This is a genomic window from Paraburkholderia sp. BR13444 (genome assembly GCF_040948755.1).
GTDB classification, from domain to species: Bacteria; Pseudomonadota; Gammaproteobacteria; order Burkholderiales; family Burkholderiaceae; genus Paraburkholderia; species Paraburkholderia youngii.
In genome coordinates this window covers 173,015-403,700 of record NZ_JBFPKM010000001.1, presented here as the reverse complement: position 1 = coordinate 403,700, position 230,686 = coordinate 173,015, and the positions used below count along the sequence as shown (strand labels likewise).

General features: G+C 64.7%; 189 protein-coding genes, 3 pseudogenes and 1 riboswitch (1 of these 193 only partly in view). Of the genes and pseudogenes, 83 read left to right on the top strand and 109 right to left on the bottom strand.

Translation table 11 applies throughout. The features are described 5' to 3' along the window. On the bottom strand, positions 1 to 2,208 hold the 5' portion of the coding sequence (locus AB3X95_RS01725) for a TIR domain-containing protein (RefSeq protein WP_368620519.1). It extends 2,067 nt beyond the left edge of the window; 2,208 of the gene's 4,275 nt are visible here — the first part of the coding sequence; the start codon lies at positions 2,206 to 2,208; the stop codon falls past the left edge of the window. A gap of 107 nt (positions 2,209 to 2,315) precedes the next feature. Continuing rightward, on the bottom strand, positions 2,316 to 3,182 hold the full coding sequence (locus tag AB3X95_RS01720; RefSeq protein ID WP_368620518.1) for a helix-turn-helix transcriptional regulator: 867 nt from the start codon (positions 3,180 to 3,182) through the stop codon (positions 2,316 to 2,318). 96 nt (positions 3,183 to 3,278) lie between these two features. On the opposite strand from AB3X95_RS01720, the gene AB3X95_RS01715 reads away from it, so the two are divergent. Beyond that, complete coding sequence (locus AB3X95_RS01715) at positions 3,279 to 4,106, top strand: SDR family NAD(P)-dependent oxidoreductase (RefSeq protein WP_368620517.1); 828 nt, start codon at positions 3,279 to 3,281, stop codon at positions 4,104 to 4,106. A gap of 73 nt (positions 4,107 to 4,179) precedes the next feature. Next, the gene (locus AB3X95_RS01710; RefSeq protein ID WP_184225640.1) at positions 4,180 to 4,926 is read left to right on the top strand and encodes an SDR family oxidoreductase; all 747 of its coding nucleotides are present in this window, start codon (positions 4,180 to 4,182) and stop codon (positions 4,924 to 4,926) included. Positions 4,927 to 4,935: 9 nt separating this feature from the next. Here the strand turns inward: AB3X95_RS01710 and AB3X95_RS01705 are convergent, their stop codons facing one another. Together AB3X95_RS01705 and AB3X95_RS01700 are read right to left on the bottom strand one after the other, a co-directional pair. After that, positions 4,936 to 5,313, bottom strand: coding sequence for a cupin domain-containing protein (locus AB3X95_RS01705; protein ID WP_368620516.1), 378 nt, complete (start codon positions 5,311 to 5,313; stop codon positions 4,936 to 4,938). Between the two features lie 83 nt (positions 5,314 to 5,396). Beyond that, complete coding sequence (locus AB3X95_RS01700; protein ID WP_368620515.1) at positions 5,397 to 6,239, bottom strand: helix-turn-helix transcriptional regulator; 843 nt, start codon at positions 6,237 to 6,239, stop codon at positions 5,397 to 5,399. A gap of 456 nt (positions 6,240 to 6,695) precedes the next feature. Here AB3X95_RS01700 and AB3X95_RS01695 point away from each other — a divergent pair, with 456 nt between their 5' ends. Then, positions 6,696 to 9,500, top strand: coding sequence for a bifunctional YncE family protein/alkaline phosphatase family protein (locus AB3X95_RS01695; RefSeq protein WP_368620514.1), 2,805 nt, complete (start codon positions 6,696 to 6,698; stop codon positions 9,498 to 9,500). 121 nt (positions 9,501 to 9,621) lie between these two features. On the opposite strand, the gene AB3X95_RS01690 is transcribed toward AB3X95_RS01695, so the two are convergent. The 4 genes from AB3X95_RS01690 to AB3X95_RS01675 form a co-directional block, all read right to left on the bottom strand. Continuing rightward, positions 9,622 to 11,652, bottom strand: a complete 2,031-nt coding sequence (locus AB3X95_RS01690; RefSeq protein WP_368620513.1) for a TonB-dependent receptor — start codon at positions 11,650 to 11,652, stop codon at positions 9,622 to 9,624. A 520-nt stretch (positions 11,653 to 12,172) separates the two neighbouring features. Next, positions 12,173 to 12,454: a pyrroloquinoline quinone biosynthesis peptide chaperone PqqD gene (gene pqqD / locus AB3X95_RS01685; RefSeq protein ID WP_368620512.1), complete on the bottom strand. Its 282-nt coding sequence runs from the start codon at positions 12,452 to 12,454 to the stop codon at positions 12,173 to 12,175. An 84-nt stretch (positions 12,455 to 12,538) separates the two neighbouring features. After that, positions 12,539 to 12,688 carry a pyrroloquinoline quinone precursor peptide PqqA gene (gene pqqA, locus AB3X95_RS01680; RefSeq protein ID WP_217710596.1) on the bottom strand — a complete coding sequence of 50 codons (150 nt, stop codon included), beginning with the start codon at positions 12,686 to 12,688 and terminating at the stop codon, positions 12,539 to 12,541. A 138-nt stretch (positions 12,689 to 12,826) separates the two neighbouring features. Then, positions 12,827 to 14,812, bottom strand: coding sequence for a sigma-54-dependent Fis family transcriptional regulator (locus tag AB3X95_RS01675; RefSeq protein ID WP_368620511.1), 1,986 nt, complete (start codon positions 14,810 to 14,812; stop codon positions 12,827 to 12,829). Between the two features lie 439 nt (positions 14,813 to 15,251). Here AB3X95_RS01675 and AB3X95_RS01670 point away from each other — a divergent pair, with 439 nt between their 5' ends. The 7 genes from AB3X95_RS01670 to AB3X95_RS01640 all read left to right on the top strand — a co-directional run bounded on the left by AB3X95_RS01670 (position 15,252) and on the right by AB3X95_RS01640 (position 25,825). Continuing rightward, positions 15,252 to 16,979: a methanol/ethanol family PQQ-dependent dehydrogenase gene (locus AB3X95_RS01670; RefSeq protein ID WP_184225635.1), complete on the top strand. Its 1,728-nt coding sequence runs from the start codon at positions 15,252 to 15,254 to the stop codon at positions 16,977 to 16,979. A gap of 116 nt (positions 16,980 to 17,095) precedes the next feature. Next, positions 17,096 to 18,370, top strand: a complete 1,275-nt coding sequence (locus tag AB3X95_RS01665; RefSeq protein WP_184225634.1) for a c-type cytochrome — start codon at positions 17,096 to 17,098, stop codon at positions 18,368 to 18,370. A gap of 91 nt (positions 18,371 to 18,461) precedes the next feature. Continuing rightward, on the top strand, positions 18,462 to 18,776 hold the full coding sequence (locus tag AB3X95_RS01660; RefSeq protein WP_176108846.1) for a high-potential iron-sulfur protein: 315 nt from the start codon (positions 18,462 to 18,464) through the stop codon (positions 18,774 to 18,776). Positions 18,777 to 19,492: 716 nt separating this feature from the next. Next, on the top strand, positions 19,493 to 20,797 hold the full coding sequence (locus tag AB3X95_RS01655) for an ATP-grasp domain-containing protein (protein WP_176119982.1): 1,305 nt from the start codon (positions 19,493 to 19,495) through the stop codon (positions 20,795 to 20,797). 10 nt (positions 20,798 to 20,807) lie between these two features. Continuing rightward, on the top strand, positions 20,808 to 23,507 hold the full coding sequence (locus tag AB3X95_RS01650) for a CoA-binding protein (protein WP_176365803.1): 2,700 nt from the start codon (positions 20,808 to 20,810) through the stop codon (positions 23,505 to 23,507). Between the two features lie 196 nt (positions 23,508 to 23,703). Continuing rightward, positions 23,704 to 24,999 carry an MFS transporter gene (locus AB3X95_RS01645; RefSeq protein ID WP_176365802.1) on the top strand — a complete coding sequence of 432 codons (1,296 nt, stop codon included), beginning with the start codon at positions 23,704 to 23,706 and terminating at the stop codon, positions 24,997 to 24,999. A 43-nt stretch (positions 25,000 to 25,042) separates the two neighbouring features. Beyond that, positions 25,043 to 25,825 carry a substrate-binding domain-containing protein gene (locus AB3X95_RS01640; protein ID WP_176119985.1) on the top strand — a complete coding sequence of 261 codons (783 nt, stop codon included), beginning with the start codon at positions 25,043 to 25,045 and terminating at the stop codon, positions 25,823 to 25,825. Positions 25,826 to 25,865: 40 nt separating this feature from the next. Here the strand turns inward: AB3X95_RS01640 and dctA are convergent, their stop codons facing one another. Genes dctA through AB3X95_RS01620 form a run of 4 tightly spaced genes read right to left on the bottom strand, consistent with a single transcriptional unit; the run spans position 25,866 to position 28,918 of the window. Continuing rightward, the gene (gene dctA / locus AB3X95_RS01635; RefSeq protein WP_368620510.1) at positions 25,866 to 27,173 is read right to left on the bottom strand and encodes a C4-dicarboxylate transporter DctA; all 1,308 of its coding nucleotides are present in this window, start codon (positions 27,171 to 27,173) and stop codon (positions 25,866 to 25,868) included. Then, entirely contained in the window at positions 27,170 to 28,138 is a 969-nt protein-coding gene (locus AB3X95_RS01630) for a LysR family transcriptional regulator (protein WP_176119987.1), read from the bottom strand. The genes dctA and AB3X95_RS01630 overlap by 4 nt, the downstream gene beginning before the upstream one ends. Positions 28,139 to 28,195: 57 nt before the next feature. Beyond that, on the bottom strand, positions 28,196 to 28,603 hold the full coding sequence (locus AB3X95_RS01625) for a GFA family protein (RefSeq protein WP_368598531.1): 408 nt from the start codon (positions 28,601 to 28,603) through the stop codon (positions 28,196 to 28,198). Between the two features lie 30 nt (positions 28,604 to 28,633). After that, the gene (locus AB3X95_RS01620; RefSeq protein WP_176108854.1) at positions 28,634 to 28,918 is read right to left on the bottom strand and encodes a hypothetical protein; all 285 of its coding nucleotides are present in this window, start codon (positions 28,916 to 28,918) and stop codon (positions 28,634 to 28,636) included. Between the two features lie 84 nt (positions 28,919 to 29,002). On the opposite strand from AB3X95_RS01620, the gene imuA reads away from it, so the two are divergent. The 7 genes from imuA (at position 29,003) to AB3X95_RS01585 (ending at position 40,690) form a co-directional block, all read left to right on the top strand. Then, complete coding sequence (imuA, locus tag AB3X95_RS01615) at positions 29,003 to 29,710, top strand: translesion DNA synthesis-associated protein ImuA (RefSeq protein WP_026228047.1); 708 nt, start codon at positions 29,003 to 29,005, stop codon at positions 29,708 to 29,710. Further along, a complete protein-coding gene (locus AB3X95_RS01610) occupies positions 29,640 to 31,109 on the top strand; it encodes a DNA polymerase Y family protein (protein WP_184225631.1) in 1,470 nt (489 codons plus the stop codon). Before imuA ends, AB3X95_RS01610 begins: the two co-directional genes overlap by 71 nt. A 32-nt stretch (positions 31,110 to 31,141) precedes the next feature. Next, positions 31,142 to 34,291 carry an error-prone DNA polymerase gene (locus AB3X95_RS01605; protein ID WP_176119991.1) on the top strand — a complete coding sequence of 1,050 codons (3,150 nt, stop codon included), beginning with the start codon at positions 31,142 to 31,144 and terminating at the stop codon, positions 34,289 to 34,291. Between the two features lie 48 nt (positions 34,292 to 34,339). Then, entirely contained in the window at positions 34,340 to 35,299 is a 960-nt protein-coding gene (locus AB3X95_RS01600; protein ID WP_176365797.1) for an SOS response-associated peptidase family protein, read from the top strand. Positions 35,300 to 35,586: 287 nt separating this feature from the next. Continuing rightward, positions 35,587 to 38,082 (top strand): glycogen/starch/alpha-glucan phosphorylase, encoded by a 2,496-nt coding sequence (locus AB3X95_RS01595; protein WP_368620509.1) that lies wholly within the window; start codon positions 35,587 to 35,589, stop codon positions 38,080 to 38,082. Then, positions 38,072 to 40,168: a glycogen debranching protein GlgX gene (gene glgX / locus AB3X95_RS01590; protein WP_368620508.1), complete on the top strand. Its 2,097-nt coding sequence runs from the start codon at positions 38,072 to 38,074 to the stop codon at positions 40,166 to 40,168. The genes AB3X95_RS01595 and glgX overlap by 11 nt, the downstream gene beginning before the upstream one ends. A 54-nt stretch (positions 40,169 to 40,222) precedes the next feature. Then, on the top strand, positions 40,223 to 40,690 hold the full coding sequence (locus AB3X95_RS01585; protein ID WP_176365795.1) for a DUF4440 domain-containing protein: 468 nt from the start codon (positions 40,223 to 40,225) through the stop codon (positions 40,688 to 40,690). Positions 40,691 to 40,729: 39 nt separating this feature from the next. Here the strand turns inward: AB3X95_RS01585 and AB3X95_RS01580 are convergent, their stop codons facing one another. From AB3X95_RS01580 to AB3X95_RS01545, 8 genes are all read right to left on the bottom strand, one after another. Further along, positions 40,730 to 42,184 carry a DUF2252 domain-containing protein gene (locus AB3X95_RS01580; protein WP_176119995.1) on the bottom strand — a complete coding sequence of 485 codons (1,455 nt, stop codon included), beginning with the start codon at positions 42,182 to 42,184 and terminating at the stop codon, positions 40,730 to 40,732. Between the two features lie 78 nt (positions 42,185 to 42,262). After that, the gene (locus AB3X95_RS01575) at positions 42,263 to 43,999 is read right to left on the bottom strand and encodes a SulP family inorganic anion transporter (protein WP_368620507.1); all 1,737 of its coding nucleotides are present in this window, start codon (positions 43,997 to 43,999) and stop codon (positions 42,263 to 42,265) included. 14 nt (positions 44,000 to 44,013) lie between these two features. Next, positions 44,014 to 44,841, bottom strand: a complete 828-nt coding sequence (locus AB3X95_RS01570; protein WP_254905717.1) for a TrkA family potassium uptake protein — start codon at positions 44,839 to 44,841, stop codon at positions 44,014 to 44,016. An 89-nt stretch (positions 44,842 to 44,930) separates the two neighbouring features. Beyond that, the gene (locus tag AB3X95_RS01565) at positions 44,931 to 47,621 is read right to left on the bottom strand and encodes an AAA family ATPase (protein ID WP_368620768.1); all 2,691 of its coding nucleotides are present in this window, start codon (positions 47,619 to 47,621) and stop codon (positions 44,931 to 44,933) included. Between the two features lie 244 nt (positions 47,622 to 47,865). Then, positions 47,866 to 48,879: a DUF2955 domain-containing protein gene (locus AB3X95_RS01560; RefSeq protein ID WP_368620506.1), complete on the bottom strand. Its 1,014-nt coding sequence runs from the start codon at positions 48,877 to 48,879 to the stop codon at positions 47,866 to 47,868. 7 nt (positions 48,880 to 48,886) lie between these two features. Further along, entirely contained in the window at positions 48,887 to 50,023 is a 1,137-nt protein-coding gene (locus AB3X95_RS01555) for an HlyD family secretion protein (RefSeq protein WP_368620505.1), read from the bottom strand. Further along, positions 50,020 to 51,570, bottom strand: a complete 1,551-nt coding sequence (locus AB3X95_RS01550; RefSeq protein ID WP_368620504.1) for an efflux transporter outer membrane subunit — start codon at positions 51,568 to 51,570, stop codon at positions 50,020 to 50,022. The genes AB3X95_RS01555 and AB3X95_RS01550 overlap by 4 nt, the downstream gene beginning before the upstream one ends. Before the next feature lie 17 nt (positions 51,571 to 51,587). Beyond that, positions 51,588 to 52,700: an AI-2E family transporter gene (locus AB3X95_RS01545; protein ID WP_368620503.1), complete on the bottom strand. Its 1,113-nt coding sequence runs from the start codon at positions 52,698 to 52,700 to the stop codon at positions 51,588 to 51,590. Between the two features lie 288 nt (positions 52,701 to 52,988). Between AB3X95_RS01545 and AB3X95_RS01540 the strand changes: the two genes are divergently transcribed. The 6 genes from AB3X95_RS01540 to AB3X95_RS01515 all read left to right on the top strand — a co-directional run bounded on the left by AB3X95_RS01540 (position 52,989) and on the right by AB3X95_RS01515 (position 59,271). Further along, positions 52,989 to 53,966 (top strand): alpha/beta hydrolase family protein, encoded by a 978-nt coding sequence (locus tag AB3X95_RS01540; protein WP_368620767.1) that lies wholly within the window; start codon positions 52,989 to 52,991, stop codon positions 53,964 to 53,966. Between the two features lie 462 nt (positions 53,967 to 54,428). Continuing rightward, on the top strand, positions 54,429 to 54,578 hold the full coding sequence (locus AB3X95_RS01535) for a hypothetical protein (RefSeq protein WP_368620502.1): 150 nt from the start codon (positions 54,429 to 54,431) through the stop codon (positions 54,576 to 54,578). A 55-nt stretch (positions 54,579 to 54,633) separates the two neighbouring features. After that, positions 54,634 to 55,146, top strand: coding sequence for a spore coat U domain-containing protein (locus tag AB3X95_RS01530; RefSeq protein WP_368620501.1), 513 nt, complete (start codon positions 54,634 to 54,636; stop codon positions 55,144 to 55,146). A gap of 75 nt (positions 55,147 to 55,221) precedes the next feature. Beyond that, entirely contained in the window at positions 55,222 to 55,974 is a 753-nt protein-coding gene (locus tag AB3X95_RS01525) for a molecular chaperone (protein ID WP_018432203.1), read from the top strand. Next, positions 55,925 to 58,285: a fimbria/pilus outer membrane usher protein gene (locus tag AB3X95_RS01520; RefSeq protein WP_368620500.1), complete on the top strand. Its 2,361-nt coding sequence runs from the start codon at positions 55,925 to 55,927 to the stop codon at positions 58,283 to 58,285. Before AB3X95_RS01525 ends, AB3X95_RS01520 begins: the two co-directional genes overlap by 50 nt. Continuing rightward, positions 58,276 to 59,271, top strand: coding sequence for a spore coat protein U domain-containing protein (locus AB3X95_RS01515; protein WP_368620499.1), 996 nt, complete (start codon positions 58,276 to 58,278; stop codon positions 59,269 to 59,271). The genes AB3X95_RS01520 and AB3X95_RS01515 overlap by 10 nt, the downstream gene beginning before the upstream one ends. 61 nt (positions 59,272 to 59,332) lie before the next feature. Here AB3X95_RS01515 and AB3X95_RS01510 read toward each other — a convergent pair whose 3' ends face one another. From AB3X95_RS01510 to AB3X95_RS01495, 4 genes are all read right to left on the bottom strand, one after another. Further along, entirely contained in the window at positions 59,333 to 59,734 is a 402-nt protein-coding gene (locus tag AB3X95_RS01510) for a GFA family protein (protein ID WP_176365786.1), read from the bottom strand. Positions 59,735 to 59,827: 93 nt separating this feature from the next. Next, positions 59,828 to 60,256: a nuclear transport factor 2 family protein gene (locus AB3X95_RS01505; protein ID WP_176365785.1), complete on the bottom strand. Its 429-nt coding sequence runs from the start codon at positions 60,254 to 60,256 to the stop codon at positions 59,828 to 59,830. 145 nt (positions 60,257 to 60,401) lie between these two features. Further along, positions 60,402 to 61,334: a hypothetical protein gene (locus AB3X95_RS01500; protein WP_368620498.1), complete on the bottom strand. Its 933-nt coding sequence runs from the start codon at positions 61,332 to 61,334 to the stop codon at positions 60,402 to 60,404. Positions 61,335 to 61,397: 63 nt separating this feature from the next. After that, positions 61,398 to 61,793, bottom strand: coding sequence for a 4-oxalocrotonate tautomerase family protein (locus tag AB3X95_RS01495; RefSeq protein WP_368620497.1), 396 nt, complete (start codon positions 61,791 to 61,793; stop codon positions 61,398 to 61,400). A 221-nt stretch (positions 61,794 to 62,014) separates the two neighbouring features. On the opposite strand from AB3X95_RS01495, the gene AB3X95_RS01490 reads away from it, so the two are divergent. Next, positions 62,015 to 62,821 (top strand): heme-binding protein, encoded by an 807-nt coding sequence (locus AB3X95_RS01490; RefSeq protein ID WP_368620496.1) that lies wholly within the window; start codon positions 62,015 to 62,017, stop codon positions 62,819 to 62,821. A 96-nt stretch (positions 62,822 to 62,917) separates the two neighbouring features. Here AB3X95_RS01490 and AB3X95_RS01485 read toward each other — a convergent pair whose 3' ends face one another. The 3 genes from AB3X95_RS01485 to AB3X95_RS01475 form a co-directional block, all read right to left on the bottom strand. Then, positions 62,918 to 63,565 carry a hypothetical protein gene (locus tag AB3X95_RS01485; RefSeq protein ID WP_368620495.1) on the bottom strand — a complete coding sequence of 216 codons (648 nt, stop codon included), beginning with the start codon at positions 63,563 to 63,565 and terminating at the stop codon, positions 62,918 to 62,920. Between the two features lie 113 nt (positions 63,566 to 63,678). Beyond that, positions 63,679 to 64,749, bottom strand: coding sequence for a phosphate ABC transporter substrate-binding protein PstS (pstS, locus tag AB3X95_RS01480; RefSeq protein ID WP_368620494.1), 1,071 nt, complete (start codon positions 64,747 to 64,749; stop codon positions 63,679 to 63,681). Positions 64,750 to 64,978: 229 nt separating this feature from the next. Continuing rightward, entirely contained in the window at positions 64,979 to 65,887 is a 909-nt protein-coding gene (locus AB3X95_RS01475; protein WP_184225618.1) for a LysR family transcriptional regulator, read from the bottom strand. Positions 65,888 to 66,025: 138 nt separating this feature from the next. On the opposite strand from AB3X95_RS01475, the gene AB3X95_RS01470 reads away from it, so the two are divergent. Further along, entirely contained in the window at positions 66,026 to 66,790 is a 765-nt protein-coding gene (locus AB3X95_RS01470; RefSeq protein ID WP_176108876.1) for an SDR family oxidoreductase, read from the top strand. A 163-nt stretch (positions 66,791 to 66,953) separates the two neighbouring features. Next, on the top strand, positions 66,954 to 67,256 hold the full coding sequence (locus AB3X95_RS01465) for a DUF4148 domain-containing protein (RefSeq protein ID WP_176120010.1): 303 nt from the start codon (positions 66,954 to 66,956) through the stop codon (positions 67,254 to 67,256). Positions 67,257 to 67,456: 200 nt separating this feature from the next. Here the strand turns inward: AB3X95_RS01465 and AB3X95_RS01460 are convergent, their stop codons facing one another. Both AB3X95_RS01460 and AB3X95_RS01455 read right to left on the bottom strand, forming a co-directional pair. Then, a complete protein-coding gene (locus tag AB3X95_RS01460; protein WP_176108878.1) occupies positions 67,457 to 67,645 on the bottom strand; it encodes a hypothetical protein in 189 nt (62 codons plus the stop codon). A gap of 70 nt (positions 67,646 to 67,715) precedes the next feature. Continuing rightward, positions 67,716 to 69,398, bottom strand: coding sequence for an ATP-binding protein (locus AB3X95_RS01455; protein ID WP_368620493.1), 1,683 nt, complete (start codon positions 69,396 to 69,398; stop codon positions 67,716 to 67,718). A 473-nt stretch (positions 69,399 to 69,871) separates the two neighbouring features. On the opposite strand from AB3X95_RS01455, the gene AB3X95_RS01450 reads away from it, so the two are divergent. After that, a complete protein-coding gene (locus AB3X95_RS01450; RefSeq protein ID WP_368620492.1) occupies positions 69,872 to 70,861 on the top strand; it encodes an aliphatic sulfonate ABC transporter substrate-binding protein in 990 nt (329 codons plus the stop codon). A 4-nt stretch (positions 70,862 to 70,865) separates the two neighbouring features. On the opposite strand, the gene AB3X95_RS01445 is transcribed toward AB3X95_RS01450, so the two are convergent. Next, entirely contained in the window at positions 70,866 to 71,168 is a 303-nt protein-coding gene (locus AB3X95_RS01445; RefSeq protein WP_255214961.1) for a hypothetical protein, read from the bottom strand. Beyond that, on the bottom strand, positions 71,165 to 71,539 hold the full coding sequence (locus AB3X95_RS01440; protein ID WP_176108881.1) for a phage holin family protein: 375 nt from the start codon (positions 71,537 to 71,539) through the stop codon (positions 71,165 to 71,167). The genes AB3X95_RS01445 and AB3X95_RS01440 overlap by 4 nt, the downstream gene beginning before the upstream one ends. A 226-nt stretch (positions 71,540 to 71,765) precedes the next feature. Between AB3X95_RS01440 and AB3X95_RS01435 the strand changes: the two genes are divergently transcribed. Then, positions 71,766 to 72,176 (top strand): DUF6566 family protein, encoded by a 411-nt coding sequence (locus AB3X95_RS01435; protein ID WP_368620491.1) that lies wholly within the window; start codon positions 71,766 to 71,768, stop codon positions 72,174 to 72,176. Positions 72,177 to 72,203: 27 nt separating this feature from the next. After that, positions 72,204 to 72,617 carry a hypothetical protein gene (locus AB3X95_RS01430; protein WP_176120015.1) on the top strand — a complete coding sequence of 138 codons (414 nt, stop codon included), beginning with the start codon at positions 72,204 to 72,206 and terminating at the stop codon, positions 72,615 to 72,617. A 34-nt stretch (positions 72,618 to 72,651) separates the two neighbouring features. On the opposite strand, the gene AB3X95_RS01425 is transcribed toward AB3X95_RS01430, so the two are convergent. Then, entirely contained in the window at positions 72,652 to 72,897 is a 246-nt protein-coding gene (locus AB3X95_RS01425) for a hypothetical protein (RefSeq protein WP_176120016.1), read from the bottom strand. Positions 72,898 to 72,965: 68 nt separating this feature from the next. Next, positions 72,966 to 74,375, bottom strand: a complete 1,410-nt coding sequence (locus AB3X95_RS01420; RefSeq protein ID WP_368620490.1) for a 3-deoxy-D-arabino-heptulosonate 7-phosphate synthase — start codon at positions 74,373 to 74,375, stop codon at positions 72,966 to 72,968. 177 nt (positions 74,376 to 74,552) lie between these two features. Between AB3X95_RS01420 and AB3X95_RS01415 the strand changes: the two genes are divergently transcribed. From AB3X95_RS01415 to AB3X95_RS01375, 9 genes are all read left to right on the top strand, one after another. After that, a complete protein-coding gene (locus tag AB3X95_RS01415) occupies positions 74,553 to 75,449 on the top strand; it encodes a YihY/virulence factor BrkB family protein (RefSeq protein ID WP_184225614.1) in 897 nt (298 codons plus the stop codon). 306 nt (positions 75,450 to 75,755) lie between these two features. Then, a complete protein-coding gene (locus AB3X95_RS01410) occupies positions 75,756 to 77,009 on the top strand; it encodes an MFS transporter (RefSeq protein ID WP_176365778.1) in 1,254 nt (417 codons plus the stop codon). Positions 77,010 to 77,288: 279 nt separating this feature from the next. Continuing rightward, positions 77,289 to 78,083, top strand: a complete 795-nt coding sequence (locus AB3X95_RS01405; protein ID WP_368620489.1) for a TetR/AcrR family transcriptional regulator — start codon at positions 77,289 to 77,291, stop codon at positions 78,081 to 78,083. Positions 78,084 to 78,208: 125 nt separating this feature from the next. Continuing rightward, positions 78,209 to 80,707 (top strand): acyl-CoA dehydrogenase, encoded by a 2,499-nt coding sequence (locus AB3X95_RS01400; RefSeq protein ID WP_368620488.1) that lies wholly within the window; start codon positions 78,209 to 78,211, stop codon positions 80,705 to 80,707. 146 nt (positions 80,708 to 80,853) lie between these two features. Next, on the top strand, positions 80,854 to 82,275 hold the full coding sequence (locus tag AB3X95_RS01395; protein ID WP_368620487.1) for a 3-oxoacyl-ACP reductase: 1,422 nt from the start codon (positions 80,854 to 80,856) through the stop codon (positions 82,273 to 82,275). 14 nt (positions 82,276 to 82,289) lie between these two features. Next, positions 82,290 to 83,225, top strand: coding sequence for a MaoC family dehydratase (locus AB3X95_RS01390; RefSeq protein ID WP_176365774.1), 936 nt, complete (start codon positions 82,290 to 82,292; stop codon positions 83,223 to 83,225). 76 nt (positions 83,226 to 83,301) lie between these two features. After that, the gene (locus AB3X95_RS01385; protein WP_368620486.1) at positions 83,302 to 84,603 is read left to right on the top strand and encodes an acetyl-CoA C-acetyltransferase; all 1,302 of its coding nucleotides are present in this window, start codon (positions 83,302 to 83,304) and stop codon (positions 84,601 to 84,603) included. Positions 84,604 to 84,638: 35 nt separating this feature from the next. Next, positions 84,639 to 86,417 carry an AMP-binding protein gene (locus AB3X95_RS01380; protein WP_368620485.1) on the top strand — a complete coding sequence of 593 codons (1,779 nt, stop codon included), beginning with the start codon at positions 84,639 to 84,641 and terminating at the stop codon, positions 86,415 to 86,417. 97 nt (positions 86,418 to 86,514) lie between these two features. Then, a complete protein-coding gene (locus tag AB3X95_RS01375; protein WP_368620484.1) occupies positions 86,515 to 87,480 on the top strand; it encodes a DUF1571 domain-containing protein in 966 nt (321 codons plus the stop codon). Positions 87,481 to 87,509: 29 nt separating this feature from the next. On the opposite strand, the gene AB3X95_RS01370 is transcribed toward AB3X95_RS01375, so the two are convergent. The 5 genes from AB3X95_RS01370 to AB3X95_RS01350 all read right to left on the bottom strand — a co-directional run bounded on the left by AB3X95_RS01370 (position 87,510) and on the right by AB3X95_RS01350 (position 91,291). Further along, positions 87,510 to 87,941: a hypothetical protein gene (locus AB3X95_RS01370; RefSeq protein ID WP_176120027.1), complete on the bottom strand. Its 432-nt coding sequence runs from the start codon at positions 87,939 to 87,941 to the stop codon at positions 87,510 to 87,512. Positions 87,942 to 87,981: 40 nt separating this feature from the next. After that, on the bottom strand, positions 87,982 to 89,559 hold the full coding sequence (locus AB3X95_RS01365) for an FAD-binding protein (protein WP_368620483.1): 1,578 nt from the start codon (positions 89,557 to 89,559) through the stop codon (positions 87,982 to 87,984). Between the two features lie 99 nt (positions 89,560 to 89,658). Continuing rightward, the gene (locus tag AB3X95_RS01360) at positions 89,659 to 90,567 is read right to left on the bottom strand and encodes a zf-HC2 domain-containing protein (RefSeq protein WP_368620482.1); all 909 of its coding nucleotides are present in this window, start codon (positions 90,565 to 90,567) and stop codon (positions 89,659 to 89,661) included. Further along, positions 90,567 to 91,127, bottom strand: coding sequence for a sigma-70 family RNA polymerase sigma factor (locus tag AB3X95_RS01355; RefSeq protein ID WP_176108898.1), 561 nt, complete (start codon positions 91,125 to 91,127; stop codon positions 90,567 to 90,569). Before AB3X95_RS01355 ends, AB3X95_RS01360 begins: the two co-directional genes overlap by 1 nt. Positions 91,128 to 91,153: 26 nt before the next feature. After that, positions 91,154 to 91,291, bottom strand: a complete 138-nt coding sequence (locus AB3X95_RS01350; RefSeq protein WP_176108899.1) for a hypothetical protein — start codon at positions 91,289 to 91,291, stop codon at positions 91,154 to 91,156. A gap of 464 nt (positions 91,292 to 91,755) precedes the next feature. On the opposite strand from AB3X95_RS01350, the gene hfq reads away from it, so the two are divergent. After that, positions 91,756 to 92,229, top strand: a complete 474-nt coding sequence (gene hfq, locus AB3X95_RS01345; protein WP_176108900.1) for an RNA chaperone Hfq — start codon at positions 91,756 to 91,758, stop codon at positions 92,227 to 92,229. 30 nt (positions 92,230 to 92,259) lie between these two features. Here hfq and AB3X95_RS01340 read toward each other — a convergent pair whose 3' ends face one another. After that, positions 92,260 to 92,487 (bottom strand): hypothetical protein, encoded by a 228-nt coding sequence (locus AB3X95_RS01340; protein WP_368620481.1) that lies wholly within the window; start codon positions 92,485 to 92,487, stop codon positions 92,260 to 92,262. 215 nt (positions 92,488 to 92,702) lie between these two features. Between AB3X95_RS01340 and AB3X95_RS01335 the strand changes: the two genes are divergently transcribed. Then, complete coding sequence (locus AB3X95_RS01335; RefSeq protein ID WP_018432239.1) at positions 92,703 to 92,894, top strand: hypothetical protein; 192 nt, start codon at positions 92,703 to 92,705, stop codon at positions 92,892 to 92,894. 227 nt (positions 92,895 to 93,121) lie between these two features. Here AB3X95_RS01335 and AB3X95_RS01330 read toward each other — a convergent pair whose 3' ends face one another. Further along, entirely contained in the window at positions 93,122 to 93,838 is a 717-nt protein-coding gene (locus AB3X95_RS01330) for a DUF2968 domain-containing protein (protein WP_176120031.1), read from the bottom strand. 415 nt (positions 93,839 to 94,253) lie between these two features. On the opposite strand from AB3X95_RS01330, the gene AB3X95_RS01325 reads away from it, so the two are divergent. Continuing rightward, positions 94,254 to 94,739, top strand: coding sequence for a DUF2147 domain-containing protein (locus tag AB3X95_RS01325; RefSeq protein ID WP_368620480.1), 486 nt, complete (start codon positions 94,254 to 94,256; stop codon positions 94,737 to 94,739). A gap of 162 nt (positions 94,740 to 94,901) precedes the next feature. Here AB3X95_RS01325 and AB3X95_RS01320 read toward each other — a convergent pair whose 3' ends face one another. From AB3X95_RS01320 to typA, 6 genes are all read right to left on the bottom strand, one after another. Continuing rightward, on the bottom strand, positions 94,902 to 95,339 hold the full coding sequence (locus AB3X95_RS01320) for a transposase (RefSeq protein ID WP_368620479.1): 438 nt from the start codon (positions 95,337 to 95,339) through the stop codon (positions 94,902 to 94,904). Between the two features lie 98 nt (positions 95,340 to 95,437). Next, the gene (gene zapE, locus AB3X95_RS01315; protein ID WP_176108906.1) at positions 95,438 to 96,535 is read right to left on the bottom strand and encodes a cell division protein ZapE; all 1,098 of its coding nucleotides are present in this window, start codon (positions 96,533 to 96,535) and stop codon (positions 95,438 to 95,440) included. A gap of 88 nt (positions 96,536 to 96,623) precedes the next feature. Beyond that, on the bottom strand, positions 96,624 to 98,054 hold the full coding sequence (gene lpdA, locus AB3X95_RS01310) for a dihydrolipoyl dehydrogenase (RefSeq protein WP_176120034.1): 1,431 nt from the start codon (positions 98,052 to 98,054) through the stop codon (positions 96,624 to 96,626). 139 nt (positions 98,055 to 98,193) lie between these two features. Further along, a complete protein-coding gene (gene odhB / locus AB3X95_RS01305; protein ID WP_176108908.1) occupies positions 98,194 to 99,474 on the bottom strand; it encodes a 2-oxoglutarate dehydrogenase complex dihydrolipoyllysine-residue succinyltransferase in 1,281 nt (426 codons plus the stop codon). Between the two features lie 141 nt (positions 99,475 to 99,615). Continuing rightward, entirely contained in the window at positions 99,616 to 102,477 is a 2,862-nt protein-coding gene (locus AB3X95_RS01300) for a 2-oxoglutarate dehydrogenase E1 component (protein ID WP_176365762.1), read from the bottom strand. A gap of 400 nt (positions 102,478 to 102,877) precedes the next feature. Then, the gene (typA, locus tag AB3X95_RS01295; RefSeq protein WP_368620478.1) at positions 102,878 to 104,707 is read right to left on the bottom strand and encodes a translational GTPase TypA; all 1,830 of its coding nucleotides are present in this window, start codon (positions 104,705 to 104,707) and stop codon (positions 102,878 to 102,880) included. 326 nt (positions 104,708 to 105,033) lie between these two features. Here typA and AB3X95_RS01290 point away from each other — a divergent pair, with 326 nt between their 5' ends. From AB3X95_RS01290 to AB3X95_RS01275, 4 genes are all read left to right on the top strand, one after another. After that, positions 105,034 to 105,549: a MarR family winged helix-turn-helix transcriptional regulator gene (locus AB3X95_RS01290; protein WP_184225603.1), complete on the top strand. Its 516-nt coding sequence runs from the start codon at positions 105,034 to 105,036 to the stop codon at positions 105,547 to 105,549. Between the two features lie 52 nt (positions 105,550 to 105,601). After that, the gene (locus AB3X95_RS01285) at positions 105,602 to 107,122 is read left to right on the top strand and encodes an efflux transporter outer membrane subunit (protein WP_176120037.1); all 1,521 of its coding nucleotides are present in this window, start codon (positions 105,602 to 105,604) and stop codon (positions 107,120 to 107,122) included. A gap of 83 nt (positions 107,123 to 107,205) precedes the next feature. After that, a complete protein-coding gene (locus AB3X95_RS01280; RefSeq protein ID WP_176120038.1) occupies positions 107,206 to 108,447 on the top strand; it encodes an EmrA/EmrK family multidrug efflux transporter periplasmic adaptor subunit in 1,242 nt (413 codons plus the stop codon). Between the two features lie 34 nt (positions 108,448 to 108,481). Beyond that, positions 108,482 to 110,044 carry a DHA2 family efflux MFS transporter permease subunit gene (locus AB3X95_RS01275; protein WP_368620477.1) on the top strand — a complete coding sequence of 521 codons (1,563 nt, stop codon included), beginning with the start codon at positions 108,482 to 108,484 and terminating at the stop codon, positions 110,042 to 110,044. A gap of 122 nt (positions 110,045 to 110,166) precedes the next feature. Here AB3X95_RS01275 and truB read toward each other — a convergent pair whose 3' ends face one another. The 9 genes from truB to AB3X95_RS01230 all read right to left on the bottom strand — a co-directional run bounded on the left by truB (position 110,167) and on the right by AB3X95_RS01230 (position 122,890). Further along, entirely contained in the window at positions 110,167 to 111,102 is a 936-nt protein-coding gene (gene truB, locus AB3X95_RS01270) for a tRNA pseudouridine(55) synthase TruB (protein ID WP_176108915.1), read from the bottom strand. Positions 111,103 to 111,180: 78 nt separating this feature from the next. Further along, complete coding sequence (gene rbfA, locus AB3X95_RS01265) at positions 111,181 to 111,546, bottom strand: 30S ribosome-binding factor RbfA (RefSeq protein WP_008922231.1); 366 nt, start codon at positions 111,544 to 111,546, stop codon at positions 111,181 to 111,183. A 220-nt stretch (positions 111,547 to 111,766) separates the two neighbouring features. Next, the gene (gene infB, locus AB3X95_RS01260; protein WP_368620476.1) at positions 111,767 to 114,694 is read right to left on the bottom strand and encodes a translation initiation factor IF-2; all 2,928 of its coding nucleotides are present in this window, start codon (positions 114,692 to 114,694) and stop codon (positions 111,767 to 111,769) included. Positions 114,695 to 114,788: 94 nt separating this feature from the next. Continuing rightward, positions 114,789 to 116,264: a transcription termination factor NusA gene (gene nusA, locus AB3X95_RS01255; protein WP_176120042.1), complete on the bottom strand. Its 1,476-nt coding sequence runs from the start codon at positions 116,262 to 116,264 to the stop codon at positions 114,789 to 114,791. Further along, positions 116,261 to 116,719, bottom strand: a complete 459-nt coding sequence (gene rimP, locus AB3X95_RS01250; RefSeq protein ID WP_006052964.1) for a ribosome maturation factor RimP — start codon at positions 116,717 to 116,719, stop codon at positions 116,261 to 116,263. The genes nusA and rimP overlap by 4 nt, the downstream gene beginning before the upstream one ends. A 625-nt stretch (positions 116,720 to 117,344) precedes the next feature. Next, positions 117,345 to 119,087, bottom strand: a complete 1,743-nt coding sequence (gene rluB / locus AB3X95_RS01245) for a 23S rRNA pseudouridine(2605) synthase RluB (RefSeq protein ID WP_368620475.1) — start codon at positions 119,085 to 119,087, stop codon at positions 117,345 to 117,347. Positions 119,088 to 119,150: 63 nt separating this feature from the next. Beyond that, on the bottom strand, positions 119,151 to 120,203 hold the full coding sequence (scpB, locus tag AB3X95_RS01240; RefSeq protein WP_176365759.1) for an SMC-Scp complex subunit ScpB: 1,053 nt from the start codon (positions 120,201 to 120,203) through the stop codon (positions 119,151 to 119,153). Between the two features lie 365 nt (positions 120,204 to 120,568). Beyond that, entirely contained in the window at positions 120,569 to 121,789 is a 1,221-nt protein-coding gene (locus tag AB3X95_RS01235) for a pyridoxal phosphate-dependent aminotransferase (RefSeq protein WP_368620474.1), read from the bottom strand. A gap of 198 nt (positions 121,790 to 121,987) precedes the next feature. Further along, positions 121,988 to 122,890 carry a LysR family transcriptional regulator gene (locus AB3X95_RS01230; protein WP_013089149.1) on the bottom strand — a complete coding sequence of 301 codons (903 nt, stop codon included), beginning with the start codon at positions 122,888 to 122,890 and terminating at the stop codon, positions 121,988 to 121,990. 406 nt (positions 122,891 to 123,296) lie between these two features. On the opposite strand from AB3X95_RS01230, the gene AB3X95_RS01225 reads away from it, so the two are divergent. Further along, a complete protein-coding gene (locus AB3X95_RS01225; protein WP_013089147.1) occupies positions 123,297 to 123,698 on the top strand; it encodes a transposase in 402 nt (133 codons plus the stop codon). A gap of 319 nt (positions 123,699 to 124,017) precedes the next feature. Then, entirely contained in the window at positions 124,018 to 124,269 is a 252-nt protein-coding gene (locus AB3X95_RS01220) for a hypothetical protein (protein WP_176108922.1), read from the top strand. Between the two features lie 369 nt (positions 124,270 to 124,638). Here the strand turns inward: AB3X95_RS01220 and AB3X95_RS01215 are convergent, their stop codons facing one another. Continuing rightward, positions 124,639 to 124,962 carry a hypothetical protein gene (locus AB3X95_RS01215; protein WP_176108923.1) on the bottom strand — a complete coding sequence of 108 codons (324 nt, stop codon included), beginning with the start codon at positions 124,960 to 124,962 and terminating at the stop codon, positions 124,639 to 124,641. 346 nt (positions 124,963 to 125,308) lie between these two features. Here AB3X95_RS01215 and AB3X95_RS01210 point away from each other — a divergent pair, with 346 nt between their 5' ends. The 3 genes from AB3X95_RS01210 (at position 125,309) to AB3X95_RS01200 (ending at position 126,853) form a co-directional block, all read left to right on the top strand. Then, on the top strand, positions 125,309 to 125,947 hold the full coding sequence (locus tag AB3X95_RS01210; RefSeq protein ID WP_176365856.1) for a YdcF family protein: 639 nt from the start codon (positions 125,309 to 125,311) through the stop codon (positions 125,945 to 125,947). A 173-nt stretch (positions 125,948 to 126,120) separates the two neighbouring features. Continuing rightward, positions 126,121 to 126,360 carry a hypothetical protein gene (locus AB3X95_RS01205; protein ID WP_018432260.1) on the top strand — a complete coding sequence of 80 codons (240 nt, stop codon included), beginning with the start codon at positions 126,121 to 126,123 and terminating at the stop codon, positions 126,358 to 126,360. A 235-nt stretch (positions 126,361 to 126,595) separates the two neighbouring features. Then, positions 126,596 to 126,853, top strand: a complete 258-nt coding sequence (locus tag AB3X95_RS01200) for a hypothetical protein (RefSeq protein ID WP_008923870.1) — start codon at positions 126,596 to 126,598, stop codon at positions 126,851 to 126,853. Between the two features lie 83 nt (positions 126,854 to 126,936). Here AB3X95_RS01200 and AB3X95_RS01195 read toward each other — a convergent pair whose 3' ends face one another. Beyond that, a complete protein-coding gene (locus AB3X95_RS01195; RefSeq protein WP_176365756.1) occupies positions 126,937 to 127,227 on the bottom strand; it encodes a putative quinol monooxygenase in 291 nt (96 codons plus the stop codon). A 598-nt stretch (positions 127,228 to 127,825) separates the two neighbouring features. Between AB3X95_RS01195 and AB3X95_RS01190 the strand changes: the two genes are divergently transcribed. Further along, entirely contained in the window at positions 127,826 to 129,145 is a 1,320-nt protein-coding gene (locus tag AB3X95_RS01190) for an EAL domain-containing protein (protein WP_254905719.1), read from the top strand. Positions 129,146 to 129,157: 12 nt separating this feature from the next. On the opposite strand, the gene arfB is transcribed toward AB3X95_RS01190, so the two are convergent. Beyond that, positions 129,158 to 129,562: an alternative ribosome rescue aminoacyl-tRNA hydrolase ArfB gene (gene arfB, locus AB3X95_RS01185; RefSeq protein ID WP_013089140.1), complete on the bottom strand. Its 405-nt coding sequence runs from the start codon at positions 129,560 to 129,562 to the stop codon at positions 129,158 to 129,160. A 191-nt stretch (positions 129,563 to 129,753) separates the two neighbouring features. On the opposite strand from arfB, the gene AB3X95_RS01180 reads away from it, so the two are divergent. Continuing rightward, positions 129,754 to 130,395, top strand: coding sequence for a VC0807 family protein (locus AB3X95_RS01180; RefSeq protein ID WP_368620473.1), 642 nt, complete (start codon positions 129,754 to 129,756; stop codon positions 130,393 to 130,395). Positions 130,396 to 130,402: 7 nt separating this feature from the next. Here AB3X95_RS01180 and AB3X95_RS01175 read toward each other — a convergent pair whose 3' ends face one another. Genes AB3X95_RS01175 through recC form a run of 3 tightly spaced genes read right to left on the bottom strand, consistent with a single transcriptional unit; the run spans position 130,403 to position 139,604 of the window. Next, positions 130,403 to 132,493: an AAA family ATPase gene (locus AB3X95_RS01175; protein WP_368620472.1), complete on the bottom strand. Its 2,091-nt coding sequence runs from the start codon at positions 132,491 to 132,493 to the stop codon at positions 130,403 to 130,405. Then, the gene (gene recB / locus AB3X95_RS01170; protein ID WP_368620471.1) at positions 132,490 to 136,215 is read right to left on the bottom strand and encodes an exodeoxyribonuclease V subunit beta; all 3,726 of its coding nucleotides are present in this window, start codon (positions 136,213 to 136,215) and stop codon (positions 132,490 to 132,492) included. Before recB ends, AB3X95_RS01175 begins: the two co-directional genes overlap by 4 nt. Then, the gene (gene recC / locus AB3X95_RS01165; RefSeq protein ID WP_368620470.1) at positions 136,212 to 139,604 is read right to left on the bottom strand and encodes an exodeoxyribonuclease V subunit gamma; all 3,393 of its coding nucleotides are present in this window, start codon (positions 139,602 to 139,604) and stop codon (positions 136,212 to 136,214) included. The genes recB and recC overlap by 4 nt, the downstream gene beginning before the upstream one ends. Positions 139,605 to 139,818: 214 nt before the next feature. On the opposite strand from recC, the gene AB3X95_RS01160 reads away from it, so the two are divergent. Continuing rightward, positions 139,819 to 142,341, top strand: coding sequence for an FUSC family membrane protein (locus AB3X95_RS01160; RefSeq protein ID WP_368620469.1), 2,523 nt, complete (start codon positions 139,819 to 139,821; stop codon positions 142,339 to 142,341). 20 nt (positions 142,342 to 142,361) lie between these two features. Here AB3X95_RS01160 and AB3X95_RS01155 read toward each other — a convergent pair whose 3' ends face one another. After that, a complete protein-coding gene (locus AB3X95_RS01155; RefSeq protein ID WP_176120052.1) occupies positions 142,362 to 142,571 on the bottom strand; it encodes a hypothetical protein in 210 nt (69 codons plus the stop codon). A 173-nt stretch (positions 142,572 to 142,744) separates the two neighbouring features. Continuing rightward, the gene (locus AB3X95_RS01150) at positions 142,745 to 143,218 is read right to left on the bottom strand and encodes an Lrp/AsnC family transcriptional regulator (RefSeq protein ID WP_013089133.1); all 474 of its coding nucleotides are present in this window, start codon (positions 143,216 to 143,218) and stop codon (positions 142,745 to 142,747) included. A gap of 138 nt (positions 143,219 to 143,356) precedes the next feature. Here AB3X95_RS01150 and AB3X95_RS01145 point away from each other — a divergent pair, with 138 nt between their 5' ends. Continuing rightward, positions 143,357 to 144,025 carry a cysteine dioxygenase gene (locus AB3X95_RS01145; protein WP_368620468.1) on the top strand — a complete coding sequence of 223 codons (669 nt, stop codon included), beginning with the start codon at positions 143,357 to 143,359 and terminating at the stop codon, positions 144,023 to 144,025. Positions 144,026 to 144,146: 121 nt separating this feature from the next. Here AB3X95_RS01145 and AB3X95_RS01140 read toward each other — a convergent pair whose 3' ends face one another. From AB3X95_RS01140 to AB3X95_RS01125, 4 genes are all read right to left on the bottom strand, one after another. After that, a complete protein-coding gene (locus AB3X95_RS01140) occupies positions 144,147 to 146,936 on the bottom strand; it encodes a mechanosensitive ion channel family protein (RefSeq protein WP_368620467.1) in 2,790 nt (929 codons plus the stop codon). 118 nt (positions 146,937 to 147,054) lie between these two features. Further along, complete coding sequence (locus AB3X95_RS01135) at positions 147,055 to 147,702, bottom strand: NAD(P)-dependent oxidoreductase (RefSeq protein WP_368620466.1); 648 nt, start codon at positions 147,700 to 147,702, stop codon at positions 147,055 to 147,057. A gap of 98 nt (positions 147,703 to 147,800) precedes the next feature. Continuing rightward, complete coding sequence (locus tag AB3X95_RS01130) at positions 147,801 to 148,250, bottom strand: Rrf2 family transcriptional regulator (RefSeq protein WP_176120056.1); 450 nt, start codon at positions 148,248 to 148,250, stop codon at positions 147,801 to 147,803. A 93-nt stretch (positions 148,251 to 148,343) separates the two neighbouring features. Next, positions 148,344 to 148,808, bottom strand: coding sequence for a hypothetical protein (locus AB3X95_RS01125; RefSeq protein WP_176120057.1), 465 nt, complete (start codon positions 148,806 to 148,808; stop codon positions 148,344 to 148,346). A gap of 98 nt (positions 148,809 to 148,906) precedes the next feature. Between AB3X95_RS01125 and AB3X95_RS01120 the strand changes: the two are divergent. After that, a pseudogene (locus AB3X95_RS01120) lies at positions 148,907 to 149,152 on the top strand (short-chain dehydrogenase/reductase); the annotation flags it as partial. A 78-nt stretch (positions 149,153 to 149,230) separates the two neighbouring features. Here the strand turns inward: AB3X95_RS01120 and AB3X95_RS01115 are convergent. From AB3X95_RS01115 to AB3X95_RS01105, 3 genes are read right to left on the bottom strand one after another with little or no spacing between them, the layout of a single operon-like run. Next, entirely contained in the window at positions 149,231 to 149,629 is a 399-nt protein-coding gene (locus AB3X95_RS01115) for a cupin domain-containing protein (RefSeq protein ID WP_368620465.1), read from the bottom strand. 23 nt (positions 149,630 to 149,652) lie between these two features. Next, entirely contained in the window at positions 149,653 to 150,132 is a 480-nt protein-coding gene (locus AB3X95_RS01110) for a carboxymuconolactone decarboxylase family protein (protein ID WP_368620464.1), read from the bottom strand. A gap of 51 nt (positions 150,133 to 150,183) precedes the next feature. Then, positions 150,184 to 150,939, bottom strand: a complete 756-nt coding sequence (locus AB3X95_RS01105) for an SDR family oxidoreductase (RefSeq protein WP_368620463.1) — start codon at positions 150,937 to 150,939, stop codon at positions 150,184 to 150,186. A gap of 182 nt (positions 150,940 to 151,121) precedes the next feature. Between AB3X95_RS01105 and AB3X95_RS01100 the strand changes: the two genes are divergently transcribed. Further along, positions 151,122 to 152,711, top strand: coding sequence for a winged helix-turn-helix domain-containing tetratricopeptide repeat protein (locus AB3X95_RS01100; RefSeq protein ID WP_368620462.1), 1,590 nt, complete (start codon positions 151,122 to 151,124; stop codon positions 152,709 to 152,711). 141 nt (positions 152,712 to 152,852) lie between these two features. After that, positions 152,853 to 153,176, top strand: a complete 324-nt coding sequence (locus AB3X95_RS01095; protein ID WP_176120061.1) for a hypothetical protein — start codon at positions 152,853 to 152,855, stop codon at positions 153,174 to 153,176. Positions 153,177 to 153,220: 44 nt separating this feature from the next. Here AB3X95_RS01095 and AB3X95_RS01090 read toward each other — a convergent pair whose 3' ends face one another. After that, complete coding sequence (locus AB3X95_RS01090) at positions 153,221 to 154,981, bottom strand: ATP-binding protein (protein ID WP_368620461.1); 1,761 nt, start codon at positions 154,979 to 154,981, stop codon at positions 153,221 to 153,223. Positions 154,982 to 155,401: 420 nt separating this feature from the next. Between AB3X95_RS01090 and AB3X95_RS01085 the strand changes: the two genes are divergently transcribed. The 7 genes from AB3X95_RS01085 (at position 155,402) to AB3X95_RS01055 (ending at position 167,659) form a co-directional block, all read left to right on the top strand. Continuing rightward, positions 155,402 to 156,589: an ammonium transporter gene (locus tag AB3X95_RS01085; RefSeq protein ID WP_176365744.1), complete on the top strand. Its 1,188-nt coding sequence runs from the start codon at positions 155,402 to 155,404 to the stop codon at positions 156,587 to 156,589. 78 nt (positions 156,590 to 156,667) lie between these two features. Beyond that, positions 156,668 to 156,729: riboswitch (Fluoride riboswitch) on the top strand. Between the two features lie 72 nt (positions 156,730 to 156,801). Continuing rightward, positions 156,802 to 157,182: a fluoride efflux transporter CrcB gene (gene crcB / locus AB3X95_RS01080; RefSeq protein WP_176108943.1), complete on the top strand. Its 381-nt coding sequence runs from the start codon at positions 156,802 to 156,804 to the stop codon at positions 157,180 to 157,182. A gap of 9 nt (positions 157,183 to 157,191) precedes the next feature. Continuing rightward, on the top strand, positions 157,192 to 157,515 hold the full coding sequence (locus AB3X95_RS01075) for a hypothetical protein (RefSeq protein ID WP_368620460.1): 324 nt from the start codon (positions 157,192 to 157,194) through the stop codon (positions 157,513 to 157,515). A 1,004-nt stretch (positions 157,516 to 158,519) separates the two neighbouring features. Continuing rightward, a complete protein-coding gene (locus AB3X95_RS01070) occupies positions 158,520 to 159,365 on the top strand; it encodes an IclR family transcriptional regulator (RefSeq protein ID WP_176365743.1) in 846 nt (281 codons plus the stop codon). A 435-nt stretch (positions 159,366 to 159,800) separates the two neighbouring features. Then, positions 159,801 to 161,180, top strand: coding sequence for an MdtA/MuxA family multidrug efflux RND transporter periplasmic adaptor subunit (locus tag AB3X95_RS01065; protein ID WP_368620459.1), 1,380 nt, complete (start codon positions 159,801 to 159,803; stop codon positions 161,178 to 161,180). A 23-nt stretch (positions 161,181 to 161,203) separates the two neighbouring features. Continuing rightward, entirely contained in the window at positions 161,204 to 164,329 is a 3,126-nt protein-coding gene (locus AB3X95_RS01060; protein ID WP_368620458.1) for an MdtB/MuxB family multidrug efflux RND transporter permease subunit, read from the top strand. A 3-nt stretch (positions 164,330 to 164,332) separates the two neighbouring features. Continuing rightward, positions 164,333 to 167,659, top strand: a complete 3,327-nt coding sequence (locus AB3X95_RS01055; protein ID WP_368620457.1) for an efflux RND transporter permease subunit — start codon at positions 164,333 to 164,335, stop codon at positions 167,657 to 167,659. 17 nt (positions 167,660 to 167,676) lie between these two features. Here the strand turns inward: AB3X95_RS01055 and AB3X95_RS01050 are convergent, their stop codons facing one another. From AB3X95_RS01050 to AB3X95_RS01040, 3 genes are all read right to left on the bottom strand, one after another. After that, the gene (locus AB3X95_RS01050; protein WP_176120069.1) at positions 167,677 to 168,141 is read right to left on the bottom strand and encodes a hypothetical protein; all 465 of its coding nucleotides are present in this window, start codon (positions 168,139 to 168,141) and stop codon (positions 167,677 to 167,679) included. Positions 168,142 to 168,218: 77 nt separating this feature from the next. Next, positions 168,219 to 168,782, bottom strand: coding sequence for a peroxiredoxin (locus AB3X95_RS01045; protein WP_176108949.1), 564 nt, complete (start codon positions 168,780 to 168,782; stop codon positions 168,219 to 168,221). A gap of 171 nt (positions 168,783 to 168,953) precedes the next feature. Beyond that, positions 168,954 to 170,255: an EAL domain-containing protein gene (locus AB3X95_RS01040; RefSeq protein ID WP_176120071.1), complete on the bottom strand. Its 1,302-nt coding sequence runs from the start codon at positions 170,253 to 170,255 to the stop codon at positions 168,954 to 168,956. A gap of 353 nt (positions 170,256 to 170,608) precedes the next feature. Between AB3X95_RS01040 and AB3X95_RS01035 the strand changes: the two genes are divergently transcribed. Together AB3X95_RS01035 and AB3X95_RS01030 are read left to right on the top strand one after the other, a co-directional pair. Beyond that, positions 170,609 to 172,423, top strand: coding sequence for a bifunctional diguanylate cyclase/phosphodiesterase (locus tag AB3X95_RS01035; RefSeq protein ID WP_176120072.1), 1,815 nt, complete (start codon positions 170,609 to 170,611; stop codon positions 172,421 to 172,423). A gap of 95 nt (positions 172,424 to 172,518) precedes the next feature. Then, the gene (locus AB3X95_RS01030; RefSeq protein WP_176120073.1) at positions 172,519 to 173,976 is read left to right on the top strand and encodes an HDOD domain-containing protein; all 1,458 of its coding nucleotides are present in this window, start codon (positions 172,519 to 172,521) and stop codon (positions 173,974 to 173,976) included. 98 nt (positions 173,977 to 174,074) lie between these two features. Here the strand turns inward: AB3X95_RS01030 and AB3X95_RS01025 are convergent, their stop codons facing one another. The 16 genes and pseudogenes from AB3X95_RS01025 to AB3X95_RS00950 form a co-directional block, all read right to left on the bottom strand. Continuing rightward, positions 174,075 to 175,451, bottom strand: coding sequence for an EAL and HDOD domain-containing protein (locus AB3X95_RS01025; protein WP_368620456.1), 1,377 nt, complete (start codon positions 175,449 to 175,451; stop codon positions 174,075 to 174,077). Positions 175,452 to 175,700: 249 nt separating this feature from the next. Continuing rightward, a complete protein-coding gene (locus AB3X95_RS01020; RefSeq protein WP_368620455.1) occupies positions 175,701 to 176,495 on the bottom strand; it encodes an ABC transporter substrate-binding protein in 795 nt (264 codons plus the stop codon). A 146-nt stretch (positions 176,496 to 176,641) separates the two neighbouring features. Further along, positions 176,642 to 177,712, bottom strand: coding sequence for a succinylglutamate desuccinylase (gene astE, locus AB3X95_RS01015; RefSeq protein WP_368620454.1), 1,071 nt, complete (start codon positions 177,710 to 177,712; stop codon positions 176,642 to 176,644). Next, positions 177,696 to 179,036 carry an N-succinylarginine dihydrolase gene (gene astB, locus AB3X95_RS01010; RefSeq protein WP_368620766.1) on the bottom strand — a complete coding sequence of 447 codons (1,341 nt, stop codon included), beginning with the start codon at positions 179,034 to 179,036 and terminating at the stop codon, positions 177,696 to 177,698. Before astB ends, astE begins: the two co-directional genes overlap by 17 nt. 12 nt (positions 179,037 to 179,048) lie before the next feature. Continuing rightward, positions 179,049 to 180,512 (bottom strand): succinylglutamate-semialdehyde dehydrogenase, encoded by a 1,464-nt coding sequence (gene astD, locus AB3X95_RS01005; protein WP_368620453.1) that lies wholly within the window; start codon positions 180,510 to 180,512, stop codon positions 179,049 to 179,051. A 2-nt stretch (positions 180,513 to 180,514) separates the two neighbouring features. Next, positions 180,515 to 181,552, bottom strand: coding sequence for an arginine N-succinyltransferase (astA, locus tag AB3X95_RS01000; protein ID WP_176365736.1), 1,038 nt, complete (start codon positions 181,550 to 181,552; stop codon positions 180,515 to 180,517). Further along, positions 181,549 to 182,601 (bottom strand): arginine/ornithine succinyltransferase subunit alpha, encoded by a 1,053-nt coding sequence (gene aruF, locus AB3X95_RS00995; protein ID WP_176365735.1) that lies wholly within the window; start codon positions 182,599 to 182,601, stop codon positions 181,549 to 181,551. Before aruF ends, astA begins: the two co-directional genes overlap by 4 nt. A 76-nt stretch (positions 182,602 to 182,677) precedes the next feature. Further along, positions 182,678 to 183,913 carry an aspartate aminotransferase family protein gene (locus AB3X95_RS00990; protein WP_184225575.1) on the bottom strand — a complete coding sequence of 412 codons (1,236 nt, stop codon included), beginning with the start codon at positions 183,911 to 183,913 and terminating at the stop codon, positions 182,678 to 182,680. Positions 183,914 to 184,219: 306 nt separating this feature from the next. Then, complete coding sequence (locus AB3X95_RS00985; RefSeq protein ID WP_176108960.1) at positions 184,220 to 185,263, bottom strand: GlxA family transcriptional regulator; 1,044 nt, start codon at positions 185,261 to 185,263, stop codon at positions 184,220 to 184,222. A 27-nt stretch (positions 185,264 to 185,290) separates the two neighbouring features. Further along, on the bottom strand, positions 185,291 to 186,082 hold the full coding sequence (locus AB3X95_RS00980) for an ABC transporter ATP-binding protein (RefSeq protein WP_176120081.1): 792 nt from the start codon (positions 186,080 to 186,082) through the stop codon (positions 185,291 to 185,293). Between the two features lie 88 nt (positions 186,083 to 186,170). Continuing rightward, a complete protein-coding gene (locus AB3X95_RS00975) occupies positions 186,171 to 186,884 on the bottom strand; it encodes an ABC transporter permease (protein WP_176378038.1) in 714 nt (237 codons plus the stop codon). Between the two features lie 5 nt (positions 186,885 to 186,889). After that, positions 186,890 to 187,579 (bottom strand): ABC transporter permease, encoded by a 690-nt coding sequence (locus AB3X95_RS00970; RefSeq protein WP_368620765.1) that lies wholly within the window; start codon positions 187,577 to 187,579, stop codon positions 186,890 to 186,892. A gap of 291 nt (positions 187,580 to 187,870) precedes the next feature. Next, positions 187,871 to 188,824 (bottom strand): patatin-like phospholipase family protein, encoded by a 954-nt coding sequence (locus AB3X95_RS00965; RefSeq protein WP_176120083.1) that lies wholly within the window; start codon positions 188,822 to 188,824, stop codon positions 187,871 to 187,873. A 59-nt stretch (positions 188,825 to 188,883) separates the two neighbouring features. Further along, the gene (locus AB3X95_RS00960) at positions 188,884 to 189,435 is read right to left on the bottom strand and encodes a hypothetical protein (RefSeq protein WP_368620452.1); all 552 of its coding nucleotides are present in this window, start codon (positions 189,433 to 189,435) and stop codon (positions 188,884 to 188,886) included. 457 nt (positions 189,436 to 189,892) lie between these two features. Beyond that, positions 189,893 to 189,973, bottom strand: a pseudogene (locus AB3X95_RS00955) (hypothetical protein); the annotation flags it as partial. 10 nt (positions 189,974 to 189,983) lie between these two features. Further along, positions 189,984 to 191,585, bottom strand: a complete 1,602-nt coding sequence (locus AB3X95_RS00950; RefSeq protein WP_368620451.1) for a rhodanese-related sulfurtransferase — start codon at positions 191,583 to 191,585, stop codon at positions 189,984 to 189,986. A 337-nt stretch (positions 191,586 to 191,922) separates the two neighbouring features. Between AB3X95_RS00950 and AB3X95_RS00945 the strand changes: the two genes are divergently transcribed. After that, the gene (locus AB3X95_RS00945; protein ID WP_176108966.1) at positions 191,923 to 192,918 is read left to right on the top strand and encodes an LLM class flavin-dependent oxidoreductase; all 996 of its coding nucleotides are present in this window, start codon (positions 191,923 to 191,925) and stop codon (positions 192,916 to 192,918) included. 128 nt (positions 192,919 to 193,046) lie between these two features. On the opposite strand, the gene AB3X95_RS00940 is transcribed toward AB3X95_RS00945, so the two are convergent. Continuing rightward, positions 193,047 to 193,838, bottom strand: coding sequence for an SDR family NAD(P)-dependent oxidoreductase (locus AB3X95_RS00940; RefSeq protein ID WP_368620450.1), 792 nt, complete (start codon positions 193,836 to 193,838; stop codon positions 193,047 to 193,049). A gap of 359 nt (positions 193,839 to 194,197) precedes the next feature. Here AB3X95_RS00940 and AB3X95_RS00935 point away from each other — a divergent pair, with 359 nt between their 5' ends. Then, positions 194,198 to 194,398, top strand: coding sequence for a hypothetical protein (locus tag AB3X95_RS00935; RefSeq protein ID WP_368620449.1), 201 nt, complete (start codon positions 194,198 to 194,200; stop codon positions 194,396 to 194,398). 72 nt (positions 194,399 to 194,470) lie between these two features. Here AB3X95_RS00935 and AB3X95_RS00930 read toward each other — a convergent pair whose 3' ends face one another. Next, on the bottom strand, positions 194,471 to 195,388 hold the full coding sequence (locus AB3X95_RS00930) for a LysR family transcriptional regulator (protein WP_368620764.1): 918 nt from the start codon (positions 195,386 to 195,388) through the stop codon (positions 194,471 to 194,473). 130 nt (positions 195,389 to 195,518) lie between these two features. Here AB3X95_RS00930 and AB3X95_RS00925 point away from each other — a divergent pair, with 130 nt between their 5' ends. Beyond that, complete coding sequence (locus AB3X95_RS00925; RefSeq protein WP_368620448.1) at positions 195,519 to 196,451, top strand: DMT family transporter; 933 nt, start codon at positions 195,519 to 195,521, stop codon at positions 196,449 to 196,451. Between the two features lie 48 nt (positions 196,452 to 196,499). Here the strand turns inward: AB3X95_RS00925 and AB3X95_RS00920 are convergent, their stop codons facing one another. Continuing rightward, the gene (locus AB3X95_RS00920; protein WP_368620447.1) at positions 196,500 to 196,739 is read right to left on the bottom strand and encodes a GDCCVxC domain-containing (seleno)protein; all 240 of its coding nucleotides are present in this window, start codon (positions 196,737 to 196,739) and stop codon (positions 196,500 to 196,502) included. 386 nt (positions 196,740 to 197,125) lie between these two features. Between AB3X95_RS00920 and AB3X95_RS00915 the strand changes: the two genes are divergently transcribed. Beyond that, entirely contained in the window at positions 197,126 to 197,272 is a 147-nt protein-coding gene (locus AB3X95_RS00915) for a hypothetical protein (protein WP_013089077.1), read from the top strand. 278 nt (positions 197,273 to 197,550) lie between these two features. On the opposite strand, the pseudogene AB3X95_RS00910 reads toward AB3X95_RS00915, so the two are convergent. Both AB3X95_RS00910 and AB3X95_RS00905 read right to left on the bottom strand, forming a co-directional pair. Continuing rightward, positions 197,551 to 197,665: pseudogene (locus AB3X95_RS00910) on the bottom strand (IS5/IS1182 family transposase); the annotation flags it as partial. Next, the gene (locus tag AB3X95_RS00905) at positions 197,659 to 198,291 is read right to left on the bottom strand and encodes a TetR/AcrR family transcriptional regulator (RefSeq protein WP_176120090.1); all 633 of its coding nucleotides are present in this window, start codon (positions 198,289 to 198,291) and stop codon (positions 197,659 to 197,661) included. The gene AB3X95_RS00905 and the pseudogene AB3X95_RS00910, both read right to left, overlap by 7 nt. 284 nt (positions 198,292 to 198,575) lie before the next feature. Here AB3X95_RS00905 and AB3X95_RS00900 point away from each other — a divergent pair, with 284 nt between their 5' ends. Continuing rightward, positions 198,576 to 199,469, top strand: a complete 894-nt coding sequence (locus AB3X95_RS00900; RefSeq protein ID WP_368620763.1) for an NAD(P)/FAD-dependent oxidoreductase — start codon at positions 198,576 to 198,578, stop codon at positions 199,467 to 199,469. Here the strand turns inward: AB3X95_RS00900 and AB3X95_RS00895 are convergent. Then, positions 199,364 to 199,606: a DUF736 family protein gene (locus tag AB3X95_RS00895; protein ID WP_368620446.1), complete on the bottom strand. Its 243-nt coding sequence runs from the start codon at positions 199,604 to 199,606 to the stop codon at positions 199,364 to 199,366. The genes AB3X95_RS00900 and AB3X95_RS00895 overlap by 106 nt on opposite strands. A 158-nt stretch (positions 199,607 to 199,764) precedes the next feature. Here AB3X95_RS00895 and AB3X95_RS00890 point away from each other — a divergent pair, with 158 nt between their 5' ends. The 4 genes from AB3X95_RS00890 (at position 199,765) to AB3X95_RS00875 (ending at position 205,729) form a co-directional block, all read left to right on the top strand. Next, a complete protein-coding gene (locus tag AB3X95_RS00890) occupies positions 199,765 to 200,628 on the top strand; it encodes a class I SAM-dependent methyltransferase (protein ID WP_176365722.1) in 864 nt (287 codons plus the stop codon). Positions 200,629 to 200,956: 328 nt separating this feature from the next. Next, on the top strand, positions 200,957 to 201,331 hold the full coding sequence (locus AB3X95_RS00885; protein ID WP_368620762.1) for a BON domain-containing protein: 375 nt from the start codon (positions 200,957 to 200,959) through the stop codon (positions 201,329 to 201,331). 413 nt (positions 201,332 to 201,744) lie between these two features. Continuing rightward, positions 201,745 to 204,069 carry a sialidase family protein gene (locus AB3X95_RS00880; protein ID WP_368620445.1) on the top strand — a complete coding sequence of 775 codons (2,325 nt, stop codon included), beginning with the start codon at positions 201,745 to 201,747 and terminating at the stop codon, positions 204,067 to 204,069. Positions 204,070 to 204,193: 124 nt separating this feature from the next. Beyond that, positions 204,194 to 205,729, top strand: a complete 1,536-nt coding sequence (locus tag AB3X95_RS00875) for a sialidase family protein (protein ID WP_368620444.1) — start codon at positions 204,194 to 204,196, stop codon at positions 205,727 to 205,729. Positions 205,730 to 206,196: 467 nt separating this feature from the next. On the opposite strand, the gene AB3X95_RS00870 is transcribed toward AB3X95_RS00875, so the two are convergent. Continuing rightward, positions 206,197 to 207,303 (bottom strand): alpha/beta fold hydrolase, encoded by a 1,107-nt coding sequence (locus tag AB3X95_RS00870; protein WP_368620761.1) that lies wholly within the window; start codon positions 207,301 to 207,303, stop codon positions 206,197 to 206,199. Between the two features lie 472 nt (positions 207,304 to 207,775). Here AB3X95_RS00870 and glgC point away from each other — a divergent pair, with 472 nt between their 5' ends. The 5 genes from glgC to AB3X95_RS00845 all read left to right on the top strand — a co-directional run bounded on the left by glgC (position 207,776) and on the right by AB3X95_RS00845 (position 213,969). After that, complete coding sequence (gene glgC, locus AB3X95_RS00865) at positions 207,776 to 209,041, top strand: glucose-1-phosphate adenylyltransferase (RefSeq protein ID WP_176108973.1); 1,266 nt, start codon at positions 207,776 to 207,778, stop codon at positions 209,039 to 209,041. A gap of 137 nt (positions 209,042 to 209,178) precedes the next feature. Continuing rightward, positions 209,179 to 210,639 carry a glycogen synthase GlgA gene (gene glgA / locus AB3X95_RS00860; RefSeq protein ID WP_176120095.1) on the top strand — a complete coding sequence of 487 codons (1,461 nt, stop codon included), beginning with the start codon at positions 209,179 to 209,181 and terminating at the stop codon, positions 210,637 to 210,639. 265 nt (positions 210,640 to 210,904) lie between these two features. Next, positions 210,905 to 211,771 carry a pyridoxal kinase PdxY gene (gene pdxY, locus AB3X95_RS00855; RefSeq protein ID WP_176108975.1) on the top strand — a complete coding sequence of 289 codons (867 nt, stop codon included), beginning with the start codon at positions 210,905 to 210,907 and terminating at the stop codon, positions 211,769 to 211,771. Between the two features lie 157 nt (positions 211,772 to 211,928). Beyond that, on the top strand, positions 211,929 to 212,390 hold the full coding sequence (locus AB3X95_RS00850; protein WP_176108976.1) for a hypothetical protein: 462 nt from the start codon (positions 211,929 to 211,931) through the stop codon (positions 212,388 to 212,390). A 427-nt stretch (positions 212,391 to 212,817) separates the two neighbouring features. Continuing rightward, the gene (locus AB3X95_RS00845) at positions 212,818 to 213,969 is read left to right on the top strand and encodes a branched-chain amino acid ABC transporter substrate-binding protein (protein ID WP_368620443.1); all 1,152 of its coding nucleotides are present in this window, start codon (positions 212,818 to 212,820) and stop codon (positions 213,967 to 213,969) included. Between the two features lie 58 nt (positions 213,970 to 214,027). Here the strand turns inward: AB3X95_RS00845 and AB3X95_RS00840 are convergent, their stop codons facing one another. Together AB3X95_RS00840 and AB3X95_RS00835 are read right to left on the bottom strand one after the other, a co-directional pair. After that, positions 214,028 to 215,986, bottom strand: coding sequence for a DUF3857 domain-containing transglutaminase family protein (locus AB3X95_RS00840; RefSeq protein WP_368620442.1), 1,959 nt, complete (start codon positions 215,984 to 215,986; stop codon positions 214,028 to 214,030). Between the two features lie 83 nt (positions 215,987 to 216,069). Further along, positions 216,070 to 216,732, bottom strand: coding sequence for a hypothetical protein (locus tag AB3X95_RS00835; RefSeq protein ID WP_176108979.1), 663 nt, complete (start codon positions 216,730 to 216,732; stop codon positions 216,070 to 216,072). Positions 216,733 to 217,074: 342 nt separating this feature from the next. On the opposite strand from AB3X95_RS00835, the gene AB3X95_RS00830 reads away from it, so the two are divergent. Beyond that, the gene (locus AB3X95_RS00830) at positions 217,075 to 217,209 is read left to right on the top strand and encodes a hypothetical protein (RefSeq protein ID WP_013089067.1); all 135 of its coding nucleotides are present in this window, start codon (positions 217,075 to 217,077) and stop codon (positions 217,207 to 217,209) included. Positions 217,210 to 217,456: 247 nt separating this feature from the next. Here the strand turns inward: AB3X95_RS00830 and hutG are convergent, their stop codons facing one another. The 8 genes from hutG to AB3X95_RS00790 all read right to left on the bottom strand — a co-directional run bounded on the left by hutG (position 217,457) and on the right by AB3X95_RS00790 (position 226,913). After that, entirely contained in the window at positions 217,457 to 218,269 is an 813-nt protein-coding gene (gene hutG / locus AB3X95_RS00825; RefSeq protein ID WP_176120098.1) for an N-formylglutamate deformylase, read from the bottom strand. A gap of 50 nt (positions 218,270 to 218,319) precedes the next feature. Continuing rightward, complete coding sequence (locus tag AB3X95_RS00820) at positions 218,320 to 219,705, bottom strand: formimidoylglutamate deiminase (RefSeq protein ID WP_368620441.1); 1,386 nt, start codon at positions 219,703 to 219,705, stop codon at positions 218,320 to 218,322. Between the two features lie 20 nt (positions 219,706 to 219,725). After that, positions 219,726 to 220,955: an imidazolonepropionase gene (hutI, locus tag AB3X95_RS00815; protein WP_368620440.1), complete on the bottom strand. Its 1,230-nt coding sequence runs from the start codon at positions 220,953 to 220,955 to the stop codon at positions 219,726 to 219,728. Between the two features lie 84 nt (positions 220,956 to 221,039). Continuing rightward, positions 221,040 to 221,666 (bottom strand): HutD family protein, encoded by a 627-nt coding sequence (locus tag AB3X95_RS00810; RefSeq protein WP_368620760.1) that lies wholly within the window; start codon positions 221,664 to 221,666, stop codon positions 221,040 to 221,042. Positions 221,667 to 221,695: 29 nt separating this feature from the next. Continuing rightward, positions 221,696 to 223,384: a urocanate hydratase gene (hutU, locus tag AB3X95_RS00805; protein WP_368620439.1), complete on the bottom strand. Its 1,689-nt coding sequence runs from the start codon at positions 223,382 to 223,384 to the stop codon at positions 221,696 to 221,698. Positions 223,385 to 223,474: 90 nt separating this feature from the next. After that, on the bottom strand, positions 223,475 to 224,170 hold the full coding sequence (gene hutC / locus AB3X95_RS00800; RefSeq protein WP_176108985.1) for a histidine utilization repressor: 696 nt from the start codon (positions 224,168 to 224,170) through the stop codon (positions 223,475 to 223,477). Between the two features lie 25 nt (positions 224,171 to 224,195). Beyond that, a complete protein-coding gene (gene hutH / locus AB3X95_RS00795; RefSeq protein WP_176365713.1) occupies positions 224,196 to 225,716 on the bottom strand; it encodes a histidine ammonia-lyase in 1,521 nt (506 codons plus the stop codon). 273 nt (positions 225,717 to 225,989) lie between these two features. Then, positions 225,990 to 226,913, bottom strand: coding sequence for a LysR family transcriptional regulator (locus AB3X95_RS00790; protein WP_176365712.1), 924 nt, complete (start codon positions 226,911 to 226,913; stop codon positions 225,990 to 225,992). Positions 226,914 to 227,017: 104 nt separating this feature from the next. Between AB3X95_RS00790 and AB3X95_RS00785 the strand changes: the two genes are divergently transcribed. Together AB3X95_RS00785 and AB3X95_RS00780 are read left to right on the top strand one after the other, a co-directional pair. Continuing rightward, positions 227,018 to 227,932: an NAD-dependent epimerase/dehydratase family protein gene (locus AB3X95_RS00785; RefSeq protein ID WP_368620438.1), complete on the top strand. Its 915-nt coding sequence runs from the start codon at positions 227,018 to 227,020 to the stop codon at positions 227,930 to 227,932. Positions 227,933 to 228,063: 131 nt separating this feature from the next. Beyond that, positions 228,064 to 228,246: a hypothetical protein gene (locus AB3X95_RS00780; RefSeq protein WP_176108988.1), complete on the top strand. Its 183-nt coding sequence runs from the start codon at positions 228,064 to 228,066 to the stop codon at positions 228,244 to 228,246. A gap of 91 nt (positions 228,247 to 228,337) precedes the next feature. On the opposite strand, the gene AB3X95_RS00775 is transcribed toward AB3X95_RS00780, so the two are convergent. Together AB3X95_RS00775 and AB3X95_RS00770 are read right to left on the bottom strand one after the other, a co-directional pair. After that, entirely contained in the window at positions 228,338 to 229,084 is a 747-nt protein-coding gene (locus tag AB3X95_RS00775) for a thioredoxin family protein (RefSeq protein ID WP_176365710.1), read from the bottom strand. A 179-nt stretch (positions 229,085 to 229,263) separates the two neighbouring features. After that, entirely contained in the window at positions 229,264 to 230,661 is a 1,398-nt protein-coding gene (locus AB3X95_RS00770; RefSeq protein WP_184225559.1) for an NCS2 family permease, read from the bottom strand. Between the last annotated feature and the right edge of the window lie 25 nt (positions 230,662 to 230,686).

Below are 230,686 nucleotides of genomic sequence, written 5' to 3'. Positions count from 1 at the left end.
TCCCGGCGAGAGCCAACTCTTGCGCATCGCCAGTATCGCAAAGCGCATTGCGCGATCGTAGATTCCCGCGTCGTTCGCCAACGTCGCCGCCGACGCCAGCACAACAGAAGTCTGGCGTGCGACCGTCCGGGTCTGATGAATGATCCACCCCCCTGTCGCAATCAGAATGAACGCGATTACGCCCATCAGTACCTGGATGAGTCGCTGCGTGGACGCTGTCCGTGTGTGAGCGATTCGCTGCAACTGCGACTCGCGCTCCTCGCGCCCGCGGCAAGCCCGCAAATAGGAAAGGTCATCCGTGCCCAGCATTCGTTCGAAATCCGAACGCTGCAGGATTGCCTCCGCGCTCGTCAGCCGCTCGCCGGCGTGGGCCAGCCAGGCCGTCCCCTGCCCGTGCTTTTGCCACTCGTGCGCCGCTCGCTGCACGCTTGCGACTGTCTTGAGCGCATCCGCGTCCGCGTCGAGCCAGGCGGCAAGGACAGGCCACTGCCGTAACAACGCCTCGTGCGCGATTTCAACGATGGTGGCTTCCGCATTGCCAGCTTCGGCCTTGCGCCGGTCTTGCAATAACAGTCGATACCGGATGAGACGCTTCAGGACGGCACGGGCGGATTCGGGAAGCTCATCCCAGCGTGCCACACGGCGCTTGCGCTGTTGCGTCAGCGGTTCGACGTGCGCGAGCCATGGGATCAAGCCATCGCGCAGCAGGCGCTCGCGCTCGGCCTTATTTGCTGGAACGGCGGGCTCCCGTCCGGGATCGGCAAATGCCGATTCGACCGCGGCCTCGATGGAACCGCGCATACCCCCGATCGCCTGATAGTCGGCTACGCTGAAGCTTCCGGTGGCGCCATAGTCGGCAAATAGCCGCTCGAGCGTGAAGGCCAGAAAGGGCAATGCGTCTGACCCTTCAGTATCTCGAAGAAGCCGCTCGGTCAGCGCTGGCTCGATCGTCAGCTTACGCCCGGCGGCGGTAGCCCGCGCGGCAGGACCCTCGATCACCGCCTTGAATTCCGCGCGCTCCAATGGAGGGAGACTGAAGACACGCGGTGGCACGCCGCGCAGCGTTGGCGCGCTCTGCAATTGCTGGTAAGCGTCTGTGCGGATCGCCACGACCGCAAGCGCACGCTGCCGTTTGCCGATCGTCTGAATGCCCTCGTGTTGCGCCGTGGCGAGCGTCCTCGCAAGCAGGGACAGGAAGTGCGAAGACTCCTCTTCGCCTTCCGCGCTGAACAATTCCTCGCCCTGGTCGATGCAGACCAGAACGGTCGGCGCAACGGCATCTGACCCGAGCCGCGAGCACTGCAGCGTTTGAAGCTGGCCAAGCAATTGCTCGAATCCATCAGGAGTCTGAACTGCCTGGCGGATCTCGGCGCGCGTCCTGAGTACCGCGAGTTCCTGAAAGGCCAGCTCGATACTGACGACGAGTCCCGTGGCGCCAGTAACAACAGCCCGCTCCGGCCGGATCACGGGAAGCGGCAAAAAGTTTCGGTCATCGCGCTTCAGGCGCGGCCACAGGCCGGCCCGCACAAAGGACGACTTGCCCGCTCCGGATGCGCCGAGGATGACCAACATCCGCTCGATCCCCTGCTCGCGGACGCTGCGTAGCGTATCGAGCCCGCGCAATACCGCCGTGTCCCGGCCAAAGAACACGGCCGCATCCTCGGCCTCCAGCGCTCTCAGTCCCGGATAAGGGGGGCGCTCGGCATCGTTGGCCGGCGGCCACGGAAAGCCCGACGGAGCGGAGCCGGCTCGTCGCAGCCCAAGCTCGAGCCGGGCAAGCCCCGCTTTAGCGAACGAGACTTCAGTTGCCGAAACGAGCGGGTCATGCGAGACCCGGAAGCTCTGGCGTTGAGTCCCGGCGGTGAGGTCACAGACCTGCCATTGCGCCGTCAATTCTTTCGGCAAGGCGTCGATCGGCGTCGCCTCGACGAGCACACCGAAGATTGTCTTGCCCAGGAATCTGGCAAAGGTTAACTGAGCCAGGCACGAGCGAGAGTCACACCATGCGGGCGAAATCAGAAACAGCACGGCCTCGCAGCGGTCGGCCGCAGACTTGAGCGCTTCCTGCCAGCGTTGCCCAGCAGCCAACCCCTCGACCGGCTCGAGGTCCAGGAAGTAATCATCCCAGCCGTTATCGGCAAGCCAGTGTCCGATCGCGAGCGCGAGAGCGTTATTCGCGCTGGCGTGGCTGATGAAGATTCTGGGCATCGCGCTGCGAACTTCAGTCCCGCAGTTGACTGCGCTCGGAAAGGACACCGTCCACCTCATGTGTTTGAGTCTGGCATCCCGCGCGCAGCATTGATTGCCTCAATGCTTTATAGCTCGCGCCTGGCGGACACGATGAGGGCGTCCAGCTTGTCCGCGGTCCGGCATTCGTCAAGCGGCGTGTAGACGGTGAGCTTGCGATCGGAGCCGTCCAGCAGCGCGAAACTGGTGTATTCGAAGACCATCAGGCCTTTTCGCGGATGCCTGATGCGTTTGATATTCGATAACGGATTGAGCACCTCGTGTCTGCGCCACCACGTATTGAATTCGTCGCTCCTGTGTCGCAGCGTCGATATCAGCCGTTCAAAATCAGGATCGCCCACATAGCGGGCACTGTCGTTACGGAACATCGCAAGGGACGCACGCGCCACTTCCTCCCAGTCAACGAGCAAACGGCGGTGCCGCGCATTCGCGAAAACCATGAACATCAGATTGCGCTCATCCACCGAAAGCTGCCCGTAGTCACCAAATACCAAGGTGGCGGCCCGATTCCAGCCCAGGATATCCCAGCGACGGCCAGTGACGTAAGCGGGCTGGCCTGACAGGCTGGCGAGCATCCGTTGCACCGGCTCCTCGAGCTTTTCCGGATTCGTCGACTGGAGTTCCGGCGACGGACGATCGCTCAATACGAACAGATGCCGCCGCTCAACGGCGTCCAGTCGCAACGCATCCGCGATTGCGATCAGCACCTCTTCGGACGCGCGGACGTCGCGCCCCTGTTCGAGCCAGGTGTACCACGTGATACCGACGTCCGCGAGCATCGCGACTTCCTCGCGGCGCAGCCCCGGCGTGCGTCGTCGAAAACCGTCCGGCAATCCGACCGCGGCCGGACTCAGGTGCTCGCGCCGCGACCTCAGGAATGCGCCTAGCTCACCACGGCGCCGTTCGGCGGCGAGGGTTCTGACGTTCATCGTCATCGTGGTAGCTCCCTATACCAGTATCGATCCAGCACTGTTTGTCGCGCGGCAAAGCGCACAGGATGAAGACGAAACCAACTTCCAGTCTATTCAATCATGAACATGACGAACAAGCTTGTGCTGGTTACCGGCTCCACCGACGGACTCGGCCGCTGCGTCGCGAATCGGCTGGCAGCCCAGGGCGCGCATGTGCTCGTTCACGGGCGAAACATGGAACGGGGCGAATCCGTCGTTCGCGAGATAGCGGATGCGGGAGGCAAAGCGACTTTTTATCCGGCTGATCTGTCTGCGTTCGCGGAAGTTCAATCGCTGGCAAGCGCGATCGGACGCGCGCACGATCGACTCGACCTGCTTATCAACAACGCAGGCATCGGGACCGGTCCGCGTGGCTCGATCAGGCAAGTCACGGCGGATGGAATCGAATTGCGGTTCGCGGTGAACTACCTCGCGGGCTTTGCCCTGACGAGGCTTCTGCTGCCTCTATTGCTGAAGGGCTCGAGATCGCGGATTGTCAATGTTGCTTCCGTGGGACAACACCCGATCGATTTCGACGACGTGATGTTGAGCCACGGCTATAGCGGTACCGCGGCCTATTGCCAGAGCAAGCTCGCGCAAATCATGTTCACGTTCGATCTGGCCGACGAACTGGCGCAGACCGGCGTGACGGCGAATTGTCTGCATCCGGCCACATACATGGATACGACCATGGTGAGGGATGGGGGAATCACGCCTCTGAGCACGGTCGAGCAAGGTGCTGACGCGGTTCTTCATCTTGCGGCCAGCACCGCAATGGAAGGCCGTACCGGCCTCTATTTCGACGGCATGAGGCTCGCCAGAGCTCATCCCGACGCCTACAACCCTGCGCTTCGCAAGCGACTGCGTCAGCTCAGCTTTCAGTTGACGGACCCGTCGCTGGCACATTGACACATCGAACTTCGATGTCGGTCCGCCCGGGTTCCGGAAACCCGGCATTTTTCAAAGAGCGGAAACTTGAACCATGTCACATCATGTCTTCATTGTCGGCGGTTCTTCCGGAATTGGCTTCGCTACAGCGAGCCGGCTACTGGACCGGAGATACGCGGTTACGATTGCCGGGCGAGATTCGGCGAAACTGGCCAAAGCGAAGGCCGCGTTGCGCGGCGCTGCAAATACGGTGAGATTCGATGCATCCGATGCATCGACCATCGCCGGCACGTTTGCCGAGATTGGCGCAATCGATCACCTGGTTCTCGCGCTCGGCAGTGGCAAGGGTGGCGGCCCGTTTTCAGCCGTCAGTCTCGATGCGGTGCGTATGGGATTCGATGAGAAAGTGTTTCCTCATTTCGCGTGTGCCCAGGCGGCCCTTGCGTCGATTGCGAAAACCGGAAGCATCACTTTTCTCTCTGCCGTATCGGCACACTCGGCCATGCCCGGAACAGCGGGCCTCGGCGCAGCGAACGCGGCGATTGCCGCGATCGTGCCGATCCTGGCGGCAGAGCTACGCCCGTTGCGGATTAACGCAGTTTCCCCTGGCGTCATTGATACGCCGTGGTGGGACTTTCTGTCGGAGCAAGATAAGGAGTCCGCTTTTGCCGGTTATGCGGCGAGAACGCCGGTAGGACGAATTGGCCAGCCTGACGACATTGCCATGGCGATTGAGTTTCTGATTTCGAACTCCTTCATGTCTGGGCAAACCATCATATGCGACGGCGGAATTGGTCTGGATTCGACTGGCCAGACCGTCCCGCTGACCGAGCCTCGCTGACGATCTGCATCAGGTGTCACCAGTGGGAACGATTCCCGCCGCCTCGACCATCAGGATCACCGTTTTCACAGGCGCTCGAGGGCGATGCAGCAGGCCTTTATGCACGACAAACGCCTGTCCCGGGGCTAGATCGACGACCCGGTCCTCGAGGTCAATCAGGAAGCGTCCGCTAACCACATAAAAGAATTCGTCCTGCGCGTCATGTTTGTGCCAATGATATTCGCCCTGCACGACCCCCAGCCGAACTACCGACTGGTCCACCTGACACAGCGTCTGGTTGTACCAGGGATGGCCGTTTGCCGCCACGAGGGCGGGCACGTCGATGACTTCGCCGAAGGAGTAGAGGACGTTAAGGTGGGTCGAGTACGGAAAGGAATCGGTGCTCACATCAGTCTCCGTGAACGTCAGTTCGTGTCGAAGATGCGAGCCACTGTAGGCCTTGCCAGTTCTGTTGGTCTTGTACCGGACCGTCAATCTTTGGTACGGGAGCGACCTTCGAGCAACTGCGCGCGGTACGCGCCTGGTGTCAGCCCCATCCTGCGCCGAAACACGCGCGTAAAGTGGCTTTGATCGGCGAAACCGGCGGCCTGAGCAATCGCTTTGAGCGAATGGCGTCCACCGGTCAATTGAGCGCATGCAAAATCGAGTCGAAGCTGGCGCACGTAATCTCCGACAGTACAGCCATAGTGCTTGCGGAATTCCCGCGCAAGGTGGTCGGCGCAAACATGGCTGTCCGAAGCGATTTCGTCCAACGTCAACGTCTCACGAAAACGATCGTGCAGCAATGCTTCCACGCGAGCGAGCCATCGACGTGAACCGCCAACCGTCGCCGCGCGCGGGACGGCCCGCTCGCACGCCGCAAGAAGTTCGAGTACCAGCCCTTCGACTGCTAGCGACGTAGCCGAATCCTGCTCACGGCACTCGCGGACGAGACGGCGCATGAACGACAACGGAGCTCCGCTGGCGAAGTCATCCGGGCGATCGAGGACTTGGGTCCGACCGCCCAGCCGATCCAGCCACGAAGACGAAAATTCGACATGGAGCGCCTTGCCGCCGGCCCCGTACCAGCAATTTGCGTGCGGTACGGCTGCGGGGAAAAGCGTCAGTGACATCGGCCCGTCTTCGCCGCCGCGTGACGGCCAGGATCGTGTACCGCGTCCGTCCAGCACGAAACAGAAAAACGGATTCACATGTTCGTGCTGCGGAATGATGAGATCCGTTGCGAATTGGGTCTCCACGACCGAAATGCCATCATCCCTGTATTGCAGGGTGGTAGCGCCGAAGTAGTCGCCCGGCTCAAGTACCCGTAGCATGGGATTGCTCCCAAAGAGACGTTGCAGTCGATATTACACACTTGTTGGCCCTGCGAGTCAGCTCCTGCCACGATGTCGGAACGAGCACTTTATTTCAAGAATATTTTTACATTTAAATTACGATTGCATATCAATCGATAGATAATTTTTTGTGAAAAATTCATTCGGAATGCGCATGCTTCAAACGTGTCATTCCACTGACATTCCAAACTGACTAAATGTTGCCGTGCTGAAAGCTCCAGAGCGGCACCGTTGCAATGCGTCCCGCCTGGACGAATCGCTGGCACATATCCTCGATCAGGGCAAACCGACCTGACAAATGATTCCATTCCAATCCAATTTGGCTATTTTGTTTTGATTCTGGAGAGAAACAAAATGCATCGAAATCTCATTCAATCTGGATTTGCATTAGGACTATTGACAAGCTGTATTGCCTTTGCCGCACCGCAGGGCGACATGGAGCTTCTGCCGACCGGGCAGTTCATTTCCCCGCGAGCTATACCGGGTGCCGTGCAGCAGTTGCTCAACCCGCAGCTTTCGGCAAAGCCGACCCAGATCGTCAGCGGCGCCATCAAGTCACAACTCAGCCCGGATGGCAACACGCTCGCCGTGATTACGGCAGGCTATAACACCGTCTACACGGGTGCCAGCAACAGCACGCTGGACAAGACTGACTCGACCCAGTACATCTTCATCTACGACGTGTCGGGCGCTAACAAGGCCACCCCGAAACTCGTGCAGGCCATCCACCAGAACAATGCGTTCGATGGCCTCGCATGGAATGGCAACCAGACGCTGTACGGCACCGGCGGCGCGGACGACGCGGTCTATGTATATAGCCGCCCGTCGGCTCTTGCGTCGGCCCAATGGTCACAAACCGCAGCCATCGCCCTGAATCACAGCAAGGGTGTCGGGTCGGGCGCGAAGCCGAACGCTGGTGGTCTCGCTCTCTCCGGCAATGGCAGGATCCTCGTCGTTGCCAACAACTACAACGACTCGATCTCCATCATCGACACGACGTCGAACACCGTCATGTCGGAATACGATCTGCGTCCGTTCAATACGTCGGGCACGCAGGGCGTTGCCGGCGGCGAATACCCGTGGGCCGTTTCGCTGAAATCCGACGACACCGCGTTCATCTCGTCGGTGCGCGACCGTGAAGTCGTGGTGCTCAACCTGTCGAACCCGGCCGCACCGCAATTCATCACTCGCATTCCGGTGAAAGGCAATGCCTATGGAATGACCCTCTCGCCGGATCAGTCCAAGCTCTACGTCGCCGTAGCGAATACCGACCAGGTTGCGGTCATCGATACTGCCAGCCACCGGGTCGAAAAGACGATCGACATCGCTAGCCAGTCCGGCGACGGCAATGATCACGGCAGCGGCAGCAACAGGAAGTACAGCGGCCGCGACACGGTCAACGTAACCGTATCGCGCGACGGCAGAACCCTGTATGCGGTCAACAACGGCGACAACTCGATCGCCGTGATCTCGCTCGATGGCAACGAGGGCTACCACGTCACCGGCCTGATCCCGACCGCGTATGCGCCCAAGGACGTCACGCTGAGCGCCGACGGCTCGCAGATGTACATCATCAACGGCAAGTCGAACACCGGCCCGAATCCGCTCTACACGTCGGGCACGACGGCCCAGTACCAGTTCGGTCTCGAGCAGAGCAGCCTCGTGAGCGCACCGGTCCCGAGGGGCGACGTGCTGGCCCGGCTGACCAGCCAGGTCGACGAGAACAACCACTATTCGGTCAGAGAGTCGCAAAGCGATCGCCAGACGATGAATTTCCTGCACGATCACATCAAGCACGTGATCTATGTCGTCAAGGAAAACCGGACGTTCGACCAGATTCTCGGCGACCTCGGCAACGGCTCGAACGGTGATCCGTCGCTGACGATGTATGGCAAGGCCACCACGCCGAACTTCCACAATATCGCTGGCAACTTCGTCACGATCGACAACTTCGCCGATCCGGGCGACGGCTCGATGGATGGCTGGTCGTGGGTGCAGCACGCGCACGTCACGCCGACCGAGGAAGTGTCGCAGCAGGAGAACTACGCTGGCGTGAGCCGCGGCATGTCGTATGAATCCGAAGGCGCCAATCGCGGTCTGCCGGTTGGCCTCGCCACCACCGCGATGCGCGATGGTGCCTCGGGCGGGGCCTACAGCACGGTCACGGCGTCGCTGCCGGGCGGCACGGCCAACGCGCTGCCGGGTATCGCCGACATTTCGGTACCGGATGCGCCGTTCGGCTACCAGAAAGCGAGCATCTATGACGCGGTGCTGCAAGCGGGCGGCACGGTCCGCAACTACGGCGGCATGGTCAACAACACCGGTTCGATCGGCACGATCGCGAGCCCCCTCCTCAACCCGTTTGCCGCCGGCAACATTCAGGTGCACCCGCTCAAGCCGTCGCTCGTCACGCTGACGGACCCGTACTACCGCGGCTTCGATCAGGCCTATCCGGACACCTTCCGCGAACTCGAATGGAACCGCGAGTTCCAGCAGTACGTCGCGAACGGCGATCTGCCGTCGTTTGAATTCGTCCGCATGGGTTCCGATCACACCGGCAGCTATGCGCAGAACGTCGGTCAGATGGGGACGGCCGAACAGGAGCAGGCGGACAACGACTTCGCGGTGGGCAAGCTGATCGAAACGGTCGCCCACAGCCCGTACGCGAAAAGCACGCTGATCGTGGTGGTCGAGGACGACTCGCAGGCCGGTTCGGATCACGTCGACTCGCACCGCGCGCCGGCCTACGTCGTTGGCGCATACGTGAAGAAGAACGCCGTTGTCAGCACCGCATACAGCCAGGTGAACGCGATCCGTACCATGGAAGACGTGCTCGGCACCCAGCACATCAACCTGAACACCGCGTATGCGCAACCGATGGCCGACGTCTTCGACACTGGCTCGGATGGTTCGTGGACCTACACTGCCGTTGCGTCGACGATTCTGAGAGGTACGAACGTGGGCAATGTGGCCACCGGCCCGACATCCGCCGGCAACGACGGCAATCAGTATGCACAGGGTCCGGACATTCATCCGCTGCATGACGCGACTTACTGGGCAAACGCGACGAAGGGCTTCGATTTCTCCAAGGAAGATCGGGTTCCGCCGGAGCTCTTCAACCGCGTGCTGTGGGCCGGCGTGATGGGAGACAAGCCGTACCCGGCGCCGCATTCGATCTACACGAAGAGCTCTGCCGAGGGGACGAAGACGGTCGCCGCGGCCGACGACGATGACGATTGATCGAGCGATATCGTCCGAGCTTGCGGCGGGCGGTATCGCAACGCCCGTCGCGTTGCACGCACGGTAGCTGCCATCGGCGGGCGGGCTGTCCAGATGGACAGCCGCCCGCTGCCGTGCACGATCAGAAATCCGCGTGCAGGCGAACGTACGCGGCCAACGGCGAGCCGAGGTAGGCACCGACCACGTTGGTGGCGATGAAGTAGCGCTGGTTGGTGACGTTGTCGATGTTCAGATCGGCTCCCCAGTGACGCTCCGCGTAACCGAACTGCAGGTTCGCGATCACGGAGGCCGGTGCCCAGTCGTAGCCGTTGGCAAAGCCGTTCGTCATCCGGCTCATGTAGTCGATGCCCGCACCCGTATGAAAACCTGCCATGCCGAAGAGGCTGAAGCGGTATGTCGTCCACAGGTTCGCCATAAAGGCCGGCACGCCCTGCGGGGCGGTTCCGACCGCGCCCGGGGTGTCCGGACTATAAGTGATATGCGCCTGCTGTCCGGTAAAGTTCGCGTACACATGCCAGTTCGACGTGAGATCCGCGTCGAACGAAGCCTCGCCGCCGCGCGTGCGCTGCGAATCGAACGCGAGTTGGTCCTCGCCGTACGGGGTCGCCACGTGTTCGCGCTTGACGTCGAACAGCGCGGTGTTGAGCACGTAGCGCCCGTCGTCGAATGACCACTTTATGCCCAGTTCGTATTGCAGCGCTGATTCCGGTGGGCCGATGGAAAAAGCCGTGTTTTCGGAGTTGAAGTTCGCGAGATAGCTGCGCGATACGCCGAAGTACGGCGTCATCCACGGCGTCAGCTTGTACAACATCCCGGCGCTCCAACTGGTCGGGGCATCGTTGCGCGTGTACGTGTTGCCAGGAACCAGCGTGATGCCTTCGTTGGCCGTACGATTCGGCTCGCCGGGGACCGGGTTCAAGGTCAGCGACGTACCGAACCAGTCCTTGCGCACCCCTGCGCGGATTTTGAACCTGTCCGTCACGTCCACCTGATCGGTCGCATAGAGGCTGTAGAAGTTCGCGCTCACATGATCGTTCTGGCACGAGTGAGAGGGCGCGCACTGGAAGTGCAGGCTTGCGATGGATGTTTCCAGCGGCACCGGCGCGAAGATGTTGCTTATGTCCGGAAGGTCTGCTGTGGTCTTCGCGCTGTTGAGATCCTGGTTCAGGTATTCGAAGCCGGTCAGCAGCGTATGGTGGACGCTGCCTGTCGAGAATTTCCAGACTGGTTCCAACTGGTAGTCGAACGTGTTGAGCGAATCGTCCTGATCGCGCAACTGGCGGCCGACGAATGCGTTGCCCTTGACCTTCGCGTGCGTGCTGTCGCCGTTGCTGTAGAAGTCCAGCGTGTGGTGCATGTAGGACAGGCGATTATTGATCGTCAGGTAGTCGGTGACGCGCCACTCGTCCGTCAGCGTGGCACGGAGGTAGTTGCCGTGCGCGTTCGCGAATGGCGTCGAATATTTGGCGTTGAACGGGACATTGCGAATCGGCGCACCCTTGTAGTAGATGATCCCGTATGAGTCGGGCGTTGCCATGTACTGTTGCGCGTCGATCGAGAATTCGACCTTGTGGTCGCCGATTTTCCACTGCAGATCGGGCCGGATTTCCCTATTCCAGGATGCCAGGCCGCGGTAGCCGTCCGAGCGGCTGGCGCTGGCGTCGACACGATAGTCCAGTCCGTCGATGCCGGTTGGACCGGTGACGTAGCCACTCGCGTTGACCGTACCGAAAGAGCCGGCCTGGATATCGCCGCCCCAGTGGAACTGTGCGGACGGCGTGTAGTGGATCAGGTTGATGGAGCCGCCCGGCGGGCCGCTGCCTAGCAGCGCCGAGCCCGGACCTTTGAGCACCTCGATGCGCTCGACGCCCAGCAGCGAATGCATTGGGCCATTGACCTGGTCGCCGTCCGAAAAGCCGTCGTCATAGGTCTGCGCCTGCAGGCCACGGATCATGAAGTGGTCGGTGAAGCCCTTCGAATCGGTACCGCCGTAGTTCACTCCGGACACGTTGCCTTTGCGGATCGCGTCCTGCAACGACATGGCGCCTTGTTCGTCGAGAATTCCGCGCGGAACGACCTCCACGCTCATCGGCAGGTCGCCGAGCGGCGTGCCGGTCTTGCTAACGCTCACGATCTGTTCGGGGTCGTCCACGTTATCGGGAGCGGCCGCTGGTCTCGTCGCATTGACAACGATGGGTCCTAGAGTGACCGGTGGTTCAGTCTGTTGAGCGGCCGCGGTTTGAGTCTGTTGTGCATTCGCCCCGGTGGCGAGCGACAACGTTGCAACGGAGACGGCGATGGCGATTCTGGATGGCGATGTTCTCATTGACTCCAGTCCATTGCGGCACATTGCATCGGCTTCATGCTGTGGCAAACAAATCCTGAGCGGTCCTGCCCTTCGACCCGCGAAATTTATCGTTTGCGCGTGTCACAGACATGAACGGTCACACGGACAACGAATGCGAAATCGTTGTCGTGCAAGCGCGACGCCATCGCTTTCTATCGAGGGTGAGCTACGCGAGCTCGCATGGGAAAGATGCCACGCAGCTATGCGGATCGCTTATGCAAACAGATCCGTTTCGCAACTGCGTGAGCGCCGACGGCTCGCCGGGACCCGGCGGGCGTGGCGGCTTTCTTGAGAGCGGGCAGCGCGCACTGAGTCGTGGGGCTGGTCAATCCAGCCAGCCGCGCAGCCGCGCGTGATCGAGAAAACGGTAGACGTCGGGCGCAAGTTCGGACGTGCCGAAAAGCCGTTCGAGTTCGCCGATGATGTCGTCGAGCTCGTGTTCTCCGTCGCAACGCGCGAGGATCGCGCCGGCGCTGGCGTTGAGCTTCACCATCCCTTCGGCATAGACCAGCACGTAGGCGTCCTGCGCCGCTTCCCACTGCAGGCGGAAGACGCTTCGCAGGCGGGGGCACAGCGGCACGCCGCTATCCGAGTCACGCGTGTTCATTGCGATCGCAGAGTGTGTTCATGGTCGTTCGTTGCGCCGCCCGCGGCGCCCTACGTGCAGCGCGGGCGGCACGCCGCAGCCCGCTCAGCGATTGGCGATATACATTGTGATTTCAAAGCCGAAACGCACTTCGGCATACGACGGGGTAATCCATTGCATGGCATGTCTCCTTGTTTGCGATTGGATGAAAAACCGCACTCGATGCGCGGCCGCTCCCTTCAAAGCAAAGGACATGCCGATGTCGTAATGCGAGGCGCGGGCATTCGGGAGATGGACGGTGTTGATTTTTGGAGCACCGCTGCTGCGCGATGCAACAGCGGCGTGACAGCACGTGAGCGAAACAGAAGCGCCGATGAAAACGGCGCGATGGGCTCAAAAGTCCTCCACGGTACGTCCCGGCTCGACCGCGGGCATCTTCCGGTAGATCATGTTGCGCGACACGCCGAGCTCGCGCGCGGCCGCCGAAACGTTGCCGCCATGCCGCGCGAGCGCCGCGGCAATCACAGATACGGTCACGTCCTGCAGGCGCGCGCACTCCGGCACGCACGCATTGCCAGCGCCTCGCGTATCCGTCGCGCCGCTCGACGCAACGCCACAGCGCAGGTCATCGAAGAAGTCATCGGGCAAATGCTCGCGCCGGATCTCGCCGTCCGCGTCGACCATGGCCGCCGCGGTGCGCAGCAGATTGCCGAGCTGCCTGAAGTTGCCCGGCCACGGACAGCGCTCGAACATCGCCATCACGTCGGGCGCGACGTGAAGCGGCTGCCCGCTTGCGCTCGCGAGCGATTCGCGCAGCAACATCTTCTGGATCACGACCGCGAGATCGGTCCGCTCGCGCAGACGCGGCAGACGCACCACGAGGCCATTGAGCCGGTAGTAGAGATCCTCGCGGAAGCGGTTTTGCGCGATCATCACGCGCAGGTCCCGATGCGTCGCGCAGATGATCGCGACGTCCACCGCAATGCTGCGCGTCGAGCCGAGCGGGTTGACGACGCGTTCCTGCAGCACGCGCAGCAGCCGCACTTGCAGCGAATACGGCATGTCGCCGATCTCGTCGAGAAACAGCGTGCCGCCGTTCGCCTGCAGCAGCTTGCCGATTGCACCTTTGCGCCGCGCTCCGGTGAATGCGCCCTCCTCGTAGCCGAACAGTTCGGATTCGATCAGCGTCTCGGGAATCGAAGCACAGTTGACCGCGACGAACGGCCCGGCATGGCGCGGCGAATCGTTGTGGATCGCCTGCGCGAGCAGTTCCTTGCCCGTGCCGGTCTCGCCATTGATCAGGATCGGAATGTCCTTGCCGATCACTCTTTTGACCTTCGCAATGACCGCGGCGACCTGCGGGTCGCCCGTGTCGAGATAGCTCAGACGTGAAAGCCCGGCAGCGGTCTGCGGCGGCTCCTCGCGCGCCGCCGCCCGCGCGCCCTCGTGCACGGCGACCGGGCGGCTGCCTTCGGCCAGCGACGCCCGCCTGAACTGCACGCGCGCGCAGACCACCGCGCCGCTGCTCAGATTGAGCATCAGGTGCGGGTCGAGGCTCGCGCGCGCACGATCGATCAGTTGCGCGCTGGTGGTCTGGAACAGCGACGACAGCGTATGCGCGCGCAGCCCGGCGAGCGGCATGCCGAGCTGAAACTGCGCACTGCGGTTTGCCGACAGAAAACGTCCGTCGCTCGTGAACGCGACGATGCCTTCCATCAGCGTGCCGAGAAACTCCGGACGACTATGGAAGGACACTTGCAGCGTTTCGTGAAAGGTGGTCGTGAACAGATGATTCTCGATCATCTGCACCGACATTTTGGCGAGCGCCATTGTGTGCTGATGATAGCTGCGGTAGTCGCCCGTCACGTCGAGCACGCCGATCGCGTCACCATACGGATCGAGAATCGGCACGCTCGAGCAGGTCAGGAAGCGGTTCGCCGCGAGGTAATGCTGGTCGCCGTGCACGACCATCGCGCAGCGCTCGGCCAGCGCCGTACCGATCGCATTGGTGCCCTGGCGGTCCTCGGCCCAGTTCGCGCCGGGCCGCAGCGCGACTTTCTCCGCGCGCGCGAGAAAATCGTCGTCGCCGATCGAATGCAGGATCAGCCCTTCGGCATTGGTCAACACGATCATGCTTTGCGTGTTGGCGATCTGCTCGCGCAGCGTCTCCATCACCGGCATCGCGTGCGCGCACAGCACCCGGTTCTGCTCGCGTTTGAGCACGAGTCCCGCGTTCGAAAGAACCTCGTAATCCGGCCGCGCCGACGCGCACAGACCAAACGTTTCGGACCGTTCGTGCGCTTTCTGAATCGCCGGCGCGGGAAAGTCATTGGACCGGACGGCCGTCTGAGCCACGGCCGGATGAACGTCATCGCGCATTGTCTCCCTCCAGCAGAGCCTGGTACCTTGCCAGACTTTTCTCCGTTCTCTTAAGCAAGCTCCGGGCCATTCATTTCATCGACGGCGGCGAAGCGAAGAGGCTGTATTACCGCAAATCGATGCGCGTTGCGATATGCGGAGTCACCCCGAGTGGCGCTCGACCCGCGCTGCTGGCGTCGCCCTCGCCCCGAGCGATGTGCGCGAGCGCCGCAATTGTGCTGTTTCTCAACACTCCATCGCCCGGCGTTGTACCGGGACGCAACAGATGGAACGCCACGCAAGCGATATATGCCGCCGCACGTTCAGGCGCGCCGCCCTTTCGGACTCGCTCACAAAAATGGCATGTGACTTGCAGTAACGGCATCGCATCCGGATCGACACGGAACGAAGGGGCGACGCCTCTCCCGGCACTGCATCGACAAACATTCAGGAGACGACCATGAAGAACCGTTCGCCCGCCGCTGGCCGGCTGGCTGTCCTTGGAGCGAGCATCGCGATCGCGATGGCACTGAACGTGGCTCCGGTGGGCGCCGCCCCGGACTATCCCGCCGTGACCTACGAGCGCCTCGCTCAAGCGCAAAGCGACCCTGGCTGGCTCACCTATTACCGCAGCTATAGCGGCCAGTCGCATTCCCCTCTGAAGCAGATCGATGCATCGAACGTCGCCGGTCTCAAGCAGGCCTGGAGCTATCGTTTCCCCGCGGAACTCAAGCAGGGATTCGAAGCAACTCCGATCGTCAACGGCGGGTACCTTTTCGTCAGTACGCCCAAGGACAACGTCTATGCGTTCGATGTCAAAACCGGCGCGCAGCTGTGGAAATACGAGCCGAAGCTCGGCGCGGAATCGTTCAAGACCGCCTGTTGCGATGTCGTGAATCGCGGCGTCGCGCTGTATGGCAAGAACGTCTACGTGGCGATGCTGAGCGGCGAGGTGGCCGCGATCGACGCGCAGAGCGGCAACCTCGTGTGGAAGAAACAGATGTTCGAGCCGGGTCTCGGCTACGCGTTCTCGCTTGCACCGCTCGCGCTCGATGGCGCGATCGTCGTCGGCACGTCGGGCGGCGAATATGGGATTCGCGGCTATATCGCCGCGCTCAATCCCGACGACGGCTCGATCATCTGGAAGCGCTATACGATCCCGAGTGCCGGTGAGAAAGGTAGCGACACATGGCCCGACGGCATGCAGGAACATGGCGGCGGCGCGGCGTGGCTGACCGGCACTTACGACGCGGCCACGCAGACGCTGTACTGGGGCGTCGGCAATCCGGGGCCGTGGCTCGCCGCGCTGCGTCCGGGCGACAACCTGTACTCCGATTCACTGCTCGCGCTCAACCCGAAAAACGGCGAGCTGAAGTGGCACTACCAGTACACGAACAACGACACCTGGGACTACGACGGCGTCAACACGCCGGTGCTTGCCAACATCAGCTACAAGGGCAAGCCGTATGACGCGATCATCCATGCCGACCGCAACGGCTTCTTCCACGCGATCGATCGCAAGACCGGCAAGCTGATCTACGCGGAGCCGTTCGTCAAGGCGCTGTCGGTGACCGGCTACACCGCCGACGGCAAACCGGTTCAGGACGCCAGCCGGTTTCCGAAGGCCGGCACGACGATCAACACCTGCCCAAGCTTTCTCGGCGGCAAGAACTGGTGGTCGACCTCCTACGATCCGGAGCGGCACATCGCGGTGGTGCCATCGCTGCATGCGTGCATGAGCCTGTCCGGCAAGTCGGTCAGCTACATGGAGGGCCTGCCCTACCTCGGCGAAGGCTTCGAGATTCAGCCCGAACCGGGCAGCCAGGGCTATGGCGAGCTTCAAGCCATCGACGTCAATACCGGCAAGAAGCTGTGGGGTCACTGGACCAAAATGCCGTGGAACGGCGGCGTCGCCACGACCGCGAGCGGCCTCGCCTTCAGCGGTTCGCTCGACGGCCATCTGTACGCGTTCGACGTGACGACGGGCAAGGTGTTGTGGGAGAGCCCGCAACTCGCGAGCGGCATCGTCGCGCAACCTTCCGTGTTCGAAGTCGACGGCAAGGAATACGTGGCCGTGCTCGCGGGCTACGGCGGTGCGAATCCGATCTGGGGCGGCCCGATGGCCGACGTCGCGAAGGACGTTCCGCGCGGCGGCACGTTGTATGTGTTCGCGCTCGATCGCAGCTGAACGCAGCCACTGCACCCGCATCGTGCTGCACCTCCGACTCTCGCAGCTGCGTCTCTCCGCGCCCGCACGCAGTTCAGGCGGGCGCGGTGTTCCCGCCATCACAGGAACGCACCATCATGAACATTCGACTCACTCAGGTTGCCCTCGCCAGCGCGCTCGTCGCCGGCGCCGCGCAGGTTGCCGTCCATGCGGCGGCGCAGACGCCATCCAGCGTCCGCGTATGCACGATGCCCGGCAGCCCTTCGGCCGAGCTGGACAAGTCCGTTGCACGCGCGGTGTTGAGCACCGCGGGCATCGCCGCGACCTTCGCGTCGCGCGGCATCGACGACAACGGCGACGACGACGGCATCTCCGCTCGCGAGCTGTCGAAATCGCTGCAGCGCGACTGCGATGTGATCGCGGGCTTTCCGCGTTCGAGCGTGGCCGACGGCTCCGACTCCCAGCTACTCTTTTCCCAGGGCTATCTGCACTCCGGCTATGTCAGCATTGCGCTGCGCGGCGACCATGCGGCCAACACCAGCGTCGCGGCACCGGACGGCAAGATCACGATTGCGGCCACCTGGTCGAGCCCGTCGCAACTGATCGCGGTCGAGCAGAAGAACGCGCGCTTCGATCTGGAAACCACCTCCAAGCTGACCGTCGACGCCGTCGCGAAAGGACGCGCCCAGCGCGCGATCGTCTGGTACCCGGCCGTGGTGGCGTATCGGCGTGCGCACCCGCAGCAGCACTTCGACGTCGCCGTCGCCGAATCGCCCTATGCCGACTGGAATCTCGTGTTCGCGTCGGGACCCGGCACGCAGCAGATGCAAAAGCGCATCGACGGCGCGCTCGCGCGCTTGCGCAGCGATGGCCGGCTCGCGGCGCTGACGCGCAACTGGGCGTTACCAGCCACGATCGCGACCGTTTCGGCGACCACTCGCGCGAGCCTCGTGCGCAGTCCCGCACGCTATCTCGACGGCCCGACGCAGCCGTCGCCGCGTGCGAATGTATGGCGCGTGAGCGGCATGCCGGCCGCCGGCGGCTTCATCAAGGTTGCGGCGACGACCGAGGCACCATCGTTCGATCACGATCAGGTCGCCCACGGCGAACATCTCTACGCCGATTCGTGCGCGAAATGCCACGGCGAAAAGCTCGAAGGCAACACGGCGCCCTCGTTGATCGGACCGGCTTTCGCGCCAGCGGCGAACTCGCATCTGACGATCGGCGGCATCTATCAGTACATGTCGACCAACATGCCCGCGGATCATCCCGGCAAGATGAGCGATGAGGAGTACGCCGATCTGATGGCCTTCCTGCTCTATACGAATGGCTACGACACCGGCAACGCGAAGCTGACCGCGCAGGCCGCGCAATCCTCGACCACACCGCTGAACGCCGGACCGCGCCACTGACACATTGCATCGCACTGCATTGCAATGCCACGCCGCTTCGATCGAATGGAATGCGGCATGGCCGACCCATTTCTTTTCTCAGGACATCATCATGGTCTCTCACAATCGCAGACACTTCATTCTCCAGGCCGCCGGCCTGTGTGCCGCACTCGCCAGCGCCGACCTCGCGCTCGCCGCGCCGCCGCCCGTCGATGAAAACGACGCCACGGCCGGCTCGCTCGGCTATCGTGCGAAAGCGAGCAGCGTCGACGCCGCGAAGTTCCCCAAGTACCACGCGGGCCAGACCTGCGCGAACTGTCGTTTCTATACCGGCGCAGCGGGTGAGGCCGCCGGACCGTGCCCGATGTTCCCCGGCAAATCCGTTGCCGCTGAAGGCTGGTGCAACGTCTATGCGCCACGAGCTTGAGCGCTGATCCGTGGGTGCGCCGCGAAACGGCGCACGCGCGACGGATCTGCCGACGCTTCGCTCGCTGATTCGATGCGATTGCTGAACGACGTTGGAGCTCTGCCAAGCTACTGTCCGCCGCATGTATTCTTAGTCTCCCGAACAAACAGCGAGAACATTTCAACCGGAGCAGATCGATGTCAACTCCCTGGACGGGGCGCTGCCAGCCTGCTATTCGGTACGCCGCGGAACGCAATCGACTGGACGCCCACCTGCCGGACATGCCCCACCATCCGCGAAGAGCCCCCTGACCGGCGCAATTGCAGGGAAACCGGCCTCATCAAGGCCTGCCTTCACGCGGTCGCAGCATTGGCATTGATAACGCCCATGCATCAATGCTTCCAAAAATCGCACTTCTACTCCTGGTCTTCTTGCGCAACTATGTGTCACAGAAGCCCGAGAAAACGGTTCAAAAGAACAGCGCATTAGAAGAAGAACCTGCAAGCGCGTGACGCCGTTCCTATCAGCGCATCCGACTGCGAGCTCGAGTCACGTTCGCGGCGCTGCGCACCGACGCATCTTTTGCACGACACACGTCGCCGTTGATTCGCGCTGCCACAAGCACGCGCGCTCGACGACGCGGGTTTCGCTCGCACCTGCTGCGAGCGAAGCGCAGCACTGGTCGCATGCAAAGCCGCTTTCCGTTCATGTCGCAAGAAAATTCAGGAGACTTCTATATGCAAATCACTGGAATGCTGCACGGCGCGCGCCTGCTGCAATTTGTCGGATTTCCGGCCAGCGAAGTGCTGGGGCCCGGGGCGAGCGAGGAAGAGATCAAGTCGCTGATCGACCGTCACAAGCAGATCTTCATCAAGCCGGTATTCAAGGGCGGCGTGGGCAAAAAGGGCAAGGCCGGATTGCTCGGCCGCGCGACCGATCTCAAGACCGCGCTTGCGGAGAAAGAGCGCCTCTACTTCGCCGAGCATATCGTGGGGCACGTAAGAGCCAAGGCGAACGGCGTGACGTTCGAAGCCGGAGTACCAGCCAAACACGAAGTCTACTTTTCAATCACCGATTCCACCCGCTTTCGCGCTCCGACCATGACGCTCTCGCATAGGGGCGGCATGGATATCGAGGAGGTCGATCCCAGGCACGTCGCAATGGTGCCCTTCGATGCGTTGACCGGCCTGAAAGCGTTCGTCGTCGCCAATGCGCTGAGCGAGATCGGTGCGCCGCGCGAGATCATTTCTCCGCTCGTGCAGCAGTTGCCCAAGCTCTGGGAGCTGTTTCACGACTTCGGCATGACGACGCTCGAACTGAATCCGATCCGCATGCGCGAGGACAAGAAGGGGCGCCTCATTCCGGTGGCCTGCGACTTCAAATGTGGATTCGATCGCGACGACCCGCGCTTCTCGCGTCTCGGCCTGCCCGCTCACCTGTTCGCCGCGGACTACTCGGACTTTGAGCAGGAGATCAATCAGCTTCGCACTCACCAGGGTCAAAGCGATGTCTACGTGATCAACGACAAGGGAACGATCCTCGCGCCCACGTTCGGCGGCGGAGCCAATTCGCTCGTCACGGAGATGTTGGGTGACGCGGCCATCATCTCGTCGGATTTTGGTGGCAATCCGCCCTACGAAAAGATGAAGGAAGTGGCGCGCATCTGCTTCCGACATTGGCTGAAGCAGTCCAACGTACTGTTCATCATCGGCGGCAAGTCCAACAACACCGACATATACGAAACGCTGCGCGCGATGGCCGATGCACTGCGCGAGCACTTCAGCGAGCACGGTCCGACGCCGCTCTATGTCGTCCTCGGACGCGGCGGCCCGAACCTCGTGCGTGGCATGTCCGCACTGCGCGACACCTGTGATGCGCTCGGCCTGCCCTATCGCCTCTTCGGGTTCGATTCCGACATCAGCGAAGTGATCCAGTACGCACGCAAGGCCGATGCGTGGATGCAATCGGGCGGACGCGCGCAGGTCGCGGCGCGTATCGGCGCGCGCGAGGCGCACCCGCAAGCAGAAACGCACGTGGCATAAGGAGATAGACGTGGTCAAGCAAGGAAACAATCATTTCAGGTATTTCGTAGGCATCCAGTCGCTCGCACACATCGCCACGCGCGAAGACCGGGTATGCGTGCTCAACATACTGGGCGGCGAGTCGTCGGAGGTGACGCCGGTGAGCCATGCGTTTTCGGGCGCGAACGTCGTGTTCGGCACGGCGCCTGGCAAAGGCGGACAGGTGCTCGCGACTCCCGCGGGCGATATCCCCGTCTACAACAACGTGCGCGAAGGCCTCGAAGCCGGGCACCGGTTCAATTGCGGCGTCGTGTACCTGCCGCCTTCGGCCGCGCGCGACGGCGTAGCCGAATTGATCCGCGTGAATCCCGATCTGCGCAAGATCTTCATCATCACGGAGAAGATCTCGGTGCACGACGCACGGGAAATTCGAGCGATGGGCCAGCAGGCCGGCATCGACATCTTTGGTGCAAACGGACTGGGCGTCGCGGATTCGTGGCAGCGCGTGCGCATCGGCGGCGCGCTCGGCGGCGACGATCCCGGCGCGACTTTGCGGCAGGGCTCGATCGCGATCTTTTCCAACTCGGGCGGATTCAGCACCACCATCGCGCAATATCTGCGCATGAGCGGCTGGGGCACGTCGACCGTGGTCTCCAGCGGCAAGGACGTCTACATCCACTATGCCGCGCCGGAATTCGCCTTCGCCCTCGCCAACGACGCGCGCAGCAAGGCCGCCGTGCTGTACTGCGAGCCGGGCGGCTACTACGAGGCCGACGCCGCATTCACGAAACCGGTCGTCGCGTGCGTGGTGGGACGCTGGAAGAGCCGTCTCACGCGTGCGGTGGGCCACGCGGGCGCAATGGCGGGCGGCGCCGACGATGCGCGCGCGAAAGAGCGCTGGTTCATGGAGAAGTTTGGCGTCGAGCGGCTCTTCACGCCGGACGATCCCTGCTGCTCGGCAAAGGGCGCGGTGGTGACGAACATCGCGCACATTCCGGCGGCACTCACGGCGGTGATGCGCGAGAACGCGACGATGCCCGACTTCGAGCCCGAAGGCAGCCTTGCGCTCAAACCGTGGTTTGGCTCGGATCAGGGTCTCGCACTGCCCGATGAACTCGCCCTGCCTGTGGTGGAAGCCATCGCGCCGTACAACGAGCAGGTGGCGCGGGTGAACAGCCATATAGGCGCGGTCCTGCCGCGCCAGCCGATGAAGGATGCCTCGGGCGCCTCTCAGATGGATGCGAGCTCGCAGGTGAGCAGCCTGCACGGCGTGTCGATGCTCGAAGCGGCGACCCACTCGCTCGAAGCGAATGTCTGTCTCGCGCTATTGCACGAATTGGGCGGAGCGAACGACGCGAAGCTCATCGACGTGGCGGTTGGCGCGGCGGTGAACTTGCACGGCACGCCGGAACTGGCGGCCGCGCAGGCTTCGCGCGAGGCGGGCAATGCGCCCAACGCCGTGCTCGCGGCTGCGGCGGCGATCGTCGGGCCGATTCGTCAGCGCGCCGCGCGTGAGGCGGCAGCACTCATGATCGACCGCTTCGCGGCAGCCAGGCTCACGGACGCATTCGATGAGACTTTCGATACCGATGCCGTCGATACCACCGGCAGCGCGGCGCTCTTCTCCGATGAACCCGACCCGAAAGCGCAAGCGATGCTCGCGGCGCTCGCCGCGCGCGGCGTGAGTTCCGCAATCATCCGGTGGCTGGCGCGCGGCCCGGGACATCCGCGTTCGGAAGCCGTTCTCGCGGCCATCACGACGACGCTCGCCTGGGGTCCGCTCATGCGCAAGCGCATCTCGCGCCTGACGGCGGAAAGTCTGCCGTGGTGGACGAAACTCTTCGGCACGATGATCGGCGCTTCGGCGGATGCTTCGCGCCACAGCTCCGAGGGCTTTTGCGGCTTCGCCACCGAAGAGCTGCTTGGCGAGCGCACCGTGACCGAAATCGCTTTCGCGGCGCTCCTCAACCTGAAACCCACCGCCGACGATTTGTTCGCCTTCAGGACGCTCGCCGGCTTGTTGCTGACAAACGGACCAGGCGCGATTTCGGCACAGGGCGCAAAGGGCGCGGTATCCGCAGACGGCCCCGAGAGCCCCGAGCGCGTGCAGTTGAACAAGGCGCTCGCGGGGTTCCTCACACACACCGGCTATACGCATGGCGGCAACGGCTATGAAGGCATTGCGTTTCTCAACGAGGCGTTCCGCGACAGCGGCCTCGATGATCCTTCCGATGCGCACCATGCCGTCGACCTGGAAGCGCTCGCGCGCCGCTCCGTCGATCGTTACGCGCAGTACAAGGCACGCCAGAAGCATGCGGGCAGTCTTGACATCGCGAAACTTCCGGGTGTGAATCATCCGGTCTTCAAAGACAAGCCGGTGAATCACGACCCGCGCGAAGTCTTCATAGCGAACCTCTATGAAGCTCGCGGAGAGTACAACGTGTTCCATGCGTATTACCGCGCGCTCGTTCAGGCGCTTTTCGATGCCGGCGTGTCGCGTAACGTCTATTGCGTCAATGTCGACGCAGTGATCGCCGCGCTGCTGCTCAAGATGCTGTGGAAGCCGCTCAGGCGCGGAGCGTTCAGCGAGGCGGATCTCGAAACGGCCGCGTTCACGATCTTTCTCTATCCGCGTATGCTCGGCTGCGCTGCTGAAATTGACGATCACCTGAACCGCGGACGCAATATGGATACGCGCACGGCCGCTTCCCAATGCCACTTCGTTGCGTGACAAAAAAGACCTCTGACGGCCGCCGCCGTGCTCGCGTTGCGCGGCGCGGTGGCGACGGCAGGGCCGCGATTGATAACGGCAGAACATCAATCGTTCCGAAAGTTGCACTTATCGTTTTGCCGCCTCCAGGCCAATATTTCCAAAATCACAATCGGCCGGACCACCGCGTCTTTTCAAGATCTCAGGAGACACCTCGATGCACCCCTCGTCTAACCTTTCCACCGGACGTTCGAAGGCCGCCACGGTTTTCCGTGTAACGGCCGGGAATTTCCTGGAGCAGTTCGACTTCTTCCTGTTCGGCTTCTACGCCACGCAGATCGCCAACGTTTTCTTTCCCGCCCACAGCGAGTTCGCCTCGTTGATGATGACATTCGCCGTGTTCGGCGCCGGCTTCCTGATGCGCCCGCTGGGCGCGATCGTGCTCGGCGCCTACATCGACGACGTCGGCCGCCGCAAGGGCCTCATCGTCACGCTTTCCATCATGGCGAGCGGCACGATCCTGATCGCGTTCGTACCGGGCTACGCGACGATCGGACTTCTGGCGCCCGCGCTCGTGCTGCTCGGACGGCTGCTGCAGGGCTTCTCGGCGGGCGCGGAGCTGGGCGGCGTGTCGGTGTATCTTGCCGAGATGGCCACGCCCGGCCGCAAAGGGTTTTTCACGAGCTGGCAGTCCGCGAGCCAACAGGTGGCGATCGTCGTCGCCGCGGGCCTCGGCTTCGGGCTCAATCAGTGGCTGAGCGCATCGGCCATCGCAGCGTGGGGTTGGCGCGTGCCGTTCTTCGTGGGCTGCATGATCGTGCCGTTCATCTTCATGCTGCGTCGCAATCTGGAGGAAACGCAGGAGTTCAAGGCGCGCCAGCATCGTCCGACCATGAAGGAAGTATTCGGCACGCTGGTACAGAACTGGGCCGTCGTCGTCGCAGGCATGATGCTGGTGGCGATGACCACCACGAGCTTTTACCTCATCACGGTCTACGCGCCGACCTTCGGCAAGACGGTCCTGCACCTGAGCACCGCCGACAGCCTGCTCGTGACGCTGTGTGTCGGCGTATCGAACTTCGTGTGGCTGCCGATCGGCGGGGCGCTCTCCGACAAGCTCGGCCGCCGGCCGCTCCTCGTCGCCATGACGGTGCTCGCCATCGCGACCGCCTACCCGGCACTGTCGCTGCTCGCTCACGCGCCGAGCTTCGTCAACATGCTGCTCGTCCTCCTTTGGCTCTCGTTCATGTACGGCATCTATAACGGCGCGATGGTCGTCGCGCTCACGGAAGTGATGCCGGTGCAGGTGCGCGTTGCCGGGTTCTCGCTCGCCTACAGCCTCGCGACGGCCGTGTTCGGAGGCTTCACGCCAGCGATCTCGACGGCGCTCATTCATATGACTGGCGACAAGGCCGCGCCCGGATACTGGATGAGCCTCGCCGCAGCGTGCGCGCTTTTGGCGACGTTCGCGCTCTATCGCCGCCGCGCAGTAACGCTGACGCCGGCGCACTGATGCGCTTGCCCCGCATCCATCGCAACCGCACACGACCATGACCATGAAAAATCTGCTTCTGAAACTTTGCGCCGCGGCGCTCGTCGCAAGCTCGGCCGCTGCGGCGAACGTGCAGGCCGCCGACCTGCACGTCATGAGCTCCGGCGGCTTCACCGCCGCGTACAAGGTGCTCGGCCCGAGGTTCGCGTCCCAGACTGGCAACACGCTCGACACCTCGCTCGGGCCCTCGATGGGCAAATCGCCCGAAGCGATCCCCAACAGGCTCGAGCGCGGCGAGCCCGCGGACGCCGTCATCATGGTCGGCTACGCACTCGACGAGCTGATCAAGCAAGGCAAGGTCATCCCCGGATCGCGGGTAGAGCTGGCCGATTCGCGCATCGGCATGGTCGTGCGCGAAGGGGCGGTGAAGCCCGACATCAGCTCCCCCGAGGGCCTCAGGCAGACCCTGTTGCAGGCGAAGTCGATCGCCTACTCGGACAGCGCGAGCGGCGTTTATATCGAGCGAGAGCTGTTCAAGAAGCTGGGCATCGAGGATCAGGTCAGGTCGAAGGCGAAGATGATCCCGCGGATTCCGGTGGCGTCGGTGGTGGCAAACGGGGACTACGAAATCGGCTTCCAGCAGGTGAGCGAATTGCTGCCCGTCCAGGGCGCCACGTTCGTCGGCAAGATTCCCGAGTCTCTGCAGTCCGTCACGCGTTTCGCCGCCGGCATTCCCGTCGGTGCGCGGCATCCGAAGGAAGCGAAAGCGCTTCTCGACTATCTTGCTTCACCCGATGTACAAACGGAAGTGAAATCGACCGGGCTCGATTCCGTCCTGGCGCATTGAGGCAGAACCACGGGAAGGCTTGCCTCAGCCAGCATTCCCGTCACCGCAAGGCGTCTGTCGCGGGATCATTCGCGACGTCCGGGCGGGCTGGCTTGGGCGCCCTGAGCATCTGTGCGAGACGCGCTCGATCGCACGTGCCTTCCCACATCGAAACGAAGATCACTGCGCACGCGTTGCTGATGACGCTCGTCAGCGCGCGCGCCTCGGACATGAAGCGGTCGATGCCCACCAGCAGCGCCGCCCCGGCAACCGGCAAGTCCGGAATCACCGTGAGCGTAGCGACGAGCGCGACCAGCCCGCTGCCGGACACGCCGGCCGCGCCCTTGGAAGTGAGCAGCATGACGGCGAGCATCGTCGCGGTCTGAGACGCGGATAGCGGCACATCGCACGCCTGAGCGATGAACATCGAGGCGAGCGTCAGATAGATCGCGGTGCCGTCCAGATTGAACGAATAGCCCGCGGGCAGCACGAGCCCGACGACGCCCTTGTCGCAACCGAGCGCCTCCAGCTTCCCGATCAAACGCGGCAGCACCGGCTCCGTCGACGATGTCGCGAGAACGATGAGCAATTCCTCGCGCATGTAGCGCAGGAGTCGCCAAAGCGCGAAACCGTGCAGCCGCGCGAGCGGCGCGAGCACCAGCGCAACGAACATCACGCATGCGACGTAGAACGACACCATCAGCATGCCGAGCGAGCCGACCGAGCGGATGCCGAAGCGGCCCACCGTGAACGCCATCGCGCCGAACGCTCCGAGCGGAGCGAGCCGCATGATCATCGCGAGGACGCGAAACAGGATCTGGGCGACGCCGTCGATGAGCGCCAGCACGGGCCGGCCGGCCTGCGGATATGAATTCAGAGAGAAGCCGAACAGCAGCGAGAGCAGCAGCACCGGCAGCACCTCGCCCTTCTCGAAGGCCCCGAGCATCGTCTCCGGGATCACGCTCAAGCCGAACGCCACGAGTCCGCCCGCCTGCGCGTGCTTCGTATATTGCGCGAGGATGCTCGAATCGAGATGATGTACGTCGATGTGCATGCCCGCGCCAGGTCGCAGCACGAACGCGATGCCGAGTCCGAACACAAGCGCGACGGCCGTCAGGCAATAAAAGAGCGCCAGCGCCCGGATGATCGTGCGTCCGATGGCCTTCCCGCTGGCGAGCGACGTAATGCCCGAGACGATCGTGCAGAAGACGATCGGCGCGACCATCATCCGCACGAGCCCGAGAAACGCGTCGCTGAGCGGCTTGAGCAGCGCGCCCGCTGCCGGCCAGAAATGGCCGAGGATCATGCCGATCACCATGGCCAGCAGGACTTGCACATAGAGCGGACGAAGCGGTCTTGCCAGCCTCACGATGCGGTCTTCCTTCCTGTCTTGACTGTCGCCGTTACGTTATTGCCCACGGCATCACCGCTTGCGGCTCCGGCGCGCTTCATCTCGATGATCGTCCGATGAAACTCCTGGGCGGCCGGTGTGAGCGGCCGTCCGCGCCGTCTTACGATTCCCACGCGTCGTCTCACCACCGGTTCGACGAGCGGCACGCTCGTGAGGATCGGGTGGTCATGTCCGGGCATGGCCATCGACGGCACGGCGGCGACGCCGAGCCCCGCTTCGATTAACCCGAGCATGGTCGTCACGTGTCGCGTCTCGCAGACGCTCGGCGCACGTGGCGCGACGCTCGAGAGCGCCTGGTCGAGCAACAGACGGTTGCCGGAAGTCTTGTCGACCGAGACGTAATCGTGCTCGTAAAGTTCGGTCCAGGTCACGCGCTTCTTGCGTGCGAGGGGATGATCGCGGCGGCAAGCAGCAACAAACCGCTCTTGCAGCAGGACTTTGAACTCGATCTCGGACTCCTGGCTGCCCATGAAGCTCACGCCGAAATCAGCCTCGCCGCTGATGACGGCGCCAAGCACCTCGTTGGCGCTCGCATCCAGAAGCTTGACCCGGATGCGTGGAAAGCGGCGATGGTAGCTCGCGATGACGCTCGGCAGAAAGTAGTACGCCACCGATGGCACGCACGCGATAGTCACATGACCCAGGCGGCTCGATGAAACATCGCGAATGCCGAGCAGTGCGACGTCAAGGTCATCCAGCAGTTGTTCCGCGCTCGGGGCGAACACGCGGCCGACAGTTGTGAGTGTGACGCTACGCGTGGTTCGCTCGAAGAGACGCACGCCGAGCGCTTCCTCGAGCTTGTCGATCCGACGACTCAAGGCCGGTTGGGAAATGCTCACCGCCTCGGCGGCCTTGCGGAAGCTGCCCAGTTCCACCACCGCGCGAAACGCCTGCAAGTCGTTCAAGTCGAAGTTGACGCCCACGACCGGTCTCCGCATCTTGGAAACCGATTATTTTGCATTATTCAGGAGACGCAGCGATCAAAGATGCTGCGTTTGCTCGGGCGGATTGCCCCAGTCGTTGTGCAACCCATCCCGATAGATCACGGGCGCACTCAACGCCGCATCGAGATCGAGTTCATCGATGCACATGATGTTGACGTTGATATACGGATACCCCGTGCCGTTCGGCATATCGATCCGATCGAATACATGGACCCCGCAGCGCCGGCAGAACGGATGATGCGCGACCGCATTTTTCCCCTGATATTCGCTGAGCGCGGCTTCGTCCGAAAGCAGACGAAAGTCCTCGCGGCGAACCTGCACGTGCCAGAATCGCAGCCTGCTGCAATAACTGCAATTGCATTTCGACGTGCCCTTGTCGAAATCGATGCGAGCCTCGAACTTCACGAATTGGCAATGGCAGCTTCCGAGGTACGTGCGCAGCATGGGGTTCTCCGAGGTTGAGGGCCGCTGCAATTATGGACGGCACGACTTCGCGCTGCCAACGCACGAGCCGTCGCAACCCTCGCAGTAGTGGCGGTCGCGCACCGCGCGATCCACGCGCCAGACGTTAGCCTCGGCCGGCCGCGCCGTTCCCACCGAGCGGCCGTTTTCCCGAGCATGAAAGCTCGGCTCGCCCGCCTTGCCGCGGCGAATCGCTTCATCGATGCCCGGCTCGCCGAACGCCGCTTTCAGTTCGGCCACGAACGCCGCGATCTCGGGCATTGGATGCCCGGCCGGCTTGCGCACTCGCATGTCCATTCATCCGCTCCCGAAAAAAGTGCCTATTCGCCATATCTTAAAAACGATGTAGGATACTGTATATCCATACAGGTATTTTCGCAAATGACAACCGCCCTGCCAGCACCGGAAGCCATTCACCCGTCCTTGTGGCGGGCGTCCCAGCTTGGCGCTGGCCGCGGCCGCAGCGTTGATACCGGCTATCCGGCCCTGTCGGCGGAATTGCCCGGCGGCGGCTGGCCGCTCGGCGCGCTGGTCGATCTGCTGGTGCAGCAGGCCGGCGTCGGCGAACTGCGGCTGTTGCAGCCGGCGCTCAGCGCCGTCGGCGAGCGTCCGGTCGCCTTCGTGCAGCCGCCGCACACGCCGGACGGCCTCGGGCTCAACTACATCGGCCTGTCGCTGCAGCAGGTGCTGCGCATCAACGCGCCGAAAACCGCCGACGCGCTGTGGTCCGCCGAGCAGATCCTGCGCGCCGGCAGTTGCGGCGCGCTGATCTTCTGGGCGCAATACGCGCAGGCGTCGTCGCTGCGCCGCCTGCATCTGGCCGCGCAGTCGTCGGAGACGCTGTTCATCATGGTGCGGCCGCTCGCCACTGCGCAGGACGCGTCGCCCGCGCTGCTGCGGCTCGCGCTCAGGCCATCGGCCGAGGGTCTCACCATCGACATCGTGAAACGACGAGGGCCCGCTCGCGCAGAGCCCCTGTCGATTCCCCTTCAACCCACACCCGTTCTGCTTTCCCGACATGCGCGTCTTTCTCGCCGTTCATCTGCCAAAGTTGCCGCTCGAGGTCTTCAGACCGAAGTGGTCGCCTGAGCCCGCGCATGGCTGCGCGGTGCTGGAGAAAGACAAGGTGGTCATGGCCGATCCCGCCGCGCGCTCGGCAGGCGTGCGTGCGGGCATGAAGCGCGGCGGCGTGCTGACGCTGTCGCCGGAAACCGAGATGGTTGAGCGCGACAGCGGCCGCGAGGCGGCGGCTCATCGCGAGGTTGGGATCGCACTGATGCGCTTCTCACCCGAAGTCGCGCTGCTCGATGAGGCGACGGTGGTCGTCGAGATCGGCGCGAGTCTGCGGCTCTTCGGCGGCCTGCTCGCGCTGTGCCGCGACGCCAAGGCCATCCTCGATGCGCTCGGTTTCACCGCGCGCATCAGTGCCGCGCCGACCGGCCAGGGCGCGTGGCTGCTCGCGAAGTTCGGCAACCGCCGCGTGCTGAAGCTCGCGTCGCTCGAACAGCGCCTCTCAGCGCTGCCGATGCTCGCCGTGCCCGAAGTCCGCCCGTTCGCCGACTGGTTCACGGGCCTTGGTTGCGAGCGCATCGCCGATCTGCGCCGCCTGCCCCGCGCCGGCTTGCAGCGCCGCTGCGGCGAACATCTGCTCGACTCGCTCGACCGCGCGTTCGGGACCGCGCCCGAACTGTTCGACTGGCTCGAACTGCCGCCCACGTTCTCGGCGCGCATCGAGATGCCGGACCGGCTTGAACACGCGGATGGCGCGGTATTCGGCGCGCAGCGGCTCGTCGTGCAACTGTGCGGATGGCTGTGCGCGAAGCAGCTTGCGGTCAGCGGCATTCGCCTGTCGCTCGAACACGAGCGCGGACGCAATGCGATCGAGCCGACCACGATCGACATCGCGCTCGGCGAGCCGACCTGGCGCGAAGAACATCTGATGCGGTTGCTGAAAGAGCGGCTGCATCGCATCGAGCTCGCCGCGCCCGTGATTGCGTTGCGGCTCGACGCATCGAACGTCGAGTCGGCCGCGCCCGCGTCCGCGACGCTGTTTCCCGAACCGGGCGGCTCGCAGGAAGATCACGAGCGCCTGCTCGAACTGCTGGTCGCGCGGCTCGGTGAAGAGAACGTGCTGAAACCCGCACCGACGGCCGATCATCGCCCGGAGATCGCGAACCGCTGGCTGCCGGTGTCGCAGCCGGTCAAACCCGAACCGCTGCCGCAGAATCTGCCGCGCCCGACGTGGATGCTCGACACGCCCGTGCGTCTGTTGATGCGCCAGCACCGTCCGTTCTATGGCTCGCCGTTGCGCATGGTGTCGCCGGGCGAGCGCATCGAGAGCGGCTGGTTCGACGGCGAGCTCGTCACGCGCGATTACTTCGTCGCGCAGGCGGACGACCAGAGCTGCTACTGGATCTACCGCGAACGCGTGAGCAGCCGCGACGCGGAAGAAGAGCAACGCTGGTTCCTTCATGGCCTGTTCGGCTGACAGGCGCGGCTGATATGCGCGGATGAACGGCCATGGACACCACCTTCACGATGCTGCCGGCGTATGCCGAGCTGTTCTGCTTTTCCAACTTCACGTTTCTGCGCGGCGCGTCGCACGCTGAGGAACTGGCCGAGCGTGCCGCGCAACTCGGCTACTCCGCGCTCGCGATCACCGACGAATGCTCGCTCGCGGGAGTCGTGCGCGCGCATGTCGCGGCGAAGGAAGCGAAGCTGCCGTTCATCGTCGGTTCGTATTTCCGGCTCGTCAATGCCGATGGTTCGCCGGCCTTCGGCCTGATCCTGCTCGCCCGCAACCGCAACGGCTACGGCAACCTGTCCGAACTGATCACGCTGGCACGCATGCGCGCGCCTAAGGGCGAATACCGGCTCACGCCGCAGGATCTGTCGCGGCCGGAGAAGGAATATCGCCACCTGCTCGGCATGCCCGACTGCCTCGCGATTCTGGTGCCGGATTTCCCGGCCAGCGAAGACGCGCTCGACGCGCAGGTCGAATGGCTCGACGAAACCTTCACCGGCCGCGCATGGGTCGGTCTCGTGCTGCATCAGCGCGCGATGGACGACATGCATCGCGGCGCGGTCGAATTCGTCGCGAAGAGCCGCGACGTGCCCGTCGTCGCACTCGGCGAAGTCGTGATGCACGTGCGCTCGCGCAAGCCGCTGCAAGACACGATGACCGCGATCCGGGTCGGCAAGCCGGTCCATGAGTGCGGCTATGATCTCGCGCCGAACGCCGAGCAGCATCTGCGCTCGCGGTTGCGCCTCGCCAACCTGTACCCGGAAGACGCGCTGGCCGCGACGGTCGACATCATGAGCCGCTGCACGTTTTCGCTCGATGAGCTGCGCTACGAGTATCCCGACGAGCTGGTGCCGGCCGGCCATACGCCGGCCTCGTATTTGCGCCAGGAGACCTATATCGGCGCGCAGCGGCGTTTTCCGGCGGGGATCCCGCATCACGTGCAGCAGCAGATCGAGCACGAACTCGAACTGATCGCGGACCTGCAGTACGAGCCGTATTTCCTGACCGTCTATGACATCGTCCGCTTCGCGCGCAGCCAGCACATTCTGTGTCAGGGGCGCGGCTCGGCCGCGAACTCGGCGGTCTGTTACTGCCTCGGCGTGACTGAGGTGGACCCGGCGCGCGGCAACATGCTGTTCGAGCGCTTCATCAGCAAGGAGCGCGGCGAGCCGCCCGATATCGACGTCGACTTCGAGCACCAGCGGCGCGAAGAAGTGATCCAGTACATCTATCGCAAGTACGGCCGCGACCGGGCCGCGATCGCGGCGGCGGTGTCGACCTATCGTCCGCGTGGCGCGCTGCGGGAAACCGGCAAGGCGCTCGGCGTCGATCCGCAGATCGTCGATGCGGTCGCGAAGTCGCATCACTGGTTCGATGGCCGCCAGGATCTGCTCGCGCGCTTCGCGGAATCCGGCCTCGATCCGGACAAGCCGCTGATTCAGGCCTGGGCGAAGCTCGCCGCGCAACTGCTGAATTTTCCGCGCCATCTGTCGCAGCATTCGGGCGGCTTCGTGATCAGCCGCGGCAAGCTCACGCGGCTCGTGCCGGTGGAAAACGCGGCGATGGCCGACCGCTCGGTGATCGAGTGGGACAAGGATGATCTCGAATCATTGGGCTTGCTGAAGGTGGACGTGCTCGCGCTCGGCATGCTGTCCGCGATCCGGCGCACGCTCGACCTCGTGTCGGAACAGCGCGGCGAACGTTTCGAAATGCAGGACATTCCGTCTGAAGATCCCGCGACCTACGCGATGATTTCAGCCGCCGATACGGTCGGCGTGTTCCAGATCGAATCGCGCGCGCAGATGAGCATGCTGCCGCGCATGCGGCCACAGACGTTCTACGACCTCGTGATCGAAGTCGCGATCGTGCGGCCGGGTCCGATTCAGGGCGGCGCCGTGCATCCGTACCTGCAGCGCCGCCAGGGCTTCGAGCCCGTCACCTATCCGAGCGACGCGTTGAAGACCGCGCTGGGCCGCACGCTTGGCGTGCCGATCTTCCAGGAGCAGGTGATGCAGGTGGCGATTCTCGCGGCCGGCTTCACGGCCGGCGAAGCCGACCAGCTGCGGCGCGCGATGGCCGCGTGGAAACGCAAGGGCGGGCTCGAAAAATACTATGACCGCATCGTGCTCGGCATGCAGGAGCGCGGCTACGATGAGGCCTTCGCCGAGGCGATCTTCGAGCAGATCAAGGGCTTCGGTGAATATGGCTTCCCCGAAAGTCACGCGGCCAGTTTCGCGCTGCTCGTCTATGCGAGCAGCTGGCTCAAGTGTCACGAACCGGAGGCCTTTCTCGCCGCGATGCTGAACAGCCAGCCGATGGGCTTCTATTCGCCGTCGCAACTGGTTCAGGATGCGCAGCGGCACGGCGTCACGGTGTTGCCGGTCGATGTGACGGTGAGCGGCTGGGACTCCTCGCTCGAACCGCGTGCGGGGGCGATGCGCCCCGCCGTGCGGCTCGGTCTTTCGCTGCTGCGCGGCATGAAGGACGGCGCCGCCGAACGGATCGAGAACGCGCGCGCGGTTCGTCCGTTCGCGAGCGTCAACGATCTCGCGCGCCGCGCGCAGCTCGACCGCAAAGACCTGCATGCGCTCGCGGATGCGAATGCGTTGGCAGCGCTCGCGGGAAACCGCCGCGAAGCGCTGTGGCAGTCGGTCGCCGCGGTGCCGGACAAGGACATGCTCGCGGCCGCGGCGACTCAGGACGAAACGCCCGAACTGGGCGCACCGAGCGAAGCGCACGACATCGTCGCCGACTACCGCTCGCTCGGCCTGACGCTGAACCGCCATCCGCTGGAACTGCTCAGGCCGCAATTGCTCGCGAACCGGCTGATGCCGGCCGCGACGCTGCGGACCTATCGCGACGGCCGCCTCGCGCGCGCCTGCGGACTGGTGACGGTGCGTCAGCGACCTGGCACGGCCAAGGGCGTCGTATTCGTCACGCTCGAAGACGAGACGGGCAACGTCAACGTGATCATCTGGCCGGGCCTGCTCGAAAAACAGCGCAAGGAAGCGTTGGGCGCCACGCTGCTCGCCGTGTACGGCACGTGGCAGTGTCAGGGAGAAGTACGGCACCTCGTCGCGCAGAGGCTCGTCGATATGTCCCATCTGCTGGGCAAGTTGCAAACGACGAGCAGAAACTTCTGCTGACGCGAGCGCGCGAATGCGTATCATCGGAACAGCAAACGGAGGGCATCCATGTGCTATTCGGCTCAGATCGTGGCGGACTACCGGCGCTACGTTCGCATGTTCGGCGCGCAGATGAGCATCGAGGAATTCGCGCGGCTTTTCTTCGAACGCGCGCAAGACAATCAGGCCAGGATTCCCAAAGCGATGGAAGACGCCTTCTCGGAACCGCAGTCCGACGCGCAACGGGAAGTCTGGGCGCTGATCGAACGCTTCCGGTCGCAGCAGACCGTGAAGCTCGAACAGGAACTGTTCAAACAGCGCACCCGCTTCGCCGATGCCGAGCGCTCCTTGCAGACCAAAGTCACCAAGGCGGCGACCGAGAGCCAACGGATCGCCAAAGACAAGATCGACCGCACGCTCGAACGGCTCGACGACCTCCGCCGCGTCGATCCCAAAGCAGCCGACTCGCGCATCTTTCCAGGCTACTACGCGCCGGTACTGGTGATGGAAAACGGCCAGCGCGTGGTCAAGCCGATGCGCTATCAGTGCCGCCTCGCCGGCAAGCCCGCATCGTACGACACCCGCTATCCGGGCACGTACAACGCTCGTCGGGACAGTCTCGAAGGTTTCTGGAAAACGCTATTCGGCTACTCGCATGGACTCGTGCTGGCCAGTTCGTTCTATGAGAACGTATCGCGCGCGCGGATGGAAGGCCGTGAACTCGCGCCCGGCGACAAAGATGAAAATGTCCGGCTGGAGTTCAGCCCCAACCCGCCCCATGACATGCTGGTCGCATGCTTATGGTCACGCTGGAGCGGCAAAGGCGAGCCCGATCTATTGTCCTTCGCGGCCATCACCGATGATCCGCCGCCCGAGGTTGCCGCCGCCGGCCATGATCGCTGCATCATTCCGATCAAGCCCGAGCATATCGACGCGTGGTTGAATCCCGATCCGCACGATCTGGCAGCGCTGTACGCGATTCTCGACGATCGGGACCGGCCGTTCTACGAACATCGGATCGCGGCCTGAATACAACATGCGGTTTTCCAGGCCGCGCAATACGGTGCCGGATCATCCTTGCAATCTTCGCGCAGTAACATATTCTGCGTTATGAATCTTCGTCGGCTGGCAAAAAATACCCGGTCGCAGAGGTTCGCGAACAGGTGCGATCCGGACCCCGTCAATCATCGAAGCGCCTGCGCAACGCGCCCACCACCTGCACCATGCGCATACGCACGCCACGGACCGCGCCGAGGTCGCCGACTGGGTCTGGCCCTTCTGAACCTCACGCGCAGCACGCACCGGGGGAAAGCTCCATGGACGACGCTCCCACCACGACCACGCCGCAAAGCATGGATGCGGCGCGCACCGGCCTGAGCGCCGCCGCGCTGCAGCGCGGCGTGCTCGACAATCTGCTGTGCCTGCTCGGCCGCTATCCGGCCATCGCTTCGCCGCACGACTGGTACATGGCGCTCGCGTACAGTGTGCGCGACCGCATGCTGGCGCGCTGGGCCGCCTCCGTCCAGACCTACGCCGTCAGCGATTCGCGCGTAGCCTGCTACCTTTCCGCCGAATTCCTGATCGGCCCGCAACTCGGCAACAACCTCGCCAACCTCGACATCGAGGCCAACGCGCGTGAAGCGCTGGCCTCGCTCGGCGTCGACCTCGATACGCTGCTCGAGATCGAGGAGGAACCGGGGCTCGGCAATGGCGGGCTGGGCCGGCTCGCGGCCTGCTATCTGGATTCGCTCGCGACGCTGGAAATCCCGGCCATCGGCTATGGCATCCGCTACGAGTTCGGCATCTTCGACCAGCAAATTCGCGACGGCTGGCAGGTCGAAACCACCGACAAGTGGCTGCAACGAGGCAATCCGTGGGAGATCGTGCGCGCCGAGGTGGCGTACTACGTCGGGTTCGGCGGCAGCACGCACAACGAGACCGACGCACGCGGGCACCTGCGTGTGCGCTGGACCCCCACGCGGCAGATCAAAGGCGTAGCGTGCGACATCCCGATGCTGGGCTATCGCGTCAACACCTGCAACACCTTGCGGCTGTGGAAAAGCGAAGCGGTCGAGTCGTTCGACCTGCAGGACTTCAACGCCGGCGACTATTACGAGGCCGTCAACGAAAAGGTCATCTCCGAGACGCTATCGAAAGTGCTGTATCCGAACGACGAGCCCGAGATCGGCAAGCGCCTGCGTCTCGCGCAGCAATACTTCTTCGTGTCGTGCTCGCTGCAGGACATGCTGCGCCTGCTCGAAATCAAGGGCGAACCGCTCGGACACTTCGCGGATCTGTTCAACGTGCAGCTGAACGACACGCACCCGTCGATCGCGGTCGCCGAGCTGATGCGTCTGCTGGTGGACGACAAGGAGCTGCCGTGGGACGAGGCCTGGGACATCACGCGGCGCGCGCTCGCGTACACCAATCACACGCTGCTGCCCGAGGCGCTCGAAACCTGGGGGCTGCCGCTGATGCGCAACCTGCTGCCGCGCCTGCTCGAAATCATCTACGAGATCAACCGGCGTTTCCTCGACGAGGTCCGGCAACGCTTTCCGGGCGATGAAGCGCGCCTCGCACGCATGTCGCTGATCGACGAGCGCGGAGACAAGCTCGTGCGCATGGCGCATCTCGCGACGGTCGGCGCCCATGCGATCAACGGCGTGGCCGAACTGCATTCCGGGCTGCTCAAGCAGACCGTGCTGCGGGACTTCGCCGAATTGTGGCCTGAGCGCTTTCACAACGTCACGAACGGCGTCACCCCGCGCCGTTTCATGCTGCTTTGCAATCCGGGGCTCGCGCGGCTGCTCGACGAGACCGTCGGCGCTGGCTGGGTCACGGATCTGGCGCGATTGCGCAAGCTCGAAGCCTATGCCGACGACGCCGCGTTCCAGCAGCGTTGGCGCAGCGTGAAGCAGTCGAACAAGGAGGTGCTCGCCGAGCATATCCGCCGCGTCACCGGCATCGGCGTCGATACTGCCGCGCTGTTCGACGTGCAGGTCAAGCGCATCCACGAATACAAGCGGCAGCATCTGAACGCGTTGCTGATCGTCACACTGTACCGGCGCCTGCTGCGCGATCCGCAACTCGCGCTGACGCCGCGCTGTTTCGTCTTCGGCGGCAAGGCCGCGCCCGGCTATGTGATGGCCAAGCTGATCATCCGTTTGATCAACGGCATTGCCGAAGTCGTGAATAACGACCCGGTGGTGAACGGCCGGCTGAAGGTCGTGTTCTATCCGGACTTCAACGTGAAGAATGCCCACTTCATGTACCCCGCCGCCGATGTCTCCGAGCAGATTTCGACGGCCGGCAAGGAGGCGTCTGGCACCGGCAACATGAAGTTCATGATGAACGGCGCGCTGACGATCGGCACGCTCGACGGCGCCAACGTCGAAATCCGCGAAGAAGTCGGCGACGAAAACTTCTTCCTGTTCGGCCTGACCGCCGACGAAGTGGCAGGCGTGAAGCGCGCGGGTTATCACCCCGCGGACTATGTGAAGGACAACGCGGAACTGGGCGAAGTACTGCAACTGATCGCCGACGGTCATTTCTCGCGCGGCGACAGTGAAATGTTCCGCCCGCTCATCGACAATCTGCTGCACGCGGACCCGTTTCTCGTGCTCGCCGATTACGCCGCTTACGTGGCGCGTCAGGACGACGTCAGCGCCGCCTGGCAGGACACGCGGCGCTGGACCCGCATGTCGATCCTGAACACCGCGCGCTCGGGCAAGTTCTCCTCCGACCGGGCCATCGGCGAATACTGCAAGAAGATCTGGAGGATCTGCCCGATAAGGATCACCCTTGACCAATGACCCTGAAACGGCATTGCTGCGTGCTCACGCGGTTCGCCCCGGCTCGCGGTTTCCGACGGGCGTCAGCGCGGTGCCCGGGGGCATCAATTTCTGCATCTTCTGCCGCCACGCGACGCGCGTCGAGCTATTGCTGTACGAGGCCGCGGACAGCCCCGCGCCGTTTCAGATCATCCCTCTCTGTACCGATGAGAATCGAACCTTCTTCTTCTGGCATGTGATGGTGGAACGACTGCCGTTCGGCACGCACTACACGTGGCGAGTGGATGGTCCGCGCGATACGCAGTCCGGCGGCTTCGCGTTCGATCCCGAACGCGAACTCCTCGATCCGTATGCCCGCGCGGTCAGCGACGTTCTGTGGACACGGCGTGGGGCCGGCAACCCGAACCCCGCCGCGCACGCCACGCACCGCGCGATCGTGACGGAACCGCTGCGCGCGCCCCCCAACCGTATCTCGCGCGGCCTCGACAACGCGATCATCTACGAGTTGCACGTGGGCGGCTTCACGCGTCATCCGTCGAGCGGCGTCCAGCATCCCGGCACCTTCGCCGGCCTGATCGAGAAGATTCCGTATCTCACGCAACTCGGCGTGACCCACGTCGAGCTGCTGCCGGTGATGGCCTTCGACGAGCAGGACGTTCCGCCCGGGACGGCAGCCCTCGGCCTGATCAACTACTGGGGCTACAGCACGCATAGCTTCTACAGCCCGCATCCTCGCTACTGCCTGGACCCCGCGCGCGCGCCGCAGGAGTTTCGCGCGCTCACCGACGCGATGCACGCCGCGGGCATCGCTGTGCTGCTCGACGTCGTGTTCAACCATACGGCGGAAGCCGGCGAGACGGGGCCCGTCATCAACTTCAAGGGCCTCGTCAACGATATTTTCTACCACCTCGACGAGACCGACCGGCGTCGCTATCGGGACTACACCGGCTGCGGGAACACGGTCAATTGCAACCATCCGCTGGTGACGGCGTTCATCGTTCATTGCCTCGAATACTGGGTGGAGGAGCTGGGCGTCGACGGGTTCCGCTTCGATCTGGCGAGTGTCTTCGCGCGCGACCAGCACGGCGAGCTGATGGCCGATCCACCGCTGCCCTGGGCGATGGAGTCTTCGCGTGTGCTTGCGCACGTGCCGTTGATCGCGGAAGCGTGGGACGCCGCCGGCATGTACCAGGTCGGCGCCTTTCCCGGCATGGCGTGGGCCGAGTGGAACGGCCGCTATCGGGACGTGATTCGCCGTTTCGTGCGCGGCGACCCGGGCCTGATCGGGGAGGTCGCCACCTGCATCGCGGGCAGTTCGGACCTGTATGCGGACGGCGGCAGGTTGCCCGACAACAGCATCAACTTCGTCACGTGCCACGACGGCTTCACGCTGATCGATCTGGTGAGCTACGAGACGAAACTCAACGAGGTCAATGGCGACGGGAATCGCGACGGCAGCTCCAATAACCTGTCGTGGAACTGCGGGACCGAGGGCGAGACCTCCGACCCGACGATTCTCGCGCTGCGGCTGCGCCAGGCGCGCAACCTGATGGCCATTCTGTTCCTGAGCCAGGGCGTGCCGATGATGCTCGCCGGCGACGAGGTACTGCGCAGCCAGCGCGGCAACAACAACGCCTATTGTCAGGACAACGCGCTCAGCTGGTTCGACTGGACACCCACTGAAACCGGCTCGGCCATGTCGCGCTTCGTGCGTGAATTGATTGCGCTGCACATGCGCCACGCAAGTTTGCGCCGGCAGAATTTCCTGACCGGCCGGCCATCGCCCGGGCAAACGCGGCCGGATGTGGCATGGCATGGCGAGCGCCTGAACGAGCCCGGCTGGCACGATGCCGGCGCGCGGCTTCTCGCCGCCACACTGGGCGGCGAAAAGCCGGGCGAGCCGGCACTGCACATGGTGTTCAACATGAGCGATTGCGCGCGCACGGTCGAGTTGCCCGCGCCAGACGCGCGGCACTGGCGGCGTATCGTCGATACCGCGCGCGACAGTCCGCATGACATCGTGCAAGTTGCGCAGCAGGGCGTCATCGAAAGCGAGCAATGTCGCGTGGAAGCGCGCAGTGTCGTGGTCCTGGAAGAAGCGAGCTGAAGTTACCCAAATCACCCGGTCTGTCGTCCTCTAATGTCGATCGCGGAGGGCATCATGAGAATCAGCGTATATGGGCCGTCCGTCGTCCTCGCGATGGTTGCGCTCGTGGTGCATGGCAGCGCATTCGCGAGGTCCGAAGCGTGCCATCCGGCCTCGGAGAAGCAGATTTCCGCACTGTTCGATCGCTGGAACGACTCGCTGAAAACCGGCGACCCGCAGAAGGTAGTGGCGAACTACGCACCGAACTCGATCCTGCTGCCGACCGTCTCGAACAAGCCGCGTTTGACCGCCGACGAAAAGCTCGACTATTTCAAACACTTCCTCGAAAACAAACCGGTCGGCACGATCGACTTCCGCGACATCATGATCGAATGCAATACGGCGATCGACTCGGGGCTCTATACGTTCAAGTTCGCGGACGGCTCGGTCGTCAAGGCGCGCTATACGTTCACCTACGCGTGGAACGGACACAAGTGGCTGATTACCAGCCATCATTCGTCGAAAATGCCGGAAGGCAATTAGGCGATGAGGTTGAGAAGAAGTCAGGCTGGGACTAGAACCTCATTCACGAATGGCCTGAATACGTCCCGCCTTGACTGCCGCTTTCAAAACCGTCCAATCCGCCTCATTCTGCTCCGCATAAGCGAGCGCGAATTGCACGACGGCTTCGTCGAATGCGTCCGACTTGCCGACATATCCGCTGAGCAATGCGGGGTCGCCTGCTTTCGCCATCGAATGCGCCAGCGCGTGAGCGCAGGACACCGCATATTCGCCCAGATCTTCGACGTCGAACGTGGTGAAGTCGAACGCCCCCTTCATGTCGCGCAATTGCCGCACATAGAAGTCGTTGCCGGTGTGATGCATCTTCGACCAGCCGAGGAAAATGTCGCTGGCCGACTGCAGCAGACGCTGCCCGTTCACCACGCGCTGGCCGTGATTGGCATAGCGGCTCGGCGGCAGATACTCCTCCAGCACGGAAGCCCGCGCCTCCTTGAGTTGCAGGAACAGCGGGCACTCTCCGTCGGCCATGAAGAGCGTCTCGTAGCAACGCGTTCCCACCGAGCCGATGCCCACCACGCGAATGGCGATATCCACCAGCTCATAGCGATCGAACAGTGCGCGCCTGTCATCGGGAAGCGTCAGTCGATAGTCGGCGAAAAAGCGCCGTACCAGCGTTTGGTACTGTTTCTGGTCGTGCTTGCTCTCGAGTGGGACGTGGTACACGAGCGGGGGCGAGTCCTTGATGCGCAACTTGCCGTTGACCATCTCGGTTGCGCGAGTCAGCACGGAACGTGATGACTGCTGCCTCGCCTTTTCGATGACGGCCAGTTCTTTCCGTCTTTCCTCCACCGAATCGGCAATCGCCAGCATGCTCGCTGCCTTGAACTGGCAATACCAGACGTCGAGCGTGTCCATGCTGCTCAATCCGGCGAGCCGTTGCCGGAAGGTCTCGCAGAGCCGGCGTACCACGGCGCGCTGGTCGCGAATCGTAAAGCCTCGTTCGCGCGCGGCAATCACGAACGAAGCGGCGAGCCTGCGCACGTCCCAGTCGAACGGACCCGGCAGGGTTTCGTCGAAGTCGTTGGGGCCGAAAAGAATGCGCCGTTCCGGACTCGCGAACAGCCCGAAATTAGCGAGATGCGCATCGCCGCCCAATTGCACGCTCACGTTGGAATGAGGCAGCTTCGACAGGTCGTGCGCCATCAGCGGCGCGGCACCCCGATAGAACGCGAACGGACTCGCGACCATCCGACCGTAGCGGATCGGTATCAGCTCCGGCACGCGGCCCACGTTGGACGCATCGAGCAGAGCGATGGGATCGCGATCGACGATCTTGCAGATTCCCAGCTCCGCGCGCGGCGCCTTCTTGCGCGCCGCCTTGCCCTGCTCCATGCGCGCGGCCAGCGAGCCACGCCCGGCGAACAGCATGGACGGATCTTCCTGTGCCGCCAGCGTCCTCGGATCGGCGCGATCCGTGGCGGGTTGGATGGACTTCTCAGCAGCGGAATCAGACACGCGTCACTCCTTGTTCGAATCGGGATCAAGCGGCCTTGTCATGTCACTTCCCTTCCCGTCACTTCACTTTGCCTTGCTTTATCCCGGCTTGTCGGCGTCCGGGGCTGCCGCCCACGCGGGTGGCGACAGATCGCGCAGTGCGTCGATCGCCGCATCGACCGTCTCGAAGATCTCGCGATGCGCGCCGCTCATCCGCAGTGCCTTATACCGCTCGAGTTCGTGCCGCACGCCAGCCGGCACCGCGACCACCGCGATACCCAGGCCGCGCTGGTCGAGTTCGGCACCCAGCTGGAGCAAGGTCTTGCCGGCCGTGTAGTCGATATTGCTGATCTCGGTTGCGTCGATCACGACCCAGCGCAACGGAACGTTCGCTTCGTTGACGATTTTCAGCACTTCCTCGGTGAAGCGCCCCGTGTTCGCATAGAACAGATCCGCCTCGAACCGGTAGATGACGATGCCGGGTGCGGCGAGCAGATTCGGCTCGACGTGATGGGGAATCCAGTGGCCGGTGGGGCCGCGCGTCAACACGCGCGTGCGCAGCCGATAGCTATGCCGCGCATGCGCGATCAGCGACAGCACGACGGCGGCAAGAATGCCGTGCATCACATCGACGAACACGACCACGCCCGCCGCGAGCAACGCAACGACGAATTCGTCCTTCTGCATGCGAAACAGTTCGGCCATCCCCTTCACGTCGATCAGCTTCACACCGATCATGAAGACGATTGCCGACAGCACGGCGGCAGGCATCAGGCTGAGCGGCCTCGTGAGGAACAGCAGCACCAGCAGCACGATTACGGCTGTGGTCAGATGAGCGGCCTGGGTGCGTCCTCCCGCATCGTCGATGATCTCGGTCTTGGTCGGACTGCCGTTCACGACGAAGGTGCCGGTAAACGCCGCGGCCGCGTTCGCCGCCGCGAGCCCGATGATATCGGCGTTATCGTCGCCCTTCTCGTTGTTGCGGGCCGCGTAGGCACGCGCCGTCGCCGCGCTCTGCGCGATGATGACGATGAAGCACGAGGCCGCCGTCGCCAGTACCTGGTTGATCTCGCTCATGTGCAGCGGCGGCACGAACAGCGACGGCAGTCCGCCGGGCACTTCGCCCGTCACCGCGATGCCGTGTGCGGCGAAATTGAACACCCCGCTCGCCACGATGGAGCCGACCACGGCGATCAGCGCGCCTGGCGCATGCGGCGCGAGACGCTTGCAGCCGATGATCACCGCGAGTACGGCAAGCGAAAGGAGCGTGGTCGGATAGTTCGCTTCGGCCACACGTTGAACCACGCTCACCAGTTGCATGACGGGGCCATGCCCCTCTTTCGCGAGCCCGAGCAGCCCGGCGAGTTCCCCCGCCGCGACCTGCACGCCTACCCCCGTCAGAAAGCCGATCAACGCGCTTCGTGAAAGAAAGTCGGCCAGAAAGCCGAGCCGAAAGATTCGCGCGATCACCAGCATCACGGCGACCGTCAGAGCCACCGTGCTCGTCAGCCCGATGTATTCCTTGCTGCCCAATGCTGCGACGGTCGTCAACGTACCCGCGAGGATCGCGGCCGTCGCGGAGTCCGCCGCAACTACCAGTTGACGCGAAGCGCCCAGAACCGCGAACGCCACCAGCGGCAACAGGATCGTATAAAGGCCCGTGACGGTGGGTGTGCCCGATATCTTCGTGTATCCCATCACCTCGGGTATGCCGAGAGCCGCCAGCGTGAGCCCGGCGATGATGTCGCGCGGCAGTTGAGAGGAATTGAAGGGCAGAAGCCCTTGCAGAAACGGCGAGTGATGCAGATGAGCGCGTGTGGAAGCCGCTGGTTTCATGTGTCCACCTCCACTCAGGTCGTGAGCTTGCCGACCAGCGCGTTCGCGATGATCTCGTTCGCGATCACCACGTTGGATGCCCCCGCGCTCTCGAACAACATCTTTCTCAAGGGGTTTTCGCCGGGCACTGCAATCGCGAGCGACGCATTCAGCGTATGCGCCGCCAGCGTGATCGCCAGATTGTTGTTGCTGTCGGGGGTCGTCACGACCAGCGCTTTGGCACGGTCCAGCCGCGCGTGCTTAAGCACGTCGTCGAATTCGCCGGGCGGACCTTGCACGACCTGAAAGTCGTGATCCGCCGCCCGTTCGGCCTGCCCCTGATCGCCCACGAGCACGAGCACCGTATGTCCGGCGTCGCGCAGCCGCCCGGCGACCAGTTCGCCGAGCGAATGAAATCCCACTACCACGACATGATCGGCAAGTTGGTCGAGCTTGCGCTCCATGATCCTGTTCTCCCGATAAGCCATCACGTCGTCGCCGGATAGCATGCCAGTGAGCCTCGAAACCGCGAATCCGCCGATCAGCATGGTCGCGATCATGGCTACCAGCATGAAGATCTTTTGAGGCCGATTGAATTCGCCAAAGGCGCCGAGTGTCGTGACGAGGTTGAGCCCATCCCACACCGATGTAAGTACTTTGTTTGGGAACGAGGTATTGGACTGATCCAGGATGAACAGCCCGGTGGCGGCACTGCAGAGCAGCAGAACGAGAAGGCCGACCGTGTGGCGTGCGCGGCGGCGCCATTCGCGAATACGGATGGCTCCAAGACGAGGCTCATTTACACGGAAGATCCACATGGTCACCTCGGATAGTCGAAACGATCGAGACAACAGCGAACCCAATCCAAGCAGACAAGCTCCCCCTTTTTGCGCCGGTAGTCAATAGTCGAGAGCCCCCAGCGAAGAGGCTCTGTAAGCATTTTGAGCGCCTTCTACGACGATGCTCCCCCTGCTTCGGAGACGGGCTCGAACGCCACCCGCTGCTCCTGCGAGTCGTAGCGGCAAACCACCCGCATCCCTTCACCGATTTCGCCATTGATCAGCGCTTTCGCCAACGGATTTTCGACGCGCTGCTGAATCTGCCGGCGCAGTTCGCGCGCGCCGAACTCGGGCCGGTAGCCCTCGGTCGCGAGATGGTCGATGAGCGAGTCGTCGAAGCTCAACTCGATGTCCTGGCTGCTGGCAATGCGCCGCACCTGCTCCAGCAGAATCCGCACAATATGGCGCGTCTCGTCGCGGCCCAGCGACTTGAACACGATGATGTCGTCGATCCGGTTCAGGAACTCCGGCCTGAAATGCTGCCGCAGCACGTTCATCACGCCGCTTTCCACGCTGACGGAGCCCGCCTGGCTGAAAAATCCCGGCCCCGTGCGATTCTGTCCGGTGATCACGTCGGACGCGAGATTGCTCGTCGCGATGATCAGCGTATTGCTGAAATCGACGACGCGCCCTTTGCCGTCCGTCAGGCGTCCATCGTCGAAAACCTGTAGCAGCACGTTGTACACGTCCGGATGCGCCTTTTCGATTTCGTCGAGCAGGATCACGCTGTACGGTCTGCGCCGCACCCGTTCGGTCAGCTGCCCGCCCTCTTCGTAGCCAACGTAGCCGGGCGGCGAACCGATCAAACGCGCGACGGTATGGCGCTCCATGTATTCGCTCATGTCGAAGCGCAGCATCGCATCCTCGTCGCCGAACACGACTTCGGCGAGCGCTTTCGCCAGTTCGGTTTTGCCGACACCGGTCGGCCCCAGAAACAGAAACACGGCGGTGGGCCGGTGCCGCGCCTGCAAGCCGGCACGCGCGCGCCGCACGGCATCGCTGACGGCCACGACGGCTTCGTCCTGGCCGATCACGCGCTGATGCAAGCGCTGCTCCATATTCAGAAGCCGCTCCTTTTCTTCGGCCGTCAACTGCGCGACGGGAATGCCCGTGAGCCGCGCGACGATTTCGGCGACCTGCCCGATACTCACATGCGATGTGTGGGTGCCGACACTCTTCTTCCACGCGTCGGTCGACTCGCGCAACTGCTCTTCCTTCGCGGTGATCTCGCCGCCGAGCGCATGCGCGCGATCGAACTGCTTGCGCGATGCCGCATAGTCCTGCTCGCGGCGCAGTTGACCGATTTCCGCTTCGAGTTCGAGCACGGCGGCAGGACGCGATGTCGACGACAGATTGACACGCGCCGCGGCCTGATCGATCAGGTCGATCGCCTTGTCGGGCAGAAAGCGCCCGGAGATATAGCGATCCGACAACTCCGCCGCGCCGACGATCGCATCGTCCTGGATCGTCACCTTGTGATGCGCCTCCAGCCTGTCGCGCAGTCCGCGCAAAATGTTGATGGTCTGCACGACGGACGGCTCGGCGATCAGCACCGGCTGAAAGCGCCGCTCGAGCGCCGCATCCTTTTCGATGTACTTCTGATATTCGGCGAGCGTCGTTGCACCGATCAGATTGAGTTCGCCGCGCGCCATCGGCGGCTTGAACACGTTGGCGATGTCGAGACCGCCTTCGCCACCGCCCTGCCCCGCGCCGACGATCGTATGCACTTCATCGACGAACAGCACCAGCGAGTCCTGGTTTTCCAGCACTTCGTCGATCACCTGCTTCACGCGCTCTTCGAATTCGCCCCGGTACTTCGCGCCCGCGACCATCGAATTCACGTTGAGCTCGACGAGCCGCTTGTTGCGCAGCGACTCCGGCACGTCACCGTTGACCATCCGCTGTGCCAGCCCTTCGACGACCGCCGTTTTGCCGACGCCGGGCTCGCCGATCAGCACCGGGTTGTTCTTGCGCCGGCGCGCGAGCACTTCGACCATCGTTTCGATTTCGCTTGACCGTCCGATCACGGGGTCGAGCCGGCCTTCGCGCGCGAGGACCGTGAGGTCGCGGCTGTGCTTGTCGAGCTGCGGCGTGCGCGACGGCTGGCGCGGCGCCGCTGGCTTCTGCACGCCGGCCGCACGCAGCGTCTGCTGGCGCAGCGCCGGCGCTTGAACGCCGAGCCGGCCCAGCAGTTGCCCCGCAAAGCTCTCCGGCACTTCGGCCAGACCGATCAGCAGATGTTCGGCGCCGACCGAGCTGTGACCCAGTTGGCGGGAAGCCAGGAACGCGCGATCGAGCGCGCTCTTCAGCCGCGGCGAGACACCCATCGGCTCGCGCGGGCTCGGTGCGGCTGGTTCGCGCTTCTCTGCGTTCGCGTCGATATACGCGCGCAAATCGCTCCCCTTCACACCGAGCGAAGCGAGGATCGCGTCGACGGCCGCATGGTCGGCCAGCACGTATAGCAGGTGTTCGGTATCGACCTCGCGACGGCCGAACTGCGCCGCGGTTTCAGCGGCGCGCTGCAGCATCTCCATTGCGACGTCGCTGAAATGCCGCTCGATGCTGAACGATTCGCCGCCTTCGACGGGCTGCTGCGCGGCATACGGATCGGCAGCGGACGGCTCCTGGGCCGATGCCTGCGCGCGAAACAGCGCTTCGAGCGGCGAGAGAGAGCGTTGATGGCGGGTCAGTTGCGCGTAGTGAAAATCACAGACGTCGAGCACCTGACGCTGGTTGTTCTGAAGTACGGCAAGCCGCACCGTCGCCGGCCGGACACCGCAGATATCGCAAAGCAAGCGTGCCATTGTGTGTCGTCTCCATTGCGTCAAGACTTCCAGGGAAGCATACCGCGCGCCAGCCCGCCTTCCCGACGACGGCGACATCGACATCGCACGGCCGGACTTTGCCCGCACGCGATACCTTACCTCGCTATCCGGTCCTTTGCGCCCGATGCGCGGCCTCCTGCACACCACGTACAGCGGCGGCCACGATCAAGCCGGTGAAGACCACGCTGATCACCGGGTCGGCTTTGCGGCATGGCGCACCGCCTCACTCCACACGGCGGTGTTGCTCGAAAAGCAGAAGCATCAAACATGCGTAGACCGTGACGGCCAGAAAGAGCCCCATTCGCACGGCAAACGCGGTGTAGACGTCCTTGCCCGCCACGCTGTCCTGCACCGATTGCCCGAGCAGAATGATCATCGTCACGAGACTGTTCAGCCAGAAGCCCGGCGAACAACGCGTCGGTTGCAGGCCGTACAGTTTGCGTCCCACCAGCAGGCCGAACAGCAGCATCCACAGAAAGAACATCCACAGATGCACGAACAGCCTCAGCGCAAACCAGAACGCGATCGCGAGCAGACCGCCGAGCAGCGTCGAGCCGATCAGATCGCGTGCGGCGCCGCGAGCCGAGGTCGTGCAGGTTTGTCTGCCGAGGCTGACGGACTTCATGATGATCGGCATGTAATTCGCCGGATCGGTCATCGCGAGCAGATAAGCCGGCATCACGACGAGCGCGGCTCGCAGCGCGATATAGGCGGCCTTGTCTTGCGCCATCGCTGCCGCGGCGGGCTGTTCTCGTGCGTCCGTCCGCTCGGGAAACAGGCTGTGCGCAAGCGTCGACACCAGCACGGCCAGCAGCAGCCCCTTCGCCAGCGCGCCGACTACTGTCAAGGCCAGCTCGAAGTCGGCCGTGCCCGCAGCGGAAATCATCGTCAGTCCCGCGACCAGAAAAGTGGCAACGAGATTGTTGCCGCCGCGCAGACCATAACGAAACGCGAAGAACAACATCAGGCCGACGATCATCACGCCGGCCAGCGCGTAATGACGCAGCAACGGAACCAGCAGCAAGCCGCTGCCGGTGGTCGACGCGACGACCAGCGACAGAATCACGCCGGCCTTCAACGACAGCGGACGATTCTGCGTGGCCAGCAAAAAAACCGTGAATACCGGCGCGACGACCGGGATCGGGAAATCGAGTCCGAAGCTGACCGCAACAGCGATCGCCGTTCCCAGCGCAACACGTATCGCGCGATATCCGAGGCGCTGGGTCATGAGCTGCATAGGCTTCTCAATAGACGTAGGAAAGCCAGCTCATCAGCCGGATGAACGCGTGTCCCAGCGGATTGAGCGGATTGCCCTGGGTCGGAAACGCCATCACTTCGGCCTGCCCGCCCACCCGCAGATCACGCAGACGGGCGCGCTCGCTGTCGTCGAATTCGACGATCACCGGAAAGCGTTGCGCAGGACGCAGCCAGTCGCGGCTATTCTGCACGGTGGGCAGGCTGCCGGCCGGCGTGGGCTGTCCCACGCTCACGCCATAGCCGACACTCCGGACCCGCCCGCCGAATACTTCACCGGGCAGCACGTCCAATGCGATCTCGACGCGCGTGCCGGGTTTCAGATGGCCCAGATTGTTCTCCGTCATGTCGGCGCTAACCCACACGTCGCGGATCGCGATCAGCGTCATCACCGGATTGCCCGCCGCCGCGAACTGACCGACTTCCGTGCGCAGATCGGTCACGACACCGCTCGAACGGGCCCTGATCCGCGCGTTGGCGAGATCGAGTTCGGCCTTCTCCAATGCGCTGGCTGCGCTGCGCAACTGCGCGTTTACCGCCTCATGTCCGCCCTGTTGCTCCCGCGCGCGCTCGACTTCGGCACGTGCTCCGTCGACCTGGCTTAGCGCCTGTGCATGCGTCGCCCGCGCGACCTCGAGACGTCGCAGCGACACGGTGCCCTCGTCTTCGCGATAGAGCCGCTCGAGTCGGTTGCTGTCCTGGCGCGCCTTGACCTCGTTCGCGACGGCGGCCCGCAACGCCGCGAGAGCCGACTCGATGCCGGCCGTGCCGGCACCGACCTGACGGCGCGTGGACTCCAGATCGGCGCGCGCGCGGTCAGCGGCAATGCGGTAGGGCTCGCTGTCGACTTCGAACAGCACGTCCCCGGCGTTGACATCCTGGTTGTTGTGGACGAACACCCGGGTCACGCGCCCCGACACCTCGGCGGCGACGGGCACGACATAGGCCTGAATGCGCGCCTGCTGCGTATACGGCGTGAAACGGTCGGCGAGCAGATACCAGATCAGGCTCAGTACGATCAGACAGACCACCACTTTGACCGCCCTGCCGGAAGGGTCGGCGGCGGGCGTCGACGACTTCGGCGCGGCGGCGGTTGGAGGCTCGCGGGTATCCTGGGTATCGCTCATCGTGACGCCCCTTCGGCCTGCCCCGGCGTACCGGAAGCCGGCGCCGTTTCGTCGAGCAGGTCGCCCCAATCCGTGCGTTGCCGCATCTGCGCGCGGGTCGCCGCATCGACGAGCGGCTGTTCGGTCTCCCAGCCGCCTCCGAGCGCCTTGTAAAGCGCGATCACACTGCCGAGCGCATTGCTGCGATTGACCACGTACGCGTCCTGCTGCGCAAACAGCGCGCGCTGCGCATCGAGCACCCGCTGGAAGTCCGAATACCCTTCCCGATAGATCGTATTGGCGAGCGTCAGCGAGCGCCGCGCCGCGCCTTGCGCGTCATTCAGAATGGTGTCGCGCTGCAACGCGGCGATCAGCGCGGTCGCGGCATCGTCGGCCTCGCGCGCTGCCTCGCGCACCGTGTTCTGATAAGCGAGCGTCAACTCTTGCAGCCGCGCGTCCTGGACGCGCACGTTGTTCGTGATCCTGCCGTAATCGAACACGTTCCACGTGACGCTCGGGCCCGCGGCAAAAAGCAGTGTGCTCGGTGCGCCCGCGAGCGAACTGGCGCTCCACGTCAGCGTGCCGAGCAACGATACGGACGGGTACAGATCCGCTTTAGCGACGCCGATCAGCGCCGACTGCGAAGCCATCTGATACTCGGCCGCGCGAACGTCGGGGCGGCGCAACAGCAGATCGGCCGGCACGTCTTGCAGCACCGCATGATCGACTAGCGGGACCACGCCTTCCTTGCCCGCCTGCACGTCGAGTTCCGGCAGCGGCCCAGGCGCTCGCCCGATCAGCACCGACAGCGCATGACGCGCCAGCACGATCTGGCTTTCGAGATCGGGGATGCTGCTCAGTGTCCCCAGGTACTGCGTCTTCGCCTGCTGGAAGTCGAGTTCATCGGATTCGCCGGCCTTGAAGAGCTTTTGCGCGATGTCATAGCTGCGTTTCTGCAATTGGGCGTTCTCGCGCGCGATACGTAGCCGCGCCTGTGCGACCCGCAGCGTGAAATAGGTATCCGCGACCTGAGCGTGCAACAGAACCAGCGCATCGTCGCGGTTCGCTTGCGCGGCGAAGAACGCGGCGTCGGCCGATTCGATCGCGCGGCTGAAACGCCCCCAGAAATCCAGCTCCCAGCCGATGGCGAAACCCGCGCCGTACTGCACGAACGCACCGGAGCGCGGATTGGAGCCCCCCGAGCGCTTGCGCGCGGAGGCGAGTACATCGGCACTCGCCTGCTGCACCTGCGGATAGCGTCCCGCGAGCGCGATGCCGAGCTGCGCGCGCGCCTCGAGAACGCGCAGTCCGGCGATCTTCAGGTCGCCGTTGTTCGCGTCGGCTTCCGCGATCAGACGTTCGAGATTCTGGTCGCCGAAAATCAGCCACCATTGGCGCGCGTCGGGCTGTGCGCTTTGCTGCGTGACCTGCGTGATCGACGCACTGCTCCAGTGCTCGCTCCACGCTTCATGCTGCGGCTTGAAGTCCGGACCCACCCGCATGCATCCGCTCAGGCCGAGCGCCCCAAAGAGCGCTGCGATCCCGTACGGACGCGTGAACGGTGACACGGAGCCATCCTCGCGCTTCAGGTCTGCTTTGGTTCGTGGATCTGCGCGGTTTGCGTGGGTTGCGGCTGGTCACGGACCCAGCGCCAGAACAGCTGATAGCCGACGGCCAGCATCACGGGCCCGACGAATAGCCCGATCACGCCGCCCGTCACCATGCCGCCGAGCGCTCCGATCAGCACGACGGGCATCGGCACCGCAACGCCGCGGCCCAGCATCAAGGGTTTGAGCACGTTGTCGGCGAGGCCCGCGACGAACACATAGACCGCGAAGATGATGTTTGCGGTGCTCACGCCGTCCGTGACGATCACGAAGGCGATCACCGGAATAGTGATCAGCGTGGCCGGCAGTTGCATGATGCCGAGCAGCAGCACGGCCAGCGCGAGCAGCCCCGCGCCGGGTATCCCCTTCACGACGAAGCCGATGCCGATCAGCAGCATCTGGATAAACGCGATGCCCACCACGCCCTGGGCCACCGCGCGAATCGTCGCCGTGCACAGATCGGCGATCTGAACCCCGTTCTCGGGACCCGAGATGCGCGAGGCGATCTGCACCGCGCTGTGATAGCCCTTCTCACCGTGGGCCATCAGGATTCCAGCGATGATCAGCGCGACAAAAAATATCACCAGTCCGGCGCCGAGGCCCGTCACCGTTGCCAGCACGGCGAGGCCGGCCTCCTTCAGCTGCGGTGCGAACCTGTGTGCAAGGCCGGCCAGATTCGTCGATGCCTGTTGCCAGAAGTCGTACACACGCTGGCCGACCAGCGGCCAACTCTCCACCGACTCGGCCGGAGGCGGAATCTGGAAGCTACCGCTCTTCGCAATGGCTATCGATTTCTCGATCGAATCGGCGACCGCGAGACCCAACGCATACGTGGGCACCAGAATCACGGCAAACGCGACGAGAATGATCAGCGTGGCGATCAGACCATCCTTGCCGCCGAGCGCATGGCGCAGACGGACCTGCAGCGGATACAGCGTGATCGCCAGAATCACCGACCAGGCCATCAGGTTAAGAAACGGCGCGAAGATCCGAAAGCAGAACACGGCCAGGATCGCAATGAGTCCGGCGCGGATCAGCACATCGAGCATCTCTCTCGCAGGCGTGCGTTGTGAAAGCGGTGTGAGCAGCATAGGTTCCTCTCCGGCCAGGTCGCGGCGCGGTTGCGCGGCGACACCGTGATATGCCAGCAACGCGAAAACTCGAACCCACTGGAACGTTTTTGACGCCAATACCAAAGCCTGCCTGCAATTCCGGCATCTTCAGGAAGAGAATCGCGCCGGCCTTCTCGTCGACAGAACGCGGCGTTTCACTACTATTGAACCCGCACCTCAAAGATTCAATTGGACTTTGGTCTCATAGCCTCGAACCGTCCGGCGTTCCAGTCGCCCACGACGATCATGGAGAGCACCGTGAGATTGATGCTTATCGTCGCCGTTCTGCTGGGCTTGGTTGCTGGCGCGCTAGCCCGCGCCGCCGGGGTCGGCTTTCAGAAGGTCGACATACCGAACGGCGCCGAGCCGCCGCTCGCTGCCGGAATCTGGTATCCGACCGACGCGCCGGCCACACCGCACGCGTTGGGCGGCGCTACCCAGACTGTCGCCGCCGACGCTCCGATCGCGGGCAATCATCTGCCGCTGGTGGTGTTGTCGCACGGCGGCGGCGGCTGGTACGGCGCTCATTACGACACGGCTCTCGCGCTGGCTCGCGCGGGCTTCGTCACGGCGGCGGTCAGTCACGCCGGCGATACCTTCGATGATCAGAGCCACGTGCTGGAACTCTGGCGCCGGCCCGCGCAGCTTGATCGGCTGGTGGACTACATGCTCGACGACTGGCCGGAGCGCGAGCGGCTCGATGCAGACCGCATCGGCGCATTCGGCTTTTCCAACGGCGGCTTCACCGTGCTCGTGGCCGCGGGCGGCATTCCGGATCTGTCGAAAATCGCCCCGTTTTGCGAAGTCCACCCGGATCATGACCTGTGCGACGCTTTGCGGCATGCGAGCGTCGACGTTCATTTCGGCGCGCATGTTCCGGCCGGTGTCTGGGTCCACGATGCGCGCATCAAGGCTATGGTCATCGCCGCGCCTTCGTTCGGCTTCGCGTTTGGCCGCGCGGGCTTGGGCCGCGTGCGCGCTGCGCTCCAACTGTGGAGCGCCGCCGACGATCGTCATCAGCCGCATCCGTGGTACGACGAGCCGGTGCGGGACGACCTGCCCCGCGCTGCCGATTATCGTCTGGTGGCTAACGCAGGCCACTATGACTTCCTGCCGCCCTGCGATACGCGTCTTGCGCGGCTGCGCCCGCAGATCTGCGACAGCGCGCCGGGCTTCGACCGGGCGGCGTTCCATCAACGGTTCAATGCCGAGGTGGTACGGTCTTTCGAGGCGATGCTGCGATAGGAAAGTATCGACTTGTGTGCTGGATCAGCTGCGTGCCTGCGTCGATGGTCGTGCAGGAAACCTACGCAAAGCAAAGGGGTGCCCACAGGCGCAAGTTTTGCAGTCCGCGTGGTCCTATTACGCGAAAAATTCGCCGTCAATTGCAAAGCCGTCAATCGCGGATAGGAGAACTTCACATTTTCTTGATTCGTCGTAAAAGTGTTATTACCCTCTACGAGGTGGGCTTTCGGGCGCCAGCTTCATGCCCCCCGAGCGTGGAAGGGTTAGCCGACCAACAACACCAAAGGAGCGAGTCGATGCATGGCATCCTCGACCGATTGGCTTGCATTGCCTTTTCCCGGCCGGCATTCGCCGCGGGCCGCGGCGCATTGAGCGGCGAACACCGCAAGCGCACGAACGGCTACCCCCCACGGCGGCTGCGCAACACGATTCCCCGCTCCACCCATCATCGGTGGCTGCCTGTTGCCCATCATCTACGGCATTGCACCCAACGCTTTGCTGATCCGCGCGGCCTCCTCCAGGTTCCCGCACGGCGTGGTCCGTGTGTCACCGATCATCGCCGGCCTTTTTGGATTGCAATGCGCGCCGTCGATGAAGCCTGCGGGCGAATGAAGCAGCGCCGCCTTCGTTAGATCGTCCGTGATCCGGCTTCGGAGAGATAGAACCTATGCGTGCCTCTCTTTACCTGTCAAAGCTGCTGGCAACCGCAGCCCTCACAGCGGTAACCGCCTCGTCGCAGGCCCAGACCACCGCCACCGGCACCTTCCAGGTCAGGATCACAATCCAGGGCACCTGCCTGATCGCCTCCACCACCGACATCGACTTCGGCGCGCAGCTCTCGGCCGCGACCACGTATACGCAGACCGGCACCATTCAGGTTCAGTGCACCAATGGCCTGCCCTTCACGCTGGGACTCGACGGCGGCACCGTCACCGGCGATGTCAACGCACGCGCGATGCAAGCCACGACCGGCACCACCCAGATTCCCTACACGTTGCGGCGCGACTCGCCGACAGGAACGAACTGGGGGAACACCGCACCGTCGTGGTACACCGGCACCGGGATCGGCATCGGCTCCGACTACACGATCTCGCTGACGGTCTACGCAGCGGCAACCGTGGGCGGTACGGAACCAGCGGGCCAGTACCTCGATACGGTCACCGCAACGATCACCTACTGATGGGGGACGTCCATGCACGCCATGCGATCACTGGTTCAGCCACCCATGCTTCGTGCCCTCTGGAGCGCCGCGGCCATGGTCGCCGCCGTCGGCGGCGTGGCGCCGGCACGAGCCGCCGCGATCCTGCAGGTCGCACCGGTCAGGATGGAATTCGAACCCACGCAGCAAGGCCAGACGGTCCAGATAGCCAACAAGGGGCAAGACCCCGTCGAGGCACAGGTGCGCATCATGCGCTGGACCCAGCAAGATGGTCAGGATCAACTGAGCCCGGCGGCATCGAGCGAACTCGTGGCCAGCCCGCCCATCATGCACATCGCGCCCGGCGGCCAGCAGACGGTGCGGGTGATCCGCCTCCACCCGACGACGCCCGCGAGCGAACTCAGCTACCGCCTGCTGATCGATGAGTTGCCTCAGCAAGGCATGCCGCACGGAACCGGCTTGAGGTTGTTGATGCGCTATTCGATTCCGGTCTTCGTGAACATCACGCACACGACGCCGGTGCCAAGACCACAGCACGGCACCACCCCCATCAGGACCGACCTCAGCCGCGTCCACGCCCAGGTCGCTGCCGGCAACGACGGCAAGGCCGAATTGAGCGTCAGTAATGACGGCACCCACGCCATCCGCATCAGCGCCTTGAGCACTGCGGCATCCGGCGGCCAGACGCAGTTCGTGGATAGCGGTCTGGTCGGTTATGTCCTGTCCGGCCAACGCATGAGCTGGCCTCTGAACGTTCCTTATCCTTTGCCCCCAGGTATGACGCTCAAGGCCCGATTCGATGACGACACTGAAGTGCAGGCGGTGCCATTGGACGGTGCTGGCCGTTAGCCTGAGCCTTTTCGCCGCTGCGCTATCACCTGCCCGGTCCGCGGCCTCTGCGGCAGACATCAACGCCTCGCGTGGACAAGGCCTCTATCTCGAAGTGGCGGTCAATCATGTGGAACTCCGGCGGATCGAACATTTCGTCGTGCGCGACGGACACATCTATGCCGATGTCAACACGCTGCTAGGGCTCGGCTTGAGCTGGCCCGGCGCGCAGACTGCGAGCGGGCTGATCGACCTGAATGATCTGCCGAACCTGCAAACCCGATACGACGTAGCCAACCAGCGTCTGGAGATTTTTGCGCCCATCGAATTATTAAGCGGTCCGCTCTCGGAGGTCGGCTACAGGACGCCGCCCGTGCCGTACCTGGACCCCGCGACGCGGGCGCCCGGCCTGTTGTTGAACTACGACTTCTACACGCAAACGGACAGCAATTCGACCAGCGCCAGTGGCTGGACCGAACTGCGCATGTTCGGGGTCGGGCCTGGCGTCTGGCGCACCAGCAACCTGACGCAATTGTCCAGAGGCTATGGCAGCGACAGCGAACGCAACATCCGTCTCGACACGTCCTGGCAGCTGGATTTTCCGGGCTCCATGGTGACGGTGACGCTGGGAGACGCCTTCAATGGCGCATTGTCCTGGACTCGCACGATGCGCTTCGGCGGCCTGCGTATCTCCCGCAACTTCGACTTGCAGCCTTACCGCGTCACGGTCCCGCTCGCGTCTTTCGTCGGCGAAACGGCGGTTCCATCGCTCGTCGACCTATACATCAACGGCGTGCGGCAGGCGCAGGGGCCCGTGGCGCCGGGTCAGTTCCAGGTCGTCGGCGCGCCGGTCATCACCGGGGCGGGCACCGCGCAGATAGTCGTCACCGACATCACCGGCCAGCGGCGCGTCGTGAGCATCCCGTTCTACAACAGCGCAAACCTGCTACAGAAGGGTCTCAGCGACTGGTCGTTCGAGGTCGGAGCATTGCGCCTCGATTACGGCATTCGCTCGTTCTCCTACGCGGACAACGCGATGTTCAGTGGCAGCGGCCGCTATGGCGTGACCGATTATCTGACGCTCGAAGCGCATGGCGAGACTTCTCATGGCCTGACCATGGGCGGTGTCGGCGCGGCCGTCCGGCTCGGCCAGGCCGGCGTGGTGAGCGCGTCCTTCGCCGCCAGCAACTATGGTCACCAGCGCGGGCAGCAATACGGCGCCGGCTATCAATGGCAAGGCTACGGCTTCAGCATCAATCTCGCGACCTTGCGCCGCAACGACGCGTTCGTTGATATCGGCACGCTCGAGGGCTCGACCTTGCCTCTGAGCAGTTCCCAGGCGTTCGTCGGCTGGAACGTGGGACGGGGTCAATTGGGCGCCAGCTTTGTACGTCAGTCGTATCAGGACCTCCCGAGCGCGAGCTATGCGGGCCTGAGCTGGTCGCAGTCGTTCGGGCGCTTCGGCTATTTCAGCGTGGGCGCGAACCGTGACCTCGAAGGCCATGGCGGAACCTCGGCCTTTGCCTACTGGTCGCTGCCCCTCGGCAACCGGGTTCAAACCTGGGCCAGCGCCGTGCACCAGGGTCGAGGCAACACCGTGACGGTCGGCGCCGCGCGCGATGTGCCCGGCGACGCCGATGGCTGGGGCTGGCGCGTGCAGGGCAGCGCGGGAGAAGATGCGGGTGGCCAGGCCGAGATCAGCCAGCTCACCCGCTTTGGGGAATGGCGGGTCGGCGGCCAGTACCTGGCGAACCAGAGCGCGGGCAACAGTACCGCGTATGCCGACGTCACCGGCGGGCTGCTGCTGATGCAAGGTCATCTGTTCCCCATGCGCAGGGTCTACGATGCCTTCGCGCTGGTATCGACCGATGGCATAGCCGGTGTCCCGGTCAAACTGGAAAACCGGCTGGTCGGCAGCACCGACGATCACGGCCTGCTGCTGGTCACACCACTGAACGCATGGCAGAACAACGATCTGTCCATAGATCCGCGAGCGCTTCCGGCCGATGTCAGGGTGGAGCGCGTGCGCATGCAGGCGGTACCCTCGACAGGAAGCGGCATGCTGGCGCGCTTCGAGATCCAGACCATGCTGATGCTGGACTTCTCCGTGCACAGCGTCGCCGGCGAGGCGATTCCGGCGGGCACGCAAGCCGTGCTCGACCCCGGCAACGTCCCTGTGACGATCGGCTATGACGGCCGCGTGTTCCTCGAGAATCCGCCCGCGGACGCACGGCTTTCCGTGCCCTTGAGCACCGGTCAGTGCGTCGTGACCCTGCCGGCCCAACTACCCCAACACGGCCGGATCGACCTCGGAGATCAGCCATGCCGATAGCCCGCGCATTGCCGCGCAAGCCGACCGCACTGATGATCTGGCTCGTGGTCGTCGTGGCTCTCGCGCTTCATGCACCGCTGGTTCACTCGCAGTCCTGCTATGTCAGCGGCGCGTTCGGGATGAGCTTCGGCACCGTCAGCAGCAGCGGCCGCGCAGCCACGTCCGCGGTAACCGTGAACTGCCAGCCAGACTATTCGGGCGGCCAGACCTACTACTACCAGGTCTGCCTCTATCTGAACCCGGGTGACTGGAGTGTCGGGCAGCCGACACGGCGCATGAGCAACTACAACAACGCTTATCTCAACTATGACCTGTTTTCCGATGCCGCCCATACCCAACACATCGGCGCACCGGGTTCCACGCCCGTCTATCAGGTGCATATTGCGACGCCACCCGCAACGCCACAGACCGTCAATGCTTCCGTCTACGGCTGGGTGTACCCGGGGCAGGCGGTTCCCGCGACCTACCCGTTCCAGGAGACCGGCATAACGGGCGTTCTGGATTACCGGTACAGCACCACGGGCTTTCCCGCTTCGGCGGACTGCAGCGCCGGCGGGACCGGCGGCGGTTCCATCACGTTCAGCTCGTCGGGTGTCAACGCGACCTTCGAATACGGCTGCTGGGTCGCCGCCACCGATATCGACTTCGGGGCGGTGGCGCCGCCTCAAAGCCAGTTGCGCGAGAACGGCAACATCCGTGTCCAATGTGCTCCGGGCACGTCCTGGCGCGTGGGCCTCGACAATGGTCTGAATTTCGATGGCTCCATGCGCCGCATGTCCGGACCGGGCGGATTCGTCCGCTATCAGCTGTATCAGGACGCCAGCACCACGCAGGTGTGGGGTAACGATGATGCAAGCATGGTGGCGGGAACGACCGACGTTGCCGGCAACACGGCCTCGCTGACCGTTTATGGCCTCGTGCCAGCGCAACCCAATCTCGCGGTCGGCGATTACATCGATACGATCGTCGTCACGCTGTACTACTAGGAGAGAAAAAATCCTTCTGATAGGGCGTGACGAGTTGCGCCACTCGCAAGACCGCGCCGGTTTAGCCGAATTCGTCGTGTTGGGGCAGTTGATCAGTGATCGAATACCACGGCGCCTTGGAACCCACGAAAATGTGGGCAGTGGGAGAGATGGAAGGCGAGTCCGTGAGGGTGCCGAGCGTGACGTGAACGTATTCACCGTTACGAACCACTGAGAACATCAGGCTTCCACATTTTTTGCAGCGCACATCGTGCGACGCCTGCTCATCACCGAAGATCAACAGGCTGTCTTCGCCCTCCGTGATGCGCAGCTTGTCGCGCTCGATCCCCGCGAAGGGTTTGAACGCCGAGCCGGTTGCGCGCCGACAGTTCGAACAGTGGCAGTTCAACGCATAGACGAATTCGTCTCTTACCGAGTAATGGACGGCGCCGCAAAGGCATCGGCCGGCAAGCAATGGTTTCATGGCTGCCTTTAGACAGAAGGTACATCGCTAATTGGAAAGTCGCGCAGCCATGATTATTCGCGAGTCGAAGCGCGATGTCGAACCGGCAAACCGCTAGCGCCGGAAAATGACCTGCGCCGTGCCGGCCGCGATCGGAGAAGAGGTGTGCTGGTGGACGATTTTCCATCCGTCGGCCTGCTGCCTCAGCGTCATGGTCAGGCGATTGTCCATCGCACGCAGTTCCACGCCGCCGGCGTCGACGGCTTTGTATGTCGCGAAGGCGTGAACGACGGCAAGGTCCGCGGCAACCATCGTGTGCGCGTCGCTGAAATTCACGATCACCCGCTCCGCACCCAGCGAACCGAACCAGCCCTCAGCCATCGCGCGCCACGATGCGATGCCGTTGTACGACCATGTACCCCACATGTCGAACACCACCGCGTCGCGGTCGTAGAGCGCGACGAACGAGTCCACGTCTTTGGCCCATACCGCGGCCTTGTAGCCTTCCAGGACTTGCAGGATCGGATTGTCGAGTTTGTTCACAGTGTGTGCTCCTGAGTGGGACTACGAGGGGTTCCTGACGGATTGTCTTGCCAGGTAACGACGATCGACGCACCACCGGATCGACATCCAGGCGGAAAAAATCTTCAACGCGATATGCCGTTGCATTGATCAGATCACGCGCACGTCACTGGGCGGTCTGCTGACGTTGATACTCGTTGTGCTTCATCTGCAGATAGTCGGCGCGGCTGACCTCGTGCAATTGCCGCGGATACTGCTCGGTCGCATCGAACCAGTCGGCCAGACGTTTGTCGAGACGGGCGTTGGGCGGGCTGGCAAGCGCGCCAAGATAGGCATCGATGGCGAGGAAATAGCGCATCGTATTGCGTTCGACCAGGCCGCGCACGCCGCCGATGTATTGCGGCTCGCTCGCCGACGAATCGGGCGTCAGGGAAAAGCCGACTTTGTCGCTGCCGATCGTCGCCAGATAGGTTTTCATCGCAATCCGTCCCGCGGTGCCGTATCCGTATGCGTAGGTCAGGTGAATAAAGGTGCGGTTATCGCCGACCGGGATCGCTTCCAGCACGATACGGTAGTCTTTCGTGCTCAGCGGACCCGTGGCCGCGGAGAGCTCGACGCGAAAATAATCAGGCGTGCTCGCTACCGGGCGAAAGTTGAATTGCACGCGGTACGACGACGAAAGGGCTTCCTCGGTCTTCTTGCCGATGTTCACGGTGAGGACGGTACCGCTGTCGCTAGTGGACGCGTGGCAGTATTTGGTGTTCTGATGCAGGATCAGCACGTCGCACCAGTTGGCCGGGCCTTGAGTCGGGTCGCTGAGCGCGCCGCTCACTATCGCGAAAGGATGGTTGAGCACGCCGTAGATATCGCCCTTGAGCGCCGACGGCAACTCCTGCGATTCGAGGTACAGCGGTCGATGAAACTGGTTGTGCGCGAGTTGCTGCGTCAGACTTTGATATTTCTCGCGCAGGCGAGCCGCGCTGTCGTCCGCTTGCGCGACGACGTTGTGGCACAAGAAGCAGAACACCGTGGCGATCAGGACGATCCACCGCGATCGCATCCGCCGATTCTCTGCCAGGGATGTGGCAAGCCTGCTCATGGTCCTTCTCCCACTTCGAATCAGGTTGTGGCGCAACGGGCGTGGACACGATCCTGCGAACACTCATCGCTGGCCCGGCTCCCACTCCGGACTATAACCTCCGAGCGCCGGGTGATACATCTCATCGCCCGAGTGCTGAGTGAATTCGACGTTGAGCCGGTCTTCGCGCAAGCCCAGAATCTCGATGCAGAGCGAGCAAAGTGCTTTGGCCAACTCCATGCGTAACTCCGGCGGCCGCCCTCTTCTGATATCGAGCATCATCAATGCGACAGGCACTGGCTCCCCGCTCTCCTCCTCAATGCGCCACACGCTGCCCGGACCGAGTTCTCGTATGGCTACGCTGATTCGCCTGACATCGACCGACATTATTCGGGCATACGTCTCACTCATTTTCGCTGCGAGCAGTCTTTTGCTCTCGACAGAGTAGTGATCGTTTACATCAAGCTGTAGATAAGGCATCGCGTCGATCTCCGAGGAAGTTTTTCGCACGCGCCAACTATATGCCGCACCATCAAATCGATCAAAACCATCGCAATCACTTATTACGTCACCGACGTGCCGCGTGGCCGAGGTGGACTCTGTTTTGGCTATTCACCTTTGCACGATGGTCTTCACTATTTACACGAGTTCGCAGTCGTGAGCTCGCGCCCGCATTCAACAACAATGAGTCGTTTATTTCATTGGCTCTCCTACTGTTTGCGCACCTTCTCGCCAGCAGCGTGCCTGCTGTCAAATCGATCGTCAGGAGAATCGTCATGCGTAAGATGCTTACCCTCGCTGTCGCAGCGTTTTGCATTGCGTCCTTTTCGCACGAAAGTCGCGCGTCTGGCGACGATGACGTCCCACAAGCCCGATGCACGCTACCGCAAGGTACGGTCGCCTTGGTGGAAAAACAGTTGCGTACGGTCGTGAACCTGCCCGATGGCAACGGCGGGATCTTCAAACCCAACCGGATGTGGGCGGCCATCGTCGATCGCCAGGGACATCTCTGTTCGGTGATCGTGACCGGAGATGCCTGGCCTGGCAGTCGGGCCATCGCCATCGCGAAGGCTTATACCGCGAACGGCTTTAGCAACGATGCACTCGCGCTTTCCACGGCAAACCTATACGCGGCCACGCAACCGGGCGGCTCGCTTTATGGACTGAATAATTCGAATCCTTTTGACGCGCGCTTCCTCGAACAGGGCAGCGGCATCGGACACACGCTTGGCGGCGTCATTACCTTCGGCGGCGGCGTCGCACTCTATGCGGGAGGGAAAGTCATCGGAGGATTAGGCGTGAGCGGCGATAGCGCCTGCGCCGATCATGCGATCGCGTATCGCATGCGCAAGCTCGCGGGGCTCGGCAGTGTGCCCGCCGGCCAAGGCCCGAACAACACGGATAACATCGTCTACTCGACGAGCGGATCTCCGATGGGCTTCGAGCATCCGCATTGCTTCCCGAGCGACCTGAGCGCCGCCAAAATCGAGCAGATACCTTCGCATTGACGGCAATCGTCGCCCCATGGAATCTACGACGAATCATCACGGGAGATATCGACTTGCGCAAGACACGCCTGCTCCGATTTACAGAACGCTTCTCGATCAGGGTAAAGGCGTCTGGCTGCCTTGAGCATTGACATCGATACCCTGAACCCGCATCACGGGCTCCGCATCGCCAGGCACGAGCTGGGGTTGCGATGAAAACCGCACCTGCAAAACCGCGGCGAACGCGCGCTCGAAGGCGTTGGCATCGTCGGCCGGCATGATCGCCTCGAGCGCTTTTGCGAAGCCGGATGCGCCTTCGATGTCCGCACGGCTGAAAGCACTGCTGCCGCGCGAAAAGACGCGTTGCACGTCTTCTTTCAACTGCTGAAGGGCCGCGACGACCTTTTCATAGGCGTGAGCAGGCGCTTCCGTGTGGTCCGGAGGTTCGGCTGTGCACAGCGCCGGCATGAAGGCGAGCACGTTCCTGTCGATATCGACGCGCGCAGCAAGGGTCTTGATGTGTGACGCCTGCACTGATGGACCGGCGTCGCGACGGCGACACCACGCTTGCGCGCGTGCCGCACCCAGCATCGCCGCTGCGAAACACCGGAAATCATCGAAGCGCAGATGCCTCGCGGCACAGTCGAGAACGGCGTCGGGCGTCAATTCCAGCTCGTGCGCCACCGCCAGGCTGGTCTTCATCACGATCAGGACAAGCTCACCCCACTCGTCCTGACGCCCCCCTCTCGTCGAGTTCGCGTACATCGTAGGTCCCTCTATGCACGCCCCGGACACGTCGCTAAACCCTCGCCACCGGCGACATGACCGCGCGTCACAGCTCAGGCTAGCCATCGCGGCGACACCAGGCGCAGTTCGGCTCACGGCACCGCGAGCACTTTGCGCACCGGCTTTTCGCCGGTATCGGCGGGCCATTGTGAGCGGATCTTCGTCACGACCAGGTCCGGCAGCGCTACGTAGTCCAGTGCGTTGACCGTCTGTCCGCCGTGGCTCAACGCCCATTCGAAAAACTTCAACGTGGCTTTGTCGTGGCCCGGCTGGTTCGGCGTCGCGGGTAGCAACACATAGGTCGCGCCCATGACCGGCCAGGCGTCCTTGCCCGGCTGGTTGGTCAGCAACTGCGACAGGGAACCCGACCAGTCGGCGCTCGCCGCCGCTGCGTTGAAGGTGGCGGCGCCGGGCTGCACGACATTGCCCGCCGCATTGGTCATGGCCACGTACTTCAAGCGGTTCTGTTTCGTAAAATCCCATGCGACATAGCCTATCGCGCCGGGCAGATAGCCGACGTACGTGGCAATGCACTCGTTGCCTTTGCCGCCGATGCCGAGCGGCCATCGCACGCTAGTGCCTTCGCCGACCCTGCGCTTCCATTCGGGACTGACCTGCGCGAGGTAGTGAGTCCAGATCAGCGTCGTGCCCGAGCCATCCTGGCGACGCACCACGGCGATCGGGTAATTCGGCATCTTGATCTTCGGGTTCAACCGCACGATTGCCGGGTCGTCCCAGAACTGAACCTTGCCGAGAAAGATATCGGCGATGACCGGCCCGGTCAGCATCACTTCGCCGGCTTTGAGCCCCGGAAGGTTCACGACGGGCACCACGCCGCCGATCACGATTGGAAACTGCCGCAGGCCGTTGCGGGTCAGTTGATCGTCGCTCAGTGGCGCGTCCGAGCCAGCAAAGTCGACTTCCCGGGCGATCACCTGCTTGAGCCCATCGGACGAACCCGTGCCCTGATAGATCACCCTGCTTCCACCCGACTTCTGGTAGTCGGCGGCCCAGCGGGTGTAGAGAGGAGCGGCGAACGTGCTGCCGGCTCCTTTAATGTCGGCCGCGTAGGCAGCGGCCGCGCATGAACAGCAAATCAGACCAGCGCTGATGGCGCCCAGTGTTCTCACCAATGTCTCCCGTCGGTTCTTGTTCCGGGACATCGCTGATCCAGACCTGCAGTGCGTGAGCTCGTTGGAGGGCGACCGTGCCGGCGATTCAATGTGCAGCTTTCATCCGGGGTGTGGCTCTCCTGCATTACGCGCCATATCGGACATTAAAGAACGGTGCCTGGCCGAATTCCAGTTGAATCATGCTATCGAACGCGCCACGGCCGGCGCCCGCCGCCGCTTTTGCAGGCACCCCGTGTCGGGAGTTGCCGACCCCATCCCTTCACGTCTTGTCCCACGGCGGCACGCCCGAGAACGCGTTGACCAGAAAATCGATTGCCGCACGAACTTTTGCGCTCACGTGGCGACGGCTCGGATACAGCGCGAGCACATCGATATCCGGCAAGCGGTATTCAGGCAATACCCGCAGCAGCCGGCCCGCGCGGAGGTCCTCGCCGATCAGAAACGTCGGCTGCCAGATCACGCCGTGCCCCGCGAGCGCCGCCGCGCGTGCGGTGTCGCCGTTATTGGTGTGCATCTGGCAGTTCACCTCGACAGCATGCGTTTTACCGTCTTTGTCGATCAGTTGCCAGACGTCCGCCGTGGCCGCATACGTATAGCCGATACATCGATGTCCGAGCAGATCCAGCGGCGTTTCCGGATATCCCGAACGTTTCAGGTAATCGGGCGATGCACACAGGATGTTTGTCGACGTCGCCAGTTTGCGGGCCGCGTGATCGACCGTGCCGGCGCGCGAGATGCGAATGGCGAGATCGAAGCCCTCTTCGACGATATCGACGACGCGGTCTATCAGCGTGATGTCGAGCTCGACGTCGGGGTATTGCTGCATGAACCGCGGCCACAGCGGCGCGAGATGCTGGATGCCGAAGCTGACCGGTGCATTGATACGCAGCCGTCCACGCGGTTCGATCGACGTTGTCGACACGAGTCCTTCCGTTTCGGCAACGTCTTCGAGAATGGCCTTGCAGCGCGAATAAAGCGTTTCACCGGCCTCGGTAAGAGACAATCTGCGTGAGGTGCGATTCAGCAGTCGCGCGCCGAGGTGCGCCTCCAGGTCATTCACGTAGCGGGTCACGTTCGCGGGGGAGGTTTCGAGCGCATCGGCCGCGCGCGCGAAGCTGCCCCGGGTGACGACCGTTACGAAAACCTCAAACGCGCGCAGCCGGTCCATATGGCGCCCCAATCATTCATAAAACCTGAATGATACTGCCATGTTTTTGGTCTTTCTGTCTCAAGAACGGAATCTTATAGTGCTTCTCAACGAGCCGACGCAGTGGGCATCGGCCGCTGATCAAACCGGAGATTCAACATGCAACGCTTGACAGGAAAAGTCGCTATCGTCACCGGCGCCAGCGCGGGCATTGGTCGCGCCGCCGCAAAGTTGTTCGCCGCGGAAGGCGCGAAGGTTGTGGTGGCCGCACGCCGCGAAGCCGAACTCGACACGCTGGTCAGCGAGATCGCTCGCGACGGCGGTACGGCTGTGCCGCTGGCAGGGGACGTGCAATCCGAAGAATTCGCGAAAGCGCTGGTCGCACTCGCCGTCAGCCGTTTCGGCCGTCTCGACATCGCGTACAACAATGCGGGGACGCTCGGTGAGATGGGACCGTCGACCGGCGTGTCGGAAGCAGGCTGGTCGGCGACGCTGGCCACCAACCTGACCAGCGCGTTCATCGGCGCCAAGCATCAGATTCCTGAAATGATCAAGCAAGGCGGCGGATCGATCATCTTCACGTCGACCTTCGTCGGCTACTCGTTCGCCTTCCCGGGAACGGCCGCCTATGCCGCGAGCAAAGCCGGGCTGATCGGACTGACGCAAGCGCTCGCGGCCGAATACGGTGCGCAAGGCGTGCGCGTCAACGCGATTCTGCCGGGCGCGGTGGACACGGAGATGTATCGCGGCATGAACGATACCGCTGAATCGCAGACGTTCGTGACCGGGCTGCATGCGCTCAAGCGGGTCGCGAGGCCAGAAGAGATTGCCCGCTCGGCGCTGTACCTCGCTTCCGACGATTCGTCCTTCGTGACGGGTACGGCTTCGTTGGTCGACGGTGGGGCTTCGATTACGCGCACCTGAGCTGGGTTCGGGCGCGAACGTCGATCAGCGTCGGCTGATCGACGAGTCCGCTACCATAAAAAATAAACGAACACTGTATGGTTCCTCACCTAATCTTTGATGAGCTGACCGCGAAAAGCGAAGCGCGAGTCAGCCGGAGTAATTAACAAGGAGGTGGGCCATCATGAAGACGTTAGTCCACACAGTTTGCGCGGTCGCTGTCATGACTTTGCCAATTGCATCGGTGGCACAGACCGAAAGCACGCTGACGCACGCACAAGTCCAGGCAGAGATCGCGCAACTCGAGCAAGCCGGCTTCAATCCGGCCAATGCGAATACCGTCGACTTTCCTACCTATATGCCGACCGTCACCGCCCCTGCCGCAGGTCAGAGCAGCGGCTATGGCCCTGCGACCAGCGGTACGCAGCAGATGGGCCATCCGGCCGGCGCGACTGGGATGAAGCCGGTGTTCTTTGGCGGATCTTGAGCTTGCTCGTCTGACCGGCTCGACGATGCAGAAAATGCCGTCCCTGCCTGGGACGGCATGGAGAGTCGTGCTTTGCGCGCTTGCTTTTGGAATATTTGCCGAATTTCGCACGCACCCGCACCGCGCGCCATATTGCATGACGCCTGCTGAATTGCTGATCCTCTTTCGCTGAGCGCCTAGGCGCAACCAGCTAACACATATCAACGTTTATTAACGTCGACGGTCAGGATTTCGTATCCGGGATCGGCGTTCTCGGTCGCGACTTTGTTCGCTTCCTCGTATGAGCGAAACGACGTGGCCTCCTTGATCTCCGGCGCCATGCCGATGTCGCCATCCTCCGCGGTGCAGAGGAACTTCTCGCCGGTCTTTACGACGTAGACGGTCGTCATATCTCCCTCCGTAGCTTGCAGGGCAATTTCCAGTCTAGCAGGCTGGAAGAGTTGCGCAGGCTCCGCCGGGTCACCGAGCGCCGCCAACCAGCCGCTCCGCCGAATCCGCCAGCACGTCCCGCAGCTTTTCCAGCGACAACGGCTTGCTCAGATGATGATCGAAGCCCGCGGCAAGCGTTTGGTTGCGCTCCGAGTCCGACGAATAGCCGGTCAGCGCGACGAGTATCGTGCCGTCCAGCTCGGGGTTCGCGCGAATTCTGCGTGCCACCTCGAAGCCGTCCATCACGGGCATCGCCACGTCGACGATGGCAAGCTCCGGCCTGGTTCGCGTGATCAGGTCGATGGCCGCGCGACCGTTGTCGACCGCGGACACGCGATAACCCTCCAGGTCGAGCAGCACGAACAGAACGTGCAACGCGTCGACGTTGTCGTCCACCAGAACGATGCGCAGCGCCCGGAAGTCCCTGCCCTTGTCGGTGGCGTCGCCAGGCGTCGCTGGCGGCTGCGTTCGCAGGATCGGCAAACGCAGTGTGACGCGGGTGCCGCAGCCCGGTCCATCGCTATGGATGTCGATTTCGCCATCGTGCAGTTCCACCAGCCGTTTGGCGACGGCCAGACCGATACCGAGCCCGCCTTCCGAGCGCGCGCTGCCGCTCGAGCACTGCGCGAACAGGTCGAACACATGCGGGGCGATCGACGACTCGATGCCGATGCCGTTGTCGCTGACCTCGATCACCAGCATCCGCGCGTCGGACGGATTTCCCGAGCGAACCGTCAGCTCGATCAGTCCGCCCGCCGGCGTGTACTTCGCCGCGTTCGACAACAGATTGCCGAGCACCTGACTGAGCCGCACATGGTCGGCGCGCACCGGAATCGCGCGGTCCAGACCGGTCAGTTTCAGCGTATGACCGCGCGAGCGTACGTCGTAGTCGATCGCGGCTACGGCGTCGGAAACGATCTCGGCCAGCAACGTATCGCTGCGCCGGATCGTCAGCTTTCCGTGCTTCAGACGCGCGGCGTCGAGCAGGTCATCGACGAGGGTGCGCAGATGCTTCATCTGCCGTTGCGCGATGGTCAGCACCGCGTCCGCCTTGTCGTTATCGACCACCAGACGCTTCGCCGCGGCAATAGCGCCATCGATCGGCGCCATCGGGTTGCGCAACTCGTGCGCGAGCATCGCGATGAACTCGTTGTGGCGGCGGTCGTTGTCCGCGCCGTCGTCGCGAACGTTGACCATCGTCACGGCCGCGCCCGCGACCATCGCGAGATCCGACAGCACCCGTGCGTCTTCGCTGTCGAAGCGGCACCCTTTGTTGTGCGACATCACCCATATCGCGCCGAGGTGGCCGTTATCGCACGGAATGGGTACGACGATCCCCTCGCGTACTTCGACGCCCGGAAAGTTCAGACTGGAAAACTGCTGTTGCGGATCGACGAACAGGCGCGCCGCGCCCCCTTCGAGCGTGACGCCGCATGGACATTCGTCCCACGCGGTCGTGCGCCCCTGCAGGCCGGCGCACAGGCCCGCCACCGCGAGCCAGCGAAAGCGCCGGCCGTCGGGTGGCCCCTCGACCAGGCTGATGCCCGCGCTGCCCGCGCAGCATAACGCCATGGCCTCGCTGGCAATCGCGTTCAGCAGGTGTTCACGCGAGCCGGTTTGCGCGCGCGCGAGCCGCAGCAGCGACTGGTTCTCTCGGGCGTAATCAGCCTCTTTGGCTGGACGGCTCGCTAATTCGTCAGCACTGGGAGCCATGATGTTCCACCGACGTTGACGGGCACCCGCGCACAAGGCGGGCGTAAGGGCCGGTACCGCGCCGATACCGCGCCGATACCGCTGCCGACGAGTGTAGGTCAGCTGGGTCGCGCGGTCTCGGCTTCTGTCATTTGCACAGCGCTTTTTACTTCTATTTGTCCGCAACGTCCTGCTCCGCTCACCGTCGACATGGCGTCCCATGAACAGCGGACGACGCAGTATAGGAACTCAGTGCCACGCTGCGGGTGTCCGTAACTCATGGGCACCGGACAGCCGAGCCAGCCTTGACGCGGGCACGCTTGCAGGCAACTGGACGGCACTATACGGATCGCGAAGTCGCGAAAAGCGTTGTGGCTTGCCGCATATGACGTTCGCTGCGATCGATAGCTGAATCCGTCGGTTAGCGCGATGACATCGGGTTGTTACGATCGCTCGATTCCCCCGTTTTCAACGCTCGACAGGACGCCCACATCATGACGCAAATAACACGGCGCGCATTCACCCGCTTCGCAGTGGCATCACTACTGGCCGCCAGTGCTCCGCGCGGCTTCTCGCAAACTCCGCCTGTCGCGCTGCGCATCGGCTATCAGAAGTCTTCTACGCTCATCACGTTGCTGAAGGCACGCGGATCGCTGGAAAAAGCGCTCGCGCCGCTCAACGTGCGCATCTCCTGGAACGAGTTCGCGAGCGGACTGCCGCTGACCGAAGCGCTCAACGTCGATGCCGTCGACTTCAGCGCCGATGTCGCCGACACCGTGCCGATCTTCGCCCAGGCCGCGCATGCGCGCTTCGTCTATGTCGCGCAGGAAGCGCCATCGCCGGGCGCGCAAGCGATCATCGTGAAGAAGGACGGCACCCTGCGCACGCTGGCCGATCTGAAGGGCCGCCGCATTGCGGTGACGAAGGCGGCGGGCAGCCACTATCTGCTGCTTGCGGCGCTCGCGCGCGCGGGGCTCAAGCCCGCCGACGTCGGCGTGAACTACCTGAGTCCGGCCGATGGCCGCGCCGCCTTCGAGCGCGGCAGCGTCGATGTCTGGATCACCTGGGATCCCTATGTAGCGTCGGTCGAGCGCGAAGGCGACGTGCGCATACTGAGCGACGGCGCGGGCCTTGCGTCCTATCAGCGCTACTACCTCGCGTCGCGCACCTACGCCGACGCGCATCCGCAAATCATCGAGACCGTGTTCGAGCAGTTGCAGACGGCCGGCGACTGGTTGCGCGCTAATCCGCTCGACGCGGCCAACACGCTCGCGCCGGCGTGGGGACTCGACGCGCCGACGATCGAACGCGCCAACGCCCGGCGCAGCTATCTGGTGCGAGCGCTCGCGCCGCCGAACTTCAGCGAGCAGCAGACGATCGCCGACGCGTTCTATCGCGCGGGACTGCTGCCCGCGCCGGTCGAGACGAAGCAGGCGCTGTACTGGGACTTCGCGGCGAAACAGGCGAAGCCGGTCGGCGCGTGAGCGATCACTGCGCGATGGAGCGCCGCACATTGCGGGCAATCCACGCCGCGGCACCGGAGCGGCCCGCGATCGACAGCGTACGGCGCGGCCCCAGCACGATGCCGCCGACCACCAGGGCGAGCAGCAACGCGACATGCGGCGCCTCGGCGAGCGACGCGAGCACCGTCCTGACCGGGGAGCGCGACGCCGCGCGCGCCGCGGGCAACGCGGCAGTCCGGTTCGCCACTACCAGGGCGGTTCGCGATGCCTCCATGCGTTCCAGAATGGCGACCCGGGCAAGCTCGTTTGCGTGACTTGGCTGACTCATTTGAGCGACTCCCTGAGAGCGTCGAGATCGGAGTGAATCTCGGCCTTGAGCACGTGAAGCGATTGCGCCGGTTTTTGCGCCCGCAAAACCAGCAAAGACACGATGCACACGAGCAGCCACGCGGCAGCCACGCCCCACACCACCGCAAGAAAGTAAGGCGTCTGCCACGCGGTGGCGATGATCGCGATGCAAATGAAGGACAGCGTGAACAGCCCCGCGACCGCCAACGCGACGAGTGCGCTCAACTCGCGCACCAGGCGCTTTCGCGTCTCCTCGATTTCCAGCGCGAACAGTTCGCTATAGTCGGTGACGCGTTCGACGCAGAATCGCCCGACGTTGCGCCACCTCGTGACCTTCGCATGGATTGACATTCCGTCCTCCTCACGATTCGTTTGCGCCGACCGCGGTAAGCAAAGACTTCGCTCCTCGGCCGACAGAGCGAAGCGACACCCGCGTTGAACGCAGCGCAAGAGCCGGGCCCGCGCTCACGCGACCGCACGCCGCGTGCCCGTAGCCGGATGGATGCCTTTACGCGTTCGCGCTGGCGGCACATAGTTTGCTGGAATCGGGCAGATCAATTCGCTCGCCGAGGACAGCATGACCCCGCTCCCCCCAACCGATCACACTGACCACACCGCCGGCGCCGGCATCGGCGAGACCGGCTCCGATATGGCTACCGCGGATGGACGCGCGATGCCGGCCGCGCGCGACGAGCGCGGCTTCCACCACGCGATCCATGACGCGCACCGCGGCGCGCTGATCTCGGTGACCACGCATCGGAACTCGCGAGGCGCCTGGATCGCCGACGTGTCGATTTCCCGCGACGGTCGACCGATGGAGATACCGGCCAATTTGGCCAACGTGGAGCCCGTGACGCCGGAATGGCTCACCGAGGAGGAAGCGTTGCGCGCCGGCATCGAACAGGGTCACTATCTGATCGACCGGACTCTGGGCGAGCACGCCGCCACCCTGTCGGCGTCGCAGCCGCGCCGCGACGACGAGCGATAAGCACGGCCCGATTCGGAGGAAACTCACATGCTACTGAGCGATGAAGAACTGGCGCGGCTGGAAGGCGTCGAGCCGTTCCTGCGGGAAGAAGCCAGAAGCGCTCTTCCCGCCGACGCCGATTACGAAGTTCTCGCCGAACTGCACGAGCATTTGCAGCCCGGAATACGCATTCGTGTGCCGGCCGGTCCGGACATCGCGATGGAACCGCGAGTGCCGCCCTACCCGCTCGATCTGTTCGTCGGTTTGCCGCTCGACGAGCTGCGCGACGTCGCCAACGATGAAGGCGCCGCACGCGAAGCGGCGCTCGCGCGGTTCGCCACGACATTCGCTCCAAGGCTGCAGCGAGCGATCGCCGCGCTGACACCGTACCGGATCGATCTTGCGGCAGGAGTGCAAAGCGAGCGAGGAACGCTCACGGTGATGCTGGAGCCGGTGCGCTGACGCGTGAGCCGCACACGCGCATGTCGCAACCGCGTTAATCGTCGCTATCGAGCCCGCCTGGCGGCGGCCCGATCGTGATGCCCGCGCCCGACCCTTTGTGAGTCCCCGGTGGATAGGCATCGGTTGCGGTCTCGGGCGGAACGTCCGCGACGCAGCGGCTCGCACCCCCGTCGCGCAGACATTGCTCGAACCGGTCCGCCTCCTGCGGCGAGCGAAATTGGTAGATCTTGCTGGCAACCTGCACCTGCGTGTCCGACAGTCGCTTCGACAGTGTTTCCATCACCACTCCTTTTTGCTCGTAGATCTATCGCCACGAGCAACGCGCGCGCCACCTCTTCATCAGAGGCCCTAGCGCGCCGCGCTCAAGCGTCTTGCGTCCGCGATGCCGACCGCGGCCCGCAAGTCGTCAGGATGAACCATTAATTCCCGAACCTCACGCAGCGTCGCGTACTGGTCGAGCACCGTCCGCCATCTCGGCGATTCGAGCAACTGATGCCACACCGGTTCGAGATCCGCGCAGTCGGCGTCGCGTCCGTCCGCCAGCGCACCTGCGAAATCGAGGCTCGCCTGGGCCGACAGCAGTTGCATCCGGCTCGCGGGACTCAGCACGCGCGGCGCCGCTTCGACGGGAGCGTCACAGCAATAGAGCACGGTGCTGCGAAGACCGGTTGCGTCGCTCGTCAGCGCGGCAAGCGACGCGCCGCTCAAATGCACCGTCCCCTGCTGCGTGCGAAACGAGTAGACGGTGTGCGGCTCCGCGTGCGCCAGCAGCGTCAGTCCGCGCACGAGCCGCGGCAGATCGGTGGTGGCCGCGTCGACCGATGCCTTCGCTTCCACGAGCAGGCATACGTCCCACGCCGCTGCGTCGGCCGGGGGCTGTGCCTGGCGCAGCAGCACCACATCCCATTCGGTTTTGGCGCGCTCATGGCTTGCGGGTATCGCGGCCGGCACGCGCATCGAGTTCACGACGCGGTAGATGGCGACCGCTCCCTGAGCGTGATTGAGGCGCTGCGCGAGCGCGTCGAGTGCATCGGCGGCCAACGCTTCGACCGCGGCGCCGCGCTGCTTCGAACTCAAGCCTCGCTCGACCGCGCTCGAGCTTCCCGGGCGCGGCCCCTGACGATCCCACAGCGTCTGGTAGTGGCGCACGCGCTCGTCGGACGTCAGCGCGTTCAGGCGCCGTAAGCGCTGCAGCGCGGCACTCTCCAGCAATTGCGCGAGGCCGCGTTGCAGCGCCGCGTCGTGCGCGATTTGCGGCGTATCGATGCAAGTTTGCACGGCTTCGGCCAGTTCGGGCCACGCTTCGGCGACCGCGAGCGCGTGCAGACGCGCCAGCGCGTCGCGTTGCGGACCGGGGAGCAGCCGCTGCTGTTTGGCCGGATGCGCGATCGCATTGACGGCCGCGTAGATCAGCCGGCGATCGACGCTCGCGTGCGCGGCCAGCGACGCGTACTCGCGCACCACCGCGCTGCGATGCCGTAGCAGCATCGCCTGAAACACCGGGTCGCCGGCTTCCTCGCGCAGCGCCTCGCGGATCATGCGCGCCAGCGCCTCGACGAAGAAGCGCCGGTTCGCCGCATCCGGCGCTTCGCCACGCGCGCTCGCCTCGCGAGCCTGCTCGATCGCGAGCGCCAGCACGGTGGCGGGACTCGCTTGCGGCGTCGGCGCGCAGACGGCCGCGAGCGCCGGCAGGCGATAGCGGCGCACGACAGCGTCGAGCATCTCGTCGAGCAACGAAGGCGATGGCGTCGCGGACATAGCGATATGTCGATAAGTTGGCGAAATAACTTTACCTGAAGGTTCGGTGCGGCGCGCGGACCGCACGGGCCGCGCGCGGCTGGCGCGCGTCGTGCTGCATCAGCGCTCGACGGAGCCACTTTATCGTCGCGGCAGCGCGAGCCGAGCGTTCGCGCGCTGCCGCAAGCCGAGGACAGCATGTCAGCACCGCAACCGGAAACCGCAGCGAGACCCGCTCGCTGGCGCCACACGATCAACGTCGCGAGCGACGCCGCCGGCCGTTTTCTGTCGGACCGATGCGCGATGCTCGGCGCCAGCATCGCGTTCTATTCGGCGTTCTCGCTAGCGCCCACGCTGCTGCTCGTGCTCGCGGTCATCGGCTGGATCTTCGGCCGTGATGCCGCGCAGGGGCGGCTTTTCGAGCAGGCGCGGCAGCTGGTCGGCAACGACGCGGCGCACGCGATGCAGGACATCGTCGCCCACGCGCACTACGCGGGCGGCAGCGGCGTCGCCGCGGCGTTCTCGATCGCGCTGCTGCTGGTCGGCGCGTCGGCCACGTTCTCATCGTTGAATACCGCGCTCGACATCGTGTTTGCCGCGCACCCGCGCAAAGGCATTGCCGGGCTGGCGCTGCTGGTGCGCGCGCGGCTCGTATCGATCGGTCTGCTTATCGGGCTCAGCTTTCTGCTGGTCGTGTCGCTCGTCGTCGATGCGGCGATTCAGTCCCTCGGCGGTGCGCTGTTCGGCAATTCGGCGCTGGGCATCGTTGCCTATGTGCTGCAATCGTTACTCGGTTTCGTCATTCTGGCCGTCGGGCTCGGCGCGCTGATCAAGTGGCTGCCCGACGCGGCGGTGCCGTTGCGCCCCGCGCTCGTGGGCGGCAGCGTCGCGAGCCTGCTGTTCACGGCGGGTCGGCATCTGTTCAGCTTCTATCTCGTGCATGCGGGCACGGCGGGCGTGTTCGGCGCGGCCGGCTCGCTCGCGGTGCTGATGATGTGGCTGTACTTCTGCGCGGCGGTGTTCCTGTTCGGCGCGGAAGTCACCGCGTCGTTGTGCCGGGCCTCCCCCGCTCATCCCGGGCTTCGGCGAGCATGAAACCGTTCCGCGCACAAAACGGCATTGCCATAAACTCTGTAAAAAAATTGGCTCGCGGAAAATCCAGATAAATATTACAAAAACGCCGCCAATAAACCGACAATTACATTTGCCCGACATTAGACAATGCATGACGAATTCAGCACGAATATTGCTGTGCGCATTAACACGGAGAAAAACGGCCTCAACCATGCAAACGCTTAATGCTCGGCGTACACTCGCCGGGAAGCGCTTGCCATAAGGCGCAAGGGCTGCGGTTCCGGCCGCGATCGAACGCGGACTTGCGAATACTCAGGAGGACAACCAATGAGCTGGACTCGGGAACAGAGAAACGTCACGATCGCCGCCTATCTAGGCTGGACGCTCGACGCATTCGATTTCTTTCTGATGGTGTTCGTATTGAAAGATATCGCGCAGGAATTCAATACGGACATTCCGTCGGTCGCGGTCGCGATCATGCTGACCCTGATGATGCGCCCGCTCGGCGCATTGATTTTCGGCTGGCTCGCCGACAAATACGGCCGCCGTCCAACGCTGATGGTCAACATCGGGTGCTTCTCGTTGCTCGAACTGCTGTCCGGTCTGTCGCCCAACCTGATGACGCTGCTCGTGCTGCGCGCGCTGTTCGGTATCGCGATGGGCGGCGAATGGGGTGTCGGCGGCGCGCTGACCATGGAAACCGTGCCGCCGAAATCGCGCGGCATCGTCTCGGGTCTGCTGCAAGCCGGTTATCCAAGCGGCTATCTGCTCGCGTCGATCGTGTTCGGCGTGTTCTATCAATACATCGGCTGGCGCGGCATGTTCTTCGTCGGCGTGCTGCCGGCGCTGCTCGTGCTGTACATTCGCGCGCACGTGCCGGAGTCGCCCGCGTTCCAGACGCTCGAAAAGAAGGTACGTCCGGGCCTCGTCGCGACGCTCAAGCAGAACGTCGGCCTGTCGATCTACGCGATCATCCTGATGACCGCGTTCAACTTCTTCTCGCACGGCTCGCAGGATCTGTATCCGACTTTCCTGCGCGTGCAGCTCAAGTTCGATCCGCATACGGTGTCGTGGATCACGATCGTCCTGAACCTCGGCGCGATCTGCGGGGGTCTGTTCTTCGGCTGGGCATCGGAGAAGATCGGCCGCAAGCGCGCGATCTTCATCGCCGCGCTGATCGCGCTGCCGGTGCTGCCGGTATGGGCGTTCTCGACCACGCCGTTTCTGCTCGCGCTCGGCGCGTTCCTGATGCAGATCTCGGTGCAAGGCGCGTGGGGCGTGATTCCGGTGCACCTGAACGAAATCTCGCCCGATGAAATCCGCGCGACCTTCCCCGGTCTCGTGTACCAGCTGGGCAATCTGATCGCGTCGGTCAACGGTCCGATGCAATCGAAGATTGCCGAGATGCACGACAACAACTACGCGCTCGTGATGGCCGTCGTAATCGGCATCGTCGCGATCGTGATCTGCGCGCTGATTCCGTTCAGCCGCGAGCGCCGCGGCATCGACATGACGCAGTCCGCGCGCGAGATCGTCGGCGCGGGCTCGACGGGCGGTGCGGTCGGAGGACAGCGCATATAGCCGCTTCGGGCGTTCGAATGAAAGCCTGGCGCCCATCAAATCGCAACGCAATACGAGGCCGTTCCGATTCGCCCGGAACGGCCTTTTCATTTCCGACGCGGTATCACGAGCCGCGCTTCGCAAGCACGGCTTTCGTCAGATCTTCTAGAGGAGTTAGTCGAGCCCGCTCCTTGCTCGCACCGTCCCTCCTTTTTTATCCTGCAAAAAAACGATTGTTTCAAATATCAATTTGAATCGCGTGTTTGCGAGCCGGCGGCGCCGGCAACTGGGAGACGCAACATGGCAGTTCGCACCACGGGCCGGCATGCCGGCGATACGAAGTCACGCATTCTCGACGCCGCGGAGACGCTGTTCATCGAATGCGGTTATGAGGCGCTGTCGCTGCGCCAGATCACTTCGCGCGCCGAAGTCAATCTCGCGGCGGTCAACTATCACTTCGGCCACAAGGAATCGCTGCTTCATTCGATGCTGTCGCGCCGGCTCGATCCGCTGAACGAGGAGCGCGTGAAGCTCATCGACCGCTTCGACGCGATGCTCGGCGCGCGCCTGACCTGCGAGCACGTGCTCGGCGCGATGTTCATTCCGGCTCTGCGTCTGTCGCGCGATCCGCGTGTCGGCGGCAAAGCGTTCCTGCGCCTGCTCGGGCGTGCGTACACCGAGCCGTCGTCGTTCATCCGCGCCTTTCTGAACGCGCATTACGAGTCGGTGGCGATGCGCTTCTTCGACGCGTTCCAGCGCGCGCTGCCGCATCTGCCGCGCGAGGAGCTCGGCTGGCGGCTGCGTTTCGCGATCGGCGCGCTGTCGGGCGTGCTCGCCGGCACCGATACCGACAGCCTGATTGGCGAGTTCTCGCAAGGCAAGCCGATGAACGATCTGCAGCTGATCGCACGCCTCGCGTCGCTGATCGTCGCCGCACTGAAGGCGCCGCTGCCGGACGGCACGCAACTGGCCGCATTCGCGGCGGTACTCGGCGATGCGACCGACGACCACGGCGCGCTCGGCACGTTAGCTAGTGCGCACCGAGACACCAGCGGCGAGGCGGCGGCTGCGTGCGCCGCGGCATGTGACGCATAGCGCGGCTCACAGGTGGCCCGGCGATTGCATCACCACGGAAAAGGCAGCGAGGAGATCAGCAGAGCGCGAGCGGTCCGCGCCCGTGGGACGCACTCGCCCGCAGCATCGACAGAGGAGGAAGCATCATGCCGTGGTTCATCCTGGCGCTCGTCGTCGCCGCATTCGCTCTCGTCTACGTTCAGGCGCGCGCCTCGTGGTGGCTCGCGGCGCTGATCGTCTGGGTCGCGGCCGCGCACCTGAGCGGCGCGGCCGGCCCGCTGCTGACGACCCTGCTCGCGATCGTGTTCGTGCTCCCCGCCCTCGTGCTGACGATCAAGCCGCTGCGCCGCGCATGGCTCGCGAAACCGGTGCTCGACACGTTCCGCAAGATCCTGCCCGAGATGTCGCCGACCGAGCGCGACGCGATCGAAGCCGGCACGGTGTGGTGGGACGCCGAGCTGTTCTCGGGCCGCCCGCACTGGGACACGCTGCTCGGCTACGGCCCGGCCACGCTCAGCGCCGAAGAACAGGCGTTTCTCGACGTCGAATGCGAGCAGCTGTGCGAGCTCGCGAACGACTGGGAAACCACGATGGTCTGGCAGGACCTGTCGCCGCAAACGTGGCAGTTCATCAAGCAGCACGGCTTTCTCGGCATGATCATTCCGAAGCAGTACGGCGGCAAACAGTTCTCCGCGTACGCGCATTCGCAGGTCATCATGAAGCTCGCGACGCGCTGCACGGCCGCCGCGGTCTCGGTGATGGTGCCGAACTCGCTCGGCCCCGCCGAGCTGCTGATGCGCTACGGCACCGACGCGCAGAAGAACCACTATCTGCCGCGTCTCGCGCGCGGCGAGGAAATCCCCTGCTTCGCGCTGACGAGCCCGTATGCCGGTTCCGACGCCGCTGCGATTCCCGATGTCGGCATCGTCTGCAACGGCATGCACGAGGGTCGCGAGACGCTCGGCTTTCGCGTCACGTGGGACAAGCGCTACATCACGCTCGGACCGATCGCGACCGTGCTCGGCCTCGCGTTCCGCGCGCTCGATCCCGACCATCTGCTCGGTGCGAACGACGAACCCGGCATCACCTGCGCGCTGATTCCGACCAACCACCCTGGCGTGAATATCGGCCGCCGTCACTGGCCGTTGAACGCGGTGTTCCAGAACGGCCCGAACTCGGGCAAGGACGTGTTCATTCCGCTCGACTGGGTGATCGGCGGACGCGCGCAGGTCGGCAACGGCTGGCGCATGCTGATGGAGTGTCTGGCGGCGGGCCGCGCGATCTCGCTGCCGTCGTCGAATGTCGGGATGGCGAAGGTCGCGGTCCGCAGCACCGGCGCGTACGCGGCGATTCGCCGCCAGTTCCGCGCCGCCGTCGGCAAGTTCGAGGGCGTGCAGGAAGCGCTCGGCCGCATGGGCGGCAACCTGTACGTGATGGACGCCGCACGCCGCCTGTCGGCGCTGGCGGTCGATCTCGGCGAAAAGCCGTCGGTCATTTCCGCGATCGCCAAATATCACATCACCGAGCGCGCGCGCAGCGTCATCAACGACGGCATGGACGTCGTCGCCGGCAAGGGTATTTGCATGGGGCCGTCGAATTTTCTGGCGCGCGCGTATCAGCAGATGCCGATCTCGATCACCGTCGAAGGCGCGAACATTCTGACGCGTTGCCTGATCATCTTCGGCCAGGGCGCGATCCGCTGCCACCCGTACGTGCTGAAGGAAATGACGGCGACGCGCGAGCCCGATCGCGCGAAGGCCTTGCGCGAATTCGACGCGGCCTTCTTCGGTCACGTGAACTTCACGGTGTCGACCGCGCTACGCAGCGCCGTCTATGGGCTGACCGGCGGCGCGCTGATTGCGAAGCCGCGCCGCGCGTATGCACCGCTGCAGGCGTACTACCGCGCGGCGACCCGTCTGTCGACCGTATTCGCGCTGCTCGCCGACGTGTCGATGCTGGTGCTCGGCAGTGATCTGAAGCGCCGTGAACGCATCTCGGGACGCCTCGGCGACGTGCTGTCGCAACTGTTCCTGATCTCGGCCACGCTGAAGCGTTTCGAGGACGACGGGCGTCAGCGGGACGACCTGCCGCTCGTGCGCTGGGGCGTCGAGGATGCGCTGTACAAGGCGCAGCATGCGCTCGACGGCGTGCTCGCGAACTATCCGAACCGGCTCGCCGCGACGCTCGTGCGCGTGCTTGCGTTCCCGTTCGGCCTGCCGCATCGCGAGCCGTCGGACCGCCTCGGCAGCGAGATCGCCGAACTGATGCAGACGCCCGGCGCCGCGCGCGAGCGGCTCGTCGCCGATTCTTACGTGCCGCATCCCGACGTCGACGCGCTCGGCTACGGCGAGCTCGTGTTCGCGCTGAATCCGCAGTTCACGCTAATCGAGCACAAGCTGCGCGACGCGGTCGAACAGGGCCTGCTCGAACCGCTGCCGCAAAGCCTGCCGCAGCTCGCCGCATGGACCGATGCGGCGCAACGCCAGGGCCTGATCGACGCCGACGAGCGGCGCGTGCTCGACGACTACGCGCGCTACGGTGCGCAGGTCGTCAAGGTCGACGATTTCCCGGCCGATTTCGACCTGCTCGCGAGCTTGCAACAGCGCAAGCAGGCGCTCGAAAAGGCGCTGGATCTGGCGGCCTGACGCGCGCGCTCACGCAGAAAAAACTACCGATGCGGCGCGGCAAACCGTACCCGAGTCACGCAACTCAAGGCACACTGACACACGTCCGGCGCCCCTGAAACATCGATGGGGCTGCCCGCGGCGCGTCCAGCGGAGCAACCGATAACATGAACGACTCCTACCTGAAGTTCGTCAACTCGCCGTTCGGCGGCCGTCTCGCGCGCTCGCTCGGCCTGCCGAAGCCCGAGGTGCTGCGGCGCTACCGCGCGGACCGGGCCGAGTTCGACGGTCTGATCGCGATCGGCGCGGGCCGCGAGCCGCGCCTGTTCGACGCGCTCGCGAGTCTGATCGCCAGCATCGGCATGACGAGCGTCGCGCACGAAAGCGCCGGGCTGTGGGTGCCGCTCGCCACTCGCCACGGCCTGATGACCGGCCGCTTCGAGCCGGCCGAAGCCGGTGCGCCGGGCAAGCTCGCCGCGCTGCTGTTCGACGCGAGCGGTATCGACGACAGCAGCCAGTTCCAACCGCTGCACGGCTTTTTCCACGACACGCTGCGCTCGCTCGGCAAGTGCGGGCGCATCGTCGTGCTGGGGCGTCCGCCCGAGGCCTGCGCGAGCCCGCGTCAGTGGACCGCCCAGCGCGCGCTCGAAGGGCTCGTGCGTTCGCTCGGCAAGGAAGCGCGTCGCGGCATCACCGCGAATCTCGTGTACGTCGAGGACGGCTCGGAAAGCGCCATCGACGCGACGCTGCGTTTCTTCCTGTCGCCACGCTCGGCCTATGTGTCGGGTCAGGTGGTGCGGATCGCGGGCAGCCGCAACGAAGCGCCGCCGCCCCCCGCGCCCGCGTTCGACTGGCGCCAGCCGCTCGCCGGGAAGCGTGCGCTCGTCACGGGCGCCGCGCGCGGCATCGGCGCTGCTATCGCGAGCGTGCTTGCAGCGGAGGGCGCGCATGTGATCGGCGTCGACATTCCGTCCGCGCGCGACGCGCTCGATGCAACGCTGCGTCAGCTGAACGGCAGCGCGCTCGCGTTCGACATCGCCGCGCCCGAAGCACCCGCGCAGATCGCAGCGGCGCTCGATGAGCTCGGCGTCGACATCGTCGTGCACAACGCCGGCGTCACGAAGGACAAGACCATCGCGAGGATGACCGACGCCGCGTGGCAAAGCGTGATCGACATCAATCTGAGCGCGCAGGAGCGCATCGACGACGCGCTGCTCGCGGGCGGCATCCTGCGCGACGGCGGGCGCATCGTCGCGGTGTCGTCGATCGGCGGCATCGCGGGCAATGCCGGCCAGACCAACTATGCGACCTCGAAGGCCGGCGTGATCGGCCGGGTGCAAAGCATGGCGCCGCAACTGCGCGCGCGCGGCATCACGATCAACGCGGTCGCGCCCGGCTTCATCGAAACGCAGATGACCGCGAAAATGCCGCTCACGCTCCGTGAGGCCGGCCGCCGGATGAACTCGATGAGCCAGGGCGGCCAGCCGGTCGACGTCGCGCAGACCATCGCGTGGCTCGCGCATCCGGGCTCGGCCGGCGTGACGGGCCAGGTCGTGCGCGTGTGCGGTCAAAGCCTGATTGGCGCCTGAACGGGAGCATGGCTATGGACGAACCGCGTGATCCGTTCGGCAGCCGTCAGCTCGCGCCCGCGCCGGGCGGCGACGGCGCGCGGCCGAAAACCGTCGTGATCGAAACGCTGCCCGCGCCGGCGAAACTGTACGGGCGCGCGCTGACGGGCATTGTCAAGCGCGGCCGCGAATCGCGGCTGCCGCCGTTGCGGCTCGTGCGCCCCGCCGTCGTGCTCGAGCCCGGCCCCGCGTGGCGCTATGCGCGCGTGTGCGGCTTCATTCCCGAGCACGGCGTGCCGCTCACCTACCCGCATCTGCTCGCGTTTCCGCTGCATCTGCTGATGCTGACCGACCCCGCGTTTCCGTGGCCCGCGCTCGGTCTCGTGCATCTGGCCAATCACGTGCGGCTGCGCCGGCCGCTCGCCTACAAGGATCTGTTGCGCATCGAGGTCGAATTCGGCGCGCTGCTGCGTCACGACAAGGGCCAGGCGTTCGTCGTGCATACGCGCATCTATCGACGCGGCGAGGCGGTGTGGGACGGCGACAGCATCTATCTGAAGCGCGCGGTGCCGGCGCTCGGCCATCCGCTCGAAGCGCTGACGCTCGACCCCGACGCGCTGCAACGGATCGCGCGCTGGCAGCTCGCGCCGCAACTGGGCCGCGACTACGCGAGCGTGTCCGGCGACTACAACCCGATCCACCTCAGCGCGTTGTCGGCGAAGGCGTTCGGCTTTCCGCGCGCGATCGCGCATGGCATGTGGACGCTTGCGCGCGCCGCGTCGTCGCTGCAGCCGCCGAAGCCGCTCGCCGAAGCGACGCTCGCCGCCGAGTTCAAGCTGCCGATGCTGCTGCCCGGCGAAGCGTCGCTGTGGAGCGCCTCGCCTTCGCTGATCGAGCGCGATCTCGAGGTGCGCGATATCGCCGGGGTCAAGCCGCATTTGCGCGCGCGCATGCAGTGGCGGCTGCTGTGAGCCGCGAGCGCGCCGTTCGTAGCGTTTGCATCGTTTGCTTCCACCAATAATCTGCGTACGACCCAAGGAGCCGAGCATGTCCCACCCGCAACCCGCCGTGCGCCGCGTCGCCGTCATCGGGGGCAACCGGATTCCGTTTGCGCGCTCGAACACCGCGTACGCGAGCGCATCGAATCAGGACATGCTGACCTTCACGCTGCAAGGGCTGGTCGATCGCTACGACCTGCACGGCGTGCGTCTCGGCGAAGTCGCGGCGGGCGCGGTGATCAAGCATTCGCGCGACTTCAACCTGACGCGCGAGTCCGTGCTGTCCACCACGCTCGCGAAGGAAACCCCCGCCTACGACGTGCAGCAGGCCTGCGGCACCGGCCTCGAAGCCGCGATCCTCGTCGCCAATAAGATCGCGCTCGGGCAGATCGACGCGGGCATCGCGGGCGGCGTCGATACCACCTCCGATGCGCCGATCGGCGTCAACGAGCGGATGCGCAAGATCCTGCTCGAAGCGAATCGCGGCAAGAGCACCGGGCAACGTGTTGCCGCGCTCAGCAGGCTGCGGCCCGGCATGTTCTTCAAGCCGCTGTTGCCGCGCAACGTCGAGCCGCGCACGGGGCTGTCGATGGGCGAGCATTGCGAGCTGATGGCCAAGCGCTGGAACATCTCGCGCGAGGCGCAGGACGTGCTCGCGTACGAGAGCCATCGCAAGCTCGCCGATGCGTACGCGCGCGGCTTCGTCAACGATCTGATGACGCCGTACAAAGGCCTCGCGCGCGACAACAACCTGCGCGCCGACCTGTCGCTCGAAAAGCTTTCGAATCTGAAGCCGGTGTTCGACCGCGACGCCGGCACGCTGACCGCCGGCAACTCGACGCCGCTGACCGACGGCGCATCCGCGGTACTGCTCGCGAGCGAAGCATGGGCGGCCGAGCGCGGCTTGCCGGTGCTCGCGTATCTGAGCTGGTCGGAAACCGCGGCGGTCGACTTTTTCGACAAGCAGGAAGGCCTGTTGATGGCGCCCGCCTACGCGGTGCCGCGCATGCTCGCGCGCGCCGGCCTCGCGTTGCAGGACTTCGATTTCTATGAAATCCATGAAGCGTTCGCGGCCCAGGTGTTGTGCACGCTCGCGGCATGGCAGGATGACGAATATTGCCGCACGCAGCTTGGCCTCGCCGGCGCGCTCGGGTCGATCGATCGCACCAAGCTCAACGTGAACGGCGGTTCGCTCGCGACCGGCCATCCGTTCGCGGCGACGGGCGGACGTATCGTCGCCGCGCTCGCGAAGATGCTGGCGCAACTCGACAAACCAGCTGGCGGCGCACGCGGGCTGATCTCGATCTGCGCGGCGGGCGGCCAGGGGGCCGTCGCGATTCTGGAACGCTAGCGCGGCAGCGGATACCAACATCTCAGGAGCAACCGATGATCGAGCCCACCCAAGCGCCGCAGCACGTGCCGGATGCAGGAAGCGCTCGTGCGCCAAACCCGGCACCAAGCCCCGCGCCGAACACCGACGGCATCTGGTACGCGTCCTACCCGGACGACGTGCCGCGCGAGATCGACGTCACGCAATACGAATCGCTCGATCAGTTCTTCGACGAATGCACCGCGCAGTTCCGCGAGCGCGTCGCGTACGTCAGCGTCGGCTCGAGCCTGACGTACGGCGAGCTGGCCCGCAAGGCGAGCGCGTTCGCGGCCTACCTGCAAAGCATCGGCGTGGAGCCCGGCGAGCGCGTCGCGATCATGCTGCCTAACACGTTCCAGTATCCGGTCGCACTGTTCGGCGCGATCAAGGCGGGCGCCGTAGTCGTCAACGTGAATCCGCTCTATACGGTGCGCGAACTCGCGCACCAGCTAAAGGACAGCGGCGCGCAGACGATCGTCGTGTTCGAAAACTTCGCGAAGACGCTCGAAGACGCGTTGCCCGGCACCAGGGTGCGCAACGTGATCGTGACCGGCCTCGGCGATCTGCTCGCCGACGGCGTGAATCTGAAGGGCCACCTGCTCAATTTCATGCTGCGTCACGTGAAAAAGATGGTGCCCGCGTACAAGCTGCCGCAGGCTGTGCCGCTGCTCAAAGCGCTTTCGATCGGGTACGCGCGGCCGCACACGCCGGTGCGCGCGAGCCACGAAGACATCGCGTTCCTGCAATACACGGGCGGCACCACCGGCGTCGCGAAAGGCGCGATGCTCACGCACCGGAACATCATTGCCAATCTGTTGCAGGCGAAGGCGTGGGCCGCGGGGCAACTGTCCGGCGACGGCGAAACGGTGCTCACGCCGCTGCCGCTCTATCACATCTACTCGCTGACCGTGAACGCGCTGATCTTCATGGGGCTCGGCGGGCGCAACATCCTGATCGCGAATCCGCGCGACATGAAGCGCGTGATGATGATCCTGCGTCACGAAAAATTCACCGGCATGACCGCGGTCAACACGCTCTATAACGCGTTCCTCGACAACGAGGAATTCTGCCGGCGCGACTTCTCGGACCTGAAGCTCGCGATGGCGGGCGGCATGGCGACGCAGAAGAGCGTCGCGGAGCGCTTCAAGGCGGTGACGGGCAAGCCGATCGTCGAAGGCTACGGGCTGACCGAGTGCTCGCCGATCGTGTCGATGAATCCGGTCGATCTGCGCGACTTCGAAGGCTCGATCGGCTTGCCCGCGCCGTCCACGCAGGTGCGCTTCAGGAAAGACGACGGCAGCTGGGCCAATATCGGCGAGGCGGGCGAGCTGTGCGTGAAGGGCCCGCAGGTGATGAAGGGCTACTGGAACCGCCCCGACGAAACCGCGAAGGTGATCGACGGCGACGGCTGGCTCGCAACCGGCGACATCGGCGTAATGGACTCGCGCGGCTTTATCCGTCTGATCGATCGCAAGAAGGACATGATCCTCGTGTCGGGCTTCAACGTGTATCCGAACGAAATCGAGGATGTGATCGCCGCGCATCCGGACGTGCGCGAAGTGGCGGCGATCGGCGTGCCCGATCCCGCGCAGGGCGAGCGCGTGAAGGTGTTCATCGTGCGGCGCACGCCGACACTGACCGCCGAGCAGGTGATCGCGTACTGCCGCAAGAATCTGACTGGCTACAAGGTGCCGAAGCTCGTGGAGTTTCGCGACGAGCTGCCGCAAACCAATGTCGGGAAAATTCTGCGCCGTGCGTTGCGCGACGAGGAACTCGCGAAACAGGGGTCTGCCTGACGGGAATAAACATTGCTTCAATGCGTTATAGCTTTGTTGCTTTGCGTTATTGCCTTGCATGTTGCATGAGCGGCCGCGTCACTTTCTGGAGCAATTCATGAAGCACCGCATGTCCGCCCGTTCGCATCGTCTGCGACCCCGCTTGCGACCCCGCTTGCGACCCCACTTGCTGCCGGGTGCGCTGCTCGTCATGCTCGCCCTGCTTTCGGGACCGATGGCGGTCGCGCAGAACGACGACCGTCCGCCCCCGCTCGACACCGCGAGCGCCGTCAAGCCGCCCACCACGCCGCCCGCGCAGGTCGGCAAGCTGACGCTCGACCAGCAGGTCAAATGGCTGCGCGCCGCGCAGCAAAGCGGCACGCTCGAAAAACTCGACGACGCGCAACTGGTCGCACTGTTCAAATCGCTCGATCCGCTGACGCTGCCGCGCTATATCAAGGAAGGGCCGAACGGCTACCCGTCGTACGAATTCACGATGTCGCGCTCCGAGCGTATTCGCGGCATCTGGCCCGACAAGCCCGATCACATGCTCGTGCGCGTCGCGCACGACCCGCTGCGCATCTACGCCAGGTGGCTGCCCGACGGCGCGCACGCGGGCCAGGAAATCATCTACGACGAGTCGAAACGCAGCGACGAAACGTTCGGCCACCTCGGCGGCATCATGAACGTGATGCCGTTGTGGACCTCGCTGACCGGCGCGCTCGCACGCTCGCAATCGAATCACAGCGTGCGCGATCTCGGCACCGAGTACGTGGCCGACCAATACCTGAATGAAGGGAAAAAATACAGCCAGACCGGCTTGCCGCGTTCGGTGCAGATCGAAGTGAAGACCATCGACGATGTGCGCGTCGTCGCGTTCACTTTCGAAACACCGGTCGGCCAGCCGCAGTTCTACGCGAAAAAGGAAACGCTCGGGCTCGATTTGCGGCATCCGTTCTTTCGCACCATCGAGTCTTATGACAACGACGGCAAGATTTTCGAGCAGATCGTGTTCGAGAGCATCGCGCCGAAGACGTTCGACGATTCGACCTTCGATCCGAACAACAAGGACTATAAGTTCTAGCCGGGTTTTAGCCGGGTGTTAGCCGGGTTTTAGCCGCGCCCGCTGCGCGGCGTCAGCGCGAAGGCCACGTGGGCGGGTTGCGCAAGCAGCCCCTCGCGCGCTTCGTGACGATGCTCGACGAAGCGTCCGGTGCGCAGCGCGAGGTGTTGCAGCACGAAGTAGTCGGACGCGCGCGTGAAGCCGATCAGCGCGGGCATCGCGTGCGGGGTCCGGCCGTCGTCTAGCAGGGGTGCGAGGGTGGTGAACCACAGCGCGCCGGCATCGTCGCCGGTTTCGAAGGTCGGCAACCGCAGGTGCGCGGCATAGCGCGCGAACGACGCGCCGCATTCGAGCGTCGAGTCAACGATCGCGAACGCGCGCGCATCGTCAGCGCACGCGGCGGCTCGCGCGAGCCACGGCCATGCGCCGCCCGCTGCCGTCGCGAGCCATGCACCGGTGAGCATGAAAGTGCGTCGATCCATTGGCGTGTACGTTCCATTCACTCGTTGTTCACGCGCTTCTTCACGTATAGCCTCGCCGGTCGCGCCACGCCGCCGGCCAGATGCCCTGCTTGCCCGGCGCGAGAATGCCGTTCGGGTCGAGCGCATCCTTCAGCGTTTCCGCGAAGCGCAGCGACGCACCGTCGTTGAAGCTGTATTGCGCGGCCGCGAAATCCATATACGCGAGATGCGCGCGGTATTCGCCGTAGCCGGCCGCGCGGGCGTCGCTCATCAGCGAGCGCAGCAGTTCGCCGGCCTGCTCCACCTGGTTCGCGTCGTTGCGGTCGAAAATCGCCGCGAAAATGTGATGCAGATGCCGCGTACCTGCCGTGAAGCCGCCGTAGTAGTCGAAGCCGTATTCGGCGGCGCGTGCTTTCACCATCGTGTACTGACGCATCGCGTCGCGTCCGGTCGCCGGACAGATCGGCGCGAAGTCGACGTGCGCGCCCGCGCCGCCGCGCCAGTCGAGCATGCGAAACGCGGTCATCGCGGGGATGCCGGCCATGTTGCGGTCGCCGCCGCCGCTCGGCTGCGCGTCGCCCGCATAACGCGCCGCCGCGAGCCGCGCATCCGGCACCCGCGCGAACGCGCGTTCGATCAGCGCGTAGCGCGCGTCGATCAGCTCGGGCGTGCCGTATAGCGCGAAATGAAGGTTCCAGCGGCCGACACCGAGTTTGTCGAGCATCGCCTGCACCGCGCTCTCGGGCATCGCGCCCGCGCCGTGGTACCACTGCCGGCGTGGCGACAGGCCCGCCGCGCGCCGCAAGCCGCCCTCGATCACCGCGTGATTGCGGATCGTGCCGTCGAGCCGCAACGGCCGCAGAGTCTCGACGATCGCCTCCAGATCGGCCTCGCGGCGAAACTGGATTTCGCCGAGCAGATACGCGGGCGGTGCGGGCATCAGCCACACGCCGAGCTTGGTCACGATGCCGTAGTTCGACTGCATGAACAGCGCATCGAACGACGGCCCGTAGCCCGGCTGATACAGCTGCCACGCAGTGCCGATCTCGACGCCGCCCATGCCGGTGCGCAGCAGGTCGCCGTTGGCGAGCATCACCTCCATCCCGCATTGCGCGGCCGCGTGGTCGCCGTAGTCGGTATAGCCGAAGCCGCGCTCGAGCGTATTGCCGACCACGCTGCCCCAGCCGGCGGCCGGTGGATCGACCCACAGCTTGTAGCCCTTGTCGCGCAGATGCGCGTACAGATCGAAATAGCTGACGCCGGGCTCGACGAGCGCATAGGCGAGCGTTTCGTTGACTTCGAGAATGCGGTTCATGCGCTGCAAGTCGAGCACGACCGACCCGGTCAGACGCGGCGCCGCGCCGCCGTACGCGAAGTTGCGCCCGGTCGACACCGTCCACAGTGGAATCCGGTACTGATTGGCGATGCGCAGCACCGCGCGGATTTCATCGACCGACGCGGGCAGCACCGCGGCGCTCGCGGCGAACGCAGCCGGCTCGCCGGGCGCGAACGGATCGATATAGACGGCGAGGCCGGCGTCGGAACTCAGCACGTGCGCGTCACCGACGATCGCGCGCCAGCCGGCAAGCGCACGGTCGAACTGCGCGGCGGTCAGGTTGGGCGGCAGCGTCTGGGGCAAGGCGTCTCCTTGTCGGTCGGGTAAGCCGAGGGTGCGGTCTCGCGTGGGGCAGCAATGCGTGCGTGACCGCCAACGGCCTTTACGACACGCTACCGCCCGCTACTGCTGCCACGTCTCAGGCTTGCCACCGAGCTCGCTGCACACGTCGATCGCGATCTCGCGCAGCTTGCCTTCCGCGATCGCGCCTGACAGCGCGTAGCCCATGCGGTCGCTGATCCAGTAAAAGGTGCGGCGGTTGCCGTCGCGAAACAGGCGAAACTCGGTTTCGTCACGCGTGACGCCGGTCACGTACAGCGTCAAGCGCGCGCCGTCCTGGTTTTCGTACATGAACTGCGCGGCCGGCCCGGCCTCGCCGGGCAGCAGCCGGCCGCCCACCAGCGAATAACCATACTCCTGCAGCGACGGCACCGACAGCGGGCGATTCAGCCGCTTCGACAGCCACGCGATCAGATGCGCCTCTTCGCTCGCCGCGACTTCGACCGGATGACGCCGCTCCGGTGAGTACACCGCGTACGCGACATCCGCGCGCTGCGCAAAACCGGGCGGCTGGCCGCCGAAGCCGCTCCACGCGCCGCCGCTCAGCCGCGGCGCGAGCGGGCCGAGCACCAGCGCGAGCCCCGCGCCGGCCGCGAGCCAGCAGGCGGCGAGACCCGCGCGCTGCCACCACGGCCGCGCACGCCGCACCACGATAAAGGCCGGCTCCTCCGCCTCCGCGGGCTGGCTGCCTGTGTAGCGTCGCTCGCCCGATTCAGCGGCTTGCTGCTCAAAGTCGGCCCCGTGCCCCGCTTGCGCTTGCCATGCATCGCTGCCCGGCACGCCGCACAGCGCGCGCAGCGCCGCCTTCTGCGCGCGCCACGCCGCGACGCGCGCGGCGGCCTGCGGATGCTGGCGAAGCTGCATTTCGACCGCGGCGCGCTGCTCATCCGTCAATTCGCCGTCGACATAGGCCGACAGCGAGCGCAGATCGGGCTCGTCGGGCAATCCGGATTCGGGGTTATCGTTGTTCATTATCGGTTTCTCACCACTTTCAGCGGCGCTACTTTGTGCGCCGTCCGCGGCGCACGGGGCTGCGGTCCGTGCATTGGCCCCGGTGGCTCCTCGCACAGCAACGCGCGCATATGCTCGCGCGCCCGCGACAGCCGCGACATCACTGTACCGATCGGCACCCCCAATGCACTCGATGCCTCCTGGTACGACAACTCCTCCACGCACACCAGCAGCAGCACTTCACGCTGCTCGAGTGGCAGGCAGTACAGCGCGCGCTGCACGTCGCGCAGTACCAGACCGTCGACCTCGCCGTGCGGCGCCTCGAGATTGCGCCACGGCGCGCTTTCCTCGTCGACGGCGATCTCGCGCCGCCCGCGCAGTTGGTCTATGTACAGATGCCGCAGGATCGTCAGCAACCACGCGCGCAGGTTGCTGTTCGGCCGGAATGCCGACCAGCGCGCAAGCGCGCGCTCCGCCGTATCCTGAACGAGATCGTCGGCCCAGGCGCGGTCGCCCGTCAGTGCGCGCGCATAGCGGCGCAGCTGGGGCAGCCACGCGATCACTTCCGATTCGAAGGTCACCCGGTGTGCCAGGCCCGGTCGCGGCTCTAGTAGCCGCCGCTGCTGTTGCTGTTGCCGCTCGAACTCGACGCGGCGTTGTCGGTGTCGGCCGCGTGAGCAAGGGAGCCGCACGCGAGCGCGAGCAGGACGAAGAGCGCTGACAGAATACGGGATGCTTTCATCATGTTGAATCTCCTCACGGATGCCCAGCGCGCGATCGACCGACGGGCGCGGCGGGCGGTGGGCGGCAGGCCGCGCAGTGCGGTGCTGCCATACTGGGCTTAACGCTGCGACCGTGCGGTTTATTCCACCGCGGTCGTGGCGCCGTGTCGCTGCGCTGCGGTTGCGCTGCTTTCTCCGGAATTTTTGGTTTTTTTCGGGCGCTTCGACGCCGCCGCGGGTGCTCGCGCAGCACACCACCATGTTCTTCCTTTTCCGCCAACCTTGCCGGCAATGCCTGGAGAGACCGGAAGAAGACGCCATTGACCAGCAGATTCGTAACTCAACGTTACAGTCTCGCGGTATCGGATGCTTATGGGCTCACAAGCCGTTATAGTGGACAAAGTTCGCCCGTCGACGCGTACTGCCCCGCCTGGAACAGAAAGGGTAGAATCGCGGCGAACCACCGTCTATCTAACCTGAATTGTCCATGGCTTCCGCAGAATCGCATCCGCAAAACGACTTCATGAACGCCGCGCGCAAGGAACGAAAGCGCGTCGAGATCTATCTGGTCAACGGCATCCGCCTGACCGGATGCATCGAGTCGTTCGATCAGTACCTGGTGATGCTGCGCACGCCGGTTGGCCTGCAAGGCATCTACAAGCGCGCGATCTCCACGATCCAGCTCGATACCGGCACGCGGCCGGCGCCGCGCACGGGCCGAACGTCGCATGGCGAACATGGCGCGCGCGGTCCGCATGGTTCGCGCGAACATCGCGAGCCGCGCGAGGGGCGTGAACCGTATGGCGCGCCGGCGGCGGAACGCGCGCCGGGCGAGCGCAGCGGCAACTCCGAGGGCCCGGTGGTCGTCACGCGGCGGCGGCGTCTATTCGGCACCGGCGGCGAAGGCGGCAATCATGGCGGCAACCACGGCAGCGGCAGCCCCGGCGGCAATCAGGAATAAATACGAAGAAGCGGTAACGCCCGCGCCTCGCTAGTCCGCTGACAGACCGAGGCGCTGCAGAATTTTCTCCAGTTGGATCAGCTGCCGCTCGGTCAGCTCGAAACTCCCCTTGACCGCCAGCACGCGGCGCCGCCAGTAGCCGGCGTCGAACAGGTGCAGCGCCGGTTGCCGCGTCGCCCAATCCAGGTTTTCCAGTTCGGCGTCCACGACGTGGGCTGCGAGCACTCGTCGCGTAGCCGCCGGCTTTTTCCCGTTCATGTGGTTCGCTGTCTGATGGATCGATGGAGGTGTCGCTTGCGGCTAAAGCCCGGCTCAAACGCGGCTCAAGCGCGGCTCAAGCGCGGCAGGGACACTCGGAGAACGAATCGATGCGGGCCGGTTTCAAACGACGCGCCGGCGCGATTCGGCCGACGTTCGTCGATAGCCGCAATGCGCTATGCTGAATCATTGATCCTCTACCGATGGAGCGCGCCATGACCAGCAAAAGCCAGCATGCCTCCCGGCCTGCGCGCACGCGCCGGACACCACCGACGTCCGCCGACACGCGGCTCGATGAAGCGCTGATGGAAAGCTTTCCCGCCAGCGATCCGATCGCCGTCGATGTGACGGAGCCGTTTCGCGAGCGGATGCGCAAGACTCAGGCGGATACGCGCAAACGGCATTGAAGTCGCGCCGTCTTGGGTCGCACGACGGCGCGGCAGCGAGCCATCGTGGCTTGCGAACAATGTCGAGCGGAAATGCCGAAAGGCCCGGCGGCCAGAGTGCGAGGCGCGGGTTGGCAGGTGCGGAAAGCACCCATCAGACTTAACGACGGTAACGTCCGCGGACGGGCCGGACGGCGCATCGAATTGCGCGCCGTCCCGCCCCTCCACCGAAGCTCACATCGTCGTGCTCAATGCAGCGGCAAGCCGCTCTCGAGCTGACGCTGCAGGTTGCGGACCTGACGCTGCGCGACGCGCAACTGATCCTGCGCGGCGGCCTTCTGCTGCGCCAGTTCGGTCGCCTCGGCGCGCTTCTGCTCCTGCTGGCTCGCGACGATGCTCTGCTGCTGACGCGCGACGTCGAGGTCGGCCTGCAGCCGGCTCGCGCGTTCCTGCGACAACGCGACCAGGCGCTGCGTGAACGCCTTCTGCGCTTCGAGTTGCGTACGGCGGATCTCAACGTCCGACAGCTGCATCGTCTGCCGCGCGAAATCCTTGTAGATCAGCTCGGCGCGCCCGGCGTCCTGCGTCTTGATCACGCGCCAGAAGTTTTTCTGTTGGAACAGCGCGACGTAGTAGGTCATCTCCTTGCCGTAGAACAGCAGGCTCGCGCCATAGCTGCCGTTATACGTGGTGCGCAATTCGCTCAGATCCGAGCCGTGGATCATCTGCTGCAATTCAGCCACGTTCCCGGTGGCGGATTGCCGGTTTTCATCCGGCGTCAGCGCAGTGGTCTCTGCCTGGCCGCCCTGCGACGTGTCGGTCGGCGCGCTCGTGGGACCCGGCTGGGACACGATCGTACCGCTCGCATCACTGTTCTGCAGAGCCTGTGCATTCGCGCCCTGAAGGGCCCCCATTACGATGCATGCGGCCAGAGCAATCTTTCGTAGCTTTGACTTTCGGTCCATGTGACACCTGTTGAACAGATCTTGTTTTAGTAGAAAACGGGGAATTATTACTCAATTTTGCGAGTTTCGGGCTCTTCGTCGAAAATATGGCAGTTGCGCGGTTGCTCCCTTGGCGGCGCGGTACTACAGCCTCGATCTTTTCGTCGCGAAAGCGGTCATGGATGCGCTGGTGGACAGCGCATCAACGCGAGGCTCTTCCGAATAGCTGAATTGACACACCTCCGAAGTACCGCGTGCCGATTAGAAGCTCCTCTATCAAACGGCGCATGCACTTTCGCGTATTCTGCGCTGGCGATGCAAACGGCACGCCGTTAGCATCGTCCCGCATCGCGAAGACCGGTGCCGCACATCCGACCACGATGCCCATAATGCCGCGCGACCACGATCGCGCCGTCTCATATCAAGGAGGAAGGTAATGACTCGATTCACTCAACGTGCGCGCGCGCTTGCGCTGCGCACCGCCCGTCACGCCGCGCTCGCCGGCGCCCTGCTCGCCAGCGCCGTGACCGCGATGGCGCAGACTGAGACACCGATCGGCACGTGGCAAACCATCGACGATCATACGGGCCAGCCGAAAGCGCTCGTGCAGATCACACAAGACGCCAATGGCGAATTGAACGGCAAGGTCATCAAGGGTCTCGGCGCGAACGACCAGCCGGATCGCCGCTGCAGTGCATGCACCGACGCGCGCAAGGACCAACCGATCCTCGGCATGACCATCATCAACAGCATGAAGAAGGATGGCGACGCGTGGGATCATGGCCAGATTCTCGATCCTGAAAACGGCAAGGTCTACAAGTGCAAGATGCATCTCGAAGACGGCGGCAACAAGCTCTTGGTGCGAGGCTATATTGGCGTCGCGCTGCTCGGCCGCTCGCAGACGTGGATCCGGCAGCAGTGAGCTTCGACGTGGGGCCCAGGTGCGGCGCCTCGCACATTGCCTGAATGAGCGCCTCATGCCGCAACGATGGCGCGCTCATCCCCAGCGGGTACAGCATAAAAAAACGGCCGGCGATCAACAATCGCGCGGCCGTTCTTCATTGGGGCAAGTTGTTTGCGAGGGTCATGCTGCCTGCTTGAACGATGCAGCGTAACCTAACGGTGTCGCCGGCGCCGACGTGGCGGGCGTAACACGGAACGCCGCGGCTGCGCGACGGGCCGCGGCGCGCTTGTGCTGCGCGCTCGCGTGCGTGCGCATACGCGCTTCCATCAATCTGCAGAGATCTTCGCTCGCGGTACCGAGCAGTTGTTCCGTGACGTGTTTGAGCACGCCCGATTGGTACCAGGACTTGAAGCGGCGATGACAGGTCTGATACGACGGGTAGCGGCGCGGCATGGTGGACCAGGTGGCGCCGCTATACATGACCCAAAGCACGCCGTTGAGCACTGAGCGGGTATTGGCAAGCGGACGGCCACGCATTTCGGTACGCGGCCGGAGTTCGGGCAGCAGTGGCGCAACGCGCTGCCATTCTTCATCGGTGATTTCGCGGTACGAGTTCATGCTTCCTCCTTTGTCAGAACAACGACAAAAGATAGCCAGTCACCCGCGCGCGGAATATAAGACCACTCCGATTCCTAAAAACTGTCGTACGCCGATGCTCAGGTTAGAGACGTGTCGACGATCCGGCGAGGTGTATCGAGATACTCCTTCGACTGCATCTCGACGATTCGCGACACCGTCCGCGTGAATTCGTTGGCCATCGGGCCATCGACGTACAACTCCTCTGGCGGCACCGCGGCCGACATCAGCAGCTTGACCTTGTGGTCGTAGAACACGTCGATGAGCCACGTAAAGCGGCGCGCTTCCGACGCCATGCGCACCGACATCTGCGGCACGTCCGACAGGATCACCGCGTGAAACCGGGTCGCGAGTTCGAGGTAGTCGTTTTGCGAGCGCGGCCCGCCGCACAGCGTCGCGAAGTCGAACCAGACAACGCCGTCCGCGCGGCGCAGCGCCTTCAGCTCGCGCTTCTCGATATGCAGCAGCGGACTTTCGTCGGGCACCGCGGCAAGGCGCGCGAAAGCGTCGCGCAGCGCCTTGCCGGCAGCGGCGTCCAGTGGCGTGTGATAGACCTCGACCTGGGCCAGCGTGCGCTGGCGATAGTCGATCCCCGCGTCGACGTTGACCACGTCGAGCTTCTGCTTGATCAGCTCGATCGCGGGCAGCATGCGGTCGCGATGCAGGCCGTCCGGATACAGCGTGTCGGGCGCGTAGTTGGACGTCATCACGAACTGCACGCCGTTCTCGAACAGCTTGTCGAGCAGGCGATACAGGATCATCGCGTCGGCGATGTCCGACACGTGGAATTCGTCGAAGCAGATCAGCCGATAGCGCTTCGCGATGCGACGCGCGAGTTCGTCGAGCGGATCGGCGCGGCCCTTGAGTTCTTCGAGCTCGCGATGCACTTCGCGCATGAACTCATGGAAGTGCAGACGGGTTTTGCGGTGCAACGGCACGATCATGTAGAAGCTGTCCATCAGGAAGCTCTTGCCGCGGCCCACGCCGCCCCACATGTATACGCCGCGCGGCAGATCCGGGTGAATGATCAGCTTCCTGAACGCGTTCGAGCGGCGCGCCTTATATTCGGTCCACTCTTCATAGCACCGCTGCAGGCGGTCGACCGCCGCGCGCTGCGCCGGATCGGATTGATAACCCCGCGTCTGCAGTTCTTTTTCGTAGTATTCGGTGACGTTCATCGTGTTGCTGCAAAAAGAAAGGCGGGAGGGAGTGAACCCCGCCCGCCTTTGGTGATGCCAAGGTTGCGATTCGGTCGGGCGTGCGCGGTTACATGTTTAGCGCGCGCTTGTCGACGGCGAGTGCCGCTTCACGCATGACTTCCGACAGCGACGGGTGCGGATGGCAAATCCGGCCGATGTCTTCCGACGCCGCCTTGAACTCCATCGCCACCACGGCTTCCGCGATCAGGTCCGATGCGTCGGCCGAGATGATGTGCACGCCGAGCAGTTCGTCGGTCTTCGCGTCGGCGATCATCTTGACGAAACCGTCCGCTTTGTTGATGCCGAGCGCGCGGCCGTTCGCCATGAACGGGAATTGGCCGGTCTTGATTTCGCGGCCTTCGGCCTTCAGCTGCTGCTCGGTCTTGCCGACCCACGCGATTTCCGGCTCGGTGTAGATCACCCACGGAACGCAGTTGTAGTCGATGTGCGGTTTCTGGCCGTCGATCACTTCCGCGACCATCACGCCTTCGTCTTCAGCCTTATGCGCGAGCATCGGGCCACGCACCACGTCGCCGATCGCGTACACGTTCGGCACGGCCGTCGCGCAGTGGTCGTCGACGTCGATGAAGCCGCGCTCGTTGGCCTTCAGGCCGATCGATTCGAGGCCGAGGTTGTCGGTGTTCGGCACGCGGCCGACCGACACGATCAGGCGGTCGGCTTCGAGCGTCTGCGCGTTGCCGTCCTTATCCGTGTAGGCGATCGTCACGCCGTTCGCGCCCGTCTTCACTTCGCCGACCTTCACGCCGACGTGGATGTCGAGACCCTGCTTCTTGAACTGCTTGGCCGCTTCCTTCGACAGTGCCTGGTCAGCCGAACCGAGGAACTCCGGCAGCGCTTCGAGCACGGTCACGTCAGCGCCGAGACGGCGCCACACCGAGCCGAGCTCCAGACCGATCACGCCTGCGCCGATCACGGCGAGCTTCTTCGGTGCCGTGTCGAACGACAGTGCGCCTTCGTTGTCGGCGATCAGCTTGTTGTCGACCGGGATGCCCGGCAGATGACGCGCCTTCGAACCCGTCGCGATGATCACGTTCTTCGCGGTGACGACTTCGGTTTCACCCTCGCCGCTCACTTCGATCTGCACGCCGGCGTCGGTCTTGCCGGTGAACTTGCCGTGGCCCTTGAGCCACGTGATCTTGTTCTTGCGGAACAGGAATTCGATGCCCTTGGTCATCTTCTCGACGATGCCGTCCTTGCGGGCCATCATCTTCGAGATATCGACCGACACGTCGCCCACCGAGATGCCGTGGTCGGCGAGATGATGCGACGCGTTTTCAAACTCTTCCGACGACGCGAGCAGCGCCTTCGACGGAATGCAGCCGACGTTAAGGCAAGTGCCGCCGAGCTTCAGCGCGCCGGCCGGGTTCTTCCACTTTTCGATACATGCGACGGTCTTGCCGAGCTGCGCTGCGCGGATGGCGGCGATGTAACCGCCAGGGCCTGCGCCGATCACGACGACGTCAAATTCTTTGGACATGACAATCCCTTTGATAGCGGAACGGCGCCGGACCACCCAAGGTGGCGCGCGCCGTTCCTGTACTGCGGAATGCGAGATACGTACTGACTAGATGGCGCCGGTTTGCGGATTCACAAGCCGGCGCGGTCCGAGCGGGCGCTTACAGGTCGAGCAGCAGACGTGCCGGATCTTCCAGCGCGTCCTTCATCGCGACCAGCGACAGCACGGCTTCGCGGCCGTCGATGATCCGGTGGTCGTACGACAGCGCGAGGTAGTTCATCGGGCGGATCACGATCTGGCCGTTTTCGACCACTGCGCGTTCCTTGGTGGCGTGCACGCCGAGAATCGCGGACTGCGGCGGGTTGATGATGGGGGTCGACAACATCGAGCCGAACACACCGCCGTTCGAGATCGAGAACGTACCGCCGGTCATTTCTTCGATCGACAGCTTGCCGTCCTTCGCCTTCTGGCCGAATTCGGCGATCTTCTTCTCGATGTCGGCGAGGCTCAGCTGATCTGCATTGCGCAGAATCGGCACCACCAGACCGCGCGGCGAACCGACCGCGATACCGATGTCGAAGTAGCCGTGATAGACGATGTCGTTACCGTCGATCGACGCGTTCACGAGCGGGAACTTCTTCAGCGCATGAACAGCCGCCTTCACGAAGAACGACATGAAGCCGAGCTTCACGCCGTGTTCCTTCTCGAACTTGTCCTTGTACTTGTTGCGCAGATCCATGACCGGCGCCATGTTCACTTCGTTGAACGTCGTCAGGATGGCGTTGGTTTGCTGCGACTCGAGCAGACGCTCGGCGATACGCGCACGCAGACGCGACATCGGCACGCGCTGTTCCGGACGGTCCTTCAACCACTGGTCGGCCGATGCCGGAGCCTTGACGTCCGGCAGCGACGGCTTCGCAGCCTTCGGTGCGGCAGCCGGAGCCGGTGCAGCCTTGGCAGCCGGAGCGCCTGCGGTCAGCACGTCGCCCTTGGTGATGCGGCCGTCGCGGCCCGTGCCGGCGACGTCGCCAGCGGCCAGACCCTTCTCGGCCATCAGCTTGCCGGCAGCCGGCGAAGCTGCGGTGTTCGAGCCCGTTGCGGCAGCAGCCGCAGTTGTCGACTGAGCCGCCGGCGCGGGAGCCGCTGCGGCGACCGGAGCCGGCTTCACTTCGGCTTCGACAGCGGCGGCGCCTGCGGTGCCTTCGGTGTCGATCTTCGCGATCACCTGGTCCGCCGTGACCGTGTCGCCGTCGTTCGAGATGACTTGCGCGAGCACGCCTGCTGCCGGAGCCGGCACTTCGAGCACGACCTTGTCGGTCTCGATTTCGATGAGGATTTCGTCCTGAGCGACAGCCTCGCCGGGCTTCTTCTTCCACTGCAGCATGGTCGCTTCCGAGACCGACTCGGAGAGCTGGGGAACCTTGACTTCAACAATAGCCATTATGAGTATCCTGAATACGTATCGGGTGACGGCGCTTCATCGCGACCGCCTGCGAACCACGAGCGCCGCGCCTGAATCTCATGGGATCGTTCGGCGCGGCGCGGGAAAACGCACTGCGTTCTCCCGGGCTCGTCTGTTTCTTTACTTGGCGATCGACGCGCTCTTGAGGCGGCCGAAAGCGCCTTCGACCAGCGCCTTCTGCTGCTCGTAGTGCTTCGCGTAGTAGCCCACCGCGGGCGAAGCCGAAGCCGGACGGCCGCTGTACGCCAGCTTCTGCCCTTCCTTCATGCCTTCCTTCAGATGGTGCTCGATGTAGAACCACGGGCCCTGATTCTGCGGCTCGTCCTGCACCCACACCACTTCGGTTGCGTTGTCGTACTTCTTCATTTCCGCTTCGAACTGCTTGTGAGCGAACGGATACAGCTGTTCGATACGGACGATCGCGACGTCGTTCACCTTCGCTTCGCGGCGATGCGCGACCAGGTCGTAGTACACGCGGCCCGAGCAGACCAGCACGCGCTTGACCTTCTTCGCGTCGATGGTTTCGTCCACTTCGCCGATCACCGGCTGGAACGAACCCTTCGCGAGTTCCGACAGATCCGACACGGCTTCCTTGTGACGCAGCAGCGACTTCGGCGTTGCGACGATCAGCGGCTTGCGGAACAGACGGATCATCTGGCGACGCAGCAGGTGGAAGATCTGCGCCGGCGTGGTCGGCTGAACGACCTGCATGTTGTGGTCTGCGCACAGTTGCAGGAAACGCTCGATACGCGCCGACGAGTGCTCCGGACCCTGGCCTTCGTAGCCATGCGGCAGCAGCATCGTCAGGCCCGACACGCGGCCCCACTTCACTTCGCCCGACGAGATGAACTGGTCGATCACGACCTGCGCGCCGTTCACGAAGTCGCCGAACTGCGCTTCCCACGCGACGAACGTGTTCGGTTCAGCGGTCGAGTAGCCGTATTCGAAGCCGAGCACCGCTTCTTCCGACAGCACCGAGTCGATCACCGTGAACTTCGCCTGACCTTCGGCGATGTTCTGCAGCGGCACGTAGGTGCCGTCGTTCCAGCGCTCGCGGTTCTGGTCGTGCAGCACCGCGTGACGGTGCGTGAACGTGCCGCGGCCCGAATCCTGGCCGGTCAGACGAACTGCGTAGCCCGATGCGACCAGCGATGCGAACGCGAGGTGCTCGCCCATGCCCCAGTCGAGCTTCGCTTCGCCGCGGCCCATCGCGCGACGGTCGTTGATCACGCGCTCGACGAGCGGGTGAACCTTGAAGTTTTCCGGAATCGTGGTGATGCGCTCGGCGAGGCGCTTCAGTTCCGCGAGCGGCACGGCCGTGTCGGCCGCGTCGGTCCACTTGCGGTTCAGGAACGGCACCCAGTCCACCGCGTACTTGCTCTTGTAGTTCGAGAGCACCGGGTCGACCGTGTGATGGCCTTCGTCCATTGCCTTACGGTAGGCCTTGACGAATTCCTCGCCTTCGTCGGCCTTGATGACGCCCTGCTGCACGAGCTTTTCAGCGTACAGCGCGCGCGTGCCCGGGTGCTTCGAGATCGTCTTGTACATCAGCGGCTGCGTGACCGCCGGGGTGTCCTGCTCGTTGTGGCCGAGCTTGCGGAAGCAGACGATGTCGACGACGACGTCCTTGTGGAACTGCATGCGGAAGTCGATCGCCATCTGGATGGCCAGCACGACCGCTTCGGGATCGTCACCGTTCACGTGCAGCACCGGCGCTTCGATCATCTTGACGACGTCCGAGCAGTACAACGTGGAGCGCGAATCGCGCGGGTCCGACGTCGTGAAGCCGATCTGGTTGTTGATGACGATGTGCAGCGTGCCGTGCGTGCCATAACCGCGCGTTTGCGCGAGGTTCAGCGTTTCCATCACGACGCCCTGGCCCGCGAATGCCGCGTCGCCGTGGATCTGCACCGGCAGCACCTGGACGCCGTTTTCGTCGCCGCGGCGGTCCATACGCGCCTTCGCCGAGCCCTCGACCACCGGGTTGACGATTTCGAGGTGCGACGGGTTGAACGCGAGCGACAGGTGAACCGGACCGCCTTCGGTCGCGACGTCCGACGAGAAGCCCTTGTGGTACTTCACGTCGCCGGCCGGCAGATCGTCGACGTGCTTGCCTTCGAATTCGGCGAACAGGTCGGCCGGCATCTTGCCGAGCGTATTGACCAGCACGTTCAGACGGCCACGGTGAGCCATCGCGATGACGATTTCCTGAACGCCGCGCAGACCGCCGTGACGCACGACTTCGTCCATCGCCGCGATGAAGCTCTCGCCGCCTTCGAGCGAGAAGCGCTTCTGGCCGACGTACTTGGTGTGCAGGAAACGCTCGAGGCCTTCGGCGGCCGTCAGGCGGTTCAGGATGTGCTTCTTTTTGTCGTTGCTGAAGTTCGGCGTCGAACGGATCGATTCGAGGCGTTCCTTCCACCAGCGCTTCTGTTCCGGATCGCTGATGTACATGTACTCGGCGCCGATCGTGCCGCAGTACGTGTCGCGCAGGGCTTTGACGATCTCGCGCAGCGTCGCGCGCTCGAACCCGAAGTACAGATTCGTAGCGCTGAACTCCTGGTCCATGTCGGCTTCGGTGAAGTCGTAGAACGCGGGTTCAAGTTCGGGGATCGCGGGACGTTCGCGGCGCTTCAGAGGATCGAGATTGGCCCATTGCGAGCCGAGGAAGCGATATGCGCCGATGAGGGACTGGACGTAAACCTGTTTGCGGGCGGTTGCGAGATCTTCGCCGCCGGTAGTAGCGCGCGGCAGGAAGGCATTGGCCTTGGCGCGCTGTGCAAACGATTCGACGATCGGGCCGTGGGCCACGTCGTTGGCGTTGCTGCCATCCGATGCAGGCACGTTCTGCAACGCATCGAAATAGCTGCGCCAGGTCTCGGGCACTGACGCCGGATTATCGAGATACGCTTCGTACATTTCTTCAACGTACGGAGCATTGCCGCCGAACAGATAAGAGTTCGACTGGAATTGCTTCATCATTTTTACGCTCACCTTTCTTCGAGTTTCTCGAGAAATAGCGGGTTACAGAACCTTCCGCGACACGGCCTGACCGTTTAGCGGATTGCGCGAATCAAGTCTTGCTTGGAAGGACCTAAAACTTTGCACCCGGGAGCATAGCACAGAACGAATAGCCCAGATAGCGGACAGCACACGCGGCAAAGCCAGTGATGGCGGGCGTTTCGCGGGTGACGGGGTGCTTCTTCACAGCGCGCAATAGTGTTCTGTAGAAAATGAGAAGGCGAATTGCGCAATAGGTGTCTACACCTGTGCCGCCCGGCAAGTGCATGATGCAGCGCCACACGTGTCGATGCGCCGAAAACGAAAAAGCCACCCGAAGGTGGCTTCCGTTCCCTGCTATCCAGACGGATTCGAAACCCGCTTATTCGCCGGCAACCTTGTTGCGGCTCGCGCTGCGGCGCTCATGTTCCTTCAGGTAGCGCTTGCGCAGACGGATCGACTTCGGCGTGACTTCGACCAGCTCGTCGTCGTCGATGAACTCGACCGCGTATTCGAGCGACAGCTGAACCGGCGGCACGAGACGCACGGCTTCATCGGTGCCCGACGCGCGCACGTTGGTGAGCTGCTTGCCCTTGATCGGGTTCACGACGAGGTCGTTGTCGCGGCTGTGAATGCCGATGATCATGCCTTCATACAGCGCCTCGCCCGGCGACACGAACATGCGGCCGCGATCCTGCAGCTTCCACAGTGCGTACGCGACTGCCGCGCCGTCGTCCTGCGAGATCAGCACGCCGTTGCGGCGCTCGCCGACCGCGCCTTCCTTGACCGGCTGGTATGAATCGAACGTGTGGCTCATCAGACCCGTGCCGCGCGTCAGCGTGAGGAATTCCGACTGGAAGCCGATCAGACCACGCGCCGAAATACGGTACTCGAGACGCGTGCGGCCACGGCCGTCCGACGCCATGTCGAGCATTTCGCCCTTGCGGCGGCCGAGTTCTTCCATCACGCCGCCCTGGTGGGTGTCCTCCATGTCGACGGTCAGGTTTTCGTACGGCTCGTGCTTCTCGCCGTTGATTTCCTGCATCACGACACGCGGACGCGACACGGCCAGCTCGTAGCCTTCGCGGCGCATGTTTTCGACCAGAATGGTCAGGTGCAGCTCACCACGGCCTGCCACTTCGAACGTGGTTTCGTCGCCGGTATCGCGCACGCGCAGCGCGACGTTGTGGTTCAGCTCCTTCATCAGGCGATCGCGAATCTGACGGCTCGTGACGAACTTGCCTTCGCGGCCCGCGAGCGGCGACGAGTTGACGAGGAAGTTCATCGTCAGCGTGGGTTCGTCGACGGTGATCATCGGCAGCGCTTCCGGCTGCTCCGGCGAGCAGATCGTCACGCCGATGCCGACTTCCTCGATACCGTTGATCAGCACGATGTCGCCCGCTTCGGCCGAATCGACCTGCACGCGATCGAGGCCCTTGAACGACAGCACCTGGTTGATCTTGCGATTGAGGATTTCGCCTTCAGGGCCCGAGCGCACCGCGACGGCCATGCCCGGCTTGATGCGGCCGCGCGTGATACGGCCAATGCCGATACGGCCGACGTACGACGAGTAGTCGAGCGACGTGATCTGCAGTTGCAGCGGACCTTCCGGGTCGGCCGGGCGCACCGGCACGTACTGAAGGATTGCCTCGAACAGCGGACGCATGTCGCCGTCGCGCACGTCAGGCGTAAGACCCGCATAGCCGTTCAGCCCCGATGCGTAGACGATCGGGAAGTCGAGCTGCTCTTCGCTCGCGCCGAGCTTGTCGAACAGGTCGAAGGTCTGGTTGATCACCCAGTCGACCCGCGCGCCCGGACGGTCGACCTTGTTGATCACGACGATCGGCTTCAGGCCGAGCGCGAGCGCCTTCTTCGTGACGAAGCGGGTTTGCGGCATCGGGCCTTCCACCGCGTCGACGAGCAGCAGCACCGAGTCGACCATCGACAGCACGCGCTCCACTTCGCCGCCGAAGTCGGCGTGCCCCGGCGTGTCGACAATATTGATGTGCGTGCCTTCGTACTCCACCGCGCAGTTCTTCGACAGGATCGTGATGCCGCGCTCTTTTTCGATGTCGTTCGAGTCCATCACGCGCTCGGCGATCTGCTGATTCTCGCGGAACGTGGCGGTCTGACGGAGGAGCTGATCGACGAGCGTGGTCTTGCCGTGGTCGACGTGAGCAATGATGGCGATGTTGCGTAGGGCGCGGGTCATAGGAAACCTGAAGACGGTTGAGTGCGCCGCTTGCTTATGCTGCTGGTTGATGAGCCAAACCACGACAACAAGCCCAAAGCGCACTTTTGGGAACCCAAAATTATAGCACGCGCGGATGATCCTTTCTGGTATTCCCCGATAGACCGTACGCCCTCCGCGTCCCCGCTGACTTCGCGAATACCGCGTCGCCCGCGCCCTACGCCGATCCGTACGGCATCTTGCTTGAGCAGGAAATAATCCTTGCCTAAGCTGTATTTACGCTTGTCGTGTCAATCAACAGCCAGCTATACTAATGCCTAGTCAACCATTGCAATCGCACGAGAATCATGACGGAGCCGTCCAACGAACCCACGCCGGATCTCAGCGAGTATCAACTCGGCGAAAGCGTCGGTTATCTCATCTCGCGGGTGAAATCGACTCTGCACAATCTGGTTACGCAGCGCAGCATGGCCGAGCTCGGCATCACTAGCCAGCAAGGCAGCATCCTGTTCATGGTGGCGAGCGGCAAATGCCTGCTCGCGGCCGAGTTGGCGCGTGAATATGGTATCGACGCAAGCGCCGTCACGCGCCTGATCGACCGGCTCGAAAAGCGTGGCCTGCTCACGCGGGTGCGTAGTAACGAAGACCGGCGGGTCGTGCGCCTCGCCTTGACGCCGGAAGGCAATGCGATCGCGGCCCGTATGCCGGCAATTTTCAACGGCGTGCTCGATACCCTGCTGAACGGGTTCACCCCGGAGGAAGTGGGCTTCCTGAAGAGCATGCTGCGCCGCGTGCTCGCCAATTCCGGCGAACACTCGGGACTTTCCCGCGATGCCTCAAGCCATCCCGATAACAAATCGTAATGGCTTGCTTGCTGCATCCATCAATACATTCCACTCAAAGAAGAGTCGAGCGATGAAATCCCTTTCCCTGTCCGCGCCCGCGCTGTCGAGCCGGGCTGCTGTCGCCGCCGCGGTGACGGCGCTCGCCCTCACAGGCTGCGCGAACTACTTCGGCGTCAAGAGCGACAAGCAGATCGCGTCGCCGACGCAGTATGAGTCGACGCAGAGTCTGCCCAACGAGGGCGGCCAGTGGCCATCGCTCGACTGGGCCAACCAGTTCGGGGACCCGCAACTGCCGAAGCTGATCGCGGAAGCGCTCGAGGGCAGCCCGTCGATCGCCCAGGCGCAGGCGCGGCTCGCGAAGGCTTCGTCGTATATCGAAAGCTCGCGCTCGGCGCTGTTCCCGAAGGCCGAACTAAGCTATTCGTGGACCCGCGAACTGTACTCGGCGAACGCCCTCTTCCCGCCTCCGTTCGGCGGCAGCTGGTTTAGCGAGAACAACGTGCTCGCGAGCGCGTCGTGGGATCTCGACCTGTGGGGCAAGAATCGTCAGCGCCTCGGCCAGGCCGTATCGCAGCAGAAAGCCGCCGAAGCCGACATGCAGCAGGCGCGCGTGACGCTCGCCGCGTCGGTCGCGAGCACCTACAATCAGCTCGCGCAGCTGTACGCGTTCCGCGACATCGCCGCCCGTGAAATCGCGAACCGCCAGGACGTCGGCCGTATCACGGATAACCGCGTGAAGGCCGGTCTCGACACCAACGTCGAGAAGCAGACCGCCGCCGGCAACATCGCGACGAGCCAGTCGAACCTGACCGACCTCGACGGCCAGATCACCGTCGTGCGCTACCAGTTGGGCGCGCTGCTCGGCAAAGGCCCGGACCGCGGCCTGCAGATCGACAAGCCGGTGCTCACCGGCGGCAACGTGGTCGCGCTACCGGACAACATCCCGGCCGACCTCGTGGCGCGTCGCGCGGACATCGTCGCCGCGCGCTGGCAGGTCGAGGCCGCGATGCACGACGTCAAGGAAGCGAAAGCCGAGTTCTTTCCGGACGTGAATCTCGCGGCCGGCTTCGGCTTCGACGCCTTCGGCTGGGGCCGTTTCCTGACCTCGTCGAGCCGTCAGATCCAGTTCGGCCCAGCGATCCATCTGCCGCTCTTCGACGCCGGCGCGTTGCGCGCGCAGTTGAAGGGCCGCTACGCCGACTTCGAGGGCGACGTCGCGAACTACAACCAGACGCTGATCAACGCGCTGCAGGACGTGTCCACGCAGGTGTCGTCGATCCGCTCGATCGACCGCCAGGAAGGCGACGCCCAGCGCGCGCTCGAGGCGTCGAGCAAGGCGTACCAGCTGGCCGTGATCCGCTATAAGGCCGGGCTGTCGCCGCAACTGCAGGTGCTGACCGCGGACGACAACCGCCTCGCCGCCGAGCAGACGGTCACCGGTCTGCAGATGCGCCGCCGCAGTCTGCAGATCGGCCTGATCAAGGCACTGGGCGGCGGCTTCGACGCGACTCAGACCGGTCTCGTCGTGCCGACCGATGCTCCCGCAGCGGCCAACGCCGCGAACCACGCCACGAGCACCGCCGCGAACTGAGCGAGACCGCCCGCGCCAACCCACACGCATACACACGAACACCCGAATAAACGACGACGTTCAAAAGAACCCGGAGCACATCAATGAGCACCCCCCAGCAGCCCGCCACTCCACCGCAAGCGGCCAACAACGGCAAACGCAAGCGCATGATGACGCTGCTCGTCATCGTGATCCTGATTGCCGCGGTCGCGTACGGCCTGTACTACTTCCTCGACGCACGCTTTCATGAAGACACCGACGACGCCTACGTGAGCGGCAACGTCGTGCAGATCACGCCGCAGGTCACGGGCACCGTGATCGCGGTCAATGCGGACGACACCCAGGTCGTCAAGGCCGGCGACCCGCTCGTCGTGCTCGACCCGGCCGACGCGCGCGTCGCGCTCGAACAGGCCGAGGCCAACCTTGCGCAGGTGGTGCGCCAGGTGCGTGGCCTGTTCGCCGACGACAGCCAGTACGAAGCGCGGGTCGCAGCGAGCCAGGCCGACCTGTCGCGAGCCCAGGACGACCTGAAGCGCCGGATGACGGTGGCGCAGACCGGCGCGGTATCGCAGGAAGAAATCTCGCACGCACGCGACGCCGTGAAGAGCGCACAAGCCGCGCTCGACGCCGCCAAACAGCAACTCGCGGCCAACCGCGCGCTGACCGCCAACACCACGATCGCCAATCACCCGAACGTGCAGGCCGCCGCCGCGAAGCTGCGCGACGCGTACCTGAACCACGCTCGCAATACGCTGCCCGCGCCAGTCACCGGCTATGTCGCGAAACGCTCGGTGCAGGTCGGCCAGCGCGTATCGCCGGGCACGCCGCTGATGGCGATCGTGCCGCTGCACGACGTGTGGGTCGACGCGAACTTCAAGGAAGTGCAACTGAAGCACATGCGCATCGGCCAGCCGGTCGAACTGACGGCCGACGTCTACGGCTCGTCGGTGCCCTATCACGGCAAGGTGATCGGCTTCTCGGCCGGCACGGGCTCGGCGTTCTCGCTGCTGCCAGCGCAGAACGCGACCGGCAACTGGATCAAGGTCGTGCAGCGTCTGCCGGTGCGTATTTCGCTCGATCCGCAGGAACTGGAGAAGCATCCGCTGCGTATCGGCCTGTCGATGCAGGCTGACGTGAACATCAAGGACGACACCGGCGGCCAGCTCGGTCAGGCGCCGTCCACGGCTTACCAGACCAACGTCTTCGATAAGTACGGCGCGGAAGCCGACGCGGAAATCGCGCGCATCATCGCGGAAAACGCTGGCCAGAGCGCGAACGGCGGCGCGCAGAAGTCGACCGCGGCAAGCGCCGCGGCCGCCACGAAACCGGCAGCCCATAAGAGCTAAGGCTCCGCCCGACGATTCCTAGAAGGCTCTTTTAATGGCTCAGGCTCAGGCGCAAGTCCCTCACCCGCCGCTCGAAGGCGCACAACTGGTGATCGGCACCATCGCGGTGTCGCTCGCCGTGTTCATGAACGTGCTGGACACGTCGATCGCCAACGTGTCGATCCCGTCGATTTCCGGCGACCTCGGCGTGTCGTCCGACCAAGGCACCTGGGTGATCACGTCGTTCGCGGTGGCCAACGCGATCTCGGTACCGCTGACCGGCTGGCTCACCGACCGCATCGGCCAGGTGCGGCTGTTCATGGCGTCCATCGTGCTGTTCGTGCTGTCGTCATGGATGTGCGGGCTGTCGCCGAACCTGCCGTTCCTGCTCGCGTCACGCGTGCTGCAAGGCGCGGTGGCCGGCCCGATGATCCCGCTGTCGCAAACGCTGCTGCTCGCGAGCTATCCGCGCGCGAAGGCGCCAATGGCGCTATCGATGTGGGCGATGACCACGCTGATCGCGCCGGTTGCCGGTCCGATTCTCGGCGGCTGGATTTCCGACAACATCTCGTGGCCGTGGATCTTCTACGTCAACATTCCGGTCGGCGCGGTCGCGGCCGCCGCGACGTGGATGATCTTCCGTAACCGCGACTCGGTAATCAAGAAGGCACCCATCGACGGCGTCGGTCTCGGTCTTCTGATCGTCTGGGTCGGCTCGCTTCAGGTCATGCTCGACAAGGGCAAGGACCTCGACTGGTTCTCGTCGACGACGATCGTCGTGCTAGCGCTCGTCGCGGTGATCGCGCTCGCGTTTTTCATCGTGTGGGAGCTGACGGCCGAGCATCCGGTGGTTGACCTGTCGCTGTTCAGCCGGCGTAACTTCACCGGCGGCACGATCGCGTTGTCGATCGGCTATGGGCTTTACTTCGGCAATCTCGTGTTGTTGCCGCTGTGGCTGCAGACCGATCTCGGCTACACCGCGACCGAAGCGGGACTCGTAATGGCGCCCGTCGGCGTGTTCGCGACCCTGTTGTCGCCGATCACCGGCAAGGTGTTGCCGCGCACCGATCCGCGCTATATCGCGACGCTGTCGTTCCTGATTTTCGCGCTGTGTTTCTGGATGCGCTCGCGCTATACGAAGGGCGTCGATACGTACTCACTGATGCTGCCGACGCTGATTCAGGGAATCGGCATGGCCGGCTTCTTCATTCCGCTCGTGTCGATCACGCTGTCGGGCTTGCCGGGCCATCGGATTCCGGCGGCCTCGGGGCTGTCGAACTTCGTGCGGATCATGTGCGGCGGTATCGGCACGTCGATTTTCCAGACCGCGTGGGATCACCGCACGATCATGCATCACGCACAACTGACCGAGCAGGCGAACGCTTACAACCCGGTGTTTGGTCAGTCGATTCATCAGATGGGCGCAGCGGGCCTGGATCAACAGCAGACCTATGGTCTCTTCAATACCATGGTCACGCAGCAGGCGGCGCAACTCGGCGTGAACGATCTGTTCTTCATTTCGGCCGGTATTTTCGTCGCGCTGATCGCGCTGATCTGGATCACGCGGCCGGAACGAGCGGGTGGTGACTCGGGAGCGGCGGCGGCTGCGGCGCATTGAGTGGGTTGTTCGCGGTGTTGCTCGAGTTCGACCGGCTCCACTGTAGGGCATAAAAAAGCGGGATCGCACGATGGCGTTCCCGCTTTTTTATTGTCCGCGCCGTGCTGGAAAAACGGCGGCCCCTAGCTCTCCGTCGTCACGACCAGACGTTCGGGTGCGAGCACGCCTTCGCCCGGTTTCGCGACCCCCAGAAGCCGCCCTTGCGCCGAGTACACCCTCACGCGCGGGGCATTCACGGCATCGGCGGCGATCGTCAACGACGACAGCTTCAGGCGCTGGCCGTGCAAGAAGCGACGCGTGTCGTCGTCGTTCAGCGTGACCTGCGGGAACGTCGACAGCAACGCGTCGACCGGTTGCAGCCATGCGTCGCGTTCGGGTAGGGTCGCGTCGCTCAACGCGTCGAGCGTGACCGAATGGTCGAGCGTCAGCGCGCCGACGCCCGTACGGCGCAGCGCGACCAGATGCGCGCCGCAGCCGAGCGCCTCGCCGATATCCTCGGCAAGCGTGCGCACGTACGTGCCCTTGCTGCACGTCACGCGAAACGTGACATCCGGCAGCGCGCACGCAATCGGCTCGAGCGCGTGAATCGTCACGTGCCGCCCTTCGCGCTCGACCGTTTGGCCGGCGCGCGCGTACTCATACAGCGGCTTGCCGTCGCGCTTGAGCGCCGAGTACATCGGCGGAACCTGAACGATCTCGCCGATGAATCTCGGCAAGGCCGCCCGCACCGCCGCTTCGTCGCAGTCGACGGCGCGGATGTCGAGCGCCTCGCCCTCGGCATCGCCGGTGGTTGTGCGGATGCCGAGGCGCATCGTGGCCTCGTAGGTCTTGTCGGCTTCGAGCAGGTCTTGCGAAAACTTGGTCGCCTCGCCGAAACACAGCGGCAGCAAGCCGGTAGCGAGCGGATCGAGCGTGCCGGTGTGGCCCGCCTTTTTCGCCAGATAGAGACGTTTCGCGCGAACCAGCGCGTCGTTGCTCGACAGGCCAAGCGGCTTGTCGAGGAGCAGCACGCCGTCGAGCGCGCGACGCGGCACGCGGGGGCGTTGAGGTGCGGTCATGTCTAGGGAGGCAGAACGTTCGGGAAACACGAAAAACGGCGCCGCGCGCTACATGGAACGCGACGGCATGGCAGACGCTCAGTCGTCTTTCGCGCGCGTGGAATTTGCCTCGTCGATCAACCGCGACATCTCCACGGCGCGCTCGATCGTCTTGTCGTAGTGGAAATGCAGCGTCGGCACCGTATGGATATGCAGGCGCTTGAACAGCAGATTGCGCAGATGGCCGGCCGCGTGCGTCAGCGCTTCGAGCGTCTGCTGCGGGTCGCCCGTCAGCGTCGTGAAGTAGACCTTCGCGTGCGCGTAGTCGGGTGTCAGCTCGACGCTCTGAAACGTGACGATGCCGATGCGCGGATCCTTGACCTCGCGCAGCAGCTCGGCCAGGTCGCGCTGGATCTGATCGGCGATCTGCACGTTGCGATTGGGAGTAGTACGTTTCTTAGGCATGGTGTTAAGTGCTCCGCTATAACGGATGCAAAAATTGGTTCGCGCGAGCCGTGTTCGTTATCCGTTCGATACGACGGCGTCGCGCTCGCCGCGGCCAGTGAGAGTCCATTTGCGACGAACGCGGCAACGAAGCCAGCGACAAACTCGACGCAGCGGACCCAAAAACAACGGGCGGAGCGGGCGTCAAGCCCGTTCCGCCCGTTGTGCCGATTCGCGTAGATTACAGCGTACGCGCGACTTCGGTGACCTCGAAGACTTCGAACTGATCGCCTTCGACGATATCGTTGAAGTTCTTGATCGACATACCGCACTCGAAGCCTTGACGGACTTCCTTCACATCGTCCTTGAAGCGCTTGAGCGAATCGAGCTCGCCCGTGAAGATGACGACGTTGTTGCGCAGCACGCGCACCGACGACGAGCGCTTGACGAAACCGTCCGTGACCATACAGCCCGCCACCGTGCCGACCTTCGGTACCTTGAAGACCTGGCGCACTTCGACCGTGCCCGTCACGACCTCGCGCTTCTCCGGCGCCAGCATGCCCGACATCGCCGCCTTCACGTCATCCACGGCGTCGTAGATGATGTTGTAGTAGCGGATATCGACGCCATTGGCTTCCGCGAGCTTGCGAGCCTGCGCATCCGCGCGGGTGTTGAAGCCGATGATGACCGCCTTCGACGCCGTCGCGAGGTTGACGTCCGACTCGCTGATGCCGCCGACCGCGCCATGCACGATCTGCACGCGCACTTCGTCGGTGGAGAGTTTCTGCAGCGACTGCACCAGCGCTTCCTGCGAACCCTGCACGTCGGCCTTGACGATGAGCGGCATGTACTGCACTTCGCCTTCGCCCATCTGCTCGAGCATGGTCTCGAGCTTCGCGGCCTGCTGCTTGGCGAGCTTGACGTCGCGGAACTTACCCTGACGGAACAGCGCAACTTCACGCGCCTTGCGCTCGTCCGGCATCACGATCACTTCTTCGCCAGCCTGCGGCACTTCCGACAGACCCTGAATTTCGACCGGGATCGACGGACCAGCGGACTTGGTCGGCTTGCCGGTTTCGTCGAGCATGGCCCGCACGCGACCGTAGGCGCTGCCTGCCAGCACGACGTCGCCACGGTTCAGCGTACCCGACTGGACGAGGATCGTTGCAACCGGACCCTTACCCTTGTCGAGCTTCGCTTCGATCACGAGCCCCTTGGCCGGCGATTCGACCGGTGCCTTCAATTCCAGCACTTCGGCCTGCAGCAGCACGTTTTCGAGCAGATCGTCGATGCCCGCGCCGGTCTTCGCCGACACCGGCACGAACGGCGAGTCACCGCCGTACTCTTCCGGCACGACGCCTTCCGTGACGAGTTCCTGCTTCACGCGCTCCGGATTCGCTTCCGGCTTGTCGATCTTGTTGATCGCGACGACGAGTGGCACGCCGCCAGCCTTCGCGTGGGAGATCGCTTCCTTTGTCTGCGGCATCACGCCGTCGTCGGCGGCCACCACCAGAATCACGATGTCGGTCGCCTTCGCACCGCGGGCACGCATTGCCGTAAAGGCTTCGTGACCCGGCGTGTCGAGGAACGTGATCACGCCGCGCGGCGTGTCCACGTGGTAAGCGCCGATGTGCTGCGTAATACCGCCCGCTTCGCCTGCCGCAACCTTCGCGCGGCGAATGTAGTCGAGCAGCGAGGTCTTGCCGTGGTCGACGTGACCCATCACGGTAACGACCGGCGGACGCGGCAGCGCTTCGGCATCGCTCGCTTCGCCTTCGACCAGCATGGCTTCCGGATCGTCCAGCTTCGCCGCGAGCGCACGGTGGCCCAGTTCCTCGACGATGATCATCGCCGTTTCCTGGTCCAGCATCTGGTTGATCGTGACCATCTGGCCGAGCTTCATCATCACCTTGATGACTTCCGAAGCCTTCACCGCCATCTTGTGCGCGAGATCCGCCACCGTGATGGTTTCCGGCACGTGCACTTCACGCACGATCGGTTCGGTCGGCGCCTGGAACGTGGTGGTCTGCTCCTGATGCTTGCCACGACCCTTCGGACCGCCGCGCCAGCCGCGATCGACGCCGCCGCTCGAATCGCCGCGCGTCTTGATGCCGCGGCGCTTCGCTGCGTCGTCCTGCCAGTTGCCGCCGCCCTTGCCGCCGGCGCCGGGCTTCTTTTTGTCGCCCGCGGACGGAGCGCTTGCGGGTGCCGGAGCCGCGGCTACCGGCTTCCTGGCTGCCGGGCGAGCCGGTGCTTCGCCAGCCGGACGCGCCGGCTTGTGCAGCGTACCCTTGGCTTCGGCCGCCTTGGCCGGCTCAACAGGCTTCGGTGCCGGTTCCGGCGCCTTCACCTGCGCCTTGCGCGGCGTGTTCATCATTTCGCGAATCGCGCGCGCTTCGGCTTCGGCCGCGGCACGGCGCTTGGCGATTTCTTCCTGTTCGGCGCGCGCCTTTTCGGCAGCCACGCGCGCAGCGTCTTCCGCTTTCTTCGCAGCTTCACGTTGCGCGGCGCGTTCCGCTGCCGCGCGTTCGTCGTCCTGCTCGCTTGCCTTCGCGGCAACCGGCGCAGCGGCTTGCGCCGCCGCCTGCTGAGCCTTCTCTCGAGCCGCGGCCTCGGCCGCAGCCGTTGCGCGCTTCTTCGCTTCTTCTTCCGCGCGCTGACGCTCGGCTTCCGCAGCCTGCTCGCGCGCCTGACGCTCGGCCTCTTCGCGCTCGAGCTGTTCCTGACGCGCCTTCAGCTCCTGCGCCTGCTTTTCCAGCAGCTCGGCTTCGTGACGTGCTTCTTCCTCACGACGCTGCAGTTCGAGATCTTCGACGTCCGCGCTTTCGGCCACATGATTCGATGCATCCCCGCCTTCCGCGACGGTCTCGTCGCGGCGGACGAACGTGCGCTTCTTGCGCACCTCGACCTGAATGGTGCGAGCTTTGCCCGTCGCATCGGACTGCTTGATCTCCGACGTATGCCGGCGCGTCAGCGTGATCTTGCGCTTGTCGGCATCGTTCGAGCCATGCGACTTGCGCAAGTGATCGAGCAGACGCGCCTTGTCCGCCTCGGACAGGTTGTCGTCTTCGCTCGCTTTCTGGACGCCCGCTGCCTGCAGCTGCTCGAGCAGCACGCCAGCAGGCATTTTCAGTTCCGCGGCAAATTGGGCTACGTTGTTACTCGCCATTCATTCCTCTTAATGCAAGGACCGATTCCTTGCGGTTAGCATCGGGTCATGCGGCCTCGCGGCCGCGTTCAATTCAGTGCGCCATGGTCATTTCTCACTGGAACCAGTGTTCACGTGCTTTCATGATCAACGCCTTAGCGGCATCCTCTCCCATCCCAGTCATCTCGACCAGTTCATCCACGGCCAGCTCGGCGAGTTCGTCGCGCGTCTGGATCTGATGTTCGGCCAGTTTCGCGAGCAAGTCGGCGTCCATGCCGTCCAGGCTCTTCAGGTCGAGCGCTACATTCTCGACCTTTTCTTCGTTCGCGATTGCCATCGTCAACAGCGCGTCGCGCGAGCGGTTGCGCAGTTCGTGAACGGTGTCTTCGTCGAATGCCTCGATTTCGAGCATTTCGTTGAGCGGCACGTAGGCGATCTCTTCCAGGCTCGTGAAGCCTTCGTCGATCAGGATGTCGGCGACTTCCTCGTCGACATCGAGACGCGCCATGAACAGGTCACGCAGGACGCCGCGCTCCTGATTCTGCTTCTGCGCAGATTCGTCCGGCGTCATGATGTTGATCTGCCAACCGGTGAGCTCGCTGGCAAGTCGCACGTTCTGGCCGCTGCGGCCGATCGCGACCGCGAGTTCGTTCTCGTCGACGACGACGTCCATCGAATGCTTTTCTTCATCGACGACGATCGACTGCACGGCTGCCGGCGCGAGCGCGCCGATCACGAACTGGGCGGGGTCTTCCGACCATAGCACGATGTCGACGTTTTCGCCACCGAGCTCGTTGCGCACTGCCTGCACACGCGAGCCACGAATACCGACGCAGGTGCCGATCGGATCGATGCGCTTGTCATAAGCGACCACGCCGATCTTCGCGCGCACACCCGGATCGCGAGCCGCCGCCTTGATCTCGAGCAGGCCCTGCTCGATTTCCGGCACTTCCATCTCGAACAGCTTCATCAGGAATTCCGGCGCCGTACGCGACAGCTCGATCTGCGGACCACGCGCGGTGCGGTCGACCTTCGCGATATACGCGCGCACGCGGTCGCCCACGCGAAGGTTTTCCTTCGGGATCAGCTGGTCGCGGCGCAGCAGCGCTTCGACTCGGCCCGACTCGACGATGAAGTTGCCCTTGTCGAGGCGCTTCACCGAGCCGGTCATGATGTGTTCGCCGCGCTCGAGGAAGTCGTTCAGGATCTGCTCGCGCTCGGCATCGCGCACCTTCTGCAGGATCACCTGCTTGGCGGCCTGCGCGCCGATACGGCCGAATTCGATCGACGGCACCGGCTCCTCGATGAACTCGTCGAGCTGGATGTCGGGCTGCTGCTCGCGCGCCTCGAACAGCAGGATTTCCTGATCCGGCTCCTGCAGACCGGCTTCGTCCGGCACCACTTTCCAGCGGCGAAACGTTTCGTGCTCGCCGCTTTCACGGTCGATGTGGACGCGGATATCCGCATCTTCTTCGAAGAGTTTCTTGGAGGCCGAAGCGAGAGCCGCTTCGAGCGCGGCAAATACCACGTCCTTGTCGACATTCTTCTCGCGTGCCAGCGCATCCACCAGCATCAACACTTCGCGACTCATTGTTTGCGGCTCCTAAAGTCAACTTTCGGAACAAGGCGCGCCTTGTCCATGTCCGCGAGCGTGAAATCGAGCATCGCGGCGCCTTCTTTTCCTTCAAATTCCAGACCGATCGTCTCGCCCTGCGGAGCATGCAAAATACCCCGGTACGATTTCCGACCGTCCAATGGCTTTTTCAGTGTGATAACCGCTTCGCTGCCCGCGAAACGTTCAAAATCCGCCAGTTTTTTCAGCGGGCGGTCGAGACCGGGCGACGAAACTTCGAGCCGCTCGTAATCGATATTTTCGACCGTCAGAACGTGCTGGAGCTGACGCGTGACTTTCTCGCAGTCTTCGATTGCGATTCCGGCTGGCTGGTCGATATAGATACACAACATGCCGCGCCCGGTGCGCTCGAGATCGACGAGCTCGTAGCCGAGTCCCACGACCGTGGTTTCAATCAGTTCCGTCAGTTGCACAGTGCCCTCTTAGATGTTCGCGCAGCGAGCCTCGCCTCTTCTGCAAACAACCAATGCGGGCCGCGCGCCAAGCCGGCGCACGTTGGTGCGAACCCGAGATGCCGAACCACGATGAACTGAGCGGCAAAAAAAAAATGGGCTGAACGCCCATCATCTTATTGCCGGTGGTCGCACCTGAGCCGCACATGAAACCGTACGCCCAGCGACTTCGCGATTGTAGCCATTTTTCGGCCCAAAGGCAATCTGCAGAACGACGGGCGATGCGCATTTCCGCTTGATTTGATAGGAATCTTTCGACAATGTGGCGGCAAATCCGGGGTTTTGCAAGGTCGCGCGAGCCGTGCGGAAAGGGAGCCGGACAGGTTACCCCAGCGCGTTGCGGTGAATCGTCCTTATGGCATTCGGCGCCGTCTCGCACGGAGTTTGACGCATCGGAAAGCCGCTCGCTTGAACGCAGCAAAAGAGAGGCGGCATCAAATCGGCAAGAACAAAAAACGGCTCGTCCGGCAAGCACTCCGCATTGACGTGCGTCGCGTTCGCCGAACGAGCCGTCTGAAGCGGCCGTCGCCTTGCAGGTCGTACGAACTGTACCGAAGGGTATGACCGCATCGGTACAGCGCCCCGCTTAACGGCCCCGCGAGCGACCGCGCGCCGTTCCACCGCCACGATTCGCGCCACCCGGACCCGCGTTACCACCGGCGCGGTTGGTGTTGCCGCCACGATTGCCACCCGGCCCGCGATTGCCGCCGCTGTTGCCGGCCGGGCCGGCACGCTTGCCGCCCGTGCGCGCACGATTGCCGTTGGGCGACGGCGCGCGATTGCCGTCGACGTCGCGGCCGCGCTGCCCCCCGCTGCCACGCTTGCCTGCGCCGGCACCGAAACCAGCGCCGCTCCCCATGCCCGCGCCGAAGCCGCCGCCCGCCGCGCCGCGGCGGCCCTGGCCGCGCGGCTGCTGCTCGAAGCGGCTATGCGACATCAGCACTGGCTCGCGGCTGATGAAGCCCATCGACGTCTGCATCGGATCCGGCTGACGACGCTCCGGCGCCGCATTGCGGCTACCGCGTTCCTCGGTCGGCGCCTTCAGGCCGACCGAGGCCATCAGCGCGCGCACCTGATTGTCCTCGAGTTCTTCCCAGCGGCCGCGCTTCAGACCACGCGGCAGCGAGATCGGGCCATGACGCGTGCGGATCAGCCGGCTGACCATCAGGCCGGCCGCCTCGAACATGCGGCGCACTTCGCGATTCCGCCCTTCGGCGAGCGCGACGTGGTACCAGTGATTAGTGCCTTCGCCACCGCCATCGCGGATGCGCAGGAAGTTCGCCGGGCCGTCCTCGAGTTCGACGCCGTGCAGCAGTTTCTGGCGCATACCCTCGGCCAGTTCGCCGACGACACGCACCGCATATTCGCGCTCGACGCTATAGCGCGGATGCATGAAGCGGTTCGCGAGATCGCCCGATGTGGTCAGCATCAGCAGACCTTCGGTGTTGAAGTCGAGACGCCCGACCGCAACCCACTTGGCGGTTTTCATCGGCGGCAGCTTGTCGAACACCGATGGACGGCCTTCCGGGTCCGCGTGGCTGACGATTTCGCCGGTCGGTTTGTGGTACAGCAGCACGCGCGGCGGCTTGCTGGCGAGCTTGCGCTTGACCGGCTTGCCGTTGATGCGGACCTGATCGGTCGGCATGATGCGCTGGCCGATGTGCGCCGGCTCGCCGTTCACCGACACGCGGCCGGCGATGATCAGCTCTTCCATGTCGCGGCGCGAGCCCATGCCCGCCTCGGCGAGCACCTTATGCAGCTTCGGCGCGTCGTCATCGGGTGACAACACCCGCTTCGGGCCCGCTGCCTTGCCACGGCGCAGCATCGGCGCGCGTACGCCGCCAGTCGTGGTGTTGTCGGCATCGAATGCAGGCGACGTCACGTACGAGAACAGATCGTCCTGAGCCGATTCGGTAGCCGCGGCCGCATCGGCGCCGCGTCGATTCTGGCGCTGGCCCTCACGTTGACCTTCGCGCGGCGCGCCCTCGCGCTTCGCCGCGCCGCCGGCATTGCGACGTCCGCCCTGTTTCGCGCCCGCGTCCTTGCGCGGTGCACGCGCCTGGGCGCCAACCTCGCCGTCCGGCGGTGTTTCGGCGACGACCGGCGCGCCCTCGGCTGCCTTCGTCTTCGCGCCGGCGCGGCGTCGCGCGATCAGGCTGCGCGGCCCGCGACGCAGACCGCGGCGGGGGCGCTCTTCGCCCTCTGCTTCCGCGCCGTGAGCCGGGCGCTCGCCCTCGCCTGCCGACGCTTGCGTAGTGCGTTCGTCGGTCCGCGCCGACGGCACGGGGCGCTCGGATTCGGACGAATCGGTGTCGTGGGTATGTGTCAAAACAACCTCAAAATGTCAGGTCGCGCGCGCCCATTGCGGGCGCGGCAAAAAAGTTCGGTTACGTCAGGCGCTGCGCGACTCGGTTTCGTCGTCGGTCAGAAAACCTGCGTCCTGCGCGGCATCGCGGCGATCCTCGGGACCGTCGTGCGCCGCCTCGATCGGGTTCGGCTCGGCGGCGTGCTCCGGATTGCGAGCCACGCCCGAGTCGTGCGCGGGTGTTGCCGGATCGGTCGGGGCGACCGGATCTTGATACTGTGCCGAACCGGCGACGCTGGTCTGCGTTGCCGTGGGTGCCGGTTCGGGCTGTTGTTGCGTGTCGTGCGGCGCGCTCGACACATCTGATGCACTTGACGCATTCGTCGTGCCGGACTGCCCAGTCGCTTCTGCACGGGGCTCCGACTCGAACGTCGACGCGGCTACGGTCTCGGGCGGCGCTGCTGCAAATCCCGACGCCGACTGCTGCCCCGCTTCCGGCGAAGCCGGCTCGCCCGCGTCACCCGCCGTGTCGAGTCCTGCATCCTGATCTGGCTGCGGCACGCTATGCGCGTCGCCTTCGGCAAATTCGATTGCGTGCTGACCGAGCAGATCTGCGTTCAGTTGCGCGGACGGATCGGCCAGCGGCGGCAATTCGTCGAGCGCTGTTAGGCCAAGGTCGTCGAGGAACTGACGCGTGGTCGCATACAGCGCTGGACGCCCCGGCACGTCGCGATGACCGATCACCTCGATCCAGCCGCGATCCTCGAGCTGCTTGACGACCTGCGTATTCACCGTCACACCGCGAATTTCTTCGATATCGCCCCGCGTCACCGGTTGCCGGTAGGCAATGATCGCGAGCGTTTCGAGCACCGCGCGCGAATATTTCGGCGGTTTTTCCGGATGCAGTCGATCCAGATACGAACGCATCGCGGGCTTGCTTTGAAACCGCCAGCCCGACGCCAGCCCGACCAACTCCACACCGCGCCCGGACCAGTCCCGCTTCAGGTCTTCGAGCAAAGTCCGAACAGTGTCTGCCGACACGCCGTCGGCAAAGAGCTTGCGCAATTCGCCGAGCTTTAACGGCTCCTGCGCGCAGATCAAGGCAGTCTCGAGGACGATCTTCGCCTCTTGGGTATTCATGCAGCTAGGTCAGACCCTGTGGTCAAAGAACCGGATCAAACAGACGATGTGGAACTGAAGACGCGCTCGCCCGATTCTGATCGGTCATATTGATGGGAGCACGCACCGGGGGGTGGCGAACAGACTTATCGAGCCAGACCCAGCCGGACGGAGCGGCGATATTCCTGAAAGGATTCGCGTGAACTGAGCGCCATATTACGCAAAAACGACCGGGGCGTAAAGCCGCGATCCTCCGTGCATCTTCTGCCGCGGCGGCGACCGGTGTGCCCGCGCTCGCCGGAACCGGGTCGCCAGTGAGAAGATTTCCACGATTCGCGGCCTTTCGCCGCTTGCGGCGCGCCAGGACAATACGCGACGCCATGCGCTCACGCGCCGGCGCGGCGCGCCAGAAACCGCATCAAGCGCTCGACGCCCCCATCGAGCCGCGTCGTATCGCACGCATAGCACCAGCGCACGAACCCCTCGCCTTGCGGCCCGAACGCGCTGCCCGGTGCCACGCCGAGCCCGACCTCACGCACCATCGCCTTGCACAAATCGAGACTGCGCGTCGAGCCCGGCATCGCGAAGAACAGATACATCGCGCCCAGCGGAGCCTTCACGTCGACGCCGGGAACTGTCGACAGCGCGCGCACCAGATGATCACGCGAGCTCCTCAGGTCGCGCACCAGCTCCTGCGTAAAGCGCTCGCCCTGTTCGAGCGCCGCGATGCCCGCCTGCTGCACGAACGACGGCGCGCATGACGTGTTGTACTCGACCAGCTTCGCCAGGTCATCCATCAACGCGGCCGGGGCGACGATCCAGCCAAGCCGCCACCCGGTCATCAGCCAGGCTTTCGAAAACGAATTCACGCAGATCACGCGTTCGTCGCGCGTCGCGAGATCGAGAAACGAAGGCGCCGTGCGCGCGCCGGCCGCCTGCGCCGCGTCATCACCGGGATAGTAGAGCCGCTCGTAGACCTCGTCCGCGACGATCCAGATACCGTGCCGCCGGCAGTGTTCGAGCACGGTGCGCTGATCGTCGCGATTCATCACCCAGCCGGTCGGATTGTTCGGCGAGTTGATCATCAGCATCTTCGTGTCGGGTGTCAGCGCGGCAAGCAATTGCCCGACGTCGAGCGCCCAACCGCGTTCACCGTAGCCGAGCGCGACGGTTTCGACATGCGCGCCGAGAATCTTCGGAATCTCGACCAGATTCGGCCATAGCGGTGTCACCGCAACGACCCGGTCACCGGCGCCGACCACCAGTTGCGCGGCGAGCATCAGCGCGTTGACGCCCGCGCTCGTAACCGCGATGTGCTCCAGTGACGTTGCGCCGTGCAGTTCGCTGACGTAGCCCGCGAGCGCCGCGCGCAACGGCGCGATGCCGAGGTTGTGTGTGTAAAACGTCGCGCCGGCGGCGAGCGCGGTGCTCGCGGCGTCGCGGATGAATGCGGGTGTGACCCGGTCGGACTCGCCGAACCAGAACGGCAGCACGTCGTCGACGCCGAAACCGGCGTTCGCGACTTCCCGGATTTGTGATGGACGCAGCGCGCGCACGGCGTCGCGCGCATTCGGGATGGGGGGCACGGGCAGCTCCAATTCGCTCATCGAGGCTTCCGGAAGGGTGGAGGATAAGGGGCTCTGGGCGCAACCGCGAAGGCTTGCGCGATGACGGCGGTAGTTTAGCGCGCCGGGCGACCGGACAGCGGCGAAGCAGACGCCGGGTGGGCGGCGGGCCAGGCCTACAGGTCCACCGACAGGTCCACCGCCTCCACAAGTCGGACAGACCGCAGACGATCCCGCCCGTTAATTCAACTCCTCGGCCCGCCCGGGCAACTGCCGGATCAGATTCCACACCGCCTCGGCCGCGGGCGACAGCGACCGGTCGCGCCGCCGCACCAACTCGACGCGTCGCTCCGCGCGCGGCACCAGCGGACGCGCGACCAGCGACGCCCCCGCCGGCAGCGGCAGCGCGAGCCACGGCAGCACGCTGATGCCGACGCCCGCCTCGACGAGCCCGAACACCGTCGCCGAATGGCCGAGTTCCTGCACCACGGTGGCGTTCACACCCTGTGCCTGCATCACGGCGTCGATGAGCGGGCGGCTGCCGGACGCATAGTCGAGCATCACGAGTTGCTCGCCGTCGAGGTCCTTCCACGTAACCTGTTTGCGCGCGGCGAGCCGGTGATCGTCACGCGACACGATGCAGAACGAGTCGGTCATCAGCGTCTCGCTGAGCAGGTCGTCGTCGGAGAACGGACCGATGATCACGCCGAAGTCCACTTCACCCGACTTCACCTTGCGCACCACGTCGCTTTGCACGTCGTCGCGCAGGCCAAGCGTCACATAAGGAAACTGCTGCCCGCACGACGCGACCACACGCGGCATCAGCCGGCACGCGACGGTCGGGCTCGCCGCGACCACCACGCGTCCACGCCGCTGCTCGCCGATTTCGCGGATCTCGCGCAACGCGTCGTCCAGATCCGACAGCAGCCGCGACACGCTCGACACCAGATTGCCTCCGACGTCGGTTAGTTGCACTTCGCGCGTCGTGCGATCGATGAGCTTCAGGCCGATTTCGCCTTCGAGCTCGCGCACGCAGCGACTGACCGCCGACTGTGTGAGGCCGATTTCATCGCCGGCCCGACTGAAGCTTTGCAAGCGCGCCACCTCGATGAAAACCCTGAGCTGTCGCAGCGTGACATTCATTTGTTGACCTCATCAATAAGGCGATTTAATGCACATTGTAGGTTAAATCCGCGCGGCATAGCGTCGGTCACAACGGGCATCGCGATGCAGCAAAAAGGCGCGAACGCCCGCTGGCCGGGCCCATCTGCACAAGATTGGTGATTGTCCCGATTTGCGAGATGGGCTTTTTGGATTCATATACGGCCCTGGTTGGCGCCCGCGTTGGCCCGCCGCCACGGGGCTTTCAGGCAATCGATATCAAATTGGCACACTTCGTGCGTTACGAGACGCGCAGGGTGGGCGCCATGATTTCCGACTGAAATGGCAATCCGTGGCAAGTCCGTCCCCTTTGGCACTCGCCTATCGAGTGTATGAAGAGTGCGCGGCGCGGGGCAGCGCACCGGAGTTAGCTTCGCTGAGGTGATACATGATGCTGTTCGACGATTTGAGAGATAACGAGTGGGCGCTGGTTGAGGCTTTGTTCTGTGCCGAGCCGGCGCGCAGCGAACGGCGCGGTCGACCGCGCGTGGAAGCTCGGGCGGTGGTCAACGCCGTACTTTGGGTGTTGTCGACGGGCGAAGGCTGGTCCAAGCTGCCGGGCCGCTATCCGTCCCCGCCGACTTGCCGCCGGCGTTTCGACGAGTGGCAGGCCGATGGCACGCTCGCTGAAATTGTGAAGCGGCTCGGCACCAGCGGCCGTGAAATCTCGTTGCGCGGCAGGATCGGCGCAACGGCCGCGAAACCGCCGGCACCACCGAGCCGCGACCGTATGCGCGGCGCGTTCTGGACCAATCCGGAATCGTGGCGCGCGCCGGTCAAGATGGCCTGACGCGAAACTACGTTGTCACCGGGCGCCTGCGGGCGCCCGGTTTTTTATCCAGCCGCCTTATTCTCGATTGCGTGCACGCCCCGACCCGCCAGCATTTGACGGTCGCCGCGGCACGCTCCCGGGTTTCGCGCCCGCTTTCGGCGCGCCATCCGCACGGAATGATCGTTGCGCTCTGCCTCAGACTCGCAAACTGCCCGATAGCTCCGGGTGAAACATCCATTTACTATTAATTACAGCACCCTTTCTTACCCCGGCATAACTTAATACCTATGCAAACAGGCCTCGAGTCGACGCGCTCGAGGTTGAGGGGGATTTCGGAATGAAACCAATGTCACTGCTGTTGTGCGGCATTGTGATTTCATCGATGGCCGCGCCGGCATTTGCCCAACAACGCCCGCAAGGGTGGAACTGGCGCCCGGACCGTCAGGCTACGCTGGAAGCGTGGCAGCAAAGCGAGGCCCACAATCGCGACTTCACGCCGCCGACGCCGCGAGGCGATCTGCGCGGCGATATCGCCAGCAATGTGCGGGCACGGCCCGATGCGCCGCGCGCGGAACAGCGACGGCGCTGATGTCGTGTGTCGCCGCATGGATGGCGCGTCGTGCGACGCGGCACCAAGTCTCTCGCATTCCGTATGCACGGTCGGGGAACCACCGGACGCGGCACCAGTCTGACTCAACGCCATTAGCACAGCGTGGCAGTAGTAATTCCGGTATGCCCGTATCCTCGTGATACGGGCTTTTTTTCGCCCCCGTGGCGTTGATGGCATGACAGGCGCGCAACGGCAAACGGCCGGCGCGGAACGCGTCGCCGCATCGTCGATGGGGAAGCCGAGAGTCGCCCGCGGACGCGCACAGCGACCGGCCGACGGTAGAGACCGCCCGCCGTGGGGGTGACAGGCCCGGGCGGACAGTGATTCAGATAAGCGATGAACCTTGAGCTAAGGCCTGACTTCGGCTGTCGCCGCGGACTGCGTTTCAGCCGCGCCGAGAACGTAATCATTCATGCGTTGCGCTGTCCATGTGAGCAGACGCTCGTCGTGCTCGAGCCGCACAAACTCCGCTTTGCCGCGTTCGGTGAGCACGGCGATGTCGACGGGGGCATGAAAGCCCGGCGCCGGTGCGACGGTTCGCTGACGAACGGTGTCCATCAGCCCCAGCGCGCGAAGATATTGGAAGACACCCGGCCTTCTGGCCCAGGGAACCTGGCGATATTGCGCTCGCCGCAGCGCTTCAAGTACCGCTTCGTTGGAATACGTGGTCATCTCACTTCTTTCTTAAAGTGCAGCTATGACACATTCATGCCCACGCGTCGCTGCGCCACCGGCGACGCGCGTAGCACCCGCTCCTGGTCAGAAGCTCGCCGCCTGTTCGACAGCGGATTTCCGCCAGATGCTGCCTGGTCTCGTTTTCGGAACCCCCGTCAGAACGGCATGTTAGCGTTCTCTCCCCGAACCGACGATGCAACCGCCGCGGCGCGATGGCTGGCCCGTGGATTTATCCCGAAAGACATACGTTACCCCATTTAAATTGATTCTATTCACTTTATTAGCGCTTTTTTTTGCAGCAATCGTGCTATGGAAACGTGCGCGACGGCCGCTCATCGTCTGCATGATCGCGCTGTTCTGGCTGCTCGCGGCCGGCTGGCTGAGCGCGCCACTGCTCGATCTCGCGCAGCCGCAACGACAGAGCGCCGAAGCCGCGACCTTCGCGCCACGCACCGCGATCATCCTGCTCGGCGGCGGCACGATCTACGACCATGACCACGTGCTGGTGCCACCGCGCGACGTGCTTTCGCGCATCGAAGTCAGCGCGCAGAACTATGCGGCCTGCAAGCGCACGGCGATCGTCTGCCAGGTGATAGTGAGCGGCGGCAATCCTCAGCGGCACAGCGCGACGGAAGCCGACACCTACCTGCCCTATCTGCTGCGTCAGCAGGTGCCGCGCTCGGACATCGTGCTCGAGAAAAGCAGCCGCACGACCTACGAGAACGCGCGCAACGTCTCGGTCATTGTCGGCCAATCACATTACGACACGTTGATACTCGTCACGTCCGCGTATCACATGCCGCGTGCGCTGCTCGACTTTCGCCGTTTCGGCGTCGAGCCACAGCCGCAGATTTCGAGCGCGCGGCGCGTGCGGCTCGGCGTGTTGCCGCGCTTCGGTAATCTCGTGGCGGCGGAGATAGCGTTGCATGAGCTCATCGGCCTCGCGCAGTTTCACCTGTATCGCGCGATCGGCTGGTTCTGACGAACGATGTAGGCCGACCGCTCTCGCAGATCGACGAAGTCATTACAAAACGTAACAAATGTTGAGCGCGGTTACAAAGCCATCGGCTGGAGCGGAGTTTGCTCGATAGAATGAATTGTCTTTCCCACTGGACGGGCAATACTCGGGTCCACCACCACTCTATGGAGGTAACGATGAAGAAAGTGTCCATGGCGATCCTGGTTTCCCTGTGTGCCGCGGCCGGCGCAGCTTACGCGCAGGACCAGGGCATCACGACGAGCACCGATCCGGCCAAGGCCGCCGACGTCGAGCAGCGTGCGCAAGCTTTGCAAAACCGCGAGCAGTCGATGGAAAGCGCACCCGCCGCCCCGGCCAAGCATCACAAGATGGCTCCGCATCATCCGAAGAAGGGTGCGGACACGTCGGGTACCTGAGCGACTTCGCGGATCTCGCCTCGCGGCGTCGTCGTGAAGGTGAAAAAGCCGAAGCCGGCAGCGCCGGTTTCGGCTTTTTTATTTGCGTGATCGGCTCGCTGCCGACGAGGCACTCCGAACGCACACCGGTCCGGCGAAGCCTCCGGCGCACAGCATTCTGTATGCTAAAGTCGCGCACCGACCGGCGAGCCGCCGGCATCCCCTAACCCGTGCGCACCCTGGTGCGGAGGACAGCATGAGCAACATCCAGCTTGATATCGAATGGACCGAAGCAGCATCTCGCAAGATCGAAAAACTGATGCCGCGTGGCGGTCAGGAAGCGTACCTCGCGCTGCCGCCCGTCGAATGCCTGCCGATGGAAGGCGACGTGCTGTTTCTAGGCCCGGCGGGCAAGCAGCAGCCGTTCATCGTCGCGGAGCGTCAGTATCACCATGACGGCGACGCCGACTGGACCATCATCCTGATTCTCGATGTCCCGCAAGCAACTCACTAATCGCTGACGGCGCGCCGGCGGCCGCGGTGCCGCCGCACCTGGCCGGCGTGTTGTCCGCGCGCCGCTGACGCCCGCACCCGGACTCAGGCGATCTTCGACACTACGCGAATCTCCGCGTGCTCGATCCAATCCGCGGCCGCTTTCTTATAAGCCTGGATATGCGCGGATTTCGCATGCGCCGCGAGCGCGTCCTGGCTTACCCATCGCTCGACGAACACGAACCGGCGCGGCTCCTGCACGTCGCGGTGCAAGTCGTACTGCAGCACACCGGCTTCTTTGCGCGTCGGCCCGACGATGCCTTCGAGCGCCTCGCGCAACAGCTCCTCGTGCCCCGGTTTCGCTACCGAAATTGCGACCACCGCGATTTCCGCCATGCCTGCTCCTCCTTAAGAAAACCAGCAGCATACCCGCCGGTCGCCGAACCTGCCGACGACGGCGCTAACCAGCCTGGCGACGCATGAATCTCGCCTCCGCCCGCCACGCCGGACCACCGTCGCGTCAAGCCAGAATCCGCCCGGCAAAGCAGTGCCAAGCCCGCCGCCCGAACCGCCACATCAGCCACCGCACCGGCGCTAACATGGGTGCACCGTCGGCGCCTGGAGTTTGGCGGGCGACCACTGGGCGCCCTGCTACCCTCGGCGTGGTACGGCAACTGATTGCGATTGAGAATCGGTTTCACGCGTGGCAAGCGCGCGAAACGCTCCGGCGCATGACCGCAACGGGTTGCCGCACGGCCGTTTGCAGCCGTTTTGCGGACAATTTTCGCGCTTATGCCTCTGTGATAACCCGCACATTGATGCACGCTGCAAACTGCTAGACTCATTTTGACCAATTCGCCGGAGTCCAGCGTAGCTGGTACTGCCCTCCGCGTTCGCGGGACCCATTCCTGACGTCCCGGCGACGCTTCGGGTGTGCGGGCGCTGCGCGCCGAATGGGTTTGCGAGCCCCTTCACCCCTTGCCGCAACAATCCCATGTCAGCTCTGATGCCCGCTTCTATGCCATCCGTCAGCGAATTGACCGTGAGCGGCGTGCTCCCGCACCTGGTCCGCGGCGAGTCGGGCTGGACCGCGACCTGGCGCGCATTGACATTGCACAGCGTGTTCCAGCCGGTGCTGTCGGTCACGCATCAGTGCGTGGTCGGCTACGAGGGGCTGTTGCGCGCGTTCGATCCGGTCGGCCTGCCCGTCTCGCCCGAAGTACTGTTCTCCGGCACGCGCTCGGCCGCCGAAGCGCGCGAACTCGACCGCATCGCGCGCTGCCTGCACGTGGCGAACTTCATGGAGCAAGGCATCAGCACCGGGTGGCTGTTTTTGAACACGCGCCCGCAGGTATTCGAGACCGGCTGGCCGCAGCGCGCGTTCATCGACGAGTTGTCCGCGCATTTCGGGCTGCCGCAGGAGCGCATCGTGATCGAAGTGCTCGAGCAACCCGCCGACGATGAATCCGCCGTCGCCAGCATGCTCGCCGCCTCGCAGCCGCGCGATTTCCTGATCGCGATCGACGACTTCGGCACCGGCTTCTCGAACTTCGACCGCGTGTGGCGCTTCCGCCCCGACATCGTCAAGCTCGACCGTTCGCTCGTTGCGCGCGCGGGCAAGCGCGAGGGCGACGAATCGATGATCAGCCATCTGATCGCGATGCTGCATCAGTCGGGCACGCTCGTGCTCGCCGAAGGCGTCGAAACCGATGAAGAGCTGATGATCCTGATGCAGGCCGACGTCGATTTCGTGCAGGGCTTCTGGTTCGGCCAGCCGAAGAGCAGCGTGCGGGCCGCCTGCACGAAGGTGCCCGCGCTCGTCGAGTCGATCTGGAGCAAGTTCGCCGACTACGAGCGCGCGCACGCCGGCCACCAGCGGCTCGGCTTCGAGGGCTTCGCGGAAGCGGTGCTGGCCGCCGCCGACACCTACAAGGCGACCGGCGACCTCGAGCAGGCTGCGCAAAAGGTCTGGCATCTGCCCGAAGCGCGCCGTGTATTCCTCACCGACGGCCACGGGGAGCAGACCCAGCCTTCGGTGACGGCCGCCTCGGTCTCGCCGCCCCCGAAGCGGCTCGCGCCGCTCTATACGGAGACGCGCAGCAACTGGTCGCGTCGTGCGTATTTCCGGCACGCGCTGGCGGCGCCGGGCCGCGTCGCGATGATGGGGCCGCACTATTCGCTCGCCGATGGTCAGGACTGCTACACCGCGGCGATCGCGTTCGAGCGCGACGGCACGAACGTGCTGTGCGTCGACTTCGTGCCGGAGGCATCGCCGCCGGATGTGCGCACCGGCAGACGCGGCGCGAAGCGTTAGCGACCCACACCGCTACTCGTGCACGCGGCCGCGCCCCGACTTCACCTCGCTGCGCTTTGCCTTGCTGTCGAGCCGCCGCAGGTTCGACGCGCGGGTCGGCCGCGTCGCGACCCGATGCTTGCGGGTCACGCTGACACTTTCGATCAGTTCATCGAGTCGCGCGAGCGCCGCCGCGCGGTTCATCTCCTGGGTTCGATGCTCCTGCGCCTTGATGACCACGACGCCGTCGCGCGTGAGCCGATGGTCGGACAGCGCGAGCAGACGCATCTTCAGCACTTCCGGCAGCGACGAGGCGCGCACGTCGAAACGCAGGTGGATCGCGCTCGATACCTTGTTGACGTTCTGCCCACCCGCCCCTTGCGCGCGCACGGCGGTCAATTCGATTTCGTTGGGCGGGATCGGGTAGCGGGATGTCATGGGCGGTCGGGAAGAGAGATGCATCAGTGTACAAGCGCTCGGCGCGAGATGCGCGAGGTCGCCGGAGCACGCCAGAGCGCCAGGTGCAGTGCTCGGCGGCGCCGGCTTGCGATCGCGTTACGAAAAAAACCATTTGCGTCGGCGCGACCGGTTCATCGATACTGGCTCTTTCGCTTACGGCGTAAATTAAAATGAAAATCCGTCCCGGTTTCGTGCTCGAACTGGCGGTCAACTTTCTGCTGCCGTGGCTGGCCTACCGGCTCGCGTTACCGCGGGTAGGCGAGACCGGCGCGCTGATCGCGTCCGCCGTGCCGCCGCTCATCTGGAGCGCGATCGAGCTTGCGCGCTTCAGGCGCGTCGATGCGCTCAGCGTGATGGTGGTCGCGGGCATCGTGTTGTCGCTCGCGGCCATGGCGCTCGGCGGCACTCCGCGCATGCTGCTGTTGCGCGAGTCGCTGGTGTCCGGCGCGGTCGGCGTCGTGTTTCTGCTGTCGCTGCCGATGCGCCGTCCGCTGATCTTCTACCTCGCGCGCGCGACGGTCGCGCGCGAAATGGAAGGCGGCGCCGCGCATTTCGAGGCGCTGTGGCGCGAACGCCCCGGTCTCGCCCCCGCGATGCGAACCATGACGCTCGTGTGGGGCGTCGGCCTGACCGCCGAAACCGCGCTACGCGCGTGGATGGTGCTGACGTGGCCGATCGAACGCTTCCTCGTCGTGTCGCCCTTTATCGGCTACGGTATCTACGCGGGACTCGCGCTGTGGACGCTGTGGTATCGCAAGACGATGCGCAGTCGCGTCGAAGCCATCGAGCGGGCGAGCGGCATGGCCGGTTGAGCGCCGCTCAACGCGACGCCTCCGCAATTCGCGCGGCCAGCCCCGAATCACGCTGCGTCGGCGTCGCGATCGCCTGCGCGAGCACGGCCCGCGCGCCGATCACCTCGACGCGTTCGCGCGCGCGAGTAATCGCCGTGTACACGAGCTCACGCGACAACACCCGGCTGAACGCCGACGGCAGCACCAGCACCGCGTGCTCGAACTCCGAACCTTGCGATTTGTGGACCGTCAGCGCGAACGCGGTGTCGTGCGGCGGCAGCGCGGCTGGCGACACCGCGCGCACCCCGCCGTCGCCGGTACGGAAGTACACGCGCAGCGCGCCGACCGCACCCGGCAACGCAATGCCGATGTCGCCATTGAACAGCCCCAGCGCGTAGTCGTTGCGCGTAACCATCACCGGACGTCCAGCAAACCACTGCGCGCCGACCGCCAGCGTGACGCCTGCGGCGCGGCGCACCTGGGCCGCCATCGCCGCATTGACCTGATCGACGCCGCGCGGTCCGAGCCGCGTCGCACAGAGGATGCGGAAGCGGTTGAGCGCGTCGAACAGCGGCAATGGATCGGGCGTCTCGGTGGAAAGCGCCGCCGCAAGTGCATCGGCGTACGGCGCGAAGCCGGCGGCAAGTCGCGTGACGGTGCGCTCGGCCAGCGTCGTGTGCGCGTCCTCATGCAGCGCCGCGGCGCAGTCCTCGGTCGGGTCGGTCCGCAATACGTCGAGCGCCGCGCTCGCTGAGCCGTTGCGAATCGCAACCGACAAACGCCCGATCGGCGACTCGAGGCCGAACCGGTAGTTGCGCTCGAGCCAGACGACGCAGTCCGCGAGCGGATTGCGTTCGTTCGCCAATTGCATATTACGACCGGCCTCTTCGTCAGCCGCCGCCGTCGCGACACCGGCGAACAGATCGCCCGATGCATCCGGCTCGAACGTGTGCAGCGCCTCGGGTGGCACAAAAAAATCATCGACCGGCGCTTCATCGTCCTGACGCGACGCACGCGGCAAAGCCCGCGCGAGCCCTGCCTCGTCGATGTCGAGCGCCTGCGCGACCCGTCGCAATCCGTTCGCGCTCAACGCCGGCCGCGCGCTGAGTTCGGCGAACACCGCGCCGGCTTCGACCGCGGCGAGCTGATCCTTGTCACCGAGCATCACGAGCCGCGTTTGCGGCCCGATCGCGTCGAGCAGATGCGTGGCCATCGCGACGTCGATCATCGACGCCTCGTCGATCACGACCACGTCATACGGCAACGGATTATCGCGATGATGCCGAAAGCGTCCGCCGGGCCCCGAGCCCAGCAATCGATGCAGTGTGTACGACGTCTGCGGCAAACGCTCGGCGAGTTCTGCCGGCAGCTCGCCCGCACGCGCGAGCAATGCTTCCTGCATCCGTTGCGCCGCCTTGCCGGTCGGTGCCGCAAGCGCTATGCGCAAATCGGCGCGCGCATCGAGCAGACACGCGAGCACCCCGACCACGGTCGTGGTCTTGCCGGTGCCCGGCCCGCCGCTGACGATCGTCAGCCGCCCCGACAGCGCCATCACGGCCGCGACGCGCTGCCAGTCGACTTCGTCGTCTTTCGGCGGGCCGAAGTAGCGCAGCAGGCGTTCGCGCAACGCGGTGGGCGCGGAGTCGGCGTTGACATTCGCAGTGTTCGCGTCGGCCGTCGCCTGTGCGACCAGAGCGTGCGCCAGGCGCCGCTCGTAGTCGTAATAACGCGCAAGATAAAGACGCCCCTGCGCGTCGATTACGAGCGGCCGCAACGCCGCCGCGCCCGCCGCGTCCGCTGCGCCATCGCTTGCCATGCCGCTCGCGAGCAGCGCCGCGCGCACCTCGGCGCTCGATGCGTCGAAGCGGCGCGCAAGCGCCGCGAGCGGCACGCACACGTGCCCTTCGGCGGTCGCACGGCTCGCCGCGAAGGCGCCGCGCGCGGCCCATTTCACCACCTCGGTCGATGCACCACTGCGCCGCGCCAGCATGCCGATCCGACGCGCGAATCCTTCGGCCAGCGCGATGCTGAAATCGGCCGGCGCGGGCAGGTTGACGCCGATGTCTTCTAGCCCGAGCGGCGCGGCCGCGCGCTCGTCAAGCGAGCCGCGCGTACTCATGCGCCACCTCCGACCATCGCCGCGTCGAGCAGCGCCACCAGTTCGAACGGCGCGCGCCGCCTATGCACGCCGGCGGCGCCGTCGACATCGCGCCAGTCCGGCCGCACGCCGCGCACGAACAGATACAGATAGCCGCCGATATGCGTGTCATACGCATAGTCGCGCACGCGCGTCTTCAGATAGCGATGCAACGCGACCGTATAAAGCAGCGCCTGCAAGTGATACGCGTGACTCGCCATCGCCGCTTCGAGCGACGCAGCCGCGTAATCGGCCGCGGTATCGCCGAGATGATTCGATTTCCAGTCGACGATCCAGAAGCGGCCGTCGTGCTCGACGATCATGTCGATAAATCCTTTGATGTATCCACGCAGCACGCCTGGCTCCAGCGCGACGTCGGGATAGCCGTATTCGATCAGCAGCTCGCGCAGCGCCGGAAAATCAAGCGACGGCGCCGCGAACAGAAATTCGAGTTCGTTCAGGCGCCGGCGCGGATCGAGCTGCGCGAGCGTCATGCCCGGCACCAGTTCGGTCGAGACGACGTCGGCGATCAGCCGATGCATCATCGCGGGCAAGCGCGCGGCGAGCTCCGGCGCGGCCGGCGCCGGTCGCTCGCGCAGCGCGCCGCGGATCGCATCGGGCCAGCTGCGCGCGTCGCTGAAATCGGCGAGCTCGAACATCCGATGCAGGCAATCGCCAGCCGCCGCACCGCGCGGGAACGCGAGGATGTCGTCGTCGGCATGCGCCGGGGCGTTGGTCGCGGCGACCGGTGCGAGCAACGGTGCGGACTGTAGCGCGTCGGCGATCTCATCGTGATCGGGCCGCACGTCTTCCTGCGGCGCATGCGCGTGCGCCTCCCCGTTTCTCGCGCCGGACGCGATCAGGCCGCTGAAACTCGCCATACGCCACTGATCGCGCAACGGCCGCCGATTCGCGCGCGCGTGCAGATGCGCGCCCTGGTCCTGCAGACTTTCGAGCGGCACGCGACGCGTCACTTCGGGCAACGCCCGCAACGTGACCGGTCCGCCCGCGAGTGCATGCCAGCTCGCCGCGAGCGCGGCTTCATCGGGCGGTTCGGCGAGCCATGCGTCGAACGTATGGCCGCTGCCGCCGACGAGCCAGTTCAGCACGCTGCGGCGCGACTCCTTGGTCGAGCGCGAAGACAGATAGGTGCCCGCAACCAGGTAGCAGCGATACACGGCGCGCGTGAGCGCCACATAAACGAGCCGCGCGCATTCCGCTGCCTGCTCGCGCACCGCGTAACGCGACGCGCGCTCGGCTTCCTGTTCGTCGCAACCGTAGTGCAGCACCGCGTCGCCGCTGTCGTCGTGATACTCGCGCGCATCGGGCAAGCCCGACGACGGCGGCTCGCGCAAGCCACCATCGTTCAGGAACGGACAGAACACGACCGCGTATTCGAGTCCCTTCGATTTATGGACCGTGACGATCTGCACGAGATTGCGATCCGACTCGAGCCGCAGTTGCGCCTCTTCCCCGCCGCCCTGCTCGCGCTGCGCGGCGAGCCAGCGCAAGGTCGGCGCGATGCCGGGCTGGGTGGCCGCGCGCGCCTGTACGAGCTCGGCGAGATGGTTCACATTGGTCAGCCGGCGCTCGCCGTCGACACCCGCCACGAGCCGCTGCGCAACGCGCAGCTCGCGCATCAGCGTACGCCACATCACGGCGAAGCCGCGTTCGTGCCACAGCATCCGGTAGCGCGAAAAACGTTCGACCCAGCCCATCGCGTCGGCGGGATCGAGTGTTGGCGCGGGTTCGTCAAAGGCCTCAGGCGCTGGCGCCCCGGCGACCTGCGTAAGACGCCACAGTGCGGCGGCGTCGAGCCCGAGCCAGTCGGTGGCGAGCGCGGCGCGTAGACGCCGCAGATCGCCGGGCGTGTCGATGGCGGCCAGCACGCGCTCGATCTGCTCGGCATCCAGCGTCGCGAACACCGACGCCTGCGCAAGCTCCACGCTGCCGACGCCCCATGCCGCGAGCACGCGTTTGACGAGGCTGCCCTGCTTGTGCGTCTGCACGAGCACTGCGATATCGCCCGGCGCGAGCGGCTTGTCGCCAATCGTCACGACGCCTGCACGCGCCCCTCGCAACAGCCGCACGATCTCGGCCGCGCACGCTTCGCTCGCCGCGCGCTGCGCGTCGCGTTTGCTCAGCGCGGTCTCGCCTTGCGGCAACGTCCAGATGCGGAAATCGCCGCCGCCCGCGTCGGGATCGGCGAACGGGGCACGCCGCCGCTCGCCCGCACGCACCGGCTGATAGTCGAGCCCGTCGAGCACGAACGCTCGAGGGTTCGCTTCGAAGATCCGGTTGCACGCGTCGACGATCGGTGCGGTCGAGCGCTGGTTGACCGCGAGCGTGTAGCACGCGGACGCCGCCTCGCGCGCCGCAAGGTACGTATGCAGATCCGCCGCACGGAAGCTGTAGATCGCCTGCTTCGGATCGCCGACGAGGAACAGCGGCCCGGCCGGCGCGAAGATGCGGCTGAAGATCGCGAATTGCAGCGGATCGGTGTCCTGGAACTCGTCGATCAGCGCGGCCGGATAGCGGCTGCGCAACGCGTCGGCGAGCCACGGATGCGCGGCCAGCGCGCGATACAGATTCGCGAGCAGATCGTCGAACGACACGACGCGGCGCGTGCGCTTGCGCGTCACCAGCTCGGCCGGCGCGAAGTCGAGCCATGTCTGCACGAGCCCGAGCCAGCGCGCGCGCTGCGCGGCCTCGGCGGCGACCACGGCCGCGGCCAGCGCTTCGGCATGCTCGAAGAACGGATGCGCGGGCGGCTCGAACTTGACCTTGGTCGCCTTCTTCAACGCCGACGCCGTCAGCTTCAACGCCGCGCGCGGCGGCGGCGCATGGCAGTCGCCCCGCGCGAAGTAGTCGGTCCACGCGGCGATCGCGGCGCTGACGTGATCGGGCTTGTGCGTGGTCTTGCTCAGGCGCTCCTGGGCCTCCGCTAGCAACGCGACGATCGCGTCGCGCTCGGCCTGCCAGATCGCGCACGCGACATCGAAGCCGGCCTGCGGATCGGCGCTGGCGCCGTCCGCGTCGACGCTGCCCCAGCGCAATTGCGCGAGCGGCTTTTTCAGGCGTCGCGCCAACTGTTCGTCGAGCGACGCTGGACCGGCGCGCCTCGCCACCAGCCACGCGGCGAACGCCGGATGCGCATGCGCAACCGGCTCGACCTGCTCGCGCCAGAAGTCGGCGGCGAGTTCGAAGCGCAGCGCCGCGTCGTCGGCTTCCATCTCGAACGCGAACGGCATCGCGGCGGCGAACGGCGCTTCCTGCAACGCGCGCTGACAGAATGCGTGGATCGTGTGGATCGCGGCCTGATCGAAGGTGCGCAGCGCACGGCGCACGACCTTCGACGCCGCCTCGCGCTCGATACCGTTCTGCGGCGCGAGCGTCGTTTCGAATAGCCGGCGGATGAATGGATCGTCGCCGTCGTCGTCCATCTCGATCGCGCGATGCAGTTCCGCGAGACGGCCGCGAATGCGCTCGTGCAACTCCGCGGTCGCGGCCTTCGTGAACGTGACGACGAGAATCTGATCGGCGTTCAGGTTCTTTTCGAGCAGCAGCCGCACGTACAGCGCGCAGATGTTCCACGTCTTGCCGGTGCCCGCCGACGCTTCGATCTGATTCACGCCGTCGAGCGGACACGCGAACACGTCGAGCTCGTCGGCGACGAGGTTTTGATGGCGCAGCGCTTCGCTCATGAGGCGCTCCGCACATGCTGGATCAGTGGCTTGAAGACGATCGCGGCGAGGCTGCCGAACGGTTCGGCGAGCGTGAGCGGCGTGCCGCGCAGCGCGATGCGCAACGCGGGGTCGTCGGATTCGCCGCGTACACGGTCGTTGATCCATACGCCCTGTGCCGCCGATTCGCTTTCGCTGACTCTCGCCCATGCGCTCTTCGGAAAGAAGCGCAGCGGCAGCCGGCGGCCGGCATTGAAGAGTGCCGCCAACGGCGCGAGTTCGTCGAGCGGCGCCGCGACGGGCGCGAGCTCGAAGCTCTCGCCGCTGCCGTGCCACACGGTGCGGCGCGGACCGTCCGGCTGCGCCGCGCAATAGACCAGATGCGCGAGCCACGCGGACAGATAGTCGCGCGCGCTGGCTTTGGCATAACGAAAGATCACTTGTCCCGTTCCGGTCAGCAGGTTCAACGTGCCGCGCATTTGCAGCGGCGTTTCGGCGGACTCGCGCAGCAGCGCGTCGTAGTCGCCGAACAGCGAATTGGCGCTGTCGGTGCGATCACCGTCTTGCGGCCAGCGCGGCATGATGTCGAGCACGAACGGCAAGCGCTCGATACCGGCGGCCACTTCGCGCCGCACGCTTTGCGCCAACTGCCGCAGCGCGGACAGTTCGCGCGCGCGCCACACCGCGCCGGTCGCGCCGCCCGGCAACTCGGGGCTCGCCTCGGCGACGCGCTGTACGCGGCTGTACATCACCTCCTCTGCGGTGTCGGCGTCGAGCAGCACCGGCAGCAGGCGCTCGGCGAGCGCGTCGCGGCCCGCATAGTCGAGATCGAACGGCTCGGTATCGAGCAGCTCGCCCTGCGCATCCGACAACGCAATGCCGAGCCGGTCGCGCAACAGCGCGCGCGCCGGATGACGCCAGAAACGCACGAAGTCGTCGAACTGCACCTCGTGCATATCTTCCGGCGGCAGCGGTTGATCGAAGAACGGCGCGGCGGCGGCATGCTGCGGTTCGGCGAGCAATGTGGCCAGCTCGGCGCGATCGGCGTCGTAGGTGAACAGATCGGGCTTCGCCGCAAAATAGTCCGACGCGAACGCCTGCAACGGATGCTCGACGATGAACTCGCGCCGCGCGCTGTCGACCTCGGCCGGACTCGCGTCCTCGCCCGCCGACACCTGCGCGAGATGATCGAGCAGTTCGTCGACGAGCGCGGCCGGCGGCAGCGGCGCGTTGTCGCGAATGCTGCGGCCCGTGTACGCGATGAAGAGCCGCTCGCGCGCGGCGAGCAGCAGATCGAGGAACAGGTTGCGCTCGTCGTCGCGGCGCTGACGGTCGCCGGCCTTGCCGAACGCGGCCATCAGATCGAATTCGTCGGCGCGCGCGAGCGACGGCAGCACGCCGTCGTCCATGCCGAGCAGACAGACCACACGGAACGGCAAACCGCGCAGACTCGTCAGCGAAGAAAACGTCACGCTGCCCCACGGCACGCCGCCGCGCGCGGGGTCGTCGAGCGCTTCGGTGAGCGCGGTGCGCACCACCGAGGCCGGCAGCAACACATCATGCGCGCCGGCCTGCATCGCGGCGCTCATCGCATCGAGCGCGTCACGCACGTCCGCGAGCGAATCGGCGAACTCGACGCCGCCGTCGAAGCACTGCCCGAGCGTTTCGAGCAGCAGCTGCGACCAGTCGGCGGGCGTGCGCTCGATCGCGCAGCTCGCCGCGAAACTGTCGATATCGTCGACGAAGCGCGACAGACGGCCGAGCAATTCGGCGTCCGAACCGTCCGCGCCTTCGACCGGCAGCCACGCCTCGACCGGCTCGCCGCCGGCCGGCATCGCATAGCCGAGGTACAGGCGCGTCAGCGCATCGGCGAACGTATGACGCGCGACCGGGACATGCTCGCCGACCGGTTCGAGCGGCGCGAGCCCGCGCCGCGCGCCGGCGGCCGCGAGCCATTCCTGCGCGGCTTCGAGCGAATTCGCATCGATGCCGTAACGCACCGCGACCGCATCGACACGCAGCCATTCGATCAGATCCGGCGCGCCGACGCTGCGCTCGGGCAGCGCGAGCCAGTCGAGCAACAGACGCGCGACCGGATTGGCCTGCGACGGCGGCAAGCCGGTGATCCGGTACGGAATGCGGCGGGTGTCGCCGGCGGGCGTGGTGCCGAACACCGCATCGATCAGCGGACCGGCCGCCGCCAGATCGGACACCGCGACCAGCACGTCGGACGGCTGCAGATCGTCGAACTCGTCGAACCAGCCGAGCAGGCGATCGTGCAGCACTTCGAGCTGTCGGGACAGGCTATGGCAAACGTGTACCTCGATACCGCGCTCGACAGGCAACTCGTCGGCATCGGCTTCATTGCGCAGATCGAGGATGCCGTTCTGCACGGCGGCGAGCCAGCTCGGCTCGGGGTTCTCGGTGAAGTCGCCGGTCTCGGCCGATGCCGCGCTTTCGGTCAGCTCATGCAGCATATGCAACTGCGCCTGAGTCTGCCGTCCCCATTCGGCGAGCAGCGGATGACCGACTTCCTGATAGTCGAGCTGCCCCGCCGCGTCGAGCGCCTGCACGCGCCCTTCGCTGACCACGTCGAACCAGAACTCGCGGCATGGGTTCATCACGTACAGACGCACGTCGATCCAGCGCGACAGCGCGCGCAACAACGCAATGTGCAGCGGCGGCATGGTGGGCAGCGCGAACACGCTGACCGCTTCGGGCCATTGCGCGTTCGAGATCGCCTCGAGATCGAGCGCAGCGATTTCATCGAGGAACCGATACGCGGGCGGCAGCGCGGCCGCGGATGTTTGCTCATGACCGCCGGCTTGCGCGAGTTCGGCGAGCACCGCGCGCCACAGCGCCGCCTGCCAGCGCTCGTCCTCGCGGGCGGCATCGCTCGCGCCGGTCAAACGCGGTCCCGTGTCATCCGCTGCGCCACTCGCGAAGATCGAGCCGCCCTTCTGCCACTGCAGTAGCCATTCGGGACGATAGGTCAGATAGTGGTCGAGCACGGTCGCGACGCGCCGCGCGAGTTCGTAGCGCATCGACGCGTCGGCCGCATCGAGATAGGTGCGCAAACGCGGCGACGCATTCCACGGCAGCGCCTCGTCCGTGTCGTCGAGCAGCCGGTAGCAGCGCCACACGAGGCGGTCCGGCGCGAACGGCGAATGCTTGGGCACCTCGATCACGCCGCCGATCTGCGCCCACAGCCATTGCGCGAGATAACCAAAGTTCACGTTCGCGCAGATGCCCTGGCGCGCGGCGATATCGAGTTCGAGCCGCCGGCGCACGGCCGCGCTCGGCACGATCACGGGACGCGCAGTCCAAGGGTCGGACGGCGCTTGCGCGAGGTCGTCGAGCAGCGCGCCCACCAGCGTTTCGTAGCGGTTCGAGTAGAAGAGCTGAAGCATGGATTCCAGATCACATTTGGCACGCTGATGGCCCGCGAGTGATGCTCGGGAGCCGCGGCGGACATTGAAGCGACAGCATAACAAACCGATCCCCCAGGGCATAACCTGGCCGAATGGGCGAGGTCAGAACGCGCGCAAAATCAGTTAGACTCGACGGCAGTTTCGCGCTGTCTTTCCAACTGCGGTTTTCTCGATGAATGGATTCAGGTAGTCGATGCGCTATTCGGTCGAAATAAGAAAATTCCTTTATAGCCAGTACTTTTATGGCGGCCTGCGCATCGCGGTCGGCGTGTCGTTACCGGCCATCCTGTGCCTGATCGTGTTTCACAATCGTGAACTCGGCTTCACGATCGCGACCGGCGCGCTCGGCGCCTGTGTCGTCGACATGCCGGGCCCGCTCAAGTACAAGCACAACGAGATGCTGGCCTGCTCGGTGATCGGCTTTCTGTCCGCGCTCGCCACCGGCCTCGCCACCGTCAATCCGATCGCGCTGTGGTGTACGGTCGTGCCGCTTACGTTCGTGCTGTCGCTGATCGTCGTGTACGGCAACCGCTGGCCGCAGATCAGCTTCGCGACGCTGTTCATGATGATCATGACGCTGGAGGAGCACTTCACGCCGCTGCAGGCGCTCGTCAATGCGTCGTGGATACTGCTCGGCGGCCTCTGGTACACGTATTGGTCGACCCTCGTGAGCCGCTGGATGGTGCATCGGATCGAGCAGCAGGCGCTCGCCGAAAGCGTGTTCGCGTGCGCGGACTATCTGCTTGCGCGCGCCGCGTTCTACGATCTCGACAACGACCTCGACGAGTGCTACCGCAACCTCGTCGACAAGCAGATCTCCGCGGTAGAGCGCCAGGACGCCGCGCGCGACATCGTGCTGCGCAACCTGCCCAGGCTCAAACGCGGCAAGCTCGAACCACGCCGCGCGATGCTGTACAACCTGTTCATCAATACCGTCGATCTGCACGAGCTGTTCGTCGGCGCGCAAACCGATTACACGCTCGTGCGCAGCACGTTCGGCGGCTCCGACCTGCTGGTGTTCTATCGCGATCTGATCCGCAAGGCTGCCGAAGATCTCGAGGAGATCGGCCTCGCGGTGCTGCAGAACCAGGCGCCGCGCAAGCGCGTGAACGTGAAGGCCGAGTTGCGCGCGATCGAGTATGAAATCGAGCTGATGCGCAAGCAGGAACTGCCGACCCAGAACCCGGAGGCATATTCGGCGGTGTCGTCGAATTTCCGCCGCATCTGGAGCGCCACGCGGCTGATCGACAAGATGCGCCGCAGCCTCACCACCGAGCCGAGCCCGACCGAAACGGAACTGCGCATCGATCAGGCGCTGAGCCGCTTCGTGACGAGCCGGCGCGTGCCGTTCGGGCAGATCTTCTCGAATCTGACCATGGCCTCGCCGAGCTTTCGCCATGCATTGCGCGTGACGATCGCGGTCGCCGTGGGCTTCTGGCTCGGCCGCCTGCTGCCGCTGACCAACGCGTACTGGATCGTGATGACCACCGTCATCATCCTGAAGCCCGGCTACTCGCTGACCAAGCAGCGCAACGGTCAGCGGATCATCGGCACGCTGATCGGCTGCGCGGCGAGCATCGCGCTGATCATCTTCGTGAAGGAGCCGCACATCCTGATGGTCGTGATGTTCGCGTCGATGGTGATGAGCTACAGCCTGCTGCTGTTCAACTACACGGCGAGCGTCGTGTTCACGTCGTCGTATGTACTGCTGCTGTTCCATCTGCTTGCGCCGGGCAGTCTGCGCATCATCGGCGAGCGCGCGATCGACACCGTGGTCGGCTGCGCGATCGCGATCGCGGCGAGCCACCTGTTCCCTTACTGGGAGTACCGCTTGATGGGCAAGCTCGTCAACAACATGATCAGCGCGACGCGGCAGTATCTCGAAGCGAGCTGGTGGTGGAGCGGCAAGCCGGCCGCGGCGGTGGTCGCGGCCGTGACCGAAGCGGGCGCGCGTGCGCCGGCGGCCGCGATGGCGGACCCGGCGCTCGGCTTTGGCGGGCCGGCGCTCGCTGTCGCTGCAGCCGAAGCCGAAGCCGAAGTGGAGAGTGGCGCCGGTGCGCGCCGCGCGGAGCGCGCGAGCCGTGCACAGCCGGTCGCCGACGCTGGTGCCGAGGCGAACGCGGGCGACGCAGCCCAAGGCACCACCACGATCCGCAATCCGACCGCGCGCCCGGCAAGCGGCGCATCGGCCGCCGCTGCCGCGGCGGCGACCGCGCTCGACCGTGATTACCGCTACCGGCTCGCGCGCAAAAACGTTCACGTCGCGTTCGCGAATCTCGGCCAGGCGTTCCAGCGCATGATGCTCGAACCGAAGTCCGCGCAGAAGTTCGTGCCGGAGTTGAACGGTCTGCTGGTGCGCAGCCACGTGCTCGCCTCGCAGATCACGGCCGCCGCGCCGCTGCTGCGCACCTCCGCGCAACAGCAGCAACAGGTCGAGGACATCTCGCTACAGCCGCTGCAGCGCGCATTGAGCCTCGTGCGCGACAACCTGAGCGCCGCCGAAGCAGGCACCGCGTTGCCCGCCGAGCAGAGCGAGCAGATCAAACTGATGAGTCGCGAACTCGATGCGATGGTCGTCAAAACGGAGAAATCGCCGGACTATACGGCCGATGCGGTGCACGACACGAAGCTGCTCGCGCATCAATGCAAGCAGATGCTCGCGGCGTCCGCGCAGATTCGCAAGGACGCGAGCGTTATCCGGTTGCCGGAGGAGTGAAGCTGCGAGGCGCGCGGGCGTTATTGCGCTGCGCCGCTCGCCGGTTTCAGTGCGTTGACTGCCGCGGCTGCCTCCGAGGCCACCGGCGCCACCTGCGTGGGCTGGCTCTCGAACTCGTGCTTTTCACGGATCGCGTTGTAGATCAGCGTTGCGATCACGAGCAGAATCGCCACCACGATAAAGACGGCAATGCCAAAGGTCGGGTTCTTCTTGCGCGGCGGTCTGGTCATGAAGCGGGCTCGGTTCGCGTAGCAGTCGCGGAAGGGTCGGAGAAGGCGGCATTCTACGCCCAGTGAGCTTGCACGCGGCTTGCAGCCGATGGGGTCGGCATGGATGCGCCATAGCGCATTTGCTATCGGAACAGCAAGCCGCGCTCCTGACGCTCACGGTTGCTCCACGAGCATCACGTTACCGCCGACGAACGCACCGGCAACGCCGTCGAATACTTGATCTGCTCCATCGCGAAGCTCGAACTCACGTCGTACAGCGGCACGGCCGTGATCAACTGCTTGTAGATCCGGTCGTAGTCGTCGATATCGGAGACCACCACGCGCAGCAAATAGTCGGTCTCGCCGCTCATCCGGTAGACCTCGACCACTTCGGGAATATCGCGCACCGCCTGCGTGAACGCGGCGGCCCATGTCTCCGTGTGCTGGTTCGTGCGCACCGCCACGAACACCGTGGTCCCGACGCCGAGCTTACGCGCGTCGCACAGCGCCACTTGCGCGCGAATCACGCCCGCCTCCTTCAGGCGCTGAAGCCGCTTCCAGCAAGGCGTCTGTGACAGATTCACGCGCTGCGCGAGTTCGGCGATCGGCATCGTCGCGTCCGCCTGCAGCAATTCGAGCAGCTTCCGATCGATGATATCCATACCCATATCCCCACCCCTCATAGGAAATTATTCTACTTTTCTGTTGGTCGAGGGAATTATATGGAAACTCTTTCTCCGGGCAAACCGGTATAAATATCGATACCGAAAATTGCCAACCAGCAGCGCCCGCGCTGCATCAACACCATGAGCGACGACCTTCGCGCCACCGCTTTCGAGCATCTTCCCGACTACCTGAAGTCGCTGCCGGACCCGGCCCGACTCGAAGCGGTCGCGTTATCTACGCACACGCTGCGCGATATGAAGCGCACACCGCTCGAGCGCCTGTGCGACACGCTCGACGCGATGTTCGAAGCCTGCGCGAAATTTCCGGAACCGTCGCATTCGACGTTCTTCGCGCGCAGCATGCGGCTCGCGCTCGCCGAGGCGGCCGCCGATCCGGCGCTGCTCGCACCGATACAACGCGAAGGCTCCGCCGACACCTATCGGCGCCATCTGCTCGTCGCCGATCCGCAAGGCCGCTATGCGATCGCCGCGCTGGTCTGGCAGCCCGGCCAGGCGAGCCCCGTGCATGCGCATCACACGTGGTGCGGTTACGTGGTGGTCGAGGGCAAGCTGAGCGAAACGGTCTTCGAATGGGACGACGCGCAGCAATGCGCGAGTGCGCTGCGCATTCAGACACGCAAACGCGGCGCGGTGTCGTACGTGCGCGGCGGCCGTGCCGCGATTCATCGGCTCGGCAACAGCAGTGATGCGCCGGCGGTGTCGCTGCATATCTACGGCGTCGAAGGCGCGCGGATCGGCACGCACGTGAACGACATCGTGCGCACGGCCGACGCCGCGGAGATGGCTTAACAACGGTTGCACGTCACGACGACACGTGACGTGATGTGATGTGACGCGTTCGCGCGACTACGAAGTCATGCGAGCACACCAGCACGCGACCGTCCTCGCACGTTCCCCAACAACCCCCGCCTCAACTCTTCTCACCGACATCGCCAGCCGTCGGAATTTGCGGCGGAATCGGCGCGGTCTGTCCGGTCGGCGGCGGCGCCGGACGCGGTTCGTGCGACACGTCACGCGCGGGCGCAAGCGGCACATTTGTCGATGCGCGCGCCGACGGGCCGACGGCGCCCACTTCACCCACTTCATACTCCGCTTCGCGCAGATGCTCCTGCGCCGCTTCGCGGGTTCGTTCGCGCGCGGGTTCATGCGCCCTTTGATGATCTTTGCCGTGCGCGCCGTCGCGCGCCCGCTGGTGCGCGTCGGCACCCGCATCCACAGGCGCGACGAACCCGGTCATCTCATCGTCGCGCAACGGCTCGCCCTCGCTATCCTTCGACGACGTGTACACCCGCATCTGCGCGACCGGAATCTCGATGCCCGCCTCGTCCATCTTGCGCTTGAGCCGCAAATTGAACGCCCGCGCGACGCTCCATTGTTGCAGCGGCCGCGTCTTGATCTGCCCTTTGACGACCATCCAGTTCGGATCGAAGCGGTCGAGACCCCACACCTCGATCGGCCCGAGCATCTCGCGCCGGTAGCGGAAGTCGGCCATCAGCTCCGCGCCGACTTCGCGGATCAGCTGCGTGATCTCGTCGACATCAGTCGAAAACGACATGCGCACCTCGAACACCGCATACGCGAAATCGCGCGACAGGTTCTTCACGATCTTGATCTGCGAAAACGGAATCGCGTGGATCGCGCCCTGCCCGTCGCGCAGCCGCACGGTGCGGATCGACAGATGTTCGACCGTGCCCGCATGGCCACCATCGACGTCGATCCAGTCGCCGACCGAGATCGTGTCCTCGATGATGATGAAGAGCCCGGTGATCAGGTCGGTCACCAGCGACTGCGCGCCGAACCCGATCGCCAGACCGATCACGCCCGCGCCGGCAAGCAGCGGTGTCACGTTGATGCCGAGGTTCGCGGCGGTGACGATGCCGCCGATCGTCATGATCGACACGAGCAACACGTTGCGCACCAGCGGCAACATCGTGCGGGCGCGCGTGCTCGGACTGCGCGCCTTGTTGCGCGGGCTGCCCGGATTGAGCGTTTCGGTGATCGCGGTGTCGACCAGAATCCACAGCAGCCACGCGATAAAAACGGTGGCGACGATCGCCGTCATCGCATGCGCGATGCCGCGCGCCGCCACGTTCCTCTCGATCACCTCGGCCAGCGACACGTCCCACAGCCGCGCGGCCAATTCGAAGAAAAACAGCCAGATGAATAAGGTCAGCAAGGTGCCGCAAAAGCGCAACAGGCGCGTCAGATACGGCGAGCGGCGCCGCGCGCGGGCGCTGCGCGGGCGCGTCATGCGCAGCACGATCGCCGACAGGAAAAACGCCAGCACCAGCAGCAGCGCGGTCACGATCGAGATCTGCAGCACGTTTTCGCTGGAGCCGGAGCCGCCCAGCGTCGCGACCACCGACGCGGCCGCCAGCACCAGCACCGGCACGTGCCACATCGCGGCAAGCACCTCGAACGCATCGGTCGCTGCCCTGTGGTCGTTGCGCTGCTCGTACGGCCGGTTGCGGATCAGGTGCGCGACCGGCCGGCGGAAAGCGAGCGCGAAATAGCCGGTCAGCACGGCGGCCGTCATGTTGGCCGCGGTCGAAATCAGCGCGGCGAGGTTGGTGCCGATCTGATGCTCGACGTCGTAATTGACGGCCGCGTCGCCGAGCGCACCGCACACGCCGATCACGAACAGCACGCGGCGCGCATGATCGATCAGCAATCGCACCGCGACACGCCGGTGGCCCGAGCCGAACAGCGAGAACATGATCAGGCAGATCGCGGAAAACACCGCGCCCGCGACGATCGCATACGCGACCACCATGCCGAGCGTGCGGCCGAGCGCATCGGGCATCGCGCGCATGAACAGTAGCGCCGCGATGAACGCGATGATCCACGGACCGACGCGGCGCAACGCGAAGATCAGCAGCTCGCGCGTGGTGGGATTGGGCCGCAGCACCAGCTCGACGCCGAAGCGCCGGTGCAGCCGATGCTGCAGATAGATCAGCGCGCCGGCACAGGCGCCCCAGCCGGCCAGCATCCCCAGCATCGCCAGCAGGATCGAGCCGAGACCCTCGCGCCCCTGGCCGGAGACGATCGTGTACAGCTCATTGCCGGCAGCGGTCACGCGCCCGCTCCAGTAGCGCACTGGCGTGCGGCCCTGATGCACGTCGGATTCGAACGACGCGATGCCCGATGCGATCGCGCCGAGCAGGCCCGGGCTAGGTTGCACGGCGGTCGGCGCGGGCGGGCCGACGGTGTGCGCGGCGCTTTGCGATACGTCGCGCAACTTCTTCAACTGGGCGACGAGCGCGCTGCGCTGGCGATCGTTGTCGAGCGTGGCGATCACGCTGTCGAGCGAGCGCGCAAGCTCCGCCTGGCTCGCGGGCGACGGCGCCGACGCCGCCTCGGGCGCCGACGCACCCGAGGCCGCGGACGCGGGCGTCGCGTTCACCGTCGCGCTGTTGATCAGGCTCTGCAATGCCGGGATCACCGGCGTGCCGCCGCCGACCGCGGGGCCGGCGGCCTGCGCGATGCGCGGCAGCGCGCCGAGGCACAGAATCAGCGTGGCGCACACGAGCGCGGTCAACCAACCCAGCACATATGCGCTCGCGCGCGGGTGGGCGTCGCCGCTGGCAGTGCCGCGAGCGGCGTGATCGGAGGAGAGATGAGGGGCGGTGAGAATCGCCGGCTGCTGCCCGCCGCCAGACGGCGCAGCCTCGGACTCACGCCGCGACGGGCATGACTGCATGGCAATCCGTGAGAAAACGGCAGACGCCAGTGTAGCCGCAGTTACGCCCGGCGCGCCCGAACATGCGTAACCGAATGTTAGTACGCTTGCGCGGCCGGCGAATTAGATGCGCCGATCGTCAGTACGCGACCGTCGCGATCTGGCGGACGAAGCGGCCCTGCTCCAGTTCGTCGACGAACGCGATCGCGTAGTCTTCGGCCGAAATGCGGCTGTTGCCGGCCGCATCCGCGATCAGCGTATTCGCGCCCGTGCGGAACTTGCCGGTGCGCTCGCCCGGCGCGATCAGCGCGGCCGGCGCGAAGAACGTCCAGTCGAGATCGGTCACGCCGCGGTAGTAGTCCAAGGCGTCGCGATGCGCGAGCGCGATGCCCTTGTACGCGGGCGGAAAACTGTCGGTGTCGACCAGTTGCTTGCCCGGCGCGACTTCGAGCGAGCCCGCGCCGCCTACCACGACGACGCGCTTCAACCCCGCCGCGCGCACCCCTTCGACCAGCGCGCGCGTGGCCTGCGTCAGCGTGGCGAGATCGCCTTGCGGCGGCGCATACGCGCTCGCGACCACGTCCTGACCGCGCACCGCCGCGCCGACGCTCGCGGCGTCGAGCAGATCGGCCTGCGCCGCGTGCAGATTCGCGACGCCGGCCGGCACGCGCGCCGGATCGCGCACCAGCGCCGTTACCTGATGCCCGCGACGCGCGGCTTCCGCGGCAATCCGCGAACCGATCATGCCGGTCGCGCCAAACAAGGCGATCTTCAGTTGCTTGCTCATATCAGCATACTCCTCAGGTTGTCTTATATGTAACTCTCATAGTTACATATAACGAGAAAAAAAGCGGGGCTCTCACCCCGTTCATTAGTTAGTCACCGTCAAGCCCGGCGCTTGCGCTCGCGATGCTTCTCCGAGCGGACTACGTCGGCGGTCGCATCGGCGAGCGTGCGCGCGGCCAGCGCCGCTTCCATCGCCTGCTGCGCTTCGTCGATGATCCCGCTCAACACGCTCTGGATATTGCGCCCCACCATGCACGCGGGATTCGGCTCCTCGCGATGCAACGCGAACAACTGCGCGTCCTCCACTGCGCGATAGACGTCGAGCAGCGTGATTTGTTCCGGCCGCCGTGCGAGCAACGCGCCGCCACCGGCTCCCATCTGCGACGTGGTGAGGCCGGCCTCCGAGAGCATGGCCAGAAGCCGGCGGATCAGCGCGGGATTCGTGTTCACGCTGCCCGCGATCATCTCCGACGACAACGGCACGCCGCCCTGTAACGACAGCAATGCGAGCACATGCACGGCAAAGGCAAACCGGCTACTCGTGTTCACGGCAGATCCGTCCCGCAACGACAATGTGTAACCATCGTAATTACATATACCTCTAAAGTCAAACGGCGAAAGCCGGATCGAACCGCGCGCGGATCATTTGTCCATCTGCTTCTGCGCGTCGGCGGACTCGGTCGATGCGCTCGACGAAGCCGACGAGCTCGCATTCTGCGCCGACCACGCCTGCAGCTTGCGCCCCGCCGTTTCGAGGCCCTGGCCCGTGATCGACGCCGCCCTGCCGAGCTGCGCGTTGGCCGCGCTCGCCGCGTTCTGCAGGTTGGCCTGCGCGCTCGACGCGAGCGCGGCCGGGTCGATCCTGATCGACGGCGCGGAGGCCGAGTCGAGGTTCTGCTGTGCGGCGTCCTTGGTCGCGGTGACCTGTTGGCCGACGTAGCTCGCGGCCTGATCGAGCTTCTGACCGGCAAGCTGCGCGGCGTCGTTGAGCTTGCCCGCGACCTGGCCGGCCGAAGCGTCGTTTTTCTGGCACGCGGCCAGCGCGCCGAACACGAAGACCACGACCGCCGCGCGGCGCAATAAGGATGAGGAAACAGATGAAATCATGATCAGAAGGAGCCACACCGAGCGGCTCGCACTTGCGAAGATGTGCCCATGATACCGCCGTTGCGCCGCGCGGCCGCTTCGAGTCACCCCGGCGAGCCATCGACGATTACGACGAAACTTCGGGTGCGGTTCGCCGCAAGGCCATGCAACCGAACCACAACCAGCCAGGCGACCCGACCAGGCTTGCGGCCGCGATGATCGCATTGGTCGACGCGGCGTCCCCGCCGTTGCGCCTACCGCTTAGGACGGACACGCTGGCCGCCATCGCCGCGAAAAGCGCTTATGCGACGCAGGAAACGGAAGCGTGGAAACAGCTGTCTTCATCGCCCGACTTCACTGCGTAAGCGAAGAAAGCAGCGGTTCGGCATTTCGCCGAGCCGCTGCTCGCCTGAATCGCCGTTGCGCGAATATCACCGAGCCAGTTAATTCGCCGGCGTTAGTATCGGTGCGCCGGCATCCTTCAGCAGAAAAACCAGGAATTTGGCCGGCTTGGTCTTGCTGGCATTGCGCCCGACCGTGTGCACGTCGTTCGGCCCTTCGTAGAAGGTTTGCCCCGGCTTCAGCGTGACGGTCTGGCCGCCGCGCACGCCCATCACGATCGAGCCTTCCAGCACATAGATGAAGCCGTGTGCATCATGCCGATGTACCGGGTCCGCACTGCCGGGCGGATACTCGACCGAGAGCACCGTGACTTCCTTGCCCGGATAGTCTTCCAGCGCCCTGGTCATCAGCGGCGTAGCTTGCGCTTGCGGCGGCTCTTGCGCGTGTGCGGCGCCCGCTGCGAGTAGCAGCGATGCGATCAGCCACCTGGAAATATGCATGACGGTGCTCCTACGCTTATCGATCAGGCGAGGCCCGACTTGTCCACGCCAAAGGCTTTGTCGTAGATGCCCGGCGGGATGCGAAAGCCGATGTTGACCCGATTCCACGCGTTGATCGACATCACCTGGAAGGTCAGGTCGGACAACTCCTTCTCCGAGAACTGGGTTCGCACGCGATCGTAGATTTCATCGCTCACACCGAGCGGCGAAATCTGGGTCAGCGCCTCGGTCCAGGCTAGAGCGGCACGCTCGCGCGGCGTGAACAGATTGGACTCGCGCCACACGGCCACGTGATGAAGGCGCAACGGACGCTCGTCATGGATCGTGGCCTCCTTCACGTGCATGTCGACGCAGAACGAGCAGCCGTTGAGCTGCGACGTGCGGATGTCGACGAGATGGCGGATGGTTTCCTCGATTGCGGACTTCTTGAGCACGAGGCTGAACTCGACGAACTTCTTGAACAGTTCCGGGGATTGCTGCTGGTAGTCGATGCGTTGGGTCATGGCATGTCCTTTGTGCGGTTGGAGAAAGGAGAAACGTTGCGGGAATGCGCTTCAGTCCTTCGCGACGGACCGGCTGAGCCAGGTGTGGAAGCGCGTCGGGCCGATGCGATGACCGCCGCCGGCGACCAGGGTGCGGTCGTCCAGCTCTGCGCCGAAATAGCGAGCGTGGACATCGGCGATCACCGTGCGTGGATCGTTGTGCGCGGCGAGGAACTTGCGAGCGAGTTCGTCGAGTGGGAAGCGGTCCGGACCGGCGAGTTCGGTCATGTCGTTCAGCGGCATCCCCGCCGCAAGATCGGCGAGCACTGCGCAGACGTCATCGGCGGCGACCGGCTGGATCAGCGCGGGCGAAAGGCGCACCTCGCCTCGCTGGGCGCTGGCCTCGATGATGCCGCCGACGAATTCGAAGAACTGGGTGGCACGCAGCAGCGTGTACGGGACGGGCGACGCCTTGACCAGCGTCTCCTGCGCAGCCTTGGCGCGAAAATACCCGCTTTGCTCCAGGCGTTCGGTGCCCACGACGGACAGAGCAAGATGGTGCTCGACGCCCGCCGCGTGTTCGGCGGCCAACAGGTTGCGGCCCGCCGTCTGGAAGAAGCTCATCACGGCCTCGTCCTCGAAGGACGGCGCGTTGGCGACATCGACGACGACATGCGCGCCTTCGAGCGCTTTCGCCAACCCGTCGCCCGTCATCAAGTCCACCCCGGTCGACGTGGATGCGGCCACCACGTCGTGACCATCGCGGCGAAGCCGCCGCACTACGTTCGAGCCGATCAGTCCGCTGCCACCAATGACGACCACTTTCATGTTTCACTCCCTCCGGTTCGGTTGACGAAGCGCTTGCTGCTTGATCCGATGGGTGCAGTATCATTTCCAGCCGCCGGCGCCGCTTTGTCTGCGCCTTGTATTTCCGTCCAAAATTCCTCCATCCGCTTCATCAGCGCGCCAGGTAGCGCATACCTGGCGGCTTTCTCGTCCTGGAGTCCCCAATGCAATGGGTTTTCGCTGACTGCACGCTGGACCTGGAGCGTCGCGACTTGCGCCGCGCTTCCCAGGCGGTCGCCACGACGCCGAAAGTGTTCGATCTGCTGGTTTATCTGGCGAGCCATCGCAACCGGGTCGTGGGCCGGGATGAGTTGATCGATGCGGTGTGGGACGGACGCGTGATTTCCGAATCCACCATGGCCAGCCACGTGAACGCCGCGCGCAGCGCGGTCGGCGATGACGGTCAGCAGCAGCGGGTGATCAAAACCGTGGCGCGCAAAGGATTCCGATTTGTCGCCGACGTCATCGAACATCCGGCATCGGATCAGGCCCGCGAGAAAACATCGACGCCAACCGAGACGTCATCGCCGGATGCGGCGCAGGCCAGCAAGCCTTCCATCGCCGTCCTGCCTTTCGTCAATCTCAGCGGTGACCCGGAGCAGGACTACCTGGCCGACGGTGTGATCGAGGACGTCATCACCGCGCTGTCGCGATACCGCTGGTTGTTCGTCGTCGCGCGCAACTCGAGCTTCACTTACAAGCATCGCAACGTGGATGTGAAGCAGATCGGGCGAGAGCTCGGCGTGCGCTATGTGCTCGAAGGCAGTTGGCGGCAGGCACAGGGCCGCGTTCGCATCACCGGCCAGCTCGTCGATGCGGGCAGCGGCGCGACCCATTGGGCTGGCCGCTTCGAAGGCGTGCTCGACAATATTTTCGAGTTCCAGGACCAGATCGCCGACAGTGTGGTCGGCGCGATTGCGCCGCAGGTCGAACAGGCCGAGATCGCTCGCGCGCGGTTCAAACCGACCGAAAGTCTGCGTGCGTACGACTACTACCTGCGTGGCATGGCGCAGCTTCATCGAGGCAGCCGCGAAGCGATCGACGAAGCGTTGCCGTTATTTCAGCGCGCATTTGCGTGCGACCCTGAGCTTGCATCGGCGTACGCGATGGCGGCCTGGTGTCATTGCTGGCGCAAGGTCAATGGCTGGATGCACGATCGCCCAAGAGACATGGCGGAAGGCTCCCAGTGGGCGCGTCGTGCCGTGGAGTTGGGCAAGTACGACGCCGTCGCTCTCGCGCGCAGCGGTCATGCGCTATCGCATCTGGCCGGCGACCTGCCTGAAGGTATCGCCTTGCTGGATCGGGCGCTCGAATTGAATCCCAATCTTGCCGCCGCGTGGTTTCTCGGCGCATTTCTCCGCTTGTGGCATGGCGAAACCGAACAGGCGATCAGGCAATTTGCCCACGCGATGCAATTGAGCCCGTTGGATCCAGAGCGTTATCGGATGCAGTTCGGCTTGTCGGCTGCGCATTTGTTCATGGACAACTTCGTCGAAGCCGCTCTGTGGGCTGAGAAAGCCATCCGGGATTTGCCGAGTTTCGGCCTGGCCTACGCAACGCTCGCCGCGAGTCAGGCCTGGCTCGGCAAACCAGCGGAAGCTCGACGAGCTGCGATTCGCTTACGCGAGCTAATTCCCGACTTGCGCCTCGGCAACTTGACCGACTGGATGCCGATCCGGCGCGACGAAAACCTTGCCGTCTTCACGGAAGGCTTGGCCAAGGCGGGATTCGATTCTGAACCCTGCGAGGATTGATGCAATCCTGCAGCGGGCGTCGGCATGCAGCGGCGCTCGCCTCGACATCGTTCAACGCTCTCCCATATTTCAGAATCTTCCGACGGTTGTAGACGAAACACCTCCCTATAGTCGCGGCTGCTTTTAGGGAGTGCTGTTTCGATGAAACTGATCGACTGGATCGTCACCCTCGTCATCATGCTGATGGTGATCGTCTTCTTCTGTGCGCGCCGGCCGCCCGCCTGGTCGCACGACTCCCGTGCCCGGCATATGAAGGGAACCCGTCTGCTGATGCAGGCCGCGTGCGCGCTGTGGGCGGCGCTTCTGGCTGTCACGAACGGCCTGTTTGCCGTCGAAGGGATTGCCGGCGTTCGGCCAACGGCGGCCGAGTCGTCCGCCGGCATCGCCGTGCTGCTGGCATGCAGTTGCTACTGGTCGGTGCGCGGCCGGAGACTGCTGAAGCCGCGACGGATTTTCGCCGGTTAAGGAGCGGGCGGGCGCCACCCGCACCGCACGCACGATCGGGCGCCCTACCGCGCAGTGATTCCTCGCACCGCATCGATCGAAGGCGCGGGCAACCCGGGGCCGGCGCTAAGTCCTGCCCCCGCGGCGCCCTGCGCGCTCTCGCGCGCACCGCGCGCCGCCGATGCCGGAGCCGCCACGACGAGCGTTGGCGCGCCAGCCGCAGCCGGTTCCGAGCCCGCGGCACCCGCCGCCTCTGGCAGCGACAGATAGAACGTCGTACCCACCCCCTCCTTCGATTCCGCCCACACTCGCCCGCCGTGTCGCTCGACCATCCGCCGCACGAGCGCGAGGCCAATGCCCTCGCCGGCCGCCGCGTTGCCGTGCAGGCGCTGGAACGCGGTGAACAGCCGCGGCAGCGCGATCGCCGGGATGCCGAGGCCGTTGTCGCGCACGTAGAAGATTCGCAGCGAATGCACGCCCGGCGGCGCGGGCGTCGTGCCGATTTCGACGCGGCCCTCGCGCGCCGGGTCCAGATAGTTGACCGCGTTGCCAATCAGGTTCGCGAAGATCTGCTCGAGCGCGGTCGGATCGCCCCATACCGCGGGCAGTTCGCCGACCGTCACGCGCGCGCGCCGCACGCGGATCGACCCCTGCATCGCATCGACGACGCGCTGCACGATGTCGCGCACATTGACCTTCTGGCGCCGGTACTCGACACGCCCGACGCGCGACAGCCGCAGCAGCGCGTCGATGATGTGCGACGCGCGCATCACCGCGGTCTGCAGATAGTGGAGCGCCTCGCCAATGTCCTCGTCGACGATCCGCTCGATCCGCTCGCGCGTGCTGGTCGCGAGCGACGAGCCGCGCACCGCGTCGCGCAACTCGTCGCAGGCGCGAATCAGCTCTTTCGAAAATCCCTGCAGGTTCACCAGCGGCGCCCGCAGATCGTGCGACACGCTGTAGATGAACATTTCGTTTTCCTGAGTCTGCTGGCGCAGCGTCTCGTTGATGCGGGCAAGCTCGGCGGCGCGGCGTTCGAGGTCCGCGTGAAAACGCGCCTCGATGCGCTCGGCTTCGAGCAGACGGCGGCTCGTCTCGTGCAAGGTCAGATCGAGCCGCGCGATTTCATCGCGACCCGCGCCGAGCGGCGCGAGCGGTTCGTTGCCGGCAAGCCTGGCCGCGTTGTCGGACAGCAGCGCGAGCCGGCCGCGCACGCCGCGCGTGAACATCCCGATGGCGAGCGCGACGAACAGCAGCGAGCCCAACGCGGCCGCGACGATCAGCGTTTGTTCGCGCTCGCGCACGGCGGCGACGGCAATCGAGCGCGACATGTCGAGACGGCGCTCCTCGGCCTGGAACGCGCTCACCTGCAAGCGGAAATGATCGAGCACGTCGGCCTGGGCGAGATCGTGGAAGCGCGCGAGAATCTCGGCGCGCCGCCCGGCGCGCAGCATGTCCTGTATGCGGTCGGACCACTGGCGGTATGCCTGCACCGCCTGGCGCACCTCGACCACGCGCTCGACTTGCGCGGGATTGTCACCGACGAGATCGACGAGTTCGTCGATGCGCCGGTCGACGTCCATCCATACTGCGATCGGGGTCGTGAAGCGTACGTCGTTGGCAAGTACCGCGCCGCGCAGCGCGACCGATTCGGACAGCACCGGATCGAGAATCGCCGTGCTCTGGCGCAGCACCTCCTCGGTATGCATCGCCCGGCGCTCGGCCATCGTCGCATCGGCCTGCGCCTTCACGACGCCAGTGAGCAGCGCGAGTTCGAAAACGGCCGGAATCGCGATCAGCAACAGGCCTTTAGTGGTCAGTCTCATGCGGGCCCATGGGAGGGGTTGGCCGGCGGATCGTGCACGGAGTCGGCACATTATGTCGGCGTTTGCGCGGGAAAATAAAGAGGGACACGAACCCGTCGCCCACCGTACCCCGCTGGTTGATTGCGCGCCAGGATTGGGCATCGACAGCATCTCGTTGCGTCAGGATTCCGAATAAAGATGTAATTTAAATCGAATATTTCGCCCTTTTCTGGGTCATCATGCGTAGCCGTGACGATTTATGCACTTTCGCTGTGCCTCGCCTCTCTGTTCAGGTGCATGGCGCGCTCGGACGGCGCATCGCTCGAAACCATCCAGATTCCCATCCCGGTGCCCGATTGCACCGGGCCGACGCGGCCAGCACAACTATGGCCCGTTTCTTGCTCGCATAGCGCACTTTTTTGGCACAAGCGGGACATATCGATGGAAAGTCTGAAATACGGCGCCGATACCGAGTTTCTTTTGATCGGCGCCGCCATGGTGCTGGCGATGCACGCAGGATTCGCCTTCCTGGAGCTCGGCACCGTGCGCAAGAAGAACCAGGTCAATGCACTGGTCAAGATTCTGGTGGACTTCGCGGTGTCGACGATCGCGTACTTCTTCATCGGCTACACGATCGCATACGGTGTGCAGTTTTTCGACGGCGCCGCGACGCTCGCCCAGCATAACGGCTATGCGCTCGTGCGCTTTTTCTTCCTGCTGACGTTCGCCGCCGCGATCCCCGCGATCGTGTCGGGCGGCATCGCCGAGCGCTCCAAGTTCAACCCGCAGTTGTTCGCGACGTTCGTGCTGGTCGGCTTCGTCTATCCGTTCTTCGAAGGCATAGCATGGAACGACCGTTTCGGCATTCAGGACTGGCTCACGCAGGCGTTCGGCGCGCCGTTCCATGACTTCGCGGGTTCGGTGGTGGTGCACGCGTTCGGCGGCTGGGTCGCGCTGCCGGCCGTGCTGCTGCTCGGTGCGCGCCACGGCCGCTATCACCGCGACGGCGGCATCGCCGCGCATCCGCCGTCGAACATTCCGTTTCTCGCGCTCGGCGCATGGGTGCTGACGGTCGGCTGGTTCGGCTTCAACGTGATGAGCTCGCAGACCCTCGACAAGATCAGCGGCCTCGTCGCGGTCAACTCGCTGATGGCGATGGTCGGCGGCACGCTGAGCGCGTGGTTCGCGGGCCGCAACGACCCGGGCTTCACGTACAACGGCCCGCTCGCCGGGCTCGTCGCGGTGTGCGCGGGCTCGGACATCATGCATCCGCTCGGCGCGCTGGTCACGGGCGGCATCGCCGGCGTGCTGTTCGTCTATATGTTCACCTGCGTGCAGAACCGCTGGCGCATCGACGACGTGCTCGGCGTGTGGCCGCTGCACGGCCTGTGCGGCGCATGGGGCGGCATCGCGGCCGGCATCTTCGGCGCTCACGCGCTCGGCGGGCTGGGCGGTGTGTCGTTCGCCTCGCAGATCATCGGCACGCTCGGCGGGATCGTCGTGTCGGGGCTCGGCGGCACGGCCGTGTACGGCGCGATCCGCATGACGGTCGGCCTGCGGCTCGACCAGGAAGAGGAATACAACGGCGCCGATCTGTCGATTCACAAGATTTCGGCGACGCCGGAGTGAACCGGGGCGGCGCTCGCGGGGAACGGGAGAGACGCGGGCCACATGCCTGTCCCCAAAATCCGCGCGCCGATGTTAGACTTCGCGGCTGGAGATGGCATTCTCCATTAACCGCCCATGGGGCTGATGATGCCTGCTACGCCCGGTTATGCGGACGCGGCATCAATTCGCCCGCATCAACCGGTTTGTCGACGTTCCCGGTTCGATCCTCTTCCATGTATTGGTCTTTTCTCGCTGTCGCGATTGGCGGCGCACTCGGCTCGCTGTTTCGCTGGTTCCTCGGCTTTCGACTGAACCCGGTCTTTAGCGACCTGCCGCTTGGCACGCTCGCCGCTAACGTGATCGCCGGCTACATCATCGGTGTGGCGGTCGCGGGCTTCGCGCGGGTGCCCCAGCTCTCGCCGGAATGGCGGCTGTTCGTCATCACCGGTCTGATGGGCGGGCTGTCGACCTTCTCGACGTTCTCCGCGGAAGTCGTGCAGCGCCTGCAGGACGGCCGGCTCGGCTGGGCGGCTGGCGAAGTGGCGATTCACGTGAGCACGTCGCTGATCATGACGATTCTCGGCATCGCGACGGTTTCGCTGCTGGCGCGCTGAGGCGTGTTGATGCTGCCTGGCATTGCAGCAATGTTCGCGGTTCCGTATCACACGCTCTTTCACCCGACCAGCGCCGTGCTGTTCGGAACCGGCTACGGCCTCGCCTATCCCGTGATCACATTGCCGAGCCGTCTCTCCAGGCAGTCAGGCGCGGCGACGCGTTTTGCAGCGCGCTCGCGCAAAGGAAAATCACCGCGACTTGCCGCCCCGCATCGCCATCAGCATCGCCCACTTGGAGCGCATCGACAGCAGCCGTGGCGCGAGCGCCGGAAACAACAAGAAGAAAAAGACAGCGTCGACAACAACCACGACGGAATGTTGAATGACAAATAAAGGGAATTCCACGCCTGCAACACCAGGAGCTGTAAAGCCGCATTGACGGCTACCTCGACACCGCTCGTGGTGTGCACGATCGGCGGCGCTGAATCGATGTTATTCAGCTCAGTGTCGAAAGGGTGGGAGTTCACAGCCATTAATGCAGCGCTCAGCGCTAGCGTAATAACGTGAATCGGATAAATATGCTAAAGCAGTTGATAAAAAATTCTGCGCCGAGACCGTACGACAGATTAAATCCCGACATGATAAAGAAGAAAATCGTCGCGCAGCCGCGGAATTTTCATAACTCGGCCATTGATATCACCCTTGCATCGTGGTACATGACGAGCGTGCGAAAGCGGAGCATGATTCGTTTAACCGCACCAAACGGGCATGGGCACTTTCTCACCATTTGCGTTTGCAAATAAAATCACAACTAACTGGATATTAAACGAGACAGTAATTTCCCCGGTAATTGTTGCGCATCGTCCTTTTGGCGGAGACGGAAGTCTCGTGAGATTTGAGAAGGCGTGATCTAATGCCTGCATTTGGGTGCCGATTTTTTTGCGAACTTTCTCGTGCGGAATACTACGGTGCATTGACATTAGATGTCGGCTGTTGTGCGGTTATATGGCCCAAAAAAAAGGCGTCACGTTGCCGTGACGCCTTAAAAGTTCTAGCCATTCCGAGGGCCGTGCTAGAACCTGAGAGAAGGTATTTCGAAAGGCGCAAGCGCCTTGGACGGGGCGATCGATCCTGGATTCCGGGATTTTCCGCTTGCGTGCACCAAAATGCAGCGGAAAGATGCGACTTTCGAAATGAGGTTCCATTTTTTATGGTTATCCTGACTAAGTCAAGCAAAAAGATATAGTCGCTCATCGATCGGCAATTTGTTCCGATACAATGATTTTCCCAACATATATGAAATGGATGCCCCGGTTTGGAGATGCCCCCGCCCCGCGCGGGCGGTCGTCAATAGGTTAACGAACGAACCACCTGAAATACTGTTCCAAAAAAAGCGCATGAACCGATCCACACCCAACCAGGCCGTCGTCGCCAAAGCCCCCGCGAGCAAAGACCGGGACGGCCCGGGCGATGAAGTCACCGCGCTCGCGCGCGGCCTGACCGTTTTGCGCGCCGTCGCCGCCGCGCACGCGCCGCTCAGCAATCGCGAACTCGGCGAGTTGACCGGCATCCCGAAGCCCACCGTGTCGCGCATCACCGCGACGCTCGTGGGCACCGGTTTTCTGCTGCGACTGCCCGAAAGCGAGCGCTTCGTGCTGACCTCGTCGGTGCTCGAACTAAGCAACGGCTTTCTGCGCAACTTCGACATCCGCTCGCGCGCGCGGCCATTCCTGATCGAACTCGCGGAACGCACCGCGTTGTCGGTGCATCTGGCGGTGCGCGACCGCTACGACATGGTCGTCATCGACGCGATCCGGCCGCGTTCGGCGGTGCTCGTATCGCGACTCGAAGTCGGCTCACGCATGAGCTTGACGCGCACCGCCGTCGGCCGGGCGTATCTCGCCGCGCTCGCGCAAGCGGACCGCGACCGCCTGCTCGTCGGCCTGCAGACGGCCGAGGGCGATGATTGGGGCTATATCGGCAGCCGTCTCGTCAGTGCGATCCAGGACACGCTCGAACGCGGTTTCGCCATCGCCACCGGCGAGTGGTACAACGGGCTGAACGCGATCGCGCTCGGCTTCGTCGGGCCGTCGGGCGAGCGCTACGCGGTCAATTGCGGCGGCTCGGCCGATCAGTGTCCGCGCGACTGGCTGATCTCGGACGCCGCACCCGCGCTGCTCGAATGCATCGACAAGATCGTGCTTGAGGTCGGCGGCACGCCGGGGCGCCGGCTCGACGAATAGCCGGGCGGCGGCAATGAGCGCCACCCCGGCGCCCCGCACAGACCTAACGCGGCGCCCGCCGCCTGCGGTCTGTGCAGTGACGAAGGCATCCCGCCCACCTTGCCCTGCAATTCGCCGACATCCTGTAACCTTCGTAATTAACCGAAAAATACGCGGCTGGACTGTTACAGACACCGCAACGTACGATCACGCATCCCCGTCGCGGGACCGCGCCGCGAGCCGCGAGCGCTGTCAAAAAGGCCTCGCCGATCCGTGATGATTCCGCATTGCGTTAACATCTCTGTCCCGCGCCTCGGATAGCATCGCGCTGAATATTGCGCGGCGCGCGCCGCCACGACCGCCTGACACGCCGCCCATATGCCGGCCCGCCGTCTTTCGAACGGCGGCGACCGCATCGGCGGCTCACATCACAAAGCCAGCCACCTGACCGAACCGATGGACGAACAACAAAAGCACCCGGAAACCCAACGCCCCGCCGCTTCCCAGCCGTCCGCGAGCGGCGCGCAATCGAGCGCGCCCGCCGCGGTGAAACGCCACCGCGGCCGCACTGTCGCGCTGATCGTCGCGGCGCTGGTCGTGCTCGGCGTTGTACTGTGGCGCTGGCATCCGTGGGGCAGCCCCGGCAGCGGGGCGAGCGCGCCGGGTGCCGCGAGCGGCGCGCGCAGCGGCCGCCTCGGCCGCGGCGGTCCGAACGCGATGGCCAACATGCCGCAGCCGGTGCACGTCGCCGCCGCGACGCAGGGCGAGATGCCGGTCGTGCTGACCGCGCTCGGCACGGTCACGCCGCTCGCCACCGTCACGGTACTGCCGCAACTGAGCGGCGTGCTGCAGGACGTGTATTTCAAGGAAGGCCAGATGGTCAAGAAGGGCGACGTGCTCGCCCAGATCGATCCGCGCCCGTATGAGATTTCGCTGCGCAACGCCGAGGGCACGCTGGTGCGCGACGAGGCGCTGCTCGCCACCGCGCGTCTCGATCTGAAGCGCTATCAGACGCTGCTCGCGCAAGACTCGATCGCGAGTCAGCAGGTCGACACGCAGGCGTCGCTGGTGCGGCAATACGAAGGCACGGTGAAGGCCGACCAGGCGAACGTGGACAGCTTCAAGCTCGACCTCGTGTACGCGCGCATCACCGCGCCGGTGTCGGGCCGCGTCGGTCTGCGTCAGGTCGACCCGGGCAACTACGTGACCTCGGGCCTCGCCAACGGCATCGTCGTGATTACGCAACTCGATCCGATCAGCGTAGTGTTCTCGACCTCCGAAGACAATCTGCAGCAGATCATCCAGCACACGCGCAACGGCGAGTCGCTGTCGGCCACCGCGTATGACCGCAGCAACACGCATCCGCTCGAAGTCGGCTCGCTGAAGACGATGGACAACCAGATCGACACGACCACCGGCACGATCAAGCTGCGCGCGATCTTCGAGAACAAGGACAACGGCCTGTTCCCGAACCAGTTCGTCAACACGCGCCTGCTCGTCGATACGATCAAGGACGCGGTGATCGTGCCGACCTCGGCGGTGCTCAACGGCTCGATCGGTACCTTCGTGTACGTCGTGAAGCCCGACGACACGGTCACCGTGCGCCAGGTCAAGGTCGGCCCGGTCGATGGCGAGCGCACCAGCATCCAGTCGGGTCTCGCGGTCGGCGAGCGCGTCGTGATCGACGGTTCGGACCGGCTGCGCGAAGGCTCGAAGATCACGATCCCGGCCGAGCGGCCGCGTGGCGCGTCCGGCGCGCACGGCGCGAGCGCTCCGGCGGCCGCCTCGGGCGCACCAGCGCGTCGCGGCCGGCGCGCGCAGCAAGCATCGCAATAAAGTAAAGGCACGGCACTTACCGCATGAATCCATCCCGCGCATTTATTCTGCGTCCCGTCGGCACCGCGCTGCTGATGGCGGCGATCATGCTGGTCGGCCTCGTCGCGCTGCGCTTCCTGCCGCTGTCCGCGCTGCCCGAAGTCGACTATCCGACGATCCAGGTGCAGACCTTCTATCCGGGCGCGAGCCCGGACGTGATGACATCGTCCGTAACGGCGCCGCTCGAGCGGCAGTTCGGGCAGATGCCGTCGCTGAATCAGATGTCGTCGCAAAGCTCGGCCGGCTCGTCGATCATCACGCTGCAATTCAGCCTCGATCTGCCGCTCGACATCGCCGAGCAGGAAGTCCAGGCGGCGATCAACGCGGCGGGCAATCTGCTGCCCTCCGACCTGCCCGCGCCTCCGATCTACGCGAAGGTCAACCCGGCCGACGCGCCGATCATCACGCTCGCGATCACGTCGAAAACGCTGCCGCTCACGCAGGTGCAGGATCTCGCCGACACGCGTCTCGCGCAGAAGATCTCGCAGGTCGCGGGGGTGGGTCTCGTGAGCCTGTCGGGCGGGCAGCGCCCGGCGATCCGCATTCAGGCGAACCCGCGCGCGCTCGCCGCGTACGGCCTGAATCTCGACGATCTGCGCACCACCATCTCGAACCTGAACGTCAACACGCCGAAGGGCAATTTCGACGGCCCGACGCGCAACTACACCATCAACTCGAACGATCAGCTGACCGACGCCGACGAGTACAAGAGCGCCGTCGTCGCATACAAGAGCGGCCGCCCGGTGATGCTGACCGACGTCGCGAGCATCGTGCCGGGTCCGGAGAACACGAAGCTCGGCGCGTGGGTCGACAACACGCCCGCGATCATCCTGAACGTGCAGCGCCAGCCGGGTGCGAACGTGATCCAGGTGGTCGACAGCATCAAGGCGCTGCTGCCGCGCTTGCAGCAGTCGCTGCCCGCCGCGCTCGACGTCGAGGTCGTCACCGACCGCACCACGACGATCCGCGCGTCGGTGCGCGACGTGCAGTTCGAGCTGGCGATGTCGGTCGTGCTGGTCGTGCTGGTGATGTACCTGTTTCTCGCCAACATCTACGCGACGATCATTCCGAGCCTGTCGGTGCCGCTGTCGCTGATCGGCACGCTCGCCGTGATGTACCTGTGCGGCTTCTCGCTCGATAACCTGTCGCTGATGGCGCTGACCATCGCGACCGGCTTCGTCGTCGACGACGCGATCGTGATGATCGAGAACATCGCGCGCTATGTCGAGGAAGGCGACAGTGCGCTCGAAGCCGCGCTGAAGGGCTCGAAGCAGATCGGCTTCACGATCATTTCGCTGACGGTCTCGCTGATCGCGGTGCTGATTCCGCTGCTCTTCATGGGCGACGTGGTCGGCCGCCTGTTCCATGAATTCGCGATCACGCTCGCGGTGACGATCGTCATTTCGGCGGTCGTGTCGCTGACGCTGGTTCCGATGATGTGCGCGAAACTGTTGCGCCACACGCCGCCGCACGACAGTCATCGCTTCGAGGCGAAGGCGCACCGCTTCATCGACTGGGTGATCGCGCGCTACGCGGTCGCGCTCACCTGGGTGCTGAACCGTCAGCGCTCCACGCTGGTCGTAGCTGTCCTCACGCTGGTGCTGACCGGCCTGCTGTACGTGTTCATACCGAAGGGCTTCTTCCCGGTGCAGGACACCGGTGTGATCCAGGCGATCACGCAGATGCCGCAGTCGGTGTCGTTCGCGTCGATGGCCGAGCGTCAGCAGGCGCTCGCCGACCAGATCCTGAGGAACCCGGACGTCGAAAGCCTGACCTCCTTCATCGGCGTGGACGGCAGCAACATCACGCTGAACAGCGGCCGCATGCTGATCAACCTGAAGCCGCGCGACGACCGCAGCAACACCGCGAGCGAAGTGATCCGCCAGTTGCAGAAGGACGTCGCGCATATTCCGGGCGCGTCGCTGTACATGCAGCCGGTGCAGGACCTGACGATCGACTCGACGGTCAGCCCGACGCAGTATCAGTTCATGCTGACCGATCCGAACATCGGCGAATTCGCGACGTGGGTGCCGAAGCTGGTCGAGCGCCTGAAGCAGTCGCCCGAACTCGCGGACGTCGCGACCGATCTGCAGGACAACGGCCGCTCGGTGTTCATCGAGATCGACCGCGCGACCGCCGCGCGCTTCGGCATCACGCCGGCCACGATCGACAGCGCGCTGTACGACGCATTCGGCCAGCGCATCATTTCGACGATCTTCACGCAGTCGAACCAGTACCGTGTGATTCTCGAAGCGCAGCCGACGATGCAGCACTACATCACGTCGCTGAACAACATCTACCTGCCCTCTTCCACGTCGGCGGGCGGCCAGGTGCCGCTGTCGTCGATCGCGAAGTTCATCGAGCGGCCCGCGCCGCTGCTGGTTACGCACCTGAGCCAGTTCCCGGCCACCACGGTGTCGTTCAACCTCGCCCCGGGTTCGTCGCTCGGCGCGGCCGTGAAGGCGATCGAACAGGCCGAGAAGGACATCGGCCTGCCCGCGTCGTTCCAGACGCGCTTCCAGGGCGCGGCGCTCGCGTTCCAGGCGTCGCTCGCGAACGAGCTGTTCCTCATCCTCGCGGCGATCGTCACGATGTACATCGTGCTCGGCGTGCTGTACGAGAGCTTCATCCATCCGATCACGATTCTGTCCACGCTGCCGTCGGCAGGCGTCGGCGCGCTGCTCGCGCTGCTGATTACCGGCCACGATCTCGACATCATCGGCATCGTGCTTTTGATCGGTATCGTGAAGAAGAACGCGATCATGATGATCGACTTCGCGCTCTACGCGGAGCGCGAGGAAGGCAAGCCGCCGCGCGAGGCGATCTACCAGGCGTGTCTGCTGCGTTTCCGGCCGATCCTGATGACCACGCTCGCCGCGCTGCTCGGCGCGCTGCCGCTGATGCTCGGCACCGGCGCGGGCTCGGAACTGCGCCGGCCGCTCGGTATCGCGATCGCCGGCGGCCTGATCGTGAGCCAGCTGCTGACGCTGTTCACGACGCCGGTAATTTACCTCGCGTTCGATTCGCTCGGCCGCCGGCTGCGCGAGCGCTTTAGCCGCGGCGATTCGTCCGGTAGCGCCACGCCGCCCGCCACCGATGCAGGGAACTGAGCGATGAACCTGTCGCGTCCGTTTATTTCCCGCCCGGTCGCCACCACGCTGCTGGCGATCGGCATCGCGCTGTCGGGCGTGTTCGCGTTCACCAAGCTGCCGGTGGCGCCGCTGCCGCAGGTCGACTTCCCGACCATCTCGGTGCAGGCGACGCTGCCGGGCGCGAGCCCGGAGACCGTCGCGACCAGCGTCGCGAGTCCGCTCGAGCGGCATCTCGGCTCGATCGCCGACGTCACCGAGATGACGTCGCAAAGCTCGGTCGGCTCGACGCGCATCACGATGCAGTTCGGCTTGAACCGCGACATCGACGGCGCCGCGCGCGACGTGCAGGCGGCGATCAACGCGGCGCGCGCCGACCTGCCCGCGAGCCTGCGCAGCAATCCGACCTACCACAAGGTCAACCCGGCCGACGCGCCGATCCTGATTCTCGCGCTGACGTCGAGCACGCGCACGCCCGGCCAGCTCTACGATTCGGCCGCCACGGTGCTGCAGCAGTCGCTGTCGCAGGTGCAGGGGGTCGGCGAAGTGGACGTGAGCGGCTCGGCGAATCCGGCCGTACGCGTCGAGCTGACGCCGCATGCGCTGTCGCATTACGGCATCGGCCTCGAGGACGTGCGCGCGGCGCTCGCCTCGGCCAACGCGAACAGCCCGAAAGGAGCGATCGAGTTCGGCGAGAACCGCGTGCAGCTGTACACCAACGACCAGGCCACCAAGGCGTCGCAATACAAGGATCTCGTCATCGCCTATCGCAATGGCGCGCCGGTCAAACTCGCCGACATGGGCGAGGTCGTCGATTCGGTCGAGGACCTGCGCAACCTCGGCCTCTTCAACGGCAAGCACGCGGTGCTCGTGATCCTGTACCGGCAGCCGGGCGCCAACATCATCGAGACCGTCGACCGCGTGAAGGCGATGCTGCCGCAACTGCATGCATCGCTGCCCGCAGACGTCGAAATCTCGCCGACCTCGGACCGCTCCACGACGATTCGCGCGTCGCTGAAAGACACCCAGCGCACGCTCGTGATCGCGGTCGCGCTGGTCGTGATGGTCGTGTTCCTGTTCCTGCGCAACTGGCGCGCCACGCTGATTCCGAGCGTGGCCGTGCCGATCTCGATCATCGGCACGTTCGGCGCGATGTACCTGATGGGCTTCTCGCTCGACAATCTGTCGCTGATGGCGCTGACCATCGCGACCGGCTTCGTCGTCGACGACGCGATCGTGGTGCTCGAAAACATCTCGCGCCACATCGAAGACGGCGTGCCGCGCATGAAGGCCGCGTTCCTCGGCGCGCGCGAGGTCGGCTTCACGGTGATGTCGATCAGCATCTCGCTCGTCGCCGTGTTCCTGCCGATCCTGCTGATGGGCGGCATCGTCGGGCGGCTGTTCCGCGAGTTCGCGCTGACGCTGTCGCTCGCAATCGCGGTGTCACTGATCGTCTCGCTGACGCTCACGCCGATGATGTGCTCGCGCCTGCTGCGCGAGCCGCACGAGAAGCAACAGGAAAGCCGCCTCGGCCGCTGGCTCGAACGCGGCTTCACGTCGATGCAGCGCGGCTACGAGCGCACGCTCGGCTGGGCGCTGCGGCATCCGCGGCTGATCCTGCTCGTGCTGCTGCTGACCATCGGGCTGAACGTCGCGCTCTACATCATCGTGCCGAAAGGCTTCTTCCCGCAGCAGGACACCGGGCGCATGATCGGCGGCATCCAGGCCGACCAGAGCACGTCGTTCCAGGCGATGAAGGGCAAGTTCTCGCAGATGATGGACATCGTCAGCAAGAACCCGGCGGTCGACAGCGTGGTCGGCTTCACCGGCGGCCGGCAGACCAACTCGGGCTTCATGTTCCTGTCGCTGAAGCCGAAGAGCGAACGCAAGCTGTCCGCCGACCAGGTGATCCAGCAGTTGCGCGCGCCGCTCGGCGACGTGGCCGGCGCGCGCACCTTCCTGCAGGCGGTGCAGGACATCCGCGTCGGCGGCCGGCAATCGAACGCGCAGTACCAGTTCACGCTGCTCGCGGACTCGACGCCCGATCTGTACAAGTGGGGGCCGAAGCTCACCGAGGCGCTGCAGGCTCGCAAGGAACTCGCGGACGTGAACTCCGACCAGCAGCAAGGCGGTCTCGAGGCGATGGTGACGATCGACCGCGCCACCGCCGCGCGCCTCGGCATCAAGCCCTCGCAGATCGACAACACGCTGTACGACGCGTTCGGCCAGCGCCAGGTATCGACGATCTACAACCCGCTGAACCAGTATCACGTGGTGATGGAAGTCGCGCCGCGCTACTGGGAGAGCCCGGAAATGCTGAGCCAGATTTACGTCAGCACCTCGGGCGGCAGCGCGAGCGGCGCGCAGACCACCAATGCGCCGGCCGGCACTGTAACGAAGGCGACCAGCACGGCGGCCACGACGAGTGGCGCCGCAACCGGCGGCACGGCAGCCACCACCGCGACGAGCGCGGCCAGCATCGCGGCCGACTCCGCGCGCAACCAGGCGATCAACTCGATCGCGGCGAGCGGCAAGTCGAGCGCGTCGTCGGGCTCGCCGGTGTCGATCGCGAAGGAAACGATGGTGCCGCTGTCGGCGATCGCCAGCTTCGGGCCGGGCACCACACCGCTGTCGGTCAATCACCAGAGCCAGTTCGTCGCCTCGACGATTTCATTCAACCTGCCGCCGGGCGTCTCGCTGTCCACCGCCACGCAGGTGATCTACGACACGATGGCCGAGATCGGCATGCCCGCCACGATTCACGGCAGCTTCCAGGGCACCGCGCAGGCGTTCCAGCAGTCGATGTCCGATCAGCCGATCCTGATCCTCGCCGCGCTCGCGGCGGTGTATATCGTGCTCGGCATCCTGTACGAGAGCTACATCCATCCGCTGACGATCCTGTCGACGCTGCCGTCCGCGGGCGTCGGCGCGCTGCTCGCGCTGCTGCTGTTCAACACCGAGTTCAGCATCATCGCGCTGATCGGCGTGATCCTGCTGATCGGCATCGTCAAGAAGAACGCGATCATGATGGTGGACTTCGCGATCGACGCGTCGCGCAAAGGGCTGTCCTCGCGCGACGCGATCCACCAGGCCTGTCTGCTGCGCTTCCGGCCGATCATGATGACCACCTTCGCCGCGATGCTCGGCGCATTGCCGCTCGCGTTCGGCAGCGGCGAAGGCGCGGAGATGCGCGCGCCGCTCGGTATTTCGATCGTCGGTGGGCTGATCGTCAGCCAGATGCTGACCCTCTATACGACGCCGGTCGTGTATCTGTACCTGGATCGCATCCGCGTGCGCTGGGAGGCGAGAAAGGCGCGCCGCACGGGTGGCGCGGCGCCGACCTCGTCATGATGTCGTGAAGGTGGCGCTCACAGCTTCTGCTCGATGGCCAGCGAGAAAATCCGCTGCCATCGGCGCGCCATCCGCTCGTTCGACATCGGCACGAGCCACTCGCCGCGCCGTGCGTCCTTGACCTTCACGGCGAGCCGCGCCTGCGCGTCGCGGCCTTGTGCTTCGGCGCCGAGCAGATCCGCGAAGATATACGCACCCTGCTCGTCGCCGACGCGAATCTCGCAGAGCCGCTTGCCCGCCGCGAGCCGCACCAATCCCCAACTGCCCTTCAGCTCGTGCGTCCAGTCGCCGTCGCGCACGTTCGGCGCGACTTCGCGGCGCCGCTGCCGCCAGTAAGCGAGCGCACCGGCAATCAGCAACGCAACCAGGACCGCCACGCTTTCCGCCACCGCCAGCCCGAAACCGGCCTGCAGCGCATCGAAGGCGCGTACCGCGCCGTATCCCAGCGCGACCAGTGCGATCAACGCAACGAGAATCGGCATCGCAAGCTCATCCGGTAAATGGTTTCAGCCTGGCACGGGCGTGACACTAGCAATGCGCGATGCCGCGCGCGGCCCCTTCACTGCCCCTTGTGCGCGGCCGCCCATTCCTTGAGCGCGTTCAGCGTGTTCTCGACATGCTTGTCGGGCTGCAGGCTCGTGTACTCATAGATGATCTTGCCTTCGGGCGAGATCACGTATGACACGCGATTCGCCATGCCGGCCTTCATCGGCATGGCCGCGTCGTATGCGTCGATCACCTTCGCGTCGGCGTCGGCCGCGACCGGAAATTTGCTGCGGCATTCGCTGACCGAGAACTTCGTCAGCGTATCGATGTTGTCGTGTGATACACCGATCACCGTCGCACCGTACTTCTTGTATTCGTCGACCGCATCGGCGAATTCGTGCGCCTCGATCGTGCAGCCCTTCGTGAACGCGGCCGGATAGAAGTACAGCACGACCGGCCCCTTCTTCAGCTGATCGGCCAGCGAATACGTGTAGGTCTTGCCGCCGAGCGAGGCCTCGGCGGTGAACGCCGGCGCCGTATCGCCGGGCTTCAGGGTTGCCGAGGCGAGCGGCGAATGCATTGCGAATCCGAACGCCATGACGGCGGCCAATACCGCCGGTATGTGTTTTGTCTTCATCTGCTCCTCCATGCGTGAGCGCACGCAGTTGATCCCGTCCATCGAAGACAGCTTCGGCCGGCGTCACAGGCCACCGCTGAACGTTCTATTGGACCACGGATGCGCACGCGGCGTCGGTCGCCGCCAGGACCACAAGCCAATCGAAAGGATGCGGCGCGCGGGCCCGGCGCATCAGGCGTCCGGCTCCGCCACGTGCGCGCCGAACCACGCCGCCGCCGACAGGTTCAGCTGCGATAGCACCTCGGGCGTCAGCGCGTGAAAGCCCGCCGCCGTCGCGACCGGCGCGGCGTCGCCGCCCTCGCCCGCGACCTCGGCGATCAGCAGCAGCGCACCCAGCTCGCCCTTGCGCGCGACGATCGCCTCGCGGATCTGCGGCGCGAGGCCGAGCTTTTCGAGGACCGCGTCCGGGGTGCTGTCGAGCACGATATGCACCAGCGAGAAAATCCCGGTCATGAACGCGGCATCGGCGAATTCGCCGTCGGCCGGACGCAGCCAGTTCGCGGCAAGCTCCATGAAGCGCGAGCGCGTCGCGGCCAGTTGCACGAGCGGATCGGCGCGCCACGGCAGGTCGCCGGTATCCGCGTACAGCAGCAGTTGCGCCCAGCGCGCGATTTGCCGCGTGCCGGTCGCGATGATCGCCTCGCGCAGCGACGCGATATTGCGCCCGAGGCCGAACGCGCTCGAATTGACGAGCCGCAGCAGTTGCACGACCACGCCCGGATTGACCTTCAGCTCCGCCTCGAGCTCGACGATGCCGGCGTCGCGCGACAGCAGCGCGAGCAACCGCAATAGGCCCGGGCGCAGCGAGCGGTTGCGCGGCGCGGCCAGCACCTGCGGCCGCGCGAAGAAGTAGCCCTGAAACAGATCGAAGCCGAGTTCGTGCGCGAGCGCGAAGTCCTCGCGCGATTCGACCTTCTCGGCGAGCAGCGTCTTGCCGTAGCCGCGCAAGGCCGACGCGAGCTCGGCGACCTTGCGGCGCGGCGTTTGCAGAAAGTCGATCTTGACGATGTCGGCGTACGGCAGCATCGCCCTCAGCTCGTCGGTCAGGTCGTGCACGTCGTCGAGCGCGACCTGGAAGCCGGCGCAGTGCAGCTCGTCGAGCCGACGCGCGAGCGAAGCGTCGTAACGCACGGTTTCGAGGATTTCGAGCACGAAGCGCTCGGGCGGCATCAGATGGACGATGTCGCTAAAGAGCAGCGCGCGGTCGATATTGACGAAGCCGCGATGCTGGCCGAGCACGGCCGGCACGCCGATTCCGCCGATCGTGCGCGCGACCACCTGCGCGGTGGCCTGCGCGTCGTCGCTGATTTCGGCGTAGTTATAGGTGCCGGCGCGGAACAGCAGCTCGTACGCGTGCAGCGCCCCATCGCGATCCAGAATCGGCTGGCGGCCGACGTAGACATACTGCGGGACCGCGTCCGGGTCCCCGCGCTCAGGATAGCCGGCCGACGCGCCGGCGACGACATCACGCACCTCGACGTCCCGCGGGACGGGCCGTGCGGCGCTGGCGGACCTGATGACGGAGCGTTCGAAGATGGATCATCGGTGCAAGGTTTGGAAGTCGACGCAGCGCGACGCCATCAGCGTCGCCAAACTAAGGGAGATTCGCCGTATTAACGGCCGCGAATCAGCGTCACTTTAACCGAATCGTCCCGGCGACTGAACCGCGCATCTCCTTACCGGATGTTTTTCTGCGCGCGCCGCTAAAGATTTCCCCGCTTGCGTCGTTATCTCGTTCTGATAGGGCGGGCTGCTATCTCCCGGCCGCCCGGACCGGCGGACAAGCAGCCCCGCCCGCGGACGAACCCAGGTTGCCAGCGACGAACATGGAAGCGAACACGATCACCGCGCCCCGCCGGGGCTCCTTGCGCACGGTCATCGACCGGCTGCGGGCGTTCGGCCGGCGCGAGGACGACGACCGGCCGAGCAGCGCCAACCGCCCGCCTCCACTGGAACAGGTGGTCGGCGCGGTCGACCTGCTAGCGCACGTCGACGATGCGTTGCGCTTCATCTACGTGTCCGACGCGAGCCTGCGCTTCATCGGCTATCACCGCGAATACCTGAAGACCGCGACGCTGCACGATCTGGTCGCGCCCGCCGACGTGCCGCGCCTCGATGCGCTGCTCAAGCAGGCGGCGGCCTCGGGCAACGTCGAGAAAGCGACGCTCGGGCTCGTCAAGTCGCTCACCTATCCGATCACGGTCGAACTGCGGGTCGTGCGCAGCAACCACGACGGCGTCGACGGCTACGCTATCGCCGGCTTCGACGTGTCGTCGTGGCGCGCCACCGAAGAGCGGCTGACCCAGGCGCTGCATCTGGACCGGCTGACCAGTCTGCCGAACCAGTCGGGTCTGGTGCACGCGCTGCTCGACGCACAACAGAAGGCCGACGCGCACGGCACGCCGGTCGCGCTGCTGCTGCTCGATCTCGACGACTATCAGCGGGTGAACCGCGCGCTCGGCTACGACGCCGGCGACGAGATGCTGCGCGACACCTCGCGGCGCCTGTTGAACATGACGAGCCCGAACGAAACGATCGCGCGCGTCGCCAGCGACGAGTTCGCGATCCTCGTGAAGCCGGCCGCGAGCCGCACCGACGCGGCGGCGGCAGCCGAAGCGCTGGCGCGGCGTCTGTTGACCGCGATCCAGCAGCCGTATGTTTTCAAGGGTCAGCAGGTCCACCTGTCGGCCAGCATCGGCATCGCGCTCTACCCGGACGTGCGCCACGCCAACGACACCGGCGGCCACGACACGCACCTGCTGCGCTGGGCCGACCACGCGCTGTTGCAGGCAAAGGCCGCGGGCGGCAACACGCTCGCGTTCTACGTGCCCGACGACAACCCGGCCGACGCCGAGCGTCTGAAACTCGAGGCCGACCTCTACGACGGCGTACGCAACGGCGAGTTTTCGCTACACTTCCAGCCGATCACGAGCAGCCGCACGCGGGGCGTGGTCGGTGTCGAGGCGTTGATCCGCTGGACGCATCCGGTGCATGGCCTCGTGCCGCCGTCGATGTTCATTCCGCTCGCGGAGTCGATTGGGCTCATCAACTTCCTCGGCAACTGGGTGATGAAGGTCGCGTGCATGCAGCTGATCCAGTGGGACGCGAAGGGCATTCCGCTGCAGTACGTGGCCGTCAACGTGTCGCCGCAGCAGTTTCGCGATCCGCGCTTCAAGGACTCGGTGCGCGAGGCGATCGAGCTGACCGGCATCGATCCGCGCCGGCTCGTATTCGAGATCACGGAAAGTCTGCTGATGCACGACCCGGCACACGCGAAGGGCTTGCTCGAAGACCTGACCGCGATGGGCATCCGCTTCGCCGTCGACGACTTCGGCACCGGCTATTCGAGCCTCGCGTACCTGCAGCGCTTTCCGCTCGCGAAGCTGAAGATCGACCGGAGTTTCGTCGAGAATCTGCTAACCTCGCGAAACGATCAGGCAATCGTTAGCGCTGTCGTAGGCCTTGCGCAGACGCTCGATCTCGAACTGGTTGCCGAGGGCGTCGAAACGGAAGCGCAGCGCACCCTGCTCACCGAGATGGGCTGCGATCACATTCAGGGCTGGCTCGTCTGCAAGGCGCTGCCGTCCGAAGAGCTTGCGCAGCGCTTCGAAACGCGCGAGCTTCAGCTGCACGGCGCATAACGGGCGATGCGGACACGACGCCCAGGCAGCGCAACAAGCCGGCTTGCGACCGGCACGGCATTCACTGGAACACGTATGGCATTTGCGGGACACACATGGTAAAGGCGGCAGTGCTCGACCGGCTCTGGACGCGAATGAGCGAGCGCGGCGATTTCCCTATGCTGTCGCAATCGCTGCGCACCACCATGGCGGCAGTGACCAACGACGACCTCGACTTCACCGGCCTCGTGCAAGTGGTGCTGTCGGACTTCGCGCTCACGCAGAAGGTGCTGCGGCTCGCGAACTCGGCGATGTACATGGCGTTCGGCGGCAATATCACGACCGTGTCACGCGCGCTGATGGTGCTCGGCATGGATGCGGTCGGTCACCTCGTAGTCGGTCTGAAGATCGTCGATCACTTTCATCAAAGCGCGCCGCGCCGGATCGACGCGAAACTCGAATTGAACCGCACGCTGCTGTCGGGCTGCGTCGCGCGCAAGCTGACCGAGCGCGGCGACCTGCGCGCCGGCGAGGAAGCGGTGGTCTGCACGCTGATGCGGCAGATCGGCAAGCTGCTGGTCGTGTTCTATCTCGACGCCGAGTGGGACCAGATTCGCCGCCATATCGACGGCGGCGCACTCGAAGCCGATGCGTGCGTGCTCGTGCTCGGCGTAACCTTCGATGAAATCGGCGCCGAAGCCGCGGTGCGCTGGCGCCTGCCCGACACGATCCGCTCCGGCATGGGCGAGTTCGATCCGGAAGACGTGACGCAACCGCGCCAGGTGCAGTGGCTGCGCGCGATCACCAACTACTCGACCGCGGTCGCCGACGTGCTCACGCAGCAGAACATGCCCGAGGGCGAGCGCGAGGCGCGCATCGGCGAGCTTGCGCACGAGTACGGCAGCGCGCTGAACACCGACCCCGAAGTGCTGCTGCAGATGAGCGTCGCGCTCGCGCGCGAGGATGGCGGCGACAGCGTGATGCGCGAAATCGTCGAGCTGCGCGCCAATGCCGATGCGATCGCGCGCGAGGCGCTCACGCCCGAGGCGCGCATCGAGGTCGGGGTGAAGGATCTGCGCGACCTGCCCGAAGGCAGCCCGCTCGCGCCGGCGCTCGCGATGGCCGCCGAGACCGTGCTCGCGGCGCTCGGCTTCGCGCGCACCGTGGTCTACGTCAAGCATAGCAACGGCACGTTCAGGGCGCGCATCGGCTTCGGGCCGAAGATCGACGCGGCGCTGCCGAAGCTCGCGTTCAGCACCGCGTTCGAGCCCGATGTGTTTCATCTCGCGATCGCGAACTCGGTTGGCATCTTCATCGAGAATGCGCGCGATCCGAAGATGGTCGCGCGGCTGCCCGAGTGGTTCCGGCGCTCGTTCGACGACGCGCGCGCGTTCGTGCTGCTGCCGATCATCGACGAAACCGATCAGACCGTCGCGCTGCTCTACGGCGACTGGTCGCATACGCAGGAGGCGCGCCGCATCTCACAGAAGGAGATGGGCGTGCTCAACGAACTGGCAAAGGAGTTAGGACGTTTTTTCGGCCAGGGGCAGATGCGGGAAATGGAGACGATGTGAAGACCTGGCGTGATCGCTGATCACTCTGCTTCACTCGATTCTTTCCGTGTTTGCCCGAAAACGATTTTATCCGGGCATCTGTGGGGCTTTCACCCCACTCAATCCTCGATCCGCTCCAGCCCTTGCGCGCTGCGATCCGCGACACCGGCCCATGCGCCGGCCGCGAGACCCATCTGCGCGACGTCTTCCAGCGTCAACGGCGCAAGACGTTCGGACAGCGTGGCGACGCGCTCCCATGCGCCGCCTTCGAGCGCCTCGACCGCGCTCAGCAGCAGACCCAGCCTGCCCTCGCGATGCAGGATTGCGGCTTGAATCGGCCGCGACAGCGTGAGGATGTTCAGCGTTTTTTCGAGCGAGCCACCGAACACCGCATCGACGAACGAAAACACGCCGGTCAGGAAGGCCGCGTCGGCTTCGTCGCGGCCCGCTTCGGGCATGCGTTCGATCGCGAGCTCCATGAAGCGCGCGCGCGTGGCCGCGAGTTGCAGCAGAGGGTCGTCTTCGAGCGCAACTTTGCGGCCGTCGGCGTAGAGCAGCAGTTGCGTCCAGCGCGCGATGCGATCGGTGCCCGTCGCGTTGATCGCGTCGCGCAGCGTCGTCACCTTGTGACCGACCGCGAGGCCGCTCGAATTCGCGAGCTTCATCAGATGCATGACGAGCACCGGATTCAGCTTGAGCTCGGCTTCGAGCTGCGCGACCGTCGGGTCGCCCGCGAGCAGTTGCAGCAGATTGAGCAGCGCGTGGCGCGGCGCGCTGACGCTGCGACTCGATGCGCTTTGCGCCCGCGCGAAGTAATAGCCCTGGAAGCGGTCGAAGCCGAGCTCATGCACCGTTTCGAAGTCGGCCTGCGCATCGACACCCGATGCGAGCAGCAGTTTGCCCGCCGACTTCAGCACGCTCGCGAGCTTCGGCAACAGCGCGCGCGGCGTGCGCGGGACGTCGATCTTGACGACTTCGGCGTACGGCAGCAGCTTCGCGAAAGTCTCGTTGGGCTGCGTGACGTCGTCGAGCGCGAAGCGATAGCGGCGGCCATGCAGATACACGAGACGCGCGATCAACTCGTCATCGACTTCGAGCGATGAAGGCAGCTCGAGCATGAAGCGTTCCGCGGGCAGTCGCAGGATTGCGTCATCGAGCAGCAGCTCGCGGCTCACGTCGACGTAGGCCGGATGGCCAGTCAGCGCGCCGCGCACGTCGCTTTGCACGAGCCCGCGCACGATCGCGCGCGCCACGCGCTGCACCGGCGTAGGCGCGCGACCCGGCAACGCATCGGCGTTGGGATGAAGATCGGTAGGGGTTCGTGGGGCGCTGAGGTCCGCGTCGGCGAGCGGCAGCTCGGGCGCACGCACCTTGATCTCGTAACCGCACAGCATGCCGTCCCGATTCAGAATGGGCTGCCGCGCGTAGCTGGCGATGAGCGACGCGTCGTCGGTCGTGCCGCCGTGGCTCAGAGTCTCGATTGCGATGGTGGTCATTCCAGTCCCCCGCTCGGCGCCGCTGGCGCCTGGCCCTATGTTCTGTTTTTTCGCTGCACGTAAGCGCATTTCAGTGACGTTGGAAGCTCGTCGACGCGCGGCAACGTGCGTCGCAATTTTATCGCAGCGTCATTGGCCACGAACAGGCTTACAGGGCAATATCTCGAAATATTTGTTGAACGTTTGCGACCCGCGTACAAAAAGCAAAACGGCCGCATCAGCGGCCGTTTTGCACATTTCGATGCCGCGTTACTTCAGCACGACTTTCACGTCGAAGTATTTGGCGGCGAGGCGGTCGATCGTGCCATCGGCCTTCAGATCCTTCAACGCGCCGTTCAGCGCATCCTTGAGCGCCTTGTCGTTCTTGCGCACACCGTAGCCGACACCCGCGCCGAGCAGCTTGTCGTCGCTTACGGCCGGACCGGCGAACTCGAAGCCCGCGCCCTGCGGTTTCTTCAGAAAGCCCTTCGATGCCGCCTCGGCGTCCTGGAACGACGCGTCGAGACGACCCGACGCGAGGTCCGCGTAAATCTGGTCCTGGGTCTGATACGGCACGACATCGACACCGGCCGGCGCCCAGCGCGCCTTCGCATAGGTTTCCTGGATCGTGCCCTGCAGCACGCCGACGTGCTTGCCCTTCAGCGATGCGGGCGTCGGCTGCAGAGCGCTGCCCTTCTTCGCGATCATCTGATTCGGGATCTTGTAGATCGGATCGGTGAAGTCGATCGCCTGGCGACGCTGGTCGGTGATCGTCATGTCCGAGTTGATCGCGCTGAACTTGCGCGCTTCGAGCGCCGGGATCAGGCCGTCGAACGAATTCTCGACCCACACGCATCTGGCCTTCAGCTTCGCGCACACGGCATTGCCGACGTCGATATCGAAGCCCTGCAGCTCGCCCGCGGGCGACTTCGATTCGAACGGCGCATACGAAGCCTCGACGCCGAAGCGCACTTCCTTGATCTCAGCCGACGACGCGCTGCCTGCGCTCAACGCCGCCGTCGCGAACAGCGCGAGCGCGGCCAGGTTGGGCCAATTCTTCTTCATTACGGGTGTTCCTTTACGGTGTTGACTGAAACGGAGCCGATTCGGCGCGCACAGGCGGATTACGCCTGCCGCGCTTCGGACTCGCGCGGCCGGCGTAACCGGTAGATGCGTCAGCCGCGAAGCCGGCGATTGTACACGGAACCTGTCTAGACAAGCTTGGGCAGCGTCTCGGCGGTGGTATCGACGACGAGCAGACCGGCACGCAGGCCGGGCTTGACCGCCGGGTTCGGAAACACGATGCGCTCTTCGTCGCGCTGCACCGTGTATTGATAGTCGCCGTCGCGCGCGAGCAGCGTGCCCTTGGCGAGCGGCGTGAAGTTCGGCACGTCGGGCGCGAGCAGCAACTCGAATGCGTCGCTTTGCTTGGTCAGCTGCTCGACGACGGTGAACACGCGCGGCAGCGCAGCTTGCGCGTCGCCTCGTGCGTTCATTCGCGTGCCGGCGAGCAGCGCGCGCATCGCGAGATCCGCGCCCTCGAAGCGCGTCAGGTCGTTCTGGCCGAACGGCCGCACTTTGCCGAGTTCGAGCGTGCACGCATCAGCGCCGCACGCTTGCGCGGTGAAGTGCGAATAGGTGTTGCCCTTCGTCGTGTGCAGCAGCACCGCACTGATGCGCGCGTCGCCGAGCCATTCGAACATCGCGCGCGAAAAGGGCTTGCCGGTATGCGGCAACAGCGCGAAGCGCTCGAATACCGACGCGCGGATCGCTGTATGCATGTCGATATGCCAGCGCGCGCCGGGCGCGTCGGACGCGTCCGCGAAAAAGCGCGTCGCGGCCTGTTCGAGCGCGGCCGCGCGCGGCGCTTCGTGACTGTGCGGCAGTTGCAGATGACGGCCGCTGAACAGCCGGTTCAGATCGTCGTCGCGATAGCGGCCGCCGTCGCGCATCGCATCGATGTTGCCGAGAATCACGAGCAGCCGGCACGCGAGCGCCGCGCGGCCGTGTGCGATATCGGCGACGATGCGCGACAGCAGTTCGATCGGCGCGGTCTCGTCGCCATGCACGCCGGCCGAGACGAGCACGCTGCGCACGCCCGCATGCTGCTGCGCGGGCTCGATGACGAGCACGCCGTCGCCCTGCCACGTCCAGCGCACACCGTTCGCACACGTGCCTTGCGCTTGATGCGCGGCAGGCCGCGAACCCGCGAGCGTCCACGCGAGAAAATCGTCGAGCATCGTGCTCGGGGCGGACATCGCGTAATCAGCGCTGGAAGTCATACAGCGAGCCCAGAGCGAGGATTTGCGTCAGGTCATCGAGCGCGGTGCGCGATTCGACCAGCAGTTGCGGATCGCTGAGATCGGCCGGTGCGAGACGATCGCGATAGTGCTTTTCGATCCACGCATCGAGTCGGCCGAACAGCGTGTCGTCGATCCACACGCCCGGCGCGACCGCCGCGCGCTCGGTGTCGTCGAGTACGACGCGCAGACGCAGACAGGCGGGGCCGCCACCGTTCTTCATGCTCTCGCGCAGATCGAACACGAGCACTTCGTCGATCGGACCGCTGTGCGAAGTCAGCTCATCCAGGTACGCGGCGACGCGCGGATTTTCGCGGCACTCCTGCGGCACGACCAGCACCTGCTTGCCATCGGGCCGAGTCAGCAGCTGGCTGTTGAACAGATACGACGTCACCGCATCGGCGACGCTGACCTGCGCGTCGGGCACTTCGATCACGTTAAAGCTCGCGTGAAGGCTCGCTAGCTTCGAGCGCAACTCGTCGTACACCGCTTGCTGATCGACGAACGCGAGCTGATGGCAGAACAGCGTGTTGCGATTGCCGACCGCGATCACGTCGTTATGGAACACGCCCGCGTCGATCACTTCCGGGTTCTGCTGCGCATAGACGGTCGCCGCGTCCTGCAAGCCATGACGATGCGCGACCGCGCGGCTCGCCTCGAACGTCTGACGCGCCGGATAGCGCTTCGGCTCCGGCCCGCGACGATACTCGCTGCGGCCATACACGAAGAATTCGACGCCGCGCGCCCGGTATTGCTCGCAAAAGCGCGTGTGATTCGCCGCGCCCTCGTCGCCGAGCGCGGGCGTGCCGGGCAGCGCCTCGTGCACCACGAAGCGGTCGGTGTCGCTGAACATCGCCCGCAGCGTGCGGCGCGTCGATTCATGCTCGATCGCGCGATGCAGCTTGCTGCACAGATTGGCCGGCGTGAAATGCACGCGGCCGTCGTGCGTATCCGCGGACGGGCTCACCGTCGCCGCATTCGCGGTCCACATCGCGGATGCTGAACTCGCCGCCGCGAGCAGTTCGGGCGCGTTCTTCGCGACGCGCTCGATCACCGAAGCGTCGTCGCCGGAAAAACCGAGCTCGCGCAACAGACGCATCGACGGACGCTCTTGCGGCGGCAGCACGCCCTGATGAAAGCCGAGGTCCGCCAACTGCTTCATCTTGCGCAGACCCTGGCGCGCGGCGGCCTTCGGATTCGCGACCGACTTCTCGTTACTCTGCGACGCGACATTGCCGAATGACAAGCCCGCGTAGTTGTGAGTCGGGCCGACCAGGCCGTCGAAATTGGCTTCAGTGGCTTGCAGCATCGTCGATCCTTAGAATTGAAGGCCCGGCGAGACGCTCGCGGGCATGTTCAGTTGCGCGCTTTCGACAGAGGCCATCGGGTACGCGCAGTAATCGGCCGCATAGTACGCGCTCGGCCGATGGTTGCCCGAGCGGCCTGGCCCGCCGAACGGCGCACCCGACGAAGCGCCATTGGTCGGCCGGTTCCAGTTGACGATGCCCGCGCGAATCGTGCGCTGGAAATGCGTCCACAGCGCTTCGTCGTCGGCGAGCAGGCCCGCGGACAGACCGAACTGCGTATCGTTCGCCTGTTCGAGCGCATCGTCGAAGTTGCGGTAGCGGATGATCTGCGCGAGCGGGCCGAAGTGCTCCTCGTCGGGCAAGTCCTTCACTTCGGTCACGTCGAGAATCGCGGGCGTCACGAAGCCGAGTTGCGGATCGCGCTGCTCCATCTTCAACAGTGCCTTCGCGCCGCTCGCGAGCAGACGTTGCTGCGCGCTGATCAAACGCGAGGCCGCGCGCGCCGACACCACCGCGCCCATGAACGGCTGCGGCTCGGCGTTGTATTCGCCGACGCCGATGCGCGCGGTGACTTCCGTCAGGCGCGCGAGGAAACGCTCGCCGAACGCATCGTCGGGCACGAAGATGCGGCGCGCGCACGTGCAGCGCTGCCCCGCCGACAGAAACGCCGATTGAATCGTGTGATGCACGGCGGCGTCGAGGTCAGCGACCGGGCCGATCACGAGCGGGTTGTTGCCGCCCATTTCGAGTGCGAGCACGATCTCTGGACGGCCACCGAACTGTTTGTGCAGCAATGTTCCCGTATCCGAACTACCGGTAAAGAACAGTCCATCGATCTGCCGGTGATTCGCGAGCGCGACGCCGGTGTCCTTCTCACCCTGCACCAGATTCAGCACGCCGGCGGGCAGCCCCGCATCGCGCCAGATTTGCACCGTGAGCGCCGCGACGCCGGGCGCGAGTTCGGACGGCTTGAACACGACCGCGTTACCGGCGATCAGCGCGGGCACGATATGCCCGTTCGGCAGATGGCCCGGGAAGTTGTACGGCCCGAACACCGCCACCACGCCATGCGGACGATGCCGCAGCACGGCGGTGCCGTCCGCCATCGCCGTGCGCTTTTCGCCGGTGCGCTCGTTGTACGACTGGATGGAGATCTCGACCTTCGCGGCCATCGACGCTGCTTCGGTGCGCGCTTCCCACAGCGGCTTGCCGGTCTCGCGGCCGATCGCTTCGGCGAGCGCTTCCTTGCGCTCGGTCACGAGCGCGGCGAAGCGGCGCACCACCGCGCAACGCGCGTCGAGCGACAGCGCCGACCATGCGGCGAATGCGCGGCGCGCGCTGCGTACCGCGCGATCGACGTCGTCCGCCGATGCGCTGTTGCCTTGCCACACCACCGCGCCCGTGCCGGGATTGTGCGATGCGAATACCGGTCCTGTGCCGGCGACCCATTCGCCGGCGATGAAAAGCTCGCTCATGATCATCCTTGTTTGTGTTTCACCGGCAGCACCCGCAGCGGATCGCCTGCCTTTACTCGAAGCGCGTCGGCTTCGGCCGCGCTGAGGCGGAACACACCGTTGCGCGCCACGCCCGCCACGACGCCGACACGAAAATCCCCGAGCGACGTATTCGATACCATCGACTTCAGTCCGTCCTGCGCGGCCGGCTCTGCCGCGTCGCCGATCTCAGCCGCTACCAGCACGCTCTCGCGCACGGTGCGCAAGTCGGCGATATGGCATTCGAGCACCGGACCCGCATCGAAAATATCGACGTGGTTCTCGTAGCGCAGCCCTTCGGCTTCGAGCATCCGGCGCGCGGGGATCGTGTCGCTATGCGTGAGGCCGACGCAGCGCTGCGCCTCTTCCGGCAACAGCTCGACGTACACCGGATAGCGCGGCATCAGCTCGGCGAGAAACGCCTTGCGGCCGTGCGAGCTCAGATAGTCGGCAGCGTTGAAATCGATCTGGTAAAAGTGCGAGCCGACCGCGCGCCAGAACGGCGACGAGCCCTGCTCGTCAAAATGGCCGCGCAGCTCCGCGCACAGACGCTGCGGAAAGCGCTCGCGAAACTGCGCGAGAAACATGAAGCGCGAGCGCGACAGCAAGCCGCCGACGCCGCTCGTGCGATAACGCGGGCTCAGGAACAGCGAGCACACTTCCGCATAACCGGTGAGGTCGTGCGAGATATTCAGCGCGTGCATGCGGGTCCAGATGCCGAGATCCTGGCTCGCGTGCACGACCGTGCTCACGCGATAGTTGTAGAACGGCTGCTGCAGCCCCACCTCCGCTTCGATCCCGCAGACACCCGCCACGTCGCCGGTGGCCGTGTCTTCCATCACGAAGAAATAGCCGGCCTCGTGCGGTTCGGCCCGATCTTCCATCGTGCGGCGCGCGCGTTCCACCCGCGCCGCAAGCGCATCGCGATCCGGCTTGAACGTGGTCAGGCCCGGCCCGGTTTCCTGCGCGAGCCGCATCAGCGCATCCACATCGCCTCGTTGCACTACGCGAACGACGATCATTGCGCGTCTCCCGATTGTTCGTCCTGCGGCTGATGCAGCGGCACGCAGCGCACCGTATCGCCTTCCCGTACCCCGAGCGCGGCGAGCGTCGCCTGCGACAACGCGGCGCCCGACTCCTTGCCCGGCGCGAGCTCGCCGAGCACGCAACGGAACTCGCCGGCGGCGCCGTTGTGCGCGATCAGGTACGTTGCACCGTGCGGCGCCGGTGCCTCGCGCACGACGCGCGTCTCGTTGTGCTTCACGCTGACGCTGCGATCCATCTGCGCGGTCAGCACAGGACCCGCGTCGAAGATGTCGACGTAGCGATCGGTCTCGAAGCCTTCCTCGAGATGAATCTCGTACGCGAGCAGCGCGTTCGCATCCGGCTCGCCCAGCACGCGCTGCGCCGCTTCGGGCAACAGCGGCACATACACGGGATAGGTCGGCATCACTTCGGCGATGAACGTGCGGCTGCGGCCGCCCGATTCGACTTCGATGTCGGCGAAATTGCGGCCGAAGAACTTGCGTCCCACCGCTTCCCAGAACGGCGACATGCCGTTTTCGTCGGTGACGCCGAGCAGCAGCGAGAACACCTCGGGCGTGAAGCGCTTGCGATTCGCGGCGATGTACATCATCCGCGCGCGCGACATCAGCTGCGCGGCCGCGTCGCCGCGCAGCGACGGGTCGATGTAGTAGCCCGCGAGCCGGCTCTTGCCGGTCAGCTCGTGCGACATCGTCAGCGCGTGAATCTTGCGATTCACATGCAGCTCGCGCGACGCATGAATCAGCGCGTCATTGCGAAACACGTAGAACGGGTCCGCGTAACCGGCCGCCGCGACGATGCTCGCGGTGCCCATCAGCTTGCCGGTGTCCGAATCTTCGAGCACGAACAGATAGAACTCCTCGCCCGGAAAGTCGACTTCCGCGCGAAACGAGTCTTCCGACAACGCGACGCGCGCTTCGAGCGCGCGCCGGTCGTGCGGCAGGGAATGCAGCACCGGTTGCGCGGTGCGCGCCATATGCTCGAGCGCATCGAGATCGGCAAGGCGGGCGGGACGTACGAAGTACATCATCGTTCCTGTTGAATGTGACGCGTGAATCGCCGCATCGGCGTGGGCAGCCGAGCAGGACTGGACTGCCTGAACATCAGTGCGACGCCGCCTGCGCATTCGCGCCGACGAGTTCGCCGAACGCCTTCTCGAGACGCGCGAAGCCTTCGGCCATATCGTCGAGCGGCATGATCAGCGACGGCACGAAGCGCAGCACGTCCGGGCCTGCCATCAGCATGATCACGCCGTGCTGGCCGGCTGCGGTGACGAAGTCCTTCGCGCGGCCCCGATACGCGTCGTTCAGTTCGGCGCCGATCAGCAAACCCTTGCCGCGCACTTCGCTGAAAAGCCCTAACCGCTGGTTCAACTTCGCGAGATGGCCTTTCAGCACTTCGCTGCGCGAGCGCACGCCTTCTAGCAGCTTCGGGTCGCTGACGAGTTCGACCACTTTTTCCGCGATCGCCGAGCCGAGCGGATTGCCGCCGTAGGTCGTGCCGTGCACGCCGACCTTGAAGTGAGCGGCGAGCTCTTTGGTGGTCAGCATCGCGCCGATCGGGAAGCCGTTGCCGAGCGCCTTAGCGGTGGTCAGGATGTCGGGCGTCACGCCGGTGTCCTGGTACGCGTAGAAGTAGCCGCTGCGGCCCACGCCGGTTTGCACTTCGTCGAAAATCAGCACCGCGTTGTGCTGATCGCACGCTTCGCGCAGTGCTTTGAGGAACGCCGGATCCGCCGGGATCACGCCGCCCTCGCCCTGGATCGGCTCGACGATCACCGCGCAGGTCTGCGCGCCGATCGCCTTCTTCGCCGCTGCGATGTCGTTGTACGGCAGATGCGTGATACCGGCCGGCACCGGGCCGAAGCCTTCCGAATACTTCGGCTGGCCGCCGACGCTGACGGTGAACAGCGTGCGGCCGTGGAACGACTGCGTAAACGAAATGATTTCGTCTTTCTGCGCGCCGTAGCGGTCGAACGCGACGCGGCGCGCAAGCTTCAGCGCGGCCTCGTTCGCCTCGGCGCCCGAGTTCGCGAAGAACGCGCGATCGGCGAAGGTGAGGCTTTCGAGGCGCTTCGCGAGACGCAGCACCGGCTCGTTCGTGTAGCCATTGCCGATGTGCCACAGCTTGCTGCCCTGCTCATGCAGTACCTTCATTAGCTCAGGATGCGCATGACCGAGCGCGGTGACGGCGATGCCGCCGGCGAAGTCGATATAGTCGCGGCCTTGCGTGTCCCACACGCGCGAGCCGAGACCGCGATCCGGTACGAAGGCGGCGGGGGCAAACACCGGCACCATGACTTCGTCGAAGGTCTGGCGTGTCACAGTCAGGTCGTTCATGGCTAATCCTTTTGCGGGTGACAGGTAATACAGCTAGTGTAGGAAACCGTGCGCGGCGCGTCTTGCGCATACGCGACGCTTTCTATGAGGTTCCGCGCGTCGTCGCGCCACGGCGGGTACTGCGGGTACTTTTCGAGCAGGCGTCTCGTTCGTACTGTGTGAGCGGTTCGTGTCGGGTTTGTGTCGCGCTCGTGTCGGGCTTGGGCGGTGCAGCCGCGCAGCCCGCGCCGGACGTGCCCCGGCTTCGCTTTCAGACGGCTTCCAGCTTACGCACGAGCCATGCCTGATTGCTCGCACCGCTTTGCATCAATCGAGTTCGGGCCGCTCGATCAGCGCGGCTGGCCGCGGTTCGCTCGCGCCGCCGTGCGCACCGGTCTGCCGCTCGATCCAGTTGCGGCGATCCTCGCGCGGCGTGACGCCGAAGCGCTCCCGATAAGCATTCGAAAAATGCGCCGCCGACGAAAACCCGCAGGCGAGGCTGATCTGCACGACCGATTTGCTGGTGCGCTGCAATTGCATGCGCGCCTTCGACAGCCGCAGCCCCAGATAGTATTTGGACGGCATCGAGCCGAGATACTGGCGAAACAGGCGTTCGAGCTGCCGCCGCGAGACGCCGACGAGGCCGGCGATTTCATCGGTGGTCAGCGGGTCCTCGATATTGGCTTCCATCAGCAGCAGCGCGTCGTTCAGGCGCGGATGACGCTCGCCCGGCGCGGTCACGAACGGAATGCGCTGACGCTCCTCGCCGGCGCGCAACGTCCCGACGCCGAGCGTATCGGCGATCCGCTCCGCCAATTCGGGTCCGTGCTCGCGGCCGATCATCGCGAGCATGAAGTCGACGGTCGCCTGACCGCCCGCGCAGGTCGCGCGATCGCGGTCGATTTCGAAGATCTGCTGCGTGACGATCGAGCGTTCGAACTGTTCGGAGAACTGCTGATAGGTTTCCCAGTTCACGCTGACGCGATAGCCGGACAGCTGCCCCGCCATCGCGAGCCACCACACGCCGTGATGAATGCCGGTGACGAGCGGCGTGCGCTGGCCGACGCGCGCGAGGCTCGCGAGAAACAGACGGTAGTCGGCGAACTGCTGGAACCGCTCGCTGACGATGATCAGCCAGTCGCACGCGATCGCGTCGCCGAACGCGGCATCGGCGGGCCATTGCGCGCCGCCCGACAGCGGCACCGCGCGGCCGTCCCACGAACAGACCTGCACGCGATACAGCGCGCGGCCGTCGATTTCATTGGCGAGATTGAGCGCGTCGACGATCGGCCCGACGCCCGACATCGACACGGGCGGCAAGGCGACGATCGCGACCTGGGTCGTGCGAGCCGGGCTGGACGTGCGGGCCATCGGGTGTCCGTGAAAGCGGGCCGCGCGTTACTTCAGGCTGCCGGACAGGAACTGCTTCAGGCGCTCGCTGCGCGGCGCGCTCAGCACCTCGGCCGGATTGCCCTCCTCCTCGGTGCGGCCCTGGTGCAGGAACATCACATGGTTCGACACATTGCGGGCGAAGCCCATTTCGTGTGTGACGACGATCATCGTGCGGCCTTCCTCGGCGAGCTTTTGCATCACCTTCAGCACTTCGCCGACGAGTTCGGGGTCGAGCGCGGAAGTCGGTTCGTCGAACAGCATCACGTCGGGATGCATCGCGAGCGCCCGCGCAATCGCCACCCGCTGCTGCTGGCCGCCCGACAGATGCGACGGATACTGCTTCTCGAGACGCGGCGCGAGACCGACCTTCTCCAGATATTCGCGCGCGCGGTCTTCCGCTTCCTTGCGCTTCAGACCGAGCACATGAATCGGTGCTTCGATGATGTTCTCGAGCACGTTCATGTGCGACCACAGATTGAAGTGCTGGAACACCATCGCGAGCTTCGTGCGGATGCGCTGCAACTGTTTGTGGTCGGCGACTTCGAGATTGCCGGCGCGATCGGTCTTCGTCTTCACCGCCTCGCCATCGACGATGATCTGCCCGGCGTTCGGCCGCTCGAGAAAATTGATGCAACGCAGAAAGGTGCTCTTGCCCGAGCCGCTCGCGCCGATGATGCTGATCACGTCGCCCTTGTTCGCATTCAGCGACACGCCCTTGAGCACCTCGTTGTCGCCATAGCGCTTGTGGATGTCCTGTACGGCGAGCTTGCAAGCTTCGGTTTGAGTGGTATGGAGCAAGATGCTCTCCCAGTGAAGATACGGATCGGTCTGGTGCGCACGCCGCCGTGCGCAAGCGCGCGGCGCCCGCTGCAATGTCGACGCGCGCTCAATGCGTGCGCACCGCGAGATGCGCGAGCCAACGGCGCTCGGCGCGCCGGAACAACGCAACCAGCGCAAACGACACCACGAGGTAAATTAACGCCGCGAGCCCGAACGCGTTGAACGACTGGTAGGTCGCCGAGTTCGCATCGCGGGCGACCTTCAGGATGTCGGGCACCGTGGCCGTGAACGCGACCGTGGTCGCGTGCAGCATCAGGATCACTTCGTTACTGTACAACGGCAGCGCGCGACGCAGCGCGGACGGTATCACAATGCGCCGGTACATCGTGAACCAGCTCATGCCATAGGCGCGCGCCGCCTCGACTTCTCCATGCGAGGTCGAGCGGATCGCTCCCGCGAAAATCTCGGTCGTGTACGCGCAGGTGTTCAACGCGAACGCGAGGATCGCGCAGTGAAAGCCGCTGCGAAAGAACGCGTCGAGCAGACTGTGCGAGCGCACGAACGCGAGGCTGTACACGCCGGTGTAGATCAACAGCAGCTGCACGTAGAGCGGCGTGCCGCGAAATACGTAGGTGTACAGACGTACCGGCGTCGACAGCCAGCGCTTCTTCGACACGCGCGCGACCGCGAGCGGCACCGCGCACACGAAGCCGATCGCGATCGACGCGACCAGCAGCCACAGCGTGACCGCGAGACCCGACAGGCGCTGCCCGTCCCAGAACAGATACGCCTTCCAGAATTGATTGAGGATATCGATCATGACGTTCAGAGCTCCGCGTGTCGCACGCCGATCGAATAGCGGCGGTTCAGCCAGATCAGCGCGACGTTCGAGACGGTGGTGATCGCCAGATAGATCAGCGCGGCGACGAGGATGAAGAAGAACATGTTGAAGGTGCTCTTGCCGGCGTCCTGCGCGGCTTTGACGACGTCGGCGAGACCGATGATCGACACGAGCGCGGTGGCCTTCACGAGCACCTGCCAGTTGTTGCCGATGCCGGGCAGCGCGAAGCGCATCATCTGCGGAAACAGGATGCGAGTGAACACGCGCACGCCGCTCATGCCGTACGCGCTGCCCGCTTCGAGTTGGCCGCGCGGCACCGCGAGAAAGGCGCCGCGGAAGGTTTCGGTGAAGTACGCGCCGTAGATGAAGCCGAGCGTCAGCACGCCGGCCACGAACGGATCGATGTCGAACTGCGGCAGATTGAGCGCGTCGGTCAGATCGTTGACCGCCATCTGGATGCTGTAGAACAGCAGCAGCATCAGCACGAGGTCGGGCACCGAGCGGATCAGCGTCGTGTAGCCGGTCGCGATGGCCCGCAGGGGCCGGTTGAACGAGAGTTTCGCCGCCGCGCCCGCGAGGCCGAGCAACACAGCGGCCGCCAGCGACAGAACGGATAGCTCGATCGTCTGCAGCGTGCCGGCGAGCAGCAGGGGACCAAAGCCGTATAGGAACACGCGTGTCTCCATCCAGGTTCGTTGAATTGGCGCGGATGGCGACAGCTTCGTGGGCGGCTCGCTGCTCCGGCATGGCGCGGAGTCTCGCAAGCGGAAATCAATTTCTCAAATACCGGGCGGGTGGCTTGCTGCAACGCAGCATGGCGCTACCGGCGCGCGCGGAACGCTCGTAGCGCTTGGTATCACGAGGGTTATCGTTTTGTCAGGTGTGCGGCGCGCGCCTCGCCGCGCCGCGATTTCGCAAAGTTCGGGTCGCTTTTTCGATAGGCCGCGGCGACGAACAAGCCGCGCTCATTCGAGCGCGAGCCGAGCGCGAATCGCCGGCAGCATGTGCTCGACCGCCGCGCGCCCCTCCTCGATGGCCGGCGCCGCGCGATGAAAATCGAAGATGCCCATGCCGCCGAGACGCGGCTGGATCAGGATATCGGCCGGTTCGCCCGCGAGCCGACTGCGCGTGATGCGCACCTGCATGATGTCGATGCTTTGCGCGATCGAACTCAACATCGACGGCACGTGCGCGCTCGGCTTCGGCGGCACGCGCACGTCGTCGGTGGCGCTCGCTTCGGCTGGCGCCAACCAGCGCGGCCACGGCTTGCCGTTGCGGCGCAGCGCGACGGGCGGCGGCGCGGTGGGATCGAGCGCGGGGGTTTCGATGACCGGGCCGCCGAAGTCGCGGCCGTTCAGGATGTCGTTGTTCAGATCGATCGCGATCACACAGTCCGCGCGCATGCCGCGAGCGACCGACACCGGCACCGGGTTGCACAGCCCACCGTCGACGAGCCACACGCCGTTGTGCCACACCGGCGTGAAGATGCCCGGAATCGCAATCGACGCGCGCACCGAGTCGACCGTGCTGCCGTCCTGCAGCCAGATTTCGCGGCCCGTGTCGAGCTCGGTCGCGACTGCCGCGAACGGCATGTTCAGTTGCGCGATCGAGCGGCCGGCGAATTTGTCGGCGAATAGCTGGATCACCTTGCGCCCGCCGAGCAGGCCGCCCGAGATGCGCAGATCGAGCAGCCGCACCACGGTCTGCCACGTGAGACGCGACACCCACTCCTCGAGCCAGTCGAGATCGCCGTTCGCGTAGACCGCGCCGACCAGCGCGCCGATCGACGTGCCGCAAACGACGTCGGGCTTGATGCCCGCGTCTTGCAGCGCGCGAATCGCGCCGATATGCGCCCAGCCGCGCGCGGCGCCGCCCCCCAACACCAGCCCGATCCGGCTGTATCGACGTCGACGTATCATGCCTACCCCGCTCTTTCGGCCCGCTTATCCGGGCGTCTTCTAATCGACATTCTTCCCACCTATCGCCCACGAATCACGTCCGAGCGTGACGTGGTGTACACCCTTTGGTTCCGGTCGAAGTGAACGTTGAAGATGCCTTCCTCGGTCACGCCGCGCTCGCGCCATTTCCAGCTCCGCACGGTTTCCGGCTTCAGTGGAAACACCGCGACCTCTCCAGGCTTACCAAGCAATCGACGCACCTCGTCCTCGGTCATGCCGGAGCGGATTTTCGCGAAGTTGTCCGCCGTCAGCACCTGCGTGATCGCCTGCAGCTTGCCGTCGCGATCGATGTCGACCATGTAGGTGTTCAGGCCTTGCGGACCGCGCGGATACTCGAAGCGCTTCGAGCCGTCGGTGAAGGTGCGGGTGGTTTCGGGCTTGCCCATCTGCGCGAGGACTTGCGCTTCGGTCGTGACGCCCGGCGTCATATTCTTGAGCAACAACGCGTCCGGTTTGACCGCGTTGAAAAAGTCCTTGAGTTTTTGCACGGCTTGATCGCTCTGCTGTTGGTCGCAGCCGGTCAGCGCAACGCACGCTATTAGCAGCGTGACGCCCAGCGGTTTGAGGCTCACTTCGATTCCTGTCCGGATGCGCGGCATCTGAAGTTGCTGCGCATGGCCGGTCTGTAGTGTGTACTACAAGGATAACCGCGCGCGGAGAAAACCGCGAGCAACGCAGGCGCGACGAGTGCGGCTACGCACGCAACATGTTGCGCGCAGCGCTAAAAGATCGGCTGGGATCGGTCGAAATGGGCAAGCCAGAAGCAAAAAGGCGACGCTGTGTGCAGCGTCGCCATGTCGGTCGATACGATCAACCGGAAGTGACGGCGGCTCATCAGCCGCCTTGCGCGAAGCACCGCGGACGACGCGCAGCGGCCTGCTCCAGACGAAGCGATGAGCAACCTTGGCTACTCACCTTGCGCCATCGCCGAATGACAAACCGCTGCCTTTTACGGCCGCCCTGGTCCCTCGATAAGCCTTCCAGATGCCGATAATCTAATCGCATCGGAGGCTTTCGACGAGAGCGCGTTTACACCGAATTGGCAGAAGATTCGCGCGGTGCGAAAGCGGCGCAGGCTGGGCCGGCTCCCGGAAGGCCGGCCCCCGGATAGCCGGCCTCTTCAAATCACCCGGAAGCCGTGCGTGCCGTCGCGCGCCAGTTGCGCGACGAGCCCATGCTCCCACTCCAGATACGCGCTCATCGCTTCGCGCGCGTTCTCCGTGCCCTCATATGGCCGCTGATAACGATCGATCCGCGGCGACGCCATCCGCGTGCCGCCCGACTCTACCGGCAAGCCCGCGTCGATCCACGCGCGCGTGCCGCCGCGCAGCACCTGCACCGGCCGCTCGGTCGCCGCGGCGAGTTCCGGTGCGACGAAGCGCGCGAGCACGTCGCTGCCGCACGTCACCACATAGCGCTTCGCATCGGGCAGCGTGCGCAGCGCGTCGGCGAGCTGGCTGCGGATCACGAACCATGCGCCCGGAATGTGCCGCTTCAGATAATTCGTGCTGCTCGTGAAGTCGAGCACGACGGTTCCCGGCGACTGCAGCAGCGCCACAAGCTCGGCCGGCTCGATGTCGTCGACGTCGGGTGGCGTGACCGCGTTGCGCGCGAGCGGCGCCACGCCCTTCTCGGCGAAATCGCCCGCCGTCAGGCCATCGACCACGAACACCTCGACGTTCATCTGCGCGAGCCACGATGCGGTCATGTTCGCGCGCACGCCGTCGCTGTCCGCGAGGATCACACGCGCGCCGCGCACCGTCACGAACAGGTCGGTTTCCTGCACGAGCTGGCCGCCAGGCGCGCTGCGAAAGCCGGGCACGTGGCCCGCCTCGTATTCCTCGGGCGTGCGCACATCGAAGCGATACACGGTGCGCACCGCCTCGTCGGCCCAGCGGCGCGCTTCGTCGCGCGAGGTGCGGCGCACGCGCGCCCGGTCGGCAAGCGCGCGCGCGCCGTCGGCCGCCGCGAGACGGGATACGTCGTCGACCGCGCCTTCGACGCGCCGCGTGCTGCCATGCGCGAGCGGCTGGCCGGCGAGCGTCCAGCCCATCGTGCCGTTGCGCAGCGCGGCCACCGGATTGGGCACGCCCGCGTTGATCAGCGACTGCGCGCCGATGATGCTTCGCGTGCGTCCCGCGCAATTGACGATGATGCGCGTGGCCGGATTCGGCGCGAGCTGCCGCGCGCGCAACACCAGCTCCGCGCCCGGCACGCTGATGCTGCCGGGGATGTTCATGGTCTGAAACTCGTCGAAGCGACGCGCGTCGAGCACCACGACATCGGCCTCGCGATCGAGCAGCGCCTGCACCTGCTGCGCGGACAGCGACGGCGTATGACGCACGCTTTCGACCAGTTCGCCGAACGCCTTGCTCGGCACGTTGACATCCTTGAACAACTCGCCGCCCGCTTCGCGCCAGCCCTGCAGACCGCCTTCGAGCAATGCGACGTTGCTATAGCCGAGCTCGTCGAGGCGTTCGGCCGCGCGCCTCGCGAGCCCTTCGCCGGCATCGAACACGACGATCGGCACGGCGAGGCGCGGCAGCCGCAGCGGCGCATCGAGTTCGAGCCGCGACAGTGGCAGATTGGCGGCGAACAACGGATGACTGCGCGCGTGCGCATCTTCCTCACGCACGTCGACGAGCGCGATCTCCTCGCGATCGAGCAATGCGTGGCACACGTCCTGGAACGACCGGGTACGAAACTCTTTGACGACATTCATGGGATCGGGAACTCCTTCGCTACATTCCAGATTTCGGGCGACGCGTCGCGTCACCGTACCGAATACTTAAACCGTACACTCGAATTCCGATCGGCGCACGGTCACTCGTTGGATTGCTTATTCGACCGCACTGCGAATGCGAAGCACCGCCGCGCGAACACGCTACGCAAGCGCAATTTCCGCGCCACGCATCGCCTCTCGTCGCGGCTCGTCGCGCCTCACCAGCGCTGGCGACCCTTCCGCCGTCAGGGACATCGCCGCGCCGCCAGCAGAAAAGCCGCCGCTTTGCCACAATGCCCCATCGCGCGAAAGCGCCGCCCATCGCTATGAATAGACAATGATCCCCTTCTCGGTTCTCGATCTTTCGCCGGTCACCGCGGGTGCCACGCCCGCTGATGCGTTCAGGAACACACTGTCACTCGCGCAGCACGCGGAAAAACTGAATTACAAGCGTTACTGGCTCGCCGAGCATCACAACATGACCGGCATCGCGAGCGCGGCGACCTCGGTCGTGATCGGCTACGTGGCCGGCGGCACGAAGACGATTCGTGTCGGCTCCGGCGGCATCATGCTGCCGAACCATGCGCCGCTCGTGATCGCCGAACAGTTCGGCACGCTCGCGTCGCTGTATCCGGGCCGGATCGATCTCGGCCTCGGCCGCGCGCCCGGCACCGATCAGACCACCGCCCGCGCGCTGCGCCGCGACCTGCAGGCGAGCGCCGAAACCTTCCCCGACGATGTCGTCGAGTTGCAACGCTACTTCGCCGAACCGGTCGCGGGCCAGCGCATTCGCGCGGTGCCGGGCGCGGGCCTGAATGTGCCGCTGTGGCTGCTCGGCTCGTCGCTGTACAGCGCGCAACTGGCCGCGGCGCTCGGGCTGCCGTTCGCGTTCGCGTCGCACTTCGCGCCCGATTACATGATGAGCGCGCTACAGGTGTATCGCTCGCAGTTCCGGCCGTCCGCGACGCTGGCGAAACCGTATGCGATGGTCGGCGTCAATCTGTTCGCCGCCGACACGAACGACGAAGCCGCGCGCCTCTTTACGTCGCTGCAGCAGCAGTTCATCAATCTGCGGCGCGGCACGCCGGGGCAATTGCAGCCACCGGTCGAGCGGCTCGACGCATCGGAGATGGAGCTGAACAATGTCGCGCGAGCGCTCGCGTGCACGGTGCTCGGCGATCGCGACGCGATCCGCGAAGGTCTGCAATCGATCATCGAGCAGACCGGCGCGAACGAGTTGATGCTGACCGCGCAGATTTACGATCACGAAGCGCGGTTGCGCTCGTTCGAGATCGGCGCCGAGGTGCGCGATGAATTGATGGCGGTCGAATAAACGCTTCGCGAACCGATCGGCCGACACGGCCACGCACGAAAAAAGGGCGGCTCATGGCGAGCCGCCCTTGTCTTTTGCACTGAGTTGGACCAGTCGCATGAGAAGCCGGCCCCGGCGCCGGCGTGGCTCTAGAAGGCGCTCTTTACAACGCCCCCATCGGCCCGCAACGCAGCTCCCGTGGTGGCCGACGAAAGCGGACTCGCGATATAGGCCACCAGCGACGCGACTTCCTGCGGCGAACCAAATCGCTTGATCAGCGAGGTGGGACGGACCTTCTCGAAGAACTCTTTTTCGAACGCTTCGAACGATTTGCCGTCGGCCTTGGCAAGGGTCTCCACGAATTCACCGACTCCCCGCGATTTCGTTGGCCCCGGCAACACGCTATTGACTGTAATGCCGGTGCCGGCAACGGCTTCGGCGAGTCCGCGCGCGACCGCCAGCTGCGCGGTTTTCGTCATCCCGTAGTGGATCATTTCAGCTGGGATCTGCACCGCGCTTTCGCTCGAAATGAAAATGATGCGCCCCCAGTTGGCCTGTCTCATCGCAGGCAGATACAGGCGAGCGAGGCGTACCCCGCTCAACACGTTGACATCGAAGAACCGCTGCCAGTCCGCGTCGGGGATCTCTTCAAACGGCTTGGGCTCGAAGATGCCCAGGTTGTTGACCAGAATTTCCACGCCGGGGTAGCGTCGCGCGAGTTCTTCTGCTGAAGCGGCGGTACTGAGATCGCCGGCAAATCCCTGCACGTTGCCGCCCATCTGCGCTTTCAACTGCGCGACTACCTCATCCACGGATGACTGCAAGCGGCCGTTTACGATTACACGAGCGCCCTCCTGCGCCAACGTGCTGGCGATAGCGAGACCGATGCCGGCTGTGCTGCCGCTCACCAGTGCGAGTTTGCCTGTCAGATTCAAGTCCATGGGTGATTTCCTTTCAATGGATGAATTAAAAATCGCGACGTCGGTACAGCCTCGCTTTCGAACAGCAAAAAGACTAGATGATCTGACGGAAATGGCAACGCACATGAGTGACAGGCGGACAGTGACGCAGGCAGGCCCGAAGTACCGTGTACGAGCAGGAAAACGAGGCCATGTCAGCGATTTTCCGACTTCGTTTGGCCAAGTGATGGTCGCGCCCAAACTCGCATCATCGTGATGCACCGTGGGATGCGCTCTGCACAGACTACGCGCGGATGGCATGACATGTGCGTACCGTGCTGCAAGCAGCCGGCCGCTTGAATGTTCTACAACCCTCTTGTTCTTGTTCGAGGAGACACCCCATGAACACACTGACCATCGACGACATCCCGAACTGTGCGGAACTGGATCACCAGGAGATGACCACTATTCAAGGTGGCCGGATGAAACTACCCGGCCAGCACGTCGGCTCGATTCTCACGAGCGCTGATGGCGACCCTGTCGGCGTCTATGTAGACGGCGTGCTGCAGAACTCGGTTACCGACGGCTTCTACCACGGCTGACAGCAAGGCGGCGCGCAGCCCTGCGCGCCCCGTTGCCGCAGGTGTGGCCAGCGCGTGCGTGAAAAGCACTAGTCACCTGTCGTGGAGATGACTCACCAGGTAATCGATCAACGCACGTGCTCGAGACGGCAAAAATCGATTCGGCGGATAAAGCAGCCAAACCGGGCCCATATAGGGACGTGCCTCGAACACCCAGTCGCTCAGCACCTGGACGATGTCACCCGCGGAAATCGCCTGCGCAGCGACAAAATCAGGCAAGCTCGCAATGCCCAGGCCATGCAGCGCCGCATCCAATCGCGCACTCGTATCATTGGCGACGTAGCGCCCCTTCACTTCGACCGACCGTGTCTCAGAGTCGCGGCGGAAATGCCATCGATTGTCGTCGACCGTCTCTCCTAGATACATGCATGCGTGCCGCGCCAGGTCGCGCGGCTCGGCCGGCGTCCCCCGCTCCGCCAGATAAGCAGGCGACGCGCACAGAACCCATTTGACCGCGCCGAGTCGCCGGGCAGCAAGACTAGGCGGAGGCGAACGCGTGAGCCGGATCACCAGATCGACATCGTCACGTAGCGGATCGACGTCGTGGTCGGCGAAGACCAGATGGACATCCACGTCGGGCCACATGCGCAGAAACTCCGGAACAAGCGGATGGATGACAGATCTCGCATATGAAATCGGCGCACTGATGCTGACCTTGCCTCGCGGATCACCCGCCCCTTGTCCAGCGACGTCCACGGCGCCCGAGGCCGCGCCGACCATATCCCGGCAGTACCGGTAAATCTGCGCGCCCGAATCCGTCAACCGGATGCTACGGGTCGAGCGCTCGAGCAGGCGTGTGCCCAACGCATCCTCGAGGCGTTTGATCTGCCGACTGACAGTCGACGGTGTACTGCCCAGTTGCCGCGCGGCGATGGAGAAGTTGCCGGCGTCGACCACCCTCGCAAACATCGCCATGTCGGGTAGCAACGCAAAAAGCTCATTCGGATTCATCGCGATCCTCGGACGTGCTTTGGACATTTGTGCATTTCAAACATAAAAGATGTTCCGCCGCCGTGGATTATAGTTTTCGGCGCAATACCCGACAATTCGGACCATACGAGTGAAAACACAAGGTCCCGTCATGTCGAAGCAAAAGAGCGCGTTATGGATATCCGACCTGATGCTGCTTGCGGTCGCGATGGTGTGGGGCACGAGTTATGGGGTCGTTAAAGGCGCGCTCACGATCTATCCGGTGCTCGGTCTGCTGGCGTTGCGCTTCGGACTAACGTTCGTCGTGTTGTCGCCTGCGTTGCGCTCGCTTCGACACGTTAAAGCGTCCGCCTTGCTGGGCGCGCTCGGTTCCAGCGCAATCCTGCTCAGCATCTTCCTGGCCGAGACGTTCGGGATCGCGCACACACGCGCGTCGAATGCGGCGTTCCTTATTAGTCTGTGTGTCGCGCTGACGCCGCTGGTCGAATGGGTGTTGCTGCGACGAAAGCCGTCGAGTGGCGAATGGATTGCCGTGGCTTTGTCGCTGACGGGCGCCGCGTTCGTCAGCGGTGGCGCGATCATTCCGACCGCAGGCGATGCGCTGATCCTTCTTGCGGCGTTGCTGCGCGCGCTGATGGTGTGCGTGACCAAGCGCGTGATGCGCGAATCGAATCTTGCCCCGCTGTCGGTAACGGCGGTCCAGGCAGGCGTCGTTGCACTGGGCAGTGTGCTGGTGGCGTTCGTGTTGCCGTCACAGCATTGGCAGGCGCTGCCGTCGCTCAATGGGCACAGTGACTTCTGGGCGAGCATTGCTTACCTCGTGCTCGCCTGTACGTTGTTCGCATTTTTCGCACAGAATTTTGCCGTCAAGCGCAGCAACCCGACGCGCGTCGCTTTGCTGATGGGCAGCGAGCCCGCGTTCGGCGCGCTATTCGCCTACGTATGGCTGGGCGAGCATCTTTCGGCCTCGGCATGGTTTGGCGGAGGTCTGATGGTACTTGCATCGGTGCTGGCGGCGGTGCCATTCAAAAGGGACGCCAACGCGAGGCTCGACATGCGTCCCGCCACTTCGATCGAGGGTTAGCCGATTATTCAGGCCAAGCCTTGTTTCGATGCCTGCGCTCGCCTCGGCTCATGGCCCGGCTCGAGTGACAGATTTCGCACAGCACACACCGGCCTGTTGCACGGACGGGCACTTGACCGAGCCATACGAACAGAAGACGCAGCAGTCGCCGGACTTCGGAGAAAGCAAGGCTTTGCGCCGCGGGCATTCATAGAAGTAGACGCAGGCGTCGGTTGGCATCGTCACGACTGTGACGCACCCGCAGTGCGGACAGGTCAACGCGGACTCCGGGATCGGTGAGGTTTGCATTGATCGCGTCTACATCGATATTCCTTGCACCTGTCAATGTTAGCGCCGGCAAACTGTCGCGGGGGGCTTGCGCAAGGTCCGTGCCGCATTGAAGGCAAGCATCCCGACGCGATACGTGTCACAAATAATCCATTGCGGTGGAATAAAGGCGAGCCGTTGGCGTTCGTAGATTAGGCGTCGCGTGAACGAGCGCGTAGCCGTGGAACCGCGAAACGGAATCGTCGGCCGCGCACAGCGGTTGCTTGCCCGTTTTGCAGAAGGTTTGCCTGTCCTTTTTGTAACCGCCGCCGGCGTCGCGGGACTTGCCGCTAGCGATCCGCGACTCCCCGGCTCAACGCGTGGCCGCGCGGCAAGTCAGTCGCGTTGGCCGTGCAGGAGAGTTCTACATGAAAGTATCAAGACTGTTATCGGCCGTATCCGTAATCATCGCGCTAGGAGTCGCATCGTTGTCGTTGGCCGCGTGCCAGTCCACGGGCGGCGACATGGGCTCGTCGGGCAGCAGCAGCGGCGCCACCAGCAGCGGCGGCTATTGATGCGCGCTCGCGCGGCCGTCAGCGTCGCGTGAACTTCGATACGGAAGTGATATCGCGGCTCCCGTGGCCGCGGCGTTATGAGCGTGTGCTGACGTACCCTCGATCAGGGCGGTCAGCCTGACCGGAACAGCCCGATCGGCTTACGCTGATCGGGCTGTTTCCTTTTTGGGAGGTCGTCAAGGCGATGCGGTGGAAGCGGTGCGGCACCTGGCTCGAATGCAGCGCGACGTTCGGCATAAGGAAGGCGCCGGTTGCCTGCCCGCGGGCAGGCCTTGCGCTCATGCAGCGGCCTCGCGCATCAGTCGTCCACGCATCATCCATCGGTTGCTCAGGGCGAACAGCGTATGCGATTGCTGTGTTCTTCATCAAGCCGCGATAGCGCACCTTTAGATGCCACCGTGCGCGGCGATGAACATGGCGACGGCCGACCGGCAATAGGATTCGATTTCGTTGTCGTCCTCTGCTCTCGCCTCATCGAAGCGTGCGATGAGCAGGAGATCGGATCCTTTGAAAAGCGCGGCAAACAAGCGGGCGGACCGGAGAGGATCGGGCACGTTCAGAATCGCCTTCGCGTGCAACTGACGCAACAGGGCCTCGATTTGGGCGATGACATAGGCGGGCCCGGCTTCGTAATGGAGCTTGCTTAACGACTTTTGATTCGTCTTGTCGGCCAGGACCATGGCTTCGACACTGCGGACGTCCGGGCTCAACAGCGTGCGAAGCAGGGATGATCCCACCGCCATGAGCTGATCTTCGGCCGAACCGTCGACGCCTTCAGAAAGGGCCTGTGGGGCAAACTGATGGCAGTGGGCCGCCATGGCCGCGCTGAACAGCGCCTCTTTGTTCTCGAAGTGCCGATAGATGCTTAGCTTGGATATCTTCGCCCGCTGGGCAACCTTGTCCATGGTCGTCGCTTGAAAACCCAATTCCACAAAGAGTTCGCAGGCGGCGTCGACTATCGTTTGGCGAAGCGCCTCGTTGGCGGGCCGGCCGCGCCGGCCCTGGCTGTTTTGGGTCACGAAAATTCCAGTACTTGACAGTATTCAAATTCTTGCACTACGATACCACGCAGTATCTTAAATGTGCAAGCCAAAGGGCAAGTTTCAACCGGTTGTGCAAATCAGGTTTCCCAAGGCCGCCCGGCGATATCGAATGCGGCATTGTCCGGCCGGTCAACCCAGTGATGGGCAACTTTCTCGTCGATGCCAAAGCCCTGCTCGCCGCCCGTCTTGAGCGCGTATCGCTGGGCGATATTGCACACCACGCCCAGCGCCCCTCCATCCCTAATCCGGAGCCCGTCACCATGGATGACGTCATCATCATCGGCGGCAGCTTTGCTGGCCTCGCCGCCGCCCTGCAGCTCGGTCGTGCCCGCCGCAAGGTCACGGTTCTCGATACCGGCCGTCCGCGCAACCGCTTTGCAGGCCACTCGCATGGCTTGCTCGGCCACGATCACAAGCCGCCGCTGGACATCCTGGCCGAGGCGCGGCAGCAGCTGACGCGCTATCCAACGATCAGGCTCGTGAATGCCCGGGCCGAGAGCGTGTCTGGCGCCATCGACGATTTCTGCGTCGTCACTGACGATAACGACAGCCTAAGGGCGCGCCGCCTGATCCTGAGCTATGGCGTGACCGACCAGATGCCCGATGTTCCGGGCTTTGCCGAAAGCTGGGGCACGTCCATCGTGCCCTGCCCCTATTGCGACGGCTTTGAAGTCGCCGGCCGGCATTGGGGCCTCGTTTGGTCCGGCCCGCAGTCGCACCAATCTGTCAGGCTGTTCCATGATTGGACCGATAAGTTGACTGTCTTCGCCGATGGTCATGACATTGCGCCCGATATCCAGGCCGATCTGGCACGCCGCAACATACCTGTCGTCGATGGCCGGATTGTCGAGATCGCCCATCACATGGGCCATATCGCCACCGTCAATCTCGATCCCGGCCGCAATGTCGCGGTCGACGTCCTGTTCGCCCATCCGCGCAACAGGCCGTCCGCAAGCCTGCATGAATCAGTGGGCCTCGCCACGGTGGATACGCCCGTCGGCATCGCCTTAAAGGTCGACGAGCGCCGCCAAACCAGTTTGTCCGGCATCTACGCCGCCGGCGACCTCGCCACGCCTCTCTTGCCCTCGGTCACCCAGGCATCATCGCAGGGCGCGATGGCGGGTATCTTCGCCCAGCAGTCGATGCTGGTTTGAGAGCATAGATTCCCTTCTCCCGTTGCGTCGTCGCCTTCGAACAGGTTGGCGCAGATCGGCGCGGTGAAGGACGGATCGTCGAGTTTGACGGGAATGGCAGGAGCGGTCGTCTTTCGAGGTCCGGTGCCAGGCGGCACCGATCTCGACGCCTGAGACGATCACACGCAGGTCTTGCGCCTTATCGCAGGCGGAGGCGGGTATGTTCGAGACGATACGCACGTTGGCATCGGTTCGGCTCCCCCTTGCCTCGAACAAAGGGTAGCCAGTTAAGAACGAATCGGAACAAGGAGATGACATGGCACAGCAAAATGCCTATCAGGTGGCCGACTGGAATGGTCAAAGCGGGGAGCGCTGGGTCGCCAACCAGGCCCGGCTCGACGCTATGGTGTCGGTGTTCGGCGAGGCCGCGGTCGAAGCCGCCGCGCCCATGAAGGGCGAGCGTGTGCTGGACGTCGGCTGCGGCGCGGGCGCGTCGACTCTGGCACTGGCCGCCCGCGTCGGCCGGGGGGGCCAAGTGCTGGGCGTGGACATATCCGCACCGCTGATCGGCCGGGCCCGCGCGCTTGCGCCACAGGATACGCCGGTCCTGTTCCAGGTGGCCGACGCCAGCAGCGCAGAACTGCCCGAGGGCGCGTTCGACATCCTGTTCTCGCGTTTCGGGGTGATGTTCTTCGACGATCCGACAGCGGCGTTCGCCCATATGCGACGCGCGCTGCGGCCTGGCGGGCGGGTCGCTTTTGTCTGCTGGCGCGGCGCGGCCGAGAACGATTGGGTGCGCCTGCCGATGGGCGCGATCAAGGGCATCCTCCCGCCGAGCGCGCCGCCCGCTCCCGAAGCGCCCGGTCCATTTTCGTTCGGCGACCGGGGGCGCGTGGCACGCATCCTGACGGCGGCCGGCTTCACCGATATCGCTATCGCGCCCTTCGATGCTTCCGTCCCGTTCGGCGAGGGCGGGACGCGGGACGCTGCGATCGACGACGCGGTGAAGATGACGCTCGAGGTCGGCCCGCTGTCGCGCGCGCTCGCTGATCAGCCTGATGACATCCGCGCCCGCGCCTCGGCCGCGGTTCGTGCCGCCTTCGCGGGCCTCCCCGGCGAGCGGTCGGTGATGATCGACGGCGCGGCGTGGATCGTCATGGCACGCAATCCGGCACGCTGACAGGGATCAACAGGGGAGACGCCTCCGCTCGGTAGAGCTGGGCGTCGTTGGCCGCTCAGATTGATGTCCCTTCTGGCCGATGAACGAGCGCGCGCCTTGTGACAATCAGATGGCCGGTTGTGAAGTCGAGCCGACGCCTGAGCGGCCTGCCGGCGGCGCATGTGACCGGTGGTTTGTGGCCGAACTGAGTCCCATGGCCTGCCACGTCGGATCCCCTCGCGCGCCTAGCTCCATGCAGAAGGCATAGCCTCTTGAGTCATTCACCGATAACGACGAACCTAAACGAAGTCCGGACTTGTGGGTCGATCGTCTTTTGCTGAAAGGGAGCATGAATGTGAGTGGTGCGAGCGTAAAAATCTGCGCGATCCTGGTTATGGTCCCCATAAGTTGTGGCTCGATCCACGCTGGCGCGCACACGGGTGAGAACATGGGTGCTGGCGCGACAGCGCAGCGGGTGGAGGACTCGACGTCGCGGCTTCAGAACAGGCCGGATAGCGCCGTGAGTCGTGACGTCCGCAGCGCCCTTAGGCGGACACCGAGCCTGGATGCTTCAGGGATTCGGGTCAGGGCGCGCCTCGGCGTCGTGACGCTGACGGGATGGGTGCCTGAGCACAGGCAGATCGCGCTCGCCGGCAACACGGCAAGATCGGTGCGCGGAGTCAGATCGGTGACGAATCAGTTGACCTTGCGGAACAGCCGTTAGCCAGCGATTCGAGAAAATGAAGCCATTGCGGTCCTTCGTACCTCAGCGAGTTCGACCTATTGTGAATGGCCGTTTCCGGGCACTTCGAGCAGGCGTTATCGAATCGTTTCAGCCATTGGACTTTCTCGTAAGCAGACGACCGCGTCGGGAATGGGCGCGCCAGCGCGAGACGTGCGCCCGCACGATGCGTGATGCCTACCGAACACCGCTTCCCTATCAGGGTCGCCCGGGTCATCGAAATATTTGAGCAGAGCAACTGCGAATCTAGCCGGGACAGTTCGTCTTCGAGCTAACAACAACGAGGATTCGTAGTTCAATCCGTCTCCGAGTGCCGACCACGGACGCAAAGCTATTTCCCGAGGTGGATAAGAGAACAGAGAGGCTACTGTCAATGGCACTACCCCGGAGGAACCATGCTCCCGCTCATTCTTGGACCACGATACAACATCCGCGTCACCTGCGATGCCAGCCCCAGCAATGACCGAAGCGAATCGACGCTAGAAGTCAATCCGACCAATCCGTACAACATGGTCGGGTCGTCCAAACGATTCACCGACCCCCACACCTATGCGTTCTCACTCGCCGCGTATTCGACCTTCGACGCGGGCCGATCGTGGCAGGAGGCTGCGCCCCTCGGGCTGCTCGCGGGTTGGGACGGCGTGTCGGATCCGACGGTCGCCTTCGACGACGTCGGCGGCGCGTATCTCGTTGCTCTGCCGTTTCAGGGCCCGGAGCCGATGGCCATTGCGGTCTACAAGTCGACGGACGGTGGTTTGACCTGGTCGCCGCCGAACCTCATTCACTCCGCGCAGGGCGATGACAAGCAGTCGGCCGCAGGCGATACGAATCCCGCAAGCCCCTATCACGGCCGCGTCTACGCCGCCTGGGACGGTCCGGGTGGCATGCTGTTCGGGCGCACGATCGACTACGGCGCGAGTTGGCGCGGCACCGGTGCGAACCCGGTCGGAACCTCGCTCGCCCCCGACTCCTTCGGACCTCAGGTCGTGGTGGCCGCGGACAGCAGCGTCTACATCTTCTTCATCGCTGGCAACGACATTCAGTTTGTCCGATCCACCGATGGCGGGGATTCGTTCTCGAACCCGGCCACCGTCGCGAGCGGAATCACGGGGTTGCCCGGCCAGCTACCCGGTGGGACGTTCCGGACGCCCACGGTCGCGACGGCCTGTGTCGGCGCCAATGCGACCGACCTGGTGGTTGCCTGGGCCGACTATCGACAGAACGTCGCACGCATCTACTATGCGCGATCCAACAATAGTGGCGCCACCTGGCAGGCCGGCACCGGCTCCGGCATGCCGTTGCTGAGCGGCGGCGCGGTTTCCGCGCCGGATCAGCACGAGTTCCAGCCGCAACTCGCCTGCACGCCAGCCGGAGACGTGGGCTGCGATTTCTATCTGTTCGGGCCGAAGGGCGGCGGCACGACTCCGCTGATCGACGTGGTCCTGACCGTGTCCGCCGACAACGCGGCGAGTTTCGTGGACCGGGTGACGGTGACGGAGATGCCATGGGACCCGACAGTCGATGCCGTTTGGGCACACGGCGATCCCAGCATCACCTTCATCGGTGATTACTTCGGTCTGGCAGCGAGTCCGCTTGGCTTCTTCCCGTTCTGGATGGATACACGCACCGGAACCCAGGAAATGTTCACGGCACGAGTCGCGGTCCGTCCCGCGAACGTCTACATCCGGGACTCCTCGAGCGACACTGGAACGGTCCCGTCACCCGGCAATCATTGGGAGGCCCCGGACCTGATCGTTCGGCGGCAGCAGGACGGCAGTACGGTCTGGGTCGATCAGGATCTGTTGCGCGACGGTGTGACGGATCATTTCATCTACGGCAAGATCACCAACCTGGGGCCCAATCCCGCGGAGAACGTCACGCTCGCGGTTACCGTGGGCAATTATCCCGCGCTCGATGCGCTGCCCGGGCTGGAGTTTCGTTATCCGCAGGATTGGTATCCGGGCGACTGGCAGACGGTGGCGGTCCAGCAGAGGCATCTGTATTTGGGTGAGAGCGCACCGCAGAATCTGACGGTGGGCGCTACGCGCATCTTCGGTCCCATTCGCTGGCCGGCCGTGCAAATTCCTCAGGAGGGCACGTGGCACCCCTGCCTGTTGGCCGAGGCGCGTGGCAACAACAATGACTCCGCAGGCGGGCTCAATGGGGCGCCGGTGCTGGTCGCGCCCGGTACCTGCGATTACGGCAGCTACTTCTGGGGCGACAACAACGTCTGTCAGCGCAACCTCTCATATGCCCATGTCTTCGCCAAGGCCGAGAGCCTGATCGAGTTGCCCTTCATCGTAGGTAGTCCGTACAGTCATGCAAGGCTCGTCGAGGTTATCGTCCACAAGGACGGCCGGCTCGACGGCGTGCCGATGATTCTCGAACTGCTTCCGCCCAGGAAGGGAGAGAAACCGGCTGTACTTGACAAGACCCACCTGCATGGCGCCAAGCTTGCCGGCAAGCATTGGAATCTGACCCACCGGGTGGCTGGAGTCGGTTTTGCGATCGAGCCGGGGCAGATGCTGCGCCTGAAGCTGTCGGTCAGGATGCCAGAAAACTTCGATCTCGACGCGCCCGCCAAAGTGACCTTATTCCAGCGCAACGACAGCCATGTCATGACCGGCAGCGCCATCCTGGAACTGGTTCGCGCTCATGCCGGGCAAGCGGACAAGGAACCGAAGAAACGTGATGCCAAGGCGCGCAAGAAAGGGCGATAAGGGCGATGACACCACGCATGACTGAACCTGTCGTCTTCACCCCTCTTCATGGTGCTGGTCACGTCTTCGTCGGCAGAACCATGAAGGGAGGATTCGCGGCGGACTCTCACCGATAGAGGGGATCATGTCGAATATCCAGGTCACGCACGATTCAAACTTGAACAACGCGAGAAGTGAAAGCAGTATCGTCGTCAATCCCAACAACCCGAAACAGATCGTGGCGGGATCCAAGAAGTTCAGGGACATTCACAACTACGACTTTATTCTGGCGACCGAATACTCCACGGATGGCGGCCTCTCCTGGCATGATTCCGCGGACTTGACGCTCTCCGGTTTTACGCTTCTCACCGACCCCGCCCTCGCATGGGACGACGTGGGCAACGTTTATCTGGTTGGTCTGTCGGGCAACAATCCGCCGACCTTCGATACGGTTGGCATCGTCATCTACAAGTCGACGGATGGCGGGCAGACCTGGAGTGCGCCGACGCCGATCCACAACAGCACGGGCGACGACAAGCAGTGGGCGGCGGGCGACGCGAATCCGGCGAGTCCGTTTCATGGCCGCGTCTATGCGGTATGGGACGACGGATCCGACATGCGTTTTGCACGCACCACGGATCATGGAGCAAGCTGGGTCGGTGCAGGCGCGGGAGCCACGCCGGCGGGCACGGTGCTCGTCAACGATTCGTTTTCGCCGGAGATCGACGTCGCCGCTAACGGCGACATCTATATCGTCTGGATCGCGGGAAGCGAGATCAAGATGATCGTCTCGACGGACGGGGGCGACAGCTTTTCGCCCGCCACCTCGCCTGCCACGGGTGTTTCCACGCTCGATGCCGGATTGCCGGCGCCACATGGGTGGCCGGTGTTTCCCGGCGGAACCTTTCGCGTGCTGACGATTCCGTCCGCCAGCGTGTTCGGGAACACGGTGGCCGTGGCATGGGCCGACTTCCGCGAAGGTGTGTCTCGCATCTACTGCGCAGTTTCGTCCGACGGCGGGGCCAGTTGGCCCACTGGCCTGTCCGGAAAGCCCTTGCTGGCAGGACCGGTAGGCGCCGGCTTGCAGCACTTTCACCCACAGATCGTCATCGATCCCGGTGGCGTGATCGGGTGTGCGTTCTATGAGTTTGGACCCAAACCGTCCGCGCCGCTCATCGATGTGATCATGGCCCAGTCCGTTGATGGTGGGGCTTCATTCAATCGGGCTACCGTGACTGACCAGCCGTGGGACCCGGCCATCAACGCGCCGTGGTCACATGGGGATTCCAACGTCACATTTATCGGCGATTATTTTGGACTGGACGCCAGCACTCGGGGGTTCTATCCGCTGTGGACGGATACGCGCACCGGTATTCAGGAACTCTGGACCGACACTGTGCGGGCCAATGCGCGGATTTCGATTCCGCCGGGCGTGTACGGGCAGGTCGCCCAGATTCTGGCCGGCATCATTCAGGACGGCGGTGGGGACGAGATCGTGGGCGGGCATATCGTTCATATTCCGCCCTGGGGGCCCGAACTGGATATTCTGCTGGGCGTGGCGATTCAGCGGATCGCCACGCTTGTCTCCGGCCCCGGAGGCATCGCCATTCAGAGAGCAGCCATGGCCATGGTGGCGCACGTAGCTCAACAGGAAGTAAAGCGTCTTGAAGGCAAAGGATAGATGAGCAGCGTCGCGAGAGTTCAACAACGCGCCGACTCATTCTGTGGTGGCGGGCGCGGGTGCGTGCGCACTTTGGCGCGATGCAAGACTATCTCGGATAGACGTGCGCATCTGTCATTGGCGTGAGTAGCGGGCGCGTTCCACAGTATCACCGGCGCCGGCGGAGGATCGGGTTGTGTCGGTGGCGTTGGGCGATCTGACGGGGAGTTTCCAGCCGCGAACGCGAGCACGGCACTGGTGAACTACCGTTCATCGTCGACTATCGGATGGCCGGTTTACCGGGCGGAGCCGACGCTCGGATGTCCAGTCACCGACACATGCAAACGGCGGTTCGTGGCCGACTACAGCCTGTCCGCGAGCGTCCTCCCTGGAAATCCGCGAGAAACCATAAAGTAGCTGCCAGGAAGTTTCGCCTGGCGGTGTAGGACGCAGGAGTACGGTAGCGGGACAGCAAGCCGGTTGGACGCTCAACGATCGGTCTGTACCGCCGCGAGTCCATCGAGCAGCGCCTTATGAAACGCGTCCGGATCTTGCATCTGCGGCGCGTGCCCAAGCTCTGCAAACTCCACGAGCGTCGCGTGCGGAATCGCCTTCGCGGCCGCGCGGCCCAGTTCAGGATAATGGCCGAGCTTCGCCCGCACCTCGGGCGGCGCCGCATCCTTGCCGATCGCAGTAGTGTCCTTCTGACCGATCAACAGCAACGTCGGCATGCTGAGCTGCCCCAGCTCATAAAAAACCGGCTGCGTGTAAATCATGTCATCCAGCAGCGCGGAATTCCACGCGACGATCTGCTTACCCGGCCCGCGATACATGCCCGCGAGCATCTGCACCCACGGCTCATAGTCCGCGCGCCATTGCCCCGCGTAATAAGTCGCCTGTTCGTAGCGGCGAATACCGTCGGCGCTGGTCTTCAACTCACGCTCGTACCACTGGTCGACCGATAGCGACGGCACGCCCTTCGCCTTCCAGTCCTCGAGTCCAATCGGGTTCACCAGCACCAGCTGCTGCGTTTCACGCGGATACATCAGCGCATAGCGAACCGCGAGCATGCCGCCCGTCGAATGGCCGACCACTGTCACGTCGCTGATGCCGAGCGACTCGAGCAGCGCATGCGTATTGCGCGCGAGCTGCTGGAAGCTGTACTGGTAATGCTCGGGCTTGCTCGATTTGCAAAAACCGATCTGATCCGGTGCGATCACGCGATAGCCGGCGTCACTTAGCCGGCGAATCGTCGTATCCCATGTCGCAGAACAAAAATTCTTGCCGTGCAGCAACACCACGGTGCGGCCGTTCGCATGCGCGGGCTTCACGTCCATGTAGGCCATCTGCAAAGGCACCCCCTGCGACGTGAATTCGAAGCGCTCGACCGGCGCCGGATAGCTGAAGCCCCGCAGTTCCGGACCGTAGGCCGGGCCGGAATCGTCGAGTGAAGACGCGGCCGCGGCGCTCGCGGCGCCCGGGCTCGCCTCGCTCGCCGGCGTGGCGGCCACGGCAACAGACGCCGCGCCCAGCACGGCACAGGCGCAGACACTCGACAGGGCACGCAGGAATGAATGGCGAAGATTCATCGGCATGGTCTGGAAAAAACGCGATAGGGATGCACGAGGCGTGAAGCGCACGATTCTACGATGCACCGCCGAACTCTGGCGCCAGTCGCGCAGCGCGGACACGGCGCGCGGCAGCACCGCCGTGGCATGCATATTGCGCCCGACACGCTCGAGCATCGTCCGGACACGACCTCGTGGCCAATGTGCTGCGCCGCACCGAAAAATGCGCCATAACAGGCGATCGTTACAGGATGGTCGGCCACGCGGCCCCCGCAATAAACATTTATTCACTCGAGTCCAATCGGTGCTAGAACTGACAGACGGACTCGCGAAAAACAGGCAGCAAAGAACGGCAATGCGGTACGACTGCCAGGCAGCCCAAATCATCAGCGGAGAGGACGCGGCCAGATCATTCCCGGGGGTATACCAATCAGGCAACCATCTTGCATGAGGTCGGCGTGAGTGCTGAAGGGCTCGCGCCGATCGACAGGAGACAAATATGAATACTCCGGCACGGCTGAACGACTTACAGCGCACTACTCTAGCGATCGTCCTCGCCGGCGGACGCGGCACCCGGCTCGGGCCGCTGACGAACAAGCGTGTGAAACCGGCGGTCCACTTCGGCGGCAAATACCGGATCATCGACTTTGCGCTTTCCAATTGCCTGAATTCCGGCATCCGCCGCATCGCGGTGGTCACGCAGTACAAGGCGCATTCGCTGCTGCGGCATCTGCAGCGCGGCTGGAGCTTCCTGCGCGGCGAGATGGGCGAGTTCATCGATCTGTGGCCCGCGCAGCAGCGCGTCGAAGGCGCGCACTGGTATCGCGGCACCGCCGACGCGGTGTTCCAGAACCTCGACATCATCCGCTCGATCCGTCCGAAGTATGTGGTCGTGCTCGCGGGCGACCACATCTACAAGATGGACTACACGCGCATGATCGCCGATCACGCGGACAGCGGCGCCGACTGCACGGTCGGCTGCATCGAGGTGCCGCGCATGGATGCGGTCGCGTTCGGCGTGATGGCGGTCGACGAAAACCGCCGCGTGACCGGCTTCGTCGAAAAACCGGCCGACCCGCCCGCGATACCCGGCCGTCCCGACACGGCGCTCGCGAGCATGGGCATCTACGTGTTCAACGCCGACTACCTGTACACGCAGCTCGAGGAGAACATCGCCGCGATCGATACCGACCACGACTTCGGCAAGGACATCCTGCCGCGCGTGGTCACCCAGGGCGTGGCGATCGCGCATCCGTTCAGCATGTCGTGCGTGTCGTCGGACCCGAGCGTCGAGCCGTACTGGCGCGACGTCGGCACGATCGACGCGTACTGGGCCGCGAACCTCGACCTCGCCTCGACGATCCCGACCCTCGACCTGTACGACGAGTCGTGGCCGATCTGGACCTACCAGGAGCAGTTGCCGCCCGCGAAGTTCGTACGCGACATGAAGGGGCTGCAGGGTTCGGGCAACAACCTGCTCGTCTGCGGCGGCTGCGTGATCTCGGGCTCGCAGATTTCGCGCTCGGTGCTGTCGTCGAACGTGAAAGTGAGTTCGTTCTGTAATATCAATGAGGCAGTCTTGCTGCCGCAGGTCACGGTCGGCGCGAGTTGCCGCCTGCAGAAGGTGGTGATCGACCGCGGCTGCACGATTCCGGAAGGCACCGTGATCGGCGAAGACCCGGCGCGCGACGCCGAGCGCTTCTATCGCACCGACGATGGCGTCGTGCTGGTCACGCAGGAAGCGCTGCGCAAGCATCCTAAGTAGCGCGCCCGCCGCATGCATGCACCGGCGGCCACGGCGCCGCCGGCCATGCCTTTCCTCGCTTCATCCGGCTTCACCCGCAACACCGCTGACCTTTTACCAACCCGAGCAACCCTGCCAACCCGACAGAGACCCGGCCAATGACGATTCGCGCCCTGCACGTCGCAAGCGAGCTGTATCCCCTTCTCAAAACGGGCGGTCTCGCCGACGTCGCGGGCGCGCTGCCGTCCGCGCTGATCGAGCGCGGCGCCGACGTGCGCGTGCTGCTGCCCGGCTTTCCGGCGGTACTCGCCGGCTTGCACGATCTTCAACCGGTCGCGCAACTGGGCAACCGCTTCGGCGCGCCGAACGTGACGCTCGAACGCGGCACGCTGCCCACCAACGGGCTCGCGGTCTACGTGATCCGGGCCCCGTCGCTGTACGACCGCCCCGGCAACCCGTATCTGAACGACGAACACGTGCCGTACGGCGACAACGCGCAGCGTTTCGCGCTGCTCGGCTGGGTCGCCGCGCAACTCGCGCAGCAAATGGACCCGACGTGGTCGCCGCAGATCGTCCACGCGCACGATTGGCACGCTGGACTCGCGCCCGCCTACCTGAAAGCCGCCGAACGCGAGCACGGCCGCGCGCCGGCGCACAGCGTGTTCACGATCCACAACCTCGCGTACCAGGGGATCTTTCCCGCGCATCAGTTCGGCCTGCTCGGCCTGCCGCACGATTTCTTCAATATGCACGGCGTCGAATTCTACGGACAGCTGTCGTTCCTGAAGGCGGGGCTCTATTACGCCGACCGCATCACGACCGTCAGCCCGAACTATGCGCGCGAAATCCAGACGCTCGCGCACGGCGGTGGGCTCGATGCGCTGCTGCGCCATCGCGCGCACGATCTGAGCGGGATTCTGAACGGCGTCGACTACACGGTGTGGAATCCCGCCAGCGATACGCTGCTCGCAACGCGCTTCAGCTCGTCGCGGCTGGCCGGCAAGCTCGCCTGCAAGGAAGCGCTGCAAAAGCGCTTCGGCCTCGCGCAACGAAGCGACGCGCTGCTGTTCGGCGTGGTGAGCCGGCTGACCGAACAGAAAGGCCTCGATCTGCTGCTCGGCGCGGTGCCCGAGATCGTCAAGCGCGGAGGCCAACTGGTCGTATTCGGCACCGGCGATCCGGCGCTCGAGAATGGCCTGAAGATGGTCGCGCAGGCGCATCCCGAATCGGTCGCGGTCGAACTCGGTTTCGATGAAGCGCTCGCGCATACAATCATCGCCGGCAGCGACGTGGTCGCGGTGCCGTCACGCTTCGAGCCGTGCGGGCTCACGCAACTCTATGCGCTCGCCTACGGGTCGCTGCCGCTCGTGCACAGCGTCGGCGGTCTCGCCGATACGGTCGCCGACGCATCACTCGAAAACCTCGCCGACGATCTCGCCACCGGCTTCGTGTTCGACCGCTTCGATCCGGCCGGACTCGCCGCAGCGATCCGCCGTGCATTTGCGCTGTACGGACGCCGCACCGAATGGAAAGCCGCGCAGCGGCGCGCAATGCGCCAGGACTTCGGCTGGGGCGCCTCGGCCGACCGCTATCTGGCTTTGTATCGCGAACTCGTCTGAAGCATCGGCCACGCGGGAAACTGTCAGATTTCGTTAATGTTCAGGCGCGTTTGATGGTTCGGCGCAACAGCACGGGGACGGATCAACTCGCGGCTGTCAAACTCCTGTATCGTTTGCTGACTTGCCGGCTATGCATTTTGTGCGTTTTTCCTGCACCATCTGTATCAAGCATGACTGCCGCGCGGCGCCGGGGCCATCGGCCCACCCGCGCGAGACTCCCTTCCCGCTTTGTTGATCGCGCATGACCGGTTGCGCGAGCCTTACCATGACGAAAAACGTTCTGAGCATCCAGTCCCATGTCGTGTTCGGTCACGCCGGCAACAGCGCGGCCGTGTTTCCGATGTGCCGGCTCGGCGTCAACGTGTGGCCGCTCAATACGGTGCAGCTATCGAATCACACGCAATACGGGCACTGGAGCGGCAGCGCGATCGACGCATCGAAGATGGAAGATCTCGTCGACAGCATCGGCGCGATCGGCATGCTGCCGCGCTGCGACGCGGTGCTCTCCGGCTATCTCGGCACGACGGAACAGGCGCAGGCGGTGATCGACATCGTCAAGGCCGTGAAGGCGGCCAATCCCCGCGCCTGGTACTTTTGCGATCCGGTGATGGGCGCCATGGGCGGCTACAAGGTCGATCCCGGCATCCAGGAATTCCTCGTCAACGAAATGCCGCAGGTCGCCGACGGGATCGCGCCGAATCACATCGAATTGCAGCGCCTCGTCGGCCGCGAGATCGAGACGCTCGAGGAAGCCGTCACCGCGTGCCGCGAGGTGCTCGCGCGCGGGCCGAAGCTCGTGCTCGTCAAGCATCTGCTCGATCGCAACAGTCCCGCCGACCGCTTCAACATGCTCGTCGTCACCGAACGCGAAGCGTGGATGGGACAGCGCCCGCTCTATCCGTTCGCGCGCCAGCCGGTCGGCGTCGGCGATCTGACGAGCGCGGTCTTCGTCGCGCGCACGCTGCTCGGCGATTCGATCCGCTCGGCCTTCGAGCACACGCTCGCCGCGGTCAACGCGGTGGTCAAGGCGACCTGGCAGGCCGGGCGCTATGAACTCGAACTCGTGGCGATGCAAAATGAAATCGCCCAGCCGCGCGAGTGGTTCGATGCATGGGTTGCGGAGACGGCTTAGGTCGAGCTCAAGTCACTGACGCGAGTCACCCGTTGCTGGACGCCGCCACCAACGTTGCGCCAGCAGCCGTCCTATAATGCGTGCCGCGTGGAACGGGGCTTGCGCCCGCATTCCACGGGATTTTTCAGCATTCGGCATTCAGCAGACGAGGCATTCGATGGACGGTCATATCCGCAGCGAGCGGGAAGAATTTTTTGAGCAGTTGTGCATCAGCGTCGACGCGGACGAAGCGCACGAACAGGAAGCGATCGAGTACTTCGAGAACCAGTTCGACCAGCCCGACTTCGATCCCGCGCAATGGCTCGATATCGCGCTCTACTACTCGCCTGCCGTCGCGCGCGGCATTGTCGAGATGGTGACGGCCGACGACAAGGCACGCAGCAACATCGCCGAAATCATCGCCGACAATCTCGACATCTCGTACGGCGAGGACGAGTGCCAGCAATTCGCCGAAACGATCGAATTCGCACTGAACAACGGCGTGCCGGTCGATCTGGACGTGGTGCTCGACGGCTGCCAGCGCGCAATCGACGATCTCGACACGTGGGCCGACGAAGACACGAAGGCGCCGCTTCTGCGTCTGCGTGAGGAATTGCTGCGTCAGCAAGGCGAGCGCTAGGCGAAAGGCTCGAATCTCTCCGCCCCAACGCTAACTCCGCAACACCGCAACACCGGCCGGCGCGCTCGCGCCGGTTTCTTAAGCGTATGCCGCAATCCGCAGCCGCAGCGGAACTTCTCGCGGCAAGCCAGCCTGGATGCCTCACGCACGCTCCTTGTGGACGTGATGCGCACACGGCCCGCTATGCCGAAATGCTCATCCAAAACGCCACGAATTGCCAAGACGACGGCAATTTGGCTTTCTATATTCGCCCCAGATTGACCCGCGAACACGCTGCGAAGCGCAACGCCACTGCGTGTATTCCAGCATTGTGAGCGGCGACCGATCCTTCGTAGCCTTGCGATGCGCGAGGGCTTGCCTCGGCCTCACGTGTCGTACCGCTTTTGTCGCACCGCTTTCATAACAACCGTCGATGCAAGGAGAGACCATGAGTCTTCGCAACACGCTGAAACCGCTGGCCATGCTCGTGGGTGCGATGTTTGCCGTCGCGCCTGCTGCCAGTTTCGCCGACGACCTGCCGGTCAAGATCGGTTTTGCCGCACCGCTGACGGGCGCCAACGCCGGCTACGGCAAGGATCTGGAAAACGGTGTGCGGCTCGCGATCGACGAGGCCAACGCACAGAAGATCAAGATCGGCGACAAGGTCGCGCACTTCGAGATCGTCTCGCAGGACGACCAGGCCGACCCGCGCGTCGGCGTGCAGGCCGCGCAGAAGCTGGTCGACTCGGGCGTCGCGGTGGTGGTCGGTCACTTCAACTCGGGCACGACGATCCCGGCCTCGCAGGTCTACGAGCAGGCCGGCATTCCGGTGCTCGATCCCGCCGCGACGAATCCGATCATCACGGGCCGCGGCTTCGCGAACACCTTCATGGTGATTTCGACCGATGCGCAGAACGCCGGCAACGCAGGCATTTATGCGGTCGAGGTAACGAAGGCCAAGCGCATCGCGATCATCGACGATCGCACCGCGTTCGGCCAGGGCGAAGCCGACGAGTTCGAGAAGGCCGTGAAGGCGCACGGCGGCACGATCGTCGCGCGCGACTACACCGACAACCACGCGGTCGATTTCAGCACGCAGATCACCAAGTTCAAGGGCGCCAATGCGGACCTCGTGTTCTTCGCCGGCCTCGACAGCCAGGCGGCGGGCTTCGCGCGGCGCATGAAGCAGCTCGGCCTGAACGCGCAACTGGTCGGCGGCGGCGGCGTGATGGACGAAGACTTCATCAAGCTCGCGGGCGATGCGTCCGACGGAGCGATGGCCTGGGAATACGGCCGCCCGCTCGCGCAACTGCCGGGTGGCAAGGACTTCAACGCGAAGTTCAAGAAGCGCTTCGGCGCGGATGTGCTGTCGTATGCGCCGTTCGGTTATGACGGCGCATGGGTCGCGATCAAGGCGATGCAGCAGGCCAAATCCGACTCGCCGAACATGTACCGCCCGGTGCTCAAGTCGATCGACTACGACGGCGTGACCGGCAAGATCTCGTTCGACAACACCGGCGCGTTGAAGAGCGGCGCCTCGACGCTGTATCAGGTGAAGAACGGCGCCTGGGTGCCGGTCGTCACGAAGAGCGGCACCTGAGTTCGCCGTCCAGCGAATCGTAGCGGCCCTGCCCGGCTTACGGTCGGCGCGGGGCGCGCTACTGCCTCGCGGCCGCCGCCCTGACGACCACCTCGGCATCCAGATCGCGCTCGATGCGCACGAGGTCGTCGCGAATCGCCGCGAACTCGTCAGCCGTACACATCTGGTGGCCGAACGCGGCGCGCAGATGCCGGTTGACCTGCAACGTGCGCGTCGCCGGATCGAACACGTAGCGCGACGCAAATGAGAGCAACGGGTCCTCGACCGTGCTGTCGGTCGGCAGGTCCGTCACGCGCACGAAGCGCGGCAAACTCAGTTCCAGCGTTTCATCGAACTCCCCGCCGATGCATGCCCACGGCTGCGTTCTGACGGGTTCCGCGAGCCACGCCTCGACCTGTGAGTTCATGCCGCCGGCGAGACTCGTCAGCGCCGGCACGGCGGTTGTGCCGTCTGGCCAGATCAGATGCGGCACGCTGCCCTGCATCGACGTCGCGAACGGTCCGCCGGTCACGGCGACGTCGTCGGTCTGCAACTGCGCGGTGCCATGCAAGCCCGTTTTCAGCAGACGGCTCGCGGCAATCTGCTGCGCGCCCTCGCGCGTCGCGCGTCGGAACGTGTTGCGTTCGATCTCCGCGGGATAGCCCCGGTCTTCGACGCGGTACGCGTAATGCGCGGTGCCGTTTTCATCGATGTCGATCTGCACGCGCGCGTTGCGTTCGTGCCGTTGAGTGGCGGGCGTGCGCGCGAGCACGCCGGCGTCGACGAGCAGCACCGGCCGGTCCATCACGCCGCCAGGCAGATAGCCGAACGCGGTGCCGCCCGCCGTCGTGTCCGCGAATTGCGCCAACTCGGGAATCCAGATGATCGCGTGATTGATCGCGCTCGCGCCGTAGCCCGGCACCTCGGGCAACGTGTAGTACGGGCCGAGATTCAGCAGCACCGGCTCGCTGCGAATGCCGACCGCCGCGAGCAACGCACCGTATAGCGCGACGTGGTCCTTGCAGTCGCCATAGCGGTTGCGCAGGATATCGGCCGCCTTGTGCGGAATCGCCGCCGTCTCGCCGAGGAAAAGCGCGACGTAGCGGATGTTCAGACGCATCCAGTCGTATAAGACGCGGGCTTTGTCGCGCGGATCGCCGAGGCCGGCCGTCAGTTGCTGCGCAAGACTGACGATCGCGGGATCGTCGCGGGTCGCGTCGTTATCGGCGGGACCGCGATAGCGCGCGGCGAAGCTCGCGAAGTCCGGCACCGTCGACACCATCAGCCGGTCGCCCCAGTTCGCATAGCCGACCGCGCCCGCTTCGACGCGCGGATACGGGCCGTGCCGATAGTCGAACTCATAGCGGGTGCGGCCGTTCGCGGTGACGGGCGGCACCGCGACGTAGCCGCGCGCGTCCGCGTAGAGCGGCACGTCGGCGGGCAGATCGAAGATCAGACGCTGCTCGTCGACGGGTTCGAGCGACGGCTCGACCAGATAACCGAAAGTGCCCGCCTGCAGCGGCTTCGCGCGGGTCTTGCGAAACGCCAGATGCACGCGCGAGCCGCTCGTGACGCCGGGGAAGATCACGGTGCGCAACACTCCGTCCTCGAAGCTCGGCGCACCGGACGAACGCGGCTCCTGCACGTCGCGGATCGCCTCGGGACCGACGGCATGCGCGGTGCCGTCGGGATCGATCGTTTCGGCGGCCAGCAGTTGCACCTGCTCGATGTCCTTGTTGAACCACACGTAGCGTTGCGCGATTGCGTCGACACCGCTGGCCGTGTCCGCGCGCATCACCGTGTCGTCGTGTTCCTCGATGGAGCCGTCTTTCTGGATCACGAACAAATGGACGTCGCGCTCGATCGTCGCAGGGGCGCGTTCGTTGGGGGAGGTAGCGATTTCGGCGGCGCTCGCGCGAAGGGGGAAGGCGATGCCGCTCGCCGCAGTCAGCGCCGCAGTCAGCGCCGCAAGCAGCGCCGCGGCGCGCACGCTTCGCGCGAGCGACGCGTGCGCCAACCTGACGACGATGTTCCCCAAGATCCACCTCGGCAAGATTCGTGTCGTCGTTGTAGCACATCGCCGGCCCGCGCGTTTCGGACCGGGGCCGCCGTCAGTCGCGATCACTCGCCGTCGTCGAGCTGGCTCAGCAGCGCCTGCAGTTTTTCCACGTGCCGCAGCAGCATGTGCCGGTGCTTGTCGATCTGTTCGAGCCGGCCCTCGAGATCGGCCTGAATGCGGTCGTCGAGTTCGGCCGCGGCCATCACGTCCTCGACCTTCGCACGCATCGACGCGAGTTCGACCGGCGCATGCAGCAGATGCCGCTCGAAGCGCCGCACTTCCTGCGTCGCGACATCGCGTACCTTGCGAAAATGCACATGCCGGCGGTGCGCTTCGACATCGAGCGTTTCTTCCTCGACGCGACGCGCGGGCCCCGGTTGCCCGAAAATCGGCTCGGGCCGCAGCACCGTCTTCTTGCGCACCGGATGCGCGGTGCCGCGAAAGCGCGCGAGCGGCTGCTCGTTGTCGATCGCCTCGCGCGCATTCGGCGGAATCTCGTGACCGCTGTGCGGCACGTTCATCCAGCCGCCCGGCAAACCGGTAACCGCCTCGACGCCGCGCACGAATTCCTCGCTGAATTCGCGCTGGCCGGACAGCATCAGCTTCAGATAGCTCGCGGAAAACGTCATCATGCGCGCGAGCCGGGTCGCGGCGCCAACCTCGCTGGTCAGCAACACCAGGTTCGCGCGCCAGACTGGCAGCAGCAATTCGTCGGAATCTTCCATCGCTGGGTCTTCCATCTTTTCGCCTGATGAATCGATGACCGCGTCGCGCACGTCATCGTTTTGAAAGGGTAGTCGTCTCGCGGTGTCGCGTGCAATGCAGCTATGCCGCCCTGCGTGCGGTGGGGCCCAGATGCCGAAGGTACACGCATGACATGGTACGCACCGGCCAATTCAGCGCAAAGCGCGCTAAAACAGGGCTTACAACACATCGCCTGTTGCATTGACACACGTCTTTGCGCACCGTTCCTATTCGCGGGCGCTCGATGTGGCATGCTTACACGCCGATGCGGCACGGGTCGTGCTGCATGGGTCGCTCCACAACATTGACTTAAGGGTTTTGTAATGAAGAAAATCGTTCTCGCCATCGCCGCAGCCGTCGCCACCCTGAGCGCGATCGCTCCCGCTCAAGCTTATGAACATCACCACGAGTGCCATAAGGTGAAGGTTCATCATCATTGGGAAAAGCGCTGCCACTAATGGCGGTGAAACCGTGTCCAACGGACGCGGTGGCACATAAAAAGCCCCGCTTTCGCGGGGCTTTTTTTCATGGCGCGCCGCGTCGTGAAACAGCCGGCGCACGATACGCAGTGCGCGCTCGACGCCCAAACCATTCCATATGATCGCGCCGATATGCAATCACGGACACATGCTGTTACACCTTCGCGATCCGCTAACCGATGCACGCCGCCGCCGTCTTCACGGCACCCGTCAGGTCACCTCGGCGTCAGGCTGCTTTCACGCGAGCGAGAGCCGTCGTCACCAGCGCTTCGAGCAACGGCGCGACCTTCGCGGCGAGGTCTTCATCGTATGCATAAGGCAAGCGCTCTTCCATGTACGTGATCTGCGACAGTTCGAGTTGCACCGCATGCACGCCCTGCTCGGGCTGACCATATTGGCGCGTGATATAGCCGCCCTTGAAGCGGCCATTCGCGACCGCCGTATAGCCGCCGTGGCGCTCGACCAGCGCGGCCAGTTCGTCGCCTAGTCCCGGCGCCGCGCTCGCACCGTTCGACGTGCCGAAGTTGAAGTCCGGCAGACGTCCGTCGAAAAATCGCGGCACGCGCGAGCGGATCGAATGCGCTTCCCACAGCAGCACCTTGCCGTGCTTCGCCTTCAGCGCCGCGATTTCGCCGGTGAGCGCGTCGTGATACGGCTTCCAGTACGCATCGCGCCGGCGCGCGACTTCGGCGTCGTCGGGCAGATGGCCGTCGCGATAGAGCGGTTCCTTGTCGAACGTATCGACCGGCAAGAGACCCGTGGTGTCCTGCCCCGGGTACAGGTTCGCGCCGTCGGGCGGACGGTTCAGGTCGATCACGTAGCGCGCGTAGGTCGGCGTCAGGAACGACGCGCCGAGAACCTTCGCGAACGCGTACAGGCGATCGAGATGCCAGTCGCAATCGTCGGTGCGTTGCGCGACCGGCGTCATCGTCGCGGCGATGTCGGCGGGGATTTGCGTGCCCAGATGCGGGATCGAGATCAGCAGCGGCAGGCTTCCCTGATGCAGCGAGAAAACCGGCGTGAGGTTCGAAGCAGTCATGTCAGTCCGGAATCAGTGGGATCGGAGAATCGGTTCGGCGCTCATCACCGTTATTTGAGCAGTTCCGCGAGCGCCGCGCGATAGCGCGCATATGCGCGCTCTTCGTCGCGATGCCGGCGATCGTCGACGACCTTGATGCCGCCCGCATAGACGTCGCGGATCGGCGTATCGCCGTGCTCGCAGAATACAACGCCCGACAGCCACGCTTCTCGCTCGTGCTCGGCGATGCTCGAATGAGAGGAGTCGAGCACGAGCCAGTCCGCGCGATGGCCGGGCTGCAACGCGCCGACCGCGCGGCCGGTCGCGCGCGCGCCGCCGTCGAGCGCGGCCCCATACAGGCGGTCCGCGACATGCGGAGCCTGCGCCGACGCCAGCACGTTGCGCTGCCGGCGCGTCAGACGCTGGCCGTATTCGAGCAGACGCAATTCGGCGCGCCAGTCGACGCCGATATGGCTATCCGAGCCGACGCCGATGCGGCCGTGCGCGTCCAGATAGTCGTGCGCGGGGAAAATGCCGTCGCCGAGATTGGCCTCGGTGGTCAGACACAGACCCGCGACCGCGCCGCTTTTCGCGAGCGCGAGCGTTTCATGCGGATCGACATGGGTCGCGTGCACGAGACACCAGCGGCTATCCACCTCGAAACGATCGAGCAGCCATTGCACCGGCCGCGCGCCTTCGGTTTCGATGCACGCGTCCACCTCGGCGGTTTGCTCGGCGATATGGATATGCACGGGCGCGCTCGCATCGATGCCGCCAAGCAGCGCGCGCAACGATGCTTCCGATACCGCGCGCAGCGAATGCGGCGCCACACCGTAACGCAGTGCCGCATGTTCGGGGCGCGCGGCGCGCAGCGTGCCGAGCAGATCGAGCAGGCTCTCCGGCGTATTGATGAAGCGCCGTTGATCCTCGCGCGGCGCGCGCGCGCCGAAGCCGCTGTACTGATACAGCACCGGCAGCATCGTCATGCCGATGCCGCTCGCCGCCGCCGCATCGACCACGCGCTCAGCAAGCTCGGCCTGATTCGCGTAGCGCTGGCCGTCCTGCGCATGATGCACGTAGTGGAACTCGCACACCGACGTATAGCCCGCCTTCAGCATTTCGATGTAGAGCCACTGCGCGACGCTCGCGAGGCCTTCCGGCGTGATGCGCGCGGCGAAGCGATACATCAGGTCGCGCCACGACCAGAAGTTATCGGTCGCGTTTGCGCGATATTCGGTGAGCCCCGCCATCGCGCGCTGAAACGCGTGCGAGTGAAGGTTGGGCATGCCAGGCATCAGCGGACCGGCCGCTTTCGGCACACCGGCCGGCGCTTCGGGTCGATCCGGCGTGACGGCGCTCAGCGTGCCGCGCGCGTCCCATTCGAGCAGCACGTTGCGGCGCCAGCCCTCGGGCAGATACGCGTCGGCGGCGAACAGCGATTGATTGGATTGGGTCATCTCTCAGGTTCTGATTCGGTTCAGGTCACACTCGACCCGCGCCGCGTATAAACGGTTTCGCCCGCGCGCACGACGCGCGCGCACAACGGCCGGCCAATCCAGTAAGCGAGCTCGGCCAGCGAATCGACCGACCACACCGCGAAGTCGGCCGCGCGACCGACCTGCAGCGCACCGTGCTCCCCGGCTTTGCCGAGCGCGCGCGCCGCGTGCGTGGTAACGCCCTGCAGCACCTCGGGCACGGTCATGCGAAACAGCGTGCTCGCCATGTTCATCATCAGCAGCAACGAAGTTGCCGGCGACGTGCCCGGGTTGCTGTCGGTCGAAATCGCGATCGGCACCTCGTAGCGCCGCAGCAGTTCGAGCGGCGGCAACTGCGTCTCGCGGATGAAGTAGTACGCGCCCGGCAGCAGCACCGCGACGGTGCCCGCTTCCTTCATCGCGGCGACGCCGGCTTCGTCGAGAAACTCCAGGTGGTCCGCCGACAGCGCGCGATGCCGCGCCGCGAGCGCGGTGCCGCCGCCGTTCGACAACTGCTCGGCGTGCATCTTGACCGGCAGCTTGTAGCGCGCGGCTGCGTTGAACACACGCTCGCTTTGCTCCAGCGAAAAACCGATGCGCTCGCAAAACACGTCAACCGCATCGACGAGGCCTTCGTCCGCGAGCGCGGGCAGCATCGTGTTGCAGACTTCGCCGATATACGCGTCGGCGCGGCCCGCGAATTCGGGCGGCAGCGCGTGCGCGCCGAGAAACGTCGTATAGACCGTGACCGGATAGCGCTCGCCGAGTTGTCTCGCGACGCGCAGCATCTTGCGCTCGCTCGCGAGATCGAGACCGTAGCCCGATTTGATTTCGATCGCCGTCACGCCTTCGGCGAGCAGCGGTTCGAGCCGCGCCGCCGCTTGCGTGCACAGCGACGCTTCGTCCGCCGCGCGCGTCGCGCGCACCGTCGACACGATCCCGCCGCCCTGTCGCGCGATTTCTTCGTAGCTGACGCCCGCGAGGCGCTGTGCGAATTCGTCGGCGCGCTGGCCGCCATACACGAGGTGCGTATGACAATCGATCAGGCCCGGCGTCACCCACGCGCCGCGCAGATCTTCGCGCGGCCATCCGGCGTATTGCGCGGGTAACTCGGCGAACCCGCCGAGCCACGCGATGCGGCCGTCTTCGACGGCGATCGCGGCATCGGCGAGCGTGTGGCGAGGATCGCCCTGCGGGCACAAATTCAGGTGATGCCAGACGGTTTGCTTCATCGCGTGCTCTTTGCCGCTCGTTGCGTGTCTGTGGATGGGTTGGCCGTGATGGAGCGCATGCAATGCCCGATCATGATTGAATCGTCATCGCGTGTAGCGAATCGTGATCGCGAGCACCGCGCCGTCGCCCGTTAGCGTGCAAGCGAGCGCGTTCGGCCCGTCGACGCGCAACGCATCGGCGGTGTCGAGCCGCACCGCTTGCGCGTGGTCCGCCGCCAGCGCGACCGTGACCGCGCCGCCCGCGCAAAACAGCAGCGCCACGTCGCCGTCGAGCACGCGCGGCGCGTCCTGCTTCGCGCCGACACGCCACACGTCCAGCTCGCCCTGCGCCACGTCGCGCCGCACCATCAGGTTGAAGTCGCGCGTCGCGCCAGCGACGAGACGCGCGTCGATGCGCGTCTCGCCGCTAAAGCGCGCGACGTCGAGCGGCTGCCGCAGCACATGCGTCGACATGACGCCCGTGTCGCCCAGCTCATCGAGCAGCATGCCCGCGCCAGACAGCAGCACGAGCGTCCGGTCGACGCCGTCGAAGCGCGAGAACGGCCCGGCCTGCGCGACATCGGCGACGCTCACACGCCACACGAAGTCGGCGCCCGCACCCTGCCCGCCGACCGGCGACGGCAACGCCGCGACCTCGCGCGTAACGCCGCCGCCGTTTTTCCACGGCGCCGCCACGAGCTCGGCGCCGCGAATCAGCGTGACGCTTGCCATGTTGCCGGCGTGGTGGGTCCGGGTCACGATCAGCGTCCCAGCATCGGCAGATTGAGACCCGCCTCGCGTGCGGTCTGCTGCGCGAGTTCATAGCCGGCATCCGCGTGACGCATCACGCCGGTGGCCGGATCGTTCAGCAGCACACGGCCGAGGCGCTGGTGCGCGGCTTCGGTGCCGTCCGCGACGATCACGACGCCCGAGTGCTGCGAGAAGCCCATGCCGACGCCGCCGCCGTGATGCAGCGACACCCACGACGCACCGCCCGCGGTATTGAGCAGCGCGTTCAGCAACGGCCAGTCGCTGACCGCATCCGAGCCGTCCTTCATCGATTCGGTTTCGCGGTTCGGGCTCGCGACCGAGCCCGTGTCGAGATGATCGCGGCCGATCACGATCGGCGCCTTCAGCTCGCCGTTCTTGACCATTTCATTGAACGCCTGGCCGAGACGATAACGATCCTTCACGCCGACCCAGCAGATCCGCGCCGGCAGGCCCTGGAACGCGATGCGTTCGCGCGCCATGTCGAGCCAGTTGTGCAGATGCGGATCGTCGGGGATCAGCTCCTTGACCTTCGCATCGGTCTTGTAGATGTCCTCGGGGTCTCCCGACAGCGCAACCCAGCGGAACGGGCCCTTGCCTTCGCAGAACAGCGGGCGGATATACGCCGGCACGAAGCCGGGGAAATCGAACGCGTTTTCCACGCCCATTTCGAGCGCCATCTGACGGATGTTGTTGCCGTAGTCGAGCGTGGCCGCGCCGCGTTCCTGCAACGTCAACATCGCTTGCACTTGCCTCGCCATCGACTGTTTGGCCGGCGTGACGATGCTGTCCGGCGCGGTCTTCTGACGCTCGCGCCAGTCTTCCACCGTCCAGCCTTGCGGCAGGTAGCCGTGGATCGGATCGTGCGCGCTGGTCTGGTCGGTCACGCAATCCGGCGTGATGCCGCGCGCGACGCACTCGGCGAACACGTCGGCGGCATTGCCGAGCAGGCCGACCGAGATCGGCTTGCCGGCCTTTTCCGCTTCGTCGAGCATCGCGAGCGCTTCATCGAGCGTCTTCGCTTTCGTGTCGACATAGCGCGTCTTCAGACGGAAGTCGATGCGCGTCTCGTCGCATTCGACCGCGATCATCGAGAAGCCCGCCATCGTCGCCGCGAGCGGCTGCGCGCCGCCCATGCCGCCGAGACCGCCGGTCAGAATCCAGCGGCCCGCAGGCTCCCCGTCGAAGTGCTGGTTCGCGACCGCGAAGAAGGTCTCGTAGGTGCCCTGCACGATGCCCTGGCTGCCGATGTAGATCCAGCTGCCCGCGGTCATTTGGCCGTACATCATCAGGCCCTTGCGGTCGAGTTCGTGGAAGTGTTCCCAGGTCGCCCAATGCGGCACCAGATTCGAATTCGCGAGCAGCACGCGCGGCGCGTCCGCATGCGTGCGAAACACGCCGACCGGCTTGCCCGATTGAATCAGCAGCGTTTCGTCTTCGTTCAGGTCCTTCAGCGACGCGAGGATCTGGTCGAAGCAATCCCAGTTGCGCGCGGCGCGGCCGATGCCGCCGTACACGACGAGCGCGTGCGGGTGCTCGGCGACCTCGGGGTCCAGATTGTTCTGGATCATCCGGTACGCGGCTTCCGCGATCCAGGTCTTGCAGGTCTTTTCCGCGCCGCGCGGTGCGCGGATCGTGCGAGTCGGATCAAGACGCGGATCGATGTGTTTCGGATTGTTCATGGTGTCCCTCGGAATGCGGAAGATGTTCGATAAAGATTCGGCGGAAACGAGAAGGCGCGAAAAAGCGCGAAAAGGCGCGAAAAAGCGAATTCAGAAATGCCCAGTGAAGCGGTAACGGGTGCCCGGATGCCACAGATTCGCGATCGAGGCGACCTCGCCTTGCGACCACGTGCGCCGGTGCAGCACCAGACACGGCTCGCGTTCACTCATGTTCAACAGCTCGCGCGTGATGTCGTCGGCGGCGAGCGCCTCGATGCGGTACTCGACGCGCTGCAGCGGCGCGACGCGCACGAGGTACTGGTTCGGCGTGGTGTTCGTGAAGTCCTGCAGCCCGTATTCGGGCGCGACGGCCGGATTGACCCAGCGTTCCTCCAACTGCACCGGCTCGTCGTTTTCGAAATGCAGCAGACGCGAATGAAACACGGGGCTGCCCGCGCTCACCTGCATCTCTTCGGCGAGCGCCGCATCGGCGATGCTGGCGCCGATGTTCAGCACCTTCGCCTGATAGCGGTGACCGCGCGCGACGATTTCATCGGAGATGCTGCGGATCGCCACCAGGGTCGACTCGTACTTGGGCCGGGCGACGAATGTGCCCGAGCCTTGTACGCGTGTGAGCACCTGCTCCGAGGTCAGCTCGCGCAACGCGCGGTTGACCGTCATGCGCGCGACGCTGAACTCGCGCGCAAGCTCGTTTTCGGAGGGCACCTGGTCGCCTTCGGCCCACTCGCCCGCATGAATGCGCGCGAGGATGAAGTCCTTGATGCCCTGATAAGCGGGTGCGTTCATTGTCGTGATCCGCGCTCTCGGCGACTCATTGTTCCGACACGAACGAGAACGGGCTCAGCTTCGCGACCGCGCCGGCCTGCACGAGCTTCGTGACCGCCGCGATATCCGGTGCGAAGTAGTGATCGAGCTCGTAGTGCGCGACGTCCTTGCGCACGAGATCCATCACCTTCTGCAAGCTCGGGCTGGTCTTGTGCGGCGCGCGCAGATCGACGCCCTGGGCGGCGGCGAGCAATTCGATCGACAGGATGTTCGCGGTGTTCTCGGCGATATCGCCGAGCTTGCGTGCGGCGAACGTCGCCATCGACACATGGTCTTCCTGGTTCGCCGATGTCGGCAGCGAATCGACGGAGGCCGGATGCGCGAGCGTCTTGTTCTCCGACGCGAGCGCGGCAGCCGTCACGTGCGCGATCATGAAGCCGGAGTTCACGCCGCCATCCTTGACGAGGAACGGCGGCAGGCCCGACAGCGTCGCGTCGATAAGGAGCGCGATGCGGCGCTCGGCGAGCGCGCCGATTTCCGCCGCGGCGAGCGCGAGGTTGTCCGCCGCGAACGCGACCGGCTCGGCGTGGAAGTTGCCGCCCGACAGCACTTCGCCGGTGTCCGGGAAAATCAGCGGATTGTCGGAAACCGCGTTCGCTTCCCTCAGCAGCGTTTCGGCGGCCTGACGCATCTGATCGAGACACGCGCCCATCACCTGCGGCTGGCAGCGCAGGCTGTACGGGTCCTGCACCTTGTCGCAATCGGCGTGCGACACGTTGATCGCCGAGCCTTGCAGCAGCGAGCGATATGCGGCCGCCGCGTCGATCTGGCCTTGATGGCCGCGCAGTTCGTGGATGCGCGCATCGAACGGCTTGACCGAGCCCATCGCCGCATCGACCGACAGCGCACCGGCGACGAGCGCCGTGCGGAACAGGTCTTCGATCGCGAACATGTTGTAGAGCGCGAGCGCGGCCGACGCCTGGGTGCCGTTCAGCAGCGCGAGACCTTCCTTCGCCTGCAGCGTGAGCGGCTTCAGGCCGACGAGCGCGAGGCCTTCGGTGGCCGGCATGCGCTCGCCCTTCGCGAACACTTCGCCGACGCCGAGCAGGATCGCCGACATATGCGCGAGCGGCGCGAGGTCGCCCGATGCGCCGACCGAACCCTTGACCGGGATCACCGGCAGCACGTCGGCGTTGAACAGCGCGATCAGCGCTTCCATCACTTCACGGCGGATGCCCGAGTGGCCGCGGCCGAGGCTCGAGAGCTTCAGCGCCATCAGCAGACGCACGACCGGGCGCGACATCGGCTCGCCGACGCCGACGGCGTGCGACAGCACCAGATTGCGTTGCAGCAATTCGAGCTGATCGCGCGGGATGTGGGTGCTGGCGAGGCGGCCAAAGCCCGTGTTGATGCCATAAGCCGGCTCGCCCTTGGCGGTGATGTCGGCGACGGCCTGCGCACACGCGTCGATGGCGGCGTGGCTCGCGGGATCGAGTTGCAGGGTGACCTGCTCGCGTGCGATCTGGCGAAGTTGCGGGAGGGTCAGGTAGCCGGGCTTCAGAATCATGGTTGTCGTCCTGTCTATACAAGTTCAAATAAGTCTAGCCGGCGGGCCTTGTATATACAACTTGTTTTTCAATATTCCGTGCCTAGGGATTTCCATTATTTGCCGCAGGATTCCGTGCAAGATCGGCAGGTTTGGCCGCGCGTCGGCATGCGGCGGATGCAGGACGCTCGGGCCGGCGTGGGCTCTGTGGCCTAACCTACAGTTGTATATACACCTTTGCGGCGCGACTCGGCCGATCTCTGAGTTATAGGAGAGAAGGCGCCGCGACGCGGATCAGAGCTTGACCCGCGCCGCGATGAAATCGAGGAAGCACTGCACGCGCCCCGCGAGCGATGCGCTCTGGTAGTACACCGCATGCACGGGTTGCCGTTGGTCGACGAGCAGGTTGCCGAGAATCGGCACGAGGCGGTTGTCACGCACGTCGGCGGCGGTCATGAAGTCGGCCAGACAGGCGATGCCCCAGCCGGACAGCGCCAGTTGCCGCAAGGTTTCGCCGCTCGATGCGGTGATCGACGGTTCGATCTTCAGCAGCGCGGCTTGGTCCCGTTGTCCTTTGACGCGCTTCGTTCCCCGGCCTCCTTCCCTCAACGGCCAGCGATTCAGATGCTCAGGCGCCGTAAAGCCGATCAGCCGATGCGTGCGCAATGCATCGAGCGTGCTCGGCTCGCCGTGCTCGGCCAGATACGCGGGGCTCGCAAGCACGCGCAGCCTGCTCTCGCCGAGCGCGCGCGCATGCAGCGTCGAATCCTGCAGCGCGCCGATCCGAATCGCGATGTCGACCTTCTGATCGAGCAGATCGACGATCCGCTCGTTGCTGGTCAGTTCGAGCCGGATCTCCGGATACAGCGCCGAAAACGCGGTCATATGCGGCGCCACGCAATGCAGCATGAACGGCGACGCCGCATCGACGCGCAAGCGCCCCGACGGCCGTTGGCGGCCGCGCGCGACCGACTCCTCGGCCTCTTCGAGCGCGTCGAGAATCGCGCGGGCGCGCTGCAGGAACGCGTCGCCCTCCTCGGTCAGATGCAGACGCCGCGTCGTACGCCGCACCAGCGCGGTGTCGAGCTTCTGTTCGAGGCGCGTGAGCGCGCGGCTCACGCCGGAGACGGTCTGCCCCAGCTTCTCGGCCGCCGCCGTGATCGAACCGCTGTCGATCACGGTGACAAACACCAGCAATTCGTCGGTGGAGGTTTTCATTGTTGATTTCAAATCAAGATTGATTTGAGACTAACACGCTTTTTGCGAGAATCCGCGCGAGCGATACTGCGTGCCTGTACCAGCAATTCCCTCAGGAGAACGTCTTGAAGATTTTCGTTACTGGCGCAAGCGGTTTTATCGGCGGCTCCATCGCGGCGCATCTGGCGCGCGCCGGTCATCAGGTGCGCGGGCTGATCCGCAAGCCCGAACACAGCGCCGAGCTGCAACGGCTCGGGATCGAGCCGGTCATCGGCACGCTCGACGACCGCGCGTTGCTGATCGCCGAAGCGCAAGCGGCCGACGCGGTGATCAACGCCGCGAGCAGCGATCACGAAGGCGCGGTGCGCGCGCTGATCGACGGACTCGCGGGTTCGGGCAAGGTGTTCCTGCACACGAGCGGGTCGAGCATCGTCGGCGATGCGTCGGGCGGCGAAGCCGGTGAAGCACGCATCTATCACGAAGACGCGCTGCCCACCCCGAGCGCCGACAAGGCCGCGCGCGTCGCGATCGATCAGCTGGTACTCGACGCCGCGCAACGCAACGTGCGCTCGGCCGTGCTGTGCAACACGCTGATCTACGGTCACGGCGCGGTGGCCGGCAGCGCGAGCGTGCAGTTGCCGCGGCTCGTGCGCCAGGCGCAAAAGAGCGGCGTCGTGCGTCATGTGGGCAGCGGCGGCAACATCTGGTCGAACGTGCATATCGACGACGTCGCCGAGCTGTATCGTCTCGCGCTCGATAAAACCCCTGCCGGCACGTTCTATTTCGTCGAAAGCGACGAAGCGTCGTTTAGCGACATGAGCGCCGCGATCGCGCGCGCGATGAAGCTCGGCGCGCCGCAAAACTGGCCGCTCGAAGACGCGAAACAGGAATGGGGCTACGAAATGGCCTCGTACGGTCTCGGCTCGAATAGCCGCGTGCGCGGCGAGCGCGCGCGCAGGCTGCTTGGCTGGCAGCCGCGGCGCACGTCGGTGATCGAATGGATCGAACGCGACATGATGGTGCCGCAAAGCGCCGTCTGACGGGGCTTTGCGCTCGTCACTGGCCGTAAACTGTGTAAGCGCGGCCGTTGCGAATCCGTAAGCTCATTTCGCTAGAATCGCGAGCACCTGACGGTGCGATTCCACCGTCGCATCCCGCTCCGATTCGACCGATGAGCTTCGCGCTGAACTTCGACTGGCTGACCAACCTGATGGCGATTCTGTTCGTCGTCGCGTGTCTGTACGACACGCGCTACGACGAATACGGCGTTCTGACGCTGGCCGCCGCCGCGATGAGCCTCATCGTGATGGCGATGGAATTGTTCCTCAAACCCGCCTTCGAGATGGCGCTGTAACGCGCTTTGCAGTGCTCATACGGCGCGAAGGCGACGCGCCTGCCAGCGCGGCGCGCCCCCCTCGCCATCTGCGTCCACCCGCTTCACCACTTCACACCGTGTACGATCCGCAGGCCGGGCACGCCGCGCGCGCGTGATCGTCGTAGCGGTCGTGATGCCTGACCCAGTCGGTCAGATTGCTCTGCTCGTTGCGCCCTTTCGGCGCGATGTCCAAGAGCGCGTAGGTGTTCACGAAGCGCTCGTCGCCGCGCGCGTAGCATGAGTACGTGTGGTACACGTCGCCGCTTTCGTCCTTGTAGAACACGCTGTGGCCATGCTGCTCGTCGATGCCGACGTCCTGCTCGGTGAAGTTGTAGAACGCCTTTTTGCTCGCCAGCTGCTCGGGCGTGAACGACACGTGATAGTCGAAATTGAAATCGCTGCCGCTCGACGACACCCATGGAAAGGTCCATCCCATGCGCCGCTTGAACGCGTCGATCTTCTCGAGCGGCGCGTGCGATACCGTCACATAGCTGACGTCGTGATGGACCAGATGCGTGAGAATGCCGGTCATATGGTCCGACAGGAACGAGCAGCCGACGCACCCCTCCTCCCAGTCCGGGCCCAGCATGAAGTGATAAACGATCAGCTGGCTGCGGCCGTCGAACAGTTCCGCGAGCGTCTTGCGGCCATCAGGCGTATCGAACGTATAAAGCTTGTCGACCTTGACCCATGGCAATTCGCGACGCTTGCGCGCGAGTTCGTCGCCGGCGCGCATATGCGCTTTTTCCTCGGCGAGCAGCGCGCGGCTCGCGGTAAGCCACTCTTCCCGGCTGCCGATGCGATGTTGCGGTTCCATCTGCGCCTCCTTTCCTGCGCATGCAGGTCTTGACCATAAGGTTATGGTTTAGAAGCGCCGGCGCGGAAGTCAAGGACAGGTGGGCACCAGGGACCGGCCAAACAGATACGCGGCACGCCGCGGATCGAACCGCGACGCACCGCGTCAAGGTGGAGAACCACGACTGCCTGCAACGAAACTCAGATCGCCCAGCCGCCGAGATAAAACCCGACCAGCACCACCGCGATCGCCACGGTGCCGACATTGAGCTTTCGATACTCGCCGCTGACGACGCGTCCGATCACGAGCGTCGCGAAGCCGAGCATGATGCCGGTCACGATGTTCGCGGTCAGCACGATGAACACCGCGCACACGAGCCCCGCCATCGCATCGACCATGTCGTCCATATGCAGCTTGCTGACGTTCGACAGCATCAGCAGCCCCACGTACATCAGCGCGGGCGCGGTCGCGTACGAAGGCACCAGCGCGGCGAGCGGCGAGAAGAACATCACGACCAGAAACAGCAGACCGACGACCGCCGCCGCCATCCCGGTCTTCGCGCCCGCCGCGACTCCGACCGTCGATTCGATATACGCGGCCGCCGGCGCGCCGCCGAGCAGGCCCGAGAAGATCGAACTCAGCGAATCGGCGGTCAGCGCGCGGCCGCCGTTGATGATGCGGCCGTTCTCGTCGAGTTGCCCCGCCTGGCCGGCGACCGCGCGGATCGTGCCGGTCGCGTCGAACACCGCGGTCATCACGAGCGCGAGCACGCTCGGCAGCACCGCCATCGACAGCGCGCCCTTCACGTCCATCGCGCCGATCAGCGACGCATGCCCCGGCGCGCTCAACGACGGCACCGCGAACACGCCGTGAAACGCCACGGCCGGATCGATCGCGAGCCCGATCGCCGAGATCGCGACGATCACGATCAGGATCGAGCCCGGCACGCGCCGCCGCACCAGCCCGAAGATCGCGGCGAGTCCGGCCACCGACATCAGCGCCGGCAACGCCGTGATATTGCCGAGCGACACCGGCAGCCCCGCGCCCGGATTCTTGACGACGAGGCCAACGTCGTTCGCGGCGATCAAGAGCAGGAACAGGCCGATGCCGATGCCGGTGCCGTGCGCGATGCCGGTCGGCAGATTGCGCAGTATCCACGAGCGCACGCCGGTCACCGAAATCGTCGTGAACACGACGCCCATCAGGAACACCGCGCCGAGCGCGACGTTCGGATGCAGGCCCTTGCCGAGCACGAGGCCGAACGCGGTGAACGCGGTCAGCGAGATCGCGCAGCCGATCGCGATCGGCAGACGCGCCCACACGCCCATCAGCAGCGAGCCGAACGCCGTGGTCAGACACACGGCGACGAACACCGCGCTGGTATCGAAGCCCGCCTTGCCGAACATGCCCGGCACGACGAATACCGAATAAACCATCGCGAGGAAGGTCGTGATGCCCGCGACGATCTCCTGGCGCTGCGTGCTGCCGCGCGCGGAAATGTCGAAGTAGCGGTCGATCAAGCCCTTACCGCGGAATGATTCGGTTTCGAAGGATTCGCTCGCGACGTCGGAATTCGCGAGGGCCTGGGGTTCCATCATGATGAGTGCCTCCTTTATCAGCGCG

Excerpts from the sequence above, each read along its gene's own strand:
- AB3X95_RS00820 (WP_368620441.1), bottom strand. The coding sequence starts at position 219,705 with ATGACCCAATCCAATCAATCGCTGTTCGCCGCCGACGCGTATCTGCCC.
- AB3X95_RS01175 (WP_368620472.1), bottom strand. The coding sequence starts at position 132,493 with ATGAGTACGCGCGGCTCGCTTGACGAGCGCGCGGCCGCGCCGCTCGGG.
- AB3X95_RS00885 (WP_368620762.1), top strand. The coding sequence starts at position 200,957 with ATGAATGTGAGTGGTGCGAGCGTAAAAATCTGCGCGATCCTGGTTATG.
- recB (WP_368620471.1), bottom strand. The coding sequence starts at position 136,215 with ATGAGCGAAGCGCTGCGCCATCAAAACCTCGTCGCCGACGAGCTCGAC.
- AB3X95_RS00920 (WP_368620447.1), bottom strand. The coding sequence starts at position 196,739 with ATGCAAACCTCACCGATCCCGGAGTCCGCGTTGACCTGTCCGCACTGC.
- AB3X95_RS01290 (WP_184225603.1), top strand. The coding sequence starts at position 105,034 with ATGACGGAGCCGTCCAACGAACCCACGCCGGATCTCAGCGAGTATCAA.
- AB3X95_RS01575 (WP_368620507.1), bottom strand. The coding sequence starts at position 43,999 with ATGAAACCAGCGGCTTCCACACGCGCTCATCTGCATCACTCGCCGTTT.
- AB3X95_RS01600 (WP_176365797.1), top strand. The coding sequence starts at position 34,340 with ATGTGCTATTCGGCTCAGATCGTGGCGGACTACCGGCGCTACGTTCGC.
- AB3X95_RS00875 (WP_368620444.1), top strand. The coding sequence starts at position 204,194 with ATGTCGAATATCCAGGTCACGCACGATTCAAACTTGAACAACGCGAGA.
- AB3X95_RS01435 (WP_368620491.1), top strand. The coding sequence starts at position 71,766 with ATGACCCCGCTCCCCCCAACCGATCACACTGACCACACCGCCGGCGCC.
- AB3X95_RS01320 (WP_368620479.1), bottom strand. The coding sequence starts at position 95,339 with ATGAACTCGTACCGCGAAATCACCGATGAAGAATGGCAGCGCGTTGCG.
- AB3X95_RS01145 (WP_368620468.1), top strand. The coding sequence starts at position 143,357 with ATGAGCGACGACCTTCGCGCCACCGCTTTCGAGCATCTTCCCGACTAC.
- AB3X95_RS01520 (WP_368620500.1), top strand. The coding sequence starts at position 55,925 with ATGACGACACTGAAGTGCAGGCGGTGCCATTGGACGGTGCTGGCCGTT.
- typA (WP_368620478.1), bottom strand. The coding sequence starts at position 104,707 with ATGACCCGCGCCCTACGCAACATCGCCATCATTGCTCACGTCGACCAC.
- AB3X95_RS01395 (WP_368620487.1), top strand. The coding sequence starts at position 80,854 with ATGAACGACTCCTACCTGAAGTTCGTCAACTCGCCGTTCGGCGGCCGT.
- AB3X95_RS01625 (WP_368598531.1), bottom strand. The coding sequence starts at position 28,603 with ATGCTGCGCACGTACCTCGGAAGCTGCCATTGCCAATTCGTGAAGTTC.
- AB3X95_RS01210 (WP_176365856.1), top strand. The coding sequence starts at position 125,309 with ATGATCGCGCTGTTCTGGCTGCTCGCGGCCGGCTGGCTGAGCGCGCCA.
- AB3X95_RS01440 (WP_176108881.1), bottom strand. The coding sequence starts at position 71,539 with ATGTCAATCCATGCGAAGGTCACGAGGTGGCGCAACGTCGGGCGATTC.
- AB3X95_RS01055 (WP_368620457.1), top strand. The coding sequence starts at position 164,333 with ATGAACCTGTCGCGTCCGTTTATTTCCCGCCCGGTCGCCACCACGCTG.
- AB3X95_RS01045 (WP_176108949.1), bottom strand. The coding sequence starts at position 168,782 with ATGAAGACAAAACACATACCGGCGGTATTGGCCGCCGTCATGGCGTTC.
- recC (WP_368620470.1), bottom strand. The coding sequence starts at position 139,604 with ATGCTTCAGCTCTTCTACTCGAACCGCTACGAAACGCTGGTGGGCGCG.
- AB3X95_RS01025 (WP_368620456.1), bottom strand. The coding sequence starts at position 175,451 with ATGACCACCATCGCAATCGAGACTCTGAGCCACGGCGGCACGACCGAC.
- AB3X95_RS00940 (WP_368620450.1), bottom strand. The coding sequence starts at position 193,838 with ATGGACTTGAATCTGACAGGCAAACTCGCACTGGTGAGCGGCAGCACA.
- AB3X95_RS01640 (WP_176119985.1), top strand. The coding sequence starts at position 25,043 with ATGAAAAATCTGCTTCTGAAACTTTGCGCCGCGGCGCTCGTCGCAAGC.
- AB3X95_RS01595 (WP_368620509.1), top strand. The coding sequence starts at position 35,587 with ATGGACGACGCTCCCACCACGACCACGCCGCAAAGCATGGATGCGGCG.
- AB3X95_RS01410 (WP_176365778.1), top strand. The coding sequence starts at position 75,756 with ATGAGCTGGACTCGGGAACAGAGAAACGTCACGATCGCCGCCTATCTA.
- AB3X95_RS01160 (WP_368620469.1), top strand. The coding sequence starts at position 139,819 with ATGCGCTATTCGGTCGAAATAAGAAAATTCCTTTATAGCCAGTACTTT.
- AB3X95_RS00945 (WP_176108966.1), top strand. The coding sequence starts at position 191,923 with ATGATCCCCTTCTCGGTTCTCGATCTTTCGCCGGTCACCGCGGGTGCC.
- AB3X95_RS00850 (WP_176108976.1), top strand. The coding sequence starts at position 211,929 with ATGGACGGTCATATCCGCAGCGAGCGGGAAGAATTTTTTGAGCAGTTG.
- lpdA (WP_176120034.1), bottom strand. The coding sequence starts at position 98,054 with ATGTCCAAAGAATTTGACGTCGTCGTGATCGGCGCAGGCCCTGGCGGT.
- AB3X95_RS00810 (WP_368620760.1), bottom strand. The coding sequence starts at position 221,666 with ATGGCAAGCGTCACGCTGATTCGCGGCGCCGAGCTCGTGGCGGCGCCG.
- arfB (WP_013089140.1), bottom strand. The coding sequence starts at position 129,562 with ATGACATCCCGCTACCCGATCCCGCCCAACGAAATCGAATTGACCGCC.
- AB3X95_RS01330 (WP_176120031.1), bottom strand. The coding sequence starts at position 93,838 with ATGGACCGAAAGTCAAAGCTACGAAAGATTGCTCTGGCCGCATGCATC.
- AB3X95_RS01340 (WP_368620481.1), bottom strand. The coding sequence starts at position 92,487 with ATGAACGGGAAAAAGCCGGCGGCTACGCGACGAGTGCTCGCAGCCCAC.
- AB3X95_RS00830 (WP_013089067.1), top strand. The coding sequence starts at position 217,075 with ATGAAGAAAATCGTTCTCGCCATCGCCGCAGCCGTCGCCACCCTGAGC.
- AB3X95_RS01645 (WP_176365802.1), top strand. The coding sequence starts at position 23,704 with ATGCACCCCTCGTCTAACCTTTCCACCGGACGTTCGAAGGCCGCCACG.
- pstS (WP_368620494.1), bottom strand. The coding sequence starts at position 64,749 with ATGTCCCGGAACAAGAACCGACGGGAGACATTGGTGAGAACACTGGGC.
- AB3X95_RS00930 (WP_368620764.1), bottom strand. The coding sequence starts at position 195,388 with ATGAATCCGAATGAGCTTTTTGCGTTGCTACCCGACATGGCGATGTTT.
- AB3X95_RS00990 (WP_184225575.1), bottom strand. The coding sequence starts at position 183,913 with ATGAACGACCTGACTGTGACACGCCAGACCTTCGACGAAGTCATGGTG.
- AB3X95_RS01105 (WP_368620463.1), bottom strand. The coding sequence starts at position 150,939 with ATGAAAGTGGTCGTCATTGGTGGCAGCGGACTGATCGGCTCGAACGTA.
- astE (WP_368620454.1), bottom strand. The coding sequence starts at position 177,712 with ATGACTTCCAGCGCTGATTACGCGATGTCCGCCCCGAGCACGATGCTC.
- AB3X95_RS01500 (WP_368620498.1), bottom strand. The coding sequence starts at position 61,334 with ATGAGCAGGCTTGCCACATCCCTGGCAGAGAATCGGCGGATGCGATCG.
- AB3X95_RS01420 (WP_368620490.1), bottom strand. The coding sequence starts at position 74,375 with ATGTCCGCGACGCCATCGCCTTCGTTGCTCGACGAGATGCTCGACGCT.
- AB3X95_RS01155 (WP_176120052.1), bottom strand. The coding sequence starts at position 142,571 with ATGACCAGACCGCCGCGCAAGAAGAACCCGACCTTTGGCATTGCCGTC.
- AB3X95_RS01710 (WP_184225640.1), top strand. The coding sequence starts at position 4,180 with ATGTCACATCATGTCTTCATTGTCGGCGGTTCTTCCGGAATTGGCTTC.
- glgC (WP_176108973.1), top strand. The coding sequence starts at position 207,776 with ATGAATACTCCGGCACGGCTGAACGACTTACAGCGCACTACTCTAGCG.
- AB3X95_RS01660 (WP_176108846.1), top strand. The coding sequence starts at position 18,462 with ATGGTCTCTCACAATCGCAGACACTTCATTCTCCAGGCCGCCGGCCTG.
- AB3X95_RS00880 (WP_368620445.1), top strand. The coding sequence starts at position 201,745 with ATGCTCCCGCTCATTCTTGGACCACGATACAACATCCGCGTCACCTGC.
- AB3X95_RS01235 (WP_368620474.1), bottom strand. The coding sequence starts at position 121,789 with ATGAGCGAATTGGAGCTGCCCGTGCCCCCCATCCCGAATGCGCGCGAC.
- aruF (WP_176365735.1), bottom strand. The coding sequence starts at position 182,601 with ATGTACTTCGTACGTCCCGCCCGCCTTGCCGATCTCGATGCGCTCGAG.
- AB3X95_RS01300 (WP_176365762.1), bottom strand. The coding sequence starts at position 102,477 with ATGATGAAGCAATTCCAGTCGAACTCTTATCTGTTCGGCGGCAATGCT.
- AB3X95_RS01540 (WP_368620767.1), top strand. The coding sequence starts at position 52,989 with ATGCTTATCGTCGCCGTTCTGCTGGGCTTGGTTGCTGGCGCGCTAGCC.
- zapE (WP_176108906.1), bottom strand. The coding sequence starts at position 96,535 with ATGAACGTCACCGAATACTACGAAAAAGAACTGCAGACGCGGGGTTAT.
- AB3X95_RS01700 (WP_368620515.1), bottom strand. The coding sequence starts at position 6,239 with ATGCTACGGGTACTTGAGCCGGGCGACTACTTCGGCGCTACCACCCTG.
- imuA (WP_026228047.1), top strand. The coding sequence starts at position 29,003 with ATGACAACCGCCCTGCCAGCACCGGAAGCCATTCACCCGTCCTTGTGG.
- AB3X95_RS01150 (WP_013089133.1), bottom strand. The coding sequence starts at position 143,218 with ATGGGTATGGATATCATCGATCGGAAGCTGCTCGAATTGCTGCAGGCG.
- AB3X95_RS01135 (WP_368620466.1), bottom strand. The coding sequence starts at position 147,702 with ATGAGCAAGCAACTGAAGATCGCCTTGTTTGGCGCGACCGGCATGATC.
- AB3X95_RS01380 (WP_368620485.1), top strand. The coding sequence starts at position 84,639 with ATGATCGAGCCCACCCAAGCGCCGCAGCACGTGCCGGATGCAGGAAGC.
- AB3X95_RS01060 (WP_368620458.1), top strand. The coding sequence starts at position 161,204 with ATGAATCCATCCCGCGCATTTATTCTGCGTCCCGTCGGCACCGCGCTG.
- AB3X95_RS01695 (WP_368620514.1), top strand. The coding sequence starts at position 6,696 with ATGGAGCTTCTGCCGACCGGGCAGTTCATTTCCCCGCGAGCTATACCG.
- AB3X95_RS01400 (WP_368620488.1), top strand. The coding sequence starts at position 78,209 with ATGCCGTGGTTCATCCTGGCGCTCGTCGTCGCCGCATTCGCTCTCGTC.
- pdxY (WP_176108975.1), top strand. The coding sequence starts at position 210,905 with ATGACGAAAAACGTTCTGAGCATCCAGTCCCATGTCGTGTTCGGTCAC.
- AB3X95_RS01280 (WP_176120038.1), top strand. The coding sequence starts at position 107,206 with ATGAGCACCCCCCAGCAGCCCGCCACTCCACCGCAAGCGGCCAACAAC.
- AB3X95_RS01485 (WP_368620495.1), bottom strand. The coding sequence starts at position 63,565 with ATGTACGCGAACTCGACGAGAGGGGGGCGTCAGGACGAGTGGGGTGAG.
- AB3X95_RS01470 (WP_176108876.1), top strand. The coding sequence starts at position 66,026 with ATGCAACGCTTGACAGGAAAAGTCGCTATCGTCACCGGCGCCAGCGCG.
- AB3X95_RS01510 (WP_176365786.1), bottom strand. The coding sequence starts at position 59,734 with ATGAAACCATTGCTTGCCGGCCGATGCCTTTGCGGCGCCGTCCATTAC.
- AB3X95_RS01495 (WP_368620497.1), bottom strand. The coding sequence starts at position 61,793 with ATGCCTTATCTACAGCTTGATGTAAACGATCACTACTCTGTCGAGAGC.
- AB3X95_RS01095 (WP_176120061.1), top strand. The coding sequence starts at position 152,853 with ATGAAACTGATCGACTGGATCGTCACCCTCGTCATCATGCTGATGGTG.
- AB3X95_RS01360 (WP_368620482.1), bottom strand. The coding sequence starts at position 90,567 with ATGAACAACGATAACCCCGAATCCGGATTGCCCGACGAGCCCGATCTG.
- AB3X95_RS01030 (WP_176120073.1), top strand. The coding sequence starts at position 172,519 with ATGGTAAAGGCGGCAGTGCTCGACCGGCTCTGGACGCGAATGAGCGAG.
- AB3X95_RS01610 (WP_184225631.1), top strand. The coding sequence starts at position 29,640 with ATGCGCGTCTTTCTCGCCGTTCATCTGCCAAAGTTGCCGCTCGAGGTC.
- hfq (WP_176108900.1), top strand. The coding sequence starts at position 91,756 with ATGGCTTCCGCAGAATCGCATCCGCAAAACGACTTCATGAACGCCGCG.
- AB3X95_RS01285 (WP_176120037.1), top strand. The coding sequence starts at position 105,602 with ATGAAATCCCTTTCCCTGTCCGCGCCCGCGCTGTCGAGCCGGGCTGCT.
- AB3X95_RS01090 (WP_368620461.1), bottom strand. The coding sequence starts at position 154,981 with ATGAGACTGACCACTAAAGGCCTGTTGCTGATCGCGATTCCGGCCGTT.
- AB3X95_RS01100 (WP_368620462.1), top strand. The coding sequence starts at position 151,122 with ATGCAATGGGTTTTCGCTGACTGCACGCTGGACCTGGAGCGTCGCGAC.
- crcB (WP_176108943.1), top strand. The coding sequence starts at position 156,802 with ATGTATTGGTCTTTTCTCGCTGTCGCGATTGGCGGCGCACTCGGCTCG.
- AB3X95_RS01425 (WP_176120016.1), bottom strand. The coding sequence starts at position 72,897 with ATGGAAACACTGTCGAAGCGACTGTCGGACACGCAGGTGCAGGTTGCC.
- AB3X95_RS00780 (WP_176108988.1), top strand. The coding sequence starts at position 228,064 with ATGAGCTTCGCGCTGAACTTCGACTGGCTGACCAACCTGATGGCGATT.
- scpB (WP_176365759.1), bottom strand. The coding sequence starts at position 120,203 with ATGAATACCCAAGAGGCGAAGATCGTCCTCGAGACTGCCTTGATCTGC.
- AB3X95_RS01140 (WP_368620467.1), bottom strand. The coding sequence starts at position 146,936 with ATGCAGTCATGCCCGTCGCGGCGTGAGTCCGAGGCTGCGCCGTCTGGC.
- AB3X95_RS01020 (WP_368620455.1), bottom strand. The coding sequence starts at position 176,495 with ATGAAGAAGAATTGGCCCAACCTGGCCGCGCTCGCGCTGTTCGCGACG.
- astD (WP_368620453.1), bottom strand. The coding sequence starts at position 180,512 with ATGAGCGAGCTTTTCATCGCCGGCGAATGGGTCGCCGGCACAGGACCG.
- AB3X95_RS00975 (WP_176378038.1), bottom strand. The coding sequence starts at position 186,884 with ATGATCGATATCCTCAATCAATTCTGGAAGGCGTATCTGTTCTGGGAC.
- AB3X95_RS01620 (WP_176108854.1), bottom strand. The coding sequence starts at position 28,918 with ATGGACATGCGAGTGCGCAAGCCGGCCGGGCATCCAATGCCCGAGATC.
- AB3X95_RS00925 (WP_368620448.1), top strand. The coding sequence starts at position 195,519 with ATGTCGAAGCAAAAGAGCGCGTTATGGATATCCGACCTGATGCTGCTT.
- truB (WP_176108915.1), bottom strand. The coding sequence starts at position 111,102 with ATGACCGCACCTCAACGCCCCCGCGTGCCGCGTCGCGCGCTCGACGGC.
- AB3X95_RS01675 (WP_368620511.1), bottom strand. The coding sequence starts at position 14,812 with ATGCGCGATGACGTTCATCCGGCCGTGGCTCAGACGGCCGTCCGGTCC.
- AB3X95_RS00770 (WP_184225559.1), bottom strand. The coding sequence starts at position 230,661 with ATGATGGAACCCCAGGCCCTCGCGAATTCCGACGTCGCGAGCGAATCC.
- hutG (WP_176120098.1), bottom strand. The coding sequence starts at position 218,269 with ATGACTGCTTCGAACCTCACGCCGGTTTTCTCGCTGCATCAGGGAAGC.
- AB3X95_RS01115 (WP_368620465.1), bottom strand. The coding sequence starts at position 149,629 with ATGCATATTTCCAGGTGGCTGATCGCATCGCTGCTACTCGCAGCGGGC.
- AB3X95_RS01565 (WP_368620768.1), bottom strand. The coding sequence starts at position 47,621 with ATGGCACGCTTGCTTTGCGATATCTGCGGTGTCCGGCCGGCGACGGTG.
- AB3X95_RS01225 (WP_013089147.1), top strand. The coding sequence starts at position 123,297 with ATGATGCTGTTCGACGATTTGAGAGATAACGAGTGGGCGCTGGTTGAG.
- AB3X95_RS01220 (WP_176108922.1), top strand. The coding sequence starts at position 124,018 with ATGAAACCAATGTCACTGCTGTTGTGCGGCATTGTGATTTCATCGATG.
- AB3X95_RS01180 (WP_368620473.1), top strand. The coding sequence starts at position 129,754 with ATGAAAATCCGTCCCGGTTTCGTGCTCGAACTGGCGGTCAACTTTCTG.
- AB3X95_RS01200 (WP_008923870.1), top strand. The coding sequence starts at position 126,596 with ATGAGCAACATCCAGCTTGATATCGAATGGACCGAAGCAGCATCTCGC.
- AB3X95_RS00775 (WP_176365710.1), bottom strand. The coding sequence starts at position 229,084 with ATGGAACCGCAACATCGCATCGGCAGCCGGGAAGAGTGGCTTACCGCG.
- AB3X95_RS01585 (WP_176365795.1), top strand. The coding sequence starts at position 40,223 with ATGAGAATCAGCGTATATGGGCCGTCCGTCGTCCTCGCGATGGTTGCG.
- AB3X95_RS01375 (WP_368620484.1), top strand. The coding sequence starts at position 86,515 with ATGAAGCACCGCATGTCCGCCCGTTCGCATCGTCTGCGACCCCGCTTG.
- AB3X95_RS01035 (WP_176120072.1), top strand. The coding sequence starts at position 170,609 with ATGGAAGCGAACACGATCACCGCGCCCCGCCGGGGCTCCTTGCGCACG.
- AB3X95_RS01325 (WP_368620480.1), top strand. The coding sequence starts at position 94,254 with ATGACTCGATTCACTCAACGTGCGCGCGCGCTTGCGCTGCGCACCGCC.
- AB3X95_RS00890 (WP_176365722.1), top strand. The coding sequence starts at position 199,765 with ATGGCACAGCAAAATGCCTATCAGGTGGCCGACTGGAATGGTCAAAGC.
- AB3X95_RS01110 (WP_368620464.1), bottom strand. The coding sequence starts at position 150,132 with ATGACCCAACGCATCGACTACCAGCAGCAATCCCCGGAACTGTTCAAG.
- AB3X95_RS00900 (WP_368620763.1), top strand. The coding sequence starts at position 198,576 with ATGGATGACGTCATCATCATCGGCGGCAGCTTTGCTGGCCTCGCCGCC.
- rbfA (WP_008922231.1), bottom strand. The coding sequence starts at position 111,546 with ATGCCTAAGAAACGTACTACTCCCAATCGCAACGTGCAGATCGCCGAT.
- AB3X95_RS01275 (WP_368620477.1), top strand. The coding sequence starts at position 108,482 with ATGGCTCAGGCTCAGGCGCAAGTCCCTCACCCGCCGCTCGAAGGCGCA.
- AB3X95_RS01335 (WP_018432239.1), top strand. The coding sequence starts at position 92,703 with ATGACCAGCAAAAGCCAGCATGCCTCCCGGCCTGCGCGCACGCGCCGG.
- AB3X95_RS01350 (WP_176108899.1), bottom strand. The coding sequence starts at position 91,291 with ATGATGAAAGCATCCCGTATTCTGTCAGCGCTCTTCGTCCTGCTCGCG.
- AB3X95_RS01560 (WP_368620506.1), bottom strand. The coding sequence starts at position 48,879 with ATGCAGCTCATGACCCAGCGCCTCGGATATCGCGCGATACGTGTTGCG.
- AB3X95_RS01390 (WP_176365774.1), top strand. The coding sequence starts at position 82,290 with ATGGACGAACCGCGTGATCCGTTCGGCAGCCGTCAGCTCGCGCCCGCG.
- AB3X95_RS01230 (WP_013089149.1), bottom strand. The coding sequence starts at position 122,890 with ATGAATGTCACGCTGCGACAGCTCAGGGTTTTCATCGAGGTGGCGCGC.
- odhB (WP_176108908.1), bottom strand. The coding sequence starts at position 99,474 with ATGGCTATTGTTGAAGTCAAGGTTCCCCAGCTCTCCGAGTCGGTCTCG.
- AB3X95_RS01460 (WP_176108878.1), bottom strand. The coding sequence starts at position 67,645 with ATGACGACCGTCTACGTCGTAAAGACCGGCGAGAAGTTCCTCTGCACC.
- AB3X95_RS01555 (WP_368620505.1), bottom strand. The coding sequence starts at position 50,023 with ATGAGCGATACCCAGGATACCCGCGAGCCTCCAACCGCCGCCGCGCCG.
- astA (WP_176365736.1), bottom strand. The coding sequence starts at position 181,552 with ATGATCGTCGTTCGCGTAGTGCAACGAGGCGATGTGGATGCGCTGATG.
- AB3X95_RS00835 (WP_176108979.1), bottom strand. The coding sequence starts at position 216,732 with ATGGAAGATTCCGACGAATTGCTGCTGCCAGTCTGGCGCGCGAACCTG.
- AB3X95_RS01125 (WP_176120057.1), bottom strand. The coding sequence starts at position 148,808 with ATGATTTCATCTGTTTCCTCATCCTTATTGCGCCGCGCGGCGGTCGTG.
- nusA (WP_176120042.1), bottom strand. The coding sequence starts at position 116,264 with ATGAGTCGCGAAGTGTTGATGCTGGTGGATGCGCTGGCACGCGAGAAG.
- AB3X95_RS01370 (WP_176120027.1), bottom strand. The coding sequence starts at position 87,941 with ATGGATCGACGCACTTTCATGCTCACCGGTGCATGGCTCGCGACGGCA.
- AB3X95_RS01455 (WP_368620493.1), bottom strand. The coding sequence starts at position 69,398 with ATGGCTCCCAGTGCTGACGAATTAGCGAGCCGTCCAGCCAAAGAGGCT.
- AB3X95_RS01215 (WP_176108923.1), bottom strand. The coding sequence starts at position 124,962 with ATGACCACGTATTCCAACGAAGCGGTACTTGAAGCGCTGCGGCGAGCG.
- glgA (WP_176120095.1), top strand. The coding sequence starts at position 209,179 with ATGACGATTCGCGCCCTGCACGTCGCAAGCGAGCTGTATCCCCTTCTC.
- AB3X95_RS01050 (WP_176120069.1), bottom strand. The coding sequence starts at position 168,141 with ATGCCGATTCTCGTTGCGTTGATCGCACTGGTCGCGCTGGGATACGGC.
- hutI (WP_368620440.1), bottom strand. The coding sequence starts at position 220,955 with ATGAAGCAAACCGTCTGGCATCACCTGAATTTGTGCCCGCAGGGCGAT.
- hutH (WP_176365713.1), bottom strand. The coding sequence starts at position 225,716 with ATGATTCTGAAGCCCGGCTACCTGACCCTCCCGCAACTTCGCCAGATC.
- AB3X95_RS00915 (WP_013089077.1), top strand. The coding sequence starts at position 197,126 with ATGAAAGTATCAAGACTGTTATCGGCCGTATCCGTAATCATCGCGCTA.
- AB3X95_RS01195 (WP_176365756.1), bottom strand. The coding sequence starts at position 127,227 with ATGGCGGAAATCGCGGTGGTCGCAATTTCGGTAGCGAAACCGGGGCAC.
- AB3X95_RS01075 (WP_368620460.1), top strand. The coding sequence starts at position 157,192 with ATGCTGCCTGGCATTGCAGCAATGTTCGCGGTTCCGTATCACACGCTC.
- AB3X95_RS01445 (WP_255214961.1), bottom strand. The coding sequence starts at position 71,168 with ATGAGTCAGCCAAGTCACGCAAACGAGCTTGCCCGGGTCGCCATTCTG.
- AB3X95_RS01465 (WP_176120010.1), top strand. The coding sequence starts at position 66,954 with ATGAAGACGTTAGTCCACACAGTTTGCGCGGTCGCTGTCATGACTTTG.
- AB3X95_RS01190 (WP_254905719.1), top strand. The coding sequence starts at position 127,826 with ATGTCAGCTCTGATGCCCGCTTCTATGCCATCCGTCAGCGAATTGACC.
- AB3X95_RS00845 (WP_368620443.1), top strand. The coding sequence starts at position 212,818 with ATGAGTCTTCGCAACACGCTGAAACCGCTGGCCATGCTCGTGGGTGCG.
- infB (WP_368620476.1), bottom strand. The coding sequence starts at position 114,694 with ATGGCGAGTAACAACGTAGCCCAATTTGCCGCGGAACTGAAAATGCCT.
- AB3X95_RS01405 (WP_368620489.1), top strand. The coding sequence starts at position 77,289 with ATGGCAGTTCGCACCACGGGCCGGCATGCCGGCGATACGAAGTCACGC.
- pqqA (WP_217710596.1), bottom strand. The coding sequence starts at position 12,688 with ATGTCCTTTGCTTTGAAGGGAGCGGCCGCGCATCGAGTGCGGTTTTTC.
- AB3X95_RS01545 (WP_368620503.1), bottom strand. The coding sequence starts at position 52,700 with ATGCTGCTCACACCGCTTTCACAACGCACGCCTGCGAGAGAGATGCTC.
- AB3X95_RS00985 (WP_176108960.1), bottom strand. The coding sequence starts at position 185,263 with ATGGCCCGCACGTCCAGCCCGGCTCGCACGACCCAGGTCGCGATCGTC.
- AB3X95_RS00790 (WP_176365712.1), bottom strand. The coding sequence starts at position 226,913 with ATGAAAACCTCCACCGACGAATTGCTGGTGTTTGTCACCGTGATCGAC.
- AB3X95_RS00965 (WP_176120083.1), bottom strand. The coding sequence starts at position 188,824 with ATGATACGTCGACGTCGATACAGCCGGATCGGGCTGGTGTTGGGGGGC.
- AB3X95_RS01475 (WP_184225618.1), bottom strand. The coding sequence starts at position 65,887 with ATGGACCGGCTGCGCGCGTTTGAGGTTTTCGTAACGGTCGTCACCCGG.
- AB3X95_RS01665 (WP_184225634.1), top strand. The coding sequence starts at position 17,096 with ATGAACATTCGACTCACTCAGGTTGCCCTCGCCAGCGCGCTCGTCGCC.
- AB3X95_RS01415 (WP_184225614.1), top strand. The coding sequence starts at position 74,553 with ATGTCAGCACCGCAACCGGAAACCGCAGCGAGACCCGCTCGCTGGCGC.
- AB3X95_RS01430 (WP_176120015.1), top strand. The coding sequence starts at position 72,204 with ATGCTACTGAGCGATGAAGAACTGGCGCGGCTGGAAGGCGTCGAGCCG.
- AB3X95_RS01525 (WP_018432203.1), top strand. The coding sequence starts at position 55,222 with ATGGTCGCCGCCGTCGGCGGCGTGGCGCCGGCACGAGCCGCCGCGATC.
- AB3X95_RS01385 (WP_368620486.1), top strand. The coding sequence starts at position 83,302 with ATGTCCCACCCGCAACCCGCCGTGCGCCGCGTCGCCGTCATCGGGGGC.
- AB3X95_RS00935 (WP_368620449.1), top strand. The coding sequence starts at position 194,198 with ATGAACACACTGACCATCGACGACATCCCGAACTGTGCGGAACTGGAT.
- AB3X95_RS00870 (WP_368620761.1), bottom strand. The coding sequence starts at position 207,303 with ATGCCGATGAATCTTCGCCATTCATTCCTGCGTGCCCTGTCGAGTGTC.
- AB3X95_RS00950 (WP_368620451.1), bottom strand. The coding sequence starts at position 191,585 with ATGAATGTCGTCAAAGAGTTTCGTACCCGGTCGTTCCAGGACGTGTGC.
- AB3X95_RS01720 (WP_368620518.1), bottom strand. The coding sequence starts at position 3,182 with ATGACGATGAACGTCAGAACCCTCGCCGCCGAACGGCGCCGTGGTGAG.
- AB3X95_RS01515 (WP_368620499.1), top strand. The coding sequence starts at position 58,276 with ATGCCGATAGCCCGCGCATTGCCGCGCAAGCCGACCGCACTGATGATC.
- AB3X95_RS01670 (WP_184225635.1), top strand. The coding sequence starts at position 15,252 with ATGAAGAACCGTTCGCCCGCCGCTGGCCGGCTGGCTGTCCTTGGAGCG.
- AB3X95_RS01530 (WP_368620501.1), top strand. The coding sequence starts at position 54,634 with ATGCGTGCCTCTCTTTACCTGTCAAAGCTGCTGGCAACCGCAGCCCTC.
- hutU (WP_368620439.1), bottom strand. The coding sequence starts at position 223,384 with ATGAACAATCCGAAACACATCGATCCGCGTCTTGATCCGACTCGCACG.
- AB3X95_RS01655 (WP_176119982.1), top strand. The coding sequence starts at position 19,493 with ATGCAAATCACTGGAATGCTGCACGGCGCGCGCCTGCTGCAATTTGTC.
- AB3X95_RS01205 (WP_018432260.1), top strand. The coding sequence starts at position 126,121 with ATGAAGAAAGTGTCCATGGCGATCCTGGTTTCCCTGTGTGCCGCGGCC.
- AB3X95_RS01070 (WP_176365743.1), top strand. The coding sequence starts at position 158,520 with ATGAACCGATCCACACCCAACCAGGCCGTCGTCGCCAAAGCCCCCGCG.
- hutC (WP_176108985.1), bottom strand. The coding sequence starts at position 224,170 with ATGAACGCACCCGCTTATCAGGGCATCAAGGACTTCATCCTCGCGCGC.
- AB3X95_RS01450 (WP_368620492.1), top strand. The coding sequence starts at position 69,872 with ATGACGCAAATAACACGGCGCGCATTCACCCGCTTCGCAGTGGCATCA.
- AB3X95_RS01715 (WP_368620517.1), top strand. The coding sequence starts at position 3,279 with ATGAACATGACGAACAAGCTTGTGCTGGTTACCGGCTCCACCGACGGA.
- AB3X95_RS01085 (WP_176365744.1), top strand. The coding sequence starts at position 155,402 with ATGGAAAGTCTGAAATACGGCGCCGATACCGAGTTTCTTTTGATCGGC.
- pqqD (WP_368620512.1), bottom strand. The coding sequence starts at position 12,454 with ATGAACACGCGTGACTCGGATAGCGGCGTGCCGCTGTGCCCCCGCCTG.
- AB3X95_RS01605 (WP_176119991.1), top strand. The coding sequence starts at position 31,142 with ATGGACACCACCTTCACGATGCTGCCGGCGTATGCCGAGCTGTTCTGC.
- AB3X95_RS01065 (WP_368620459.1), top strand. The coding sequence starts at position 159,801 with ATGGACGAACAACAAAAGCACCCGGAAACCCAACGCCCCGCCGCTTCC.